The organism is Streptomyces sp. NPDC006174 (assembly GCF_040614075.1).
In the GTDB taxonomy this organism is placed as follows: domain Bacteria; phylum Actinomycetota; class Actinomycetes; order Streptomycetales; family Streptomycetaceae; genus Streptomyces.
This window is the reverse complement of sequence record NZ_JBEXTJ010000005.1, coordinates 115344-346029: the sequence shown is the minus strand read 5'-3', so window position 1 is coordinate 346029 and position 230686 is coordinate 115344. Positions and strand designations below refer to the sequence as shown.

The 230686-nt window shown below is 71.0% G+C and carries 191 protein-coding genes, 5 tRNA genes and 6 pseudogenes (2 of these 202 only partly in view); 73 read left to right on the top strand and 129 right to left on the bottom strand.

The window, feature by feature from the left end:
• Together ABZ267_RS13795 and fabF are read left to right on the top strand one after the other, a co-directional pair.
• Positions 1–131, top strand: partial view of an acyl carrier protein gene (locus ABZ267_RS13795; RefSeq protein WP_014045780.1) — the 3' portion only. It extends 118 nt beyond the left edge of the window; the window shows 131 of its 249 coding nt (coding positions 119–249); its start codon lies off the left edge, out of view; the stop codon is at positions 129–131.
• 76 nt (positions 132–207) lie between these two features.
• On the top strand, positions 208–1470 hold the full coding sequence (fabF, locus tag ABZ267_RS13790) for a beta-ketoacyl-ACP synthase II (protein WP_356752240.1): 1263 nt from the start codon (positions 208–210) through the stop codon (positions 1468–1470).
• A 114-nt stretch (positions 1471–1584) separates the two neighbouring features.
• Here the strand turns inward: fabF and ABZ267_RS13785 are convergent, their stop codons facing one another.
• Positions 1585–2079, bottom strand: coding sequence for a DUF3145 domain-containing protein (locus ABZ267_RS13785; RefSeq protein ID WP_084745747.1), 495 nt, complete (start codon positions 2077–2079; stop codon positions 1585–1587).
• Positions 2080–2478: 399 nt separating this feature from the next.
• Here ABZ267_RS13785 and ABZ267_RS13780 point away from each other — a divergent pair, with 399 nt between their 5' ends.
• Entirely contained in the window at positions 2479–3390 is a 912-nt protein-coding gene (locus ABZ267_RS13780) for an SGNH/GDSL hydrolase family protein (RefSeq protein WP_356752370.1), read from the top strand.
• Between the two features lie 97 nt (positions 3391–3487).
• Positions 3488–4621 (top strand): amidinotransferase, encoded by a 1134-nt coding sequence (locus ABZ267_RS13775; protein WP_356752238.1) that lies wholly within the window; start codon positions 3488–3490, stop codon positions 4619–4621.
• Here ABZ267_RS13775 and ABZ267_RS13770 read toward each other — a convergent pair.
• Positions 4609–7089 carry a glycoside hydrolase family 3 C-terminal domain-containing protein gene (locus ABZ267_RS13770; protein WP_356752236.1) on the bottom strand — a complete coding sequence of 827 codons (2481 nt, stop codon included), beginning with the start codon at positions 7087–7089 and terminating at the stop codon, positions 4609–4611. The two genes, ABZ267_RS13775 and ABZ267_RS13770, sit on opposite strands and share 13 nt — an antisense overlap.
• Before the next feature lie 171 nt (positions 7090–7260).
• Here ABZ267_RS13770 and ABZ267_RS13765 point away from each other — a divergent pair, with 171 nt between their 5' ends.
• Positions 7261–7839 (top strand): TetR/AcrR family transcriptional regulator, encoded by a 579-nt coding sequence (locus tag ABZ267_RS13765; protein ID WP_356752234.1) that lies wholly within the window; start codon positions 7261–7263, stop codon positions 7837–7839.
• A 27-nt stretch (positions 7840–7866) separates the two neighbouring features.
• On the opposite strand, the gene ABZ267_RS13760 is transcribed toward ABZ267_RS13765, so the two are convergent.
• The 4 genes from ABZ267_RS13760 to ABZ267_RS13745 form a co-directional block, all read right to left on the bottom strand.
• On the bottom strand, positions 7867–8475 hold the full coding sequence (locus tag ABZ267_RS13760) for a LysE family transporter (RefSeq protein ID WP_356752232.1): 609 nt from the start codon (positions 8473–8475) through the stop codon (positions 7867–7869).
• Positions 8472–9248, bottom strand: coding sequence for an EI24 domain-containing protein (locus ABZ267_RS13755; protein ID WP_356752230.1), 777 nt, complete (start codon positions 9246–9248; stop codon positions 8472–8474). Before ABZ267_RS13755 ends, ABZ267_RS13760 begins: the two co-directional genes overlap by 4 nt.
• An 87-nt stretch (positions 9249–9335) precedes the next feature.
• A complete protein-coding gene (locus ABZ267_RS13750) occupies positions 9336–9764 on the bottom strand; it encodes an organic hydroperoxide resistance protein (RefSeq protein ID WP_109165881.1) in 429 nt (142 codons plus the stop codon).
• Positions 9765–9863: 99 nt separating this feature from the next.
• Positions 9864–10883: an NADP-dependent oxidoreductase gene (locus tag ABZ267_RS13745; RefSeq protein ID WP_356752228.1), complete on the bottom strand. Its 1020-nt coding sequence runs from the start codon at positions 10881–10883 to the stop codon at positions 9864–9866.
• Between the two features lie 116 nt (positions 10884–10999).
• Here ABZ267_RS13745 and ABZ267_RS13740 point away from each other — a divergent pair, with 116 nt between their 5' ends.
• Positions 11000–11425, top strand: a complete 426-nt coding sequence (locus ABZ267_RS13740) for a MarR family transcriptional regulator (protein ID WP_356752226.1) — start codon at positions 11000–11002, stop codon at positions 11423–11425.
• 15 nt (positions 11426–11440) lie between these two features.
• Here the strand turns inward: ABZ267_RS13740 and ABZ267_RS13735 are convergent, their stop codons facing one another.
• A complete protein-coding gene (locus tag ABZ267_RS13735; protein WP_356752225.1) occupies positions 11441–12172 on the bottom strand; it encodes a hypothetical protein in 732 nt (243 codons plus the stop codon).
• Between the two features lie 124 nt (positions 12173–12296).
• Here ABZ267_RS13735 and ABZ267_RS13730 point away from each other — a divergent pair, with 124 nt between their 5' ends.
• The 3 genes from ABZ267_RS13730 to ABZ267_RS13720 all read left to right on the top strand — a co-directional run bounded on the left by ABZ267_RS13730 (position 12297) and on the right by ABZ267_RS13720 (position 15558).
• The gene (locus tag ABZ267_RS13730; RefSeq protein ID WP_356752223.1) at positions 12297–12863 is read left to right on the top strand and encodes a hypothetical protein; all 567 of its coding nucleotides are present in this window, start codon (positions 12297–12299) and stop codon (positions 12861–12863) included.
• A gap of 145 nt (positions 12864–13008) precedes the next feature.
• Positions 13009–14046 (top strand): rod shape-determining protein, encoded by a 1038-nt coding sequence (locus ABZ267_RS13725; RefSeq protein ID WP_356752221.1) that lies wholly within the window; start codon positions 13009–13011, stop codon positions 14044–14046.
• Between the two features lie 6 nt (positions 14047–14052).
• The gene (locus ABZ267_RS13720) at positions 14053–15558 is read left to right on the top strand and encodes a GAF domain-containing protein (protein ID WP_356752219.1); all 1506 of its coding nucleotides are present in this window, start codon (positions 14053–14055) and stop codon (positions 15556–15558) included.
• Between the two features lie 91 nt (positions 15559–15649).
• Here ABZ267_RS13720 and ABZ267_RS13715 read toward each other — a convergent pair whose 3' ends face one another.
• Positions 15650–16081 carry an Lrp/AsnC family transcriptional regulator gene (locus ABZ267_RS13715; RefSeq protein ID WP_356752217.1) on the bottom strand — a complete coding sequence of 144 codons (432 nt, stop codon included), beginning with the start codon at positions 16079–16081 and terminating at the stop codon, positions 15650–15652.
• 127 nt (positions 16082–16208) lie between these two features.
• Between ABZ267_RS13715 and ABZ267_RS13710 the strand changes: the two genes are divergently transcribed.
• Entirely contained in the window at positions 16209–17438 is a 1230-nt protein-coding gene (locus ABZ267_RS13710; protein ID WP_356752215.1) for a NarK/NasA family nitrate transporter, read from the top strand.
• A gap of 66 nt (positions 17439–17504) precedes the next feature.
• Here ABZ267_RS13710 and ABZ267_RS13705 read toward each other — a convergent pair whose 3' ends face one another.
• Together ABZ267_RS13705 and ABZ267_RS13700 are read right to left on the bottom strand one after the other, a co-directional pair.
• Entirely contained in the window at positions 17505–19670 is a 2166-nt protein-coding gene (locus tag ABZ267_RS13705; protein WP_356752213.1) for a ThuA domain-containing protein, read from the bottom strand.
• The gene (locus tag ABZ267_RS13700; RefSeq protein WP_356752211.1) at positions 19667–22153 is read right to left on the bottom strand and encodes a PQQ-dependent sugar dehydrogenase; all 2487 of its coding nucleotides are present in this window, start codon (positions 22151–22153) and stop codon (positions 19667–19669) included. The genes ABZ267_RS13705 and ABZ267_RS13700 overlap by 4 nt, the downstream gene beginning before the upstream one ends.
• A gap of 317 nt (positions 22154–22470) precedes the next feature.
• On the opposite strand from ABZ267_RS13700, the gene ABZ267_RS13695 reads away from it, so the two are divergent.
• Positions 22471–23946: an acyl-CoA synthetase gene (locus ABZ267_RS13695; protein ID WP_356752209.1), complete on the top strand. Its 1476-nt coding sequence runs from the start codon at positions 22471–22473 to the stop codon at positions 23944–23946.
• The gene (locus ABZ267_RS13690) at positions 23936–25327 is read left to right on the top strand and encodes a carboxyl transferase domain-containing protein (RefSeq protein ID WP_356752207.1); all 1392 of its coding nucleotides are present in this window, start codon (positions 23936–23938) and stop codon (positions 25325–25327) included. Before ABZ267_RS13695 ends, ABZ267_RS13690 begins: the two co-directional genes overlap by 11 nt.
• A gap of 6 nt (positions 25328–25333) precedes the next feature.
• On the opposite strand, the gene ABZ267_RS13685 is transcribed toward ABZ267_RS13690, so the two are convergent.
• Positions 25334–26596, bottom strand: a complete 1263-nt coding sequence (locus tag ABZ267_RS13685) for an MFS transporter (protein ID WP_356752205.1) — start codon at positions 26594–26596, stop codon at positions 25334–25336.
• A 477-nt stretch (positions 26597–27073) separates the two neighbouring features.
• Here ABZ267_RS13685 and ABZ267_RS13680 point away from each other — a divergent pair, with 477 nt between their 5' ends.
• Entirely contained in the window at positions 27074–28333 is a 1260-nt protein-coding gene (locus ABZ267_RS13680) for a phosphodiester glycosidase family protein (protein ID WP_356752203.1), read from the top strand.
• 2 nt (positions 28334–28335) lie between these two features.
• Positions 28336–28530 (top strand): phosphodiester glycosidase family protein, encoded by a 195-nt coding sequence (locus ABZ267_RS13675; protein ID WP_356752201.1) that lies wholly within the window; start codon positions 28336–28338, stop codon positions 28528–28530.
• A 171-nt stretch (positions 28531–28701) separates the two neighbouring features.
• Here ABZ267_RS13675 and ABZ267_RS13670 read toward each other — a convergent pair whose 3' ends face one another.
• From ABZ267_RS13670 to ABZ267_RS13650, 5 genes are read right to left on the bottom strand one after another with little or no spacing between them, the layout of a single operon-like run.
• Positions 28702–30201: an AMP-binding protein gene (locus tag ABZ267_RS13670; protein ID WP_356752198.1), complete on the bottom strand. Its 1500-nt coding sequence runs from the start codon at positions 30199–30201 to the stop codon at positions 28702–28704.
• Positions 30198–30494, bottom strand: a complete 297-nt coding sequence (locus ABZ267_RS13665) for a phosphopantetheine-binding protein (RefSeq protein ID WP_356752196.1) — start codon at positions 30492–30494, stop codon at positions 30198–30200. The genes ABZ267_RS13670 and ABZ267_RS13665 overlap by 4 nt, the downstream gene beginning before the upstream one ends.
• A gap of 60 nt (positions 30495–30554) precedes the next feature.
• Complete coding sequence (locus ABZ267_RS13660; RefSeq protein WP_356752194.1) at positions 30555–31583, bottom strand: 3-oxoacyl-[acyl-carrier-protein] synthase III C-terminal domain-containing protein; 1029 nt, start codon at positions 31581–31583, stop codon at positions 30555–30557.
• 10 nt (positions 31584–31593) lie between these two features.
• Positions 31594–32922, bottom strand: coding sequence for an amidase (locus ABZ267_RS13655; RefSeq protein WP_356752192.1), 1329 nt, complete (start codon positions 32920–32922; stop codon positions 31594–31596).
• Positions 32923–32981: 59 nt separating this feature from the next.
• Complete coding sequence (locus tag ABZ267_RS13650; protein WP_356752190.1) at positions 32982–34373, bottom strand: MFS transporter; 1392 nt, start codon at positions 34371–34373, stop codon at positions 32982–32984.
• A 182-nt stretch (positions 34374–34555) separates the two neighbouring features.
• Here ABZ267_RS13650 and ABZ267_RS13645 point away from each other — a divergent pair, with 182 nt between their 5' ends.
• Together ABZ267_RS13645 and ABZ267_RS13640 are read left to right on the top strand one after the other, a co-directional pair.
• Positions 34556–35308, top strand: a complete 753-nt coding sequence (locus ABZ267_RS13645; RefSeq protein ID WP_356752188.1) for a 4'-phosphopantetheinyl transferase superfamily protein — start codon at positions 34556–34558, stop codon at positions 35306–35308.
• Positions 35309–35962: 654 nt separating this feature from the next.
• Entirely contained in the window at positions 35963–37360 is a 1398-nt protein-coding gene (locus ABZ267_RS13640; protein WP_356752186.1) for a helix-turn-helix domain-containing protein, read from the top strand.
• Between the two features lie 25 nt (positions 37361–37385).
• On the opposite strand, the gene ABZ267_RS13635 is transcribed toward ABZ267_RS13640, so the two are convergent.
• From ABZ267_RS13635 to ABZ267_RS13605, 7 genes are all read right to left on the bottom strand, one after another.
• A complete protein-coding gene (locus tag ABZ267_RS13635) occupies positions 37386–39134 on the bottom strand; it encodes an acyl-CoA dehydrogenase family protein (protein WP_356752184.1) in 1749 nt (582 codons plus the stop codon).
• The gene (locus ABZ267_RS13630; RefSeq protein ID WP_356752182.1) at positions 39131–39475 is read right to left on the bottom strand and encodes an acyl carrier protein; all 345 of its coding nucleotides are present in this window, start codon (positions 39473–39475) and stop codon (positions 39131–39133) included. Before ABZ267_RS13630 ends, ABZ267_RS13635 begins: the two co-directional genes overlap by 4 nt.
• 219 nt (positions 39476–39694) lie before the next feature.
• A complete protein-coding gene (locus tag ABZ267_RS13625) occupies positions 39695–40933 on the bottom strand; it encodes a cytochrome P450 (RefSeq protein ID WP_356752180.1) in 1239 nt (412 codons plus the stop codon).
• An 83-nt stretch (positions 40934–41016) separates the two neighbouring features.
• On the bottom strand, positions 41017–41787 hold the full coding sequence (locus ABZ267_RS13620) for an SDR family oxidoreductase (RefSeq protein ID WP_356752178.1): 771 nt from the start codon (positions 41785–41787) through the stop codon (positions 41017–41019).
• Between the two features lie 54 nt (positions 41788–41841).
• Complete coding sequence (gntD, locus tag ABZ267_RS13615; RefSeq protein WP_356752176.1) at positions 41842–42930, bottom strand: guanitoxin biosynthesis L-enduracididine beta-hydroxylase GntD; 1089 nt, start codon at positions 42928–42930, stop codon at positions 41842–41844.
• Positions 42931–43129: 199 nt separating this feature from the next.
• Positions 43130–49633 carry an amino acid adenylation domain-containing protein gene (locus ABZ267_RS13610; protein WP_356752174.1) on the bottom strand — a complete coding sequence of 2168 codons (6504 nt, stop codon included), beginning with the start codon at positions 49631–49633 and terminating at the stop codon, positions 43130–43132.
• Positions 49630–52863: an amino acid adenylation domain-containing protein gene (locus ABZ267_RS13605; protein ID WP_356752172.1), complete on the bottom strand. Its 3234-nt coding sequence runs from the start codon at positions 52861–52863 to the stop codon at positions 49630–49632. Before ABZ267_RS13605 ends, ABZ267_RS13610 begins: the two co-directional genes overlap by 4 nt.
• A 264-nt stretch (positions 52864–53127) precedes the next feature.
• Between ABZ267_RS13605 and ABZ267_RS13600 the strand changes: the two genes are divergently transcribed.
• From ABZ267_RS13600 to ABZ267_RS13590, 3 genes are read left to right on the top strand one after another with little or no spacing between them, the layout of a single operon-like run.
• The gene (locus tag ABZ267_RS13600) at positions 53128–54789 is read left to right on the top strand and encodes an AMP-binding protein (RefSeq protein ID WP_356752171.1); all 1662 of its coding nucleotides are present in this window, start codon (positions 53128–53130) and stop codon (positions 54787–54789) included.
• Between the two features lie 60 nt (positions 54790–54849).
• Complete coding sequence (locus ABZ267_RS13595) at positions 54850–55188, top strand: PadR family transcriptional regulator (RefSeq protein ID WP_018961692.1); 339 nt, start codon at positions 54850–54852, stop codon at positions 55186–55188.
• Positions 55185–56123 carry a hypothetical protein gene (locus tag ABZ267_RS13590; protein ID WP_356752169.1) on the top strand — a complete coding sequence of 313 codons (939 nt, stop codon included), beginning with the start codon at positions 55185–55187 and terminating at the stop codon, positions 56121–56123. Before ABZ267_RS13595 ends, ABZ267_RS13590 begins: the two co-directional genes overlap by 4 nt.
• An 88-nt stretch (positions 56124–56211) precedes the next feature.
• On the opposite strand, the gene ABZ267_RS13585 is transcribed toward ABZ267_RS13590, so the two are convergent.
• Positions 56212–57240, bottom strand: coding sequence for a diiron oxygenase (locus ABZ267_RS13585; protein ID WP_356752168.1), 1029 nt, complete (start codon positions 57238–57240; stop codon positions 56212–56214).
• Between the two features lie 213 nt (positions 57241–57453).
• Between ABZ267_RS13585 and ABZ267_RS13580 the strand changes: the two genes are divergently transcribed.
• The 4 genes from ABZ267_RS13580 (at position 57454) to ABZ267_RS13565 (ending at position 66133) form a co-directional block, all read left to right on the top strand.
• Entirely contained in the window at positions 57454–58254 is an 801-nt protein-coding gene (locus ABZ267_RS13580) for an alpha/beta fold hydrolase (RefSeq protein ID WP_356752166.1), read from the top strand.
• A gap of 136 nt (positions 58255–58390) precedes the next feature.
• Positions 58391–64675, top strand: coding sequence for an amino acid adenylation domain-containing protein (locus ABZ267_RS13575; protein ID WP_356752164.1), 6285 nt, complete (start codon positions 58391–58393; stop codon positions 64673–64675).
• Positions 64676–64735: 60 nt separating this feature from the next.
• A complete protein-coding gene (locus tag ABZ267_RS13570) occupies positions 64736–64945 on the top strand; it encodes an MbtH family protein (RefSeq protein ID WP_356752162.1) in 210 nt (69 codons plus the stop codon).
• Positions 64946–64990: 45 nt separating this feature from the next.
• Positions 64991–66133, top strand: coding sequence for a glycine amidinotransferase (locus ABZ267_RS13565; RefSeq protein WP_356752161.1), 1143 nt, complete (start codon positions 64991–64993; stop codon positions 66131–66133).
• 162 nt (positions 66134–66295) lie between these two features.
• On the opposite strand, the gene ABZ267_RS13560 is transcribed toward ABZ267_RS13565, so the two are convergent.
• The 3 genes from ABZ267_RS13560 to ABZ267_RS13550 form a co-directional block, all read right to left on the bottom strand.
• A tRNA-Ile gene (locus ABZ267_RS13560) sits at positions 66296–66369 on the bottom strand.
• A 223-nt stretch (positions 66370–66592) separates the two neighbouring features.
• Positions 66593–66665: transfer RNA gene (locus ABZ267_RS13555), tRNA-Asn, on the bottom strand.
• A 5-nt stretch (positions 66666–66670) separates the two neighbouring features.
• Positions 66671–66743, bottom strand: a tRNA-Asn gene (locus tag ABZ267_RS13550).
• Positions 66744–66925: 182 nt separating this feature from the next.
• On the opposite strand from ABZ267_RS13550, the gene ABZ267_RS13545 reads away from it, so the two are divergent.
• From ABZ267_RS13545 to ABZ267_RS13530, 4 genes are all read left to right on the top strand, one after another.
• Positions 66926–67234, top strand: coding sequence for a YtxH domain-containing protein (locus tag ABZ267_RS13545; RefSeq protein ID WP_356752368.1), 309 nt, complete (start codon positions 66926–66928; stop codon positions 67232–67234).
• 72 nt (positions 67235–67306) lie between these two features.
• The gene (locus ABZ267_RS13540) at positions 67307–68752 is read left to right on the top strand and encodes an FGGY family carbohydrate kinase (protein WP_356752159.1); all 1446 of its coding nucleotides are present in this window, start codon (positions 67307–67309) and stop codon (positions 68750–68752) included.
• 167 nt (positions 68753–68919) lie between these two features.
• On the top strand, positions 68920–70653 hold the full coding sequence (locus tag ABZ267_RS13535) for an ABC transporter ATP-binding protein (RefSeq protein ID WP_356752157.1): 1734 nt from the start codon (positions 68920–68922) through the stop codon (positions 70651–70653).
• Positions 70653–72581: an ABC transporter ATP-binding protein gene (locus ABZ267_RS13530; protein ID WP_356752155.1), complete on the top strand. Its 1929-nt coding sequence runs from the start codon at positions 70653–70655 to the stop codon at positions 72579–72581. Before ABZ267_RS13535 ends, ABZ267_RS13530 begins: the two co-directional genes overlap by 1 nt.
• 16 nt (positions 72582–72597) lie before the next feature.
• Here the strand turns inward: ABZ267_RS13530 and ABZ267_RS13525 are convergent, their stop codons facing one another.
• Entirely contained in the window at positions 72598–73785 is a 1188-nt protein-coding gene (locus ABZ267_RS13525) for an RNA polymerase sigma factor (RefSeq protein ID WP_356752153.1), read from the bottom strand.
• A 218-nt stretch (positions 73786–74003) separates the two neighbouring features.
• Between ABZ267_RS13525 and ABZ267_RS13520 the strand changes: the two genes are divergently transcribed.
• Positions 74004–74642 carry an XRE family transcriptional regulator gene (locus tag ABZ267_RS13520; protein ID WP_356752151.1) on the top strand — a complete coding sequence of 213 codons (639 nt, stop codon included), beginning with the start codon at positions 74004–74006 and terminating at the stop codon, positions 74640–74642.
• Here the strand turns inward: ABZ267_RS13520 and dnaG are convergent.
• From dnaG to ABZ267_RS13500, 4 genes are all read right to left on the bottom strand, one after another.
• Positions 74639–76552: a DNA primase gene (gene dnaG / locus ABZ267_RS13515; RefSeq protein WP_356752149.1), complete on the bottom strand. Its 1914-nt coding sequence runs from the start codon at positions 76550–76552 to the stop codon at positions 74639–74641. The genes ABZ267_RS13520 and dnaG overlap by 4 nt on opposite strands.
• A gap of 219 nt (positions 76553–76771) precedes the next feature.
• Positions 76772–78031 carry an FAD-dependent oxidoreductase gene (locus tag ABZ267_RS13510; RefSeq protein ID WP_356752147.1) on the bottom strand — a complete coding sequence of 420 codons (1260 nt, stop codon included), beginning with the start codon at positions 78029–78031 and terminating at the stop codon, positions 76772–76774.
• 136 nt (positions 78032–78167) lie between these two features.
• Positions 78168–79511 carry a deoxyguanosinetriphosphate triphosphohydrolase gene (locus ABZ267_RS13505; RefSeq protein WP_356752145.1) on the bottom strand — a complete coding sequence of 448 codons (1344 nt, stop codon included), beginning with the start codon at positions 79509–79511 and terminating at the stop codon, positions 78168–78170.
• A 53-nt stretch (positions 79512–79564) separates the two neighbouring features.
• On the bottom strand, positions 79565–80395 hold the full coding sequence (locus ABZ267_RS13500) for a sirohydrochlorin chelatase (protein ID WP_356752143.1): 831 nt from the start codon (positions 80393–80395) through the stop codon (positions 79565–79567).
• Between the two features lie 277 nt (positions 80396–80672).
• Between ABZ267_RS13500 and ABZ267_RS13495 the strand changes: the two genes are divergently transcribed.
• On the top strand, positions 80673–81434 hold the full coding sequence (locus tag ABZ267_RS13495; protein ID WP_356752141.1) for an ElyC/SanA/YdcF family protein: 762 nt from the start codon (positions 80673–80675) through the stop codon (positions 81432–81434).
• 167 nt (positions 81435–81601) lie between these two features.
• Positions 81602–83680 (top strand): molybdopterin oxidoreductase family protein, encoded by a 2079-nt coding sequence (locus ABZ267_RS13490; protein ID WP_356752139.1) that lies wholly within the window; start codon positions 81602–81604, stop codon positions 83678–83680.
• On the opposite strand, the gene ABZ267_RS13485 is transcribed toward ABZ267_RS13490, so the two are convergent.
• The 4 genes from ABZ267_RS13485 to ABZ267_RS13470 form a co-directional block, all read right to left on the bottom strand.
• Positions 83643–84137 carry a gamma-glutamylcyclotransferase family protein gene (locus ABZ267_RS13485; protein ID WP_356752138.1) on the bottom strand — a complete coding sequence of 165 codons (495 nt, stop codon included), beginning with the start codon at positions 84135–84137 and terminating at the stop codon, positions 83643–83645. The two genes, ABZ267_RS13490 and ABZ267_RS13485, sit on opposite strands and share 38 nt — an antisense overlap.
• Before the next feature lie 8 nt (positions 84138–84145).
• Entirely contained in the window at positions 84146–84487 is a 342-nt protein-coding gene (cutA, locus tag ABZ267_RS13480; RefSeq protein ID WP_356752136.1) for a divalent-cation tolerance protein CutA, read from the bottom strand.
• A gap of 62 nt (positions 84488–84549) precedes the next feature.
• A complete protein-coding gene (locus ABZ267_RS13475) occupies positions 84550–85161 on the bottom strand; it encodes an NAD(P)H-dependent oxidoreductase (RefSeq protein WP_356752135.1) in 612 nt (203 codons plus the stop codon).
• A 66-nt stretch (positions 85162–85227) separates the two neighbouring features.
• Positions 85228–85842, bottom strand: a complete 615-nt coding sequence (locus tag ABZ267_RS13470; RefSeq protein WP_356752133.1) for a hypothetical protein — start codon at positions 85840–85842, stop codon at positions 85228–85230.
• Between the two features lie 196 nt (positions 85843–86038).
• On the opposite strand from ABZ267_RS13470, the gene ABZ267_RS13465 reads away from it, so the two are divergent.
• The 5 genes from ABZ267_RS13465 (at position 86039) to ABZ267_RS13445 (ending at position 89879) form a co-directional block, all read left to right on the top strand.
• Positions 86039–86611 carry a helix-turn-helix domain-containing protein gene (locus tag ABZ267_RS13465; protein ID WP_356752131.1) on the top strand — a complete coding sequence of 191 codons (573 nt, stop codon included), beginning with the start codon at positions 86039–86041 and terminating at the stop codon, positions 86609–86611.
• 130 nt (positions 86612–86741) lie between these two features.
• Positions 86742–87566, top strand: coding sequence for an aminotransferase class IV (locus tag ABZ267_RS13460; RefSeq protein WP_356752129.1), 825 nt, complete (start codon positions 86742–86744; stop codon positions 87564–87566).
• 61 nt (positions 87567–87627) lie between these two features.
• Positions 87628–88119 carry a DUF5990 family protein gene (locus ABZ267_RS13455; protein WP_356752127.1) on the top strand — a complete coding sequence of 164 codons (492 nt, stop codon included), beginning with the start codon at positions 87628–87630 and terminating at the stop codon, positions 88117–88119.
• Positions 88120–88502: 383 nt separating this feature from the next.
• A complete protein-coding gene (locus ABZ267_RS13450; protein ID WP_356752125.1) occupies positions 88503–89048 on the top strand; it encodes a hypothetical protein in 546 nt (181 codons plus the stop codon).
• Between the two features lie 198 nt (positions 89049–89246).
• The gene (locus ABZ267_RS13445) at positions 89247–89879 is read left to right on the top strand and encodes a class F sortase (protein WP_356752123.1); all 633 of its coding nucleotides are present in this window, start codon (positions 89247–89249) and stop codon (positions 89877–89879) included.
• A gap of 51 nt (positions 89880–89930) precedes the next feature.
• On the opposite strand, the gene ABZ267_RS13440 is transcribed toward ABZ267_RS13445, so the two are convergent.
• Positions 89931–90722 carry a TSUP family transporter gene (locus ABZ267_RS13440; protein ID WP_356752121.1) on the bottom strand — a complete coding sequence of 264 codons (792 nt, stop codon included), beginning with the start codon at positions 90720–90722 and terminating at the stop codon, positions 89931–89933.
• Between the two features lie 129 nt (positions 90723–90851).
• On the opposite strand from ABZ267_RS13440, the gene ABZ267_RS13435 reads away from it, so the two are divergent.
• From ABZ267_RS13435 to ABZ267_RS13420, 4 genes are all read left to right on the top strand, one after another.
• Positions 90852–92099, top strand: a complete 1248-nt coding sequence (locus ABZ267_RS13435; RefSeq protein WP_356752119.1) for an FAD-dependent oxidoreductase — start codon at positions 90852–90854, stop codon at positions 92097–92099.
• A gap of 1 nt (position 92100) precedes the next feature.
• On the top strand, positions 92101–94671 hold the full coding sequence (gene nirB, locus ABZ267_RS13430; RefSeq protein ID WP_356752117.1) for a nitrite reductase large subunit NirB: 2571 nt from the start codon (positions 92101–92103) through the stop codon (positions 94669–94671).
• Entirely contained in the window at positions 94671–95024 is a 354-nt protein-coding gene (gene nirD / locus ABZ267_RS13425) for a nitrite reductase small subunit NirD (protein WP_356752115.1), read from the top strand. Before nirB ends, nirD begins: the two co-directional genes overlap by 1 nt.
• Before the next feature lie 135 nt (positions 95025–95159).
• Positions 95160–96326 (top strand): alkaline phosphatase PhoX, encoded by a 1167-nt coding sequence (locus tag ABZ267_RS13420; protein WP_356752113.1) that lies wholly within the window; start codon positions 95160–95162, stop codon positions 96324–96326.
• A gap of 72 nt (positions 96327–96398) precedes the next feature.
• On the opposite strand, the gene ABZ267_RS13415 is transcribed toward ABZ267_RS13420, so the two are convergent.
• The 8 genes from ABZ267_RS13415 to ABZ267_RS13380 all read right to left on the bottom strand — a co-directional run bounded on the left by ABZ267_RS13415 (position 96399) and on the right by ABZ267_RS13380 (position 106638).
• Positions 96399–96809 (bottom strand): VOC family protein, encoded by a 411-nt coding sequence (locus ABZ267_RS13415; protein WP_356752111.1) that lies wholly within the window; start codon positions 96807–96809, stop codon positions 96399–96401.
• Between the two features lie 144 nt (positions 96810–96953).
• Positions 96954–97991: a winged helix-turn-helix domain-containing protein gene (locus ABZ267_RS13410; RefSeq protein ID WP_356752366.1), complete on the bottom strand. Its 1038-nt coding sequence runs from the start codon at positions 97989–97991 to the stop codon at positions 96954–96956.
• A 556-nt stretch (positions 97992–98547) separates the two neighbouring features.
• Positions 98548–101259 carry a pyruvate, phosphate dikinase gene (ppdK, locus tag ABZ267_RS13405; protein ID WP_356750435.1) on the bottom strand — a complete coding sequence of 904 codons (2712 nt, stop codon included), beginning with the start codon at positions 101257–101259 and terminating at the stop codon, positions 98548–98550.
• A gap of 381 nt (positions 101260–101640) precedes the next feature.
• Positions 101641–102354 carry an HAD family phosphatase gene (locus ABZ267_RS13400; RefSeq protein ID WP_356750454.1) on the bottom strand — a complete coding sequence of 238 codons (714 nt, stop codon included), beginning with the start codon at positions 102352–102354 and terminating at the stop codon, positions 101641–101643.
• 26 nt (positions 102355–102380) lie between these two features.
• Positions 102381–103544: an ABC transporter ATP-binding protein gene (locus ABZ267_RS13395; RefSeq protein ID WP_356750434.1), complete on the bottom strand. Its 1164-nt coding sequence runs from the start codon at positions 103542–103544 to the stop codon at positions 102381–102383.
• A gap of 6 nt (positions 103545–103550) precedes the next feature.
• Entirely contained in the window at positions 103551–104555 is a 1005-nt protein-coding gene (locus ABZ267_RS13390) for an ABC transporter permease subunit (RefSeq protein ID WP_356750432.1), read from the bottom strand.
• Positions 104543–105460, bottom strand: a complete 918-nt coding sequence (locus ABZ267_RS13385) for an ABC transporter permease subunit (protein WP_356750430.1) — start codon at positions 105458–105460, stop codon at positions 104543–104545. Before ABZ267_RS13385 ends, ABZ267_RS13390 begins: the two co-directional genes overlap by 13 nt.
• A complete protein-coding gene (locus ABZ267_RS13380; RefSeq protein ID WP_356750428.1) occupies positions 105460–106638 on the bottom strand; it encodes an extracellular solute-binding protein in 1179 nt (392 codons plus the stop codon). Before ABZ267_RS13380 ends, ABZ267_RS13385 begins: the two co-directional genes overlap by 1 nt.
• A 267-nt stretch (positions 106639–106905) precedes the next feature.
• Between ABZ267_RS13380 and ABZ267_RS13375 the strand changes: the two genes are divergently transcribed.
• Positions 106906–107661, top strand: a complete 756-nt coding sequence (locus ABZ267_RS13375) for a GntR family transcriptional regulator (protein ID WP_356750426.1) — start codon at positions 106906–106908, stop codon at positions 107659–107661.
• A gap of 60 nt (positions 107662–107721) precedes the next feature.
• On the opposite strand, the gene dusB is transcribed toward ABZ267_RS13375, so the two are convergent.
• Positions 107722–108870: a tRNA dihydrouridine synthase DusB gene (gene dusB / locus ABZ267_RS13370; RefSeq protein ID WP_356750424.1), complete on the bottom strand. Its 1149-nt coding sequence runs from the start codon at positions 108868–108870 to the stop codon at positions 107722–107724.
• A 611-nt stretch (positions 108871–109481) separates the two neighbouring features.
• Between dusB and ABZ267_RS13365 the strand changes: the two genes are divergently transcribed.
• From ABZ267_RS13365 to ABZ267_RS13350, 4 genes are all read left to right on the top strand, one after another.
• Positions 109482–112814, top strand: a complete 3333-nt coding sequence (locus ABZ267_RS13365; protein ID WP_356750422.1) for an RHS repeat-associated core domain-containing protein — start codon at positions 109482–109484, stop codon at positions 112812–112814.
• A gap of 63 nt (positions 112815–112877) precedes the next feature.
• Positions 112878–113093: a hypothetical protein gene (locus tag ABZ267_RS13360; RefSeq protein WP_356750420.1), complete on the top strand. Its 216-nt coding sequence runs from the start codon at positions 112878–112880 to the stop codon at positions 113091–113093.
• A 107-nt stretch (positions 113094–113200) separates the two neighbouring features.
• Complete coding sequence (locus tag ABZ267_RS13355; protein WP_356750418.1) at positions 113201–113707, top strand: RHS repeat-associated core domain-containing protein; 507 nt, start codon at positions 113201–113203, stop codon at positions 113705–113707.
• 96 nt (positions 113708–113803) lie between these two features.
• Positions 113804–113935 carry a hypothetical protein gene (locus tag ABZ267_RS13350; protein ID WP_356750416.1) on the top strand — a complete coding sequence of 44 codons (132 nt, stop codon included), beginning with the start codon at positions 113804–113806 and terminating at the stop codon, positions 113933–113935.
• 312 nt (positions 113936–114247) lie between these two features.
• On the opposite strand, the gene ABZ267_RS13345 is transcribed toward ABZ267_RS13350, so the two are convergent.
• Positions 114248–114784 carry a DoxX family protein gene (locus ABZ267_RS13345; protein ID WP_356750414.1) on the bottom strand — a complete coding sequence of 179 codons (537 nt, stop codon included), beginning with the start codon at positions 114782–114784 and terminating at the stop codon, positions 114248–114250.
• Between the two features lie 211 nt (positions 114785–114995).
• Between ABZ267_RS13345 and ABZ267_RS13340 the strand changes: the two genes are divergently transcribed.
• The 3 genes from ABZ267_RS13340 to ABZ267_RS13330 all read left to right on the top strand — a co-directional run bounded on the left by ABZ267_RS13340 (position 114996) and on the right by ABZ267_RS13330 (position 116887).
• Positions 114996–115274: a DUF5133 domain-containing protein gene (locus ABZ267_RS13340; RefSeq protein ID WP_356750412.1), complete on the top strand. Its 279-nt coding sequence runs from the start codon at positions 114996–114998 to the stop codon at positions 115272–115274.
• 33 nt (positions 115275–115307) lie between these two features.
• The gene (locus ABZ267_RS13335) at positions 115308–115805 is read left to right on the top strand and encodes a hypothetical protein (protein ID WP_356750410.1); all 498 of its coding nucleotides are present in this window, start codon (positions 115308–115310) and stop codon (positions 115803–115805) included.
• Between the two features lie 263 nt (positions 115806–116068).
• On the top strand, positions 116069–116887 hold the full coding sequence (locus tag ABZ267_RS13330) for a SigB/SigF/SigG family RNA polymerase sigma factor (protein WP_356750408.1): 819 nt from the start codon (positions 116069–116071) through the stop codon (positions 116885–116887).
• 66 nt (positions 116888–116953) lie between these two features.
• Here ABZ267_RS13330 and ABZ267_RS13325 read toward each other — a convergent pair.
• The 3 genes and pseudogenes from ABZ267_RS13325 to ABZ267_RS13315 form a co-directional block, all read right to left on the bottom strand.
• Positions 116954–117112, bottom strand: a pseudogene (locus ABZ267_RS13325) (VOC family protein); the annotation flags it as partial.
• Between the two features lie 109 nt (positions 117113–117221).
• Positions 117222–117764: a DapH/DapD/GlmU-related protein gene (locus tag ABZ267_RS13320; RefSeq protein ID WP_356750406.1), complete on the bottom strand. Its 543-nt coding sequence runs from the start codon at positions 117762–117764 to the stop codon at positions 117222–117224.
• Positions 117765–117936: 172 nt separating this feature from the next.
• Positions 117937–118209: a hypothetical protein gene (locus tag ABZ267_RS13315; protein ID WP_356750404.1), complete on the bottom strand. Its 273-nt coding sequence runs from the start codon at positions 118207–118209 to the stop codon at positions 117937–117939.
• A gap of 166 nt (positions 118210–118375) precedes the next feature.
• Between ABZ267_RS13315 and ABZ267_RS13310 the strand changes: the two are divergent.
• A pseudogene (locus ABZ267_RS13310) lies at positions 118376–118749 on the top strand (hypothetical protein).
• 218 nt (positions 118750–118967) lie between these two features.
• Here ABZ267_RS13310 and ABZ267_RS13305 read toward each other — a convergent pair.
• Positions 118968–119501, bottom strand: coding sequence for a 2'-5' RNA ligase family protein (locus ABZ267_RS13305; RefSeq protein ID WP_356750402.1), 534 nt, complete (start codon positions 119499–119501; stop codon positions 118968–118970).
• Between ABZ267_RS13305 and ABZ267_RS13300 the strand changes: the two genes are divergently transcribed.
• Entirely contained in the window at positions 119496–119846 is a 351-nt protein-coding gene (locus tag ABZ267_RS13300) for a hypothetical protein (RefSeq protein ID WP_356750400.1), read from the top strand. The genes ABZ267_RS13305 and ABZ267_RS13300 overlap by 6 nt on opposite strands.
• On the opposite strand, the gene ABZ267_RS13295 is transcribed toward ABZ267_RS13300, so the two are convergent.
• Complete coding sequence (locus tag ABZ267_RS13295; RefSeq protein WP_356750398.1) at positions 119843–120103, bottom strand: hypothetical protein; 261 nt, start codon at positions 120101–120103, stop codon at positions 119843–119845. The genes ABZ267_RS13300 and ABZ267_RS13295 overlap by 4 nt on opposite strands.
• 100 nt (positions 120104–120203) lie before the next feature.
• On the opposite strand from ABZ267_RS13295, the gene ABZ267_RS13290 reads away from it, so the two are divergent.
• The gene (locus ABZ267_RS13290) at positions 120204–120941 is read left to right on the top strand and encodes a class I SAM-dependent methyltransferase (protein WP_356750396.1); all 738 of its coding nucleotides are present in this window, start codon (positions 120204–120206) and stop codon (positions 120939–120941) included.
• A 14-nt stretch (positions 120942–120955) separates the two neighbouring features.
• Here ABZ267_RS13290 and ABZ267_RS13285 read toward each other — a convergent pair whose 3' ends face one another.
• The 5 genes and pseudogenes from ABZ267_RS13285 to ABZ267_RS13265 all read right to left on the bottom strand — a co-directional run bounded on the left by ABZ267_RS13285 (position 120956) and on the right by ABZ267_RS13265 (position 125445).
• On the bottom strand, positions 120956–121828 hold the full coding sequence (locus tag ABZ267_RS13285; RefSeq protein WP_356750452.1) for a glutaminase: 873 nt from the start codon (positions 121826–121828) through the stop codon (positions 120956–120958).
• Positions 121829–122243: 415 nt separating this feature from the next.
• Positions 122244–122966, bottom strand: coding sequence for a hypothetical protein (locus tag ABZ267_RS13280; protein WP_356750394.1), 723 nt, complete (start codon positions 122964–122966; stop codon positions 122244–122246).
• A 260-nt stretch (positions 122967–123226) separates the two neighbouring features.
• A pseudogene (locus ABZ267_RS13275) lies at positions 123227–123441 on the bottom strand (DUF397 domain-containing protein).
• 78 nt (positions 123442–123519) lie between these two features.
• The gene (locus ABZ267_RS13270; protein ID WP_356750451.1) at positions 123520–123726 is read right to left on the bottom strand and encodes a UTRA domain-containing protein; all 207 of its coding nucleotides are present in this window, start codon (positions 123724–123726) and stop codon (positions 123520–123522) included.
• Positions 123727–124092: 366 nt separating this feature from the next.
• On the bottom strand, positions 124093–125445 hold the full coding sequence (locus ABZ267_RS13265; RefSeq protein ID WP_356750392.1) for a tetratricopeptide repeat protein: 1353 nt from the start codon (positions 125443–125445) through the stop codon (positions 124093–124095).
• Between the two features lie 136 nt (positions 125446–125581).
• Here ABZ267_RS13265 and ABZ267_RS13260 point away from each other — a divergent pair, with 136 nt between their 5' ends.
• The 5 genes from ABZ267_RS13260 to ABZ267_RS13240 are packed head-to-tail and all read left to right on the top strand — an operon-like array spanning position 125582 to position 127497.
• Positions 125582–125821: a hypothetical protein gene (locus tag ABZ267_RS13260; RefSeq protein ID WP_356750390.1), complete on the top strand. Its 240-nt coding sequence runs from the start codon at positions 125582–125584 to the stop codon at positions 125819–125821.
• Entirely contained in the window at positions 125818–126108 is a 291-nt protein-coding gene (locus ABZ267_RS13255; RefSeq protein WP_356750388.1) for a hypothetical protein, read from the top strand. The genes ABZ267_RS13260 and ABZ267_RS13255 overlap by 4 nt, the downstream gene beginning before the upstream one ends.
• The gene (locus ABZ267_RS13250) at positions 126105–126476 is read left to right on the top strand and encodes a hypothetical protein (RefSeq protein WP_356750449.1); all 372 of its coding nucleotides are present in this window, start codon (positions 126105–126107) and stop codon (positions 126474–126476) included. Before ABZ267_RS13255 ends, ABZ267_RS13250 begins: the two co-directional genes overlap by 4 nt.
• Before the next feature lie 23 nt (positions 126477–126499).
• Entirely contained in the window at positions 126500–126943 is a 444-nt protein-coding gene (locus ABZ267_RS13245) for a hypothetical protein (RefSeq protein ID WP_356750386.1), read from the top strand.
• The gene (locus tag ABZ267_RS13240; protein WP_356750384.1) at positions 126940–127497 is read left to right on the top strand and encodes a hypothetical protein; all 558 of its coding nucleotides are present in this window, start codon (positions 126940–126942) and stop codon (positions 127495–127497) included. The genes ABZ267_RS13245 and ABZ267_RS13240 overlap by 4 nt, the downstream gene beginning before the upstream one ends.
• On the opposite strand, the pseudogene ABZ267_RS13235 reads toward ABZ267_RS13240, so the two are convergent.
• The 4 genes and pseudogenes from ABZ267_RS13235 to ABZ267_RS13220 form a co-directional block, all read right to left on the bottom strand.
• Positions 127446–128094 (bottom strand): annotated as a pseudogene (locus tag ABZ267_RS13235) (transcriptional regulator). The gene ABZ267_RS13240 and the pseudogene ABZ267_RS13235 sit on opposite strands and share 52 nt — an antisense overlap.
• Before the next feature lie 25 nt (positions 128095–128119).
• A complete protein-coding gene (locus tag ABZ267_RS13230) occupies positions 128120–128329 on the bottom strand; it encodes a DUF6243 family protein (RefSeq protein ID WP_356750382.1) in 210 nt (69 codons plus the stop codon).
• Between the two features lie 175 nt (positions 128330–128504).
• Entirely contained in the window at positions 128505–128711 is a 207-nt protein-coding gene (locus ABZ267_RS13225) for a hypothetical protein (RefSeq protein ID WP_356750380.1), read from the bottom strand.
• A gap of 124 nt (positions 128712–128835) precedes the next feature.
• Entirely contained in the window at positions 128836–130218 is a 1383-nt protein-coding gene (locus tag ABZ267_RS13220; RefSeq protein WP_356750378.1) for a glycine--tRNA ligase, read from the bottom strand.
• A gap of 167 nt (positions 130219–130385) precedes the next feature.
• Between ABZ267_RS13220 and ABZ267_RS13215 the strand changes: the two genes are divergently transcribed.
• From ABZ267_RS13215 to ABZ267_RS13200, 4 genes are all read left to right on the top strand, one after another.
• Positions 130386–131390 (top strand): zinc ABC transporter substrate-binding protein, encoded by a 1005-nt coding sequence (locus ABZ267_RS13215; RefSeq protein WP_356750376.1) that lies wholly within the window; start codon positions 130386–130388, stop codon positions 131388–131390.
• 47 nt (positions 131391–131437) lie between these two features.
• Positions 131438–132241 (top strand): metal ABC transporter ATP-binding protein, encoded by an 804-nt coding sequence (locus ABZ267_RS13210; protein WP_356750374.1) that lies wholly within the window; start codon positions 131438–131440, stop codon positions 132239–132241.
• Positions 132241–133140, top strand: coding sequence for a metal ABC transporter permease (locus ABZ267_RS13205; protein ID WP_356750372.1), 900 nt, complete (start codon positions 132241–132243; stop codon positions 133138–133140). Before ABZ267_RS13210 ends, ABZ267_RS13205 begins: the two co-directional genes overlap by 1 nt.
• A 65-nt stretch (positions 133141–133205) precedes the next feature.
• Positions 133206–133640 (top strand): transcriptional repressor, encoded by a 435-nt coding sequence (locus tag ABZ267_RS13200; protein WP_030563397.1) that lies wholly within the window; start codon positions 133206–133208, stop codon positions 133638–133640.
• A gap of 73 nt (positions 133641–133713) precedes the next feature.
• Here ABZ267_RS13200 and ABZ267_RS13195 read toward each other — a convergent pair whose 3' ends face one another.
• The 4 genes from ABZ267_RS13195 to leuA form a co-directional block, all read right to left on the bottom strand.
• Entirely contained in the window at positions 133714–134547 is an 834-nt protein-coding gene (locus ABZ267_RS13195; protein WP_356750370.1) for an isoprenyl transferase, read from the bottom strand.
• Between the two features lie 70 nt (positions 134548–134617).
• Positions 134618–135364, bottom strand: a complete 747-nt coding sequence (gene recO / locus ABZ267_RS13190; protein WP_356750368.1) for a DNA repair protein RecO — start codon at positions 135362–135364, stop codon at positions 134618–134620.
• Between the two features lie 58 nt (positions 135365–135422).
• Positions 135423–136127, bottom strand: coding sequence for a TerB family tellurite resistance protein (locus ABZ267_RS13185; RefSeq protein ID WP_356750366.1), 705 nt, complete (start codon positions 136125–136127; stop codon positions 135423–135425).
• A gap of 206 nt (positions 136128–136333) precedes the next feature.
• Positions 136334–138136: a 2-isopropylmalate synthase gene (gene leuA / locus ABZ267_RS13180; RefSeq protein ID WP_356750364.1), complete on the bottom strand. Its 1803-nt coding sequence runs from the start codon at positions 138134–138136 to the stop codon at positions 136334–136336.
• Between the two features lie 293 nt (positions 138137–138429).
• On the opposite strand from leuA, the gene ABZ267_RS13175 reads away from it, so the two are divergent.
• On the top strand, positions 138430–139509 hold the full coding sequence (locus ABZ267_RS13175) for a M4 family metallopeptidase (protein ID WP_356750362.1): 1080 nt from the start codon (positions 138430–138432) through the stop codon (positions 139507–139509).
• 58 nt (positions 139510–139567) lie between these two features.
• Positions 139568–139855 (top strand): protealysin inhibitor emfourin, encoded by a 288-nt coding sequence (locus ABZ267_RS13170; protein ID WP_356750360.1) that lies wholly within the window; start codon positions 139568–139570, stop codon positions 139853–139855.
• 153 nt (positions 139856–140008) lie between these two features.
• Here ABZ267_RS13170 and era read toward each other — a convergent pair whose 3' ends face one another.
• The 7 genes from era to ABZ267_RS13135 form a co-directional block, all read right to left on the bottom strand.
• Complete coding sequence (gene era / locus ABZ267_RS13165) at positions 140009–140974, bottom strand: GTPase Era (protein WP_356750358.1); 966 nt, start codon at positions 140972–140974, stop codon at positions 140009–140011.
• 94 nt (positions 140975–141068) lie between these two features.
• Positions 141069–141431 (bottom strand): cytidine deaminase, encoded by a 363-nt coding sequence (locus ABZ267_RS13160; protein ID WP_356750356.1) that lies wholly within the window; start codon positions 141429–141431, stop codon positions 141069–141071.
• A gap of 95 nt (positions 141432–141526) precedes the next feature.
• A complete protein-coding gene (locus tag ABZ267_RS13155; protein ID WP_356750354.1) occupies positions 141527–141883 on the bottom strand; it encodes an MmcQ/YjbR family DNA-binding protein in 357 nt (118 codons plus the stop codon).
• Positions 141880–143175 (bottom strand): hemolysin family protein, encoded by a 1296-nt coding sequence (locus tag ABZ267_RS13150; protein ID WP_356750352.1) that lies wholly within the window; start codon positions 143173–143175, stop codon positions 141880–141882. The genes ABZ267_RS13155 and ABZ267_RS13150 overlap by 4 nt, the downstream gene beginning before the upstream one ends.
• Positions 143172–143669, bottom strand: a complete 498-nt coding sequence (ybeY, locus tag ABZ267_RS13145; protein WP_356750350.1) for an rRNA maturation RNase YbeY — start codon at positions 143667–143669, stop codon at positions 143172–143174. The genes ABZ267_RS13150 and ybeY overlap by 4 nt, the downstream gene beginning before the upstream one ends.
• A 12-nt stretch (positions 143670–143681) precedes the next feature.
• A complete protein-coding gene (locus ABZ267_RS13140) occupies positions 143682–144746 on the bottom strand; it encodes a PhoH family protein (RefSeq protein WP_356750348.1) in 1065 nt (354 codons plus the stop codon).
• Between the two features lie 161 nt (positions 144747–144907).
• Positions 144908–146032, bottom strand: coding sequence for a PfkB family carbohydrate kinase (locus tag ABZ267_RS13135; RefSeq protein ID WP_356750346.1), 1125 nt, complete (start codon positions 146030–146032; stop codon positions 144908–144910).
• A gap of 411 nt (positions 146033–146443) precedes the next feature.
• Here ABZ267_RS13135 and ABZ267_RS13130 point away from each other — a divergent pair, with 411 nt between their 5' ends.
• Positions 146444–147793, top strand: coding sequence for an MFS transporter (locus ABZ267_RS13130; protein WP_356750345.1), 1350 nt, complete (start codon positions 146444–146446; stop codon positions 147791–147793).
• Here the strand turns inward: ABZ267_RS13130 and ABZ267_RS13125 are convergent.
• The 7 genes from ABZ267_RS13125 to hrcA form a co-directional block, all read right to left on the bottom strand.
• Positions 147757–148749 (bottom strand): adenosine deaminase, encoded by a 993-nt coding sequence (locus ABZ267_RS13125; RefSeq protein WP_356750343.1) that lies wholly within the window; start codon positions 148747–148749, stop codon positions 147757–147759. The genes ABZ267_RS13130 and ABZ267_RS13125 overlap by 37 nt on opposite strands.
• Positions 148750–148779: 30 nt before the next feature.
• Positions 148780–149694 carry a ribonuclease Z gene (locus ABZ267_RS13120; protein ID WP_356750341.1) on the bottom strand — a complete coding sequence of 305 codons (915 nt, stop codon included), beginning with the start codon at positions 149692–149694 and terminating at the stop codon, positions 148780–148782.
• Between the two features lie 26 nt (positions 149695–149720).
• The gene (locus tag ABZ267_RS13115) at positions 149721–150080 is read right to left on the bottom strand and encodes a histidine triad nucleotide-binding protein (RefSeq protein WP_356750339.1); all 360 of its coding nucleotides are present in this window, start codon (positions 150078–150080) and stop codon (positions 149721–149723) included.
• 131 nt (positions 150081–150211) lie between these two features.
• The gene (locus tag ABZ267_RS13110; protein ID WP_356750337.1) at positions 150212–150955 is read right to left on the bottom strand and encodes a 16S rRNA (uracil(1498)-N(3))-methyltransferase; all 744 of its coding nucleotides are present in this window, start codon (positions 150953–150955) and stop codon (positions 150212–150214) included.
• On the bottom strand, positions 150952–152025 hold the full coding sequence (locus tag ABZ267_RS13105; RefSeq protein ID WP_356750336.1) for a nitronate monooxygenase: 1074 nt from the start codon (positions 152023–152025) through the stop codon (positions 150952–150954). The genes ABZ267_RS13110 and ABZ267_RS13105 overlap by 4 nt, the downstream gene beginning before the upstream one ends.
• Before the next feature lie 132 nt (positions 152026–152157).
• Complete coding sequence (gene dnaJ, locus ABZ267_RS13100; protein WP_356750334.1) at positions 152158–153294, bottom strand: molecular chaperone DnaJ; 1137 nt, start codon at positions 153292–153294, stop codon at positions 152158–152160.
• Entirely contained in the window at positions 153295–154311 is a 1017-nt protein-coding gene (gene hrcA / locus ABZ267_RS13095; RefSeq protein ID WP_030563440.1) for a heat-inducible transcriptional repressor HrcA, read from the bottom strand.
• A gap of 177 nt (positions 154312–154488) precedes the next feature.
• On the opposite strand from hrcA, the gene ABZ267_RS13090 reads away from it, so the two are divergent.
• Both ABZ267_RS13090 and ABZ267_RS13085 read left to right on the top strand, forming a co-directional pair.
• Positions 154489–155220: an MBL fold metallo-hydrolase gene (locus ABZ267_RS13090; protein WP_356750332.1), complete on the top strand. Its 732-nt coding sequence runs from the start codon at positions 154489–154491 to the stop codon at positions 155218–155220.
• Positions 155221–155313: 93 nt separating this feature from the next.
• Positions 155314–156132: a DUF3097 domain-containing protein gene (locus ABZ267_RS13085; protein ID WP_356750330.1), complete on the top strand. Its 819-nt coding sequence runs from the start codon at positions 155314–155316 to the stop codon at positions 156130–156132.
• Positions 156133–156157: 25 nt separating this feature from the next.
• On the opposite strand, the gene hemW is transcribed toward ABZ267_RS13085, so the two are convergent.
• Positions 156158–157399 (bottom strand): radical SAM family heme chaperone HemW, encoded by a 1242-nt coding sequence (gene hemW, locus ABZ267_RS13080; RefSeq protein ID WP_356750328.1) that lies wholly within the window; start codon positions 157397–157399, stop codon positions 156158–156160.
• 22 nt (positions 157400–157421) lie between these two features.
• Positions 157422–159430, bottom strand: a pseudogene (locus ABZ267_RS13075) (ATP-binding SpoIIE family protein phosphatase).
• Positions 159431–159652: 222 nt separating this feature from the next.
• Between ABZ267_RS13075 and ABZ267_RS13070 the strand changes: the two are divergent.
• Both ABZ267_RS13070 and ABZ267_RS13065 read left to right on the top strand, forming a co-directional pair.
• Positions 159653–160558 carry a MerR family transcriptional regulator gene (locus tag ABZ267_RS13070; protein WP_356750326.1) on the top strand — a complete coding sequence of 302 codons (906 nt, stop codon included), beginning with the start codon at positions 159653–159655 and terminating at the stop codon, positions 160556–160558.
• Positions 160559–160673: 115 nt separating this feature from the next.
• Positions 160674–161312 (top strand): dihydrofolate reductase family protein, encoded by a 639-nt coding sequence (locus tag ABZ267_RS13065; RefSeq protein WP_356750325.1) that lies wholly within the window; start codon positions 160674–160676, stop codon positions 161310–161312.
• A gap of 88 nt (positions 161313–161400) precedes the next feature.
• On the opposite strand, the gene ABZ267_RS13060 is transcribed toward ABZ267_RS13065, so the two are convergent.
• Both ABZ267_RS13060 and lepA read right to left on the bottom strand, forming a co-directional pair.
• Positions 161401–163290: an AMP-binding protein gene (locus ABZ267_RS13060; RefSeq protein WP_356750323.1), complete on the bottom strand. Its 1890-nt coding sequence runs from the start codon at positions 163288–163290 to the stop codon at positions 161401–161403.
• 286 nt (positions 163291–163576) lie between these two features.
• Positions 163577–165451, bottom strand: coding sequence for a translation elongation factor 4 (lepA, locus tag ABZ267_RS13055; protein WP_356750321.1), 1875 nt, complete (start codon positions 165449–165451; stop codon positions 163577–163579).
• Positions 165452–165667: 216 nt separating this feature from the next.
• Between lepA and rpsT the strand changes: the two genes are divergently transcribed.
• The gene (gene rpsT, locus ABZ267_RS13050; protein ID WP_018961227.1) at positions 165668–165934 is read left to right on the top strand and encodes a 30S ribosomal protein S20; all 267 of its coding nucleotides are present in this window, start codon (positions 165668–165670) and stop codon (positions 165932–165934) included.
• A 341-nt stretch (positions 165935–166275) separates the two neighbouring features.
• On the opposite strand, the gene holA is transcribed toward rpsT, so the two are convergent.
• Positions 166276–167262 carry a DNA polymerase III subunit delta gene (gene holA / locus ABZ267_RS13045; protein WP_356750319.1) on the bottom strand — a complete coding sequence of 329 codons (987 nt, stop codon included), beginning with the start codon at positions 167260–167262 and terminating at the stop codon, positions 166276–166278.
• An 84-nt stretch (positions 167263–167346) separates the two neighbouring features.
• Between holA and ABZ267_RS13040 the strand changes: the two genes are divergently transcribed.
• A complete protein-coding gene (locus ABZ267_RS13040) occupies positions 167347–167592 on the top strand; it encodes a hypothetical protein (RefSeq protein ID WP_356750317.1) in 246 nt (81 codons plus the stop codon).
• Between the two features lie 94 nt (positions 167593–167686).
• Complete coding sequence (locus tag ABZ267_RS13035) at positions 167687–168181, top strand: pyridoxamine 5'-phosphate oxidase family protein (RefSeq protein WP_356750447.1); 495 nt, start codon at positions 167687–167689, stop codon at positions 168179–168181.
• Here the strand turns inward: ABZ267_RS13035 and ABZ267_RS13030 are convergent.
• The 5 genes from ABZ267_RS13030 to leuS all read right to left on the bottom strand — a co-directional run bounded on the left by ABZ267_RS13030 (position 168161) and on the right by leuS (position 176820).
• A complete protein-coding gene (locus ABZ267_RS13030; protein ID WP_356750315.1) occupies positions 168161–170791 on the bottom strand; it encodes a ComEC/Rec2 family competence protein in 2631 nt (876 codons plus the stop codon). The two genes, ABZ267_RS13035 and ABZ267_RS13030, sit on opposite strands and share 21 nt — an antisense overlap.
• Positions 170788–171480, bottom strand: a complete 693-nt coding sequence (locus tag ABZ267_RS13025; RefSeq protein ID WP_356750313.1) for a ComEA family DNA-binding protein — start codon at positions 171478–171480, stop codon at positions 170788–170790. The genes ABZ267_RS13030 and ABZ267_RS13025 overlap by 4 nt, the downstream gene beginning before the upstream one ends.
• Before the next feature lie 598 nt (positions 171481–172078).
• Positions 172079–172924, bottom strand: coding sequence for a DegV family protein (locus tag ABZ267_RS13020; protein ID WP_356750311.1), 846 nt, complete (start codon positions 172922–172924; stop codon positions 172079–172081).
• Between the two features lie 99 nt (positions 172925–173023).
• Complete coding sequence (locus ABZ267_RS13015; RefSeq protein ID WP_356750309.1) at positions 173024–173797, bottom strand: hypothetical protein; 774 nt, start codon at positions 173795–173797, stop codon at positions 173024–173026.
• Positions 173798–173946: 149 nt separating this feature from the next.
• Entirely contained in the window at positions 173947–176820 is a 2874-nt protein-coding gene (leuS, locus tag ABZ267_RS13010) for a leucine--tRNA ligase (protein WP_356750307.1), read from the bottom strand.
• Between the two features lie 420 nt (positions 176821–177240).
• Here leuS and ABZ267_RS13005 point away from each other — a divergent pair, with 420 nt between their 5' ends.
• Together ABZ267_RS13005 and ABZ267_RS13000 are read left to right on the top strand one after the other, a co-directional pair.
• On the top strand, positions 177241–178821 hold the full coding sequence (locus tag ABZ267_RS13005) for a hypothetical protein (RefSeq protein WP_356750305.1): 1581 nt from the start codon (positions 177241–177243) through the stop codon (positions 178819–178821).
• Positions 178818–180404 (top strand): NADH-ubiquinone oxidoreductase-F iron-sulfur binding region domain-containing protein, encoded by a 1587-nt coding sequence (locus ABZ267_RS13000; protein WP_356750303.1) that lies wholly within the window; start codon positions 178818–178820, stop codon positions 180402–180404. Before ABZ267_RS13005 ends, ABZ267_RS13000 begins: the two co-directional genes overlap by 4 nt.
• Before the next feature lie 79 nt (positions 180405–180483).
• On the opposite strand, the gene ABZ267_RS12995 is transcribed toward ABZ267_RS13000, so the two are convergent.
• The 10 genes from ABZ267_RS12995 to ABZ267_RS12950 all read right to left on the bottom strand — a co-directional run bounded on the left by ABZ267_RS12995 (position 180484) and on the right by ABZ267_RS12950 (position 185518).
• A tRNA-Ala gene (locus ABZ267_RS12995) sits at positions 180484–180556 on the bottom strand.
• Positions 180557–180724: 168 nt separating this feature from the next.
• Complete coding sequence (locus ABZ267_RS12990) at positions 180725–180958, bottom strand: hypothetical protein (RefSeq protein ID WP_015608461.1); 234 nt, start codon at positions 180956–180958, stop codon at positions 180725–180727.
• A 3-nt stretch (positions 180959–180961) separates the two neighbouring features.
• Complete coding sequence (locus tag ABZ267_RS12985; RefSeq protein WP_356750301.1) at positions 180962–181150, bottom strand: hypothetical protein; 189 nt, start codon at positions 181148–181150, stop codon at positions 180962–180964.
• Between the two features lie 132 nt (positions 181151–181282).
• Positions 181283–181355: transfer RNA gene (locus ABZ267_RS12980), tRNA-Ala, on the bottom strand.
• A 127-nt stretch (positions 181356–181482) separates the two neighbouring features.
• A complete protein-coding gene (locus tag ABZ267_RS12975; protein ID WP_356750445.1) occupies positions 181483–182136 on the bottom strand; it encodes a histidine phosphatase family protein in 654 nt (217 codons plus the stop codon).
• The gene (gene rsfS / locus ABZ267_RS12970) at positions 182133–182564 is read right to left on the bottom strand and encodes a ribosome silencing factor (RefSeq protein WP_356750299.1); all 432 of its coding nucleotides are present in this window, start codon (positions 182562–182564) and stop codon (positions 182133–182135) included. The genes ABZ267_RS12975 and rsfS overlap by 4 nt, the downstream gene beginning before the upstream one ends.
• A gap of 74 nt (positions 182565–182638) precedes the next feature.
• On the bottom strand, positions 182639–184444 hold the full coding sequence (locus ABZ267_RS12965) for an LCP family protein (RefSeq protein WP_356750297.1): 1806 nt from the start codon (positions 184442–184444) through the stop codon (positions 182639–182641).
• Positions 184445–184463: 19 nt separating this feature from the next.
• Positions 184464–185081 carry a nicotinate-nucleotide adenylyltransferase gene (gene nadD / locus ABZ267_RS12960; protein WP_355085008.1) on the bottom strand — a complete coding sequence of 206 codons (618 nt, stop codon included), beginning with the start codon at positions 185079–185081 and terminating at the stop codon, positions 184464–184466.
• A gap of 38 nt (positions 185082–185119) precedes the next feature.
• A complete protein-coding gene (locus ABZ267_RS12955) occupies positions 185120–185281 on the bottom strand; it encodes a hypothetical protein (protein WP_356750295.1) in 162 nt (53 codons plus the stop codon).
• Between the two features lie 84 nt (positions 185282–185365).
• Entirely contained in the window at positions 185366–185518 is a 153-nt protein-coding gene (locus ABZ267_RS12950) for a hypothetical protein (RefSeq protein WP_356750293.1), read from the bottom strand.
• Between the two features lie 112 nt (positions 185519–185630).
• On the opposite strand from ABZ267_RS12950, the gene ABZ267_RS12945 reads away from it, so the two are divergent.
• Positions 185631–186749, top strand: coding sequence for a M48 family metallopeptidase (locus ABZ267_RS12945; protein ID WP_356750291.1), 1119 nt, complete (start codon positions 185631–185633; stop codon positions 186747–186749).
• Here the strand turns inward: ABZ267_RS12945 and ABZ267_RS12940 are convergent.
• The 12 genes from ABZ267_RS12940 to rplU form a co-directional block, all read right to left on the bottom strand.
• Positions 186676–187815 (bottom strand): hypothetical protein, encoded by a 1140-nt coding sequence (locus ABZ267_RS12940; RefSeq protein ID WP_356750289.1) that lies wholly within the window; start codon positions 187813–187815, stop codon positions 186676–186678. The two genes, ABZ267_RS12945 and ABZ267_RS12940, sit on opposite strands and share 74 nt — an antisense overlap.
• Positions 187816–188036: 221 nt before the next feature.
• Positions 188037–188594 (bottom strand): hypothetical protein, encoded by a 558-nt coding sequence (locus ABZ267_RS12935; RefSeq protein WP_356750287.1) that lies wholly within the window; start codon positions 188592–188594, stop codon positions 188037–188039.
• A 114-nt stretch (positions 188595–188708) separates the two neighbouring features.
• Entirely contained in the window at positions 188709–189992 is a 1284-nt protein-coding gene (locus tag ABZ267_RS12930) for a glutamate-5-semialdehyde dehydrogenase (protein WP_356750285.1), read from the bottom strand.
• A 94-nt stretch (positions 189993–190086) separates the two neighbouring features.
• Positions 190087–190578: a hypothetical protein gene (locus tag ABZ267_RS12925; RefSeq protein ID WP_356750283.1), complete on the bottom strand. Its 492-nt coding sequence runs from the start codon at positions 190576–190578 to the stop codon at positions 190087–190089.
• Between the two features lie 127 nt (positions 190579–190705).
• Positions 190706–191824 carry a glutamate 5-kinase gene (gene proB, locus ABZ267_RS12920; RefSeq protein WP_356750443.1) on the bottom strand — a complete coding sequence of 373 codons (1119 nt, stop codon included), beginning with the start codon at positions 191822–191824 and terminating at the stop codon, positions 190706–190708.
• A gap of 170 nt (positions 191825–191994) precedes the next feature.
• On the bottom strand, positions 191995–194757 hold the full coding sequence (locus tag ABZ267_RS12915) for a CDP-glycerol glycerophosphotransferase family protein (RefSeq protein ID WP_356750281.1): 2763 nt from the start codon (positions 194755–194757) through the stop codon (positions 191995–191997).
• A 175-nt stretch (positions 194758–194932) separates the two neighbouring features.
• Positions 194933–196174, bottom strand: coding sequence for a glycosyltransferase (locus ABZ267_RS12910; protein WP_356750279.1), 1242 nt, complete (start codon positions 196172–196174; stop codon positions 194933–194935).
• Positions 196175–196334: 160 nt separating this feature from the next.
• Positions 196335–198473 (bottom strand): hypothetical protein, encoded by a 2139-nt coding sequence (locus tag ABZ267_RS12905; RefSeq protein ID WP_356750277.1) that lies wholly within the window; start codon positions 198471–198473, stop codon positions 196335–196337.
• Positions 198474–198699: 226 nt separating this feature from the next.
• On the bottom strand, positions 198700–200199 hold the full coding sequence (locus ABZ267_RS12900) for a bifunctional cytidylyltransferase/SDR family oxidoreductase (protein ID WP_356750275.1): 1500 nt from the start codon (positions 200197–200199) through the stop codon (positions 198700–198702).
• Between the two features lie 297 nt (positions 200200–200496).
• Positions 200497–201933 carry a GTPase ObgE gene (obgE, locus tag ABZ267_RS12895; protein WP_356750273.1) on the bottom strand — a complete coding sequence of 479 codons (1437 nt, stop codon included), beginning with the start codon at positions 201931–201933 and terminating at the stop codon, positions 200497–200499.
• Between the two features lie 160 nt (positions 201934–202093).
• Positions 202094–202351: a 50S ribosomal protein L27 gene (gene rpmA, locus ABZ267_RS12890; protein ID WP_015608479.1), complete on the bottom strand. Its 258-nt coding sequence runs from the start codon at positions 202349–202351 to the stop codon at positions 202094–202096.
• A gap of 14 nt (positions 202352–202365) precedes the next feature.
• Positions 202366–202686, bottom strand: coding sequence for a 50S ribosomal protein L21 (gene rplU, locus ABZ267_RS12885; RefSeq protein WP_018487143.1), 321 nt, complete (start codon positions 202684–202686; stop codon positions 202366–202368).
• A 292-nt stretch (positions 202687–202978) separates the two neighbouring features.
• Here rplU and ABZ267_RS12880 point away from each other — a divergent pair, with 292 nt between their 5' ends.
• The gene (locus ABZ267_RS12880; protein ID WP_356750271.1) at positions 202979–203581 is read left to right on the top strand and encodes an acyltransferase; all 603 of its coding nucleotides are present in this window, start codon (positions 202979–202981) and stop codon (positions 203579–203581) included.
• 44 nt (positions 203582–203625) lie between these two features.
• Here ABZ267_RS12880 and ABZ267_RS12875 read toward each other — a convergent pair whose 3' ends face one another.
• The 18 genes and pseudogenes from ABZ267_RS12875 to ndk form a co-directional block, all read right to left on the bottom strand.
• Positions 203626–205761: a hypothetical protein gene (locus ABZ267_RS12875; RefSeq protein ID WP_356750269.1), complete on the bottom strand. Its 2136-nt coding sequence runs from the start codon at positions 205759–205761 to the stop codon at positions 203626–203628.
• Positions 205758–207164, bottom strand: coding sequence for a glycosyltransferase (locus ABZ267_RS12870; RefSeq protein ID WP_356750267.1), 1407 nt, complete (start codon positions 207162–207164; stop codon positions 205758–205760). The genes ABZ267_RS12875 and ABZ267_RS12870 overlap by 4 nt, the downstream gene beginning before the upstream one ends.
• Positions 207165–207219: 55 nt before the next feature.
• The gene (locus ABZ267_RS12865) at positions 207220–208506 is read right to left on the bottom strand and encodes a nucleotide sugar dehydrogenase (protein ID WP_356750266.1); all 1287 of its coding nucleotides are present in this window, start codon (positions 208504–208506) and stop codon (positions 207220–207222) included.
• Positions 208503–210131 carry a glycosyltransferase gene (locus ABZ267_RS12860; RefSeq protein WP_356750264.1) on the bottom strand — a complete coding sequence of 543 codons (1629 nt, stop codon included), beginning with the start codon at positions 210129–210131 and terminating at the stop codon, positions 208503–208505. Before ABZ267_RS12860 ends, ABZ267_RS12865 begins: the two co-directional genes overlap by 4 nt.
• Positions 210128–211708 carry a glycosyltransferase gene (locus ABZ267_RS12855; protein ID WP_356750262.1) on the bottom strand — a complete coding sequence of 527 codons (1581 nt, stop codon included), beginning with the start codon at positions 211706–211708 and terminating at the stop codon, positions 210128–210130. Before ABZ267_RS12855 ends, ABZ267_RS12860 begins: the two co-directional genes overlap by 4 nt.
• Positions 211698–212717, bottom strand: a complete 1020-nt coding sequence (locus tag ABZ267_RS12850) for a Gfo/Idh/MocA family oxidoreductase (RefSeq protein ID WP_356750260.1) — start codon at positions 212715–212717, stop codon at positions 211698–211700. The genes ABZ267_RS12855 and ABZ267_RS12850 overlap by 11 nt, the downstream gene beginning before the upstream one ends.
• Positions 212714–213832: a DegT/DnrJ/EryC1/StrS family aminotransferase gene (locus ABZ267_RS12845; protein ID WP_356750258.1), complete on the bottom strand. Its 1119-nt coding sequence runs from the start codon at positions 213830–213832 to the stop codon at positions 212714–212716. Before ABZ267_RS12845 ends, ABZ267_RS12850 begins: the two co-directional genes overlap by 4 nt.
• A 332-nt stretch (positions 213833–214164) precedes the next feature.
• Complete coding sequence (locus ABZ267_RS12840; protein WP_356750256.1) at positions 214165–218325, bottom strand: Rne/Rng family ribonuclease; 4161 nt, start codon at positions 218323–218325, stop codon at positions 214165–214167.
• Between the two features lie 230 nt (positions 218326–218555).
• The gene (locus tag ABZ267_RS12835) at positions 218556–219335 is read right to left on the bottom strand and encodes a TIGR03936 family radical SAM-associated protein (protein ID WP_356750254.1); all 780 of its coding nucleotides are present in this window, start codon (positions 219333–219335) and stop codon (positions 218556–218558) included.
• A 124-nt stretch (positions 219336–219459) separates the two neighbouring features.
• Positions 219460–220200, bottom strand: a pseudogene (locus tag ABZ267_RS12830) (hypothetical protein).
• Positions 220201–220265: 65 nt separating this feature from the next.
• Complete coding sequence (locus ABZ267_RS12825) at positions 220266–222194, bottom strand: TIGR03960 family B12-binding radical SAM protein (protein ID WP_356750252.1); 1929 nt, start codon at positions 222192–222194, stop codon at positions 220266–220268.
• A 52-nt stretch (positions 222195–222246) separates the two neighbouring features.
• Complete coding sequence (locus ABZ267_RS12820; protein WP_356750251.1) at positions 222247–223776, bottom strand: CYTH and CHAD domain-containing protein; 1530 nt, start codon at positions 223774–223776, stop codon at positions 222247–222249.
• Between the two features lie 29 nt (positions 223777–223805).
• Positions 223806–224999, bottom strand: coding sequence for a rod shape-determining protein RodA (gene rodA / locus ABZ267_RS12815; protein WP_356750249.1), 1194 nt, complete (start codon positions 224997–224999; stop codon positions 223806–223808).
• On the bottom strand, positions 224999–227218 hold the full coding sequence (mrdA, locus tag ABZ267_RS12810; protein WP_356750247.1) for a penicillin-binding protein 2: 2220 nt from the start codon (positions 227216–227218) through the stop codon (positions 224999–225001). Before mrdA ends, rodA begins: the two co-directional genes overlap by 1 nt.
• Before the next feature lie 34 nt (positions 227219–227252).
• The gene (mreD, locus tag ABZ267_RS12805) at positions 227253–227918 is read right to left on the bottom strand and encodes a rod shape-determining protein MreD (RefSeq protein WP_356750245.1); all 666 of its coding nucleotides are present in this window, start codon (positions 227916–227918) and stop codon (positions 227253–227255) included.
• An 11-nt stretch (positions 227919–227929) separates the two neighbouring features.
• Positions 227930–228958 carry a rod shape-determining protein MreC gene (gene mreC / locus ABZ267_RS12800; RefSeq protein ID WP_356750243.1) on the bottom strand — a complete coding sequence of 343 codons (1029 nt, stop codon included), beginning with the start codon at positions 228956–228958 and terminating at the stop codon, positions 227930–227932.
• Positions 228959–229127: 169 nt separating this feature from the next.
• Positions 229128–230147 (bottom strand): rod shape-determining protein, encoded by a 1020-nt coding sequence (locus ABZ267_RS12795; protein WP_084746080.1) that lies wholly within the window; start codon positions 230145–230147, stop codon positions 229128–229130.
• Positions 230148–230435: 288 nt separating this feature from the next.
• On the bottom strand, positions 230436–230686 hold the 3' portion of the coding sequence (gene ndk / locus ABZ267_RS12790; protein WP_356750241.1) for a nucleoside-diphosphate kinase. It continues 163 nt past the right edge of the window; only the last 251 of its 414 coding nucleotides appear in the window; its start codon lies beyond the right edge, outside the window — the gene reads right to left on this strand; it ends in the stop codon at positions 230436–230438.

Here is a 230686-nt window from a genome sequence, read left to right as displayed (position 1 = left end):
ACTCGCTCTCCATGGTCGAGGTCGTCGTCGCCGCCGAGGAGCGCTTCGACGTCAAGATCCCCGACGAGGACGTCAAGAACCTCAAGACGGTCGGCGACGCCGCCGACTACATCCTGAAGCACCAGGGCTGATCCCAGCCCGGCTGTGTCGCCACCCGGCGGTGGCGCCGCTGATTCACGACCCTCTACACGTGGAGAAGATTTTCCAGTGAACTCGACCAATCGCACCGTGGTCGTCACCGGTATCGGCGCAACCACTCCGCTGGGTGGCGACTCCGCATCGACCTGGGAAGGTCTGATGGCCGGCCGGTCCGGCGTCAAGCCTCTCGAAGGCGAGCGTTTCGCCGAACTGCCCGTCCGGATCGCCGCCCTCGCGGCCGTCGACCCGAACGACGTACTGCCCCGCCCGCTCGCCCGCAAGCTGGACCGCTCGGCGCAGTTCGCGCTGATCGCGGCCCGTGAAGCCTGGGCCGACGCGGGCTTCACCGCCAAGGCCGGCGAGGACGAGTCCATCGCCCCCGAGCGCCTCGGCTCGGTCATCGCCTCCGGCATCGGCGGCGTGATCACCCTGCTCGACCAGTACGACGTGCTGAAGGAGAAGGGCGTACGCCGCGTCTCCCCGCACACCGTTCCCATGCTCATGCCCAACGGTCCGGCGGCCAACGTCGGGCTGGAGGTCAACGCCCAGGCCGGTGTCCACACGCCGGTCTCCGCCTGCGCGTCCGGCGCCGAGGCCATCGGGTACGCCGTCGAGATGATCCGCACCGGTCGTGCCGACGTGGTCGTGGCCGGCGGCACCGAGGCGGCGATCCACCCGCTGCCGATCGCGGCCTTCGCCAACATGATGGCGATGTCCAAGAGCAACGACGAGCCGGAGAAGGCCGCGCGCCCGTACGACACCGGCCGGGACGGCTTCGTCCTCGGTGAGGGCGCGGGCGTCGTCATCCTGGAGTCGGCCGAGCACGCCGCCAAGCGCGGCGCCAAGGTCTACTGCGAGGTGCTGGGCCAGGGCCTGTCGGCCGACGCGCACCACATCGCGCAGCCCGAGCCGACCGGCCGGGGCATCGCGGCCGCCATGCAGAACCTGCTGGACTCCAGTGACCTCAAGCCGTCCGAGGTGGTCCACCTCAACGCGCACGCCACGTCGACGCCGCAGGGTGACATCGCGGAGATCAAGGCGCTGCGGAAGGTGCTGGGCGACGACCTGGACCATGTCGCGATCTCGGCGACGAAGTCGATGACGGGTCACCTGCTCGGTGGTGCGGGCGGTATCGAGACGGTGGCCACCGTGCTCGCGCTGCACCACCGGATCGCTCCGCCGACCATCAACGTCGACGAGCTGGACGAGGCGATCGACGCGGACATCGTGCGCGGTGAGCCTCGGGTGCTGCCCGAGGGCCCGATCGCGGCCATCAACAACTCGTTCGGGTTCGGTGGGCACAACGTGGTGCTGGCGTTCCGGTCCGTCTGACCCCTGCTTTTACGGGTGAAGCCCGCTTCCCGGTTGTCGGGGAGCGGGCTTCCGCGTGTTTCGGGGCGCTGCCCCGGACCCCGCTCCTCAATCGCCCGGAGGGGCTTGATTCGGTTACACCACCTGGTGCAGCCAGCGAACAGGCGCGCCCTCGCCCGCGTGGCGGAAGGACTCCAGCTCGTCGTCCCACGGCTTGCCGAGAAGGGAGGCGATCTCGGCCTCCAGGTCGCTCTCGCCGCGCGTCGAGCGGGCCAGGGCCGCGCGCAGGCGGTCCTCGGGGATCAGGATGTCACCGTGCATGCCGGTGACGGCGTGGAAGATGCCGAGGCCAGGAGTGGAGCTGTAGCGCTCGCCCTCGGCGGTGGGGCACGGCTCGGCGGTCACCTCGAAGCGGAGCAGGTCCCAGCCGCGCAGAGCGGAGGCGAGCTGCGAGGCGGTGCCGGCGCGGCCCTTCCAGGAGAACTCGGACCGCCAGGTGCCGGGCGCGGCCGGCTGTCTGATCCAGTCCAGCTGGACCCGCACACCGAGGACGCCCGCCACTGCCCACTCGACATGTGGGCACAGCGCGCGCGGGGCGGAGTGAACGTACAGGACTCCACGTGTCGTCACCGGAACCTCCCATGTGGGACGAGGTACGCCTTCCCCAGCGGCCTCGCGTCCGTACCGTCTCTTTCCGGCCAGGGCCCGAGGTTGTCATCAGTAAACAGCATCGGGAGTTAATCTCCTGAAAAGGGACAGTGTGTGACGTGACGAAATGTACCGGAGCCACCCGCCGTGACGAGGTGGCGAACGGTGCCACTGGTTCGACGGGGAAAAGCTACCGTGCGCGGGGGCCGTCCGTGTGACGTACCGTCGGTCCGGGCCCTCTGATTCGCCGGCTTTCACCCGGCAGGGCGCGCACGGCCACGACCTGGGGATCGTGGGCTTGCCGGGGGCATGACCAGAGGCATAAACCAGGGGTTGACCGGAGGGGAACGACGGATGACGGAGCGTGCGACACGCCCACGGATGCGCCGCCGCGTGGCGGCGTCGGCGGCCCTCTCGTTCGTCGCCGTCGCCGCGCTGGCCGGATGCAGTGGCGAGAGCTCAGGTGACGGCGTGTCACGGAACGCACCCGCCACCTCCTCCTCATCGCCCTCACCAACCCCGTCCCCCTCCCCCGCCTCCGGCTGGAACCCGAAGCCCGGATCCGTGGCAGCCGTCGGCGACTCCATCACCCGGGGCTTCGACGCCTGCTCGATGCTGGCGGACTGCCCCGAGGTGTCCTGGGCCACCGGCAGCGACAGCCTGGTGCGGAGTCTCGCCGTCCGGCTGCTGGGCTCGACGAAGGCGGCCGACCGGAGTACGAACCACGCGGTGTCGGGCGCCCGGATGGTCCAGCTGCCGGAGCAGATGGCGCTGGCGGCGAAGGAGCGGCCGGAGCTGGTCACCGTGATGATGGGCGCGAACGACGCCTGCCGGGACTCGGTGCGGCTGATGACGCCCGTCGCGGACTTCCAGGCGTCCTTCGAGGCGTCGATGCGGCAGCTGCGGGCCGGAGCGCCGAAGGCGCAGGTGTACGTGGCCAGCGTGCCGGACCTGAAGCGGCTCTGGTCGACCGGGCGGCTGGACGAAGGGGCCAAGAGGATCTGGAGCCTCGGCATCTGCCGGTCGATGCTGGCGGACGCGGACGACCTGGGACCGGCGGCCGTGGCGCGGCGGGACGCGGTGCGGGACCGGGTGATGGCGTACAACGAGGTGCTGCGGGACGTCTGCGCGAAGGACCGGCACTGCCGGTACGACGGCGGCGCGGTCTTCGACTTCCGCTTCACCGGGACCCAGCTCAGCCCGTGGGACTGGTTCCATCCCAGCCGCGACGGCCAGGCCCGGCTGGCGGAGATCGCCTACCGCACCATCACGGCCGCCGAGCCGCCCGCGTAGGACCCGCTGCGCGGGACCCGACGGGTGGCGGTACCCCGCTCTCCCCCTTCACCATGGGGAGCGTGACGTGCCCGTCGGCGACCGAGGGTGGTTGATGATGACGACAGTGGAGCAGAGGCCCGGTACGCCGGACGCCGAGGACACCGCCCCGCTCGTCTCTCCGGTCAGCTCGCACAACGAGTGGGACCCGCTGGAGGAGATCGTCGTCGGGCGGCTCGACGACGCGACGATCCCGTCCAGCCATCCCGTCGTCTCCTGCAACATCCCGCCATGGGCGGCCCGCTTCCAAGGGCTCGCGGCCGGCTACAAGTACCCGCGCCGGCTGATCGAGCCCGCGCAGCAGGAGCTGGACGGGTTCGTCTCGCTGCTCCACTCCCTCGGCATCACCGTCACCCGTCCGGACGCGGTCGACCACCGGAAGCGGTTCGCCACTCCGGACTGGTCCTCGCGCGGCTTCTGCAACACCTGTCCGCGCGACAGCATGCTGGTCATCGGCGACGAGATCATCGAGACCCCGATGGCGTGGCCGTGCCGGTACTTCGAGACGCACTCCTACCGCCGGATCCTCAAGGACTACTTCCGGCGCGGAGCCCGCTGGACCGCCGCGCCGAAACCGCAGCTGACGGACGAGCTCTTCGAGCCGGACTTCCGTACGCCAGGCGCCGACGAGGCCATGCGGTACATCCTCACCGAGTTCGAGCCGGTCTTCGACGCGGCGGATTTCGTCCGCGCGGGACGCGATCTCTTCGTGACGCGCTCCAACGTCACCAACGGCATGGGCATCGAGTGGCTGCGCCGCCACCTGGGGCCCGGTTACCGCATCCACGAGATCGAGAGCCGCTGCCGTACGCCCATGCACATCGACACGACGTTCCTCGTGCTGGCGCCCGGCAAGGCGCTGGTCAACCCGGACTACATCGACGTCGACCGGCTGCCCGCCGTTCTGGACTCCTGGGACATCCTGGTCGCGCCCGAGCCCGAGCCGGTCAAGGATCTCGTGCTCCGGACCACCTCGATGTGCGGCAAGTGGCTGAGCATGAACATCCTCATGGTCGACGAGAAGCGGGTCATCGCGGAGCGCCACCACACCGGGATGCTGCGGGCGCTGGAGCGGTGGGGCTTCGAGCCGATCCCGTGCGACCTGATGCACTACGCGCCGTTCGGCGGCTCCTTCCACTGCGCGACGCTCGATGTGCGGCGGCGCGGAACGCTGGAGTCCTACTTCGACTGATCCGCCGTGACCGTCACCTTCGTGGTGGCCCGGACGTCGGTCAGTGAGCGGGCCGCCTGCACCTCGTACGTGCCGGGGACGGTCGTCCAGCCGTACGTCTCCTCGTCCCAGACCTGGTACGCGCGGTGCTCGACGGGGACCGTGACCTCCACGCTCTCGCCGGGGCCCGCCGTGACCCGGGCGAAGCCGGCGAGCCAGCGGGCCGGGCGCTCGGGGGCGCCGGAAACCGCTTCCGGCGCCAGGTAGATCTGGACGGTGTCGCTGCCGGGACGGTGGCCGGTGTTGCGGACGTGGACGGTGACCGAGTCCGGGGCGGCGGTGACGGCGTCGTACTCCCAGGTGGTGTAGCCGAGGCCGTGACCGAAAGCGTACGCCGGTGTGGTGCCTGCCTGCTCCCAGGCGCGGTAACCGATGAAGACGCCTTCGCTGTACGGGAGTTCGCCGTTGGTGGGTGCGGTGGCGGAGACCGGGACGTCGGCCAGGGCCACGGGCCAGGTGGTCGGGAGGCGGCCGCCCGGCTCTTCCTCTCCGCGCAGTACGTCGGCGAGCGCGTGGCCCGCCTCCTGGCCCGGGAACCAGGCCAGCAGGACCGCGGCGACCTCGTGGCGCCAGGGCAGCTCCACCGGAGAGCCGGCGTTGACGATGACGACCGTACGCGGGTTGGCGGCGGCGACCGCGTGGACCAAGGCGTCCTGGTGGCCCGGGAGCTTCAGGTCGGTGCGGTCGAAGCCCTCGGACTCGACGCGTTCGGTGGTGCCGACGACGACGATCGCGGTGTCCGCCGTACGGGCCGCCTCGACGGCCTCGGCGATCAGCTCGTCCGGGTCGCGGAGCGGCGCCAGGTGGACGAGCGAGAAGGCGACACCCTTGAGCGGGTGGCCGGTGGCAGGGCCGGGGCGGTGGCTCAGAGAGACCCGGACCGGAGTGCCTTCGGTGAGCGGGAGGCGGCCGCGTTCGACCGGCTCGTTGAGGAAGGCGCCGAGCGGGTCGGTGCCGGGTGCTCGGTCCTGGGTGCCGTCGAAGAGCGGGCGGTCGTCGACGGTGAGCGCGAAGGAGCCGGTGCCGCGCGTGCCGAAGGTGTGCTCGCCGCTCTCGCGCGGCGTGAAGGTGCCGGTGATCTCGACGGTGTCCAGGGTGTCGTGGGTGACGCCTTCGGGCAGGTCGGCGCCGATCCACTGGATCTGGCCGCTGGGCAGCGGGACGGTGGCGAGGACGGTTCCGCCGGCGTCGCGGCAGGCGGCGGTGAGGTCGAACCCGGCCTCGGCGACGGCCAGTTCGTCGCTCGGGTCGGCGCCGACCGCGTACGTCAGCGCGCCTTCGGGAAGTGCGGCCGTCAGTCCGTCGAGCGGCGGGACCACATGGTCCGGGAAGACCAGCGCCGAGCCGCCGCCGAGCACGCGGGCGTCCCGGGCCAGCGCGCCGGAGAGCGCGACGGTGGCGCCGGGTGCGAGCGGGAGGACGCCGCTCTCGTTGCGTACGAGCACGAAGGAGCGGCGGGCGATCTCGCGGGCCAGCGCCTCGCCGTCCACGGGCGCGGGCAGGTCGGCGGAGTCCACGGCGGGCGGGGCCGACTCCAGGGCACCGGTGCGGGCGGCGAGCAGCAGGACGTTCCGCACGGCGATGTCGACGATCTTCTCGTCCACCTCGCCCGCTCGGACGGCGTCGGCCAGCGCCTCGCCGTAGACCGTGCGCGGGCCGGGCATCGCGGCGTCCAGGCCGCCGGTGATGGCGCCGACGGTGGTCCGGGCGGCGAGCCAGTCGGAGACGATGAAGCCGTCGAAACCCCATTCGCCGCGCAGGACGGCGTTCTGGAGGTAGCGGTGCTCGGTCATCGTGGAGCCGTTGACCTGGTTGTAGGCGGCCATGATGCCCCAGGGACGGGCGTTCTTGACGATCCGCTCGAAGGGCGCGAGGTAGAGCTCGCGCAGCGGTCGCGGGGCGACGACGTTGTTGACGGTGAAGCGGTCGGTCTCGGCGTCGTTGGCCACGAAGTGCTTGACGGTGGTGCCGACCCCGCCGTCCTGGACGCCTCGGACGTAACCGGTGCCGATCTCGCCGGTGAGGTACGGGTCCTCGCTGTACGCCTCGAAGTGGCGGCCGCCGAGCGGCGTGCGGTGCAGGTTGACCGTAGGAGCGAGCAGCACGTGGACGCCCTTGCGACGGGCCTCCTGAGCGAGCAGGCGGCCCGCGCGCCGGGCCAGCTCCGGGTCCCAGGTGGCGGCGAGCGCGGTGGGCGAAGGCAGCGCGATGGAAGGGTCGGCGGCGGTCCAGCGGACGCCACGGACGCCGATCGGGCCGTCCGACATCACCAGGGAGCGCAGGCCGATCGCCGGCAGAGCGGGCAGCGACCACAGGTCCTGACCGGCCAGGAGACGCGCCTTGTCGTCGAGGTCGAGCGCGGCGAGGGCCGTGTCAACGGCGGTCCGACGGAGGGCCTCGGAGTTGCTGGTGCTGGACGCGGCTGCCACGGCCGTACCTCCTGGTCGAGTCCGGTGGAGGTCTCCATGGTGTCGCGGAGACCGGTACAACGGTAGGTTTTGTTATGTCTTCGTTACGTCAACGAGTGCGAGGACGGTGATGGCGTACGGTCCAGATGGGCGCGGCCGACGTGGGGCCGGGCGGCACGGAAGGGGCCGGTGATGGCACGGGCCAGGAGCGAGGAGCGGCGGGCCGGGATCCTGCGGGCCACCCTCGAAGTGATCGCCGAGCGCGGCTACCGGGGCGCGACGCTGGGTGCGGTGGCCGAGCGGGTGGGGCTGACCCAGCAAGGACTGCTGCACTACTTCCCGACGAAGGAAGCGCTGCTGGTGGCGGTGTTGGAGGACCGGGACCGCTGGGACACCGGCGGCCGGGGCGGTGCGGACGGGGCCTGGCGGCTGGAGCTGCTCGGTTCGCTGGTGGAGTACAACGCGATGCGGCCGGTGATCGTGCGGACCTTCTCGGCGCTGCTCGGCGAGAGCGTGACGGAGGACCACCCGGCCCGCGAGTTCTTCACCCGCCGCTACAGCCAGGTCCGCGCGGGCATGGCCGCCACTCTGCGCGCCGAGTACGGCGACACGCTGCCGGGCGGGCTCAGCCCGGAGCGGGCGGCGGTGCTGCTGGTGGCGGTGATGGACGGGTTGCAGTACCAGTGGCTGCTGGACCCGGAGGCGGTGGACATGCCGGAGGCGTTCGCGGACTTCCTGGGGCTGCTGAAAGGGCCCGAGGACCCTTCGTAGAGCTGAAGCCCCTTCAGCTGCCGTTCCTCAGCGCGCCAGGCCGAGCGTGACGCCGAGGCCGACCAGGACCGAGCCGATGGCCCGGTTCAGCACTTTCTGGCGCCGCAGCATCGCGCCGCGCAGCCGGGAGTGCGAGAAGAAGAGCGCGACCAGTGCGAACCAGCCGAGGTGCGCCGCCGACATGAAGAGTCCGTAGCCGGCCTGCTGCCACAAGGCGGTCTCCGGGCCGACGACCTGCGTGAAGGTCGCGACGACGAACAGCGTCGTCTTCGGGTTGAGCGCGTTGGTCAGGAAGCCGCCGCGCAGCGCGCCGAAGCGGGTGAGGCCCGGCCGGTCCGTGAGGTCGACGTCGAGGCCGGCGCGGGCCAGGAAGGTGCGGACGCCGATGTAGATCAGGTAGGCCGCACCGGCGAGCTTCACCGCGGTGAACAGCGCGGTGGAGGAGGCGATCAGCAGGCCGACGCCGAGCATCGTGTACGTGACGTGGACCAGCACGCCCGCCGCGACCCCGGCCGCCACGAGGACGCCGGTGGTGCGCCCGTACAGATAGCTGTTGCGGACGACCATGGCGAAGTCGGCGCCCGGACTGATGACGGCGAGGACCGTGATGGCGGCGACGGCCAGCAGCTCGGTCATTCGGCCCGCTCCTCGGCGGTGGCCGGAAGGCCGGCGGCCGGGTCGACCAGGTCGCGGGCCAGGAGCGTGGCTCCGGCGACCGCTCCCGGCATCAGGAACACCGCGACGAACGGGACCAGGAACGAGAGCGCGAGCGGGACGCCGAAGCCGAGCACCAGCAGTCGGCGGGTGCGCAGCAGGCCGAGCCGCTTCTTCAGGTGCAGCCCGCGGCGCTGGAGGGCCACGCCGGTCAGCTCCTCGGCCAGGAAGTAACCGGAGACGCAGATGCCGATCGCCGGGACGACGGTCTGGCCGACGACCGGGATGAAGCCGCAGGCGAAGAGGATGATCCCGAAGAACGCGACGCGCAGCAGGATCCGTACGGAGTCGCGTGCGGAGATCCACAGTTCGCGCCAGAGCGGCAGCCCGGACTCGTGGACCTCGCCGCCCTCGCCGCGTTCGACCTCCTCGGAGAGCGACTCGTAGAACGGCTGGCCGACCAGGAGGGTGACGGCGGTGAAGGTGATGACCGCGAGGAAGAGGCCGAAGACGAAGACGAACGCGGTCAGCGTGGTGCGGAGCAGACCGATCCACGGCGAGGACCAGTCGTCGGCGAACGGAGTGGCCCAAGCGACGAAGTCGTCGGCGCCGTAACCGAGTCCGGTCAGCGCGCCGGCGTACACGACGAGGGTGATGAGTCCGGGCAGCAGGCCGAAGCCGAACCACCGGCCGTGTCCGAGGACCCAACGCTGGCCCTTCACCAAGTAGCCGAAGCCTGCCCCGAGATCGTTCATGGACGTCAGCGTACTGGCGTACGGAAAACGGCGAGGACCGCACCCCGGAGCGGGATGCGGTCCTCACGCGTCGAGGCTGCTGTCAGGTCAGGCGACCGAGAGCTCGACCTTGATGTTGCCGCGGGTCGCGTTCGAGTACGGGCAGACCTGGTGGGCCTTCTCGATGAGCGACTGGGCGGTGGCGGCGTCGACGTTGGGGATGGTCGCGCTGATGGCGACCTCCAGGCCGAAGCCGCCGGCCTCGGTCTTGCCGATGGACACCGAGGCGGTGACCGTCGAGCCGGAGATGTCGGCCTTCTCCTGGCGGGCGACGACACCGAGCGCGCCCTGGAAGCAGGCGCTGTAGCCCGCCGCGAAGAGCTGCTCCGGGTTGGTGCCCGCGCCGCTGCCGCCCATGGCCTTCGGCGGGTTGACGACGACGTCGAGCTGGCCGTCGTCCGAGGAGACGCGGCCGTCACGGCCGTTCTCGGCGGTGGCGACAGCGGTGTAGGCGACGTCGATCTTCTGGATGGTCATGATGCGAGGATTCCTCCTGTTGGTGCGCCGCGACTCGCGCCCACGATCGCGACGGCCTGGGATGAGCCTAACGCGTGACCGGAACGGGCCAGGGACGGGTCAGACGAGCGAAACGATCATCTTCCCGGTGTTCTCACCGCGCAGCAGGCCGACAAACGCGTCGTAGCCGTTTTCGATGCCTTCGACCTTCGTCTCGCGGTACTTCAGCTCGCCGGAGGCCAGCCAGCCGGCGACCTCTTCGACGAACTTCGGCTGGAGGTCGGCGTGGTCGCCGACGAGCATGCCCTGCAGCCGCAGCCGCTTGCCGATGATCAGCGCCATGTTGCGCGGGCCGGGCGTCGGCTCGGTGGCGTTGTACTGCGCGATCATGCCGCAGATGGTGGCGCGGCCGTGCACGTTGAGCGCGCCGATCGCGGCTTCGAGGTGGTCGCCGCCGACGTTGTCGAAGTAGACGTCGATGCCGTCGGGCGCGGCTTCCTTGAGCTGGTCGCGGACCGGACCGTTCTTGTAGTTGAACGCGGCGTCGAAGCCGTACTCCTCGGTGAGGAGCTTGACCTTCTCGTCGGAGCCGGCGGAGCCGATGACCCGTGAGGCGCCCTTGAGCTTGGCCAGCTGGCCGACCTGACTGCCGACGGCACCGGCGGCGCCGGAGACGAAGACCGCGTCGCCCTCCTTGAAGGAGGCCACGTCGAACAGGCCCGCGTAGGCGGTGAGTCCGGTCATGCCGAGCACGCCGAGGTAGGCGGAGAGCGGAGCGAGGTCGGGATCGACCTTCACCGCGTGCTTGGCGGGCACGTCGGCGATCTCGCGCCAGCCGAGGCCGTGCAAGACGTGGTCACCGACGGCGAAGCCCTCGGCGTTCGAGGCGATGACCTCGCCGACCGCGCCGCCGTCCATGGGGTGGTCGAGCTTGAACGGCGGGGTGTACGACTTCACGTCGTTCATCCGGCCGCGCATGTACGGGTCGACGGAGAAGTACTTGTTACGGACGAGGATGCGGCCTTCGGCCGGAGCGGCCACGGCGGTCTCACGCAGCGCGAAGTCCTCGGCCTTGGGCCAGCCGTGCGGGCGGGCGACGAGGTGCCATTCGCGGCTGGACGCGGGAAGTGCTGCAGACATGGGCTCGGGGTCTCCTCAATGTCCTACGGGGAAGCCTTGGGGGAAAGCTTCATGACATGAAACAACCCTGCGCCTTCATATTTCATATTGTCAAGTAAATCGGTACGCTGTTGCTCATGGCCACCCGCACAGACCCCCTGACCCTCGAGGTCGTCGAGCTCATCGGCACCGTCGTGGCGCGCTACCACGAGGAGTACGACCGGGCCGCCGCCGAACACTCCCTCACCGGGGCGCAGGCACGGGTTCTCGGGCTGCTGGCCATGGAGCCGACCCCGATGCGGAAGATCGCCGTCAAGCTGAAGTGCGAGCCGTCGAACGTGACCGGCATCGTCGACCGCCTGGAGACCCGCGGCCTGGTCGAGCGCCGGGCGGACCCGGTGGACCGGCGCGTGAAGCTGGCCGCCGCGACGGAGACGGGCCGGCGGACGGCCCGGGAGCTGCGGGACGCGCTGACCTTCGCGCGGGAGCCGCTGGCCGAGCTGACGGACGCGGAGCGGACCGTACTGCGGGATCTGCTGCGGCGGATGCTGGGCGAGGCCTGATCCAGCCGAGAGGCCCTACGTGCACCACCACAGGAAGCGGGTGCAGGTCGGCGACGGTGTCGGCGAGGGCGTGGGTGTCGGCTCCTCGGTCGGGTCGGCCGGCGGTGGCGGAGGCGCCGGTACGGTCGGCGGCTCCTCCGGGCCTCCCGGCTCCTCCGGCCCCGGCGGGTCGGCGGTCGGGCTGTCCGGGGCGTCCGGCGGCGAGGCGGGTGCGGTCGTCGCCTCGCCGGGTTCGGGGTCCTTCGACTCCGTGGGCTCGGCCGTGGCAGAGGCGCCGGTCGACTCCTTCAGGCCGCCCGCCGGTGCGCTGCCCGACGGCGACGGGTCCACGGGTCTGCCGCGGCCGGTCGTGACCGGGCCCGGATCCTGCGGCGCATCGGAGACGACGGCGGAGTCCGGCACCGGGTCGTCCGGGTCGCGCGGCGCGTCCTCCACGAAGTCGGCGGCGGTGTCGTCCCGGCCCGGCTCCATCGCCAGCTCCGCCAGGCTCAGCGCGCCCGCCGCCAGCACCAGACCGCCCACCGCGAGCAGGACCGTACGCCCGCGTCTGCGGTGGCTGCCGGGCGCACGCCGGCGCGAGGGGGCTGCGGGCGCGGGCGCGGCGGCATCGGCGGGCGCGTCCTGCGCGTGGCCCGCGGGCGTCGGCGCGGGCACCGCGAAGGGGCCCAGCGCCTCGGCGGGAGTCCCGCACCCGGCGCAGGCCAGGGCTCCGTTGAGATGCCGTCGGCACGGGTGGCAGTAATCCATGGCGCCCGCAGATTAGACGCGCCGAGATCGACTCAGGAAGCGGACCAGGTGAGGATCCTGTGAGGAACACCGGATTCCGCGGACGGCCGGTCCGATACGCCTGACCTGCGGGAGGATGGGCGGCATGACCGCTCCCAACCCCTTCGGCCCGCGCGAGTTCCAGCTCGTCCTGCTCCGCCGGATGGCCGACCACCAGCCGGATCTGGTCGAGGAGGCACGCCAGGAGCTGAGCGCCTCGCTCGCCGACATGCGGGAGGCCAACCGGCGCTGGCAGGCCATGGTCCGCGCGCCCAGGGGCCGGGGGTCGCTGCGGCGCTACCGCTCGGTGCTCGGTGAGCCGGAGCGGACGCTGAAGCGGCGCGTGGGCGATCTGGAGTGCGAGGCGCTGCTCTGGCCGGTGCCGCTCTGGCCGGAGCTCCGGTTCGAGGTGATGGCCGCGCCAGGCGGGGCCGTGTGGAACGAGTGGCTCGTCCGGGCGCCGGAGGCGGCGGGCCCGCAGCTCACCTCCGTACCTTCTCTCCGTCCCTGGTCGTGCACCGTGGACGAGGTGGCGCGGGCCTTTCCGCCGGCGCGGCCGATGGAGGGCAGCGCGCCGACGCGGTGGGCGCTGGCCGTCACCGACCCGGCGAGCGGGGAGGCGTACGTCGCGGAGTTCACCTGGGGGCTGTTCCAGCGGCTGCTGCCGGGGTGAGGCCTCCGGGACGAGCTGGCGGTACGTCAGCTCCGTCGCCTCGTACGGCGCATCCCAGCGCGCGCGACCCGGCGGAGAACGCGACGATGCGATGAGAGGCCGGCTCCCGCCGGTACCCCCATCCGCGCTCTCGGGAGAACCTGCCGTGACCGTCAGCCTTGAGCAGTTGCAGCGTTGCCACATCGCCGTCGATCTCGGGGCCGCGAGGACCCGTGTGTACGTCAAGGGCCTCGGGCTCGTCGTCGACGAACCGAGCGTCGCCGCCGTCAACACCCGTACCGGATCGCTCATCGCGGTCGGTGTGCTCGCCGAGCAGATGACCGGCCGCACCCCCGAATACATCCGGGTGGTCCGCCCGGTCTCCGGCGGCTCAGTCATCGACATCGAGATGGCCCAGCGGATGCTGCGCCATCTGCTCGGGGACAAGCTCCGCCGCCAGCTGCGCCGCAAGCCGCGGCTGCGCGCCGCCGCCTGCATCCCGCACGAGGCCGATCCTCTGGCGCAGCGCGCGACGGTGGAGACCCTGGTCGGGCTCGGCGCCCGTCGGGTCGAGCTGGTGGACACGCTGATCGCGGCGGCCGCCGGATGCGGGCTGCCGGTGGAACAGCCGACCGCCACCATGATCATGGCGTGCGGTGCGGCCACCACGCAGATCGCGGTGCTCTCGCTCGGCTCGATCGTGACGGCCGTACGGATCCCGGTCGGCGGCAACGCCATCGACGAGGCCGTGATCCAGTACCTGCGCCAGCACCACGAGCTGATGCTCCCGAGCCAGTCCGTGCGCCCGCTGCAACTGGCGCTGCACGGCAACGGCCTCCAGCTCACCGGGCCCGCGCTGACCGAGATCCACGGTCGGGACGTGGCGACCGGCCTGGCCCGCTCGGTCCAGGTCGACACCGCCGCCGTACGGAAGGCCATCCACACGCCGCTCACCGCCGTCCTGGACGGCGTGGGCAAGGTGCTGCGGGAGTGCCCGCCCGACCTGGTGGCCGACCTCGCGGACCGCGGGATCATGATGGTCGGCGGCAGCGCGCTGCTGCCGGGGTTCGACGAGATGCTCCGGGACGCGACCGGTATGCCGGTCCTCATCGCCGACCGGCCCGACGTCTGCTCGGTGCTCGGCCTCGGCGCGATGCTGGACGGCAAGATCCAGCCGATGGTCCTCAACCCGACCGCGAGTTAGATCCGCATGCCGGTGGACCGGCTGCCGCACCTCCTGGAGGCCGTCCTCAGCATCGGCAGCGACCTCGGGCTCCGGACCACCCTCCAGCAGATCGTGGACACCGCGACCACCCTGACCGGGGCCCGGTACGGCGCCCTCGGTGTGCTGGAGCCCGACCAGGACCGGACCGAGGCGCTCTACACCACCGGCATGACGGAGGAGGAGCGGCGGCTCGTCGACCACCTCCTCCCGGAGCGCCGGGCGGCCCTTCCTCCTGAGGACGGGAGGAAGGCGCCGCCCGCTCCGGCACACCTCACGGCCCCGATCCAGGTGCACACCGAACTCTTCGGCCATCTCTGCCTGGCCGGGAAGAGTCCGGGCTCCTTCAGCGAGACGGACCGGGCCCTGCTGCACGTCCTCGCCGCCCAGGCGGGCATCGCGATCGGCAACGCCCGGCTCTACGAGAGCGCCCGGCAGCGCGAGCGGTGGATCGAGGGGGCCGCGGCCGTCACCACGGCCCTGCTGACCGGGACGGACGCGGCCGACGCGCTGATGACCGTGGCCGAGAGCGCCCGGCTGCTGGCCGGTGCCTCGGCCGGAGTGATCCTCCAGCCGACCGAGGCGGGCGGCATGGAGATCGTGACCGCCTCCACGCTCGACGACCCGGCGGGCATCGTCGGCACGACCATCGCGCCCGGCTCGCCGGTCCTGGTCCAACTGCTCGGCGGCGAACCGGTCTTCATCGAAGACTCCGCCACCGACCCCCGGATGACCACCGACGTACGGTCCCGGTTCGGGCCCAGCATGATGCTGCCGCTGCAGAGCGGTGGCCGGCTGATCGGCACCCTCGCACTGCCACGGCACCGTGGCGCACCTCCGTACACGGCCGTCGACCGGCTGCTGGCCACCCAGTTCGCCTCACAGGCCGCACTGGCGCTGGTGATGGCCGACGCGCAGGCGGACCGGGAGCAGCTCGCGGTGTACGAGGACCGCGACCGGATCGCCCGTGACCTGCACGATCTGGTGGTCCAGCGGCTCTTCGCCACGGAGATGATGCTGGAGTCGACGCGCCGGCGGGCCCTGGGCGAAGGCGGTGGCGGCGCCTCGGGCGAGACGGAGGCCGATGAGCTGCTCGGGCGGGCCGTGGACGAGCTGGACTCCACCATCCAGGAGGTCCGCACCGCGATCTTCGCGCTCCAGCAGCCGCCGGCCGAGGCGCCGAGCACGTTCCGGGGCCGGGTGCTGCGGGAGACCGGCGGCGCGTCGGCGCTGCTCGGCTTTCCGCCGTCGGTGCACTTCACCGGTGCGGTGGACGCGCTGGTGGATGAGGAGGCGGGCCGGGAACTGCTGGCCGTGCTGCGCGGAGCGCTGGCCGCCGCGCACCGCAGAGCCGGGGTCTCGGCGATCGACGTGGCGGTGGACGCGACGGTCCGGCTGGAGGACGGGCGGAGCGCGGTGCGGCTGGTGGTGGCGGATGACGCGCAGAGCGAGGAGGACGGCCCGACGACGGTGACCTGGCAGGCGCCGCTCTGACGCGGTGAGCGCCTCGCCGCTCCGACCCGGTGAGCGCCAGCCGCCTGCCGTCAGCGCTTCGAAGCCGCACGGAGCGGGCGTGCCGGAGCGGTCACTGCTTCGGAGCAGCCCGCAGCGCGATCCGGGTGGTGGAGTGCGCGACCCCGGCCTCCCGTTTCAGCCGCCGCAGCAGCGTGTCCAGCGACACCGGGTCGGCCGCCGTAGCGCGGATCAGGTAGTCGTGGCCGCCCGTCACGTGCACCACCTCCGTGATCCCGGGCAGCATCAGCACCGAGCGCTCGAACTCCTCGTTCGTCGTGTCGAGCCGCAGCGTCACATCGATGAAGACGACCAGACCCGAACGGGTGTCGGCGGCCGGGTCGACGATGACGGTGAAGCCGCGGATCACCCCGTCCCGGCGCATCCGGCGGACCCGGTCGCCCGCAGCGTTGGCGCTGAGCCCGACCCGTACGCCCAGATCCCGGTACGAGATCCGCGCGTCCTCCTGGAGAATGCCGAGGATTTCTCTGTCCAGCCGATCCATACCGTGATTGTCCCAGCTTGCGGCGGTATCGGCTGAGGAGAGCCGGTGAGAACCGAGGGAGGTCGCTGTCGCCCGGTCGGCGCACTCCGGCGGGCCGTGCGCTCCGCCGCGTCCTTGACTTGCTGGTGTGAACACCGCCGTCAAGCAGTCCCCTGAGCCCTCCGACGCCTCCGCACCGGCGGCCACCACACCTTCCGCCGCGTACCGCAATCTCGCCATGGCCACGATCGGCTTCGCCCTCACCTTCTGGGCGTGGAACCTGATCGCGCCGATGTCCGGCGACTACAAGGACCGGCTCGGGCTCAGCTCGTTCCAGCAGTCGTTCCTGGTGGCCGTGCCGGTGCTGGTCGGGTCGCTCGGCCGGATCCCGGTGGGCGCGCTGACCGACAAGTACGGCGCCAAGCTGATGTTCCCGCTGGTGTCGGCGCTGACCATCGTGCCGGTGCTGCTGCTGATCCCGGCGAAGAACTCGTACGGAGCGATGATCGCGGTCGGCTTCCTGCTCGGGCTCGGCGGGACCACGTTCGCGATCGGCGTCCCGCTGGTCAACTCGTGGTTCCCGCCGGCCAAGCGAGGGTTCGCGCTGGGCGTGTTCGGGATGGGCATGGGCGGGGTCGCGCTCTCCGGCTACTTCACTCCGCGCATCGCCGAGCACGGCGACAACCTGCCGTTCCTGGTGGTGGCGGGCGCGCTGGTGGTGTTCGCGCTGCTCGCCGCCGTCCTGGTCAGCGACCATCCCGACCGGAAGATCCCGACCGACACCTTGGCGCACCGGCTCGGCGAGGCCGGAAAGCTGCGGGTGACGTGGGAGCTGTCGGCGCTGTACGCGATCGGCTTCGGCGGGATCGTGGCGTTCGGGGTCTATCTGCCGACGTACCTGAAGACCTGGTACGAGATGTCACCGACCGAGGCAGGCACCAAGGCGGCCGGGTTCGCGCTGGTCACGGTCGTCTTCCGGCCGATCGGCGGCTGGCTCTCGGACCGGGTCCACCCGGCGCTCGTCACCTCCGGCGCGCTGCTGCTGGCGGCCCTGCTGGCGGTCGTCCAGGCGTTCGAGCCGCCGCTGACTCCGATCGGCACCATCGCTCTGCTGGCCATGGCGGCCGGGCTCGGCACGGCGAGCGGCAGCGTGTTCGCCCTGGTCTCGCAGGTGACCCCGCAGCCGAAGGTGGGCAGTGTGACGGGCATCGTCGGCGCGATGGGCGGGCTCGGCGGCTTCGTACCGCCGCTGGTGATGGGCGCGATCTACAGCGCCAAGGACAGTTACGCGATCGGCTTCATGCTCCTGTCCGATCTGGCGCTGGCGGGATGCGTGTACGCGTACGGGCGGATGCGGACCATCCAGCGCGACGGGTGAGGGCTCGAGCGTGAAGAACGGCCGCGTTCCCGCCGGAACGCGGCCGTTCGTCCGTGTCCCCCGGTTCTACTCGCGCTGCTGCTCGAAGCGGTCCGTCCAGTACGCGGTCCGGTCCAGGTACGCCGTCTCGGCGGCCTCACCGGTCTTGCCGTAGGCCCCGTCGAAGGTCTCGTAGCCGTGGCCCGGAGGCGGGACGGAGGCGGCGGGTTCGATGGAGCTGCCTTCGTGCCACTCGTTGAACGAGGTGACGGAGACCCAGGTGGGGTCACCGCCGATGGCCGGGTCCAGGGCGTTGGACCACTGGCGGTCGTAGGAGGCGCCGTCCGCGCGGCCGAGGGTGGGAGTGGTGTTGCCGGGGACGGCCCGGTCGTCGATGTAGCCGGGCGCGACCGAGGGGGCCCAGATCAGGCCGTTGGCCTTGGCGTGGTCTCCGGCGTTCTTCCAGCCGGGTGCCGTGGCGCCGGCGATGCCGTCGTAGGTGTAGAGCCCGCCGAAGTGGTCGGCCTTGCTGGTGTCGGTGGTCTGGGCGAGGACGATGGCGGTGTCCTTGACCGCGTCCAGCGCCGACCAGTCCTGGATCCGCAGGCTCTCGAAGACGTAGTAGGCGTTGCGGTCGCCGTGGGCCGCGTCCCGGTAGAACGCCGGATGGTCGCCGAACTCGCCTTCCAGATAGCCGATGTCGTCGACGACGGAGGCAGCGGTGCGGCCGCTGTACGGCTCGATGTGCCAGGCGACCTGGATACCGTGGCGGGCTGCCGCGTCCAGGACGTCACCGGCCAGGGAATCCTCGTAACCTCCTCGTCCCCACCAGCTGTAGACGATGACGCCCGCACCGGACCGCCGCACCCACTTCATGTGCTGGTCGACCGCTCCGGCGATGTCACCGGAGTCGTACGGGCCGAGCTTCGGGTAGAGGTCGGCGCCGATGGAGGCGGGCGGCGTGTGGCCGCCCTGCTGCCAGTGGCGCCAGCTTCCTGCCGGGCCTTCCGGAGTGCCGTACCACGGGTAGTAGAAGAGGTGGACGTCCGACGAGCCCTCGTCCTCGGCGGCCGGCGTCCGGATGAGGCCGAGGCGGTCGACGTCGAAGAGCGCGCCCGCTCCGCCGGTGAACCGCAGGAAGAGCGGGCCCGTTCCGGCGGTGAGCGTGGTGGTGACCTCGGTGAAGGTGTCCCAGCCGCCGGTGGGCGTGACGTCCACCGAACCGAGGAGCGGACCGGTGGCGGAGCCGGAGCGGACCTCGATGGTGCCGCCCGCACCGGCCGAGGAGACCGTGGCGGTGAAGGCGGTGGCTCCGGCGGTGTCGAGAGCGCCGTAGCCCGCCCAGTCGCCGTGGTCGATGTAGCCGAGGGTCGCGCCGCCGCTCGCCGCCGCGTGCGAGGCGGTCTGGACGCCGGAGGAGGAGGTGTACGCCTCGGCCTCGGCGCTGTCACCGCCCGGGCCGGGGCCGGGGTCACCGGTGGTGGAGCAGTCGGCCTCGACGGCTCCGGCCGCGTACTGGATGCCGCCGAGGAGGAGTTGGCGGAAGTCCGGGTCGGCGAAGGACTCGATGGTGTGGCCGAGGCCGGTGTAGAAGGAGCGGCCGTATCGCTGCTCGTGGCACCAGGTGATGGGGTGGTCGCGGCCCATCTCGCCGCCGCTGTAGCTGGATTCGTCGAGCGACTGGAGTACGTGGACGTCCGCGCGCGGGTTGGAGCGGTAGTCGTACCACTCGTCGGTCCGCGTCCAGGTGTCGTCCAGGTGCGCGGTGGCCGGATGGACGTGGTCCTCGGTGGTGAGACGGGCCTCCTGGATCGCCGGGTGGCTCTTGAACCAGGCGCCGACGAGGTCCTCGTACTCCGGCCAGTCGTACTCGGTGTCGGCCGCCGCGTGGACGCCGACGAAGCCGCCGCCTCCGTCCACGTACCCCTTGAGTGTGTTCTGCTGGCTGTCGTTCAGGACGTCGCCGGTCGTGGAGAGGAAGACGACGGCCTCGTACGCGGCGAGGTTCTGCGGAGTGAAGGCGGTCGCGTCCTCGGTGGCGGTGACCGTGAAGTCGTTCGCCGCGCCGAGCTGTTGGATGGCGGTGATGCCCGCCGGGATCGAGTCGTGGCGGAAGCCGGCGGTCTTGGAGAAGACCAGGACCTGGTACGGATCGGCGGTGGCCGCAGCGCTCGGCACGCCCGGGCTGAGGAGGGCGGCACCGAGCGCGAGGGCCACGGCGCCGGCCAGGCGGCGGATGCGGGATCGTCTCATCGGTTGCTCACCTGTGCTTCCTGTGTGGTGAAGGTGAAGGCGTCCAGGTCGAAGAGGTTGCCCTGACCCGTCGGGCCCTCGAAGACGAGGAAGAGTCGGATGGGACCGGCGGGTGCGTCGCGCACGTCCGCCGTGACGTCGGTGAAGTCCTCCCAGCCACCGGTCGGGGCCACGGCGAGCCTGGAGAGGAGCGTGCCGGTGGGCGAGCCCGCCCGCAGTTCCAACGTGCCGCCGGCGCCGCCGGAGGCGACCCGTGCGGTGACGGAGGTGGCGTCGGCGAGGACGTACGGCTCGAAGGAGACCCAGTCGCCGTCGTCGGTGTAGCCCACGGTGGCGCCGCCCTCGGCGGGTCCGTGCGCGGCGATCTCGATGCCGGACTGGGCGGCGAAGTGCTCACCTTGGCGGTGGCGCGGCTGGAGGATGGAGTCGCTGTGTGTGGTGAGCCCGCCGCCGTCCGTGTACTCGGCGTCGAAGACCCCGTAGATGTTGGCGGCGCTGTCGTGCTCGCCGTCGACGGGGACGTCGATGGTGCCGGAGCAGCCGTTCTTCGAGGTGATCTGGTGGCGGTGGCTGTCGTGGCCGAGGAGGTAGGTGACCTTGACCTTGGAGCAGTCGACCGTGCCGTCCTCGGGGTCGCTGACGCTCACGGTGAACGGGACGGAGTCGCCGAAGGAGAACAGCGTGCCGTCGGCCGGAGTGGTGAGCGTGACCGTGGGCGCGGTGTTGCCGGCCGTCACGACCAGGCTCGCGGTGCCGGTGAGGCCTTCGGGGTCGGTGACGGTGAGGGTCGGGGTGTAGGTCCCGGCCGTGGTGTAGGTGTGGCTGGGGTCGGCTTCGGTGGAGGTGGCTCCGTCGCCGAAGTCCCAGGCGTAGGTGAGGTCTCCGCCCTCGGGGTCGTTGCTGCCGGCCGAGGAGAAGGTGACCGCGAGCGGAGTGGGGCCGGAGGTCTTGTCGGCGGCGGCCCGGGCGACCGGGGAGCGGTTGCTGCCGGCGAGGTACTCGATGCGGTACAGCGCCTGGTTGCCCGCGCCGGTGCCGTAGTCGAGGACGTACAGCGCGCCGTCGGGTCCGAAGGCGGAGTCCATCACCTGCGTGCCGGTCCACGGAAAGGTGTCGATGGCGCCCGGTGACCCGTCCGACTTCACCTCCACGGGCTTGATCCACTTGCGGCCGTACTCGGTGGCGAAGAAGCGGCCGTCGAGCGAGGCCGGGAACTTCACGGCGGAGTCGAGGTCCGGGTCGAAGGTGTATACGGGACCGGCCATCGGGGACTCGGAGCCGCCGCCGAACTCCGGCGGAGAGCCCGCGTCACCGGCGTACCGGATCCAGGCGGGCTGAGCCGGAGGCAGGGTGGCGAGGCCGGTGTTGCGGAAGGAGTTGTTGGCCGGGCCGGAGGCGCAGTCGTACTTCGGACCGGCGGGACCGCCGGGGAAGGTGTACTCGCCGTACGTCTCCGTGGGCGTGTTGGTGCCGGTGCAGTACGGCCAGCCGTAGTTGCCGGGCTCGGTGACGCGGTTGAACTCGACCTGGCCGCTGGGGCCTCGGTTCGGGTCGGTGGTTCCGGCGTCGGGGCCGTAGTCGCCGATGTAGACGGCTCCGGTCGACTTGTCGACGGACATCCGGAACGGGTTGCGGAAGCCCATCGCGTAGATCTCGGGACGCGTGTCGGCGGTGCCGGGCGCGAAGAGGTTACCTGCCGGGACGGTGTAGCCGCCGTCGGCCGTCGGCTTGATCCGGAGCAGCTTGCCGCGCAGGTCATCGGTGTTGCCGGAGGACCGCTGCGCGTCGAACTGCGGGTTGCGGTCGGTGCGTTCGTCGATGGGCGCGTAACCGCTGGACTCGAACGGGTTGGTGTCGTCGCCGGTGGTGAGGTAGAGGTTCCCGGCCGCGTCGAAGTCGATGTCTCCGCCGACGTGGCAGCACTGGCCCCGGTCGCTCTCGACTTCGAGGACCACCTTCTCGCTGGCGGTATCCAGCGTTCCGTCGGCCCTGAGCACGAAGCGGGAGAGGTTCAGATGACCCTTCCACGGCTCGAAGTCGGCGGCGGATCCGGTGGTGGGAGCGTCGCCGGGCGGAGTGTCCAGGAGCGGCGAGTAGTAGAGGTAGACGTACCGGTTGGCGGCGAAGTCCGGGTCGACGGCGATGCCTTGGAGGCCCTCCTCGTCGTGGGTGTAGACGTCGAGCTTGCCTGCCGTCCTCGTGGACCCGGCGGCGTCGGTCAGCCGGACCGTGCCGTCGCGGGCGGTGTGCAGCACGGACCGGTCCGGCAGCACGGCGAGCGACATGGCCTCACCCAGTTCAGCCGCACCGAGGGCGAGTTGGACCTGCTGGTAGTCGGCGGCGGGGATGTCGGCCGCGACGCGTGGGGCGCGGGCGTCGGGATCGGTGGCGGTGGCCGTGGCGGTGGGGGCGGCCAGGGCGGTGGCGAGCAGAGCGGCGAGCGCGGTGGCGTAGTGGGACCACCGTGGGGGCGCGGGTGACATGGGGTGGGGTCGTTCCTTCCTGACGGTACGTGGGGTCTGTCAGGCAAGGCGCTGTCGCGCTTTGCGACGTGCAGGCCGGCCGGGCGCAGGCAGCTTTTTCCTTCCGGGGAGCGCTCCAACTCCCTTACCAAGCAGGCTTTTTGCATGCTGGCAACGCAAAATTAATTTGTCAATGCTGTGTCGAAATTGCGGTTCGGTGCTCCGTGCAGCCATGTGGCGAGGCGGGCCGAGTCTCCGGAGGCCGACCTGGGGTGACGCTGCCCTCATCACCGTCCGGGTCCCGGCGCGGCCCGCGCCGAGCCCCTAGGCTTCCCGGCGTGACCCTCCTTCTCTCCGCGCTCCAGTCCCCCACCGGCCCGGCAGCCTCCCGGGAGGCCGTCCGGTTCGGTGACCTCTCCCTGACCTACGGCGAACTGGCCGCCGCCTCCACCGCGCTCGCCGCCCGGATCGCGGACGCGGGCCGGGTCGCCGTCTGGGCCACTCCGACACCGGAAACGGTGATCGCGGTGGTGGCGGCGCTCCGGGCCGGGGTACCGGCCGTGCCGCTCAACCCTCGTACCGGCGAACGCGAGTTGGCGCACATCCTGGCCGACAGCGAGCCCACCGCCGTGCTGGCGGGCCCGGACGACGCGCTGCCTCCGGCGCTGGAGAAGCTGCGCCGGGTGACGGCCGACGCGCGGGCGTTCGAGCGTACGGACGGTCACCCGGCGGTCGAGGCGGACCCCGAGGACCCCGCCCTCATCGTCTACACCTCCGGCACCACCGGCCCGCCCAAAGGTGCCGTCCTGCCCCGCCGGGCCATCGCCTCGTCGCTGGACGCGCTGGAGGACGCCTGGGCGTGGACCGGCGAGGACGTCCTGGTCCACGCGCTGCCGCTCTTCCACGTCCACGGGCTGATCCTGGGCGTGCTCGGACCGCTGCGCCGGGGCGGCTCGCTGCGCCACCTGGGGAGGTTCTCGGCCGAGGGTGTGGCGCGTGAACTCGGCTCCGGAGGCACGATGCTCTTCGGCGTACCGACGATGTACCACCGGCTCGCGGAGGTGCTGGACGGACCGGCAGGCGCCGCCGGACGGCAGGCGCTGACACAGGCGTTGACCGGAGCGCGGCTGCTGGTCTCCGGTTCGGCGGCGCTGCCCGTGCACGACCACGAGCGCATCGCGGCGGCGACCGGACGGCGCGTGATCGAGCGGTACGGGATGACGGAGACGCTGATGAACACGGGGATCCGGGCGGACGGTGTACCGCGTCCGGGCACGGTCGGGCCGCCGCTCGCCGGAGTGGAGCTGCGGCTGGTGGAGGAGGACGGCACAGTGCTGAACGGTCCGGAGGCGATCGGCGAGATCCAGGTCCGGGGCCCGAACCTGTTCACCGGCTACCTGAACCGGCCCGACGCCACGGCCGCCGCGCACACGGCCGACGGCTGGTTCCGCACGGGCGATGTCGGCACGGTGGACGCGGACGGTTACGTCACGATCGTCGGGCGCAAGGCCACCGACCTGATCAAGAGCGGCGGCTACAAGATCGGCGCGGGCGAGATCGAGAACGTCCTCCTCGCTCATCCCGGCGTCCGGGAAGCGGCCGTCACCGGCGAGGAGGACCCGGATCTCGGCGAGCGGGTCGTGGCCTGGGTGGTCGCGGCCGATCCCGGCTCTCCACCGTCGGCCGAAGAGCTGGCGGACCATGTGGCGGGCCAACTGGCCCCGCACAAGCGCCCGCGCACGGTGCACTTCCTGGACGCGCTGCCCCGTAACGACCTGGGAAAGATCATGAAGAGGTCGCTCCATGTCCGCTGACCCGTCCCCGGCACCCTCTGACCCTGCTCCGCGCCTGACGGCCCGGGAGGCGATCGCGCTGCTCACCGGCGCGGCGGGCTTCACCGAGCACCGCCCGCCGCCGCGCACCCTGCCGCCGGACGGCCCGCTCGGCTGGACCGGGTACGACGCGGCGCGCGAGCGGGCGGCGGAACGCACCGGCGAGGAGGAGTCCGTGGTGTACGGGACCGGCCTCGTCGGCGACCGCGCGTGTGTCCTCCTCTCCTTCGAATTCGGCTTCCTGGGAGGCTCGTTGGGCCAGCTGACGGGCGACCGGCTGGAGGCCGCGTACGAGCTCGCGCTGACCCGGCGCCTCCCGCTGCTGGCGCTCGTCGCCACGGGCGGCAGCCGCATGCAGGAAGGCATGGTCGCGCTCACCCAGCTCCAGCGGGTGGCGGCCGCCTCCACCCGGCTGCGGGCGGCGGGGCTTGCGCAGATCGCCGTGGTCCGCGACCCGACGACCGGCGGCGGCTGGGCCACGGTCGGGGCGGGCGCGGATGTGGTGCTGGCGCTGCCGGGCGCGCAGGTCGGGTTCGCCGGGTCCCGGGTGCGGCCGCCGGACGCGGACCCATACGCGTACGGCGCCGAGGGCCAGTTCGCGGCGGGCCAGGTGGACGCGGTGGTCCCGCCCGGAGAGCTGCCGGGCACGGTGGGCCGCTGGCTGCGGGCGCTGGCGCCGGGCTCTCCCGGCCGGCACGATCCACCGCCCGCCGCACCTCTTCCGCGCGCTCAGCCGTGCTCCGCCTCCGGGCTGCCTGCGAGCGGCCGGGAAGCGGTGGAGCGGGCCCGTTCCGCGCAACGACCGCGCGCGGAAGCGTACTTGGCCGACTACTTCGCCGTACGCCTCCCTCTACACGGCGACCGCTGCGGCTCCACGGACCCGGGGCTGCTGGCCGGCTTCGGGCTGCGCGCGGACGGGCAGCCGGTGGCGTACGTCGCTCAGTGCGGGACCCCGACGCGCCCGGCCGGATACCGTACGGCGGCCCGCACGATCCGGCTCGCGGACCGGCTCTCCATTCCCGTCCTCACCTTGGTCGACACACCAGGCGCCGCCAACGACGCCGAGGCGGAACGGGCCGGCGCGGGCGCGTCCATCGCGGACACCTTCGCGGCGATCGCGGCGGCCCAGGTCCCGGTGACGACCCTGGTGATCGGCGAGGGCGGCTCGGGCGGTGCGCTGGCTCTCGCGGCGCCGGGCAACACCCATGTGACGGCCGACAGTTACTTCTCCGTCATCGCTCCGGAGCTGGCTGCGGCGATCCTCAAGCGGCCCACGGAGGAGACGGGCGCCACCGCCGACCAGCTCCGCCTGCGGCCGCAGGACCTGGTGGAGCTGGGGATCGCGCGCTCGATCGTCCGGTAGGGCGGGCTACGGTTGCGGGTCCCGGGCGTCGTAGCGGGCGAAGCCGCGCCACTTCAGGGCGAGCAGGGCGACGGCGACGACACAGGCGGCGCCTCCGCCGACGACGGCCACGGCAGGTGAGGTGAGGTCGGCGACCGAACCGGCCAGGAAGTCGCCGAGCCGGGGCCCGCCCGCGACGACGACGATGAAGACGCCCTGGAGCCGGCCGCGCATCTCGTCGGGGACGGCCGCCTGGAGCATGGTGTTGCGGAAGACCATGGACACGGTGTCGGCGCACCCGGCGATGGCCAGGAAGAGCAGCCCGAGCCAGAGGTGCCGGGTGAGCCCGAAGACGGTGATGGCGGCGCCCCAGCTGCCGACGGCCAGCAGGACGGCGAGGCCGTGCAGCCGGATGCGGCCGAGCCAGCCGGAGAACACGCCGCCGAGGAGCGCGCCGAGCGCGGGTGCGGCGACCAGCATGCCGGTGGTGGTGGCGTCACCTCCGTACCAGAGGATGGCGACGACCGGGAAGAGCGCCCGGGGGTGGGCGAGGACCATGGCGCACAGGTCGGTCAGGAAGGTCATCCGGAGGTTGGGCCGGCCGGCCAGGAACCGCAGCCCGTCCAGTACGGAGGCCCGTTTGCGCGCCCCTTCCTCCCGGTCCGGCAGCATCGAGGGCAGCCGCCACATCGCGTAGAGGGAGGCGGTGAAGGTGACGGCGTCGACGGTGTACGCGGCGCGGTACCCCCACCAGCCGACGATGAGCCCGCCCAGCATCGGCCCGACGAGCGCGCCGGTCGTACTGGTCATGGAGCTCAACGCGTTGGCGGCGGGCAGCTGCTCGGGCGGCAGGAGCCGGGCGATCATCGAGGAGCGGGCGGGTGCGTTGAGCGCGAAGCAGACGGCCTGGAGGGCGACGATCGCGTACAGCAGGCCGACGTTCTCGATGCCGGCGAAGGTGGCGGCCATCAGGACGAGGGCCAGGGAGAACGAGCCCGTCGCGCTGAACAGGCCGAGCCTGCGCCGGTCGACGGTGTCGGCGACGGCCCCGCCGTAGAGCCCGAACACGACGAGCGGCACGAGCGAACAGAACCCGATGAGCCCCACGGAGAACGCGGAGCCGGTGATGTCGTACACCTGGAGCGACACGGCGAGGGCCGTCATGCCCTGCCCGATCCAGGACACGGTGTTCCCGAACCAGAGCCGCCGGTAGTCGGGCGAGGACCTCAGCGGAGTGAGGTCGGCCAGTATGCGCGTGCGGTGTACAGGTGGTTCGCTCGTTTCGGTCACAGGGGATGGTAGTCACGTCCTGTTCCCGCCGGTCCGGGCAGCCGTCGGCGTACGCGGTGGATACCGCCGTGACCTGGAGGAAACGGTGTGGTGAGGCGAGGCGTCCGCCCGACCGGGGCGCATCCGAACGGAGACAGCTGTGCCGTACAACCCCCTACCCCGATCAGCCCGGCGCGTCCGGGTTCCCGCAGCCCTGGCGGTGACCCCGGTGCTGCTGCTCGGTGCGGCGGCGCCGGGCCAGCCGGGTGCCACAGGCGGCGCGTTGGCGGTCGGCGCCGAGCCGGTGGGGCGGATGCCACTCGGCCCCGCCGACGTACCGACCCGGACCAGACCCGCCGACGTGCTGGCCCCAGGCGTCACGTACCGCAAGTTCTGGCAGGGCGAGGCCTCGGACTCCTGGCGGTCTGGGTCCGGCACCCCGGGTCGGGCACGGAGACTCTCGGCAGCAGGGCGGACGCCGACGCGCTGGCGGCATCGGTGAACGCGGCCGGATTCCCCGCTCGCGTCGACACCTTCACCGTGCCGGCGAGCGTCGACACGGACAGCCGGATCGTGGGGTACGGGGTCCGGGTCGGCCGGTTCGCCGCCGACCGCCGGGAGGACGCCGTCCTGAGCAGACAGGCCTCGACGGCCGCCGGTTTCACCAACAGCCGGATCTTCTTCACCACCGAGGACGGAGGCCCGAGCAGGGGTCCGTGGCAGGTCAGGGTGATCACGGTCGCGCCGTCGGCCCAGGTCACGCTGAAGGCCGTGCACGGGAAGGACATCCAGGGCTCCGAGACGGTGAGGCAGCTCGCCAAGGCCAGTGGCGCGCTCGTCGCGGTCAACGGCTCGGAATTCGACATCTCCGGCCCTGACAACACCGGCTCCGGAGGCTTCGAGGGCGAACCTCAGGGCCTGTACCTGCAGAACAACACCCTCCTCAGCGCGCCGAACAACGGCCGGACCGCCCTGCTGCTGGAGGGGCTGAAGGGCCGGGCAGCGGTTGACGAGATCAGCTCCGAGACGCGGATCACCGCACCCGACGGCGCGACGCGCGTGGTCGACGGCATCAACCGGGCGACCGGTCAGGTCCTGGGCTGCGGCGGTGTCGGGAACGACTACCGCCTCTCCAACCGGGTCAGAACGCTCCAGCCCTGGCGCAACACCGACTGCGTCGACCCCGACGAGATCGTCGTCTTCCGCCCGGAGTGGGGCGCCACCACTCCCACACCCGTACGCCGGGACGGAACGTGGACCGACCCCGCCGCGGGATGGCAGGTCCAGTGGCACGCGGACGACGCGGAGTTCGCCGCCCGGTCCGTGGATGTCGTCATGGACGGCAACTGGGTCGTCAAGGAGCTCCGCGGCCCGGCCGGTGAGCGCCCGATCCCGCCCGGCGGCCGGGTCCTCCAGGGCATCGGCGCGGGAGCGGACTGGCTCCGCGCGCACAGCGAGGTCGGCAAGGCGTTCAAGCCGGGCACCACGGTCAAGGACCGCGACGGCAGGTCCGTGACCACGCCCACGCTGTCCGCGGTGGCGGGCGGTACGCCGGCGCTGGTCCGGGGCGGAGAGGTGTGGATGAACCCGGCCGCCAACGGGATGTCCCAGGCGTCCTGCGTCCCGGCCGAGCTCGGTCCGGGCGAGAAGTGCCGGGCCAACAACACGCTCCTGCAGCGCCATGCCCGTACGCTCGCCGGCGTGACCGCCGCCGGTGAGCTGCTGCTCGTCACGACGACGGCCGCGACCCGGCCCTGAGTGTGGGAGCGACACTGCCCGAGGCGGCCGAGGTGATGAAGTGGCTGGGCGCCGAGGACGCGGTGGGGATGGGCAGCGGCGGCGACACCACCCTCGTCGCCAAGGACACGCTCTACAACCGGCCGGTGGACGACTGGTGCGGCCCGCTGCGCGAGCGGCCGATGAGCAACGCCGTGGTCATCGTCGAGAAGCCGTGAACGACAGGTCCTGACGGCCCGCGCGCCGCCTCCCCGGCGGATCCGGTCGAGCGGTTCGCCGTACCGTCGCCTCCGGTCCCGCGGAGAGCGGCGGTACGGCGAACTGCCGCGGCGCTGGTGGTTCTTGTCCGTGCGGACGGGTTCTCGACCGGGACCGCCGGCGGTGCGGCGCTACTTCTCCCCGGCTGCGAGAACGCAGGCCTTGATCCGGTTACGGTCGATTTTGCCGGTGGAGGTCCTGGGCAGCGGCTCCGTCACCATTTCGATCACGCTGGGGATCGCCGCGCGTACCGTGCGCTCCGAGCAGTGCTGACGCAGCGAAAGGCTGTTCACACTTCCCGGTTCGGTCAGCCGCAGGCGCGCGTGCAGGCGATGGCCGGCGACCGGATCGGCGAGCGCGACGACGGCCGCCTCGGCGACGGCCGGATGGTCCAGGAGGATCTGCTCCACGCTCTGGGTGCTGACCTGGAAACCCCGCACCTTCACCAGATAGTCGGTCCGGCCGATCACGCTCAGAGCTCCGTCCTCGTGCACGGTGACGATGTCGCCGGTGCGGTAGTAGACGAGGCCGGGTTCACCGTCCGGGTGCGGGGCGAAGGTCTTCCCGTTGGGCGCGTTCAGGTATCCCGCGCTCTGGAAAGGGGTGCTGACCAGGAGCTCGCCTTGGCCTGGGCCGGTCGACGCGCGGCCGTCCTGGCCGATGACCAGCCAGCGCACACCGGTCAGCGGCCGGCCGATCGGCAACGGGGTGCGCAGGGGTTGGTCCTGGTCCAGTTCGTGGAGGAAGCTGTTGTTCGTCTCCGTACAGCCGTAGTTGTTGTACCAGCGTGCCTTGGAGAAGGTGGCCGGGACCTCGGCGAGCACACGGGCGGGCATGCTGTCACCGGCGAAGATGACGTGCGCGGGCGTGTCGAGAGGACCGCTCTGCGCCGTCGCCTCCGCGAGCAGCTGGAAGAGCAGCGGCACGCCCTGGACGACGGACACCGCGTGATCGGCGACCAGATCACGCAGATAGCCGGCCGAGGTGCCCCTGCCCGGGTCGACCAGCACGACGGTGCCGCCGTACGCCAGTGTCGTCCACACGTCCAGCATGCAGAGATCGAAGTTGAGGGGCGCGTAGTTGAGGACGGCGGTACCGGTCGTGATCCCGAAGGTCTCGGCCCCCCACGCGGTGAAACGGCCGACCGCCCCGGACGACAGCGGAACGACCTTCGGCAGACCGGTCGATCCGGAGGTGGTGAGCATGAAGGTCACGGCTTCGTCGTCGACGGCCGCGACGGCCGGGTACTCCTCGCCGCCGCCGGGTTCCGCGGCCGGGTCCACCACGTGGTCGACGGGTGGAGCGTCGGCGAGGCCGAGCACCACCGCGCACCCCGCCTGCTGGAAGAGCGCTTTCAGGGGCGCTTCGGGCAGCTCGTGCGAGGGCAGGAGGAAGGAGCGGCCGGCCATCAGGCAGCCGAGCACCAGGGCCACGGCTTCCGGTGACTTGCGTACCAGCAGTCCGACGGGACGGCCGGCGTCCGGCACCGCCGCCTCGACCTGGGTGCGGGCCCTGGCCGCCATGGCGTACAGATCGCCGTAACTCACCGGCCGGTCCTCCCAGATGAGCGCCGGTGCGCCGGGCTGGGCGGCCGCGTGAGCCGCGAACGACGCGACGAGCGAGCGGCTCATGCCACGCCACCCGCTTCCGCCCGCTCGGCCGTCGTCCGGATGGTCCGCACGGAGCGGAAGTTCCCGGCCGTCAGTGCGGGGCCGGTCAGCGTGATGCCGTGCTGCTTCCGCAGCCAGCTCGCGATGTGCAGCACTCCGAGACTGTCGATCACTCCGGTCGCCAGCAGGTCGTAGTCCGGGTCGAGTTCGGTCCACTCGACATCGGAGAGAAAGCGCTCGACGACGAACTGGGCGATCTCCTCCTCGGAGATCCTGATCAGCGCCTCCGGCTCGATCCCGGACTCGGTGGTCATTTCTGTTTTCCATCCTGGAGTCGTGACATGGGGAGCAGCGCCTTGTCCCGGTGTTCGGTCTCACACCTCGACGAGGGTGCAGAACCAGTGCATGCCGGGAGAGGCGACACCCGCGAGGGCGACGAGGTCCCCTTGGACCAGCTCGCCGGCCTCCGCGTGGAGGTGGAGGGAGACCAGTTGATCGGCGGCGCCCATGTGCCCCATGCGGCGGGCGAGTTCGGCGTTGGTGCGGTCGACATGGATGCCGATCGCGTCGGCGGCGCCGTATATCGCCCGTTGGCTGTCGTTGAAGTAGACGAGCCGGGCCAGTTCGCTCCGGTCCCGGCCGGCCCGTGCCAGCGCCTGGTCGACCACGTCGGCGAACCGCCCGACGACCTCGCCGATGAACTCCCCGAAGCGCCCGGGGTCCTCGCCGAAGTGCTCGTAGACCGCGATCATCGGGTCCAGGTCGCGATGGGTCCGGCCCGGAGGCGGTACGGGGTGGGCGGAACCTCCGATCTCGATACGGAACAGATCCGCGAACTCGGGGTTGGTGAAGCTGGCGGAGGAGAGCCGGCGCAGGCGCGGGTGCCCACGGCGCAGGACGGCGGCGGCGGCTCCGTCACTGGCGATGGTGCCGTTGAAGTCCATCCGGTTGGTGTGCGTCTCGCTGACCACGTTGACCATGGCCACCAGTACGGTGCCCGTATCGGGCGAGAGCGCCATCGCACCGGCCGCGTGGTCCAGGGCCAGCGACCACGCGGCGCAGGACTGGGTGAACAGCACGGTCGGGGTGGAGTGGGCGCCGAGCGCTCTGGCCACCGCCGCCGAGGGGTCCCATCCCAGGTACTGAGGGATGTCGGAGTGGCCGAGGACGATCAGGTCCACGTCCTCGATGGAGAGGCCGGCGTTCTTCAGGGCGACGCGGGACGCCTCGGCCGCCAGGTCGACCGCCGTCACCCCGTCGGCCACCCGGTGATAGCTCTCGTAGCCCAGTTTGGTGACGGCCTCGGGATCGGGAAGGTACTCGGCCGCGGTTCCGGCCACATCACGTGGAGTGCCGAACGCGGTTCCGGTCGCGACGATGCCCATCTCCACCGAGGTCTCCACTCGTCGTCCTTCAGCTCTCATGGGTACCGGTCCCCCGCGCCGTGAGGACCGCTTCGAGGCCGAGGGCCCAGTGCAGCAGGCGCTCGTCCTCGCCGTCACGGCCGACGCACTGGAAGCCGAGCGGCAGGGCGCCGGCGGGCCGGGCGGTGGGGATGGTGAGGCACGGGAGGCCGACGCCGCTCCACGGCAGGGACATCACCGAGTCTCCGGCGCTCTCCAGGCCGAGCGGAGCCGGTCCGGTGGCGGCCGGGGTGATCCACAGGTCGACGCCGTGCTCGGCCGTGGCTGCGGCCAGCCGGTCGCGGAACGCTTCGCGTCGCGCCAGTGAGTCCGCGTAGTCGGACGCCTGTGCACCCTGGCCCTGGCGGATCGCCTCGGCGGTGCGCTCGTCGTAGAGCTCCTCGTGACGCGCGAACAGGTCGGCGTGGGCCTGGGACAGCTCGTAGAGGTTGATCACGAAGAAGTCGAAGACCTCTTCCTCGAAGTTCTCGAACATGGGGACGCTCACCACGTCGTAGCCCGCCGTGCGCAGCGCGGCCACCTGCTCGTCGAAGGCGCTACGGGCCTCCGGCTCGGCGAAGCCCAGGTACGGGCCCTCCGGGATGCCGAGCACCGGCCGGCCGGCCACCGCCCGGTCGGGCCGCCAGTCGTCGCACAGACAGCTCGCGGCCAGCGCGACGTCGGCGACCCGGGCGGTGATCATGCCGACGGTGTCGAGGGTCGGGGCGACGGGGAGGACACCGTCCAGCGGAATGCGTCCGTGACTGGGCTTGAAGCCGACCACTCCGCAGTACGCGGCGGGGCGGATGAGCGACCCGATGGTCTGGGTACCGATGGCGAGCGGCACCAGACCCGCGGCGACGGCCGCGGCGGAGCCGCTGCTCGTTCCACCCGGAGTGTGCTCCGGGCGGTGCGGATTACGGGTGGGACCCGGCGCCGTGACGGCGAACTCACCCGTCACGGTCTTCCCCGCGATGACCGCCCCGGCCTTGAGCAGCCGGTCCACGACCGTGGCCTGCGCTCCTGCCAGGGCCTCGGGCGGCAGCGCCGAACCCGCCCCGGTGGGCAGGCCGTCGACGTGGATGATGTCCTTGATCCCGACCGGAACTCCGTACAGCGGAGGCCGGTCTCCCGGCGCCGTCCCGCGCCGGCCGGCTTCCTGGGCCGCGTGGGCCAGCCGGTCCGTCCGGCCGGGCTCCGCCACGAAGGACTGGACGGTGCCGTCCACCTCCGCGATGCGCTCGATGGTCCTGGCCGCGTACTTCTGCGGCTCGACTCCACCCGTCCGCAGGCTTTCGGCGACGTCCGTCAGCGATAGGGGCTGAACAAGATCTTCCATGATGTCCTTCGTATGTTCCGGTCGGCAGGCATGGGTTGCGGTCGGCGGGCCGGGGCCCGTCATCGTTGCTGTGTGTCTTCAGGCCTCTTGGTCCCGGTCGCCGGAGTGAGGGCGCCGTCCTCCGGAGGGACCGCCGGCCCATCCTCCTCGCCGGTGGGCGCGGCCCCGGGCGGGGACAGTTCCTCCACGTCGGCCAGCGGGATGTCGAGCACCTTCACGTACCGCCGCGCCGCGTGCAGGGTGATCGCCAGCACGGCCATGGCGGCGGCCAGCACCAGGATGGCCCGCTCCACGCCCGCCGCGTCGGCGAGGATGCCCGCTCCCAACGGGCCGATCCACTGGACCCCTTGGACGAAGAAGCGGCTGGTCGCCGCGACTCTGCCCTGGTACCGGTCCGGGACCAGCCGGACCTCGTACGACTCGGTCACGACGTTCATCGGCACCATGCTGATCATGGCGACCATCACCACCAGGCCGATCTGCCACGGCTGGGAGACCGACACCACCACGGCGAAGGAGGCCATGAAGATCCACGCGGAGATGATCAGGACCCGCCGTGCGCCCAGCTTGCCCATCAGCAGAGGGCCGAGGACCGCTCCGATGACACCGCCGGTGACCGCGAGCGAGGTGGCGAGACCGACCGCCGTGGGCCCGCCTCCCCGGTGCTGTATCAGCACCACGAAGAGCAGGATGAAGCCCTCGGCGACCGCGTTGAGTACAGCGCCCCAGATGAGCGTGAACACCAGGTAGTCGCTGCGCCTGATCATGCGCAGGCCGTCGCCCACGTCCTTGGCCAGGCTGGACCTGGGCCCCTCACCGGGGTGCCGGTCCGGGCCGAGGGGCCGGCGGATCAGCAGGGAGCCGAGGGTGACGAAGAGGAAGGAGACCGCGTCGAAGAGGAACGGGATCCAGCGGCCCATCGCGTAGAGCAGGCCACCGAGCGGTGCGCCGATCAGCTGGGCGACCATGTCGCGGCCCATCCCTTGGGCCGTCGCGGTCGCTATCTGCTCCTTGGGGACGATCCTGCGGAGAACCGGCATCGAGACGGCGACCCGCAGTCCGGCCGCCAGACCGCTGAGCAGGGCCATGGCGCCGATCGCGGAGATCGAGGGGTCGCCCCGGAACACCAGGAGGGCGACGACGGCCATCGACACCGCCTGGACCAGCGGCGCCAGACACAGGATGGCGCGGCGCGACACCCGGTCCGCCAGCGCCCCGCCCACCGCGAGGGTGGCCAGCTTGCCGACCATGTGCAGGACGGTGATGACGCCGGCCTGGGCGGCGGATCCGGTCAGGTGGAGGACCAGCAGCGGGAAGGCCAGTGTCGACACGCTGGTGCCCAGCGTCGACAGGCCGTTGCCCGACCACCAGTACATGTAGTCGCGATCCCGCCACAGTGACGGGGGGCCGGCCGAAGCCGGCCCGGTCTCTTCGGGACGCGCCTGCGCCATGGCTAGTCGTCCTCTGTCCGTTGTCTCCACGCTCGTCCGGGCGTATGCCGCCGACCTCCGATGCATGCTGGTCGATGAGGAACGGGCCGGGCCAGGCAGCGCACCGGCAACTCGACGGGCGGGAATTGCCGCTCGATCCGTTGTCCAGCAACAGCAGGAGGAGGAGGAGGAGGAGGCGAGGCGTGATCGCTGAGGTGGTGCCCACCGGGGTGCGGACGCGGGAGGCGTTCGACGACGACGGCCCGGAAGCCCCCGTCACCCTCTTCGCCACCGAACGGGCGGTGGTGGAAGGGGTGCACGACGAGCGGCGCAAGGAGTTCACCACGGTGCGCGGGTGCGCCCGTGCGGCACTGGCCGGCCTCGGGGTGGACTCGGCACCCTTGGTGCCAGGCCCTCTGGGCGCACCCGGCTGGCCGGCGGGGGTCGTGGGGAGCATGGCCCACTGCCGGAGCTATCGCGCGGCCGCTGTCGCGCTGACCGAAGACTTCGCCGCTCTGGGCATCGACGCGGAGCCGCGGAAGCCCCTCCCCCGCTTCATGGCGGAGCGGATCGTCACGGACGTCGAGGCGGGCTGGCTCCGGCAGGACTCTCGCCCGGCCGCCGGTCTGCCACTGGACCGTCTGCTCTTCTGTGCCAAGGAGGCTTCCTACAAGGCGTTCTCGCCGTGGACGGGAGCCCGTTTCGGCTTCCGGGACTTCACCGTCCGGCTGCGGCCCGACGGCACGTTCCTCACCGCTCCCCCGACGTCCGGAACGCCCATGTCACCTTCCGGTCCAGTTGTGTTCACCGGCCGCTGGTCGGCACGTTCCGGCCTCCTCCTGTCCGTAGTGGCACTTTCGGCCAGCCATGTTTCGCATGACCTGCTGAACGATTTGGCGCTGAAAGCAGCGAAAAAACGGGACAATGAGAAACAACCGACCCGGCGACCTGCGTGAGCTTCACCCTACGGCAATGTCATTTCAAGCCAATCTTGCCTGTCCGAGAGCACGTCGATGCGGTACTTTCAGGCCGTCATGAGCGTTCGTCGACGTGGTCAATGCCTCTTGGGGACCGGCAGCACCGATCGACCTCGGGAGAGTACGGCGTTTCCCTTCCGGGCGTCCGGAAGGATGACGTGGCCGGGATCCGCAAGGGGCAGGGGCGTCTCGTCGCATCCGGTCCGACGACCCGAACGGTCGGCAGCCTCCGGGCTCCGCGGGATCGGGCCCCGCGTCACCACTCGTCCATTGGCCGCGCACCAGACAGGAAAGGCGACCGATCAGTGCAGGACGCCGTGAACGCCGGTTTCTCGCCTCACACCGGCGAGTCACAGCTGATCAAAGCCAGGACGGCCGGAGGCGTGCCGCTCAGCCGAATTTTCTGCCGTCTCCACATCTCCCAATCGGATGAGGTCTTCGAGTAGGGTCCTCCGTAATTGCACGGAGATGTTTCACTGAGCCGCTCGTCAGCGCATACGCGAACCTCCCGGCGCTATAAACGCCATGGCTCGCCTATCGGTACCACCGCTCTCACAAAGAATGCGGCGACCGGAATTTCGCATCGCGCGGATGCGCACGACTGGCACTGTTAATCATTCACGGGGGGCTTACATGCCAATTCTGAAGGAACACTACTCTTTCGACAGAACAGACATTCATCAGCTCCGCGACTTCCTTCTCAATCAGCGCAGACTGTCCGGCTGGACGCAGGAGGAGCTCTCCGACCGGTCCGGCGTCAGTGTCCGGACCATCCGCAATCTGGAAACCGGCTCCAACACCAACCCGCGTCGGACTTCCGTCAACCTGCTGCTCACCGCGCTCGGCGCCACCGCCGCCGTGTTCTCCGAGCCGGCGCCCTGGGACAGCGGGCGCCGGCCGGCGTTCGGGCATCCCCCGGACCTCCACTCCGAGCCGGCATCGCTCCCGCCGTGGCAGGGCCCCAGGCCCTTGGGCGACGCGCTGGTGGGCCGCCAGGCCGACCTGGGGCACGTGCTCTCCGCCGCGCAGCGCAGTCGGCTGATCGTTCTCACCGGACCCGGTGGCGTGGGCAAGACCCGCATCGCCCTGGCAGCGGCATCCCGGCTGCGCCCGCTGTTCCAGGGCGGAGTGGCCGTCGCCGAACTGCACGACATCCCGCCCCAGCATCTCGAACCCGCCGCCTCGGCAGCCGAGTTGACGCGTGTAGTGCGGCGCCTGACCAGCAACGAAGGCGGGGCGCGGGGCGGTGCCGGGCTCGGACGGCGGCTCCTGGTCCTGGACAGCGCCGAGCATGTCTCGCAGCAGACGGCGCGGATAGCCCGACAGCTCCTCGACGAGCATCCCGGGCTCCAGATCATCGTGACCTCGCGCCGCGCCCTGGCCGTCGGCGCGGCCGAGACCTGGGAGGTCGAGCCGCTCTCGTACGACCAGCTGGACGGCTCGGACACCGAGCTCCCGAGCGCGGTGGAGCTGTTCCTGCGCCGGGTACGGGCCAGTCTGCCGACGCTCGACCTGGGCAACCGCCTGCCGCTGGTGCAGCAGCTCTGCCGGCTCCTCGACGGCATGCCCCTGGCGATAGAAGTGGCCGCGCGAGGACTCAGATCGCTCCCTCTCACCACCCTCCTGCACGACGGGATGCTCTTCCACCTGCTCGCACACGTCGACGCCGGCGACCTGTCGCGGCACCGCACGCTGTCGGACAGCGTGCGGTGGAGCTACGAACTGTTGCCTCCGCCTCATCGCGAGCTGCTCCGTGAACTGTCCTCGCTGCCCCGCACGTTCTCCCTGGACGCGATCCCGGCCCGGTCGGGCGGGGGATTCGGAAGCACACGTGTCGCCCACCTCCTGGCCGAACTCGCCGACGTCTCACTGATCCAGATCCATCGGGGCCAGCAGTACAGATACGGGGTCCACGCGCTCGTGCGGCACTGGGTCACCCAGGAGGAAGCCTCGGCGGACCTCGGACGGTCCGGCGAGCACGGCCGCGACCGGCCCGTACTGGCGGGCAGCGCCTGGCGCCGGGCCATCTGACGCTCCGCCGGAGGCGGCGGCCCGCTCACGCCGACGCCGGCCCGGCAGCCGACCTGACGGCCTGGAGTGAGAAATGTCGCGGGCCGTCGAGGCTCGACAGCATCAGCTCCTCCAGCCACGGCAGACAGCTCTCCTCCAGCTCGGTCGCGTGGTCCAGCCGCCGCAGCAGTCGCTGAAGCGCCAGCACCAGCCATCCGCTGCCGCCCGGTGCCGCGCGCTCCCGCTCGAAGGAGTAGAGCCAGGTGTAGAGGCAGGAGGCGGCCGCGTGGTGGACGCTGTGCTCGGTCGCCTGGTCCTGCCCGTGCGTGGAGGCGGCGTCGGGCGCCTCGGCGGCGATCCGCGCGTAGAAGTCGGTCCGGCGTCGGGAGAGTTCGCTGAGCACCTTGACGAGCGCGGCGCCCTCGGGCCCGGCGAGTTCGGATTCCGCGATCCGGCGGGCGTCGGCGGCCGCCGGGTCCCAGCCGCGGGTGATCTCGTCCTCACTGGCGTTGGTCAGCCGCAGCGCCCTGCCCGAGGGATGCCACCGCGGAGCGTCCTCGGACCAGTCGAAGAGCTGCCGCAGCACCTCTTCCCCGCCGACGGCGGGACGGTCGGCCACGCGTGCCACCGCGGGAAGCTGTGAGGCGATGCTGTGGAGGTTGACGTGCGTGGTCCCCTCGAAGATGCTCGCTATCGCGTGGTCGCGCTGGAGCTTCTGGAACGCTCCGGAGGCCACGCCTTCGCGCAGATAGCTCCGGGCTCCGAGCACCCTGGCGGCCTCCTGCACCACCTCCTCGCCGAGGGTCGGGACGAGGTATTTGACCACGGACGACCACAGGCTGAGCCGGGACGGCACGACGGAGAGCGAACGCGCCACCGGCAGCGCCGTGCACTCCGCGATCAGCAGGTCCACATGGGCGTGGACCAGATGCCGCCGGATGACCGGAAGCCGGTAGATCTCCTGTCCGTAGAGCACTCGCTCACGCGCGTGACGCAGAGCGATCCGCAGCACCGAGTCCATGGTGCCGATGGACAGTGCTCCGATCGCCGTACGGGTGATCTGGAGCACCTGCAGGATCCCGACCAGTCCGGCACCGGGACGCCCGAGGAGTGCGGCGGCCGGCACCCTGGTGCGGTCGAAGGTGATCCCGCTGAGGTCATGACCGCGCAGCCCGACCGTTCTCACGAACGGATGGTTGGTCCAACTGCCCTTCTCCAGCTGCTCCTTGTCCAGGAGCAGCAGAGAGGACCGCGAACCGTCGATCGCCGCGTAGACAGTGACGAAGCGGCCCCGGGTCGCGTTGCCGACAGGCCACTTCTCTCCGGTCAGGAGGAAGTCGTCGCCGTCGGATTCGGCAACGGTCTCGTTGGTGCCGAGATCGCTGCCGTGGTCGGGTTCGGAAACCGCGAAGCAGGCGAGCTCCCCGTCCAGGAGGGCGCCCGCGACCCGTGCGCGCTGCTCGTCGTTCCCCCACAGCCAGACCGAGTTGACGCCGAGCAGCGCGGAGCCGAACATCACCGCGAGCGTCAGATTGCGGCGCGCGAGCGTACGGGTGAGCAGGAAGAGGTCTTCGAGGTTCCGGAGCCGGCCACCGAACTCCTCGGGCACCAGGTAACCGGAGAAGCCCCACGATCTGAGCAGTTCCACCGCCCCTGGTGGAAGGCTGTCGTTCTCCTCGTGCGCCACGATCTCGGCGAAGGAGAAGGGTCCGCTCCCGGCAGCCGGGTCACCGAGCGTCCGCTCCAGATCGGCGACCAGCGCGTAGGCCGCACGCTCCACCGCGTGGCCGCTCATACCAGGGGGCTGTCGACGCCGTAGCGGCTGAACATGCCGCTCAGGACTTCCTCGTCGGGCAGCTCCGCCCGGCCCGCGACCACCTCGGCGCTGACCAGCTCGATCACGTCGCTGACCCTCTCCAGCTTCATGGCGGCCTCAGGATTCAGCGCCTGGAGGGTGAAGAGATCCTCCAGGTTGTATCCGAGCTCCGCGAGGACCAGGGAGTGGAAGCCGAGGTCACCGACGAGCCGGTGGTCGAGATCGATCCGGTCCAGCTTGCGAGGCGCGACCACCTGGACCATACCGATCACCACGGGAGCGATGGCCTCGATGCCGATGGCGGCAGGAGTGTGAGTCATGCCGTCGAGGCTAGGACCTGCCGATGACCGGGCCCAGGCAACGGGCCCGGCAAGCGCGCGGCAACTAGGGGGTGTCGGGCAACCCGGCCGACTTCCCGCGCTGGGCATCCTGACGCCGTCCCGCCGAAGTTGCCGCCCGGCTGCCTGGCCGGAACCGGGGCGCGGCGATGAGGCTGACCGGCACGAGCACGGCGGATGGGACGCCGGCGGTCGACCGGGTCAGCGTCCGGAGCCCGCTCCGGTGAGGCTCACCGGCTGGGAGGAGAGACCGCTCAGGAAGTTCGAGTACACGTAAGCCGGCGGGCCGGTAGGACGAGCTTCGGCGACCAGGTCGCACAGGCTCTCCAGGAGGGCCGTCAGCTCGGCGCGGGCCAGGAACGCGCCGAGGCAGAAGTGGGGTCCGTAGGCGAACGCCAGGTGCTTGTTGGGGGTCCGCGCCAGGTCGAACTCCTCGGGCTCGGCGAAGACCCGGCCGTCACGGTTGGCGGAGGCCAGCCAGGTGGTGACGATGTCGCCCTCCTCGACGAACTGGTCGCCGAGGAAGAGATCCTGGGTCGCGGTCCGCCCGCTGTGCAGAGCGGGGCTCGTCCAGCGCAGTACCTCCTCGACCGCCGAGTCCGTCGTCACCTCGCCGGACTTGAGGGCCCGCCACTGGTCGGGCCGCTCCATCAGCGCCTGGAGCCCGCCGACCATCGAGAAGCGGGTCGTCTCGTGGCCGCCCATGATGATGCTGTAGCAGTTGAAGACGATCTCCTCGTGCGTGAGGGGCCGCCCGTCGATCTCCTTGGTCACCAGCAGGCTGACCACATCGTCGTACGGTTTGTCGTGCCGGGCGGCGGCCAGCTCCGAGAAGTAGAGCAGCAGTCCGTTGCGCGACGCCCAGGTCGCCTCCTCGTCGGGGAGCCCGTCCGCGGTGGACAGGGCGGAGGAGGTGAGTTCGATGATGTGCTGCCGGTCGGCGGGCGGCACGCCGAGCAGGTCGCAGATGGCGGCGAGCGGGATGTGCGCGGCCACGTCGGCGGCGAAGTCCACCTCGCCCCGCTCCACCGCCTCCTCGACCAGCCGCCGGGTGCCACGCCGCACGCTCTCGACCACCACGCCGAGGGAGCGCGGCGAGAACGGCTTGAGCAGCGCGCTGCGCAGCGCCTTGTGCGGCTGTCCGTCCGTGACGGCCAGCATCCTTCCGGCCGCCGAGTCACCGCCGGCGAGCAGGGTGTCCAGCACGTTGCCCTGCTCCGAGGTGAAGCTCCCGCTGTCGCTGAGCACCGAGACGACGTCCGCGTAACCACTGATCACCCAGAACCCCGGACGGCTGCCGCTCTCGGGCTGCCAGTGCACCGGCGCCTCCTCCCGCAGCCGGCGCCACAACGGCCCCAGGTCGTGGTGGGCGTGCAGCAGCGGATCGGCCAGATCGACGGCGTCGAGCGGGCCCTGATCGAGTGCGGGGCGGGTGTGCATGGGGCGGTTCCTCGGACTCGGGTTACGGGCGGGCGGCAGCGGAAGGGCGCGGGGCGGACGGCGGTGGCCGGCCGCCGTCCGGGTCAGCGCATCGGCTCGGTGGGGCCGGGGAAGAACGCGGTGGTGGCGCCGGCCGTCTCCGCGCCGTCCACGGTGAACTGCTGACCGGAGATGAAGGACGCCTGCGGCGAGGCCAGGAAGTGGAACACGTCCGCGATCTCCTCGGGCAGGGCGTGCCGCCGGGCCGGGATGCGTTCGTTGACCTCGTCGAGCATCGCGTCGGTGTACTCGGCGCGCTGCATGGGTGTCAGTACGGCGCCGGGGGCGACGCACGCCGTCCTGATCAGCGGGCTCAGCTCCACGGCGAAGGTCTGGCACAGCGAGGCGACACCGGCCTTGCTGGCGTTGTAGTCCGCGTAGAGAGGGTAGCCGCGCGAACCGTTGACGGACGCCGTCGCCAGGAGCACTCCGTGGCCCTCCCGCAGCATGTGCGGAACGGCGTGCCGCCACAGGGCCAGGACACCCATCAGATTGACGTCCAGGGTGCGCCGGGCGTCCTTCTCGGTGAGGTCGAGGATGGAGTGCCGGACGCTGATGCCCGCGTTGGCGATGACGACGTCGAGGCGGCCGCGGTCGGCGTGTACCCGGTCGACGGCCTCACCGACGGCGGTCCAGTCGGCGACGTCGAGCAGGACCGTCCGGATCTCGCCTCCTCCCTCGCGAGGGCCGTCCGCCGTGCCGCCGGTGGGTGCCTGGATGTCGAGATTGACCACGTGGTCGCCCGAGCGGGCGAACCGCTCGGCGGTGGCGAGTCCGATGCCGCTGGACGCGCCGGACACGATGACGGTGCGCATGATGTCTCTCCTGATCTTCTTCGGCCCGACCCTGTCTTCTTCGGTCCGACCGGCTCAGACGATGACGCGGTGGCTGCCGGGTACGTATCCGCTGAGGTTGCGGCGCAGGTTGCGGCTGACGGTGAGCTTCTTCAGCCAGCGGTCGGTGCCGTCGTACCGGGCCGTGAACGACCGACGGCCGTGCACCGCGCGGTAGTTGTCCACGATGAGCAGTGAGCCGGGGCCCACGGCGACGTCCCTCTGCACCCGGTGCAGCTCGGCCATCAGCCGGTCGAGCGCGCCCTCGGCCTCGGTGTCCCCCGGTGCGACGTCCATGAACGGCCGGTCGATGCGCAGGTAGGGGCTGAACCGGTCGCCGGACAGGACGGCGGTCGGCGTGGCGCCGCTGATCATCGCGTACAGCTTCTCCAGCGCGGGATGGGCGGGGTCCTGGGCCTCCAACTGCCGTATGTGCTCGGTGTCCGGCATGATGAGGAAACGCGGCTCGGCGAGCACCGCGCGGTCGTCATCGCTCAGCCGTACGTCACGGACGGATGCGACGATGGTCGGCACCAGGTCGTGGTTGCGCAGCCCGAAGAGCATGAGGTAGTCGCAGCGGTTCGGATGGAAGCCGTCCTCGGTGTGGAACTCCAGCAGGCTCTCGCTGCCGTAGCCGCTCTGCCGCTGCTCGTCGCCGCGGATCGGCAGGATGTTCTGGATGATGCGCCCTTCCTGGAGGGTCGCCCAGCCGAACGGGTCGCCCAGCGCCATGCCGCACATCGCCAGCCACAGCTCCTGGGACCGGGCCGCGTCGGAGCGGATGGCCTGGCGCCAGTGGTCCGGGGTCGGTCCGATCAGCGCGTCGTCCACCGGGAAGCCGTGTACCAGGCACGCGGCGGACCGCTCGGTCCTGCGGTAGGAGAGGAGGAATCTGCGCAGGCCGGCGGGGAGCAGTTCCTCGGCCGTGTGGGCGTGGTCGTAGAAGTCCGCCAGGCCGGGCGCCCCGTGGGCGCTCCCGAGCCGTGCGGCGGCCTCCTCCAGCTGGGTCACCTCGGTGGTGTCCAGGTGGTACTCGACCGGAGTGTCGCCGCGATCCTTCTCCGACGGGACCGGCGCGGCCACGTCCGGGGAAGGTACGTCAACAGTCGGGGTGCTGCTGGTCATGTCGGTTGTCCTCACCTGGTCGTGACCGCTTCGGTCGTCCGTCGTTCGGTCCTGTGCGGTCCGCGCCGCATGGCCGGGCCGCGTGGTGGTGCGCACCGGACCGGCCTGGCAGGGTCCAGGCCGTCCGTGGTCCGGTGGTGGCGCTCGGTGCGGTGGTGCGTGTCCGGCGGTACGTCGGTCCCACGTGGGGCGGGGCCGGCTACCGCCAGTCCTCGGCGAACTCGTCGAGCTCGCTCTGGTCCAGGGTGATCAGCGGTTCCTGCGCGTCGGCCGCGTCGGTGTCCGCCGCCGGAACCAGGTCCTTGACCGCGGTGGCGAGTGCCGCCACGGTCTTGTGGGCGAAGACATCGCGCGGGGCGATGTCCAGGCCCTCCGCGTGGGCCATCGTGACGAGCTTGATGGAGACGATCGAGTCGCCGCCCAGGTCGAAGAAGCTGTCGTCGATGCCGACGCCCTCCGTGCCGAGGGCCTTCTCGAACAGCGCGCACAGCAGCTTCTCGCGGTCGGTCCGTGGTGCCCGCCCGCCGTCGGCTCCCGAGAAGTCCGGTGCGGGCAGAGCGGCGCGGTCGAGCTTGCCGCTCGGTGTCACCGGCAGCCGGTCGAGCACGACGACGGCCGCCGGCACCATGTGCTCCGGCAGCACGGCGGCGACCCGGTCACGGAGCGCCGCCGGGTCGAGCGGGCCGGCCGCCGCCGGGGCCACGTACGCCACCAGGCGTGGTGAGCCGGGTGTGTCCTCCCGGACGACCACGACGGTCTGCGCCACCGAAGGCTCGGCGGCGAGCACCGCCTCGATCTCGCCCGGTTCGATACGGAAGCCTCGTACCTTGACCTGCTCGTCGGCGCGGCCCAGGTACTCCAGGCCGCCGTCCGCCGTGCGCCGCGCCAGGTCGCCCGAGCGGTACATGCGAGTGCCCGGCGGGCCGAACGGGTCGGCCACGAAGCGCTCCGCGGTCAGCCCGGACCGCCGCAGATAACCGCGGGCCAGGCCGTGGCCCGCCAGGTAGAGCTCACCCGCCACCCCGACGGGGACCGGCCGCAGGGAGGCGTCCAGCACATGGACCCGCGCACCGGCGACCGGCCCGCCCATCGGCGGAGCGGTCCGCCCGGACAGCGGGCGGCTCATCGTCGCCATGACGGTCGCCTCGGTGGGACCGTACGCGTTGACCATGCGGCGCCCGGCCGACCAGCGTGCGACCAGGTCCGGCGGGCACGCCTCACCGCCGACGACGAGGGTGACCCCGTCGGGCAGGGCGTCCTCGGGCAGTACGGCGAGCGAGGACGGCGGCAACAGGAGCGCGGTCACGCCGTGGCGCGCGACCGTCCGCGCCAGGGCCGGTCCGGGAAGCAGCTCGTCGGCGTCCGCGGTGACCGCGCTCGCTCCGGTCAGGAGCGCCGTGGCCAGTTCCCATACGGACGCGTCGAAGCTCGGCGAGGCGAACAGCAGCACCCGCTCCCGCGCACGGAGCGCGAGCCCGTCCTGCTGCTGGGCGACCAGCGCGGCGATCCCGAGGTGGGACACCAGCACGCCCTTGGGCCGGCCGGTCGACCCGGAGGTGTAGATCAGATAGGCGGCGTTCGCGGGCCGCAGCGGCGCGATCCGGTCGGCGTCGGTGAGAGTGCCCCCGGACAGACCGGACGTCAACTCCGCATCGGCGTCAAGGAGTTCGCTGCTGTTCTCGGCATCCGGTCCGGGCCCGTCCAGGCACAGCACCTCCTTCGCACCGGCCTCGGCCATGACCGCCGCGCCCTCACCGGTGGTGAGGACGAGATCCGGCCGCGCGTCACCGATCAGGTAGCGCAGCCGGTCCGGCGGATAGCCGAGGTCCAGCGGGAGATAGGCCGCGCCGGCCTTGAGGACCGCCAGGACCGCGAGGACGGACCGCGCCGACTTCGGCATCGCGACCGCCACGACACGCTCCGGCCCGATGCCCCGGCCCACCAGTGCGCGGGCGAGCCGGTTGGCCTGGACGTCGAGGTCCCCGTAGGTGAGGGCCAGTTCGTTGTCGTACACCGCGACGGCGTCGGGGCTGGCCCGCACCTGCTCCTCGAAGAGCTCCGGGAAGGTCGCCGTCCGCTCGTGGGCCGCTCCTTCCGCCGCGGCCAGGAGCTCACCGCGTTCCCGGTCCGTGAGCAGGTCGATCCGGCCCAGCGGTACGGTCCGGTCGTGCACGAAGCGGTCGAGGACCGTGCGCACCCTGGCCAGGAGCGCACCGGCCGCCTCGGCCGTGAACAGGTCGGCCCGGTAGCTGAGTTCGAGGCTGAGCCGCTCGTCGGGCATGACGACCAGGCTGAGCGGATAGTGCGAGGCGCCCGGGACGGGCTCCTCGTCCAGGGAGATCCGCAGGCCCGGTACCTGTTCCTGGATGGCCGCGCCGTCGAAGGGAGTGTTCTCGAACCCGATGACGGTGTCGAAGAGTTCGCCGAGTCCCAGCGCCCGCTGCACCTCGGGGAGCCCGACATGGTGGTACGGGCGCAGCTCGGCCTGGTGCGACTGGAGGTCGGTCAGGATGTGGTCGAGCGGTCGTGCGGGATCCAGCCGTACCCGTACGGCGACGGTGTTCATGAACAGGCCGACGATCTCCTCCACGCCCGCCAGCTCCGGTGGACGCCCGGCGGTCGTCGCGCCGAACACGATGTCGTCGCGGCCCAGTTGGTGGCCGAGTGCCACCGCCCAGGCGCCCTGGACCACGGTGTTGAGCGTCAGGCCCGCACCGCGTGCCGCGGCGGCGAGCGCGTCCGTCCCCTGCGCGTCCAGGACCTCCGTCACCAGGTGGGGCACGGTCGCGGTGGCCGCGTCGGCGCCAGGAGCGACCAGGGTCGGTCCTTCGACACCGGCCAGGGCCTCACTCCAGGCCCGCGTCGCCCGCTCGTCCTCCTGCCGGGTGAGCCAGCCGAGGAAGTCGGTGAACTGAGCCACCGGCCGGCCTCGGTCGGCGCCACCGCGGGCGTAGAGGGAGAAGACGTCACGGAAGAACAGCGGCAGCGACCAGCCGTCGAGCAGGGCGTGGTGGTAGGTGGTCAGCAGAGCGTGGTCGTCGGTCCCGAGCCGGACCAGGGTGACGCGCATCAGCGGCGGGTCGGTGAGGTCGAAGCGGGTGACACGGTCCTCGTCGACCAGCTCCGCCAGCCGACGGCGGCGTTCGTCCTCGCCGTGACCGGAGAGATCGATCTCCCGCCAGGGCACGCGCAGGCCCTCGTGCACCACCTGGACGGAACGGCCCGAGGCCAGGAGCCGGAACGAGACGCGCAGCGCGGTGTGACGGGTGAGAGCCGCGTCGAACGCCTTGCGCAGCACGGCGGACGCCAGCGGTCCTTCCAGCCGTGCGGGCGCCTGGGCGGTGTAGACGTCGATACCGTCGGCGGCCAGCAGCGCGTGGAAGTGCATGCCCTGCTGGAGCGGAGTGAGCGGCAGTACGCCGGTGAGCTCGTGTCCGTCGGCGGTGATCTCCGCACGTTCGGCGTCGTTCAGCGCGAGCAGCGGCCCGGTGACGGAGCTGTCCGCCGCCGCGGGGTCCTTCTCCTCGATGTCCTCGGCCGCCTCGGCGAGCTTGGCGATGGTCTTGTGGACGAAGACGTCCCTGACGGTGACGGCGAGCCCGGCGCGGTGGGCGCGGGCCGCGAGCTGCATCGAGATGATGGAGTCGCCGCCGAGGTCGAAGAAGCTGTCGTCGACTCCGATACGCGACTGCCCCAGCACCTCCGCGAACACCTCGTGCAACACCAGCTCCCGCTCCGTCACCGGAGCCCGGTACACGTCCACCGCCCGGAACTCCGGCACCGGCAACGCACCACGGTCCACCTTGCCGTTCGGCGTCAGCGCGAACGACTCCACCACCATCACCACCGCCGGAACCATGTACTCCGGCAACCGCCCCGCCACGTACTCACGCAACGCGACCGCGTCCGGCCGCTCACCGGCGGCAGCCCGTACGTATCCGACGATCCGGCGTACGCCCTCGCCGCCGGCGGACACCGCCGCGACCGCCTGGCCCACCGTGGGGTGGTCGGCCAGCACGGCCTGGATCTCGCCGAGTTCGATGCGGTGGCCGCGTACCTTGACCTGGAAGTCGGACCGGCCGCGGTATTCCACGGCGCCGTCGGCACGGCGGCACCCGAGGTCGCCGGTGCGGTACATCCGGGCACCCGCCGGGCCGAACACGTCGGCCACGAACCGCTCCGCCGACAAGCCGGGACGGCCCAGATACCCACGGGCGACCCCGTCACCGGCGATGTACAGCTCGCCGACGACGCCGGCCGGCACCGGCCGCAGGAACGCGTCCAGGAGGTAGACCCGGGTGTTGTCGGCGGGGACACCGATGGCGGGCGGGCCCGCCGCGCCGGGTGAGCCGCCGGGGTGCCAGAGCATCGCGTCGACCGTGCACTCGGCGGGACCGTAGAGGTTGTACACCGACAGGCCGGGTATGCCGTGGAGTTCGGTCCACAGGTCGTCGGCCACCTCCTCGCCGCCGAGCGCGAGGACACGCACGCGGTGCCCCTCCCCCGACGCCGCGAACATGCCCGCGTCGAGCATCTGCCGTGCGACGGAGGGTGTGGTGTCGACGACGTCGATCCGTGCTTCCGCCACATGGCGGACGAGTGCCAGGGAATCCTTGCGCACGGTGTCACCGACCATGTGCAGCTCGTGTCCGGCGACCATCCACAGAAGCTGGCTCCAGGAGGCGTCGAAGCCGAGCGAGTTGGTGAGCGCGGCACGCAGCGGCCGTCCGCCCGCCCGCGCCCGCTCGGGCTCGAAGAAGTTCGCCCGGTGGCTGTGGAACATGTTGGCCAGGTTGCGGTGCTCCACGGCCACACCCTTGGGACGTCCCGTGGAGCCCGAGGTGTGGATGACGTAGGCGAGGTGGGCGGGCAGCAGCGGACCGGTGCGGTCGCCGTCGTCGAGGTCCGTCCCGTCCGCGGGCGGAATGGTCTCGTCGAGCAGCAGCGCCGGCACGGATTCGGGTACGGCGGACACCGTCGCGACCGAGGCCAGGACGAGGGCCGGTCCGGCCTCCGCGCAGATCGCCGCGACGCGCTCCGCGGGGTGGCCGACGTCGATCGGCAGGTACGCGGCGCCCGACTTGAGGACGGCCAGGATCGCCACCACGGCGTCCGTGGTCCGCGGCACGGCGACGCCGACGAGGTCGCCCGGTCCCACACCGCGCGCGACGATCAGCCGGGCCAGGCGGTTGGCGTCGGCGTTGAGCAGGTCGAAGGTGAGGCTGGTCGTGCCGTCCGTGACGGCCACCGCGTCGGGCGTCGCGCGGGCCTGTGCCTCGAACAGACCGGGCAGCGTCCCGGCCGGCCGCTCGACGGTGCGTCCGCTCGCCTCGCGCAGGATCTCGCACCGCTCGGCGTCCGTCCGCGAGGGGAACCGTCCGGCCTGCTCGTCGGGCCGGGCGGCGATGTCCTCCAGCAGACCGGTCAGGCGCCGCAGTACGCCGCACGCGGCATCGGCGGTGTAGACGTCCTCGCGGTAGTTGAGTTCGAAGCGGAGCCGGCTGCCGGGGTGGACGGCCAGGCTCAGCGGGTAGTGGGTGCCTTCGAACGCCTCGTCGACGGCGTCCCGCAGCAGACCGACGTCGAGTCCGGGCACCGAGGCGCCCCGGACGGCGTGTTCCACGGGGACGTTCTCGAAGGCGACGGTGGTGTCGAAGAGTTCGGTGGCGCCCACGGCGCGGTGGATCTCGGCCAGGCCGAGATAGTCGTGGCCCATCACGGTCGTGTGGTCGTGCTGGATACGGGCCAGCAGCTCCGCCACCGGCTCCGCCGGGTCGACCCGTACCCGGGCCGGCACGGTGTTCATCATCAGGCCCACCATGCGGTCGCTGCCGGGCAGCTCCGGCGGGCGGCCGGCGACGGTGTTCCCGTAGACGACGTCCTGGCGGCCGGTCAGCTCGGTCAGCAGCAGCGCCCAGGCGCCCTGGACCAGGGTGTTGACGGTGAGTTCACGGCTCCGGGCCAGGGCGGTGAGGGCCGCACCGGCCTGCTCGGACAGCTCCGTGACGACGCGCCGCTGGCCCCGCTCCGAGGAACCGGTGCCGGCTCCGTCCGCGACGAGCGTGGCGCCGTCGACCCCGTCCAGCACGCTCTTCCAGGCCCGCTCGGCCTGGTCCCTGTCCTGCTCGCCGACCCAGCCGAGATAGTCCTGGAAGGGCACCGTCGGCTCCAGCCGCTCCGCCGTGCCGCCGTCCCCGTAGATGCGGAACAGATCGCCGAGGATCAAGGGCAGCGACCAGCCGTCCAGCAGGATGTGGTGGTTGGTGATCAGCAGGATGTGCCGGTCGGCTGCGAGCCGTATCAGCGTGAACCGGAGCAGCGGCGGTTTCGCCATGTCGAAACGCCGTGCGCGCTCCTCGGTGAGCAGCCGGGAGAGGCGCGGCCTCAGTTCCTCCTGGCCGAAGCCGGAGAGGTCGACCTCCTCCCACGGCGGCTCGACGGCCCGCGCGACGGCCTGGACGGCCTCTCCGGAGCGGCGGCGCAGGAATCCCGCCCGCAGGCTCGCGTGCCGACCGACCAGTGCGCCGCAGGAGGCGCGCAGCAGGCCGGTGTCGAGCGTCCCGGTCAGCTCCAGCGGCGTCTGGACGTTGTAGAAGTCGACGTTTCCGCTGTCGGCCCGTCCCTCCTCGTAGAGCGCGTGGAAAAGGATGCCCTGCTGCAACGGCGAGAGCGGCAGGACCGCTTCCAGGGATGTCTGTCTCACAGTGCTGCCCCCCACTGGGCTTCGAGCTCGTCGAGTTCTTCCGCGTCGATCCGCACCAGGCCCCCGGTACGAGGGGCCGCGGCCCGCTCGCCGACGTCCTCGGCCGCCTCGGCGAGCTTGGCGATGGTCTTGTGGACGAAGACGTCCTTCACGGTGACGGCGAGTCCGGCCCGATGGGCCCCGGACGCCACCTGTACGGCGATGATGGAGTCGCCGCCGAGGTCGAAGAAGCTGTCGTCGACACCGACACGCGGCTGACCCAGCACCTGGGCGAACACTTCGTGCAACACCAGCTCCCGCTCCGTCACCGGAGCCCGGTACACGTCCACCGCCCGGAACTCCGGCACCGGCAACGCACCCCGGTCCACCTTGCCGTTCGGCGTCAGCGCGAACGACTCCACCACCATCACCACCGCCGGAACCATGTACTCCGGCAACCGCCCCGCCACCAGCTCACGCAACCCGACCGCATCCGGCCGCTCACCGGCGACGGCCGGGGTCACGTAGGCCACCAGGTGCCGGTGTCCCGGCCGGTCCTCGCGGACGGCCGCCACAGCCCGGCCGACGCCTGGCGACTCGGCGAGAACGCTCTCCACCTCGCCGAGTTCGATGCGGAAGCCACGTACCTTGACCTGGCTGTCGGCCCGGCCCAGGTAGGAGAGCTCGCCGCTCGCCGACCGCTGTGCCACGTCCCCCGTCCGGTACATGCGGCTGCCGGGCGCGCCGAAGGGGTCGGCGACGAACCGTTCCCCGGTGGTGCCGGGACGGCCGAGGTAGCCGCGGGCGAGCCCGTCACCGCTGAGGTACACCTCGCCCGCCACTCCGGGCGGTACCGGCCGCAGCGCGTCGTCGAGCAGCCGGACGCGGGTGCCGGGGACGGCACGGCCCATGGGCGGGACGATCCGTCCGGACAGCGCGCCGGTCTGGGTCGCGATGACCGTCGACTCGGTGGGGCCGTAGGCGTTGACCATGTGCCGGCCGGGCGACCAGCGTGCGACCAGGTCCGGCGGGCACGCCTCGGCGCCGACGACCAGGTTGATTCCCTCCGGAAGCCCGCCGGCCGGCAGGGCCGCCAGCGTGGACGGTGCCAGCAGCAGGCAGTCGACGCCGAGTTCGGCGACGAGCCCGGCCAGTGGTGGCCCGGGCGTGAGCCGTTCGGCCGGTGCGACCACCGCGGTGGCGCCGGTGAGGAGCGCCGCGCACAGCTCCCATACGGAGGCGTCGAAGCTGGGTGAGGAGAACTGGAGCACGCGGGTCTCGGGCGTCAGGCGCAGCAGGTCGCTCTGGTGGCGTGTCAGCGCGGCGAGGCCGGTGTGCGTGACGACGACGCCCTTGGGCCTGCCGGTCGATCCGGAGGTGTAGATGACGTACGCCGGGTGGGTCGGGCGCAGAGGTGTGCGGCGGCCCCGGTCGTCGAGATCGTCGCCGTCGGTGTCGCCGCCCGCCGGCGGGCGGCCGACGGGAACGGCCGCCTCGTCCAGGTACAGGCGCTCCACCGCGGGAGCGAGCGTGGCGTCGTCGGCGGCGCGGGTCGTCAGCAGCAGCAGCGGTGCGGTGTCGTCGAGCATGGCGGTGACCCGGGACCGCGGGTAGTCGAGGTCGACCGGGAGACAGGCCGCGCCCGACTTCAGCACCGCCACCGTGGCGGTCAGGGCGGCGCTGCCGCGCGGCAGGGCCACCGCCACCAGCCGCTCGGGGCCGGCACCGTGCTCGACCAGCACCCTTGCCAGGCGGTTGGCGCGGGCGTTGAGCGCCGCGTAGTCGAGGGATTCGGTCGGCGAGAGCACGGCGCGGGCGTGCGGGGTCCGCCTGACCTGCTCCTCGAACAGCTGCGGGAAGGTACGCGGGACGACGGGTTCCGAATCCTGCCCGGGGCCGCCCTCGGCGAGTGCCCGGGTGCGTTCCGCCGGGGTCAGGACCTCCACGCGGGCGAGCGGCACCTCTGCGGGAGTGGCGAGGAAGCGGGCCAGGAAGTCCGTGAACCGGTGCTGGTGCGTGCGGAGTTCGGCGAGGCTGTACCGGTCGGGGTTGGCCTCGAACTCGATGCGCATGCCCCGGCCGCCGGGATCGGGGTGGCAGGTGATGTTGAGGTCGGTGACCGGTCCGCCGGACAGCGCCATCACCTCGGCCTCGCGACCGGTGAACGCGGTCTCGGAGCCCGACGGCATGATGTTCACGAGCACGCCGAACAACTGCTCCTCGGTGCCGAGCATGCCGAGGTCCCGCCGTAGTTCGTCGTACGGGTAGCGCTGATGGGTGAGCAGTTCGCCCAGCCGCCGGGCGACCTGGCGCACCAGCTGGACGCGGTCGGCCGCCGGGTCGACGGTGATCCGCAACGGGAGCGTGTTCGACAGCATGCCGGGCACGTTCTGGGACCGCGCGCCGAGCCGGGCGGTGGTGGGCACGCCCAGGGTCAGGTCCTGGACTCCCGTCATTCCGTGCAGATAGGCGGCGACCGCCGCCAGCATCGGCACCGTCCACGGGGTGCGGGCCGCCCTTCCGGCGGTGTGCAGCGCCCGCAGTCCGTCCGGCGGAAGCGTCGTCGTCGTGGCGATCGCCATGCCCGCCGCCGTCGTCGGCGCTCCCTGGCCCAGACCGGCCGTCTCGGGCCGGTCGGCGAAGACGCCCGCCCAGTACGTCCGGTCCGCGGTGTACTCCGCCGACGCCCGGTAGGCGCTCTCGTCCGCCAGCAGGTCCTGGAGCCGGCCCAGCGGCTCGCCGTCGGGTTCCGTCCCGGCGGCCAGCGCCTCGTAGCACGCGGAGATCCGGCGCGAGTGCAGCACCGACCCGAAGGCGTCGGACAGGATGTGGTGGCTGCGCTGGTACCAGACGTGGTGATCGGCTCCGACCCGTATCAGGATGTGCGCCGACAGCGCGTCCTTCGCCAGGTCGAGCGGGGTCGCGCGGTCACGGTCGATGAGCGTCCGCGCGGCGGCGAGAGGGTCCGGCTCACCGCTGAAGTCGTACTCCTGCCAGGTCGAACAGCCGGGTGCGACCGGCCGCTGGTACGTACCGTCCGGCCGCTCCACCAGTTCGACGTCGAAGCTTCCGCTCTCCCCTTCGGCCCGGCGGATCGCGCGCTGGAGCAGTCCGCCGTCCAGCGGTCCGCGTACCTCCATGGCGACCATGGTGTTGTAGGCCGGGTTGGCGGGGTCGAGCTGCTGGGCGAAGAACACCCCCCGCTGGGCCGCCGTCAGCGGCAGCAGACCGTTCTCTGCGCGTGAAGTCATCGGGTCGTAACCGCTCTCTCGTGCATCCCCGCGAGCCTGGAGGCCCGGATCTCGCGACGATGCTGCATCGCCCGCCCGTGCGGAAACCAGGCAACCGAACCGGCAATCAGCGGCGCTGTTCGAAATGCCGCCCGGTCCGGGGCGAGTTACCGGCCGCTTGCCTGGTTCTCCTTCGGGACGCGGGTGATGCTGCGGCGGACCGGGCACGGCGCCACGCCTCGCGTGTGCCGGACGTGCCACGAACCACCGGAGAGGACAGGGACGTTGGGAGACCAGGACCGAGGCCTGCTCGATTGGCTGGACCAGCCGTCCACCGAGCGCGGCCTGTACTACGCGGATTCCGCCGACGGATGGGAGTTCTGGTCCTACCGTGATCTGGCCGCGCTGGTGCTGAGAACCGCCGCCGCCCTGCGTGCGGGAGGGGTCGGGCAGGGTGACGTCGTCGGCCTGGTGCTGCGCTCCAGCCCGGGCTTCGTCGCCGGGTTCTTCGGCGCGCTGGCGGCCGGTGCGACGCCGTGCTCCATCCCTCCGCCCTTCGCCTTCCAGCGTGCCGACGAGTACGAGAAGCACGCGAGCCATCTGTTCGCGACGGCCGCGCCCCGGTTCACCGTCTGCGACGACGAGTCGCTGGAGCAGATCCGTAAGGTCGCGAGCGGGCTGGGGCTCCAGGAGCCGGTCGCCTTCGACGAACTCGTGGCCGGGGCGGAGCCGCTGGAGCGGCCGATGCCGCTGCCGGAGACCGCGCTGATCCAGTTCACCTCCGGGTCCAGCGGCTTCTCGCGCGGCGTGCTGATCTCCGCCGACGCGCTGCGGACCAACCTCGCCGGCATGGGGCAGTGGCTGGGCTGCGCGCCCCAGTACCCGGCGATCAGCTGGCTGCCGGTCCACCACGACATGGGTCTCGTCGGGTTCCTGCTGAACGTCGTCGTCACCGGCTTCGACGGCTGGATGATGCAGCCGGACGACTTCATCCGCTCTCCGCTGCGGTATCTGCGCTGCATCAGCGACCAGGGCGCCGTCATGACGGCCATGCCCAACTTCGGACTGGCGTACATCCTGCGCCGGGTGAGACCGGACGACCTGCGGGAGCTGCGCTTCGACTCGGTCCGGTGCGTGATCATCGGCGCGGAGCGGGTCGACCGGCAGGTACTGGAGGACTTCCACGCGCTGCTGGGGCCGCACGGGCTCGACCGCGGCGCGCTGCTCCCCGCGTACGGCAGCGCCGAGGCGACCCTGGCGGTGACCGGTCTGGCCCCTGGCGAGGGCTGGTCGGCGCAGGCACCGGACGCCGGTGACGCGGCGTCCCTCGCCGGAGCGGCGGTGGTCGGCTGCGGCCGTCCGCTGGAGGGCAGGACGGTGCGGATCCTGTCCGAGGACGGTGAGGAGCTGCCGGACGGACGGGTCGGCGAGATCGTCGTCACCGGGGTCTCGATCGCGAGCGGGTACATCGGCACCACCGGGTCCGCCTCCGGTACCAGCGTCGACGGCGCGGGCCTGGCCACCGGTGACGCGGGCTTCCTGCGGGACGGGCAGCTCTTCGTGATCGGCCGGCTCGGCGACGGGCTGAAGGTGAACGGGAAGATGGTCTTCGCCGAGAGCCTGGAGGCCCTGCTGCACCACCGGGGCATCCCGGAGCGGCGCGTCGCCGTCCTGCTCGGGGTGCGCGACGGGGTGCCGACCGGCGTGGCGGTGTTCGGCGGCGTGCGGCCCGGCTGGCGGGAGGCCGCCCACGAGGTTCTCTCCGAATGGCTCGGCGACGCGGTACTCCACCTGGTCGAGCTGCCGCGTGGCGGTGTCTCGGTCACCTCCAGCGGAAAGCCGCGCCGGAGGGTCATCTGGAAGGCGCTCTGCGCGGGCGAGTTCAACGCGACGACCCGGCCGCTGACGGCGGGAGCGGAGGAGGACGCACCGGTCGCGGCGGACTGATCGGTCCTCAGCGAACCGTACGCGTGACAATAGTGTGTGCCGCACAGTACAGTGCAGTGCATGGCTACAGAAGAGATCGCTCTTGGCCAGGCCCAGGAGCTGCGTCGCGGCACGGTCGTCCTGGCCTGCCTGGCGCTGCTCCGCAAGCCGCAGTACGGGTACGCACTGCTGGAGACACTCAACGACGCGGGTGTCACCGTCGACGGCAACACCCTCTATCCCTTGCTGCGCCGGCTCGAGAAGCAAGGCCTGCTCACCAGCGAATGGAACACCGACGAGTCCCGGCCACGGAAGTTCTACCGGGTGAGTCCCGAGGGCTCCCGGGTACGCACCTCACTGGTGCGCGAATGGCAGGACCTCGTCGCCTCGATCTCACGGCTTACCAAGGAGAATGGATGAGCACGAACACGCTCACCGAGCGCTACGTGCACGAGGTCGTCAGGCGGCTGCCCGCGGATCAGCGCGACGACATCGCCGACGAACTGCGCACCACCATCGCCGACACCATCGAAGCGCGCGACCCGGCCCGTCCCGAGACGGTCGAGCGCGAGGTGCTGAGCGAGATGGGCGATCCGATCCGGCACGCCGCGCGCTACACCGACCGGCCGCTCGCCCTGATCGGCCCCGATCTCTACCCGACCTACATCCGGCTGCTGGTCTTCCTGCTGACCACCGTGCTGCCGGTGCTCACCGCCGTGTTCGTGCTGCTGGAGATCGTGGACGACAACGGCCTCGGGGCGGCCGTGGGCGCCGGCGTCGAGACCGTGTTCACGGTCGGCGCCCAGATGGTCACCGTACTCACCGTGCTGTTCGCCGTCGCCGAGCGCGCCGGCCACCGGAAGGGGACTCTCATCCGTACCACCGACTGGACGCCCGACGACCTGCCCGAGACCCGCGAGCCCCAGAAGGCCGGCATCGGTGCCGTCCTGACGGCGGTCTGGTACGCGCTGCTGCTCGGCCTGACCGTCTGGCAGCAGCTCTCCGAGCCCTACCGGACCGACGGCGGCGAGCGGATCGCCGTACTCGACCCGGACCTGTGGTCGGGGTGGATCTGGCCGGTCCTCATCGGGCTCGCCGGCCTCGTCGTGCTCGCTCTGGTCCGCGTGATCACGCACGGCTGGACCAGCCGGCTGGCCGTCCTGCACGCCGTCGCCCAGGCGGTGTTCGTGCTGCCGCTGGCCTGGATCATCCAGCAGCGGCAGATCTTCAACCCGGACTTCCTGGCGGACGTCACCGACAACACGACGCCCGAGGTCTACACCGGAGTGGCGCTGATCGTCCTGGTCGCCGGTCTGATCGCCGTCGTCAACGGCTTCCGCGCGGCGAAGAAGTAGGACGGACAGGCGAGAGAAGCTCAAACGCCGGCGCCGATGTCACCCGAGGTGGCATCGGCGCCGGCGCGACCGTGGACGAACCCTGCGGTCAGCGCGTCACCGCCATGATCTCGGGACGCACCAGGTTCTCCGCCAGCAGCAGGCTCTTGACCCGGTCCGAGAGCATGTCCAACTGCCGCAGGACATGGATGACCTGCTGGAACAGCATCTGCCGGTAGGTGGCCATCATCGGGTTCGTCCGGGCGAACAGCAGACCCTGCTCCACGTCGAGTTCCATCCGCTCCCAGACCTCGCGCAGCATGAACCGGCGCGACATCAGCTGGATGGCCTCCAGCAGGAAGTCCTCACGCTCACGCAGCTCGGCGGAGGTCACCTGCCCGTACATGCCGGTGAGCGCGGTGACTCCGAAGGCGATGTGCCGGGCCTCGTCGCTCGCGACCATCTTGGTGATCTGACGGATGATCGGGTCTCCGAAGCCGCTGCTCGCGAGCCGCAGCGCGGTGATCGCCAGCCCCTCCACGACCACCTGCATGCCGAGATAGACGATGTCCCACCGGGATTCCGACAGCAGATCGTGCAGCAGCGTCTTGAGCCCGGGATTGATCGGGTACGAATCGCCCAGCTTCTCGTCGACGTAGCGGGCGAACGCCTCGACGTGCCGCGCCTCGTCGGCGACCTGCGAGGCCGCGTAGGTCTTGGCGTCCATGTCCGGCACCGTCTCCACCAGCCGGGCCGTGGTCACCAGCGCACCCTGCTCGCCGTGGAGGAACTGGCTGCACATCCACGACTGGTACTGCCAGCGGAACTGCGTCAGCAGTTCACGGGGCACGGGACTTCCCTCGCCGACGACGAAGGACGCGAGTCTCCCGCCGCTCTCCTCCGACAGCTCCGCCCCGAAGTGGATCTCGTGGTCCCAATCGATGTCGGTGGTGGCGTTCCACTGCGAGACCTTGTTCTTCTCGTAGAGGTTCCACACCCGGCTGTCGCGCTGGCCGTAGTCCCAGTTCAGGATGGCCTTGAACATCGCGTCGACCTCCATGAGGTCCTCGGTGACGCTGTCCAGCGTGAAGAAGGTCGATTCGGCCGAGCCGGTCACCGAGCCTGGAACTGTGGTCATTGGATTACGGTCCACCCCTCGGGCACGGAACAGGACTGACGCTCGTGGAGTCTGACGCGCCGCGGAACACCTCTCCAGGCACCCATGGGGCAACTTGGCGGCAGACCGGTTGCCGGTCCCGTGCCTGGTTCCGCCGCCGGCCGCCGAACCATGATGGCCGGAAGGGGCTGCCGCCCCTCATGACCGCCGGCCGACCGAAGGGGCGGGACGCGCATGACTGCCGCCGCACCACCCACCTGCTCAGGGACCCCGTCCGGCTCGCGCAGCGCACCGCCGCACCGCGCCGACCACCCCTGGATCGTGGGCCGGGTCCACACGTCCCAGCCGCGGATGCGGCTGTTCTGTCTGCCGCAGGCGGGCGGCAGCGCGGCCTCGTTCGCCCCGTGGCGGCCCGCCCCGCCCTCCGGCGTGGAGCTCGCGACGGTGGAGCTGCCGGGCCGGGGTGCACGCAGCACCGATCCGCTGCCGGACACCATGGAGGAGCTGGCCGATGCGGTGATCGACGGCATCGCGGACGAGTTCGACCTGCCGTACGCGATCTTCGGCCACAGTTTCGGCGCGCTGCTCGGCTATGAGGTCGCCGTCCGGATCGCGCGGCGCGGCCTGACCCCGCCGCGCGCACTGCTGGTGTCCGCGGCACGGTCGCCGCACACCCCGGTGCGCCGGCGTGTGTCGGACCGGGACGACGACGGACTGCTCGCCTGGCTGAACGGCTTCGGCGGCATTCCTTCCGAGCTGTCACGCTACCCGGCGTATCTGCGGTACGCGCTGGACACCGTCCGCCGCGACCTCGCCCTCACCGAAACCTACCTGGCCGCCGGACCGGAGCGGGTCGACTGCCCGCTGCACGTCCTCGGTGGTGCGGACGACCCACTGGTCGGCGGGGCGCAGTTGGAGCGCTGGCGGGACTGCGCGGCGGGCGCGTTCTCGCTCCGGCTGCTGCCCGGCGGGCACGACTACCTCTTCACCGGCGCGCCCGCCACGCTCGACGCCATCGGAAAGACGCTGCGCTGAGGGCGGGAAGCTGCCGGTCGGCTGCCTGTCCCCGCACGCGAACCGTGCGGCAGCATCGCGCTGTCGGCCGCGTCAGCCCGCTCCGCCCGCCGCCGTATCACTGCCACCACCGACCGCTCACGGGGATGACCTCACAGTGAACGAAGCGACCGAGTCGCCGATCGAGATGGCACTGCCCCTCACGCCGCTGCAGGAGGGCATGCTCTTCCACGCGCTGTACGACTCCGAGACGGTGGACGTCTACAACATCCAGGCCGGCTTCGAACTGACCGGGGAGATCTCGGCGGAGCGGCTGCGCGCCGCCTGCGCCGCCACGCTCCGCCGCCATGCCGCCCTGCGGGCCGGTTTCCGGCTGCGCGCCAACGGGAAGCCCGTGCAGCTGGTACGCCGCGTCGTGGAGACGCCGTGGACGGAACTCGATCTGTCGGCGGAGTCGGAGTCCGGACGGCGGAAGCGGCTGCTGGCCTTCCTCGAGGACGAGCGGCTGCGCCGCTTCGAGATGGGTGCGCCACCGCTGATGCGGTTCGCGCTGATCCGGCTGGCACCCGACCACCACGCCTTCGTCATGACGTACCACCACATCCTGCTGGACGGATGGTCCCTGCCGCTCGTCCTCCAGGACCTGCTGGCGTTCTACCGGAGCGAAGGCGACGACACCGCCTTTGGCCCGCTCACCTCCTTCTCGGACTTCCTCAGGTGGCTCTCCCGCCAGGACCGGCCCGCCGCGGAGCAGGCATGGCGGAAGGCTCTGCACGGTCTGGACGAACCGACACTCGTCGCCCCCGGCGCGCCCTTCGCGGAGGCGATGCCCGGCCTGGCCTTCGTGACGCTGTCCAAGGACGCGACCAAGGCGCTGACCGCGACCGCCCGGGAGCACGGCCTCACGCTCAACACCGTCGTACAAGGCGCCTGGTCACTGCTCCTCTCGCTGCTGACCGGGCGCGACGACGTGGTCTTCGGCCAGACCGTGCACGGCCGCCCGCCGCAGCTCCCCGGCGTCGACTCGGTCGTGGGCCTGCTCATGAACGCGATCCCGGTACGGGTGCGGATCGCGCCCGAGGATTCGATGGCCGCCCTCTTCGCCCGGATCCAGGACGAACAGGCCGCACTCGCCCCGCACCACCACCTGGGCCTGGCCGAGGTGCAGCGGCTGTCCGGGCACGGCGCGCTCTTCGACACCTCCACCGGCTTCGGCAACGCGCCCTTCGACTGGGAGGCCGTGCAGGACGGTCCGGCCGGCCTGCGCGTGAGTCTGCTGGAAGGGGACGACGAAACTGCCGGACAGCAGGAGATCACCGGATCGACCCACTACCCTCTGAGCGTCTTCGCCGTCCCCGGCCCCAGCCTGCGGCTCGAACTCAACTACCGGACCGACCTGTTCGACGCCGAACGCATCGAACTGATCGGCTCCCGGCTGAGGTTGCTGCTCGAGACCTTCGCCGAGCGGCCCACGACGCCGGTCGCCGCCGTTCCGCTGCTGACCCGCGAGGAACGGGAGCGGGTGATCGGCGCCTGGGGAGGCCGGCGAGCGGAGACCGGGCAGGTTCCCGACCGCGTACCGGCGACGCTCACCGAGCGGTTCGAGGCCCAGGCGCACGCCACACCCGACGCCCCGGCCGTGGCGGACGGGGAGCGGTCGCTCAGCTACCTCCGGCTCGACGCGGCGGCGAACCGGCTGGCACGGCTGCTGCTGGCCCGCGGCGTGAAGCCCGGCGACTTCGTCGCCGTGGCGCTGCCGCGCGGTACGGACCTGATCGTGGCGCTGCTCGGCACGCTGAAGGCGGGAGCCGGATATCTGCCGATCGATCCCTCCTATCCCGCCGACCGCGTCTCCTTCATGCTCGACGACGCCTCCCCGTCCGTCGTCGTCTGCGCCGGCACCACCCGCCCGGCGCTCATCACGCACCCGTCGGTCGTCCCGCTCGCCGACCCGGCCGTCCAGGAGGAGCTGGCGCTGCTGCCCGCGCACCGCCTGGAGGACGGCGAACGCGGCGCGCCGCTGCGGCTCACGGACGCCGCGTACGTCATCTACACCTCGGGATCGACCGGCCGGCCCAAGGGTGTCGCCGTCGAGCACCGTACGGTCGACAGCTACCTCGCCTTCGCCCGCGCCGCCTATCCCGGCCTCGCCGGACAGGCGCTGGTGCACTCACCGCCCTCTTTCGACCTCACGGTCACCGGCATCTTCGGCCCGCTGACCTCCGGCGGTCTGGTGCGCGTCGTCGACCTGGAGGACTTCGACGCCCCGGACGACTCCACGGTGCCGCCCACCTTCGTCAAGGCCACGCCCAGCCACCTGCCGGTGCTGGCCGCGTCGTCCGACTGGTACTCGCCGACCGGAGAACTGGTCCTGGGCGGTGAGCAGTTGAACGGCGAGGCGCTGGAGAAGTGGCGTGCGGCCCACCCGGGCGTGACCGTCGTGAACGAGTACGGACCCACGGAGGCGACCGTGGGATGCATGGAGTACCGCCTGGAGCCGGGCGATCCGCTGCCGGGAGGTGCGGTGCCGATCGGCCGTCCGGTCCCCGACGCCCGTGTCTACCTCCTGGACGGCTTCCTGCGTCCCGTCCCCGCGGGCATCCCCGCCGAGCTGTACATCGGCGGTGACGTACTCGCCCGCGGCTACGTCAACCGGCCCGGCCTCTCCGCGACCCGCTTCGTCGCCGACCCCTTCGGCCCGCCCGGTTCCCGGATGTACCGCACCGGGGACATCGCGTGCTGGCGGCCCGACGGCGTCATGGTCTACCGCGGCCGGTCCGACGACCAGGTCAAGGTCCGCGGCTTCCGGATCGAACTGGGCGAGGTGGAGACCGTCGTCGCGGCCGATCCCGCCGTCGCGCAGGCGGCGGCGGCCGTACGGAAGGACCGGCGCGGCACCGAGCGGCTGGTGGCCTATGTCGTACCGGCGGACGGCGCGTCCGCGGACCTCGCCACGCTGGCGGACCGGATCGGTGCGCGGCTGCCCGCGAGCATGGTGCCGTCCGCGTTCGTCACCCTGCCCGCACTGCCGATGAGCCCGAACGGCAAGGTGGACCGGGCCGCACTGCCGGCCCCGGACGAGACGCGCGAGTCCGGGCGGCGACAGGGGCTGGACCAGGCTCGGGACGAGAGCGTCGAGGCCGTTCTCGTCGACCTGTTCGTCCAGGTGCTCGGCGTGGACAGCGCCGAGGCGGCGGACGACTTCTTCGCTCTCGGCGGCGACTCCATCACCGCCATCCAGCTCGTCGTCCGCGCCCGCTCCGCGGGCTTCCGCCTGACCCCGAAGCACATCTTCACCCACCGCACCGCGAGCGCGCTCGCCGCCTTCCTCATGGTGAGCCCGGCCGGCGCGGCGGACACCGCGGACGGCGGCCCGGGCGCGGGCGGCCCGACGGCGACGTGGCCGGCGGACGTGATCCCGGCCACGCCGATCATGCTCTGGCTGCGGGAGCAGGGCGGAACGACCGACGCGTACCACCAGTCGACGCTGCTCCGGGTGCCGGCCGCACTCGACGCCGGCCTGCTGGCCACGGCCGTACAGCATCTCGCCGAGCGGCACCAGTCGCTGCGCGCGCGTCTCCAGGAGGACGGGGCGCTGACGCTGGATCCGGTGGACCCGGTGACGTCGCGGAACTCCGTACGCCGGGTGGAGGTCGTGGGTCTCGGCCCGGAAGCCGTCCGTCTCCGGATCGCCGCGTGCGCCCGCGAGGACGCCGACTCGCTCGCTCCGCGCGCCGGCGCCATGCTGCGGGTGACCTGGTTCGACGCGGGCGAGGGCGCCCAGGGCAGGTTGCTCGTCACGCTCCACCACCTGGCCGTCGACGCGGTCTCCTGGCACATCCTGCTGACCGACCTGTACAGCGTCTGGCAGGAACTGGCAGCGGGCTCCGCCCCGTCGGCCGGTCCGGTACCGCTCCCGCTGAGGGAGTGGAGCCTGCTGCTCCGCGCGGCGGCGGAAGCACCCGCGCTGAGGAGCGAACTGCCTCACTGGCGGCGGACTTTGAGCAGAGGCGACGGCCGGCTCGCCGATGTGGAGCTCTCGCCGTCCCACGACGTCTACGCGACCGCCGGTGAACTCTCCCTCACCCTCCCGCCCGAGCTGACCGCTCCTCTGCTCACGACCGTTCCCGCCGTCTTCGGCACCCACACGAACGAGGTGCTGCTCACCGCTCTGGCCGTGGCCGTCGCCGCCTGGCGGCGTGACCGTTCACCCGGTGACGGCGACAGCACCGCCGTACTGATCGACGTGGAGGGCCACGGCCGCGAACAGACGTCGGAGGACGTCGACCTGTCCGGCACCGTCGGCTGGCTGACCACGCTGTACCCGGTACGTGTCGACGCCAGGATCGGCGACTGGGCGCCGGACGACGATCCGGCCGGAGCCCGCCTCGGCGAGGCCGTGCGCCGGGTCACGGCCCAGTTCGAGGCCATCCCCCGGCGCGGCACCGGCTTCGGTCTGCTGCGCTACCTGAACGAGGAGACAGCCGCCGAGCTGGCGGCCCGCCCCGCACCGCAGATCGGGTACAACTACCTCGGCAGACAGGGCGGTGCGGGGACCACCGACTGGAGCGTGGCTCCCGAGTCGGACGTCCTGCCTCTCGGCGCCGACCCCCGTATGGCCATGGCGCACCTCGTCGAACTGACCGCGGCGGTCAGCGACGGCCCGGAAGGGCCACGCCTGGTGGCGCACTGGCTGTGGGCCCGGCGGCTCCTGTCCGACCAGGACATCGCCGAGCTGGGCCGACTATGGTTCGCGGCGCTGCGCGCGCTGGTGGAGCACGGGACGAGCACGGAGGCCATCGTCCCGCGGCAGACGATCCCGCCCGTCCTGCCACGGGAGGGCGGGTCGCTGGGCGGGGAACCGCTCGACCGGCACGACACCGAGCTCGCCGCACTCGGCGCCCGTATCGGCCTGCCCGTGGTCGAGGCCCTGCCGATGACGCCGCTCCAGGAGGGGCTGCTCTTCCACGCCCGGTACGACAGCCGGGACCTCGATGTCTACAACGTGCAGATCTCGTTGGAGGTTCAGGGCCCGCTCCACACCGAGCGGTTCCGGGCCGCCTGCGACGCTCTCCTGGAACGGCACCCGATGCTGCGGGCGGCCTTCCTGCAGAAGCGGTCCGGGGAGCCGGTGCAGGTGATCCCGGAGCGGACGGCCATGCCGTGGCACGTCCATGACCTGACCGGCCTCGACCCGCGCGATCAGGCCGACAGGCTGGCGGCGGTGCTGACAGCCGACCGGCACCGGCGCTTCGACCCCGCCGACCCGCCGCTGATGCGCTGCACCCTGGTCGGCCTGGGCGAGGACCGGCAGCAGATCATCCTGACCATGCACCACCTGCTGGTGGACGGCTGGACCACTTCGCTGCTGCTGCGCGACCTGCTCGCTCTCTACGACCACGGCGACGCGAGCGGCCTGCCCGCACCCGGTCACTATCCCGACTATCTGCGATGGCTGGCCGAACAGGACCGCGAGAAGGCGCGTACGGCCTGGCTGGAGGCGCTGGCCGGGCTGAAGGGCCCCACGCTGGCCTGCCCCGGCACGGACACCGCACGGATCCGCTTCCTTCCGGAGCGGACCGTCGTCACCCTCTCCGAGACGGACACCTCCGCGCTGCTCGACATCTCGCGCCGTCACGGTGTCACGCTCAACACGCTGGTCCGGGTCGCGTGGGCGCTGTGCCTGCACCGGCGGACCGGCCGGCTGGACATCACGTTCGGGGCCACGGTCTCGGGCCGGGTGGCCGAACTCCCGGGCGTCGAGGAGATGGTGGGGGTGTTCATCAACACGGTGCCGGTACGGGTGCGTCTCGACCCGGCCGAACCGGTGGCCGAACTGCTCGAACGCCTCCAGGGCGAGCACGCCGAACTTCTCGATCACCACTACCTCCCGCTGAGCGACATCCAGCGGACGGTGGGAGTGGGGACCCTGTTCGACAGTTGCGTCGTCTTCGAGAACTTCCCGACCGCCGAAACCCTGCCGAGCGGTCCGGACAACGGCTTGCGGCTGACGGACGTCGTCGGCCACGACGCCTACCACTATCCGCTCAAGCTGATGGCCGCACCCGGCCGGCAGCTGGAGCTGGAGATCAGCTACCGCCCGGACCTGTTCGACGCACCGCTCGGGCAGCAGGTGGCCGATCGTCTACGGGAACTGCTGATCGAGCTGCCCGGAGCGCTGGCCCTCCCGACGGGCCGGTTCCTGGAACACACTCCCGCACCACCTGCCGGACCAGGGCAGCAGATGATGTGCGAGCTGATCGCGGAGGTGCTGGGACGCGACTTCGTCAGCGCGGACGAGGACGTGTTCGAGCTCGGCTGCGACTCCCTGACGGCCCTGCGCCTGGCGGGCCGGATCGAGTCGGAGCTGGGACGGCCCGTCGATGTGGAGACCGTCTTCCGCTGCCGTACCGCCCGCGCCCTCGGCACCGCACTCACCTGAGGCCCACGCGAAGCCCGGAACCAGCCCGGGACGAACTCTGAGAACAGAAAGACTGAAACCATGACAAACCCCTTCGACAACGAAGACGGCGTCTTCCACGTGCTCGTCAACGACGAGGGTCAGCACTCCCTGTGGCCCGCGTTCGCCGAGGTCCCGGCCGGCTGGGACGTGGTGGTGTCGGACAGCACCCGCCAGACCTGCCTCGACCACATCGAGGAGAACTGGACCGACATCCGGCCCGCCTCGCTCGCCGCGACCGACGCGGCCTGACCCGTTTCCCTCATCGAACGCTCCGGCAGAGATAGGTGGCTGCACATGCCGAACAACTTCCCCCCGGTCGTCAACTCATGGAACGAGTGGGACACCCTCCGGGAAATGGTGGTCGGCTCCGCCGACAACGCCTGCTTCGAACCGGCTGAGCCAGGCAGCCGGCCCGCGATACGCAACGCTCCCGACCAGCCGTTCCCGACGGGCCCGAAGTCCAAGGAGGCCATCGATCTGGCCAACGAGGAACTCGCCGGTCTCGCCTCGCTCCTGGAATCCCAGGGCGTGACCGTACGCCGCCCCGAGACGCACGACTTCTCCGCCCCGGTCACCACCCCCGACTTCGAGGTCGAGAACCAGTACTGCGCCGTCTGCCCGCGCGACGTGATGATCACCATGGGCAACGAGATCATCGAGGCGACCATGTCGCGCCGGGCCCGCTACTTCGAGTACCAGCCCTACCGGAAGCTGGTCTACGAGTACTGGAACGCCGACCCGCGGGTGGGATGGACGACCGCGCCCAAGCCGTCGATGAAGGACGGCATGTACCGCGAGGACTTCTGGGAGTGGCCGCTGGAGGAGCGCCACGCGAAGATGCACTCGTTCGAATTCTGCGTCAACCAGGACGAGGTGGTCTTCGACGCCGCCGACATGAGCCGGCTGGGCCGCGACATCCTGGTCCAGGAGTCGATGACCACCAACCGGGCCGGCATCCACTGGCTCAAGCGCCACCTGGAGCCCCGCGGCTTCCGCGTCCACCCCGTGCACTTCCCGCTGGACTTCTTCCCGTCCCACATCGACTGCACCTTCGTACCGCTGCGCCCCGGCCTGATCCTCACCAACCCGGAACGGCCGCTGCGCGAGGGCGAGGAGAAGATGTTCCTCGAGAACGACTGGCAGCTGGTCGACGTGCCCCAGCCCGTTCTGGCCAACGACGAGATGCCGATGTACTGCCAGTCGTCGAAGTGGCTCTCGATGAACGTGCTGAGCATCTCGCCGACCAAGGTCATCTGCGAGGAGCAGGAGAAGCCCCTCCAGGACCTTCTCGCCTCATTCGGCTTCGAGGTCTTCCCGATCCCGTTCCGCAACGTCTTCGAGTACGGCGGCTCCCTCCACTGCGCCACGTGGGACATCCACCGCGACGGCGACAAGCAGGACTACTTCCCCTCGCTCCGGTACGAGCCGCTGATCTGACCGTTCCACCCGAACGCGAACGCCGCCACCCACACGATCAGAGACGGCCCCGGACACCGTCCGGGGCCGTCGGCTTGGGGCCAGACACGCCCTTCGCCGCACACAACCATCCCGGGACATACGTATCCCCAGGTCAGAACGATTCTGCCTGGGGACACTGGGTGGGGCGGGTGGGACTCGAACCCACGGCCGACGGATTATGAGTCCGCTGCTCTAACCGGCTGAGCTACCGCCCCGTTTCGGCGTGGCGCGTACAAGTGTGCGCACCGTCTGCCGCAGCATAGCCGGTCATACGATCTCTCGCCTCGGATGGCCGACTTCGCCTGATCTTGAGGACGGCGCTGCGTGCTGCCCGGTTGCAGGGAAGATCGAAGAGACCCGAAAGAGTCACGCCGGGACCGCACAAAGGGTCCGGCCGGGTACGCGAAAGAGGACCCCGAAGGGCCCTCTTCCGTTCCGCTCCCCCGACTGGACTCGAACCAGTAACCCTCCGGTTAACAGCCGAATGCTCTGCCAATTGAGCTACAGGGGATCGCGCTCCCCCGACTGGACTCGAACCAGTAACCTGCCGGTTAACAGCCGGCTGCTCTGCCAATTGAGCTACAGGGGATTGCTGCGTTGCTTCGAAATCGTACCTGCCTGGCGGCTGCCGGGCGGCGCGCGTTCGCTGCGACACATACATTAGCGCAAGCAGGGGGGTGCTCCGCCAATCGGTATCGCCCGGGATGATCTCGGGTGCTCGCGGGTAGGCGGGCTGCACACGTCGCACCAAGCGTAGGAAGGGTGGCAGCCATGCGGTACCGGCTCACGTTCATCGCCGGAGTGGCCCTCGGTTACGTGCTCGGCACGCGAGCCGGGCGCGAGCGTTACGAGCAGCTGAAGAAGTCGGCCCGGCAGTTCACGGAGAACCCCGCCGTGCGCAACGCCGCCGAGAGTGCCGCGCACAGCGGACGGGACATCGCCGACAAGGCGTACCACTCGGTCAGTGACAAGGTCGGGGACAAGGTGCCCGCCTCCGTCGCCGAGCGCGTCCGGTCGCTGAAGGAGCGCAGCAGCCAGAACGGCGGCGCCGAGGACGACTGGGGGACGACCAACACCTGACCGGCCCTACGTAGTCCGTATCACGTGAGGCGGCTGTTACGGGGAAGTCCCGCGGTGCGGCAGAATCTGCGTATGGGCATAGTCGCGGGGCTGGACAGTTCTTCCGCCTTCACTCACATCGTCGTCTGCGACACGGACTCGGGCGCCGTGCTCCGGGAGGGGTACGCCGCCCATCCGGTCGAGGCCAAGGCCACCGAGGTCGATCCGCAGGCCTGGCTGCTCTCGCTCGGTGAGGCGGCCTCCGGCGGGCTGCTCGAAGGCGTGCAGGCCATCGGCGTCTCGGCCCAGCAGCACGGGCTCGTCCCGCTGGACCGGCAGGGCAACCTCGTGCGTCCCGCGCTGCTCGGCAACGACCGGCGGGCGCAGGTGGCCGCGGCCGATCTCGTGGACGCGCTCGGCGGGCGGCAGGCCTGGGCCGAGGCGGTCGGGGCCGTGCCGCAGGCCGCGCAGCCCGTGGCGAAGCTGCGGTGGCTGGCCCGGACCGAGCCGGAGAACGCCCAGCGGGTCGCCGCCGTGCTCCAGCCGCACGACTGGCTCGTGTGGCAGTTGCTCGGCCGGCCCGCCCGGCGGACCACGGACCGGGGCGCCGCCTCGGGGACCGGTTACTGGTCGGCCGGGTCCGCCGCCTACCGGCCCGACCTCGTCGAGCTGGCCCTCGGCCACACGGCCGCGCTGCCCGAGGTGCTCGGGCCCGCCGACTCCGCCGGCATGACGCCCGAGGGGCTCCTGATCTCCGCCGGGACCGGCGAGACGATGGCCGCCGCCTTCGGGCTCGGGGTCGCGGTCGGCGACGCGGTGGTGTCGCTCGGGGCCTCCGGCTCCGTGATGGCGGTGCACCACGAGGCGCTCGCCGACCCGCACGGCATGATCACCTCGTTCGCCGACGCCACCGGGATGCATCTGCCGGTGGTGCACGTCTCCAACGCCGTACGCACGTTGCGCGGGACCGCCGAGATGCTCGGCGTGGACGGGTTGGAGGAGCTCTCGGACCTCGCTCTGAAGTCGACGCCCGGCGCCTCCGGTCTGGTGCTGCTGCCGTACCTGGAAGGCGAGCGCACTCCGCAGCTCCCGCACACCGCCGGCACCCTCAGCGGCCTGCGGCGCGAGTCGATGAAGCCGGAGCACCTGGCGCGGGCCTCGTTCGAAGGAATGCTCTGCTCGCTGGCCGACGCGCTGGACGTGCTGCGCGGGCGGGGCGTGGAGGTGCGGCGGGTGTTCCTGCTCGGTGCCGCCGCCGAACTGCCCGCCGTACAGGCGCTGACTCCGGCGGTGTTCGGCACGCAGGTCGTCGTACCGCAGCCCGCCCAGTACGCGGCGCTCGGCGCGGCCCGGCAGGCGGCGTGGGCGCTCGGTGTCTCGCAGGGCCGCCTCGACCCGCGCACTCCGCCGGCCTGGCAGGGCGCGGCCGCGCAGGTGCTGGACCCGGGCGAGGAGCTGGCGGTCGGACGGGCGGTGCGCCAGCAGTACGGAGCGACCCGGGACCAGATCCACCCGGGCGCCTTCGGCGGGACGCCGTAGGAGTTCCTTCAGCGGGACCGCGTAAAGCGGCGTCTTCGGCGGAACCCCGTAAGAGGCTTGGCGCGCTCCAGCCTTGACCGGAGTTTGGGGAAAAGGGTTCGCCGCTGGAGTACGGCGTACGCGAAACTTGGTCGGCCTCTTTCCTCCGCCGACTCCGAGAGACACGCGTGCTCATAAAACTCCTGCGGGCCCAGCTGGGCCCGTACAAGAAACCCATCGCGCTGCTGGTCCTCCTCCAGCTGCTCCAGACCTGCGCCACCCTGTATCTGCCCAGCCTCAACGCCGACATCATCGACAACGGTGTCGTGAAGGGCGATACCGGCTACATCCTGGAGTTCGGCGGCCTCATGATCGCCGTCAGCGTGCTCCAGGTGCTCTGCAATGTCGGCGCCGTCTACTACGGGGCCCGGACCGCGTCGGCGCTCGGGCGGGACGTGCGGGCGGCGGTCTTCGACCGGGTGCAGTCGTTCTCGGCCCGGGAGCTCGGGCGGTTCGGAGCGCCCTCGCTGATCACCCGGACCACCAATGACGTCCAGCAGGTCCAGATGCTGGTGCTGATGGCGTTCACGCTGATGGTGTCGGCGCCGATCATGTGTGTCGGCGGCATCATCATGGCGCTCGGCCAGGACGTGCCGCTGTCGGCGGTGCTGCTGGCGGTGGTGCCGGTGCTCGGGATCTCGGTGAGCATCATCGTGGCGAAGATGCGGCCGCTGTTCCGGACCATGCAGGAGCGGCTGGACACGGTGAACCGGGTGCTGCGCGAGCAGATCACCGGCAACCGCGTGATCCGGGCGTTCGTCCGTGACCGTTACGAGGAGAAGCGGTTCCGCGGCGCCAACACCGAGCTGACCGATGTGTCGGTGGCGACCGGGCGGCTGATGGCGCTGATGTTCCCGACGGTGATGACGGTGGTCAACCTGTCGTCCGTCGCGGTGGTGTGGTTCGGCGCGCACCGCATCGACAGCGGCGGGATGCAGATCGGTGCGCTGACCGCGTTCCTCGCCTATCTGATGCAGATCGTGATGGCCGTGATGATGGCCACCTTCATGTTCATGATGGTGCCGCGTGCCGAGGTGTGCGCCGAGCGCATCGAGGAGGTGCTCGGTACGGATTCCAGCGTGGTTCCGCCCGTCTCTCCCGTCACCGAGCTGCGCCGGCACGGGCATCTGGAGGTGCGCGGTGCGGAGTTCCGGTACCCGGGTGCCGAGGAGCCGGTGCTGCGGGCCGTGGATCTGGTGGCCCGGCCCGGTGAGACCACGGCGATCATCGGGTCGACCGGGAGCGGGAAGTCCACGCTGCTCGGTCTCGTACCGCGGCTGTTCGATGTGACGGACGGCGAGGTGCTGGTCGACGGCGAGGACGTGCGGACGCTGGATCCGGTGCTGCTGGCGAAGACGGTGAGCCTGGTGCCGCAGAAGCCGTACCTCTTCTCCGGGACGGTCGCGACGAACCTGCGGTACGGGAATCCGGAGGCGAGTGACGAGGAGCTGTGGCACGCGCTGGAGGTGGCGCAGGCCAAGGAGTTCGTGGCGGCGCTGGAACACGGGTTGGAGGCGCCGATCGCGCAGGGCGGCACCAATGTGTCGGGCGGTCAGCGGCAGCGGCTCGCCATCGCGCGGACACTGGTGCAGCGGCCGGAGATCTACCTCTTCGACGACTCGTTCTCGGCGCTGGACTACGCGACCGACGCCGCGCTGCGGGCCGCGCTGGGCCGCGAGACGGCCGGAGCGACGGTGGTGATCGTGGCGCAGCGGGTCTCCACCATCCGCGACGCCGACCGGATCCTGGTGCTGGACGAGGGCAGGGTCGTGGGCAGCGGGAACCATCACGAGCTGATGGACGGCAATGAAACGTACCGGGAGATCGTGCTCTCCCAGCTGACGGAAGCGGAGGCCGCGTAATGGCCGGTCCGGGCGGACGGATGATGGCCGGGGGCGCGCCCACCGAGCGGTCGATGGACTTCAAGGGGTCGAGCAAGCGGCTGCTGAAGCGGTTCGGCCAGGAGAAGGCGTCGCTGTATCTGATGCTGGGCGCGGTGACCGTCAGCGTGGCGCTGTCGGTGGCCGGGCCGAAGATCCTCGGGAAGGCGACCGACCTGATCTTCGCGGGGGTCGTCGGCCGGCAGATGCGGGAGGGCACCACCAAGGCGGAGGCGATCGAGGGGCTGCGCGCGGAGGGCAGCGGCTCGATGGCCGACATGCTCACCGGGGTGGACTTCACACCGGGCGTGGGGATCGACTTCGGCGCGGTGGGCGGTGTGCTGCTGGCGGTGCTGGTGATCTACGTCGCCGCCGGGCTGCTGATGCTGGTCTCGACGCGGCTGTCGATCCGGGTGATCAACCGGATCGTCTTCCAGCTTCGGGAGGACCTCCAGACGAAGCTGGCGCGGCTGCCGCTGTCGTACTTCGACCGGGCCAAGCGCGGTGAGGTGCTCAGCCGGGCGACCAACGACATCGACAACATCTCGCAGACGCTCCAGCAGACGATGGGCCAGCTGGTCAACTCACTGCTGACCATCGTCGGCGTACTGATCATGATGGTCTGGATCTCGCCGCTGCTGGCGCTGGTCGCGCTGGTGACGATCCCGCTGTCGGTGGTCGTGGCGACGCGGGTCGGCAAGCGGTCGCAGCCGCAGTTCGTGCAGCAGTGGCGGGTGACGGGGAAGCTCAACGCCCATATCGAGGAGATGTACACCGGCCACACGCTGGTGAAGGTGTTCGGGCGGCAGGAGGAGTCGGCACGGGACTTCGCCGAGCAGAACGACGCGCTGTACGAGGCCGGATTCAAGGCGCAGTTCGCCAGCGGGATCATGCAGCCGCTGATGATGTTCATCTCGAACCTCAACTATGTGCTGGTGGCCGTCGTCGGTGGTCTGCGGGTCGCCTCGGGCACGCTGTCGATCGGTGACGTGCAGGCGTTCATCCAGTACTCCCGGCAGTTCTCGATGCCGCTGACGCAGGTCGCCTCGATGGCGAACCTGGTGCAGTCCGGCATCGCGTCGGCCGAGCGGGTCTTCGAGCTGCTGGACGCGGAGGAGCAGGACGCGGACCCGGAGCGCGGTGAGCTTCCGAAGGAGCTGACGGGACGGGTCTCGCTGGAGAAGGTGTCCTTCCGCTACGAGGCGGACAAGCCGCTCATCGAGGATCTGTCGCTGAGCGTTGAGCCGGGTCAGACGGTCGCGATCGTCGGCCCGACCGGCGCGGGCAAGACCACGCTGGTCAACCTGCTGATGCGGTTCTACGAGGTGACCGGCGGCCGGATCGCGCTCGACGGGGTCGATGTGGCGACGGTGTCCCGGGACGATCTGCGGTCGCGGATCGGCATGGTGCTCCAGGACACCTGGCTGTTCGGCGGTTCGATAGCGCAGAACATCGCGTACGGCGCTGCGCGCGAGGTCACCCGGGAAGAGATCGAGGAGGCGGCCCGGGCGGCGCACGCGGACCGCTTCATCCGGACGCTGCCCGACGGGTACGACTCGGTGATCGACGACGAGGGTTCCGGAGTCAGCGCGGGCGAGAAGCAGCTGATCACCATCGCGCGGGCGTTCCTCTCCGACCCGGTGATCCTGGTCCTGGACGAGGCGACCAGCTCGGTGGACACCCGGACCGAGGTGCTGATCCAGAAGGCGATGGCGCGGCTGGCCCATGGACGTACGTCGTTCGTGATCGCGCACCGGCTCTCCACGATCCGGGACGCGGACGTGATCCTGGTGATGGAGAGCGGGTCGATCGTGGAACAGGGCACGCACGAGGAGCTGTTGGCGGCCGGCGGTGCGTACGCGCGGTTGTACGCGGCCCAGTTCGCGGAGGCGCTGGCGGAGGTGGACTGAGCCGCCTTCTCCGGGATCAGTCCAGGTAGCCGCGGAGCTGGTCGGCGAAGGCGTGGTCCCGCAGCCTGCTGAGGGTCTTGGACTCGATCTGGCGGATGCGTTCGCGCGTCACGCCGAAGATCCGGCCGATCTCCTCCAGGGTGCGGGGCCGCCCGTCGTCCAGGCCGTACCGCAGTTGCACGACCTTGCGTTCGCGCTCGCCGAGGGTGGAGAGGACCGCCTCCAGGTGCTCGCGCAGCAGGAGGAAGGCGGCGGACTCGACGGGTGAGGCGGCGTCGCCGTCCTCGATGAGGTCGCCGAAGGAGACGTCGTCCTCCTCGCCGACGGGCGCGTGCAGGGAGACCGGCTCCTGGGCCAGGCGCAGGACTTCGGTGACCCGCTCCGGCGTGAGGTCGAGCTGGGCGGCGACCTCTTCGGCGGTCGGCTCGTACCCGCGTTCCTGGAGCATCCGGCGCTGGACCCGGACCACGCGGTTGATCAGCTCCACGACGTGGACGGGGACGCGGATGGTGCGGGCCTGGTCGGCCAGGGCGCGGGACACGGCCTGGCGGATCCACCAGGTCGCGTACGTCGAGAACTTGTAGCCCCGGGCGTAGTCGAACTTCTCCACCGCCCGGATCAGCCCGAGGTTCCCCTCCTGGACCAGGTCGAGCATGGTCAGGCCGCGTCCCACGTACCGCTTGGCGACGGAGACGACGAGGCGGAGGTTGGCCTCGATGAGCCGGCGCTTGGCGGTGCGGCCCATGACGACGAGCCGGTCCAGGTCGCCGGCGAGCCGGGAGTCCAGGTCCGGGTGGTTCGCGAGGCGCTCCTCCGCGAAGAGCCCGGCCTCCACGCACCGGGCCAGCTCGACCTCCTCGGCGGCGGTGAGCAGCCGGATGCGGCCGATCTCGCGCAGGTACTGCCGGAAGAGGTCTGAGGTGGGGCCGCCGCTGTCCGCCCGGCTCCGCGCCTCACGGGGCTCCGGGGCGTGCTCCGCTTCCTCCATGAGGGCCTCGGGTGCGCTCACTCGCGGGTGGGCCGCGGTCTCCGGGGGGTTGTCCGGACGGTTCTCGGGGTGTTTACCGGGGCGGATCTCCGGCAGGACGTCCGGGTGGTTCCCCGGCGGGACGTCCGGGTGGTTCTCCGGGTGGTGGACGGCCCGGTTCTGCACGGGAATCGCCGACATGTGCTCGGTCGTGGTCGTCACGGTCCGGGTCTGCACGGGGGCGACCTCCCGGTGATCGCTGCAGGATGACGCTGGGAGCCTCAGTGTGAGGCACGGCACAGGGTTGCCACGAGGGGCATGCGGGGACTTTTTGATTCCGTTCGGTCACCGGTCGATTACCGGTCCCGGTCCGGTGGGCGGGCGCCGGTGCCGCTTCGGCCGTCGTCCGTCCGGTCCCGGCGGATCGTCCGGCCGACCGGTGGGAGAGTGCGGACATGAAGATTGCCGACCGCACACTGACACCGGACGTGATCGCGGCCCTGACGTACTGGCCCGATGTCATCTGGGGAGGTCAGACGTACCCTCCGGACCCGGTGGACCTCAGCGCTCTGACCCCGTTCCTCACCGAGGTGCTGGCGGATCTGCCCTGGTGGAACCGCGACTGGAAGGTCAGCCACGTCGAGCCGGGCCGGCCTCTGGAGATCGAGAGTGATCACCGTGGCCACTCTGCGCCGTACACCGAGGTGTCCGTGCCGGGGACGGTCGGTCCCGGCGGTGGCGAGTGCCTGCCGTTCGTCGCGAAGGTCGGGTTCGCGGGCGACCGGCTGATCCGCTTTCAGGCCAAGATCGACGACGTGGTCGTCGGCCCCGCCGCTGCCCCTGCCGGGCAGCTGGAGCCGCATCCGTTCGGGCGGGTGTTCACCGGACTGATGGACCTGCGCGGAATTCCGGTCAAAATGATGGCGATGGAGACCGGGCGTTCGCGGTCCACCATCCACCTGCTGCGCAGCGGAAGGCTCCAGCCGCATCCGCTTCTCGTCCAGCAGATCGCCACCGTTCTGGGCCTGTCCGAAGCGGATGTCCGGGCCATCGCCGGACTCGACGCCGACCGGCCTCGGGAGGAGACCCTCTAGAGCGCGTCGGCGCCCCGCGCCCGCAGGGACTGCGCGTACTGCTGGAGGACCCAGACCTCGTTCTGCGCGGCCGCCAGATCGTCGGGGGCCACATGGTTGCCGAGGCGGGCGAGGCTGCTCTGGACGTCGTTGATCCGGCGGTCGACGGCGCGCAGCCGGACGTGGACGAGCTGCATGCCCGCGTAGGTCTCGTCGATGGTCCGGCCGTGGAAGACCTCGACGGCCAGCTCGGTGACGAGGTTGCGCACGCTGTTGTTGGGGGCCGCGTCCATGACGGCGACCAGATATTCGCGGTTGTCGCCGAGGCCGCGCTCGGCGCCGCCCGCCTCTTCGATGCACTGGCGCACCGCGGCATAGGGCGGGGCGGTGAACTCGTCCACGCCGTACGCGTCGAAGGCCGGGGAGACCAGGGCGGGCTTCTGGAGGGCGAGCTTGAGCAGCTCGCGCTCGGTGCGGTGGGCGGGGCTGCGGAGGTTGAGCGCGGGACCGGAGGAGGCGGTGGGGGCCTGGGCAGGCTGCTGCGGTGCGCCGCCGCGCCGGTCCTGGGAGCCGGGGCCGCGGCCGCCCTTCTCTCCGCGGTCGCGGGCCCAGCGGGCGAGCTGGGCGACGCGGTGGACGACGAACTCCTGATCCAGGATGCCGACGAGCCCGGCGAGCTGGACCGCCACCTCACGCTGCACACTGCTGGTCTTGATCTTGGCGACCACGGCGGCCGCCTCGTCGAGCGCGGCAGCGCGGCCCGCCGGGGTCTCCAGGTCGTACCGGCCGACGATCTGGCGCAGCGCGAACTCGAAGAGCGGGGTGCGCGGCTCGACCAGGTCGCGTACGGCGTCGTCACCCTTGGCCAGCCGCAGGTCGCACGGGTCCATGCCGTCCGGGGCGATGGCGATGTAGGTCTCGGCGGCGAACTTCTGGTCGTCCTCGAAGGCGCGCAGCGCGGCCTTCTGACCGGCCGAGTCGCCGTCGAAGGTGAAGATCACACGGGCGCTGCCGTTGTCCATGAGGAGGCGGCGCAGGATCTTGATGTGGTCGTTGCCGAAGGCGGTGCCGCAGGTGGCGATGGCGGTGGTGACCCCGGCGAGATGGCAGGCCATGACGTCGGTGTAGCCCTCGACGACGACGGCCCGGCTGGCCTTGGCGATGTCCTTCTTGGCCAGGTCGATGCCGTACAGCACCTGGGATTTCTTGTAGACCGGGGTCTCGGGGGTGTTCAGGTACTTCGGGCCGTTGTCGTCGTCGCGGAGCTTGCGGGCGCCGAAGCCGACGATCTCGCCGGCGGTGTCGCTGATCGGCCACATCAGCCGGCCGCGGAAGCGGTCGATGGGGCCGCGGCGGCCGTCCTGGGAGAGGCCGGAGGTGATGAGCTCCTTGTCGCTGAAGCCCTTGCCGCGCAGATAGCGGGTGAGGTGGTCCCAGCCGGCCGGGCTGTAGCCGACGCGGAAGTGGGCCGCGGCGTCCTGGTCGAAGCCGCGCTCGGCGAGGAACTTCCGGCCGATCTCGGCCTCGGGGCTCTCCAGCGCGCGGACGTAGAAGTCGGCGGCGGCCTGGTGGGCCTCGATCAGCCGGATGCGTTCGCCGCGCTGGTGGGAGGGGTTGTAGCCGCCCTCCTCGTACCGCAGGGTGATGCCCGCCTTGGCGGCGAGGCGCTCGACCGTCTCCGAGAAGGAGAGGTGGTCGATCTTCATCACGAAGGCGATCGTGTCGCCGCCCTCCTGGCAGCCGAAGCAGTGGAACAGGCCCTTGCCGGGACTGACCTGGAAGGAGGGGGACTTCTCGTCGTGAAAGGGGCAGAGTCCCTTGAGGTTCCCGCCGCCCGCGCTGCGCAGCTGGAGGTATTCGGACACGACGGAGTCGATCGGGACCGCGTCCCGTACCGCCTTCACGTCGTCATCGTTGATCCTGCCGGCCACGGATGAAGTCTACGGGTGAGGTCGGACAACCTGACGCCCGCCGGGTTCCCGTCCGCCGCTCCGTACGCGGGTCGGTCCGCACGGGGCGGCGGACGGGGCGGCGTACGGGGCGCCATGGTGGCCGCCGTGTCGGCCGCCCTCCTCCTTCTCGTACTCCTCCGTGGTCCGAAGAGCCCGGTCCCGGAGGCGCGGGCATCGGCCCCCGGGCCCGGGCGGTCGTCAGAGCAGGGACGACAGCTCCACCGACGGATCGGCCAGCGCCTCCGGGTCGTGCTGCTGACCGGCCCGGATCAGCTCCTGGATCGTCTCCGTCACGTCCCACACGTTGACGTTCATCCCGGCCAGGACGCGGCGGTCCTTGAGCCAGAACGCGATGAACTCCCGCTTCCCCGCGTCGCCCCGGATGATCACCTCGTCGTAGGTGCCGGGCGGCGCCCAGCCGGAGTATTCGAGGCCCAGGTCGTACTGGTCGGAGAAGAAGTACGGCACCCGGTCGTACGTCACGTCCTGGCCGAGCATGGAGCGGGCGGCGGCCGGTCCGCTGTTGAGGGCGTTGGCCCAGTGCTCGACGCGGAGCCGGACGCCGAGCAGCGGGTGGGCGACGGCGGCGACGTCACCGGCGGCGTAGATGTGCGGGTCGGAGGTGCGCAGCGAGGCGTCCACGGCGATGCCGCCGCCGTGCGCCCGCTCGGCCATCTCCAGACCGGCGGCCTCGGCGAGGGCCGAGCGCGGGGCGGCGCCGATCGCGGCGAGGACGTCGTGGGCCGGGTGCTCCTCGCCGTCGTCGGTACGGGCGGCCAGCACCATGCCGTCCTGGCCGGTGATCTCGGTGAGGCGCGCGCCGAAGTGGAAGCGGACGCCGTGCGAGCTGTGCAGCTCGGTGAAGATCTGGCCCAGCTCGGGGCCGACGACCTGGTGCAGCGGCGTGGCCTCCGACTCGACGACGGTGACCTCGGCCCCGTATCCCCGGGCGGCGGCGGCGACCTCCAGGCCGATCCAGCCGCCTCCGGCGATCACCAGGTGGCCGTTGTCGCGGCCGAGGGCGGCGAGCACGTTGCGCAGCCGGTCGGCGTGGGCGAGGCGGCGCAGGTGGTGGACGCCCGCGAGGTCGGTGCCGGGGACGTCGAGGCGGCGCGGTTCGGAGCCGGTGGCGATCAGCAGCTTGTCGTAGTGGATGACGGTGTTGTCGCCGAGCCGCACCGTCTTCGCGTACCGGTCGAGAGCCGTGACGGGCTGGCCGAGGTGCAGCTCGATGTCGGCGCCGGCGTACCAGGGGCGCTCGTGGACGAAGACGCTGTCGCGTTCCTCCTTGCCGCCGAGGTAGCCCTTGGAGAGCGGTGGCCGCTCATAGGGGTGGTCGCGCTCGTCGCCGATGAGGATCACCCGGCCGGTGAACCCTTCCGCGCGGAGCGTTTCGGCCGCCTTCGCCCCTGCGAGTCCCGCTCCGACGATGACGAATGTCCGATGTGCGTCGACCACTTGATGCCTCCTCAGTGCTGTGCTGCGCGGCGCCTCCGGCTGCGAGCGTCCCGCACGCAGCGTGATGGCGAAAGAGGGTGTGCCCCGGAGAGGTCACACCCAGTGGTCATTCATCCGGTCTTCTCCAGTCTGCCTCTCAGCCTCGGCGGGCGGTGAGCGCGGCGTGCAGGGATCGTGCGGAGGCGTCGGTCAGGGCCGCGATCTGGTCGACCAGGACGCGCTTACGGGCGTGGTCGTCGGGCGCCTGGTCGAACAGGGCCCGGAAGTGCGGCTCCAGGCCCTCGGGCGCACGGGCGGTGAGCGCGGCGGCCAGCTCGGCGATGACGATGCGCTGGTCGGCGCGGAGGGTCTCCTGTTCGGCGCGCTGCATCACGTAACGGTCGGCGACCGCCTTGAGGACCGCGCACTCGTTGCGGACGGTGCGCGGAACGACCAGCTCTGCTCCGTACCGGGTGAGGCGGCCGGGGCCGTAGAGCTCGCGGGTGGCGGTCTCGGCCTCGGTGCAGAACCGGCCGATGAGCTGGCTGGTGGCGTCCTTCAGACGGGCCTGGGCCACGGCGGAGCCGTCGTAACCGTGCGGCCACCACTCCTGGTCGATCAGCCGGTCCAGCGCCTCCGCCAGCTCCTGCGGGTCGGTGTCCACGGGGACGTACCGGCCGATGGCGACGGCGAAGATCTCCTCGCGCTCCGGCTCGGCGTAGAGGCAGTTGGGGTCGATGTGCCCGGCGTGCAGCCCGTCCTCGAAGTCGTGCACCGAGTACGCCACGTCGTCGGACCAGTCCATCACCTGGGCCTCGAAGCAGGTGCGGTCCTCGGGCGCTCCCTTGCGCGCCCACTCGAAGACCGGCAGGTCGTCCGGGTACACGCCGAACTTCACCGAGTGCGGGTCCGTGGGGTGCGCGCCGCGCGGCCACGGGTACTTGGTGGCGGCGTCGAGGGCGGCGCGGGTCAGGTTGAGGCCGACGCTGACCAGCTCGCCGGTGCGCGGGTCGTGGACGAACCGCTTGGGCTCCAGGCGGGTCAGCAACCGCAGCGACTGGGCGTTGCCTTCGAAGCCGCCGCAGTCGGAGGCGAAGTCGTTGAGCGCCTGTTCGCCGTTGTGGCCGAAGGGCGGGTGGCCCATGTCGTGCGAGAGGCAGGCCGTCTCCACGAGATCCGGGTCGCAGCCGAGGACCGCGCCGAGCTCCCGGCCAACCTGCGCGCACTCCAAGGAGTGGGTGAGCCGGGTGCGCGGGCTGGCGTCCCAGACGAGCGAACGCGTGCCGGGCGTGACCACCTGGGTCTTTCCGGCGAGCCGGCGCAGCGCGGCGGAGTGCAGCACCCGGGCCCGGTCGCGCTGGAAGGCGGTGCGGCCGGGACGCTTGTCCTGCTCGGTGTCGAACCGCTCGGTGTCCGCCGCCCCGTAACCGCCCCCGGTGCCGCGCTCGCCGAGTGAGCCATGTGTCTGATCTGCCCCGTGTGCGCCCTGTGTGCCGTCCATGGTTCCGACAGTAGCGACCGGGACCGACAACGCGCCGTGAGCGGGCCGGGGAGTCAGGCGGAAGCGAGCAAGGTCACGGCGTCGGTGGAGGCGGTGGCCGACACGGCCTGGTCGTAGCGGTGGAGGAGGAGGCGGGCCATCGCGGGGTGGGCGCCGAGCGGAACCGCGGCGGTGCCGGGCGCGGCGCTCGCGGCGGCGCTCGCGAAGCGGCCGGGCGCGGTGAAGTACGAGGCGACGAAGGTACGGTGCCGGCCTCGGGCGGCCAGGGCGCGCAGCGCGGCGGGGACGGTGGGCGTGGCGGCGGAGGCGTACGCGGGGATCACGGGCACGCCGCCGAGCCGCTCGCCGAGCATCCGGGCCGTACGCCGGGTGTCCTGGGCCGAGTCGGGATCGCGGGACCCGGCGGCAGCGAGGACCACGGCGGCCCGGCGGCTCCCTGCGTCGGCGGCGTCCCAGCCAGCCTCCACGAGCCGGCCGTACAGCGCCTCCACCAGCAGCGGGTGCGGGCCGAGCGGGGCGGCGATGCGGGTCCGTACGGAGGGAGCGGCGGCCGCGGCCGTGGGCAGGTCGTGCTTGACGTGGTGGCCTCGGCCCAGGAGCAGCGGTACGAGGACGGCGTCGGCGCCGCGCAGGCCGTCCATGGTGTCCGGGAGGAGCGGCTGGTTCAGCTCGATGTGGCCGAGGCGGACGTCCAGGCCGGGGCGCAGGTCGCGGACCCGGTCCAGGAGCGCGAGGACGGTACGCAGGGCCTGCGGGTCGCGGCTGCCGTGGGCGACGGCGACGAGGGCGGGCGCGGCGGACGCGCTGGTGGACGGCCGGGGCGCGGCGAGGGGCCGGGGCACGGCGAGGGGCCGGGGCACGGCGAGGGGGCGGGTGCGGTGCATGGGCCTGCGGGTTCCGTTCCGGGAGGCGGGGCGGTCGGTGATGGACCTGATCGTGCCGGGTGGAGGTTGCCGGGCCGTTGCCTGAGGGTCACGGAGCTTTGCCGCCGCCTCACGGAGGGGTGGTGGCCGGTGTGCGGTGCGGGGGCCTGCACCCGTTTCTGCCGGTCGGCGAACCTTTCGGGCGTTTCGCTCGTCAGGTGAGTTGGGACCGAACGACGGTACGAACGGTGAGGGGGCTCTCGTGCGAGGGATGCGAAGGGCGCGGGAGACGTCGGAGGTGCGGGCTGCACTGGAGGCGCCGGTGGCGTCGGTGGCGTCGGAGGACAGCGCGAAGAGACAGAGACCATGGCTGCGGCTGCTCCGGCTCTCCGCGCTCCGGCTGCCGCGTACCCGCCGGGGCCGGCGGCTCGCCGTGCAAGGGCTGATGGCCATCTGCGTGCTGGCTCTGCTGCCCGCGACCTGGATGCGGGTGGACGCGGGCGACCGGGTCGGGACCACGGCGGACGCGCCGGCCCGGGAGGTCGCCATGGTGTTCGGCGCCGGACTCTGGAACGGCCGGCCGACCCCGTATCTGGCCCACCGCCTGGACGCGGCGGCCGAGTTGTACCGGACGGGCAAGGTGAAGGTCGTCCTGGTCACCGGGGACAACAGCCGGGCGGAGTACGACGAACCGGACGCGATGCGGACGTATCTGACCGAGCGTGGAGTGCCGGACGGCCGGATCGTCAGCGACTACGCCGGGTTCGACAGCTGGGACTCGTGCGTGCGGGCCAAGAAGATATTCGGGGTCGACCGGGCGGTGCTGGTGAGCCAGGGCTTCCACATCCACCGGGCGACCACACTGTGCCGCTCCGCCGGGATCGACGCGTTCGGGGTCGCGGTCGACGAGCCTCGGGACGCGACCTGGTATTACGGCGGGACCCGGGAGTTGGCCGCATCGGGCAAGGCGGCCCTGGACGCACTCCTCCGTCCCGACCCGCGCTTCCTCGGGCCGAAGGAGGCGGGCGTGACGGAGGCGCTGGCCTCGGCGGCGCCGTGAACTGGAGCCCGTGGGCCATGGCGACGCCGTGACCTGAGGCCAGTGAGCCTCGGCGGCGTCGTGGCCTGGGACCTCACAGGCGTGCGAGCGGTGGGCTGAGGCGGGCGTTCCGGTGGCGTAACCGGGTGCCTCCGTTCCCGTAATACCGCTCTCGCAGGCTGGGGCCCATGACCGGTACCGAGACGCCCACCCACTGCCCGTACTGCGCACTCCAGTGCGGGATGAGCCTGCGCCCGGTCTCCGGCGGGGCGGTGGCCGAAGTGGTGGAGCGCACCGGATTCCCGGTCAACCGGGGCGCGTTGTGCGGCAAGGGCCGGTCCGCGCCGGCCGTGCTGCGCCAAGGGGTCCGGCTGACTTCTCCGCTGGTACGCAGGCGGCCCGGCGGTGCGTTGGAGGAGGCGGGCTGGGACGAGGCGCTGGGGCGGATCGCGGAGGGGCTCGGCGGAGTGCGGGCGGCGCACGGGGCGGATGCGGTGGGGGTGTTCGGCGGGGGCGGACTGACCAACGAGAAGGCGTACGCGCTCGGGAAGTTCGCCCGGGTGGTGCTCGGGACCTCGCAGATCGACTACAACGGCCGGTTCTGCATGTCGTCGGCGGCGGCAGCGCACCAGAGGGCGTTCGGGCTCGACCGGGGGCTGCCGTTCCCGCTGGAGGACATCCCGCGGACGGGATGCGTGATCCTGGTCGGGTCGAACCTGGCCGAGACGATGCCGCCCGCGCTGCGGTATCTCACCGAACTGAAGGCGAACGGCGGCCGGCTGATCGTCATCGACCCGCGCCGCACCCGCACCGCCGAGCAGGCGGACCTGCACCTGGCGCCCCGTCCCGGCACCGATCTGGCCCTGGCGCTCGGGATGCTGCACTTGGTGGTGGCGGAAAGCCGGGTGGACGAGCAGTTCGTACGGAGCCGTACGCGCGGGTGGGAGGAGGCGCGGGCCGGGGCGATGGCGCACTGGCCGGAGCTGGTGGAGCGGATCTGCGGGGTGGAGGTGGCCCGGCTGCGGGAGGCGGTGGAGCTGTTCTGCGGGGCGGAGAGCGGGATGGTGCTGACGGCGCGGGGGCCGGAGCAGCAGGCCAAGGGGACGGACACGGTGGGCGCGTGGATCAACTTCTGCCTGGCCACCGGCCGGGCGGGGCGGCCGCTGTCCGGATACGGGTGTCTGACCGGGCAGGGCAACGGTCAGGGCGGCCGGGAGCACGGCCAGAAGGCGGACCAGCTTCCCGGCTACCGCAAGCTGACCGACCCGGACGCCCGTCGCCATGTCGCGGAGGTGTGGGGCGTGGCCCCGGACAGTCTGCCGGGGCCGGGACGGAGCGCGTACGAGCTGTTGGACGCGCTGGGCCAGGACGTGCGGGCGCTGCTGGTGATGGGCTCCAACCCGGTGGTCTCGGCGCCGCACGCCTCGCACGTGGAACAACGCCTGGCGTCGCTGGACTTCCTGGCGGTGGCGGATGTCGTCCTCTCCGAGACGGCGGAGCTGGCGGACGTGGTGCTGCCGGTGACGCAGTGGGCGGAGGAGAGCGGGACCACCACCAACCTGGAGGGCCGGGTGGTGCTGCGGCGGCGGGCGCTCGACCCGCCGGAGGGGGTGCGCAGCGACCTGGAGGTGCTGCACGCGCTGGCCGGACTGCTGGGCCACGGCAAGGGGTTCCCGGCCGACCCGGCCGAGGTGTTCGCGGAGTTGCGGCGGGCCTCGGCGGGCGGTGCGGCGGACTACGCGGGCATCACGTACGAGCGGATCGCGGCGGAGGACGGTGTGTTCTGGCCGTGCCCGGACGCGGACCATCCGGGTACGCCGCGGCTCTTCCTGGACCGGTTCGCGACGGCGGACGGGCGGGCCGCGTTCGTGCCGGTGGTGCACCGGGCGGCGGCCGAGGAGACGGACCGGGAGTATCCGGTGGTGCTGACGACGGGGCGGGTGGTGGCGCAGTACCAGTCGGGGGCCCAGACCCGCCGGGTGGAGGAGCTGAACGCGGCGGCTCCGGGCCCGTTCGTGGAGTTGCACCCGCGCCTGGCCGAGCGGATCGGCGTGGCGGAGGGCGAGCTCGTCGCCGTGGTGTCCCGGCGCGGTCGGGCGGTGGCGCCGGCCCGGATCACCGGGGCGATCCGGGCGGACACGGTGTTCATGCCGTTCCACTGGCCGGGTGAGGGGCGGGCCAACACGCTGACCAACCCGGCCCTCGACCCGGTGTCGCGGATGCCGGAGTTCAAGGTGTGCGCGGTCCGCCTGGAGCCCGCCCGGTGATCCACCGTCCTTCGGCGATGACGTTGCCGCTGGTGCGCAGCGACCGGGTGACGGCAGCCGCGGCGAGGTAGACCCAGGCACGGGTCCCGGCCCCGGAAGGCTCCTGACCCGTTTCGCCCTTGCCCGGCAGCTCGACCTCGCGGACGACCCTCTCGTACAGATTGCGCGGGTGGCCGGGCCCGAGGTACTCCTCCAGATGGTCCAGGAGCCCGAGCAGCTCCCCGTACACTCCGGGCGCGGCGGTGAGCAGGGTGCCGTGGACGCGGCCGTGGCCGTCGATGGCGTACGGGTAGCCGGGCCCGTCGTACAGCAGGGCCCGGGGCAGGACGGCTGCTCGCTCTTCCGACGTTCGGCCCCGGAGGAACAGGTCGTGGTTGGGTTCGCCGGGGAGCAGCGTGCCGTACACGAAGAACGGCAGCTCGTCGGTGGACGGGGAGTTGGGGTCGAAGGTGCTCATGGCCGCCGTCACAGGGCGGTCGCGGGGGCCGTCTCCGCCGTGACCCAGCCGAGGTAGCGGGCGCTGCCGCGGATGACGGGGATGGCGATGATCTCCGGGGTCTCGTAGTCGTGCGCCTCCTGGAGGTACTCCTCCAGCTCCTCGTAGCGCTCGGCCGCCGTCTTGAAGAGCACCTGCCACTCCTCGGAGGACTCGATGGCGTTCTGCCACCGGTAGACCGAGGTGACGGGCGCGGAGATCTGCGCGCAGGCCGCCAGCCGGGCCTCCACCGCCCCCTGCGCCAGCTCGTGGGCCTTCTCCTCGCTGTCGGTCGTGGTCAGTACGGTCAGCCATGCCGGCGGCGCTGTCATCGTCGGTCTCCTCGGATACGGCGGGCACCTTGCCCGTGCTCCGATTGTCGGCCCGGAGCGGTTCAGGCGCCGTACGGATGCCGGTTTCGCGCGTCGCGCAGGGCGACGCCCCACCAGGCCAGCTGGTCCAGGAGCGCCTTGGCGGCCGCGTCGACGTCCGCCGGCTCCCGGTGGTTGCCCTCGTCGTCGAAGAGAGCGCCCGCGTTGTGGAAGGAGACGGTGTCGCGGACGGAGACCGTATGCGTTTCGGCGAAGACCTGCCGGAGCTGCTCGACGGCCCGCAACCCGCCGGACCTGCCGCCGTACGAGACGAAGGCGACGGGTTTGGCCTGCCATTCGGTGCGGTGCCAGTCGATGAGGTTCTTGAGCGGGGCCGGGAAGGAGTGGTTGTACTCGGGTGTGACCACGACGAACGCGTCGGCAGCGGCCAGCCGCTCGGAGACCGCCTCGATACGGGCCGCGTCCTCGGGCGCGGGACGGAAGGAGAGAGAGGCGGGGAGGTCGGCGGTGAGGACGTCGATGAGCTCGGTCTCGATGCCGTCGTACCGAGCGGCCCGGCCGAGGAACCAGTCGGCGATGACCGGCCCGAAGCGGCCTTCCCGGTTGCTGCCGAGGATGACGGCGACCTTGAGAGGGGCAGGGGCAAAGGCGGAAGCCTTGGTGGTGGTGTCCATGTGGTCGAGTCTTGAGCCTCAACTTTGGTTGAGGTCAAGCCGACAGCGGGTTCCGCCCGCACGGGCCTACGCGTAGGGCCGGAGGGCCACCGTGACATCCATGGCGAAGACGTTCGCCCCCGCCGCCGACGGCAGGCCCAGAGCCCGGTCCAGCACACGGCCCAGAGGACCGCAGCCGCTGGTGCGCGGGGCGGCGAACTCCGCGTCCTGGGTGCCGAAGGCGACGACCAAGGGGTCCTTGGATATCACCCGGGTGGGATCGGTGTCCTTCAGGACGAGGTGGACCGCGTCCTCGTCGCTGCCCACCGAGCAGCCCGAGGACGGCCGGGCCGGCGGCCCGTACGCCGAGCCGATGGCGAACGTGAGGGCGAACTCGCCGCGCCGGGTGTCGTCGGACAGGAAGTCCGAGTAGCCGCCGTACCGCGGAGTCAGAGTCAGCGGAGTGCCTCCCACGCGGATCGGCGCAGCGGTCATCCGACCGAAGACCTGGCGGAACTCACCGTCCACGCGGCCTTCCGCGAAGGTGATCCTCATAGGCTCGGTGAGCTGTTCGTCGAAGGCACCCATGCGCAGATGACCCGTGGCGTGCATGACCTCGCAGCGCCAGGTCCCGGGGTCCGCCCCTGTGGGCAGGTCGTCGGCGGCCGGGCAGGCGGAGAAGTCGAACTCGGTCGGATCCACGGCCCGTTCAGCCGCCTGCGCGGGTGCGGCACCCAGAGCTAGTCCGGCAAGCAGGGTTCCCGCGACGGCACCGGCGAAGCGGCGGACAGCGCGATTCAAGGTCACTCGGTTCGGTGTCATATGCACAGCATTACAGAGATTCCTCTGCAGAGGAAGGTCTGCAGAGGAATCTCTGTCGTTCAGGTAGACTGCCACCATGACGAAAGAGCGGAGAGCGGAAGCCGCCGAGCGGCGCACGGTCGACAGCCCCCAGGCACTCAAGGCCCTCTCGCACCCCCTGCGCCTGCGCATCCTGCGCCACCTCGGCGCGGCGGGCCCGGCCACCTCGACCACACTGGCCGCCGCCCTCGGCGAGAACACCGGGACGCTCAGCTACCACCTGCGCATGCTGGAGCGCAGCGGCCTGATCGAGGACATCCCCGAGCGCTCCACCGGACGGGAGCGCTGGTGGCGTGGCGTGCGCGGGCTCGACATCCGCAGACCGCCGCAGGACGAGCTGACCGAGGCCGAGCGCGCCCTGTCGGCCGAGCTGGACCGGATGAGGATGGAGGAGGACGTCGAACTCGCCCGGCAGTTCACCGCCGGACAGGCGGAGTCCGAGGGCTGGATGCGAGGTTCGCGCAGCCTGGCCCACCTCACCAAGGCGGAGCTCGACGCCTTCCACGACGACTACCTGGCCCTGCTCGCACGCTATGCCCACGGACCCGAGGACGCCCCCGACGACGCACGACCCGTACTCCTCCGCTGGTTCGGCCTGCCCGCGGAATGACCGGCAGTCGGCCGGCGCACTCTCCGACGACCCTCCGAAAGCCGCCAGTTCGGACGATTCGTGTCCGTCACCGCCTGGCGACCGTCGGCCTGATGATCCGCGAGACACAGCCCCCTCCTACGGTGGTCATATGACGAATCACCCGCCCAGCGCATCAGCCCTCCCCCTCCCCTACGTCGAGATGGACGGCCATCCCGCCACCGAGGACGACCTCCGCGTCCCCGCGCTCTTCGGGTTCGGGCACTTCACCGCCATGCAGGTGAGGGACCGGCGCGTACGAGGGCTCGGGCTGCATCTCGACCGGCTGACGGCGGCGAACCAGGAGCTGTTCCAACTGCCTCTGGACGGCGAGCCTGTGAGGGAGCTGATCCGGCGCGCGCTGGACAGGTCCGGGCTGCGGGACGCGTCCGTGCGGGTGCATGGGTTTCTGCCGCCCGGAGAGAGCCGTACGCGGGTCATGGTCACCGTGCGCGAGCCCGCCACGATGGCGGCCGGAGCGCGGAGCCTGATGTCGGTGCCGTACGCGCGGGCCGTGCCGCACATCAAGCGGCCGGGCGAGTTCGGGCAGACGTATTACGGGATGCTCGCCGCGCGGGCCGGGTTCGACGAGGCTCTGCTGACCGCGCCGGGTGGAGTGGTGGCCGAAGGGTCCTTCACCAACATCGGCTTCTGGGACGGGACTTCGGTGGTGTGGCCGGACGCCCCGGCGCTCGTCGGCACCACCATGGCCCTCCTGGAGCGCGGCCTCGCGGCGGCCGGCGAGCCGTCGGTGCGGCGGGCGGTGACACTGGACGAGGTGAGTGCGTACCGAGGCGCCTTCATCTGCAACTCGCAGGGGATCGCGCCGGTGCGGCGGATCGACGCGGTGGAGTTCGCGAGCGGAGAGGAGGACATGGAGGGCGTGGTCGGGCGGCTGAAGGTCGTATATCAGGATGCGCCGGCGGAGCTTCTCTGAGACTTGGCCGGAAATCGACCTTCCCATGGTCGTTCCGCCGCGGTGACGGACCATGGAGAGTATGCAGATTCTCATCGAGGCCTCCGCGCTTCCCGGTCGCGCGTGCGGGCCGGACTCCGACTTTCCCGGGTTCGAGAACATCCATGTCGGTGTTCAGCGCAAGGACCGGCCCGGTGAGTTGCTCGGGCTCTGTCCCGGGGACGCCCCGAGCGCTTCCTGGACCTTGGAGTGCGCGGTGAATACAACAGCGGACGGGGTCGAGATCTCGGGGCCGTACATCCAGAATCGGCTGGGCGGACGGTTCGTCTATCTGTCGTGGGGGACCGTGGACGAGGCCGGGCTCTTCTCCATGTTCCGGCGCGCCAAGCTGATGTTCAGCGACATCGGGCCCGAGGTCCTCGAAGCGGCCGCGCGTTCCGGACAGCTCACGGGACGACTGGGGCTGACCGACGCCAAGGGGCAGCCGCTGTGCGGCCGGGTGCGGCCGCCGGCGATCTCCTGGAGTGCGAGTACGAGGACGAGCACAAGTGCGCGTACGACGCTCGGCGAGTGACAGCCGAGTGATACCTGTCCCGCCGGATCCGACACCGCCCCCATCGGCCGGGGGGGGGAGGCCGGTGGGGGCGGATGCCGTGGGGGGCGGGGATCCGTCCCGTGGAGGGGGTGTCTTGCGTGTGCCCGCGACCCGGCAGCCCATGTGTGTGATGTGGGTCACATTGCGCGTTCGCCTCTCACTCGATCGGCACCCGGTCCGGCAGTACGGACCGAACGGCCCAGTCGCACCGCCGTGACCTGCGAGGATTCCCGGCGGCAAGAGTGCCGCGCCGGTCCGTACGGGTGAAAGCTGACCTGGCGTCAGAAGGCATGCGCTGCGGAGCGCCCGTTAGGTCGGGGACAGGACACAACCGCTCGCGCCGTCTGCCCGGAGGAATCCCCATGCGCAGTCCTGCCCGCCTCATGACCGGCACCGCCACCGCCGCGGCCACCGTCATAGCGCTCGGTCTCACCGCCGCCCCGTCCGCGTACGCAGGCGACGACTTCGGCCGGCTGGAGATCACCCCCGCCACCGCTCCGACCGGCGCCAAGGTCACCGTGAACACCACCGCCTGCGGCCCCAAGGGCTCCGGCATCGGTGACGCCAACTCGCTGGACGCCGGGGACTTCGAGGTCCGCCACGGGACGCACAAGGAGGTGCTCGTCGGCCAGTTCACCGTGCCGCACGACACCCGGCCCGGCGTCTACGAGATCGTCGTCTCCTGCGACAACGGCAAGGACGCCGTCGGCGACCTCAAGGTGATCGGCGGCGGCAAGCACGACAGGCCCGACCACGACCGCCCGTCCGGCCATGTACGGACCGGGGTCGGCGGCAGCGTCGAGCCGAACTCCACGCAGGTCGCCCTCGGCGTCGGCGTGGTCGGCATGGCGGCCGTCGGCGGTCTGTGGCTGCTGCGCCGCCGGACCGAGCCCACCGACGGCAGCTGAGGCGAGGGCCGCAAGGCCCCGGGGCCCCAGCGCCCGGCCCCAGGCCCACCACACGTGGGAGAGCCGCACCGCTCCCCCGCACCGACCGGCCGGACGCGTCCCCGAGCGCGTCCGGCCCGCCCCGGTCCACCACCTCCGACCCGAGACCCGCCAGGCTCCCGAGACCCACCGGAACAACGGCTGACGAGGACGGCGAACGTGTCCCAGAGCGCGCAGAAAGCCCGCGGCTGGCTGGTGGGCATCGCCGTGCTGTGCGGTATCTGGCTCGTCCAGAACGGCTCCGGCGACCAGCTGATCCCGCCGCAGCCCTCCAGCGCCCAGGCCTTCGCCGCCGGGCCCCAGCTCCAGCCCGGCTCCCCGGTCGCCGAGCCGCTGCGCCCCTCCGACCCGGTCCGCATCCGCATCCCGAGCATCGACGTCGACGCGCCCATGATGCGGCTCGGGCTCGGCGCCGACGGCAGCCTGGACGTGCCGCCGGACGAGGACCGCAACCTCGCGGGCTGGTACGCCGACGGCGTCCCGCCCGGCGCGCAGGGCACCGCCATCGTCGCCGGGCATGTCGACAACGCCGCCGGGCCCTCCGTCTTCTACGCCCTCGGCGCCCTCACCAAAGGCACCCGCGTCGAGGTCGTCCGCGAGGACGGACGCACCGCGGTCTTCTCGATCGACGCCATCGAGGTGTACGACAACAAGGACTTTCCCGACCAGCGCGTCTACGGCGACTCCCCGCACGCCTCGCTGCGGCTGATCACCTGCGGCGGCGGCTTCTCCAAGGAGACCGGCTACCAGGGCAATGTGGTGGCCTACGCCCATCTCACCGACGTGCGGTGAGCCCGGTCCACGTAGACGTGCGGTGAACGCGACACATAGCCGTACACGTCCCTACACCGTCCACTGGTCGTAGCCCAGCTTCGCCACCAGCGACAACACCACCGTCAGCAGCACCGCCCGGACGAAACCGCTCCCCCGGCTCAGCGCCATCCGCGCCCCGGCCATCGCGCCCGCCAGGTTGAAGAGGGCCATCAGCGCGGCCAGCTGCCACAGGACCGTGCCCTGGTACGCGAACATCGCCAGCGCTCCCGCGTTCGTGCACACATTGACGATCTTGGCGGTGGCGGAGGCCGTCACCAGGTCCAGGTGGAGTACGGCGGTGAGCGCGAGCACCAGGAAGGTGCCGGTGCCCGGGCCGAAGAGGCCGTCGTAAAAGCCGATCCCGCCGCCGACCAGCACGATCGCGGTGACGATCCGGGACCGGGTGACCGGCCGCGCGTCGGTGTCGCCCGCCGCCGCCGTGCCGAACGACGGACGCAGCAGGACGAAGGCGGCGACCCCGAGCAGCGCCACCATGATCACCGGGCGCAGCACCTCGCTGCTGATCCCGGCGGCGAAGAACGCGCCGGCCATCGACCCGGCGAGCGCCATCAGCCCCACCCGTACCGCCAGCCCCACCTGCACCGGTGCTCTGCGGACGTACGTGATCGCGGCGCCCGAGGTGCCGACGATCGCGACGGCCTTGTTGGTGCCGAGGACATGGGCGGCCGGGACGTTCGGCAGGCCGAGCAGCAGCGCCGGCAGGAGGAGCAGCCCGCCGCCGCCCACCACCGCGTCGATCCAGCCCGCGGCGGCCGCGGCCAGGCAGAGGAGGATCAGGGTGGTGAGGGTGATGTCGGGCATGGACTTGACACTAAAGGGGCCCTCGGCGCCGGAACTCACAGGGGCCGCCTGCCGGCGCTGAGCGCACGGTTCCGCCCGGGAAACCGGCGGGATGCGGCTGGGTAACACCCGCCGCGCATGCTCCTGCCCATGAGGAAGAAGACGGAGAGTGCCGCGCCCGTCGTGGTGATCGGCGCCGGAATGGCCGGCGCCCGGCTCGCCGCGCGGGTCCCCGGCGTCACCGTCGTCGGCGAGGAGCGGCACGCCCCGTACAACCGGGTGCTGCTGGCCGATGTGCTGGCCGGACGGTACGAGCCGGACGTCATCGCGCTGCCGGCCACCGAGGTACGGCGCGGAGTGCGGGCGGTCCGGATCGACCGGGCCGACCGGCTGGTCCACTGCGACGACGGCAGCGTCCTGCGCTACGGGCGCCTGGTCCTGGCCACCGGCTCCAACCCGGTGCTCCCGCCGCTGCGCGGGCTCGGCGCCACTCTGCCGGACGGCGTGCATCCCTTCCGGACCCTCGACGACGCCTTGGCGCTGCGCGCTGCCGTACGTCCCGGAGTGCGCGCGGTCGTCATCGGCGGCGGGCTCCTCGGAGTGTCGGCCGCCCGGGCGCTCGTGGAGTGCGGCGCGCAGGTGGTGCTGGCGCAGCAGGGCGAGCACCTCATGGAGCGCCAGCTCGACCCGGAGGCGGCCGCCTTGCTGCGCGGCCACCTCGAAGCGCTCGGCGTGGAGGTGCACACCGAGTGCCGGGTGCGAGGGCTGCGCTGCGCCACCGAGCCGACAGCCGTACGGGCCGTCCAGCTCGCCGACGGCTACGAGCTCGCAGCCGACCTCACCGTGCTGGCCTGCGGAGTGCGGCCACGGACCGGCCTCGCCCTGGCCGCCGGTCTGGAGGTCCGCAAGGGGATCGTGGTCGACGACGAACTGCGCACCTCGGACCCGTACATCCACGCTCTCGGCGACTGCGCCGAGCACCGCGCCACGCTCTACGGGCTGGCCGGACCCGCGCTGGAACAGGCCGACGTGCTGGCCGAGGTGCTGGCCGGACGGCCCGCCCGCTACGAAGGCACCCGGGCCCTGACCCGGCTGTCGCTGCGCTCGGGGAGAACCGGAGGCCCGGTGGGCCCCGAAAGCTCCGGCTCCCTCGACGGTCTCGACCTCGCCGCCTTCGGTGAGGCCCGTCCGCTGCCCGGCGATGACGTCGTCCGGCTGGCCGACGGCACCCGGGGCGCGTACCGCTCGGTCGTCGTCCGGGACGGGCGGCTCGCCGGCGGAGTGCTGCTGGGCGACCTCGGCGCGGTCGCCGGACTCGCCCGTACCTGGCAGGACGACGAACCGCTGCCGCCCGCCATGTCCCTGCTCCACCTGCTCACCGACGACGGAGGCCACTGAGATGCCGGACACCACCATCCCGAACACCCCGACCGTCGTCCTCGTCGGGCACGGCATGGTCGGCCAGCGGTTCCTGGAGTCGCTGGCCGCGCGCGGGCTGACGCCGGCCGCCGGGCGGGCCCGGGTCGTCGTGCTCTGCGAGGAGCCCCGGCCCGCCTACGACCGGGTCCGGCTCACCTCGTACTTCGCCGGCCGCTCTCCCGGGGAACTCTCGCTCGTGGAGCCGGAGTTCATGGCGAAGCACGGCTTCGAGCTGTACGTCGGCGACCCGGCCGCGAGCGTCGACCGTACGGCCGGGACGGTGACCGCGCGCTCCGGTGCGGTGTTCGCGTACGACACGCTGGTGCTGGCGACGGGCTCGTATCCCTTCGTCCCGCCGGTGCCGGGGAAGGACGCGCGGGGCTGTTTCGTGTACCGGACGATCGAGGATCTGCTCGCGATCGAGGAGTACGCGAAAGGCGCCGGGACCGGTGCGGTGGTCGGCGGCGGGCTGCTCGGTCTGGAGGCGGCCGGTGCGCTCAAGGGGCTCGGGCTGCGTACCCATGTGGTGGAGTTCGCGCCGCGGCTGATGCCGGTCCAGGTGGACGAGGGCGGCGGCGCGGCGCTGCTGCGGACGATCGAGAACATGGGGCTGACCGTCCACACCGGCGTCGGTACGCAGGCGGTCACCGTGGGCGCGGACGGAGCCGTGACCGGGATGGCGCTCTCGGACGGGTCCTCGCTGGCCACGGATCTGGTGGTGTTCTCCGCCGGTGTGCGGCCGCGTGACCAGCTGGCGCGCGACTGCGGGCTCGCGGTCGGCGAGCGTGGCGGGATCGTGGTGGACGAGGAGTGCCGTACGTCCGATCCGGCCGTGTTCGCGATCGGCGAGTGCGCGCTCGCGTCGGACGGCCGGGTCTACGGTCTGGTGGCGCCGGGCTACGAGATGGCGGAGACCGTGGCCGAGGTGCTCGGCGGCGGACAGGCCGGGTTCACCGGTGCCGACATGTCGACCAAGCTGAAGCTGCTCGGCGTGGACGTGGCCTCGTTCGGCGACGCGCACGGGAGCGCGGAGGGCTCGCTGGACGTGGTGTACGCCGACTCCCGCTCCGGCGTCTACAAGAAGCTGGTCATCGGCGCGGACGGCACGCTATTGGGCGGAGTGCTGGTCGGGGACGCCGCCGACTACGGCACTCTGCGGCCGATGACCGGGACCGTCCTGCCGGTCGCGCCGGAGCAGCTGGTGCTGCCGGCCGGAGCGGGCGGGCCGGTGACGCTCGGCCCGTCCGCGCTGCCGGACGACGCCGTCATCTGCTCCTGCCACAACGTGACCAAGGGCGCGATCTGCGAGCACACCACGCTGCCCGAGGTGAAGAAGTGCACCCGGGCCGGGACCGGCTGCGGCAGCTGCGTCAAGGTGATCGGACAACTGCTGCCGCAGAGCCAGGACACCGGGCTGTGCGGCTGCTTCGCGTACAGCCGCAGCGAGTTGTACGAGATCGTCCGCACGCTGGAGATCACCTCGTTCACCGCGCTCCTCGACTCGCACGGCCGCGAGGAGGCGCGCGGCGGCGAAGGCTGCGAGGTCTGCAAGCCGACGGTCGGCTCGGTCATCGCCTCGCTCGCGCCGACCGTCGGCGCCAGCGGTTACGTCCTGGACGGAGAGCAGGCGGCGATCCAGGACACCAACGACCACTTCCTCGCCAACCTCCAGCGCAACGGCTCCTATTCGGTCGTCCCGCGCATCCCCGGCGGCGAGATCACTCCGGAGAAACTCATTGTGATCGGCGAGGTCGCCCGCGACTTCGGCCTCTACACGAAGATCACCGGCGGCCAGCGCATCGACCTCTTCGGCGCCCGGGTCGAGCAACTGCCGCTCATCTGGACCCGTTTGGTCGACGCGGGCTTCGAGTCCGGGCACGCGTACGGAAAGTCGCTGCGCACGGTCAAGTCCTGTGTCGGGCAGACCTGGTGCCGCTACGGCGTCCAGGACTCGGTGCGGATGGCGATCGACCTGGAGCTGCGCTACCGGGGCCTGCGCTCGCCGCACAAGCTGAAGTCGGCGGTCTCCGGCTGCGCCCGCGAGTGCGCGGAGGCGCGCGGCAAGGACTTCGGGATCATCGCCACGGCCGGCGGCTGGAACCTCTACGTCGGCGGCAACGGCGGAGCCACGCCGCGCCACGCCGATCTGCTGGCGCAGGACCTCTCGGACGCCGAACTGGTGCGCCTCATCGACCGGTTCCTGATGTTCTACATCCGTACGGCGGACCGTCTGGAGCGCACCTCGGCCTGGCTGGAGCGGATCGACGGCGGCCTGGAGCACGTACGGGATGTCGTCGTCCACGACTCGCTGGGGCTCTGCGAGGAGTTGGAGAGGCTGATGGCCGACCACGTGGCCGGCTACCGCGACGAGTGGGCCGCGACCATCGACGACCCGGAGCGGCTGCGGCGGTTCGTGAGCTTCGTCAACGCGCCCGACGCACCCGACCCCTCGGTGAAGTTCGTCCCGGAGCGGGACCAGATCAAACCCGATCTGGAGCTGCTCGCGGGTCCCGTCCTCGCCGTCCGCACCCTCGAAGGGACCCCGTCCTGATGACCACCACCACGCCGAGCACCACGGCGACCGTCGTCCGGGTCGCGCACGCCGACGGCTGGCTCACCGTCTGCGACCTGGAGCTGCTGAGCCCGGGCCGCGGTGTCGCGGTGCTGCTGCCGGACGGCGAGCAGGCGGCGCTGTTCCTGGACCGGTCGGGAGTGGTACGGGCGATCTCCAACCGGGACCCGTTCTCCGGCGCGTACGTCCTCTCGCGCGGGCTGCTCGGCTCGGCGGGCGGGCGGCCGTTCGTGGCCTCGCCGCTGCTGAAGCAGCGCTTCGACCTGGAGACCGGCCGGTGCCTGGACGACGAGGAGGTCTCGGTGCCGGTGTACGCGGTGCGGCTGGAGTGACCGCCCGGCCCGGCTCCGGCCCTCTGCCGTTCACCCTGTGTTGACGGTGCGTCAACTACGTACTCCTACAGTCCTGACGCGCGACCCGCCGGTCCGTCCGGAGCGGCGGGCCCTCACTCATCCGTGGAGTGAATCGTGGAACGTCGGACCTTCTTGCGTACGGCGGTGGTCGGCAGCTCGGCGGCGGCCTTCGGCGGCACCCTGTGGCGCGGTGCCGCCTCCGCCGCACCCGCCCAGCCGGCCCCCGGCCCGTACGGCGCGCTGCAGGCGGCCAACGGCAACGGCATCCAGCTGCCGAGCGGCTTCACCAGCCGCATCATCGCCCGGTCGGGCCAGACCGTGGCGAACACCTCCTACCGGTGGCACAGCGCGCCCGACGGCGGTGCGACCTACGCCGACGGATCGGGCTGGATCTACGTGTCCAACGCCGAGGTGTCGTCCGGCAGCGGTGGCGGGGCCAGCGCGGTGCGGTTCAACTCCTCGGGAACGGTGACGTCCGCGTACCGGATCCTGTCGGGGACGAACATCAACTGCGCGGGCGGCGCGACCCCGTGGAAGACCTGGCTCTCCTGCGAGGAGGTCACCCGTGGCTACGTCTACGAGACCGACCCGTGGGGCGTGAACGCGGCCGTGCGGCGGCCCGCGCTCGGCCGGTTCAAGCACGAGGCGGCGGCCGCCGACCCCGACCACGGGTACATCTACCTCACCGAGGACGAGAGCGACGGCCGCTTCTACCGCTTCCGGCCCGCCACCTGGGGCAACCTCTCGAGCGGCACGCTCCAGGTGCTGGTGGCGGGTACGGGCACCTTCGGGCCGGTGACCTGGGCCGACGTTCCGGACCCGGCGGCCTCCTCGACCCAGACCCGCCACCAGGTCTCCGGCGCCAAGGTCTTCAACGGCGGCGAGGGCTGCTTCTACGCGGCGGGCACCTGCTGGTTCACCACCAAGGGCGACAACCGGGTGTGGGCGTACGACGCGAACACCTCGTCGATCTCGCTGACGTACGACGACTCGCTGGTGACGGGCGGCGCGGCCCCGCTCACCGGTGTCGACAACGTCACCCGCGCCGGCTCCGGCGATCTGTACGTGGCGGAGGACGGCGGAAACATGGAGATCTGCCTGATCACGCCGAACGACACGGTGGCGCCGTTCCTGCGGATCACCGGCCAGTCCTCCTCGGAGATCACCGGCCCGGCGTTCTCGCCGGACGGCAGGCGGCTGTACTTCTCCTCGCAGCGCGGCACCAGCGGCAGCTCGTCCGGCGGCATCACGTACGAGGTGACGGGCCCGTTCCGCAGCTGACGCGGCGGTGTGCGCCGGAGCTCCCCCGTGGCTCCGGCGCACACCCGGTGGCTCTCAGGCCCGGCCGGTGGCTCAGGCCCCGCCCTGGGCGGCGGCCTCGTCCATCCAGATGACCTCCCAGATGTGGCCGTCGGGGTCCTGGAACGAGCGGCCGTACATGAAGCCCAGCTCCTGCGTCTCGCCCGCCGGCGAACCGCCGGACGCCAGCGCGGCGTCGGCGAGCCGGTCGACCTCCTCGCGGCTGTCCGCGCTCAGGGCGAGGATGACCTCGGTCGTCCTCGCGGCGTCGGCCACATCCTTCTTGGTGAAGTCCCTGAAGCGCTCCTCGGTCATCAGCATGGCGAAGATCGTGTCGCTGATCACCAGACACGCGGTCTTCTCGTCGCTGAAGGCGGGGTTGGTCGAGAAGCCGAGCTTCCCGAAGAAACCCTTCGTGGTCTCCACGTCCTTCACCGGCAGGTTCACGAAGATCATCCGAGCCATGGTCGTTGCCTCTTTCTCAGTCCCGTCATGCGCCGCGGTGGCCCGTCCGGCGCTTTCGAAGAGGTAGACGCAGGCGCCGCCCGGAACTCATCGGCGTACGGCGAACGAACTTTCACGGGTTCCGGAGAGCCGCCTTGTCCACGGTCAGGACAGCGCCAGCGGCGCCCCGCCCCGGAGCAGCGAGCCGCCCAGCGGCGTCAGCGTGTGGAGCACCGAGCTGCCGTGGCGCAGGGTGAGGACCAGGCCCGCCTCGCGCAGGACGGAGGCGTGCTGGCTGGCGGAGGCGAGCGAGACTCCGGCGCGGCGGGCCAGTTCGCTGGTCGTGCAGCCGTTGCCTATGGACTGCAGGACGGCGGAGCGGGTGTGGCCGACGAGGCGGCCGAGCCACGGTCCGGGCTCGGCGAACTCCGGAGCGCCGGTGTGGGTGACCGGGTAGACGAGGACGGGCGGGAGCGACGGGTCGCGGTAGACGACCGGCGTGCCGCGGCAGAAGAACGAGGGCTGGAGCAGCAGCCCGCGCCCGTCGAGATACAGGTCGCGGTCGACCGGGTAGTCCGCCTCCAGCACCGGCGCCCGCCACCGGATCATCGGCGGCAGCGTGGTCAGCAGCCCGTCGGCACCGCCGTCCAGGAGCGCGCGGCCCCGCACGGCCCGGTCGGCCTCGATGCTCGCCCGGATGTGCGGCCAGTACGGCTCGACGGCGGCGTCGTGGTAGCTGCGCAGGGCGCCGATGAGCCGGGCCAGCGGCTCGGCGCGGCCCTCGGAGAGCGCGGCCGGCAGCGCGGCGGTGACCCGGCCGGCGCCGGCGTCCGGGCCCTCGGGTCCCCGGCCGCCGCGCTGTCGCCGCCGGCCGGCGGCCATCAGGTCCAGCTCGCGGCGGATGCGGTCGGCGGGCGTGTCGCGCAATGCCTCCATTCCCACGTCGAGCCCGAAAGGCTCGGCGCCTTCCTGCGAGGGCGTCAGGAAATCCGGGAAATAGCCGCGGGGCGGGACGACCGCCGACAGCAGTTGCGCTTCACCATTCAACCGCGCCCGTGTTTCGCTCCGCCATTTCCCGAACACCGTCGAAGCCCGCCGGTCCCTCAGCCGGTGAAAACTGAGAATCGTTTCCCACAACGCGTCCGGTCTCGTGGCCATCCGCACCCGCGAAAGGTCCAGCCTGGACACATGGATCCGCAGCACTACCGCCCCCACCTGTTGCATCCGCAATTGCCCCCACCGAAGGGTATGCGGACCGTCACAGGAGGTCACCACGGGGTTTCGGCCAGAAGTGAAACGTCTCGCCCCGTTCCGCTTCACCCGAAAAGCTGTACGACGTCGGGTACGCATCCGGTGCCCGCCGGATGAGCACGTGAAGGCCGTGGGGGGCTTTGTGTGTTCGGCGGCGGCGGGCGACGGTGCGGCTCCGTACCCGACGGGGGTAAGCCGGGTGCGGTCCATGGGTGGGGATCCATGGACCGCACCCCGGTCCCACTCCGCTCCACCGGGCGGCCATCGCATTTTCTTTGCGCATTAAACGAAGCAATGTGTGCTACGACACATCGGTAGCGCGTATTCCGCTACGGGCGGTCTTCTGGCGACGCCCACCACATATTCCGCGGGCAAGGCGAAGCGGCGGCACCCCCGCACAGGGTGCCGCCGCTTCTCGGTGTTCCGGGGATCCGGCCGGGATCACGGGCCGGTGAGGGACCCGGCCCAATTCCCTTATAAATCCCCGGAGTTGGTCACTCGTACCGCATCAGCGGCTGTCGCTCCCGCGCGACTGCGCCGCCGCCCGGCCCGCCTCCAGACGCGCCACCGGGATCCGGAACGGCGAGCAGGAGACGTAGTCCAGGCCCACCTCGTGGAAGAAGTGCACCGACTCCGGGTCACCGCCGTGCTCACCGCAGACGCCGAGCTTCAGGTCCGGCCGAGTGGCCCGGCCGGCCTCCACGGCGCTGCGCACCAGCGCGCCCACGCCGTCCTTGTCGATCGTCTCGAACGGCGAGACCCCGAAGATGCCCTTCTCCAGGTACGCGGTGAAGAACGAGGCCTCCACGTCGTCACGGGAGAAGCCCCACACGGTCTGGGTCAGGTCGTTGGTGCCGAACGAGAAGAACTGCGCGGCCTCGGCGATCTGGCCCGCCGTCAGCGCCGCGCGCGGCAGCTCGATCATGGTGCCGATGGTCAGCTTGAGGTCGGTGCCGGTGGCCGCCTGGACCTCCGCGATGACCCGGTCGGCCTCCTCGCGGACGATCTCCAGCTCCTGGACCGTACCGACGAGCGGAATCATGATCTCGGGGCGCGGGTCGCCCTTGGCGTTCTTGCGCTGGGCGGCCGCCTCGGCGATGGCCCGTACCTGCATGGCGAAGAGACCGGGGATGACCAGGCCCAAGCGCACGCCGCGCAGACCCAGCATCGGGTTCTGCTCGTGCAGCTTGTGGACCGCCTGGAGGAGGCGCAGGTCGTTCTCGTTGGCGTCCTTTCGGGACTCCGCGAGCGCCACACGCACCGACAGCTCGGTGATGTCCGGCAGGAACTCGTGCAGCGGCGGGTCGAGCAGCCGTACGGTGACGGGCAGGCCGTCCATCGACTCGAACAGCTCGATGAAGTCGGCCTTCTGCAGCGGCAGGAGCGCGGCGAGGGCACTCTCGCGCTCGTCGTCGGTGTCCGCCAGGATCAGCTTCTCGACCATCTCGCGGCGCTCACCGAGGAACATGTGCTCGGTGCGGCACAGCCCGATGCCCTGCGCGCCGAAGCGACGGGCGCGCAGCGCGTCCTCGGCGTTGTCCGCGTTGGCCCGCACCCGCAGCCGGCGCACCCGGTCCGCGTACGCCATGATCCGGTGCACGGCGGCGACCAGCTCGTCGGCGTCGTCGGCGCCCGCGTGCATCCGGCCCTCGAAGTACTCGACGACCGGCGACGGTACGACCGGTACTTCGCCGAGGTAGACCTTGCCGGTGGAGCCGTCGATCGAGACGAGGTCGCCCTCCTCGATCACCTTGCCGCCGACCGTCATCCGGCGGCGCTTGGTGTCGACCTCCAGGTCCTCGGCGCCGCAGACACAGGTCTTGCCCATGCCGCGCGCCACGACCGCCGCGTGCGAGGTCTTGCCGCCGCGCGAGGTCAGGATGCCCTCGGCGGCGATCATGCCTTCGAGGTCGTCGGGGTTGGTCTCGCGGCGGATCAGGATGACCTTCTCGCCGGAGCGGGACCACTTGATCGCGGTGTACGAGTCGAAGACGGCCTTGCCGACGGCGGCACCCGGCGAGGCGGCGATGCCCCGGCCGAGCAGCTCGGTCTTCGCCTCGTCGTCGAAGCGCGGGAACATCAGCTGCGCGAGCTGGGCGCCGTTGACGCGCTGGAGCGCCTCGGCCTCGTCGATCAGGCCCTGGTCCACGAGCTGGGTGGCGATCCGGAAGGCGGCACCGGCGGTGCGCTTGCCGACCCGGGTCTGGAGCATCCAGAGCTGGCCGCGCTCGATGGTGAACTCGATGTCGCAGAGATCCTTGTAGTGGTTCTCCAGCGTCTCCATGATGCCCATGAGCTGGTCGTACGACTTCTTGTCGATCGACTCCAGATCGGCGAGCGGCACCGTGTTGCGGATACCGGCGACGACGTCCTCGCCCTGCGCGTTCTGGAGGTAGTCGCCGTAGACGCCCTGGTGGCCGCTGGCCGGGTCGCGGGTGAAGGCCACGCCCGTACCGGAGTCGGGACCGAGGTTGCCGAAGACCATCGAACAGACGTTGACCGCTGTGCCGAGGTCGCCGGGGATGCGCTCCTGGCGGCGGTAGAGCTTGGCGCGGTCGGTGTTCCACGAGTCGAAGACCGCGTTTATGGCCAGGTCCATCTGCTCCCGCGCGTCCTGCGGGAACTCGCGTCCGGCCCGGTCCTGGACGATCTTCTTGAACTGCTTGACCAGCTTCTTCAGGTCGGCCGCGGCCAGGTCGGTGTCGACCGTGACCTTCTTGGCCGTCTTGGCGTCCTCCAGGGCCTCCTCGAAGAGGTCGCCGTCGACGCCGAGCACGGTCTTGCCGAACATCTGGATGAGGCGCCGGTAGGAGTCCCAGGCGAAGCGCTCGTCACCGGACTGGGTGGCGAGGCCGACCACCGAGGCGTCGGAGAGGCCGATGTTGAGGACCGTGTCCATCATGCCGGGCATGGAGAACTTGGCACCCGAGCGGACGGAGACCAGCAGCGGGTCGTCGGCCTGGCCGAGCTTCTTGGCCATCCGCTCCTCCAGCGCGGTGAGGTGCGCACTCACCTCGTCGCGCAGCGCCTTCGGTGCCTGCCCGCTCTCCAGGTAGACCTTGCACGCCTCGGTGGTGATCGTGAAGCCCGGAGGGACGGGCAACCCGAGGTTGGTCATCTCGGCGAGGTTGGCACCCTTGCCGCCCAGAAGATCCTTCAGATCCTTGTTGCCCTCGGTGAAGTCGTAGACGAACTTCTGGGGACCTTTGTTTTCCGACACTGGTCTCGACTCCTCGAGGACGCGGTGGCTGCCCTGACGGCCAGGAACATACCCAGATCGAAGGTGTATGGGTACGTCCACTTGGTCGTCATGCGGCCGCAACCACCCGTCCGCCAGCAGATCGAAAGAACCTCTCCGGTGGGCGGGCTGCGGCTCTCCATTCAGCTCTTGAAGGCAGCATGGCCGTTTCTTGACCCTCCGCCCTCACATGAGCGGACTACTCCACACCTGAGTACACCTCTCGAAGACCGTCACGTGGCACTGAGTGCCAGGTCTTCCAGAAGTGCAGCCACCGCCATATCGCTCATCTGAGCACACCTCCGATCAAGGGTGGCGTGAATCACGCTGGTTTCGGACCCTGAATTTCAGGATTCGGACGCCTCAAGGACGCCTCAGGCAGTCGCTGAGCACCCCGAGGTCCACCTCTTCCAGGCTACGGGCGAACGTCCGCGCCCGCCCCGGGGCCACCGGGAGCAGCGACGGGACCACCAGCACCGCGCACCCGGCGGCATCGGCGGAGGCGGTGCCGTCAGGCGAGTCCTCCACGGCCACACAGGCGGCGGGATCGGCGGCGAAGCGCTCGGCCGCCGTGCGGTACGGATCGGGATGCGGCTTGGTCCGTACGGTGTCGTCGGCGGACAGCGTGAAGGCGAAGTCCACTCCGGCCAGCGACCCGGCCACCACCGCGTCCACAACACTCCGCGGCGAGGCGCTGACCAGCGCGAACGGCACTTCGGCGCCTTCGAGTGAGGCCAGCAGCGCGGCGGCTCCGGGGCGCAGTGGGGCGCCGGCGTCGACCTTGCGGAAGAAGGATTCGGTCAGCTCGGCGGCGGTACGGGCCAGCGCGGCGGTCCGGTCATCGGCGGTCCGGTCATCGGCGGTCCGGTCGTCGGCGGTCCGGTCGTCGGCGGTCCGGTCGGGAAGGGTTGGCGAGCCGCCTCCCGTCACGCCGATCAGATGAGCGGCGGTGTCGGCGACGGCCCGGCCGACGACCTCCGGCGCGTCGGCGTCGGTCAGCCGGTGGCCGAGCCCGGCCGCGACCTCGCGGGCCGTCTCCCACCAGAGGACCTCGGTGTCGACGAGCGTGCCGTCCATGTCGAAGAGGACGGCGGCCAGGGCGCTCACGCGTCCGTCCGGTCGGCGGCGTGCGCGGCATCGGGTGCCGTCGTCTCCCGTACGGGCACGACCAGCACGGGCCGACGGACCGGGACGACCCGGGCTCGTACACCGGGAGCCAGCTCCGTGGCGTCCCGTGACGGCAGGTCGGCCTTGACCGCGACGCCGTCCGGGAGGTCGAGCAGGACCCGGGTGACCGAGCCCAGGAAGGCGGCCGAGACGACCGTGGCCGTACCGTCCGCGTCGGCGCTGACGCCGATGTTCTCGGGCCGGATGAGGACGTCGACCCGTCCTCGGCCCGCGGGAACGTCACCGTCGACCGGGAGCACTGCAGCGGCGACCTCCACCGAACCGTCACCGGTCAGCCGGCCCGGCACCCGGTTCATGGTGCCGACGAACTCGGCGACGAACGGCGTGGCCGGTCGCTCGTACAGCTCGGCCGGAGGCGCGCACTGCTCCAGGCGGCCGGCGTTGAGGACGGCGACCCGGTCGGCCATGGAGAGGGCCTCCTCCTGGTCGTGGGTGACGAAGATGGTGGTGATCCCGAGCGCCAGCTGGAGGCGGCGGATCTCCTCGCGCAGCGTGAGCCGGACCTTGGCATCGAGCGCCGAGAGCGGCTCGTCCAGGAGGAGGACGCGGGGCCGCAGAGCGAGCGCACGGGCCAGGGCGACGCGCTGCTGCTGGCCGCCGGACATCTGGTGCGGGTAGCGGTCGCCGTGGGCGGGCAGTCCGACGAGTTCGAGCAGCTCGTTGGCGGAGGCGTGCCGGTCGGAGATGGCCACGCCCTTCATCCGAGGGCCGAAGGCGACGTTGTCGCGGGCGTTGAGGTGCGGGAAGAGGCTGTAGGACTGGAAGACCATGCCGGCGTCGCGCCGGTTGGCGGGGACCGGGGTGATGTCCTCGCCGTCGACGAGGACCTCGCCGGAGTCGGGCTGCTCGAATCCGGCGAGGACCCGCAGCGCGGTGGTCTTGCCGCAGCCGGAGGGGCCGAGGAGCGCGAGGAGCTCGCCGGGTTCGGCGGTGAGGTCGAGGCCGTCGAGAGCCACGGTGGCGCCGAACGCCCGGCGCAGGGAGCGGAACTCCACCCGGGCTCCGGTGGCGGCCCGGCCTTCCCGCGCGACGGCTTCGGCCGGCTCGGGACGGGGGGCGGCGGTGGGCAGGGCTGACATGGGTGGCTACTCCTTGCCGGGTACGGAGGTGGGGACGACGGCCGGGACGGTGACGGCGGCTTCGGAGGTCAGGGCGGAGGCGGTGGGCCCGGTTCCGCTGGTGGCATCGGCGGCCGGGGTCACCGTGACCGGACCGGCCGGGATCGCGGTGGCGGAGGCGGACGAACCGGTTCCGGCGCGCGAGAGGACGAGCAGCAGGGCCCAGGTGATGAGCAGAGAAAGCAGTGAGACGGCGACCGACATCCGGGCCTCGGCGCCGGAGACGGTGACGATCCACACCGCGAAGGGCCGGAAGCCCAGCAGCGAGGCGACCGTGTACTCACCGAGCACCAGCGCCAGGGTCAGGAACGAGGCCCCGGCGAGCGACGAGCGCAGGTTCGGCAGGATGACGCTCACGATCACCTGCAACCGGCTCGCGCCGCAGTTCCGGGCCGCCTCCACCAGCGTAGGCACGTCGACCGCGCGCAGCCCGGCGTCCAGCGAACGGTGCACGAACGGCAGCGCCAGCACGGTGTAGGCGAGGACCAGCACCACCGGGAACGACTCGTTCTGGACGGCCAGGAAGGTCTGGTAGAGCGGGGTCCGCGAGAAGTGGTCCGGCCCCCAGCGCAGCACGGTGGCGATGCCGGTGACCAGCGCGATCGGCGGCACCACCAGCGGCAGCATGCAGACGATCTCCACGACGGCCCGCAGCCGGGGCGGCCCGAGCCGCACCGCGACGAGCGCCGGGATGACGAGCAGCAGAGCCAGCGCGATGGTGGCGGCGGCGAGCGAGAGCGAGAGGAATAGGCTCTCGGTGAACCCGTCGGCGGACAGGATGCCGCTGTACGCCTCGAAGGTGAGGCCCTGGTTCGGCACGTGGACGCTGAAGACGAACGAGGAGAGCAGCGGAGTGATGAAGTACAGCCCGGCGACGGCCAGGACGGCTCCCCGCCAGTAGCGCGGACGCGAGCGGCGAGCCTTCACCGGGGCGGATGCCTCGGGGAGCGTGGTGGTCGTCAGTGCAGCCATCGGGAGCTCCGTCGCTGGAGGGGCAGATAGACCGCCATCACCAGTCCGGCGATCACGATCATGTCGAGGCTCAGCGCCAGGGCCACGTTCTCCTGGCCGACCAGGACGTTTCCGGAGAGCGCGTCGGCGATCTTCAGGGTCACCAGCGGGACGGAGCCGCCGACCAGCGCGGCTGCCGTGGCGTGCGCGGCGAAGGCGCTGCCGAAGAGGAGGACGAACCCGCCGAGCAGCGAGGGCGCCAGCACCGGCAGTCCGACGTAGCGCCAGAACTGCCAGGCGGTGGCGCCGTTGTTGCGGGCGGCCTCGCGCCACTGCGGGCGCAGTCCGTCCAGCGCCGGGACGACGACGATCACCATGAGCGGGATGAGGAAGTAGAGGTAGATGACGGTGAGCCCGGTGAAGGAGTAGAGGTTCCAGCCGAGCGCGTCCAGGTGGCCGAGCTGCGTGACCACTCCGGAGATGCCGAGGGTGGCGACGAAGGCGAAGGCGAGCGGGATGCCGCCGAAGTTGGCGAGCACGCCGGAGGCGGTGAGCACGGCTCCGCGCAGCGCGCCGCGCCGGGAGGTGACGACGGCCTGCGCGATCAGGACGCCGAAGACGGTGGCGATGGCGGCGGTGAGCGCGGAGAGTTCGACGCTGCCGGCGAGCGAGGTGAGGTAGGGCCCTTGGAGCGAGCGCTGGAGGTGTTCGCCGGTGAACTCGGTGGTCCCGGCGACCGCGTCGGTACGGGTGATGGCCCCGTACAGCAGCGCTCCGGCGGGCAGTCCGAAGCAGAGGCCGGCGAAGACGAGCAGCGGGAGCGCGCCGAGCCAGGCGCGAGGCGGCCGGCGGCGGCGCGTACGGCCACCGGCCTTCACAGGGGCCGCCCCGGGTCCCGGGGCGGCGGTCGGGTGGGAAGGGGGCATCAGGAGACGGCCTTGTCCCAGTTCTCGGAGAGCGTGGTGTTGGCCTGGTCGAGCTCCTCGGAGGAGGGGAAGGCCGGCGTGCCGTCGACGGCGGGAAGCTTGGCCACGAAGGTCTTGTCGGCCGTCCCGTCCTCGGTCATGGCGGGCAGCAGCACCGGACGGGCATATCCCTTGAGCCAGAGGTTCTGGCCCTCGGCGCTGTACAGGTACTCCATCCACAGGCGGGCGGCCGCCGGGTGCGGGGCGTCCTTGTTGATGGCCTGCGAGTAGAACTGGGCGTAGACGCCGTCCTTCGGTACGGAGACCTTCCAGTCGACTCCCTCGCCCTTGAACTGGTCGGCGTACCCGGCGTTCAGGTAGTCCCAGTCGATGCTGATCGGCGTCTCGCCCTTCTCGACGGTGGCCGGCGTGGACTCGACGGGAATGAAGTTGCCGCTCTTCTTCAGCTTGCCGAAGAAGTCGATGCCGGGCTGGATGTCCCCGAACGAACCCTTGTTGGCCAGGGACGCCGCGTACACGCCGCCGAACGCGGAGCCGGACTTGGTCGGGTTGCCGTTGAGCGCGACCTTGCCCCTGTACTCGGGCTTCAGCAGGTCGGCGAAGGTCTCGGGGCAGGTCTTGATGCGGGCGGCGTCGCAGCCGATGGAGACGTAGCCGCCGTAGTCGTTGTACCAGCGGCCGTCGGCGTCCTTCTGGCTGTCGGGGATCTTGTCCCAGGAGGTGACCTTGTACGGCGCGAAGAGGTTCTCGGCGGCGCCGCTGCGGGCGAAGGCGATGCCGAGGTCGAGGACGTCGGGCGCGCGCTTCTGGCCCTTGCGGGACTTGACGGCGGCTATCTCGTCGGAGCTGGAGCCGTCCGGGTTCTCGCTCTTGATCTTGATCTTGTACTTGGCCTGGAACGCCTTGATGATCTCGCCGTAGTTCGCCCAGTCCGGCGGCAGCGCGATCACGTTCAGCTCGCCCTCCTTCTCGGCGGCGGCGACCAGCTTCTCCAGCCCGCCGAAGTCGGCGACCGAGGTGGCCTCGGTGGACTTCACTCCGTTCGCACCGGTCGTGACCTCCTCCTCGGGCGCGGCGCCGCACGCGGTGAGAGCGGTGAGGGCGGCGGTGGAGAGGGCGAGGGCGGCAACGGCACGGCTGTTGGCGCGGATACGGGGACGGGGTCGGGCTCTGTGCACGGTAGGTCTCCCAGGAGCGAAGCGTGAGGGCCACTTGTTCATACAAGCTGGCACCAGTTCGCCCGGGCCAGGTGTCCGGGAAGTTAACGTCCCATGTCTGCTGCCACAAGAGGGCGGGAAGAGGAAAGCCCACTATTCAGGGGTTGTGGTAGATAACGACCTCGCATCGAAACGTTCCTCGACGACGCTAGAGTGAGCGGCAGGTCCGTCACCGAAGAGCGGACCTGTACACAGCGCATCCTGCGCAGGGAGAGTCGAGGGGGACGTGTGGGCGCTACGCGCTACCGGGAGATCGCCGAGTCGCTGCGGCACGCCATCCGCACCGGCACCTATCCGCTCGGCTCCCGGCTGCCGTCCGAGAGCGACCTCTCGGCCCGCTGGGAGGTCTCCCGCGGCACGGTCCGCCAGGCGGTGGCGCTGCTGGCGTCCGAAGGCTTGATCGGCTCCCGGCAAGGAGCGCGCCGGGTCGTCCTGCGCCAGGAGCGCCGCCAGAGCTTCCAGCAGCTCAACAGCTTCGCGCAGTGGGCGCAGGCGCTGGGATGCGAGGTCAGCAGCCGCATCCTGACCCGCACGCTGCGCACGGCCACCGAGGAGGAGGCGGAGCGCCTGGACGCGGAGGCGGGCGCCGACGTCCTCTACGTACTCCGCCTGCGTCACCTGGACGGCGAGCCGGTGATGGTCGAGCGGACGGTGTACGCGGACTGGGTGGCGCCGGCCGTCCTGGAGCTGCCGGAGGACTGCGTCTCGATCATGGACAGCATCGCGGAGCGGGCGGACATCGTCGCGCACTACGGCGAGCACCTGATCGACGCGGTCGCGGCGGGCAGCGAGGACGCGCGGCTGCTGCGGGTCCGCCGGGCCAGCCCGCTGCTGCGCCAGCGCCACCTGACGTACACGGCGGCGGGCCGGGCCATCGAGTGGACGGACGACCGCTACCGGGCGGGCAGCGTGGTCTTCAACGTGATGAACTCCGCCGGCGCGGCCCCGCTGGAGCGACGAGCGGGACCGGACGTGCGGGGCTGAGACCTGTCCGTACGCGTACGGGCTCAGCAGTCTCGCAGCCGCGCTCGTACGCGTACGACCTCAGCCGCCGGAGGTGTCCAGCTCCGCGTCGGCGCTGACGCCCGAGCAGTCGTACGGGTCCTTGAGCCAGCCGTCCGGCAGGACGACCCGGTTGTTGCCCGAGGTCCGCCCGCGCGGCCCGTCGGCGCCGTCCGGCCAGGGCTGGTCGAGGTCCAGCTCGTGCAGCTGGCCGGCCAGCTCCTCCAGCGAGGAGGTGATGGCCAGCTTCTTGCGCATCTCGGAGCCGACCGCGAAGCCCTTGAGATACCAGGCCACGTGCTTACGGAAGTCGATCACGCCACGCGCCTCGTCGCCGATCCACTCCCCCAGCAGCGTCGCGTGCCGCACCATGACGTCCGCGACCTCGCGCAGGGTGGGCGCGTGCCGGGTCGCGCTGCCCTCCATGGCGTTGACCAGATCGGCGAAGAGCCAGGGCCGCCCGAGGCATCCGCGCCCGACGACCACGCCGTCGCATCCGGTCTCACGCATCATCCGCAGCGCGTCATCGGCGCACCAGATGTCGCCGTTGCCGAGTACGGGGATCTCCGGGACGTGCTCCTTGAGCCGGGCGATGGCGTCCCAGTCGGCGGTGCCGCCGTAGTGCTGAGCGGTGGTGCGCCCGTGCAGGGCGACGGCGGTGACGCCTTCCTCCACGGCGATGCGGCCGGCGTCCAGGAAGGTGAGGTGGTCGTCGTCGATGCCCTTGCGCATCTTGATGGTGACAGGCAGGTCTCCGGCGCCCGAGACGGCCTCCTTGAGGATGGCGCGCAGCAGCGGCCGCTTGTACGGAAGCGCGGAGCCGCCGCCCTTGCGGGTGACCTTGGGGACCGGGCAGCCGAAGTTGAGGTCGATGTGGTCGGCGAGGTTCTCGTCGACGATCATGCGGACGGCCTTGCCGACGGTGACCGGGTCCACTCCGTACAGCTGGATCGAGCGCGGGGTCTCGGTCGCGTCGAAATGGATGAGCTGCATGGTCTTCTCGTTGCGCTCCACCAGCGCCCGCGTGGTGATCATCTCGCTGACGAACAGCCCCTTGCCTCCGGAGAACTCCCGGCACAGCGTCCGGAACGGAGCATTGGTGATCCCGGCCATGGGCGCGAGCACCACGGGCGGCTGCACGGTGTGCGGGCCGATACGGAGCTGAGGAAGGGCAGGGGCGAGCGTGGTCATTGCTCCATTGTCGCGTACGCGGAAGGGGCGGCCGGCTCGGGCTTCCGCGAACGCGGGAGGGGTGGCGGCCGTGGCGTGGCGGCCGGCGGCGGCAAAACGAGCTCGGCTGCGGTGAGGCCATGTGATCGCGTGCGCCCAGCAGCGAGAGGCGCCGACCAAACGGGCAGTCCGGTCGGTTCTGCGAAACCCGGGCCTCGCCCTAGATCCGCCCTCTTCGATGACCCTCCTCCTCACCATGCGTTTCTTCGCCCGACCTTGATCACCCGCGCGTTCGAAGCGAGGATCGGTCGTTCGCATGGTCGGTTTTCGGCCCCGTTTCCTTGATGCCGAAACAGTTGCTACAAGGAAAGAGATTCCTCGCGAGATCCCGTTCACGGATGAACCGGACACCGAAGTCGGCTTGATCTGACTCGTTTACGCGTTTCTGGTCGAGAACTTGTTCGTGTCGCGTGAAGGAATCGTGGCAGCGTGTGCCGCTCCGGTGATCGCAGCGGTCACCGTGTCCACGAATCCCGCGGGGGGATCGCATGGTTTCGCGTGCTTCCGGCACGCCGTTTCGGCGTGCTCGTACATCTCGTACATCTCGCAGAAGTGCTCTGACGGCGGCTTTGGTGGTCGCCGCTCTGGGCGCTTCCGCACTGCCGGCGCTGGCCGCGCCGGGTGAGGACCCGGCTCCGGCCCCGGTCTCGGTCTGGGGCCCGGGCGGTCCGAAGGCGGAGATTCCGCCGGTGAAGGTCGGCTCCAACAAGCCGGTGGCCAGTGCGGCGCAGGCGGCTCCTTCCGAGGAGAAGGCGGCCTGGCTGGAGGAGGAGAAGGACCGGGCCGAGACGGGCGCACCGCCCGCACCCGCACGACAGGCCGCCCGCAGCTCGGTGGCCGCCGAGTCGTCGGCGTACGTCCCGGAGGGTCAGGGCTCGGTCCCGTGGCACCAGATCTCCGACTTCCGGATCACCGACTCGCTGGTGGCCCGGGTCAACCACTCCAACGGCAACCTGATGCTGGCCGGCACCGACTTCGATGTCGCGGGGGTGGGGCAGGGTCTGCGGCTGGCCCGGACGTACAACTCGCTCGACGCACCGTGGGGCAAGGTGTCGCAGCGGTGGTGGCAGGAGTACGAGCGCTACCTGAACCTGTCGAACACGGACGAGGTGGTCCTGTACGACGCCACCGGAGCGGCGGTCCGCTTCGCCAAGGAGTCGAACGGGACGCTCACCACGCCGAAGGGCTACTCCCAGGACCTGAAGAAGAACGCGGACGGCACGTACACGCTGACCGATCGCAAGTCCGGCTCCAAGGACACCTACAACGCCAGCGGCACGCTGACGAAGGTGACGGACAGGAACAAGGGCTCCATCACCGTCACCCAGCACAACGAGGGCGCGGAACACAAGGGCTTCAAGCTCACCGAGACCCGCTCGGGCCGATGGGTGGACCTGGTCAAGACGTACGCGAACCAGTGGCAGGCCAAGGACCACACCGGCCGCACCGCCGTCCTCGACCTCAACGCGGCCGGTGACCTGGCGAAGACGACGGACACCGAGGGCAAGGCCACGGTGTTCGGCTACGACTCCTCGCGCCGCCTGACGAAGATCACCACGCCGAAAGGCCGGGTGACGGTCTTCACCTACGACAACCAGAACCGCGTCACCTCGATGCTCCGGGCCACCGAGCTGAACGGCTCCGGCCACACCGGCCCGACCTGGACCTACGCCTACTCCGCCACGAGTCCGTCAGCGGCCGGTACGACGACGGTCACCGACCCGGAGACCCACGCCACGAAGTACGAGCACGACGCGGACGGCCAGGTCACCAAGGTCACCGACGCGCTGCAGCAGACGCGCTCCAAGAAGTACGACGCGAACCGGAACGTGGAGGAGGCCGCCGACGCCATGGGCACCGGTGGCGTCGGCGCCAACGTCACGAAGTACGGCTGGGACTCGCGCAACAACCCCACCGGCTCCACGCTTCCCACCGGGGCGTCCGCGACCGTGGAGGGGTACCAGACGATCGCGGGCAGGGATCTGCCCGCCCGGTCGACCACGGCGGAAGACGACAAGACCGACTACACCTACGACACGGCCGGCAACACCAAGACCGTCGCCGTCCAGGGCACCGGCGGCGGCAACCAGTCCTTCGACTACAACCCCGCCACCCCCACCTGCGGCGGCTTCGAAGGCCAGACCTGCAAGGTCACCACGAAACTGACCGCGTCCAAGTCGGTGGCCACGAACTTCACCTACGACGCCCAGGGCAACCTGAAGACGGTCAAGGCCCCGGCGCCGCTGGGCACGACGACCTACACCTACGACGACCTGGGCCGGGTGGTGAGCGCGAAGGACGCCCGCGGAATCACCATCACCTACGAGTACGACCACCGCGACCGGGTCAAGAAGGTCGACTCCTCCAACTACCAGACCGTCACCTACGAGTACGACGGCGACGGCAACCTCGTCCAGCGCTCCGACGGCACCGGCGTCATCACCTACGAATTCGACCCGCTCTCCCGCGAAACGGTCCGCACCCTGCAGAACGGCTCGCAGACGGTCCTGGCCTACACCCCGGCCGGCAACGTCGACACCTACAAAGACCCCGCCGGCCTGACCGACTACACCTGGAACAAGGTCAACAAGCTCACCGAGCTCAAGGACCCGACGGGCAAGATCACCAAGTACGCGTACAACAAGAACGACGTCCGCACCACGACCACCTACCCCGGCAACACCGTCCACACGGTCACGCCGGACAAGTCCGGCCGCCCCGAGAGGATCAAGGCCACCAGCCCCAAGGGCACCCTGGTCGACCTCGCCTACACCTACACCCGCCCGGACGGCAAGGACGGCGGCAAGATCCGCACCACCACCGACGCGGTCGCCGGCACGAAGACCAGCTACGAGTACGACAGCGCCGGCCGCTTCTCCTACGCGGCGGAAACCAAGGGCAGCACGCTCAACTCCTCCTGGCAGTACTGCTACGACCTCGCCGGCAACCTCACCTCCCAGGGCACCGACAAGGGCTGCCCGCGCGGCACCACCTACACCATCAACGACGCCCAGCAGATCACCGCGAAGGACGGCTCCACCACCAACTGGTCCTACAACCAGATCGGCAACGAGACCGCCGCCGCCTCCACCCCGGAGACCACTCGCACCGGCATCAAGTGGACCGACCACTCACAGATGACGTCGATCACCACCGGCGGCAAGACCTACGCGGGCCAGTACGGTTCCACGGACCAGTCCGAGCGCATCAAGCTCGGCGACACCTTCTTCCACAACGGCCCGCTCGGCCTCTCCGCCACCTCAACAGCCGGAGTCGACACCGGATTCAACCGTGAACCCGGGGGCACCCTGAACTCCATGACCCGCGGGGGCAAGAACCACTACTACCTCACCGACGCACTCGGCAGCGTCGTGGCCCTGGCCGACGAGGCGGGCACGAAGGTCAACGCCTACGCCTACAGCCCGCGCGGCGTCCAGCGCGCCGGCACGAACGAGCAGGTGCCGCAGCCCTACCGCTTCGCCGGTGGCTACCAGGACCCCACCGGTCTTTACCACTTCGCGGCTCGCTACTACGACCCCAACATCGGCCGCTTCACCACCCCCGACCCCTCCGGCCAGGAGAAGAACCCCTACCTCTACGCCGAAGGCGACCCGGTCAACCGCATCGACCCCACCGGACTCATCAGCTTCGATGGTGTCGCGGATGCACTCGGTCCTATTGGCGACGTCGCCACCGGAGCGGTTCACTTGGCCCAGGGAGACACTCAAGCTTTGTGGGGCGACGTCGCAGGTGTGGTCGCCGGTGGCGTGGCAGGAGCCTTGTGCGGAGCGGCAGTAGCCGCAAGCGCTGGTCCCACTCTAGGAGGATCCCTGGGTGCTACGGCGGGTTGCTACGCAATCTCGTGGAGCGCAGGGCAAATAGCATCTAACGCTGTCAGCGGATAGGTAAAATTCCGGGTGGGAGAGGGTAATTCCCCTCTCCCACCCGGCAACGGGAAGGAATTCAGCATGTCGGAGCCGCATGTCGGATGGACGATGGAGCAGCGGGCCGCCGTCAGGCGCTATGTTCAGTTCGCGGCCGTTTTTGCAGTTCTGGGTGTAGCCTTTTCGATCTTCCTGATTATTTCGGGAAATAGTGGAGGATGGGCGCTTCTGGGAATCATCGCATGCATCTCCATGGTGGGGTATTTTTTCATCCAGAGGGGAAAGAACGGGCGGGCCTGATACCAGTAGCCGTGGGCGGTGTTGCCAGTCCGTAGGGACCAGGAAACGCCGATCTGCCATGTCGAACGAGTATGCAGGTCTTACAGAGATGAGCCCCACACGCTGGGATGCATATTCATGCTGCAGCGAGTGGGGCTACTTTGCGCGCATATCCATGTTTCGCCGGTGGCTACCAGGAAGCCACCGGCCTCTACCACTTCGCCGCCCGCTACTACGACCCCAACATCGGCCGCTTCACCACCTCCGGCCCCTCCGGCCAGGAGAAGAACCCCTACCTCTACGCCGAGGGCGACCCCGTCAACCGCATCGACCCCACCGGACTGCTCAGTCGGGGCGGATTGGTGGACAAGGCCCGAACAGCATTCGACATCGCCGGAGTCGTAGGCGATTTCGCCGGTGGTAACACGAAAGCAGGCTTTGCCGGCTTGACGGGCATGGCTGCCGGCGCGCTCGTAGGGGCCACCTGCGGGGCTACAGCAGCCGCCTTCGGCGTGTCACCACCGGCGGCGTTGGCCTGGCGGTCGGAGTCGGCTGCTACGCAGCGACGCAATTCGGGAGTTATGCCGCCGAAGACTTCGTCAACAGGCAATTCTGGATCAGGAGGCTCATCATGATTGTCGCCGTCGTGCTCGTGCTGCTCGGAGTGCTGTTCGTCGCCATCGAAATCTACGCATCTCGGGCGCAGGGCAGAATGATCGCGGCAGGGCTTGATGGCCGGAGCGCTTGAGGAGGCGTACTTCCAGGATGGCGGCCGCCGCGTCGGCGCCCTGGACGAAGTGCGCTTCACCGACATCGAGCACCTCGCGTTCGACCTGCGGACGAGCGCCTCGAACAGCCTGTGAACCCCGGACCGTCAACGGTTCGGGGCTCGCTGAGCCGGCAGTTGTCAGGAGTCCTTTGCCGGACGGCGTGGCTAGCACCTGTTGACAGGCCGCTCACACCAGCAAACCGCATCCATGCCAGTGGCCTGCCCCCGCAACTCGCTCAAGCCCATGAAAGTAGAGGGGCCCATCGCCGTGACGGCGATGGGCCCCTTGTTTCGGCTCCGCCCCAGGACCAGCGGCCCGGGCCGAATCAGCGAGTCGTCCTCGGCCTGGCGGCGTCGTGCACCATGCCGCATTCCCGCTACCGGCCGGTCACCGGTGCCAGGTGTTTCAGGGAAGGTGCTTGCGGGCCGCCGCGACGGAGTCCGTGACGCTGTTCACCGCCGTGTCCGTCACGTCGCCGAGCCGGTCGGTGACGGCGTGGGCCCGGTGGGAGAGGGCGTTGGACGCCTGGTCCGCGGCGTGGCGGGTGCGGTAGGCGAGCGACGGCTTGCCGTGCGTGTCGGCCGCGGCGATGAGGAGGCCTCCGGCCAGGGACACGTTCGCGAGCAACTCGGCCCGCCGGGCCGCACGTTCGTCGGGATCCTCGTCCGCTCCGTCGGAGTAGGCCGCCAGGGCCGACGGCACCAGTGTCACCGCAAGGGCCGCCGACGCCAGCCGGGGCGCGCGTCCCAGTGCGAGGAGGACTCCGGCGCCGAGCTGCACCGCACCTTGGAGGCGTGCGAGCTGCTCGGGGTCGTCCGGGAGGAAGGAGTACCGCGAGGCCAGTCTCGCGAGCGGATCGTTGCCGGTACCACCGGAGTGGTCCCGGGGGACGGGGTGGCGTACCGCCGTGTACCCGTCGCGGATGAATTTCGTGGCCAGCAAGGGCCGGGCGACTCTGCGCAGAACAGCCATGTGCGTCGGCTGCCCTGTCCACGGCGAAGCACACCCGTCCGACTGCCGGGACGCTCCGGAAGCGCGTGGCCGGACCCGGTCGGTACCCGTCCGTCCGGGCGTACGAGGCAGACCGCCGGGATGGGAGCGGCCCTAGGGGGCACAAGGGCTGTGACACGACCGATGTGACGGATGGTGACGCATGCTGCTCCCTCGCCCGGACACGATTCGCACGCTGCTGGCCCGTTACTACGAGCTGCAGCTGGAACACTCCCAGGACTCCCACTACGAGCTGCAGCGGAGTCTGGAGGACGTGACGTACACGTTGTGCGTCAGCACCGGCACCCGGACCGTCCAGGACGCTCTGCTCGCGGCGGAAGCCATCCTGCGGACGTCACCGACGGATCAGCAGCCCGCACTTCAGATCCCGGAACAGCGGAACACGCCACCTGGATCCGCCTCACACCGCTCGGCTTCCTGAGCGCCGCGAGGCAGAGAGCCAGGTGGATACTCCGTGACAGGAAACGAAGCCGACGCGGCCGGTCACGTATGCCGGCCGGCCTCGGCGGCCGAGGCGCGCAGAGAAGTGGAGTTCGCTCTCCACCCTCTGCTGTGCTCGCCGGACAACTCCTACCTCCGGGCGCACCGGGCCGGTTTCGAGGACGCGATGCTGGTCGCCTCCGAACTCGTCGGGCATGTGCTCCACCATCCCCAGGACTCCCGCGATGTGCTCCACCACCCGGAGAACTCCCCCGACCTGCTCCACCACCAGGAGCACTCCCCCGGCTGCTTCCTCGTGTGCCTCCTCCACAGCGACGAGGTCACCATCACCGTGACCGACACCTGCGAGGAGATACTTCCTCTCTGTCCACGCGCACCGGCTCCCGGAAGCACCGGCCTGGCCGGCCTGGGATGGTGGGTGATCAACAAGGTCGCCGACCAGGTCGTCGTCCAAGCCCTGCCCACCGGCGGCAAGACGATCACCGTGGCCGTGCCGCTCTCCGGTCCCTGACGCCCCTCTCCGGCTCCCTCCGCCTCATCCTCGTAAGTCTCTCCTCGGAACCATCGCCTCAGGAATTTCAGGCATCCACTTTCCCTATTTGATCCTTTCCGGTCCGCCCAGGCGTTCATCACTCCATCCCATTCTTCCGCACTCCCGATGGCGTCAGAGAATTCCTCTCCGGACCAGGTAGGTTTCGATGTGAAGGTATTCTCGCCACCCGAAGGAAATGCTTGATGAAGGTTCGCACCGGGAATCCGTCCGTAACTCGTGCCATGGCAGACGACTTGCTGCCGGACCAGAATCAGCGGGCCCCGTCGCCGAAGGACTCCCGAGAGATCAGCCGGCTGCTCTTCGCGCGGCTCGCCGAACTGGAGGAGGGCACCACCGCACACCAGTACGTCCGCAACACCCTGGTCGAGATCCATATGAACCTGGTGCGGTTCGCGGCAAGGCGCTACCGCATCCACCAGGCCGGGCAGTTCGAAGACATCCTCCAGGTCGGCACCATCGGCCTCATCAAGGCCATCGAGCGCTTCGAACTCTCCCGTGAGGTGGACTTCCCCGCTTTCGCACTCCCTTACATCAGCGGCGAAATCAAGCGCTTCTTCCGTGACACCACCTGGTCCGTCCACGTACCCAGGCGCCTCAAGGAACTGCGCTCCTCCATCAAGGCCGCCCGCGAGGATCTGGCCGTGCATCTCGACCGCGCCCCCACCACCTCGGAGCTGGCCCTCCATCTCGGCCTGCCCGATGAGGACGTGGCAGAGGCGCTGATCGCGGCCAACGGCTACACCGCCGACTCCCTCGACGCCCCCCTCGGCACCGGCGCCGACGGTGCCGGAAGCACCACGCCGAGCTGGTCCGAAACGCTCGGCGACCAGGACAGCAGGCTGCAGCACGTGGAGAACCTGCACACGCTCGCGCCTCTCCTGGCAGCTCTGGACGACCGCCAGCGCACCGTGCTGCGGCTGCGCTACGGACAGGAACTGACGCAGACAGAGATCGGCGCGCATCTGGGCGTTTCGCAGATGCACGTCTCACGCATCCTCAAACGCACCTTGGCGGTATTGCGCGCCGGAATGCTCGACTGAGGACAGGCCGCGTTCAGGCAACACCAGGGCCTGGAAGATCCTGCGGGGCTGTCGTCCGGAAGAGCGTCAGTCGATGCAGAACTCGTTGCCCTCGATATCCAGCATCGGAATGCACGCATCGTGGCCGTCGTACAGCGTCTGCACGTGTACGGCGCCGAGCGGCTCCAGGCGCGCGCGTTCAGCCTCCAGTGCGGCGAGACGCTCCTCACCTGCCAGGCCGGTGCCGGGAACCGCCTGGTCGATGACATCGGCGCACTCCACCAACGGGCGCCGACGCCTTCCTCCCTCATATGAGCCCCTGGAGGCCGGCCCACGTGCCGTCCGAGCACGCCCCTCACCACTGGCGGTGTACGGCCGCCTTCGGGCCGGTCATCAAGGTCGCCGCCGGGACGTCCTCGGCCACCACCGCGCCGGCCGCGATCACCGCGTCCCTGCCGATGGTGACGCCCGGCAGGATCGTGGCGCCGGCGCCGATCCAGACGTTCTCCTGTACGTGGATGGGCCCGCCGGTGAGGTAGTGGCGCCGCTCCTCCGGGTCGACCGGGTGGCCGCTCGTGATGAACGTGGCCTTCGGGCCGACCATCACGCGCTCGTCGAGCCGGATTCCCGCGTAGTCCAGGAACGTGCAGTTCTGGTTGATGAACACCCGGTCGGCCAGGTCGAGACGGAGGCCGTGGTCGGTGAAGAAGGGCGGATAGACCGTGGTCCTGGGCGGCAGCGGCCTGCCGAGGATCTGTGCGAACAGCGCCGCCTTGCCGTCCTCGTCCTCGAAAGGCAGGACGTTCAGCCGGGAGGTCAGTTCGGTGGCCCGGAGAACCCTGTCGGCCATGGCCTGGAACTCGGGGCTGTGGATGCGCATGAGACGGTCGCTGGGCATGGACACCACCCTGCCACCCCGGCCGCGGCGTACGGTCTGGTCGTCGCCACCGCAGGCGGCTGTCCGCTCGAGAAGATCAAGCAGCTCGCCGACTCCGCCGCGCGCTGAGCGTACGCACACCAGGAGCCCGAGGCTCTGTCCGCCTCGGGCTCCTCCGCGTTCTCCGGCTCACTTACATGCTGGCGAGGACCGCGCCCAGAATCATGCCGCCCACCAGCCCGATGGCGCTGACGACGATGGCGACCGTGGAGAGCCGCTCGTGCCGGACGGTCTTGGCGATGATGGCCATCACCAGGCCGGCCAGCGCGAAGACGATGGGCAGGATGATGAACCCGATCACGCCCAGGACGATCGCGATGATGCTGAGCACGTTGCTGCTCGCCCCGCGCTGAGGCGTGCCATGGTTCTGCTGACCGGTCGGCTGGTTGCCGTACTGCGTAGTCATCTGCCACTCCTTCGGGACGGTCGCTCCGAGATCCGATCCCGATGCGGACCGGCCTATCGCTCGGATGCCCCGAAGTTCCTTGCTGACACCGCGACTTGGTGAACAGTGGCGATCGGTGCGGCCGCGCGGGCCCGGAAGCCTTCAGGCTCGCCGGTACGTTCCCGCCGTGGGCGAACACCTTCCCGCCGGAGGAGTCCACCTGTCTCCGCGCGAGATCGAAGCCCTCGACGCCCGGTGGTCCTCCTCCTGGACCCCGCGCGAGGTCGCGCGGCGACTGGCCGGGATCGGTACGCCCTGGTACGTGGCCGCCGGCTGGGCGCTGGATCTGTTCCGGGGCCGGCGGACGCGGCCTCACGGGAACACCGAGATCGGGATTCCGGCCGCGCGTTGGTCCTGCTGTCCAAGGCAAAGCACCGCCGCCCGAAGGACCAGGCGGACTTCGACGCGACCGTCCCGTACCTGGCCCCGGCCCAGCGCGGGACGTTGACCGGGCTGCTCAGCCGGGTACATCCGGGACATGTCTGGCTGGCGGAGCTGTAAGGCAAGGGGAACACTTCCGACTCCCGAAGAGCCCTGTTTCAGGCGGGAGTTGCCAGACATGCGCCGCCGTGGCCAGGGCATGACGGCGGTCAACGACGCGCTGGAGACGGGCAAGTCCACCTGCGTGGTGGCGCCTGGGCCGGCCGGTAGCTGAGCCCGCGTACGGCTCTCGCGTCATGCCGGGTGCCCCGGAACCCTTTCGTTCCGGGGCACCCAAGTCACCGCACGTCCGGTCCGATGCGCGCCGTCGTACGGCTCGTCGAGTCGTACGTCCGGGCCTCGGCCCACCGTCCCGACGCCGCCGCTCCTGGCGGAAGCCACCGGCCGTCGGGACCGGCCCACACGGCGTCGCGGCCGCGGCCGAGCGTGATGTGCGGGACCCATCGGCCAGGAGCGAGCAGCGGATGCGACCGGCCGTCACCGTCGGCCTCTCGCAGGATCCGCCATACCCTCTCGTGCAGCGTGAGCAGCGCGGCGTCCGGCCGGACCGCCCAGGCCAGCACATTGCTCCGGCCGGAGAAGCGCAGCAGCCCGGTCAGGTGGAGCGGCAGCGGCAGCGCGTCGAGCGCCTCCGCCAGCGCTCCGCGGGTCGCGGCCGGCAGGACGTCCGCCGTGGCGAGCGTGAGGTGCGGCCGGTTGGTCGGGTGGCGGTGGCCGGCCTGGCTGGGCAGGCCCTCGTCGGCGATGGACCGCCACACGCGCCGTACGACCCGCTCGGTCGCCTCGTCCGGCAGGAGCTCGATGCTGTGCACCAGCGCAGCGTACGACCGCGCTCCCACAATTCGGTTGCGCGCCGGTGCCCGGCTTCGACGCTGGGGCCGGAGTCCGTCCTGTGGGCCCGGGCGTCGTGGCCCTACAACTGCGAGGACTTCGCGCTGTTCCTGAACGAGGCTCCCGGCGCGCAGCTCTACCTCGGCGTCGCGGACACCGATGCGGGGATCGACGGCGCGCCGCACTCTCCCGAGTTCGCGGCCGACGAGCGCGCGATCGGCCACGGCGTGCGTGCCATGACCGGTCTCCTGACCCATCGGCTGGCAGCCTCGGAGCGTGCCTGCCAGACGTCGCCCGGCAGGCGGCAGGACGACGACAGACCCTAGACCTGCTGCGGGAGCCCGCCGTCGCCTTCTATCACCAGCCGGTCGGTGCCGGGCTCCTCCCCTCCTTCGACCACGGTCACGTCGATCCTCCCGTCGCCGGTGGTGTCGAACTGGTAGACATCCGCGACGCCGTCACCGGTCGTGTCCGTCATCCACACGTCGGGCTTGCCGTCGCCGTTGGTGTCCGCGCTGAGGAGGACATGGTGCTCGTCCCCTTGGGTCACCGTCGCTTCTTCGGCGGACTCGTTGGTTTCCATGGCGGCCGGTTGCCCCCGGGAGACGGTTCAAAACCGGGACGGCGGGCGGTATCGGGTGCTCGGGCGCCGCGCGGTACGCGGGGTGGGACAGGATGAGGACATGCTCGACTACGACGACGAGGCCACGCACTACGACGCCTCCCGAGGTGGTGAACCGAGAGCCCGCGCGGCTGCGGACGCGGTGGAACGGCTCCTGCCGGAAGGGCCGTGCGTGGTCCTGGACATCGCGTGCGGCACCGGCATCGTGACCGAGCGGCTGGTACGGCCTGGGCGGACGGTGGTGGGCGTCGACCGTTCGCCCGGCATGCTGGGCCTGGCCGGACGGCGGATGCCAGGAGGCGTCGTACGAGGCGACGCCACCAGGCTGCCGTGCACGACGGCCTCGGTGGACGCCGTCGTCATCGTGTGGCTGCTCCATCTCCTGCCGGACGCCGAAGCGGTGCTGGCCGAGGCGGCCCGCGTGCTGCGGCCCGGCGGCGTGCTGATCACCACCGTCGACAAGGACGACGCGTACTTCGCCGAGGACAGCGACCTCGCCCGGATCACGGCGGAGCTGCGGCACCGGTACGCGCCTCGCGTGTCCGACCGCTCGGCCCGGGTGCTCGGCGCGGCGGCGGACCTGGGTCTGGAGCTCACGGGCCGGACGGTGTTCCCGGGCATCGGCCAGGGCCGCAGCCCTCGCGGCTGGTGCGAGGCGATCGACACGGGCCTCATCCACTGGTGCACGCACGCGGCTCCGGGCCGGGCGGCCGACGTACGCCGACGGCTCGCCGCGCTGCCGGACCAGGACACGGCCCGTCCGGATCCGCAGTACCGGCTGGTGGCCCTCAAGTCGTGAGGCCGCCGAGCAGGTCAGAAGACGGACAGCCCGGTCAGCGTGGTGAAGCGGTCCAGGGCCGAGACGCCCGCCACCGAGTTGCCGCGCTTGTCGAGGCCCGGGCTCCAGACGCACAGCGTGCACACGCCCGGCACGATGGCGATGATCCCGCCGCCGACGCCGCTCTTGCCCGGCAGCCCCACCCGGTACGCGAACTCACCGGCCGCGTCGTACGTACCGCAGGTGAGCATCACCGCGTTGACCTGCTTCGCCTGGCTGCGGGTCAGCAGCGCCGAACCCTCGGCCCGGACACCGCGCCGGGCCAGGAATCCGGCAGCGAGGGCCAGGTCCGCGCAGGACGCCTCGATGGAGCACTGGCGGAAGTAGGCGGCGAGCAAGGTGGGGACCGGGAGCGTGATGTTGCCGTAGGAGGCCATGAAGTGGGCCAGCGCGGCGTTGCGGTCACCGTAGGCCGCCTCGGAGGCGGCCACCTCCGGTCTGAAGTCGATGGCGGAGTTGCCGCTCTCCACCCGCAGCAGCTCACGCACCTGGCCGGCGGCGTCCCCGGTCAGACCTTGCAGCCGGTCGGTCACGACCAACGCACCGGCGTTGATGAACGGATTGCGCGGAATCCCGTTCTCGTACTCCAGCTGCACCAGCGAGTTGAACGGGTTGCCGGACGGCTCGCGGCCCACGCCTCGCCAGAGCTGCTCGCCGTCCAGCGAGAGCGCCAGGGCCAGCGCGAACACCTTGGAGATGGACTGCGTCGAGAACGGCTGCCGCCAGTCGCCGACCCCGTAGACGGTCCCGTCCGGCTCCGCGACGGCCATGCCGAACCGCCGGGGGTCGGCACCGGCGAGCATCGGTATGTAGTCGGCGGGCGTGCCGTGGTCGGTGAGTGTGGCCATCTCCTCGGCGATGCGGCTGATCACCGAGGAGAACCGGTGCGATCCGGCGCGCGGGGCCGGAGAGGCGGCGGAGGCGTGAGGCACGGCGTTTCCTGACGGGGCGAGGAGAGGGCCGGGAGGTCCGGCGTACGGAGGTGAGGCGAGGCCGCCCTCAGTCTGACCTGCCGACCCGGAGCGGCCAAAAGCCCCTGGACGCTCCCGGAGAGCAGGAGGCCCCACCGCGCTCGGCACGCTGTTCACCGGAAACTCAGAACTCTTCCGTCACAGAGCCGAGAAAGGGGTTCTTCCACCGGCCGGTGGAAGAACCCCTTTCTCAGCGGCCGGAAAACTTTCCCGCCAACCGGAGGACAGAATTCCGCTGGGGAACACCTACCGAGGCCGGAAAAAATTCTGCGCGCCTGGAGAGCGGAATGCGTCAGGCGTTGATCTTCTTCAGATCCACCACGTCCTCGGCGGCGGGCTTCTGCGCGTCGACCTTCTTGTTGTAATCACTCAGCACCGTCTCGCTCGGCACTTTGCCGCCTTCGGACACCGCCTTGAGAACGTAGGGCTCGCCCTCGGTGGCCACGTACATGGTGATCTTCTCGCCGTTCTCCTGCTTCTTCTCCAGGATCAGCGCGGGCGTGCCGTCGACCTCCGTGGTCTCGCCCTTCTTCATTCCCTTGCGCTCGGACTTGTCGCTGTCCAGCATCGCGAGGGCGGCCTGCTTGTCGCACATTCCCTCCGTCCCGGCCTGCGTCGAATCGGAGACCACCCACTTGTCCTGCACCTGCTTGACCACCTTCTCGGTGCCGGGCTTGCCCTTCAGCGTGTTCTGCCAGAACTTCTCGTCGCCCCGCACGTAGACGCTCTGCCCGACCTGGACGACATCGGCCTTGGCCCCCTGTCCGGTCATGGTGCCCGTACAGTGGTCCTGGTCGTCGACGTGGAAATCGAGGCCGATCTCGTTGCCGTCGGGCTGCTGCGCCTTTCCGACGATCCGCAGGGATTTCGCGTCACGCGTCGCCTTGACCGCTTCCGCCGCGATGGTGTCCGCGCTCTTTCCCTCGAACGCGTCGTCGGAACTCTCACCGCCGCACCCCACCAGTGCCGTCGCTCCCAGAGACACCGAAACCGCAGCCAGGATGACCTTCTTCATCGCATTCCCTCCCGGAAATAATCGCAGGCCTCCCCGGGCCCTCACGAGCCCGGCTACCCAGCAGAAGCGGAAGGTCACTCACCTATTTTCTCGACTTTTTCCGGCGGCTGCGGGAAAGAGGCGGAATTCGGTCAACGTGGCCGGTGTCCGGCGGCGTGTGGGCCTTCCGCCAACAGACCTGACGAACTCTGCACGCGACGGCCGGACAGCAGGACCGCTCCACCGTGCGCGGCACGGTGGAGCGGTCCTGGATCGGCTCGTCAGGCGGCGTCGAACGGTCCGGCCCGCACACCCGCGACGAACGCCGAGAACGCGGCCGTACGGACGTCGACCACCGGGCCGTCCACGCACTTGGAGTCACGGACCGGGACGATGCCCTGCGCGGCGACGAAGTTGGCGGCAACCTCAACGCAGGCAAGGCACCGCCGTTCGAGCTGTACGAGGACGTGAACCAACGGGAAGATTCGGTCTTCACGGAGTGCCCTTTCCGTAGCAGGAAGCCTCACCATGCATGACCCGGTGACGCGGACGCCAGAGGACCTTGATCCGGCCGTCACGCCTCAAAGTCGTACTCATGGACGTGGGCCGACGCGTCCAGGACCATCTCGTTGACCTCAACGACGCGCCGGTCCTCCGCGAAGGCGGTCCGGCAGACGAGCATGACGGGTGTACCTGCCGGAAGGCTCAGCCTTGACGTCTCCTCCGGCCGAGGCCTGCGCGAGCGGACCTCCTCACGGAAGTGGGCCGGCTCGTGGTCCAGTTCGGCCAGTCGTGCGTAGGCCCTCCCGGTCCGGTGTCCCGCTGGGTGACGGCCGGACCCGCGACCAGGGCGGCGGCAAGGTACGAGGTGGCCAGCAGCACCGGATGCCGTCCAGTTCGAACCTCCGGCTCCTGATCCACGCGCTCTCGCTCCCCGCCGGGCCGAGCACCCTCGCCGCGTTCTCCGAAGGTTGCCCTTCGCGCACCACCACCTGGTCCACCACCAGGTCCCGATCCCCGAGGTCCGTCTCCGAGGCAGAGCGTCCGGATCCCCACTGCTCGCCCGCCGGCCGCTGAATCCTGCGGCGCCTCAGCGGCCGGAAAGCCTGGGCGGCCCCTCGCTCGTTCCGCGTATATCGCCTCTCCGTCACGCCGGAATCAGTTCAGGCCTGACGGTCTCCCGCGCCCGTTCGTAAAGGGCCTGAGCATCATGGTTCCTGATGTGCGGGCGAATGAGGGTGAACATGTCCGTCATGCGCTTGTCGATGCGGCCCGAATTCACTTGGGGGTAGTCGTCCAGCGCGAGCCCCCATGTCTGGCAAGCGGCTTCAAGGTGGCCCGTTGCCAGTTGCCGTTCCGCGAGGATCGCTCGCTCCTTCACGCGCGTACGGCGGTAGACGCTGTACCGCAGGCGGTCCGACTCCTGCATGGCAGCGACAGCGCCATGTACATCGCCCATTTCGAACCGCACCTGGCTCGTGTGGTAGCACAGAGACGCAGGATCGTACGAGCCGAAGGCCTTAGCACGAGCTTCCGCCTTGTCCATGGCGACCTCGGCTTCCTGCAGGTACAGGAGAGCCGAGCGCTGGTCACCGATCTGCGCCGCCGCATGCGCCTGTTGTCCGGCAAGGAAAGCGCGCATCCGTGGTCCGGCTTGGGGCGACCCAGCCGCTGCGGCATCCGCAAGGCGCATGGCCACCGGCCCTTGTCCCAGGTCCACGGCTTGCACGCTCATCCCTCGGAGCGTGGTGCAGAACGTCAGGTGATCCTCCGACGCTCCGGCCAGCTCCAGTGCCTGATGGTAGTAACGCTGCGCCAGCCCGTGCAGTCCTTCGTCGACCGCCATGTATCCCGTGAGGTAGCAGAGGTCCGACGCCGCCGACATCATCGCCTTGCGTACGTCCTCGGGACCGCTGGATCGCAGGAACGGCGCGACCGTGTTCACCAGAAACGCAGCGGCGAGCGGCCGAGCGGTGCGGCCCCCGAACTGATCGTCCATCGAAGAGAGTTGCTCGGTCATGGCGGCGACGGTGTGGACATCGGACATACCGATGCGGGAACGGACTCCGCGCTGCGCGGCCTCCATTCGGCCCACGACGTCCGGCCAGTCCGGCACGGCAAGGGCGACGGAGAACAGGGCAACACCCAGCACGCTACGGCGGGACGGGTCCATGTCCAACCTCCCCAGATCAGTGATCCCGTCCACCGTACTGAGAGGCTCTACCTCCGTCCCAACCTTGGGCGTCGGGACAGGAAAGCCCGCTTCCGACGGCGCCACGGGCCGCCCCAGCTTGCGGGCGAACGCCTCCAGGATCAGCGGTCGAGCGTCCTCGCGAGGCACACTCCCGCTCCGCCACTGGTGTACAGAAGGGGCACGGTACTGCTTCGGGGTGCCGCGTTCCGTGCCGATTCGGTTGACCGCCTGCGCGCACTGTCTGAGCGTCCACCCCGTCTCGCGGAACAGCCGGTCAAAGCCTGCGTTCGGTTCGCTGGCACTCACGCTTCGTCAACTCCCTCTGCACAGAGCCGTTGAGGGCTTAACGCTCTTCATTCTTGTGCGCTTCCCGACACTACCGCCGAGAGCGTTCGCACTGTTGCCTGGAGTACACAGTCCATCACTAAGAGAAAGGGAGCAGGTGCGAGTGGGAACCGAGTCGCTGCCGCCCACCGTGGGTGTGCTCCTGGTAGACACCAGCCGAGGCAACCGCGTAGGCGAGTTCCGCGGGGTCGCCGGCCTCTACTGGTCGCTCCGGCCCGTCGGCGGCGGAATCGAGTGGGAGGTCGAGGCCCGGCACGTGCGGCCCGCGCTTCCCATAGAGCAGCTCCGCGCCCGTACCGCTCGGGCCAATGCCCGCAGTCGAGGTGAGGTGCTGTGAGCGGCGCGTTCGCCCGGCTGCGGGTTCGGCTCGTCCTCCTCCTGGGAGCGGCCGAGATCCACCTACGGCTCCGGCTCCCCCGGCGCCCGGCACGCCCCGCCGAGCCCTTGGCCGAACTCGTACGCATCGAAGCCGATCCCGCCTACCGGGCCCTGTTCTACGCCGAGTTGCACGTGGCGCTGGAGGACCGGTTCGCGACGGAGACCGCCGTGGTGGAGGAGATCGAGGCGGCCTCCGAGCGGCTGAAGGCCCTCATCCGGCACGACGATCACGAGCGTGCCGCATAAGGCGCACGGCGGCCTACGCGGCCGAGGTCACCGTGTCCGACGGCCGGCGGTACGCCTCGCTCGGCGCCGTCGCCCTACGCAACCGGCGCCTCGTCCTCCTCTGGCTCCGGCGGCAGGCGCTCCGGCTCGCGAACGGACATGGGAGTGCCGTACGAGACGAGGCACCCGGCGACGTACGGGCCGTCCTCTTCCACAGCACCGACGCGCCCGAGAGCCTGCGGTGCTGGGCCACCGACGCGTACCGCCAGGACGACGCGATACGGACGCTGGAAGCGGGCTTCCCGCTCCACTTCACCGTCGCCGACCCCGCCGTCGGGCTCTGCGTCACCCTCGCCGGATGGCACACCTCCCCGGCCACACCGCTGTAGCCCCCTCCACAGAAGAGGCTTCCGTGCCGCAATGCACCGCCGTGACCCGGGTCCCGCTCAGCGAGGTGCTCACCGCCCTCGTCACCATGGCCCACGGACCCGACACCTCACCCCACGACTTCACGCTCGACCACTACGTGCTGTGCGAACTCGGCGAGCACGACGTCCGCACCGAACACGCCGCGCTCCTGTCTCCCGCCGAGAGCCCCGACCGCCCCGCGCTCTGGTTCCACTGGACCGGCACCGACACCGACCGCACCCACCGCATCGCCACCGCGCCCTGGTGCCCGGCCATCCTCCGGCACCTGCGCACCGACGCCACCCTGCGGTGCTCGCTCTTGACCAGCCATCCCACCGGCCACGCCTGGGACATCACCGATCCCCTCGGAGACCTCATCGCCGGAGCAACCGGCGCCGATACCGATGACGACGCCTCCGACGACCCACGAAAGCGGCACCGGCCATGAAGCAGTGCACCGCCGTCGCCCTCCTCCCGCCCCCGGACCACCTCGTCGCCCTCACACCTCCCGGACAACGGCCCGAGACCGGCCACGTCCTCTGCGAACGCGGCGGCGACCACGACGACCGGCACGCCGCCATGCTCTGGGACGAAGGCGGACGCCCCGGAAGCGCCGTCTGGGTCCGCTGGAAGGGCTCCGGGCTCGCCACCCTCGCCCCGCTCCCCTGGTGTCCCGCACTCGACCCCCGTAAGGAGGCCTGCGAGCTGTTCGCCGCACACCCCTCCGCCCACAGCCGGCTCGTCACGGACCCCACCGACGACGCCATCACCCGGCTCCTCGTGGACCATCACCCGGATCTGTCCCCGAGTTCAGCGACCGTGACAAGGGCAAGGACAGTGGCGGCGGGGACGGCGATCCGGACGGGAACGGGGACGGACGCCGGTCCTGATTCCGGTGGTCGTCATCGCCGTGCCGGTCCGTCAGGTCTCGCCGCGCTCGGTGATGCGGGTCAGGTCATCGCCGGTGGCCCGATGACCGACAGCAGACGCAGCCGGTCGTAGCTCTCGCTGCCCGGCGCGGCCGTGTACACGAGCAGGCTGTGCGACTGGTCCCGGGTCCAGCAGCCGCTGGCAGTTCAGTTCCATGACGCCCACCTCGGGGTGGATGAAGCGCTTGACCTCGTGCGGGCGGATGCCGACCTCGTGCCGGTCCCAGACGCGGCGGAACTCCTCGCTACGGTCGAGGAGCAGCTCGGCGCAGTGGGCCGCGCGGGAGCCGGCGCCCCGCAGCGTGGCAAGCTCCCGCAGGCCGGAGGCGAACATGCGGGAGGGGAAGTCGTGGTCGTCCGCCACGTACAGCGAACGGGTGGCGGGGTCGGTGAACCAGCGGTAGCCGATGGAGCGGTCGAGGCCCGAGTAGCGGGTCGTGTCGCCGGTGAGGGCGACGCCCAGCGGGCTCTGCCGCAGGGTCTCCCCCAGTTCGGTGACGATCTCGGCGGGGGTGTCGTCCAGCCGGTCGAGGATGCGGAGGAGGCCGGGGCTGATGTGCTCACCGGTCGTTCCCCGGACGGGCGGGGTACGGCCGGCGAGGCGGAACAGGTGGTCGCGCTCCTCCACCGGGTCCACGCGGTGTGGGTGTGGGCCCGGATCACGGATGATCCGGGCCCACCGTCGTACCTACGTGTCAGCTCTGCGCGTCCTGGTCGGCCGGCTCGGCGGTCGTGTCCGTCTGAGCCTCGGCACGCTCGCGCATCTTGCGTACCAGCTCCTGCTTCTTGTCCTCGGCGACCTTGCGGTCGGCGCCTCGCGCGGAGCCCGCGCCCTGCTGTTCGGCGCGGGACAGCTTCTTACGCTGTCCGCCGACGCCGAGGAGGTTGTTGCGGCTCTTGGCCACGGCGTTCTCCCATTCGTGGTGGTGAGAAGTGAGTCAGGAAAGGTCGAAGGGCCGGTCGCGCCGGTCCTTGTGGCGGCGGGGGCTGCGTCACCCGCCGCGCTCTCACTCGTAGATCTGGAAGAACGAAGACATGCAGGAACGGTACCGCGCCTCCGAAGCGCACCGCACCAGATTTTCAGGCCGCCGTCGGGTCCACCGTCGCCTGGTGCGCCTCGGTCAGGTGCTCCTGGGCCTTGAGCCACGGCAGGAACTGGGCCGGGCGGCGCCAGCCGCAGGTGGCGCACGTCAGCTCGCGCGCGATGCCCGACTTCCGTACCTGTACGACGTGTTCACGGCCGTGCTGGTCCCATCTGGTGACCTTGCTGCTGGTGATCGACGGCATCGCATACCTCCCGGGACGGCGGCGGAGAGGCTCCGGTGGACCGTACGACGAAGCCCCCGGTTCCGTACCCGAAACCGGGGGCCTCACGCGCCTACGGGAAGCGTAGGGCGGCCTACGTCAGGTGTCAGCAGCCGATCAGACGGGCGCCGAGGTACGCCTGGATCTGGTCCAGCGAGACGCGCTCCTGCTTCATCGTGTCGCGCTCGCGCACGGTCACCGCGTTGTCGTCCAGCGTGTCGAAGTCGACGGTGACACAGAACGGCGTACCGATCTCGTCCTGGCGGCGGTAGCGGCGGCCGATCGCGCCGGCGTCGTCGAACTCGATGTTCCAGTTCTTCCGCAGGTCGGTCGCCAGGCCCTTGGCCTTCGGCGAGAGCTGCGGGTTACGGGAGAGCGGCAGGACCGCGACCTTGACCGGCGCCAGGCGCGGGTCGAGACGCATCACGGTGCGCTTCTCCATGACGCCCTTGGCGTTCGGCGCCTCGTCCTCGACGTAGGCGTCGAGCAGGAACGCCAGCATCGCGCGGCCGACACCGGCCGCGGGCTCGATGACGTACGGCGTCCAGCGCTCGTTGGCCTCCTGGTCGTAGTACTGGAGGTCGGTACCCGAGGCATCGGAGTGCGCCTTGAGGTCGTAGTCCGTGCGGTTGGCCACGCCCTCCAGCTCGCCCCACTCGCTGCCACCGAAGCGGAAGCGGTACTCGATGTCCGCGGTCCGCTTGGAGTAGTGCGAGAGCTTCTCCTTCGGGTGCTCGAACCAGCGCATGTTCTCCTCGCGCATGCCGAGGTCGGTGTACCAGTTCCAGCGCTGGTCCATCCAGTACTGCTGCCACTCCTCGTCCTCGCCCGGCTTGACGAAGAACTCCATCTCCATCTGCTCGAACTCACGCGTCCGGAAGATGAAGTTGCCCGGAGTGATCTCGTTCCGGAAGGACTTGCCCATCTGCGCGATACCGAACGGCGGCTTCTTGCGCGAAGTCTGCAGCACCTGGCCGAAGTTGGTGAAGATGCCCTGCGCGGTCTCGGGACGCAGGTAGGCGACCGAGCCGGAGTCCTGGGTCGGGCCGAGGTGCGTGGAGAGCAGACCCGAGAACTGCTTGGGCTCGGTGAAGGTGCCCTTGTTGCCGCAGTTGGGGCAGTTGAGGTCGGCGAGGCCGTTGACCGGCGGCTTGCCGTGCTTCTCCTCGTACGCCTCTTCCAGGTGGTCCGCGCGGTAGCGCTTGTGACAGGAGGTGCACTCGGTCAGCGGGTCCGAGAAGGTGGCGACGTGGCCCGAGGCGACCCAGACGTCCGGCGCCAGGATGACCGACGAGTCGAGACCGACCACGTCCTCGCGCGCGGTGACCATGTAGCGCCACCACTGACGCTTCAGGTTCTCCTTCATCTCGACGCCCAGCGGCCCGTAGTCCCAGGCGGCGCGCTGACCACCGTAGATCTCACTGCAGGGGTAGACGAAGCCACGGCGCTTGCTCAGGCTGACGATGGTGTCGATCTTGTCGGCGGCCACGGTGCTCTCTTCATTACGACGGTGACGAACGGCGAATGCTTCAGATTACCGGCGGGCGCACCCCCGGGATCAAATCCGTGGGGCCTCCGCCTCATCACCTCGTGATCTTCCGGGCATCTCATCTGCCTTGTTGACAATCGTTTCCACTTTTGTTGAAAATGACTGTCATGAACGTACGCCGCCTGATACCCACCACCGCCGTCGCCGGAGCTGCCGTCCTCGGTCTGACCGCTCTCTCCGCCTGCTCCACCTCCGACGCGGCCGACGGAGGCAGCGGAAGCAACGGCGACAAGCTGCGGGTGACGGCGTCCTTCTACCCGATGCAGTTCCTGGCCGAGAAGATCGGCGGCGAGCACGTCGCCGTCACCAGCCTCACCAAGCCGGGCGTCGAGCCGCACGACCTGGAACTCACTCCGCGCCAGATCGGCTCCATCAGCGAGGCCGACTACGTGCTGTACCTCAAGGGCATCCAGCCCGCCGTGGACGATGCGATTCTGCAGTCCGGTGTGAAGAACACCGTCGACGCCGCGACCCTCACCACGCTGGAGAACCACGGCTCCGAGGTCAGCGGCCACGATCACGACCACGGCCATGAGGACGAGCACGCGGAACACGAAGAAGGCGACGGCCACAACCACGGCGAGGAAGGCGGCGCCGACCCGCACGTCTGGCTGGACCCGGTGAAGTACGCCGAGGTCGCCAAGGGCGTCGGCAAGTCGCTGGAGAAGGCCGACCCGGACCACGCCGCCGACTACAAGAAGAACACCGAGGCGCTGGTCGGTGAGTTGAACAAGCTGAACACGGCGTACGAGACCGGGCTGAAGAACACCGCCACCAAGACCTTCATCACCACCCACTCCGCCTTCGGCTACCTCGCCGAGCGCTACGGCCTCACCCAGCAGGGCATCGCGGGCATCGACCCGGAGGCCGAGCCGAGCCCCGCGCGCATCCAGGAGATCCACACCATCGCGGAGAAGGAGAAGGCCACCACGGTCTTCTTCGAGACGCTCGCCAGCGACAGGACGGCGAAGACCCTCGCGAAGGACACCGGCCTCAAGACCGGCGTCCTGGACCCGCTGGAGGGAATCACGAAGAAGTCCCAGGGCGCTGACTACATCGCGGTCATGGAGTCCAACCTCACCGCGCTGCAGAAGGCACTCGGCGCGAAGTGACCCGCACCACCCGCTTCACTCGTAGGACCATCCGATCGGAGGCGCTCATGCCGGAGCGTGAGAGCACCACCCGCGAGCCCGTGGCCGCCGGCCGCGAGGCCGTCGTCAGCCTGCGCGGCGCCACCGCGACCCTCGGCTCGCGGCCCGTGCTGCGCGGTGTGGACCTCACCGTGGGCCGCGGCGAGGTCGTCGCGCTGCTCGGCGCCAACGGTTCCGGCAAGTCCACCGCCGTACGATCCGCCATCGGCCAGGTCCCGCTGACCGGCGGCACCGTCGAGCTGTTCGGCACCGAGCTGCGGCGCTTCCGCCAGTGGGGCCGGATCGGTTACGTGCCGCAGCGCACCACGGCCGCCGGCGGCGTGCCCGCCACCATCCGCGAGGTCGTCGCCTCCGGCCGGCTGGCGGTGACGAAGCTGCGGTGGCCCAGGAAGGCGGACAAGGCGGCCGTGGAGCGGGCCATCGAGCTGGTGGGCCTGGCCGACCGCGCCAAGGACTCCGTGGGCGCTCTGTCGGGCGGGCAGCACCAGCGGGTCCTGATCGCCCGCGCGCTGGCCGCCGAGCCGGAGCTGCTGATCATGGACGAGCCGATGGCCGGGGTGGACCTGGCCAGTCAGGAGATCCTCGCCTCGACGCTGCGCGAGCAGGTGGCGCTCGGCACCTCCGTGCTGCTGGTGCTGCACGAGCTGGGTCCGCTGGAGCCGCTGATCGACCGGGCCGTGGTCCTGCGCGACGGCTGCGTCACGCACGACGGCCCGCCGCCGGAGGCGCTCGGCCAGCACGCGCTGCCCGGCCACGACCACGTACACCCTCACGCGGCCGCCGAGCCCGTACGGACGGGACTGCTGACCTGATGCTGTTCGAATTCCTCAACCCTCCTTTCATGCAGCGGGCGCTCATCGCGGCCGTCCTGGTCGGCATCACCGCGCCCGCCATCGGCATCTACCTGGTCCAGCGGCGGCAGGCGCTCATGGGCGACGGCATCGGCCACATCGCGATGACCGGTGTCGGCCTCGGCTTCCTGCTCTCGACCAGCCCGGTCTGGATGGCCACCGCCGTCGCCGTGGCCGGTGCGGTCGTCATGGAGCTGATCCGCTGGTACGGGCACACGCGCGGCGACCTCGCCCTGGCGATGCTCTTCTACGGCGGCATGGCGGGCGGCGTGATGCTGATCAACCTCTCCGACACCGGCTCGAACGCCAACCTGACCTCGTACCTCTTCGGCTCGCTCTCCACCGTCTCCGAGTCCGACGTGATCGCGATCTGTGTGCTCGCCGCCTTCGTGGTGCTGGTCACCGTGGGGCTGCGGCGGCAGCTGTTCGCGGTCAGCCAGGACGAGGAGTTCGCCCGGGTCACCGGACTGCCGGTGCGGGTGCTGAACCTGCTGATCGCGGTGACGGCCGCCGTCACGGTGACCGTCGCGATGCGGGTCGTCGGGCTGCTGCTGGTCAGCGCGCTGATGGTAGTGCCGGTGGCGGCCGCGCAGCAGATCACCAAGTCCTTCAAGGTGACGTTCGTGCTCTCCGTGGTGATCGGCACCGCCGTGACCCTGACCGGCACCGTGACCTCGTACTACCAGGACGTCCCGCCGGGCGCGACGATCGTGCTGCTGGCCATCGCGGTGTTCGTCGTCCTGACCGCGCTCGCGGCTCCGCTCGCCCGGCGCCGGGCCCGGACGAGCGAGGAGAAGGGCGCCGAGTGCACCCTGGAGGTACCGGCGGCCCGCCGGGGGACGGACGACCTGCGCGTTTGAGTGCGGCGCCCGGGTGGGCTGGCACAATGGCCCGACACATGTACGGGCGACACGAGGAGGCACCTGTGGCCACGGCGCCGATCAGTGGCACGAACGCAGCGCCGGTACGCGGCCGGTCCACCCGGCAGCGGGCGGCGGTGGCGGCGGCCCTCGACGAGGTCGACGAGTTCCGCAGCGCCCAGGAGCTGCACGACGTCCTCAAGCACCGCGGCGACTCCGTGGGCCTGACCACGGTCTACCGGACCCTGCAGTCCCTCGCCGACGCGGGCGAGGTCGACGTCCTGCGCACCACCGAGGGCGAGGCCGTCTACCGGCGGTGCTCGACCGGTGACCATCACCACCACCTGGTCTGCCGGCTCTGCGGCAAGGCGGTCGAGGTCGAAGGGCCCGCCGTCGAACAGTGGGCCGAGATGATCGCCGCCCAGCACGGCTATGTGAACGTCGCGCACACCGTCGAGATCTTCGGCACGTGTGCGGAGTGTGCCGCGAGCAAGAAGTAAGCGCGCGAACGTAACAGAGGGCTCTGTACGCGTACAGAGCCCTCTGTTACGTGTTACCTCACTTCTCGGCGGATTACGTGTCGCTTCGCTTCTCGGCGGCCTCCGCCGCCTCCTGCGCACCGCCGAAGCGGCGGTCGCGCTGCGCGTACTCCAGGCAGGCCCGCCACAGGTCGCGGCGGTCGAAATCCGGCCAGAGAACGTCCTGGAAGACCATCTCCGCGTACGCGCTCTGCCAGATCAGGTAGTTCGAGGTGCGCTGCTCGCCGCTGGGACGCACGAAGAGGTCCACGTCCGGCATGTCCGGGTAGTAGATGTACTTCTGGAACGTCTTCTCGTTGACCTTGGCCGGGTCGAGCCTTCCGGCCGCCACGTCCTGCGCGATGCGCTGCGCGGCGTCCGCGATCTCGGCACGGCCGCCGTAGTTGACGCAGAAGTACAGCGTCATCTTGTCGTTGTCCTTGGTCTGCTCCTGGGCGACCTGGAGCTCCTGGACGACGGACTTCCACAGCTTGGGCATGCGGCCGACCCAGCGGATCCGGATGCCGAGCTCGTCCATCTCGTCGCGGCGGCGGCGGATCACGTCGCGGTTGAAGTTCATCAGGAACTTCACCTCGTCCGGCGAGCGCTTCCAGTTCTCCGTGGAGAAGGCGTAGAGCGAGAGGTTCTTGACGCCCATCTCGATACAGCCCTTGAGCACGTCCATGACGACGCCCTCACCGATCTTGTGACCCTCGGTGCGCGGCAGACCGCGCTCCTTGGCCCAGCGGCCGTTGCCGTCCATCACGACGGCGACGTGCTGGGGCACCAGCTCGCCGGGGATCTTCGGAGGCGTCGCGCCCGAGGGGTGCGGCTCGGGGGTCTTGTACGTGCGCCGGTTACGGCCGCCGAGGATCCCGCGTACTGCCATGAGGTTCTCAGTCTCCCTGTGTCACTTCTTTACGTACCGCGTCGCCGCATGACGTGCTTTACGGCCCGCGTCACTTCTCCACGTACCGCAGCGAGCGCAGGCCGCGCTCCAGATGCCAGTGCAGATAGGCGGACACCAGCCCGCTCCCCTCCCTGACATGACGCGCCTCGCACGCGTCCGCCGTCTCCCAGTCACCGCTCAGCAGCGCGCTCAGCAGCTCCAGGGCCTGTGCCGAGGGTACGACGCTGCCGGGGACCCGGCAGTCACCGCATATGACGCCTCCCGCCGCGACGGAGAAGAACCGGTTGGGACCCGGCATCCCGCACCTCGCGCAGTTCTCGAAGCTCGGCGCGTACCCGTTCACCGCGAGCGAGCGCAGCAGGAACGCGTCCAGGATGAGGTGCGGCGCGTGCTCGCCGCGGGCGAGGGTGCGCAGGCCGCCGACGAGGAGCAGGTACTGCTGGACTGCCGGCTCGCCCTCGTGGTCGGTGAACCGCTCGGCGGTCTCCAGCATCGCGGTGCCGGCGGTGTAACGGGCGTAGTCGGCGACGATGCCCCCGCCGTACGGAGCGATCGTCTCGCTCTGGGTGCAGAGCGGCAGGCCGCGGCCGACCAGCTCACTGCCGCGCGCGAAGAACTGCACGTCGACGTGGGAGAAGGGCTCCAGCCGGGCACCGAACTTGGACTTGGTGCGGCGCACGCCGCGGGCGACAGCGCGGACCCGGCCGTGGCCGCGGGTCAGGATCGTGATGATCCGGTCGGCCTCGCCCAGTTTCTGCGTACGCAGCACGACGCCGTCGTCCCGGAACAAGCTCATGGGGCCATTGTCGCGCACACCCGGACGCCTGTACGCCTCCAGGAGGTCCCAGGAGCCTCTAGGAGGGCGTGCGCGCCGCCGCTGCGAGCAGGCGGGCGGTGTCGTCGGCCGGGAGCTCCAGCGCGCCGCCCACCGTCGTCAGGACCTCGCGCTCGGCCGGGCTGTAGGGCCCGTCGGCGAGCGCGATCCTGGCGCCTTGGAGGAGGACCGACTCACGGCCGGCGGCGGCCAGGTGCGGAGCGAGCGGGGCCAGGACCTCGTGGAGCTCGATGGCGAGGGTCGCGCCGCACGCCTCGGCCGCCGGGTCGGACCGGGAGCCGTAGCCGGTGTCGGCGGCGAGCACCTCCACCACGGTGTAGAGCTGCTCCTGCGTGCAGTCGTCGAGCCCGGCGTCCCGTACGACGCCGACGGCGGTGTCCAGGACCGTGCGGGAGGTGGTGCCACCGGCCGCGAGGACGGCCAGCGTGACGGTGTGGACGGCCTCCCGGAGCATCGAGGAGAACCGGGTGGTGGTGGGGTGGTCCAGGGCGTCGGTGGCGAAGCGGGCGCGGCAGGCTCCGCACTCCACCACGGGTCCGGTCTCGCCGCGGCGGGCCAGCGGGATGCCGAGGACGGTGAGCCGGCGGCGGCCGGTCAGGCGGCGGTAGTTGCGGTCGCCGCCGCAGCCCGGGCAGAAGAAGGCGCCGTCGCCGACGGCGTCCCAGACCGTGCGGATGCCGCAGAGGACCGGCCTCAGAGCGCGTTGTCCTTTGGCTGACCGCACGTCGCACACCTCCGTAACGCTCCGGCAACATTGCCGTGTGTTGGACGTGATGTTAGCCACATGCGCGAGGCGGCGTCAGTAGCGCGGAGGTCACAACCCTTCGAACATGGCCGAACCCCGACCGCCCGGAGCGGGCGATCGGGGTTCTGTGACTGCTGACGTACGGGGTCGAAGCGGACGTCCGTACGAGGGAGTGGCCGGCCGGGTCAGCGCGAGGCGCGGTTGACCGCGGAGACGACCGCCTTGAGCGAGGCGCGGGTGGTGTTGGCGTCGATGCCGATGCCCCACAGCACCTTGCCGTCGATCGCGCACTCGATGTAGGAGGCGGCCTGCGCGCTGGCGCCTTCGCTCATCGTGTGCTCGGTGTAGTCCAGCAGCCGGGCGTCGATGCCGACGGCCTGCAGCGCTTCGAAGAACGCCGAGATCGGACCGTTGCCGGAACCGGTCAGCACGGTGTCCGCGCCGTCCACGGTGGCCTCGACGGTCAGGGTGTCCGTGCCGTCGGTGTCGGTGGTGGTCTGGCCGGAGCGCAGCTGGATGCGACCCCATCGAGCCACAGCGTTGTCCGCGTTCGGCAGGTACTCGTCCTGGAAGGTGGACCAGATCTGCGTCGGAGTGACCTCGCCGCCCTCGGCGTCGGTCTTGGCCTGAATGATCCGGGAGAACTCGATCTGCATCCGGCGCGGCAGGTCCAGCTTGTGGTCGTTCTTCAGGACGTACGCGATACCGCCCTTGCCGGACTGCGAGTTGACGCGGATGACCGCCTCGTAGGAGCGGCCGACGTCCTTCGGGTCGATCGGCAGGTACGGCACGGCCCACTCGATGGCGTCGACGCTCCTGCCCTGGGACGCCGCGTCCTTCTCCATCGCGTCGAAGCCCTTCTTGATGGCGTCCTGGTGGGAGCCGGAGAAGGCGGTGTAGACGAGGTCGCCCGCGTACGGGTGGCGCGGGTGGATCTCCATCTGGTTGCAGTACTCGCTGGTGCGGCGGATCTCGTCGATCTGCGAGAAGTCGATCTGCGGGTCCACGCCCTGCGAGAACAGGTTCATGCCCAGGGTGACCAGGTCGACGTTGCCGGTCCGCTCGCCCTGGCCGAACAGGCAGCCCTCGATGCGGTCGGCGCCGGCCATGATGGCCAGCTCGGCCGCCGCCACCGCCGTACCGCGGTCGTTGTGCGGGTGGACCGACAGGCAGACGAACTCGCGGCGGGACAGGTTGCGCGACATCCACTCGAAGCGGTCCGCGTGGGTGGAGGGCGTGGAACGCTCCACGGTGGCCGGCAGGTTCAGGATGATCTCGCGGCCCTCCTCGGGCTGCCAGACGTCACAGACCGCCTCGCAGACCTCCAGAGCGAAGTCCAGCTCGGTGTCGGTGAAGATCTCCGGGCTGTACTGGTAGCCGAAGATGGTCTCCGGGCCGAGGATCTTCTCCGCGTACTCCATGACCAGCCGCGTACCGTCCACCGCGATCTGCTTGACCTGCTCCTTCGAGCCGCGGAAGACGACGCGGCGGAAGGTCGGCGCGGTGGCGTTGTACAGGTGGACGGTGGCCCGGCGGGCACCGACCAGCGACTCCACGGTCCGCTCGATCAGCTCCTCGCGGGCCTGCGTCAGGACGGAGATCGTCACGTCCTCGGGGATCGCGCCCTCTTCGATGATGGAGCGGACGAAGGCGAAGTCGGTCTCGCCGGAGGACGGGAAGCCGACCTCGATCTCCTTGTAGCCCATGCGTACGAGCAGATCGAACATCTCACGCTTGCGGGCCGGGCTCATCGGGTCGATCAGCGCCTGGTTGCCGTCGCGCAGATCGGTGGACAGCCAGCGGGGCGCGACGGTGATGCGGTTGTCCGGCCAGGTGCGGTCGGCGATGTCCACGGCCTCGTAACCGCGGTACTTGTGGACCGGCATCCCGGACGGCTTCTGGAGCTGCGTCGCGTTGGTGATCGGGGTGGGGCGGCCGACGGCGTTCTCGGCGGGGTTCGCGGCACCGGTGGGGTTCACGGCGGTCATGGCGTAGGGCTCCTCGGGGTCCGACATGGGGTCGGCCGACGGTGTCGCTGCAGCACCAGACTCCGCGGGGAGGGGGTCGGCCTACGACTACAGGCCCTCGCCGCGGCAGCTAAGGAGAAGCAGCCCGAAACGCATGATGCGACGAGCCTAGCCGAGGATGGCCCGGGGTGTCGGTCCGTATCAGTATGCGGGACCGGGCATCGATGAGGGGGAAACGGTGACTCATCACTCCATTTCGTCAATCATCGTCGCAAGCAGTGACAGCGCGGTGACGGAGTGCCACAGTCGTTTACATGCACCCTCGAACCAACGGTGACGGGCCCCACCCCGTCTTCTGCACCATCGTGCCGCCCCACGTCCTCGACAAGCTGTCGCACTCCGGCGACGCCCGGCTGGCCGGTCCGGCCCGCCGCACCCTGGAGGCCGACGCCCTCCGCCGTGACCGCCGTCGCCTGACGGCCCTGGCCGCCGCGCCCGCCACCCCCACGGCGGGCGCGGTCCCCGCCAAGCCCCACCGCACCCTGTACGACTGCGAGAACGGCACATCGCTGCCGGGCACCAAGGTCCGCGACGAGGGCGAGAAGCCCACCTCGGACGCCAGCGTCAACCGCGCGTACGCCGGACTCGGCGCCACCTTCGACCTGCTGCTCTCCGCCTACGGCCGCAGTTCGATCGACGGCAAGGGCCTGCCGCTCATCGGCTCGGTCCACTACGGCCACGAGTACAACAACGCGTTCTTCGACGGCGAGCAGATGGTCTTCGGCGACGGCGACGGCGAGATCTTCCTCGACTTCACGTACGCCATCGACGTCATCGCCCACGAACTGGCCCACGGCCTCACGCAGTACACCGCCAACCTGCGCTACGAGGGCCAGTCGGGCGCGCTCAACGAGTCGGTCTCCGACGTGTTCGGCTCGCTGGTCAAGCAGTACTCGCTGGGCCAGAGCGCTGAGCAGGCCGACTGGCTGATCGGCGCCGGACTGCTGGCGCCGCGGGTCAGCGGCGACGCGCTGCGGTCGATGAAGGCTCCGGGAACGGCGTACGACGACGATGTGCTCGGCAAGGACCCGCAGCCCGCGTCGATGGAGGACTACGTCGAGACGGAGGAGGACAACGGCGGCGTCCACATCAACTCCGGCATCCCGAACCGCGCGTTCCACCTCCTGGCCACGGCCCTGGGCGGCAACGCCTGGGAGCGGGCCGGGCAGATCTGGTTCGACGTGCTGACCGGCGGCGAGCTGACGGCCACGGCGGACTTCGCGGAGTTCGCGCGGCTGACGGTCGCGGCGGCCGGCGCCCGCTTCGGGGAGCGCGGCGAGAAGGAGGCGGTGCTGAAGGCATGGTCCGAGGTGGGCGTACCGACGGCGGATTGAGCGTTCACCGAGCAAGGCGGGCTTGAGCCCGTGACCGGCTCCGGCTAGACAGGACCCCATGCGTATTCAGGTCACCAGGACCGGCGGCTTCGCCGGCATCTCCCGCCACCATGAGGTCGACACCGAGGGCCGGGAGGACGCGGCGGAGTGGGAATCGCTCGCCGAGGAGATCCTCGCCGCCGCGTCCTTTGCCGAGGACGGCACTCCGGACGCGCCGCCGTCCGGAGTGCCGGACGGATTCCGGTACCGGATCACGGTCGAGGACCGCACCGTGTACTGCGCTGACCCCGATCTGACCGGGCCCCAGCGCACGCTGGTCTCACGCGTCCTCAAGGAGGGCGCGTGAGACCGGCGCATTTCTTCGAGCGCGGCTGGAAGCCCAGCTTCCGCAGCTGCTTCGGGACCCATCTCCATGGCCGCACTCGCACCCTTCGGCCCTAGGCGGCCTCAGCGGCTTCGCGCGGCTGCGGCGTCCTCCGGCCGCCGGTCCCGGCCCGGCTCAGAACCCGAGCTTCCGCAGCTGCTTCGGGTCGCGCTGCCAGTCCTTCGCGACCTTCACATGCAGGTCCAGGAAGACCGGTGTGCCGAGCAGCGCTTCGATGTGCTTGCGCGACTTCGTGCCGACTTCCTTCAGCCGCTTGCCCTTCGGGCCGATGATGATGCCCTTCTGGCTCGGGCGCTCGATGTAGACGTTGGCGTGGATGTCCAGCAGCGGCTTGTCCGCCGGACGGTTCTCGCGCGGCAGCATCTCCTCCACCACGACGGCGATGGAGTGCGGCAGCTCGTCGCGTACGCCCTCCAGCGCGGCCTCGCGGATCAGCTCCGCGACCATGACCATCTCCGGCTCGTCGGTGAGGTCGCCCTCCGGGTAGAGCGGCGGGCTCTGAGGGAGCAGCGGGGCGATGAGGTCGGCGAGCAGGCCGACCTGCTGGTCCTTGACCGCCGACACCGGAATGATCTCGGCCCACTCGAAGCCCAGCTCATCCGCGAGCGCGGAGACGGCGAGCAGCTGTTCGGCCAGCGCCTTCGACTCGACGAGGTCGGTCTTGGTGATGATGGCGATCTTCGGGGTCTTCTTGATCCCCGCGAGCTCCTTGACGATGTACTTGTCGCCGGGGCCGAGCTTCTGGTCGGCGGGCAGGCAGAAGCCGATGACGTCGACCTCGGCCCAGGTGGTCCGTACGACGTCGTTGAGCCGCTCGCCGAGCAGCGTGCGCGGCTTGTGGAGGCCGGGGGTGTCGACCAGGATCAACTGCGCGTCGTCGCGGTGCACGATGCCGCGCACGGTGTGCCTGGTGGTCTGGGGGCGGTTGGAGGTGATCGCCACCTTCTGACCGACCAGAGCGTTCGTCAGGGTGGACTTGCCCGCGTTGGGGCGGCCGACGAAGCAGGCGAAGCCGGCCCGGTGGGGGGAGGTGGTCTCCGCTTGCGGGGCAGCGGATTCTTGGTTCGGGCGAGCGCTCATGGCGACCATTCTCCCCGATCGCGGCGGCGCTCCCGCACAGCGGTCCGTACGGACGCGCCGGAGGGCCGCCGCCGACAGGGGTGCGGCCGGTCCGTCAGCCCGCCGTGACCCGTAGCCGCAGGGTGCCATCCGGGCCCGCGAGGAACACCGGCGTCTCCGGTCCGCCCAGGTCGCGTACGGCGGCGCGGTCCTCGTCGGCGGTGGTCTCGGCGGCGGAGACGACGGCGGCGGCCTCCAGCGAGGTGGCGCCGCTGGCGACGGCCATGGCGACGGCGGTCCGCAACGCGCTCAGCTGCAGCGACTCCAGCGCCACGGTGCCCGCCACATACGTACGTCCCGTCTCGTCGCGTACGGCGGCGCCTTCGGCCACGCCGTTGCGGGCGCGGGCACTGCGCGCCAGGGTGACGATCTTGCGGTCCTCGGCGCCGAGGTCGGCGGCGTTGGTGGTGTCGGTCATGGCACGAGCATACGAAGCGGGCCGGGCCGGCCACACGCCGGTACGCGGACGGGCCCGCTCCCCGTGAGAGAGGAGCGGGCCCGATCACGTGACCGCTAAGGCCGGTCCAGCCGGAGCCGCTCCGCCTTCGGAAGACCGGCGACCACCAGGTCGTACGAGTCCTCGATCAGCTCGCGCAGCAGGCGGTCCGGGACGGCGGAGACGGTGACCGTGTTCCAGTGGCGCTTGTTCATGTGCCAGCCGGGCACGATGGCCTCCGGATGCTCCTCGCGAAGGCGGATCGCCTCGTCCGGGTCGCACTTGAGGTTGACCGTCAGCGGGTCGGCGGTCGGCGTGGTGAGCGCGAACACCTTGCCGAGCACCTTGAAGACCGAGGTCTCCGGGCCGAACGGGAACTCCTCCGCGCTCGCGTTGAACTCCAGGCAGAAGGCGCGCAGCCGCTCGGGCGTCATACCGTCTCCGTCTCCGCTTCCTTGTCCTGCGGCTCCACCAGCACCGTGACGATCTTGTTGCGACGACCGGCCGGCGACTCGGCGGTGAGCCGGAGCTTGCGGCTGTCGGGCAGGTCGACGACGGCCGAGGCGCCGGCGATCGGGACCCGGCCGAGCGCCTTGGCGAGCAGGCCGCCGACGGTCTCCACGTCCTCGTCGTCGTACTCGTCGAGCCCGAAGAGGTCGCCGAGATCGCCGATGTCGAGCCGCGCGGTCACCCGGTAGCAGCCGTTCTCCAGCTCCTGGACCGGCGGCAGCTCGCGGTCGTACTCGTCGGTGATCTCGCCGACGATCTCCTCCAGGATGTCCTCGATCGTGACGATGCCGGCCGTGCCGCCGTACTCGTCGATGACGACGGCGACATGGCTGCGGTCCCGCTGCATCTCGCGCAGCAGGTCACCGGCGTTCTTGGTGTCCGGGACGAAGGCGGCCGGGCGCATCGCGGTGGAGACCGGGTCGGCCTCGGACTCGCGGTTGACGTGGGTCTTGCGGACCAGGTCCTTGAGGTAGACGATGCCGACGATGTCGTCCTCGTTCTCGCCGGTGACCGGGATCCGGGAGAAGCCGGAGCGCAGGGCGAGGGTGAGGGCCTGACGGATCGTCTTGTAGCGCTCGATGGAGACCAGGTCGGTGCGCGGCACCATCACCTCGCGGACCAGCGTGTCGCCGAGCTCGAAGACCGAGTGCACCATGCGGCGCTCGTCGTCCTCGATCAGCGACTCCGCCTCCGCCAGGTCGACCATGGCCCGCAGCTCGGCCTCGCTGGCGAACGGGCCCTTGCGGAACCCCTTGCCGGGCGTGAGCGCGTTGCCGATGAGGATCAGCAGCTGCGGGATCGGGCCCATGATCCGGGCCAGCGGCAGCAGGACGTACGCGGAGGCGGTCGCCGTGTTCAGCGGGTGCTGGCGGCCGATGGTGCGCGGCGAGACGCCGATCGCGACATAGCTGACGAGGACCATCACGCCCATCGCGCAGGCGAGCGCCTCCCAGGTCTCCGGGAACCTCTGCAGGCAGACGTAGGTGACGAGCACGCCGGCCGACATCTCGCAGGCGACCCGCACCAGCAGGGCCACGTTGAGATAGCGCGTCGGGTCGGCGGCGATCTGCGCCAGCTTCGCGCTGCCGCGCCGGCCGGACCGGACCGCCTCGTCCGCCCGGAAACTCGACGTACGGGCGATGCCCGCCTCGGCGCAGGCGGCCAGCCAGCCGACCATGACCAGCAGGACGGCACCGGTGATCAGAGGCGCGATCACGAGACGGTGGGGGCCGGGGACGCGCCGGTGAGCCCGTGCTCACCGCGCCAGCCGTCCACGATGGCGGCCTGGAGGCCGAACATCTCGGCCTTCTCCTCGGGCACCTCGTGGTCGTAGCCCAGCAGGTGCAGCACTCCGTGGACGGTCAGGAGTTGGAGCTCCTCGTCCATGGAGTGCTGCGTCGGCGCCTCTTCGCCCTGCTTCTTCGCGACCTCCGGGCAGAGCACGATGTCACCGAGGAGCCCCTGCGGAGGCTCCTCGTCGTCCTTGGCCGGCGGACGGAGCTCGTCCATCGGGAAGGACATGACATCGGTCGGACCGGGGAGGTCCATCCACTGGATGTGCAGCTGCTCCATGGCGTCGGTGTCCACCACGATCACCGAGAGCTCGGACAGCGGGTGGATCCGCATCCGGGCCAGTGCGTAGCGGGCGATGCCGAGGATCGCCTGCTCGTCGACCTCGGTTCCGGACTCGTTGTTGACGTCGATCGACATGGTGCGCTGCGACTACTTCCCTTTACGTCGGTCGCGTCGGCCGTCTTCCCGGCCGCCCGCCTGACCGTCCTGCTGATCGTTTCGGCTGTCGTACTTCTCGTACGCGTCGACGATACGGCCGACGAGCTTGTGCCGGACGACATCCTGCGAGGTGAGGCGGGAGAAGTGCACGTCCTCCACACCGTCCAGGATGTCCTGGACCTGCCGGAGCCCGCTCTTGGTGCCGCTCGGCAGGTCGACCTGGGTGACGTCACCGGTGATGACGATCTTGGAGTCGAAGCCGAGGCGGGTGAGGAACATCTTCATCTGCTCGGCGCTGGTGTTCTGCGCCTCGTCGAGGATGATGAAGGCGTCGTTGAGCGTACGGCCGCGCATATAAGCCAGCGGCGCCACCTCGATCGTGCCCGCCGCCATCAGGCGCGGGATCGAGTCGGGGTCGAGCATGTCGTGCAGCGCGTCGTAGAGGGGGCGCAGATACGGGTCGATCTTGTCGAAGAGCGTGCCCGGGAGGAAGCCGAGCCGCTCTCCCGCCTCGACCGCCGGACGGGTCAGGATGATGCGGCTGACCTGCTTGGCCTGGAGCGCCTGGACCGCCTTGGCCATGGCCAGGTAGGTCTTGCCGGTGCCCGCCGGGCCGATACCGAAGACGATCGTGTGCTGGTCGATCGCGTCGACGTACCGCTTCTGGTTGAGCGTCTTGGGGCGGATGGTGCGGCCGCGGTTGGAGAGGATGTTCTGGGTGAGCACCTCGGCGGGTGTCTCGCCCTGCGGGTCTCCCTCGCCGGTGCCGGCCGCCCTGAGCATGGCGATCGACCGTTCCACTGCGTCCTCCGTCATCGGCGCTCCGGTGCGGAGCACGAGCATCATCTCGTCGAACAGGCGCTGGATGAGGGCGACGTCGGCCGCCTCGCCCGTGGCGCTGATCTCGTTGCCCCGGACATGGATGTCGGCCGCCGGGAAGGCCTCTTCGATCACGCGCAACAGCGAGTCACCCGATCCGAGGAGCATCACCATGGGGTGAGCGGCCGGGATCCGGATCTGGGCACGCGCCTGCGGGTGTGTGGGTGTCTGAGTCATGGGCCGGCCCTCGGGCCTGCGCATACCTCCCGTTGCAGGGTTCTCGCTGCTCGACAACCTCTGGATTACCCAGCCTACGACCTGGCAGTGACAACACGGAGTCCTTTTACCGGCCGCGCGTACGAGTCATCGGCCGCGCGTACGAGGAGGCCGGTGGCCGTTCACCGGCGGAAGCCGATCGTGGGCACCGCGCGCCGCAGCGGCCAGGCGCGGGCCGTGGTGGGCAGCAGCTCCTCCAGGAACGCGTAGCGCTCCAGCGCGGCCGGGTCCTGGTCGTCGAGGGTGCGGATGCGCTGCCACCAGGCGGCGATCTCGGCCCAGCCGGGCGCGGAGAGCGAGCCGCCGAACTCCTGGACCGAGAGCGCGGCGGTCAGCCCGGCGAAGGCCAGGCGGTCGGCCAGCGGCCAGTCGGCGAGGGTGCCGGTGACGAATCCGGCCACGAAGACGTCTCCGGCGCCCGTCGGGTCGAGCGCCTCCACCGCGATGGCCGGCACCTGGGCGGCGGCGCCGGTGCGCCCGTCCACGGCGTACGCGCCCTCGGTGCCCAGGGTGACGACGGCGAGCGGGACGCGTTCGGCCAGCGCGTGGGCGGCGGCGCGCGGACAGTCGGTGCGGGTGTAGCGCATCGCCTCGGCGGCGTTGGGCAGGAACGCCTCGCAGTGCGCCAGGTCGGGCAACGCGTCCAGGTCCCAGCGGCCGCTCTCGTCCCAGCCGACGTCGGCGAAGACCAGTGCGCCGTGCCGGGCGGCGGTGGCGACCCAGGGTTCGCTGCGGCCCGGGACGAGCGAGGCGATCGCGGCGCGGGCGCGCGGCGGGCACTGCGGGAAGGCGGGGTTCGGGGCGGGAGAGGTCTGGCCCGGGACGACGGAGGCTCCGGGCGCCGGGGCCTCGTGGCCGTGCGAGACCATCGTGCGCTCGCCCTCGTACGCCATGGAGACGGTGACCGGCGAGTGCCAGCCGGGAACGGTGTGCGACATCGACAGGTCGATGCCTTCGCCCTGTTCCAGCGCGTCCCAGCAGTACTCGCCGTAGTGGTCGTCGCCGAAGGCCGCGGCCAGCGAGGTGTGCAGGCCGAGTCGGGCGAGCGCGGTGGCCATGTTGGCGACGCCGCCGGGACTGGAGCCCATGCCGCGGGCCCAGGACTCGGTGCCGCGCACGGGCGCGCTGTCGAGGCCGGTGAAGATGATGTCGAGGAAGACCGTGCCCGTCAGGAAGACGTCACAGGCGGGGTCCTGCGGGGCGCGCAGCGCCAGCAGCGGGTCGATTCCTGGAGTGTCAGTGCTCACCGTGCGCTCCCCGGCCGTGCGGCAGATCTGGACAGTGTGAGATCCGGCCAGTCTGCCCGATTCGGGCACAGCGGTGGAGCCTCCCCGCCGATCCGGTGGGCCGTCGACGTGCGGTGCTGACCTGCATAAACATGCGCTGCTACCCGGCCTTCGGGTGCATAAACGCATAAGTGGCTCAGATCACAGCGAGGCGACTTTCGGTCGACTGGGAGCGCTTGATACAAATTGCCCCGCGAGCACCTTCGGGGACGTTGCCCGACGAGAGCCGCACTTCTCGCATCTCCCCGTACTCCCTCGCATTCTCCCCTTTCCCGCGCGCCGAGCATCGCTCTGTCCTGCCCTGCCCTGCGCGCGTCGCACCACCCTCTCCCCCACCCCTCTGCCTGCTCAGGCATGTCTTCAGGAACGCCCATGTCGTCGCGCCGTGCCGCGTGGCCCTTGGTTGCCGTCTTCACCGCCGGTTACCTCGCCTCCTATCTGCTGCCCACCATCGTCGGCCGCCTCAGCGTCCATCTCGGGCTGACTCCCGCACAGGCGGGCCTGGTCGGCAGTGCGCTGCTGCTGAGCTCGGCGAGCGCCGGGTTCACGCTGGCGGGCCGGGTCGAGCGGTACGGTTCCCGGACTCCGGCCCGGGCCGGGCTGGTGCTGGCCGCCGTCGGATACGGCTCCGCCGCGCTGGCCGGGTCCGTGCCGCTGGTGGTGGCCTCCGTGATGGTCGGCGGCTTCGGCTCGGGTGCGGCGACGGCGGTCGCGGCGGCCGGGATCGCCGCGCAGCGCGACCCGCACCGGACGTCCTCGCTCGGCCTGCTCACCGTCTCCGCCACCGCCGGCGCGCTCTACCTGACGATCCCGCACCTCGGCGGCGGCCACCGCCTCCCGTTCGCCGCGATCGCGCTAGTCGCGGTGCTCGTCTGGCCCGCCACCAACCGGCTGAACGGCCCCACGGCCCCGGAGGAGTCCGCCTCCCGGATCACCGGCCGGCTGCCGCACCGCCGCTCCGGTCTCGTCCTGGCGGGCGGCATGCTCGTCTGGTCCATGGCGCAGAACGCGCTCTGGGGCGTCAGCAGCCGCATCGGCGTGGTGCAGGCGGGTCTGACCGAGGTCACCGTCGGCGCGGTCTTCGCCGCAGCGCTCGGCGCGGGTCTGCTGGGCGTCATGGGCGCCGGTGTGCTCGGTGCGCGGGTGGGCCGGGCGGTGCCGATCGGGCTCGGGACCGTGGTCATCGCCGGGAGCATCGTGGTCAGCTCCTCGGCCCGGGACCTCGCCTCGTTCGCGACCGGCGAGATCCTCTGGAACACCGTCTACCCGGTGGTCCTCTCCTATCTGATCGGCCTGGCCGCCTCCTTGGACGTACGCGGCCGCTGGGCGGTCCTGGCGGGTTCGGCCTCCTCCGTGGGCGTCGCCTGCGGCCCGCTGCTCGGCAGCGTGCTCTCCGAGGAGGCCGGCTATCCGGCGATGGGCCTGATCCTGGGCGCGGCCACGCTCCTGGTCGCCGCGCCCGTCACCGCCGTGGCGCTGCACACCGGTGGCCGTCCGCTGGTGCCCGGCTCGGTCCGCCGCCGTGGCGGCGCACCGGCCGCGCTGCTGGCCGCCACCACCGGCAGCCTCTCCGGTGCGGTGCCGAAGCTCGGCTCACCGGAGCAGGCCGTCACCGAACTCCGCGTACGGCGCAGGCGGCTGGTGCGCAGCGCGATCCGCACGGCCGGTCCGGACGGCGGTCCCGGTCAGTCGAACGCGTACGCCGCGACCTCGGACAGGTAGCGCACGCGGCGGTCCTCGTCGTGGTCGAGGAAGGCCGCCTCGAAGGAGTTCCGGGCCAGGGTGCGCAGCTGCTCCGGGTCCAGCGCGAGCGCGTCCCGTACGGCGTCGAAGTTGTCTCCGGCGTACCCGCCGAAGTAGGCGGGGTCGTCGGAGTTGACCGTGCAGAGGAGACCCGCCGCCATCATCTCCGGCAGCGGGTGGTCCTTCAGCGTGTCGACCGTGCGCAGCCGCACGTTGGAGAGCGGACAGAGCGTCAGCGGCACCCGGTCCGCGACCAGCCGCGCCACCAGCTCCGGGTCCTCCATGCAGCGCAGCCCGTGGTCGACGCGCTCGACGCCGAGGACGTCCAGAGCCTCGCGGATGTAGGACGGCGGCCCCTCCTCGCCCGCGTGGGCCACCTTGCGCAGGCCGAGCGCGGTGGCCGCTTCGTACACCTCGCGGAACTTGGCGGGCGGGTGGCCGACCTCGGCGGAGTCCAGGCCGATCGCGCTGATCCGGTGGAGGTAGGGGCGGGCCGCGTCGAGGGTGCCGAGGGCCGCTTCGGCGGAGAGGTCGCGCAGGAAGCAGAGGATGAGCTGGGTGGAGATGCCGTGGGTCTCCTCGCTGCGCTCCAGCGCGCGGCTCAGCCCCTCGATGACGGTGCCGATCGGGACACCGCGTGCGGTGTGGGCCTGCGGGTCGAAGAAGATCTCGGCGTGCCGGACGCCTTGGGCGGCGGCGCGGGCGAGGTAGGCGTCGGCGAGTTCGGTGAAGTCCTCCTCCGTCCGCAGCACGGCCATCAGCGCGTAGTAGAGGTCCAGGAAGGACTGGAGGTCGTCGAACGCGTAGGCCCTGCGCAGCTCGTCGGCGGTGGCGTACGGCAGAGTCACGCCGTTGCGTTCCGCGAGCGTGAAGGCGAGTTCGGGTTCGAGGGTGCCTTCGATGTGGAGGTGGAGTTCGGCCTTGGGGAGGTGCACGGTGTCTCGCAAACGGTGGTGCTGGTGGGGTCAGTGGTGGTGCCGGGGCGGCAGCGGGACTCTGATCAGGTCCTGGGCCACGGTGAGTTCGCCGTCGAACCCGGCGGCGCGGGCCTGCGTCTCGAAGAGTTCGGGGTCGCTGTAGCGCTGCGAGAAGTGGGTCAGCACCAGGTGGCGTACGCCTGACTCCTTCGCCACGCGGGCGGCCTGTCCGGCGGTCAGGTGGCCGTGGTCGGTGGCGAGCTTCTGGTCCTCGTCCAGGAAGGTCGACTCGATGACGAGCATGTCGCACGCCTCGGCGAGCGCGTACACGCCGTCGCAGAGCCGCGTGTCCATGACGAACGCGAACCGCTGGCCGCGCCGGTGCTCGGAGACCTGCTCCAGGTTCACACCGCCGAGGACGCCTTCACGCCGGAGGCGGCCGACGTCCGGTCCGGCGATCCCGTGCTCCTTGAGGAGAGCGGACAGCATGCGGCGGCTGTCGGGCTCGGTGAGGCGGTAGCCGTACGACTCGACGGGGTGCGAGAGGCGGTGGCTGTCCAGCGTGTACGAGGCCGTGGTGGCGAGGACCCCGCCGGTTCCGGCGATCGGGGTCTCGGTCAGCTCGACGGTCTCGCGGTAGGCGGTGGCGTACCGCAGCCGGTCGAAGAAGTGCTGCCCGCTCGCCGGGTAGTGGGCGGTGACGGGGTGCGGCACCTGGTCGAGGTTGATGCGCTGGATCACTCCGGCGAGCCCGAGCGAGTGGTCGCCGTGGAAGTGGGTGACGCAGATCCGGTCGATGTCGTGCGCGGCGACCCCGGCCCGCAGCATCTGGCGCTGGGTGCCCTCGCCGGGATCGAAGAGGATGCCTTCACCGTCCCAGCGCAGCAGATAGCCGTTGTGGTTGCGGTGCCGGGTCGGGACCTGGCTGGCGGTGCCGAGCACCACCAGCTCGCGTACGGACATGGGAGGAGGCTCCTACGGAACGGGCGTTATCCGGGCGGCCACTGGAGGCCGCGGCCGCCCAGGACGTGCGCGTGCGCGTGGAAGACGGTCTGGCCGGCGCCGGAGCCGGTGTTGAGGATGATCCGGTAGCCGGTGGAGTCCACCTTCTCGTCGGCGGCGACCGCTCCGGCCTCGCGCAGCACGTCGGCGGCGATCTGCGGTTCGGCGGCGGCCAGCGAGGCGGCGTCCGGGTAGTGGACCTTGGGGATGACCAGGACGTGGGTCGGGGCCTGCGGGTTGATGTCGCGGAAGGCGACGGTGGTCTCGCTCTCCCGGACGATGGTCGCCGGGATGTCCCCCGAGACGATCTTGCAGAACAGGCAGTCGGACTGCGGCTCTCCCGCCATGGCGCCGGGCCTCCTCGTTCGCTGGTGATCAGTACGGCTCATGTTAGGGCCTGTCGTCAGACTGCCGTCGTCCGGAGGGCGGCAGTTCGACGACAGGCCCTGAAGCCTCTTGCCGGGTGACCGGGCCCCGTTCAGCCCCAGCGCCCCGTGCGTCCCAGCAGCAGCGCCGTCGCGGCCGTGCCCGCCGTGGACGTACGGAGCACGCTGCGGCCCAGCCGGTACGGGCGGGCGCCCGCCTCGGCGAAGGCGGTCAGCTCCTGCGGCGAGACGCCGCCTTCGGGGCCGACGACGAGCACGATGCTGCCGGTGGCCGGGAGTTCGGCGGTGGCGAGCGGAGTGCTGTCGTGGTCGCGGTCCTCGTGCAGGACTCCGGCGAAGTCGGCGCCGGCCAGCAGTGCGGCGACCTGCTTGGTCGTCATGGCCTCGGCCACCTCGGGAAAGCGGACGCGGCGGGACTGCTTGCCCGCCTCGCGGGCCGTACTGCGCCACTTCGTCAGGGCCTTGGCGCCGCGCTCGCCCTTCCACTGGGTGATGCAGCGGCCGGCCTGCCACGGCACGATCGCGTCGACGCCGGTCTCGGTCATGGTCTCCACGGCCAGTTCGCCGCGGTCGCCCTTGGGCAGCGCCTGGACGACGGTGATCCGAGGCGCGGGCTCCGGCTCCTCGTGAACGCTTCCGACACCGACGGTCAGCCGGTCCTTGCCTTCGGCCGCCCGGACCACGCCCTGTGCCCAGTGGCCGAGCCCGTCGGTGAGGACGACGTCCTCGCCGGGCTCCAGCCGCTTGACGGACACGGCGTGCCGTCCCTCGGCCCCGTCCAGCACGAACTCCGGTCCGGTGGGCATCCGTTCGACGACGAAGACCGGTGCGGTCACCGGGGGCTCCTCATGCTCAGGGCCGCCCTGGCGGCCTCCAGTTCGTCGGCGAGCAGCTCGATCAGCTCGCCGACGGGCAGTTCGCGGGCCATGCGGTGGCCCTGCCCGGCCCACAGCGCCATGCCCTGCGCGTCGCCGGCCTTGGCGGCCGCCTGGCGCAGCCCGGTCGTCAGGTGGTGGACCTGCGGATAGGCGGCGGGGGCGTACGGGCCGTGTTCGCGGACGAACCGGTTGACCAGGCCGCGCGCGGGACGGCCGGAGAAGGCGCGGGTCAGTTCGGTGCGGACGAAGAGCGGGTTGGTGAGGGCCTGCTTGTGGAGCAGGTGGGCGCCGGACTCCGGGCAGATGAGGAAGGCGGTGCCGAGCTGGACGGCGTCGGCACCGGCCGCGAACACGGCGGCGATCTGTGAGCCGCGCATCAGGCCGCCGGTGGCGACGATCGGGATCTGCACGGTCTCGCGGACCTGGGTGACGAGGGTGAGCAGCCCGGTGCCGGTGTGGTCGGCCTGCGGATCGTCGCGGTGCGTGGACTGGTGGCCGCCGGCTTCGACGCCCTGGACGCAGACGGCGTCGGCACCGGCCCACTGGGCGCCTTGGGCCTCCTCGGCGGAGGTGACGGTCACGATGGTGTACGTCCCCGCCTTGGCGAAGGCGTCCAGTGTGTCGCGGGTCGGGCAGCCGAAGGTGAAGGAGACCACCGGAACGGGGTCCTCCAGCAGGATGGCGACCTTCGCCTCGTATCCGTCGTCGCCGCAGCTGTCGGGGTCGCCGAGCGGGGTCTCGTACCAGGCGGCCTCACCGGCCAGCTGATGGCGGTAGACCTCGACGGCGCTGGGGTCGCCGAGCGCGGGCTGCGGCATGAAGAGGTTGACGCCGAACGGGCCGCCGGTGAGCCGGCGCAGCTGTTTGATCTCGTGGTACATGCCGTCCGCCGTCTTGTACCCGGCGGCGAGGAACCCGAGCCCGCCCGCCTCGGCGACGGCCGCGGCGAGCTGAGGTCCGGAAGCGCCGCCCGCCATGGGGGCCTGCACGATCGGATACCGGCAGAGATCGGTCAACGCGGAGGACATGACCGCATCGTGCCACGTCCGCCGCACAGGGCCGAATCAGCCAGCTTCCCGCGTGACCGGATCTCCCGCAGAACGCCGCACCGCCCACCGGCGGGTAACCGATGGGCGGTGCGGTGAAAGGCGGAAAAGGCTTCAGCGGCCGTTGAAGGCGTCCTTCAGCCGGGAGAAGAGACCCTGCTGACCTGGCTGAAACTGGCCCAAGGGGCGCTCCTCGCCGCGCAGCTTGGAGAGCTCCCGCAGGAGCCGCTCCTGCTCCGCGTCGAGCTTGGTCGGCGTGATCACCTCGACATGGACGATCAGGTCGCCACGGCCGCCGCCGCGCAGGTGCGTGATGCCGCGCCCGTGCAGCGGGACGGACTGGCCGGACTGGGTGCCGGGCCGGATGTCGACCTCCTCGACGCCGTCCAGGGTCTCCAGCGGACACTTCGTACCGAGCGCTGCGGCGGTCATCGGGATGGTGACCGTGCAGTGCAGGTCGTCGCCGCGCCGCTGGAAGACCGCGTGCGGCAGCTCGTGGATCTCGACGTACAGGTCGCCGGGCGGGCCGCCCCCGGGGCCGACCTCGCCCTCACCCGCGAGCTGGATACGGGTGCCGTTGTCGACGCCCGCCGGGATCTTGACCGTGAGCGTGCGGCGCGAGCGGATGCGGCCGTCACCGGCGCACTCCGGGCACGGTGTCGGCACGACCGTACCGAAGCCCTGGCACTGCGGGCAGGGCCGCGAGGTCATGACCTGGCCCAGGAAGGACCGGGTGACCTGCGAGACCTCGCCACGGCCGCGGCACATGTCACAGGTCTGCGCGGAGGTGCCGGGGGCCGCGCCCTCGCCGCTGCAGGTGTTGCAGACGACCGCCGTGTCGACCTGGATGTCCTTGGTGGTGCCGAAGGCCGCCTCCGAGAGGTCGATCTCCAGGCGGATCATGGCGTCCTGGCCGCGCCTTGTGCGCGAGCGGGGCCCGCGCTGCGAGGCCGTTCCGAAGAACGCGTCCATGATGTCGGAGAAGTTGCCGAAGCCACCGGCTCCGAAACCGCCCGCGCCGCCTTGGCCCTGAGCGGAGAGCGGGTCGCCGCCGAGGTCGTAGACCTGCTTCTTCTGCGGGTCCGAGAGCACCTCGTAAGCGGCGTTGATCTCCTTGAACCGCTCCTGGGTCTTCGGATCCGGGTTGACATCCGGGTGCAGCTCGCGCGCGAGCCGACGGAATGCCTTCTTGATCTCGTCCTGCGATGCGTCGCGGCGTACGCCGAGTACGGCGTAGTAGTCGGTGGCCACTTACGACTCCGCCAGGATCTGTCCGACGTAACGTGCCACTGCGCGTACCGCTCCCATCGTTCCGGGGTAGTCCATGCGGGTCGGTCCGACCACGCCGAGTTTGGCGACTGCCTCGTCGCCCGAACCGTAGCCGACCGCGACGACGGACGTGGAGGTGAGTCCCTCGTGGGCGTTCTCGTGCCCGATCCGCACGGTCATGGCTGAGTCCGTGGCCTCACCGAGCAGCTTCAGCAGGACGACCTGCTCCTCCAGTGCTTCCAGCACCGGCCGGATCATCACAGGGAAGTCGTGTCCGAAGCGGGTGAGGTTGGAGGTGCCGCCGATCATCAGCCGCTCCTCCGTCTCCTCGACCAGGGTTTCGAGGAGGGTGGAAAGAACCGTGGAAACCGTCCCTCGGTCCTCGCTGTCGAAGGATTCCGGCAGCTCCCGCACCAGCCGCGGGACATCCGCGAAGCGGCGTCCGACGACCCGGCTGTTGAGCCGGGCCCGCAGATCCGCGAGGGATGCCTCGCCGAAGGGCGCGGGGCAGTCGATCATACGCTGTTCGACCCGGCCGGTGTCCGTGATCAGGACGAGCATCAGCCGGGCCGGTGCGAGCGAGAGCAGCTCCACGTGCCGCACCGTCGAGCGGGTCAGCGAGGGGTACTGCACGACGGCGACCTGCCGGGTCAGCTGCGCGAGCAGCCGCACCGTCCGGCCGACCACGTCGTCGAGGTCGACCGCGCCGTCGAGGAAGTTCTGGATGGCGCGGCGCTCCGGCGAGGAGAGCGGCTTGACTCCGGCGAGCTTGTCGACGAAGAGGCGGTACCCCTTGTCGGTCGGAATGCGTCCCGCGCTCGTGTGCGGCTGCGCGATGAAGCCCTCGTCCTCCAGCACCGCCATGTCGTTGCGGACGGTGGCCGGCGAGACGCCCAGCTGGTGCCGTTCCGTGAGCGCCTTGGAGCCGACGGGCTCCTCGGTGCCGACATAGTCCTGGACGATGGCGCGCAGCACTTCGAGTCTGCGTTCGCTGAGCATGGCGCACACCTCCAGCTGTCGTTCTCCGGTGTCTGTCTCCGGTACCCGTCTGGCACTCGGTGCGTACGAGTGCCAGCTACTCACCGGTCAGTGTACGGGGGTGGGGTGGGGCCGGGGCAAGGGCGACCGGCCACGCCGCCACCGAGCCGTACGGGACGGTGCCGATAGCGTCGTCCCATGGACGTGTTGTGGGAAGACTTCGGCTGGGAGCGGTTGGGTCACGGTATCGGGCGGCGGCGGCTGCCCGGCTGGGACGCCACGGCGGCGCTGGTGGCCGGGGCCGGTGAGGTGCTGCTGTACGACACCGGATCGACGCTGCGCGAGGGCGTCGAGCTGCGGAGGCAGGCCGAGGCGCTGCTCGGCCGGAAGGTGACGCATGTCGCACTGAGCCACCCGCACTTCGATCATGTGCTCGGCACGGCGGCGTTCGCCGGGGCGCAGGTGTACGGGGCGGTGGGCATCACCGCGCTGCTGAAGCGCTCGGCGGACGAGCTGACCGGGTCGGCCGTGCGCCACGGCCTCGCGGAGGAGGAGGCGCACCGGTCGGTGGACACCTTGGTGGTGCCGCACCACGAGGTGACCGGCGAGTGGACGCTCGACCTGGGCGGCGGCCGCCAGGTGCTGCTGGCCAACGTGGGCCCGGGCCACAGCGGCCACGATCTCGCGGTGCTGGTGCCGGGCACGGACGGAGAGCCTCCGGTGGTGCTCTGCGGTGACCTGGTGGAGGAGTCGGGCGAGCCGCAGGCGGGCCGGGACGCGATCACCTCACGCTGGCCGGCGGCGCTGGACCGTCTCCTTGAGCTGGGCGGCGAGGAGGCGTTGTACGTGCCGGGGCACGGGGCGGTGGTGGACGCGGCGTTCGTCCGGGAGCAGCGGGACGCGCTGGCGGAGCGGTTCGGGGTGAGGTGAGGGGCTGCGGGGCGGGGGCGATCCTCGGGTGTGGTGTCGGGCTCTCGGGTGGAGTGACGATCTTCGCGGCGGCGGAAGGATTATCGTCTGCGCATGCGCAGCTACCAGCCGGACCTGACCCCGCCGTGGAAGCGGTCCGCCCCCGTGCCCGAGGTCCCCGCCGAACCCGATCTGGTCGTGGAGGAGATCGCCACCGGCTTCTGCGGGGCGGTGATCCGCTGCGAGAAGACGGCCCAGGGGCCGACGGTGACCCTGGAGGACCGGTTCGGCAAGCACCGGGTCTTCCCGATGGAGCCGCGCGCCTTCCTGCTGGAGGGCAAGGTGGTCACGCTGGTCCGCCCGGGCCCCGGCGGCCCCGCGCGCCCCACCCGTACGGCCTCCGGTTCGGTGGCGGTGCCCGGTGCGCGGGCCCGGGTGGCGCGGGCCGGGCGGATCTATGTGGAGGGCCGGCACGACGCGGAGCTGGTGGAGCGGGTGTGGGGCGACGACCTGCGCATCGAGGGCGTGGTGGTGGAGTACCTGGAGGGCATCGACGACCTGCCGTCCATCGTGGGCGAGTTCTCGCCGGGGCCGGACGCGCGGCTCGGCGTGCTGGTGGACCACCTGGTGGCCGGTTCCAAGGAGTCCCGGATCGCGGCGCAGGTCTCGGACCCGCATGTGCTGGTGGTGGGCCACCCGTACATCGACGTGTGGGAGGCGGTGAAGCCGTCGTCGGTGGGGATCGCGGCGTGGCCGGTGGTACCGCGCGGCCAGGACTGGAAGACCGGGGTGTGCCGGGCGCTGGGATGGCCGGAGAACACCGGCGCGGCGTGGCAGCACATCCTGTCGAAGGTCCGGAGCTACAAGGACCTGGAGCCGCAACTGCTGGGACGGGTCGAAGAGTTGATCGACTTCGTGACGCTGCCGGAGTGACGTGACGGGTGCGGGCGGCCGGTCCTCAGTCCACCAGGTCCCGCACCACCGCGTCGGCCAGGAGCCGCCCGCGCAGAGTGAGGACCGCGCGGCCCTCCTCGTACGGAGCCGGATCGAGCAGCCCGTCGGCCAGCGCACGGCGGGAGGCGGCCAGGCCGTCGGGTTTCAGCAGGTCGAGCGGGCAGCCCTCGCGGAGCCGGAGCTCCAGGAGGATGCGCTCGACCCGGCGGTCCTCCTCGGCGAGGATCTCCCGGCCCGCGCCCGGTGAGCGGCCTTCGGCGAGCGCCTGGGCGTACGCGCCCGGGTGCTTCACGTTCCACCAGCGGACGCCGCCGACATGGCTGTGGGCGCCGGGGCCCGCGCCCCACCAGTCGGCGCCGCGCCAGTACAGCTCGTTGTGGAGGCAGCGGCCGGCCTCGGTGGTGGCCCAGTTGGAGACCTCGTACCAGTCGAAGCCGGCGGCGGCGAAGGCCTCGTCCGCGATGAGGTAGCGGTCGGCGTGCGCGTCGTCGTCGGTCATCGGGATCTCGCCGCGCCGGATGCGGCGGGCGAGCTGAGTGCCTTCCTCGACGATGAGCGCGTACGCGGAGACGTGGTCGGGGCCGGCGCCGATGGCCGCGTCCAGGGTGGCCCGCCAGTCGTCGTCGGACTCGCCGGGCGTGCCGTAGATCAGGTCCAGGTTGACGTGGTCGAAGCCCGCCGCGCGCGCCTCGGCGACGCAGGCCTCGGGACGGCCGGGCGTGTGGGTGCGGTCCAAAATCTTCAGGACGTGCTGCTTGGCGCTCTGCATGCCGAAGGAGACGCGGTTGAAGCCGCCTTCGCGCAGAGCTGCGAGGTAGGCCGGGTCGACGGACTCCGGGTTCGCCTCGGTGGTGATCTCCGCGTCCTCCGCGAGCCCGAACTCCTCCTTGATCGATGCCAGCATCCGTACGAGATCGGCCGCCGGCAGGAGCGTGGGCGTGCCGCCGCCGACGAAGACCGTGCGGACGGGACGCGGGTCGTCGCCGAGGACCTTGCGGGCCTGGCGGACCTCCTCGACGAGGTGGGCGGCGTAGTTGTCGCGGGAGGCCAGAGCACCGCCGGAGCCGCGCAGCTCGGTGGCGGTGTAGGTGTTGAAGTCGCAGTAGCCGCAGCGGGTGGCGCAGTACGGGACGTGCAGGTAGAAGCCGAGCGGGCGGTCGGCTGCGCCTTCCAGGGCGTGGCGGGGCAGCGCCCCGTCGTCGGGCACGGGCTCACCATCGGGCAGTACGGAAGGCATACCGTCCATTGTCGCTCGCCCCTGAGGTACTTCAGTCCGCGTGCAGGACCAGCAGCGCCACATCGTCGTCCGGCGGCCGCTCGGCGAACTCGTGGACCGCTCGCCGGATCCGCTCGGCCGTCGCGTCGGCCGGCAGTCCGGCGCACCCGGCCAGGACCCGGGCCAGCCCGTCCGCGTCGTCGAACATCAGCGGCCCGGACCGCCGCTCGGTCACGCCGTCCGTGACGCAGAGCAGCGTGTCGCCGGGCGCGAGATCGAAGACCTGGCTCTCGTACGCCACGTCCTCCACGACCCCGAGCAGCACCTGCGGCTCGGCGCCGGTCGTACGGAGCTGTCGGGACGGAGCAGCAGCGGCAGCGGGTGCCCGGCGCTGGCCACCGTGCAGCGGACGCCGCCGCCGGGAAGCGGCACGACCTCGCCGTACAGCAGGGAGAGGAAGCGCGACTGCGAGCCGTCGTGGAGCTGCCGGCCTCCGGCGGCGGCGACCATCAGCGCGGCGGCCTCGGCGGCCTCCATGGCGTCGTCCAGGAGGAGGCGATTGAGCCGGTCCAGTACCTCGCCGACGCCGAAGCCCTCGCGGGAGAGCAGGCGGAGCCAGGGGCGGGCGAGGCCGGTGACGACGGCGGCCTCGGGTCCTGAGCCCTGGACGTCGCCGAGGACGAAGCACCAGCGGTCGCCGGGACACGGGAAGATGTCGTAGAAGTCACCGCCGACCACGCCGTCGTCGCTCGGTTCGTAGACGAGAGCGCTGGTGACGCCGGGGATCTCCGCGACCTTGCTCGGGAGCAGGCCGCGCTGGAGGATCCGGCTGATGGTGGCCTGCCGGGTGTAGGCGCGGGCGGCGCCGACGGCGAGGCCGAGGCGGCGTACGAAGTCCTCGATGAGCGAGGCGACGGCGTCGGGCACCTGGGCGACGCCCTCGCGGCCGACGAGGACCGTCCCGAGCGCGCGGCCGGCCGCGGTGATCCGGAAGGCGAGAGCGGCGCCGTCGCGGCCGCCGGGCTGCGGAGCCTCTTCTGCGGGCTGTGCGGGCCAGGGCACCGGTACGGGGCCGGAGCCGAGGCCGGCCGGGAGGCGGAGGGGCTCGCGCTCCAGGGCGGTGCGCAGAGGCTCCGTACCGGCTTCGTCGCTGTGCCAGACCCGGGCGAGGCGGGGCTCGGCCGCCGGTCCGCCGCCTTCGGTCTCCAGCCAGATCGCGCACCAGTCGGCGAGGCGCGGCACCAGCAGCTGGCCGGCTGTCGCGGCCACCAGGTCCTCGTCGAGCTGCCCGGCGAGCAGGTCGGACGCCTCGGCCAGGAAGGCGGGTGCGCCGCGGCCGTCCCAGACCGCGTCGTCGCGTTCGGTGCGCCGGGCGGCGGGAGCGAGGATCTCGGCGGCGCGCAGGCCGCGCCGGAGGGTGTCCTGGTCGGGCGGGACGGGCGGGCCGCTCCAGTCGTCGACGGGGAGGCGGGCCCAGACGGTCTTGAGGCCGGTGCGGTAGGTGATGCCCCAGGACTCGGCGAGCGTGGCGACGAGCTGGAGGCCCCGGCCGTACTCGGCGGGATCGGGCAGGCCGGCGGGTGCCTCGGTCTCCGTACGGACAGGATCACCGGACTCGTCGGCGCCGACCGGGCGGGCCGGGTGGTGGTCGGTGACCTCCAGGACGAGGGCGGCCGACGGCTCCTCGGCGCCTTCCTCCTCCAGCCGGAGGACCAGGTCGACCGTGGTCCCGGCGTGCACGACGGCGTTGGTGACCAGCTCGTTGGTGACGGTCACCGCGTCGTCGGCCAACCGGTCGCTGAAGCCCACGGCCGCGGGCACCCCGATCCCGGTCCACTCCGCGAGCGCGGCCCGCACGAACCGGCGGGCGGCGGAGGGCGCGAGCGGTATGCCGGGCAGGCTGGTGCGGCTGGCCAGGCGCGGGCCGTGCGCGTACCCGGCACGCGTGGTGCCGGGACGCTGCACGGTGTCCCGCTGGTCCCGCTGCAAGGGGATGGGTGCCACGGTGCGGCTCCTCCGGGTCCGATGATTCCGACAGAGTGACAGACCGGACGCGCCCATAAGCACCGAGTTACCGAAGTGGGCAGAAAATCGAGCAGATTCGAACGCAAGGCTTCGGGAAACGCCACGTGACATGCACGGCAGGCGGTACGACCGGGCGCCGGGATGGCCCGAAGCGGAGTTGCCGTGCCGGCGCGAGATGGTGTGCGGGTTTGCACCTGCCGTAACGGCATGTGGTCCGGTGGGTTCCGTCACCGCTCCACCGAGGAAAGGCACCTGCTCATGTACTCGTCCTTCGTCCCGCCGCGCCGGGTGAAGATCGGTGACGCGGCGGCGTTCGCCGGCACGACGCCGCGGGCGATCCGGCACTATCACGAGATCGGTCTGCTTCCCGAGCCCGAGCGGGGCGGCGACGGGCGCCGCCGCTACGGCCACGAGGACATGATCCGGCTGCTGTGGATCCGCAGGATGGCCGATGCCGGCATCGCACTGGACGACATCCGTGACGCTCTCACCGCGGACACGGGGTCCGCCGGCGACGACGGCGGTGACGGGATCGCGCTCACCTTGGAGCGCCTGGAGAACTCCCTCGCCGCCCAGGAGGCTGTGCTGCACCGGCAGCGGACCGCCGTGCAGCGTATGCGCGCCGAAGGCAGCCGCATGGGCTTGCTCTCCGATGTCGTGACCGACCGCCTCAAGAGCCTGCCCGAGGGCTCCCTGCGCCAGGTGGAGCTGGACACGCTGCTGGTCACGGAGCGGATCTTCGGCCCCTTGGGCGCGGCCATCCAGGCCACCCGTTTCATCGCGCTGGCCACACATCCGGCCCTGCGGGAGGAATCCGATCGCGTCGACGCCGCCGAGGAGGCACTCGACGACACCGTTGCCGTCGACGATCCGCAGGTGCTCCGGGTGGCCACCGAGCGGCACGCCTTCGAAGGCGTCTTGGAGGCCGTCATCGAGGAGTCCGGTCTGGCCGCGGACGACGATGCCCTGATCGATGCCTGGGACGCTCCGGATTCCGCCACCGCCGACAAGGAGGAGGACGACCGCGGTTCCGGCGGGCGGAGGGCAGGCACCATGAGCGCGTTCGAAGCGGTGGGCGAAATGCCGTACGACTTCTCTCCCGCCCGTCTGCGCTGCATGGAGTTGGCCGTACAACTCGCGGCCCAGGACGCACCCACGGCCTGAACCACGGGCCGGCAGGCGGCCAGGAGTGGTGAAACCGGGTTCCGTCGTGGCGATGAGCCTGCGGCCGTCCGCGGGTCTACCCCTGGAGAGACGACCGACTCACCAGGAGTACGCCATGGGCCTCATCCACATCGAGCTGTTCGCGACCCTCGACCTCGTCGGGCAGGCGCCCGGCGGACCCGACGAGGACCCGCTGGGGTTCCCGTTCGGCGGCTGGCAGGCGCCTCTGCTGGACCAGATCACCGAGGCGCAGATCGGTGGAGCGTACGAGGGCACGGACGCCCTCCTGCTCGGCCGGCGGACGTACGACATCTTCGCCGCCCACTGGCCTCACCAGGAGGGCGGCGAGGACGACGAGATCGCCACGCTCTTCAACAGCGTCCCGAAGTACGTGGCCTCCCGCGGCAGGCCCGACCTCTCGTGGGCCGGGTCGACGCTGCTCGGCCCGGACCTCGCCACCTCGGTGCGCGAGATCCGTGACCGGCACGAACACGTGAAAGTCGTCGGGAGCCTGAACCTCGTGCAGAGCCTCCTGCGCGAGAAGCTCTTCGACCGCCTCGACCTCTGGCTGCATCCGATCGTGCTCGGCGTCGGGAAGAAGGTGTTCGACGGGGGCGCGGTGCCCACCAGCCTGACGCTCCTCGCGCCACCGGCAGCCGGCCCGAAGGGCGCGGTGCACCTGCGCTACGGGCTCGCCGACGGCACTCCCGCGACGGGCGACATGAGCGCGCCCGACCGCGGTGCCGGAAGCTAGCAAGCCCGGTCCCGGCGGACGGGGCGGCCGGACACCCGTCGGTCTCCGGCGCCCCGTCCGCGTACACAAGGCGCTTCGGCCGTTCGCGCTACGCCTCGCGCGATCCCGCGTACATCTCGTCGATCAGCCCCTGGTACTCGCGCTCGACGACCGGCCGCTTCAGCTTGAGGCTCGGGGTCAGCTCGCCGTGCTCGACGTCCAGGTCGCGCGGCAGGAGGCGGAACTTCTTGATGGTCTGCCAGCGCTGGAGGCCCTCGTTGAGGCGCTGTACGTAACCGTCGATCAGCTCGACGGTCTGCGGGGCGGCGACCACCTCCGCGTACTCCTTGCCCTCCAGGCCGTTCTCGGCGGCCCAGTTCAGGATGGTGGGGCCGTCGAGGGCGATGAGCGCGGTGCAGAAGTTACGGTCCGCGCCGTGCACCAGGATGTTGGAGACGAACGGGCAGACCGCCTTGAACTGGCCCTCGACCTCGGCCGGAGCGACGTACTTGCCGCCCGACGTCTTGATCAGGTCCTTCTTGCGGTCGGTGATACGCAGGTAGCCGTCGGCCGACAGCTCACCGATGTCACCGGTGTGGAACCAGCCGTCCGACTCCAGGACCTCCTCGGTCTTCTCGGGCAGCTTGTGGTAGCCCTGCATGACGCCGGGGCCGCGCAGCAGGATCTCGCCGTCCTCCGCGATGCGGACCTCGGTGCCGGGGAGCGGCTTGCCGACGGTGCCGGTGCGGTAGGCCTCGCCCGGGTTGACGAAGGAGGCGGCGCTGGTCTCGGTGAGGCCGTAGCCCTCCAGGATGTGGACGCCGGCGCCCGCGAAGAAGTAGCCGATGTCCGGCGCGAGGGCGGCGGAGCCGGAGATGCAGGCGCGCAGCCGGCCGCCGAAGGCGTCGCGGATCTTGGAGAAGACCAGCGCGTCGGCGACCTTGTGCTTGGCGCCGAGCGCGAAGGGGACGGAGGCCTTGCCGGTGCGGCGGAAGTTGTCCTGGGAGACCTTGGCGTACTCGCGGCCGACGCCGGCCGCCCACTGGAAGATCTTGTACTTGGCGCCGCCGCCCGCACGGGCCTTGGAGGCGACCCCGTTGTAGACCTTCTCGAAGATCCGGGGCACGGCCGCCATGTAGGTCGGCTGGACGACCGGCAGGTTCTCGATGATCTTGTCGATGCGGCCGTCGATCGCGGTGACGTGGCCGACCTCGATCTGGCCCGAGGTGAGGACCTTGCCGAAGACGTGGGCGAGCGGCAGCCAGAGGTACTGCACGTCCTCGGCGGTGATCAGCCCGGTCGCCACGGTGGCCTTGGCCATGTACGACCAGTTGTCGTGCGGCAGCCGCACGCCCTTGGGCCGGCCGGTGGTGCCGGAGGTGTAGATGAGGGTGGCGAGCTGGTCGGCGGTGATGGCGGCGACCCGCTCGGTGACCGCGTCCGGGGTCTTGGCGAGCAGCTCGTTGCCGCGCGCCTCCAGGTCGTCCAGGCTGATGATCCAGCCCTCGGGGTCGTCCTCGGCGGGCTCGACGCCGGCCGGGTCGATGACGATGACATGCGCGAGGTCGGGCAGCTCGGTGCGGCGCTCACGGGCCTTGGCCAGCTGCTCGGCGTCCTCCGCGATGAGGATGCGGCTCTCGGAGTCGGCCAGGATGAAGGCGGACTCCTCGGCGTTGGTGGAGGGGTAGACCGTGGTGGTCGCGGCGCCCGCGCACATCACGCCGAGGTCGATGAGGATCCACTCGACCCGGGTGGCGGAGGAGAGGGCGACCCGCTCCTCCGGCTGCACGCCGAGCGCGATCAGCCCGGCGGCGATGGCGTAGACCCGCTTCGCGGCCTGGCCCCAGCTCAGCGACTTCCAGTCGTCGGGGCCCTCGCCCGAGGCCGACGGGACCGGATAGCGGTACGCCTCCCCGTCCGGGGTCGCCGCCACGCGGTCGATGAAGAGGGCCGCCACGGAGGGCGGCCGGTTATCGATCAAGGTCTGTGTGTCGCTCACGACGTCCTCCGGGCCTGCGGCATTGCTACGACCGGCTTCTCTGAATCCTGCGACTACTGCGACTGAGCGCCGCTGTCCTGTGCTGCTGTCCTGCTGCGCAACCTGCTTGTTCGGCTTGTTTAACTGGCGAGTAACCATCGATGCGTGATCAGAGTAGAGGCCACTCGTCCGCCACGTAAGAGGCAACGAGCCGCCGCTTTCATAACGAAAGGGCCCTCACTCCGCACGTTACTGCGGTGTGAGAGCCCTTCGGCCGATCGTCGCCGGGAGCCGGCGGAACAGGGTGCTACTTCTTGCCCTTGCCCTCGCCGGCGGACTCGTCGGTCGACAGGACGGAGATGAAGGCGTCCTGCGGGACCTCCACGTTGCCGACCATCTTCATCCGCTTCTTGCCTTCCTTCTGCTTCTCCAGCAGCTTCCGCTTACGGGAGATGTCACCGCCGTAGCACTTGGCGAGGACGTCCTTGCGGATGGCGCGGACGGTCTCACGGGCGATGACCCGGGCGCCGATGGCCGCCTGGATCGGCACCTCGAAGTTCTGCCGCGGGATGAGCTTCTGCAGCTTGGCGACGAGCCGTACGCCGTACGCGTACGCCTTGTCCTTGTGCGTGACCGCGGAGAACGCGTCCACCTTGTCGCCGTGGAGCAGGATGTCGACCTTGACGAGGTGGGCCGACTGCTCGCCGGTGGGCTCGTAGTCGAGGGAGGCGTAACCGCGGGTCTTGGACTTCAGCTGGTCGAAGAAGTCGAAGACGATCTCGGCGAGGGGCAGCGTGTAGCGGATCTCGACGCGGTCCTCGGAGAGGTAGTCCATGCCGAGCAGGGTGCCGCGCCGGTTCTGGCAGAGCTCCATGATCGCGCCGATGAACTCGCTGGGGGCCAGCACCGTGGCGCGGACGACCGGCTCGTGCACCTTGTCGATCTTGCCCTCGGGGAATTCGCTCGGGTTGGTGACGACGTGCTCGGTGCCGTCCTCCATCTCGACCCGGTAGACCACGTTCGGGGCGGTCGCGATCAGGTCGAGGCCGAACTCGCGCTCCAGCCGCTCACGGACCACGTCCAGGTGGAGCAGGCCGAGGAAGCCGACGCGGAAGCCGAAGCCGAGCGCGGCGGAGGTCTCCGGCTCGTAGACCAGGGCGGCGTCGTTGAGCTGGAGCTTGTCCAGCGCCTCACGCAGGTCCGGATAGTCCGAGCCGTCCAGCGGATACAGCCCCGAGAAGACCATCGGCTTCGGGTCCTTGTAACCGCCCAGGGCCTCGGTCGCCCCGTTGTGCAGGGAGGTGATCGTGTCACCGACCTTGGACTGCCGCACGTCCTTCACGCCGGTGATGATGTAGCCGACCTCGCCCACGCCGATGCCGTCGGCCGGGGACATCTCCGGGGAGGAGACGCCGATCTCCAGCAGCTCGTGGGTGGCGCCGGTCGACATCATGCGGATGCGCTCGCGCTTGTTGAGCTGTCCGTCGATGACACGGACGTACGTCACGACACCGCGATACGCGTCGTAGACCGAGTCGAAGATCATCGCGCGGGCGGGGGCGTCGGCGACACCGACCGGGGGCGGTACGTCGCGGACGACCCGGTCGAGCAGCGCGTCCACGCCGACACCGGTCTTGGCGGAGACCTTGAGCACGTCCTCGGGCTGGCAGCCGATGAGGTTGGCCAGCTCCTCGGAGAACTTCTCCGGCTGTGCGGCGGGCAGGTCGATCTTGTTGAGCACCGGGACGATGGTGAGCTCGTTCTCCATCGCGAGATAGAGGTTGGCCAGCGTCTGGGCCTCGATCCCCTGCGCGGCGTCGACCAACAGGACCGTGCCTTCGCAGGCCGCCAGCGAACGCGAGACCTCGTAGGTGAAGTCCACGTGGCCCGGGGTGTCGATCATGTTGAGGATGTGGGTGGTACCCGTGTCCTCACCCGTGTTGGGCGCCCACGGCAGTCGGACCGCCTGGGACTTGATGGTGATGCCGCGCTCGCGCTCGATGTCCATCCGGTCGAGGTACTGAGCACGCATCTGCCGCTGGTCGACCACTCCGGTCAGCTGAAGCATCCGGTCGGCAAGGGTCGACTTGCCGTGGTCGATGTGCGCGATGATGCAGAAATTGCGGATCAGCGCCGGGTCGGTACGGCTCGGCTCGGGCACGTTGGAAGGAGTCGCGGGCACGCAGGGTCCTGATTCTTGAGACGCCGAACGCCGTGTCTCGGGTCGATGTCGGGTCGGTCGGATCGATACGTAGGCTCCATCGTCCCACGCCTGCGGGTCAGTGACCGGTTTGGGCCGGTCGGAGGGTGACTGCTACCGTGGACAGCTGTGCCTCGTGGCTCTCACGAGCGGCGTGGCTCACCTGGAAGATCCAACGAACCTGAAAAGGCTCTATTCGTGGCGAACATCAAGTCCCAGATCAAGCGGAACAAGACCAACGAGAAGGCGCGCCTGCGCAACAAGGCCGTCAAGTCGTCGCTCAAGACCGCGATCCGCAAGGCCCGCGAGGCCGCCGTTGCCGGTGACGTCGAGAAGGCCACCACGGCCGTCCGCGACGCCTCCCGTCAGCTCGACAAGGCTGTCTCGAAGGGTGTCATCCACAAGAACGCCGCCGCCAACAAGAAGTCGGCGCTGGCGTCCAAGGTTGCCGCCCTGCAGGCCTGAGCTTCTTCCCGAAGCTCACTGATGTGAACGCCGGAACGGACTCGACGGGCCCTCTCTCCCGCCCCTGACCGGCACTCCGCGCCGCACACCGAACCTGCGTTCGCCACGCGGGTGCGGCGCACCAAGAGCGTGACCCGGAAGCCCCGACGCCGATCTCCCCAGATCAGCGCTTCGGGGCTTCCGTGGCATTTCCAGCCCGTCCGGCGCTTGAGGACGGAACCGGCGCTCACACGAGGGGCCCGCGCACGACGGTGGACGAACGCCAACCCAGCCCGTCCGGTGCTTGAGGACGGAACCGGTCACGACAGGGCCCCGCACCCAGCGGTGAACCGGGAAACCCCCTACCGCCCCGACCTCGCCGCCCGCGCCACCGCGACAACGGCCTTCTCCAGGGCGTACTCAGGGTCATCTCCCCCGCCCTTCACCCCCGCATCCGCCGCAGCCACGGCCCGCAGGGCCAGAGCGACCCCGTCCGGCGTCCACCCCCGCATCTGCTGCCGCACCCGGTCGATCTTCCACGGCGGCATCCCCAGCTCGCGAGCGAGATCGGCCGGCCGCCCACCCCGCGCGGAGGACAGCTTCCCGATCGCCCGCACCCCCTGCGCCAGCGCACTGGTGATCAGCACCGGCGCGACTCCGGTCGACAAGGACCACCGCAGCGCCTCCAGCGCCTCCGCAGCCCGCCCCTCGACGGCCCGGTCGGCGACGGTGAACGACGAGGCCTCGGCCCGCCCGGTGTAATAGCGCCCGACGACCGCCTCGTCGATCGTCCCCTCGACATCCGCGATCAGCTGCGACACCGCACTGGCCAGCTCCCGCAGATCGCTGCCGATGGAGTCGACCAGCGCCTGGCACGCCTCCGGCGTCGCGGACCGCCCGTGGGTCCGGAACTCCGACCGTACGAACGAGAGCCGCTCGGCCGGCTTGGTGGTCTTAGGGCAGGCCACCTCCCGGGCTCCGGCCTTGCGCGCCGCGTCCAGGAGCCCCTTGCCCTTGGCTCCGCCCGCGTGCAGCAGGACGAGCGTGATCTCCTCGACCGGCGCACCGAGATACGCCTTGACGTCCTTGACCGTGTCGGCCGAGAGGTCCTGCGCGTCGCGCACGATCACGACCTTGCGCTCGGCGAAGAGCGAGGGGCTGGTGAGCTCGGCGAGCGTGCCGGGCTGCAACTGGTCGGACGTCAGATCACGGACATCCGTATCGGCGTCGGCAGCGCGGGCCGCCGCCACCACCTGCTGCACCGCACGGTCCAGGAGGAGGTCCTCCTGGCCCACGGCGAGGGTGAGCGGGGCGAGCGGATCGTCGGTGGAATTCTTCCTGGTGGCCATCGCGCTCCAGCATCCCATGGCCCACTGACAGCCCGGCCGCCCCAGGGTGCGGGGGCCCAGGCGCCCGTACCGGAGAATGTCCGGGTGAACGATGAGAGACACGTACTGGTGCTGCCCGACCGAGACGCCGCGGAGGAGGTGGCCGGGGAGCTGGCGGACCGTTTCGGGGTCGCCGAGGAACCCCAGCTCGTACGGGACGCCCTGGCCGGCGAGGACGACGCCGAGGACGCCCAGTGGCTGGTGGTCGTGGAGGACCCGGCCGGACGCCTGGACCCGGCCGTGCTCGACGCGTTCGCGGCGGAGTACGAGGGCTGGCTCGAGAGGCCGTAGCGCCTCGGGCCGGGCGTGGCCGAAGGCATAGGACGACAGGCCTGGGCCCGACGGCCGACGCGCATCGCACAGGACGGCGATCAGCGTGACGACCATGATCACGCCGGAACCTCCCCGCACCGCCGAACAGCGCCTGCGCGACACCCTCGGCCGCCTCCGCGACGACCACGACGCCTGGGTGGCCACCGCTTCGCCGGACGGCGTCCCGTGCCTGGTGCCGCTCTGGTTCGCGTGGGACGGGACCACCTTGCTCATGGCAACTCGGCGGACCAACCCGACGGCGGTCAACGCGACCCCCACCGGCGCGATCAGGGTCACCCTCGGCACCCCCCGTGACGTGGTGCTCATCAAGGGAGAGGCGGAGATCGTCGAGGGGCCGGACCTTTTGACCGCCGACGGCGACGCGTTCGCGGCGAAGCTCGGATGGGACCCGCGACAGCGCTCGCCGTGGGTGTACCTCCGCGTCACCCCGCACACCGTCCAGGCCTGGCGGGAGGCGAACGAACAGGCCGGCCGCGACCTGATGCGCTCCGGCACCTGGCTCGTCGGGCCCTCCTCTCCCGACCGGTCAGCCGTCCTCCCGTCCTGAACGGCCCACCGCCCGCAGCTCCTTGCCTGCGCCCGTCACCGCGATGGCACCGTGGGTGTCGGTACGCAGCACCCGCGCCCCGGCAGCCCTGAGCGCGTCGACGGTCCGTGGCGACGGATGGCCGTACGGGTTGTCCGCGCCGCAGGAGATGAGCGCGAGCCTCGGCCGCGCGCCGTCCAGCAGCCCCGCGTCCTGGAAGGCGGAGCCGTGGTGCGCCACCTTGAGGACGTCCACCCGGGGCAGCCCGGCGGAGCCGAGCAGCAAACCGCGCTGGGCCGGCGGTTCGAGGTCGCCGAGGAGCAGCAGCGTCAGGCCGCCCGCCGTCCGTACGTACAGGGTCACGCTGGAGTCGTTCGGCCCTCCCGCGCCCTTCACCACTCCCCCGGGCCCGTCGCGCGGCCAGAGGACCCGCCACTCCAGCGGCCCCGTTCGACGCCACTCACCGGGCACCGCCCGCACCGTCGCGACCCGGGCGGCGGCCGCCGTACGCCGGACGAACGCGGCCTGCTCGGGCGGCTCGTCCAGGCTCGTCGTCTGGACCGCGCCCACGGCCCTGCCCCGCAACACCCCGGGCAGCCCTCTCACATGGTCGGCGTGGAAATGGGTGAGGATCACCAGCGGCACCCGGGTGACCCCGAGATCGCGCAGACAGCGGTCGACCGAGCGAGGGTCGGGCCCGGCGTCGACGACCACACCCGCGCCCTCCCCGGCCGCGAGCACCATCGCATCGCCCTGCCCCACGTCGCACAGCGCGAACGCCCAGTCCGGCGGCGGCCACCCGGTCACGATCCGGGCCAGCGGGGCCGGCCGCACCACCACGAGGACCAGGAGCAGCGCGGCTCCCGCGCAGAGCCAGGGATGGCGCACCAGCCGAGGCGCGAGCAGCACGCCCAGGACCGTGAGCACCGCGAGAAGCCCGGCCCCGGCCCAGCCGCCGGGCCACGGCGCCTCCGCCCCGGGAAGGTCCGCCCCCGTGCGGGCCACCCCGGCGATCCACCCGGCCGGCCAACCAGCGACCCACGCCAGCAGTTCGGCCACCGGAGGAGCGACCGGCGCGACGGCCAGCGCCGCGAACCCGAACACCGTCGCGGGCGCCACCGCGAACTCCGCCAGCAGGTTGCACGGAATCGCCACCAGACTCACCCGCGAGGCCAGCACCACCACCACCGGCGCGCACACCGCCTGCGCCGCGGCCGCCGCCGCCAGCACCTCGGCGAACCGCACCGGCATCCCCCGCCGTTGCAGCGCCGCACTCCACCGCGGCGCGAGCGTCAGCAGGGCGCCCGTGGCCAGGACCGACAGCAGGAACCCGTAACTCCGCGCCAGCCACGGGTCGTACAGCACCAGGAGCACCACGGCCGCCGCCAGAGCGGGAAGCAGGGACCTGCGGCGGCCGGTCCCGATGGCGAGAAGCGTGATCAGGCCGCAGGCCGCCGCACGCAGGACGCTGGGCTCCGGGCGGCACACGACGATGAACACGAGCGTCAGCCCGCCGCCCAGCAACGCGGTTCCTCGCAGCGAGATGCCCAACTTCGGTGCCAGACCGCGCCTCTCACTGTTCATCGCCGAACCGGGCGGGCCGATGAGAAGGAAGAGCAGGATCGATAGGTTTGCCCCGGAAACAGCTAACAAATGAGTCAGGTCGGTGGCCTTGAAGGCGTCGTGGAGGTCCGGCGGGACCCTGGAGGTGTCCCCGACCACCAGCCCCGGCAACAGCGCCCGCGCGTCCGCGTCGAGGCCGTCCGTCGCCTCCCGCAGCCCGGAGCGCAGCTCGCCGGCCGCGCGTTGGACCGCCGTCGGAGGGCCGGTGATCCGAGGCGGTCCCTCGGTGTCCACCCGCAGGACTGCGGCCAGGCGTTCGCCTTCGTGCGCCGGGGGCGAGAGGCGGCCGCCGACGCGGAGCCGGGCGGACGGGAGCAGCTCGTGCCACCGCGCCCGGTCGTCGCCGGGCGAGACCATGAGAAGCACGGGCGTACGGACCCGGGTGCGGTGGCCGCCCGGTGCGGCCACCTCGGTGATGTCCGCGTTGATCAGGAGCGTGTCCGGTGTGCTGTGGCTGCCGCGTACGCCGGGCCGGGTCGGCCGGGGGTCCGAGGTCACCCGCACCTCGGCGTCCACCCGTGCGTGTTCCTGCGCCAGCTCGGGAACGGGCCCTCGCCGCACGTCGGCACCGTGCAGCCCGGCCGTGGCGCCGCCGGCCGCCGCACAGAGCAACACGGCTCCGGCAGCGACGGCCCGCTTGCCTCTGCCCGATGCGGCGGCGGCCCGCCTGGATGGTGCCGGTGCGGCGGCCTGCGCAGATCTTGCCGGTGCGGCGGCCCGCGTAGATCCTTGCGGCGCGGCGGGCCGTCCGGATCCGGAGGACGCGGCTGCTGCCCTCCTGCGCGCAGCGGTCCCGGCCGCCAGGAGCGCGAGCGCCACCACGGCACAGCTCACCGCCCCTGCCGCCACCCAACGTCCCGGCAGCCCCAGCGCGAGAGCCGCGGCCGCCCAGACCGCCAGCGCCGGCGGAACGAGCCGAAGGTCCGTCGCCCCCTCCTCCCGCGCACGGGCAGTCCCCTGCACACCCCTCGTGTCCCGGTCGGCCACGGCCGCCGTGGAGCTGTTCATGGCTGTACGAGCGGTCGGAGATCGGCGAACCGGCGGTCACCGATGCCGTTGACCTGCCTCAGCTCGTCGACGGACCGGAATCCGCCGTTCTCCGTACGGTGGTCGATGATGTGCTGCGCCAGCACGGGCCCGACCCCCGGCAGGGTTTCGAGCTGCTCCTTGGTCGCCGCGCTCAGGCTCAGCAGTGCCGCCGGACCAGCCGCCCCTGGTGTGCCCGCCGTTCCACTGTTCGCGCCGAGGGCCGCCGGGGCCTGGGTCAGCCCCACGGCGACCTGCTCGCCGTCCACGAGCACGCGTGCCCGGTTGAGCGCCGAGAGATCGGTCCCGGCGCGCACACCGCCCGCCGCCCGGAGCGCGTCCGCCACCCTCGAACCGGCCGGAAGGCGCTGGACACCCGGCCGGCGCACCTTGCCGCTGACATCCACGACGACTTCTCCGGCCGGTTCGGGAGGAGGGGTGGGCGGTGCGGCCGCGCCTCCGGCCCGTAACGGATCATCGACCACCGCCGCGGCCCCGGCCTCCACCGTCTCGGGAGCAAGCACCCCCTGCGGACGCGCGGACCAGAAATGGAAGACGGCCAGGCCGACGGCCGCCACCAGCACCACTGCCAGCGCCGCGATCGTCCGTGGCGCCAGCCCCCACCCGAGCCGCGCTCCCAACGGCACCCGGTCCCACAGCCCGGCCACCACACGCCCGACCCGCGGGGACGCCCCCTCCCGAGCCTCCGTCCGGTCCGGATCGTCCTCCCGCGGGCGGTCGTCATGCCGGACGTACGTGGTCGGGCTCGGCTCAGGAACCACGCCCGGGCCGCGCTCCGAAACCACACCCGGGCCGGTACCCGTCACCGCACCCGGGCCGGTCTCCGCGACCGCACCCGTCATCAACGCGTCCGCCCGACGCCGCGCGGCCGCCGCGGCAAGCGCGGCACGGCCTCGCCCGGGCCCGTGTCTGCCATGACGGGCGCCGGGCCGAGCACCGGGACGGACCCCGGCCCGCCCGCTCGGACGGCTGCCGGGCCCACGCCGCACCGGGCGCCCGGCCGCCGGAGCACGTTCAGCGGCGGACGCAGTCACTCCCACAGCCGCACCACCGGCAGCAGAGGTCGGCGACGGCGACAAGGACGGAGAAGTTACGGACACGTGTTCGGGCATCGACGCCCGAGGAGTTCGAAGGGCCATGCCTCACGACGTTAGGCACAACCGCCCGAACCCGCTGAGCAGCTCCGATTCCTGTGGACGACCGGCCAGTTGTGGATATCTCGGTCACCCGTCCGAGGCCCCGCTCCCGTCACCGCGGCGAGATCACCACACCCAGCAGCCCCGGCCCCGTGTGCGCCCCGATCACCGCGCCCACCTCGCTGACGTGGAGGTCGGCCAGCCCCGGCACCCGTTCCCGCAGCCGCTCGGCCAGCCGCTCCGCGCGCTCCGGCGCGGCGAGGTGGTGGACGGCGATGTCCACCGCCGCCGCACCGGCCCGCTCGGCGACGATCTCCTCCAGGCGGGCGATGGCCTTGGACGCCGTCCGTACCTTCTCCAGCATCTCGATCCGGCCGCCGTCCAGCTGGAGGATCGGCTTCACCGCGAGCGCGGAGCCCAGCAGCGCCTGTGCCGTACCGATGCGGCCGCCGCGGCGGAGGTAGTCCAAGGTGTCGACATAGAAATAAGCGGATGTTCCGGCGGCCCGCTTCTCCGCCGCCGCCACGACCTCGTCCAGGCTGCCGCCCGCCTCCGCGCTCTCCACGGCCGCGAGGGCGCAGAAGCCGAGGGCCATGGCGACCATGCCCGTGTCCACCACACGCACCGGGACCGGCGCGTCCTTCGCCGCGAGCAGCGCGGCGTCGTACGTACCCGAGAACTCCGCCGACAGGTGCAGCGAGACCACCGCATCGGCACCGCCCTCGGCCGCCGCCCGGTAGGTCGCGGCGAAGACCTCGGGGCTGGGGCGGGAGGTGGTCACGGAGTGGCGTTTCTGCAGGGCCAGGGCGAGTGAGCGGGCCGAGATCTCCGTACCTTCCTCCAACGCCTGATCGCCCAGGACGACGGTCAGCGGCACCGCTGTGATGCTGTGCCGTTCCATCGTCCGGCGCGGCAGGTAGGCCGTTGAATCAGTGACGACAGCGACATGGCGGGACATGAGCCGGAGGTTACCTGCCCAGGTGGGAGTGCGGGAGCCCGGCCCCGGCCCCGCGATCATTCGCGGTCACTTCGGAACGCGTCCTGTCACCGCGCACCGTCAGTTGGTCGTCTCCGGCCGGGCCGACTTCTGCCACGGGTACGTCGTCCGCAGGTGCGGGTCCGGTGCGGTGATCGCCTGCGGTGCCTCCTCGCGGGCCGGTCCGCCCCAGGAGTCGTCCGCCGTGCTGCCGCTGCCGCCTCCGGCGGCCGGCTCGGGCCAGTCCACCCCGGCGTCACGCCCCTGCGGCGCCCCGGCTCCCGGTCCCTGGCCGGGCTGCTGCTGCTCCTCCACGGTCCAGTGCCGCAGGGCCCCCGCCTCGATGTCGATCTGCGCGTTCAGCGCGTCCAGGTCGTCGTCGGCGAACTGCCGCGCGCGGTCCCGGGCCGCCCAGCGCAGCGAGTCCGCCGAATGGGTGATCCGCTCGGTGCGCTCCCTGAGCTGCGGCAGCAGGCCGGCGACCGTCGCCCGGTCCGGCTCGCGCTCCAGCCGCTTCAGCTCCTCGTCCAGCTCCAGGCCGTGGGCGCTCAGCCGCCGGAAGAGGCCCACCGACTCCGCGAGCGAGGAGTCCTCGGCGACTCCGGCGTGCAGGGCGTCCTGGGTGGCACGCATCGAGGTGCGCAGGGCCAGCCGGAGCTGTGCCAGCTCTCCCGCGACACCGGTCTGGCCGAAACTCTTGGCCCGGAGCGTGGTGTCCTCCACCGTGCGGCGGGCCTGGGTGATCGTGCGGTCCACGCCTCGCTTGGCCGCGCCGACAGCCTTCGCTGTCGCATAGACGCCCAGCGCGATGAGCGCGACGAAGAGCAGCGCCAGGATCGTGATGGCGGCTTCCATGAATGCCCCTCGGTGTCTCGATGCGGCTGCCGGTAGCGGTCGCTCCCCTCCACCGTAAACGGAACGGGCAGGCCGAGGGTTCCTTCGGAACCCCCAACCTGCCCGTAGGGGATGGCCCTAACTCCGTACAAGGCCATGCGCAGAGGTCGTCACGCGGGGACGATGTTCACCAGCTTCGGCGCCCGCACGATCACCTTGCGGATCCCGGCGCCGCCCAGCGCCGCGACGACCGCCTCGTCCGCCAGGGCCAGCGCCTCCAGCTCCTCGTCCGTGATGGAGGGCGAGATCTCCAGGCGGGCCCGGACCTTGCCCTTGATCTGGACGACACAGGTGACGGTCTCGTCCACGACGTACGCCGGGTCGGCCACCGGGAAGTCCTGGTGGACGACGGAGTCGGTGTGGCCCAGCCGGCGCCACAGCTCCTCCGCGATGTGCGGGGCCAGCGGAGCGATCAGCAGGACCAGCCGCTCGGCCACGGACCGCGGCAGCGGGCCGCCCGCCTTCGTCAGGTGGTTGTTCAGCTCGGTGATCTTGGCGATGGCGGTGTTGAACCGCATCCCCTCCAGGTCCTGGCCGACCCCGTCGATGGCCTTGTGCAGGGCCCGCAGGGTGTCCTCACCGGGCTCCGTGTCGACGACGGTGACCTCGCCGGTCTCCTCGTCCACCACGTTGCGCCACAGCCGCTGCAGCAGCCGGTACTGGCCGACCACGGCACGCGTGTCCCAGGGACGCGACACGTCCAGCGGGCCCATCGCCATCTCGTACAGGCGCAGCGTGTCCGCGCCGTACTCGGCGCAGATCTCGTCCGGCGTGACCGCGTTCTTCAGGGACTTGCCCATCTTGCCCAGGACGCGGCTGACCTTTTCGCCGTCGTGATAGAAGGCGCCGTCGCGCTCCTCCACCTCGGCGGCCGGAACGGCGATGCCCCGTGCGTCGCGGTAGACGAAGGCCTGGATCATGCCCTGGTTGTACAGCTTGTGGAACGGCTCGGCCGACGAGATGTGGCCCAGGTCGTGCAGCACCTTCGACCAGAACCGCGCGTACAGCAGGTGCAGTACGGCGTGCTCGGCGCCGCCGACGTACAGGTCGACGCCACCGGTCGGCCGGCCCTCGCGCGGGCCCATCCAGTACTGCTCGATCGACGGGTCGACCAGCTGCCGGTCGTTCGTCGGGTCCAGGTAGCGCAGCTCGTACCAGCAGGAACCGGCCCAGTTGGGCATGGTGTTGGTCTCGCGGCGGTACTTGCGCGGACCGGCGCCGTCGCCCAGGTCCAGCGTGACGTTGACCCAGTCCGCGTTGCGCGACAGCGGGGTCTCGGGCTGGGTGTCGGCGTCCTCCGGGTCGAAGGTGCGCGGCGAGTAGTCCTCGACCTCCGGCAGCTCCAGCGGCAGCATCGACTCGGGCAGCGGGTGGGCGATGCCCTCCTCGTCGTACACGATCGGGAAGGGCTCGCCCCAGTAGCGCTGGCGGCTGAACAGCCAGTCACGCAGCCGGAAGTTGACGGTGCCCTTGCCGACGCCGTGCTCCTGCAGCCACTCGGTGATCTTCGCCTTGGCCTCGACGACGCCCAGGCCGTCCAGCGAGATCTCGTCGTTGGCGGAGTTGACCAGCTTCGCTTCGTACGAGCTGAAGGCGTCGTCCCATGTGGAGGGGTCGGTGCCACGGTCGTCGGACGGCTGGACGACACAGCGCATCGGCAGCTCGAAGGCGCGCGCGAAGGCGAAGTCGCGTGCGTCGTGCGCCGGTACGGCCATGATCGCGCCGGTGCCGTAGCCCATCAGGACGTAGTCCGCGATGAAGACGGGGACCTTCTCGCCGCTGACCGGATTGGTCGCGTACGCGCCGGTGAAGACACCGGTCTTGTCCTTGGCCTCGGCCTGCCGCTCGACGTCGGACTTGGCGGCGGCCTGCTTGCGGTACGCGGTGACGGCCTCGGCCGGGCTCGCGTGACCGCCGGTCCATACCGGGTGCGTTCCTTCGGGCCAGGCGGCCGGGATGATCCGCTCGACCAGGTCGTGCTCGGGCGCCAGCACCATGTAGGTGGCGCCGAACAGCGTGTCCTGACGGGTGGTGAAGACGGTGATGCCACCGGCGGTGTCGACCGGGAACTCGACGCGAGCGCCCTCGGAGCGGCCGATCCAGTTGCGCTGCTGCAGCTTGATGGCCTCGGGCCAGTCCAGCCCGTCCAGGTCGTTCAGCAGCCGGTCGGCGTAGGCGGTGATACGCATGTTCCACTGGCGCAGCTTGGCCTTGAAGACGGGGAAGTTGCCGCGCTCGGAGCGGCCGTCGGCGGTGACCTCCTCGTTGGCCAGCACGGTGCCCAGGCCCGGCGACCAGTTGACGGGCGCGTCGGAGGCGTACGCCAGGCGGTACTCGCCCAGCAGGTCGGCGCGCTCGGCGGCGGTCAGCGCGCTCCACTCACGGCCGTCGGGCGTCGCCCGCGTACCGTTCTCGAACTGCTCGACCAGCTCGGCGATCGGGCGGGCCCGGTCGGCCTCGGTGTCGTACCAGGAGTTGAAGATCTGCAGGAAGATCCACTGCGTCCACTTGTAGTACTCGGCCTCGATCGTCGCGAACGAGCGGCGGTTGTCGTGGCCCAGGCCCAGCCGGCGCAGCTGGACCTTCATGTTCTCCATGTTGGCCTCGGTGGAGACCCGCGGGTGCGTGCCGGTCTGGACCGCGTACTGCTCGGCGGGCAGGCCGAACGCGTCGAAGCCCAGGGTGTGCAGCACGTTGTGGCCGGTCATCCGCTGGTGGCGGGCGTAGACATCGGTGGCGATGTAGCCCAGCGGGTGTCCCACGTGCAGGCCGGCGCCCGAGGGGTACGGGAACATGTCCATGATGAACTTCTTCGGCCTGGCGGCCAGCTCCGGGTCGCCCGCCAGCTCCCCTGTGGGGTTCGGTGCCTCGTACGTCCCCTCGGCGTCCCAGAAGTCCTGCCAGCGTGCCTCGATGTCGGCGGCCATCGCCGCCGTGTAGCGGTGCGGCGCGGCCGTCTCGGCTGCGGAATTCGTCTCGCTCATGATCCTCAAAGCTCCATCGATCGTCATCTGCCGGGAAACGAAAAATCCCCTCGCACAGGAGGGGACGCCGCGCTGACTCCGACCAGGCGTTCTCACCGGTCGGGACTCTTCAGCGCGGCTCGCTGAGCAGAAGGCGTACGGCACGCATGGCGTCAGGGTACCGCACGGGCACGGAGGGCAGCGGAGAGCAACCGGTGGGTGGACACCGGCCTCCGTACGTCCGGAAACGGCCCCAGGAAAGCGTGGAACGGAGAGGTTACTCGGCGTACCGACTTCTATCGGGGCAACCGAGCAAAGCTCGTACCGGTTGGTATGGGGCGTCCTAGCATGCGGCAACGGGACCGCTTTGCCGAACTATTCGGAGTCGCCCCCATGAACCCTCATCGCAAGATCCGCGTATCCCCCAGCATGAGCCCCGCAATGAGTCGGCCTGTACAGGGCGGCCTGACTGTCACCGCCCTGGTTTTCGTCCCTCTGCTCGCCGTCGCGGGGAGCGACGGCTTCCGCGCAACCCTCGATTTCACCACCGGCGTCCTGTCGCTGGTGTCGCTCAGCGCGGCCGTCGCCTGGGGCCTGCTGGCCACCGACCGGCTGTTCCTCTCCACCCGTCAGCGGATCATCTGCCAGGGCATCCACCGGGCCACGGCCATCGCCGCGCTCGGCTTCCTGCTGCTGCACGGCACCGTGAAGATCGCCCTCGGGCATGTCTCCGTGATCGGCGCCCTCATACCCTTCGGCCTCGGTGTCACGGGTATGGCGGGACTGATCGGCTTCGGTTCGCTGGCCGGGCTCCTCATGGTCGTCACGGCCGCGACAGGTGCGCTGCGCAGCGCGTTCGCCCAGCCCTCGCCCACGGCCACCCGGCTCGGACAGTCGCTGGGCTCGCCCCGGGAGGCGGGCGGGATCGCGGGCCGGTGGCGCGCTCTGCACGCGCTGGCCTATCCGGCCTGGTGCGCCGCGCTGATCCACGGCCTGTACGCGGGCCGGGCGCCGGCCACCTGGGTCGTCGTGATGTACGGCCTCTGCCTCACCGCCGTCGCCGGCGCCCTCTGCCTGCGGCTGCTGCCGCGCCCGACGAAGCGCCGCATCACCGACCGGATCACCACGCTGATGAACGCGGACGCGGGCTTCGACACCCCGGACCCGGTGCTACGCGCGTCCTCGCGGCCGGGCGCGGACCGCGAACCGTCTTCGGCAGACCCCACGGGGTGGAGCGAGCCGGACCACGAGGTCCGGGGCACTCCGGTCCGCCCGCGCACCCTGTCGGCGCCGACGCCGCCGCCCGTACCGCTGTCCGGGTCGCTGCACTCGCCGCACGACACGCACTCCCTGCACGAGGCCCCGACGGAACTGCTGTACGGAGTCCAGCCCGCGGCGTACGAACCACCGCCGCGCAGCTCCGACCGGCTCGCCGACTGGCCGACGGGCGGGCCGGGGACCGGGACGACGGGCGGCTCCGGGGCCGGTCCGGCGGGCGGGCCGGGGATATCGGCCGGATACCGCTTCGTCTCGCAGGCCGGTGACGCCACACGCCCGCCCGGCGCCAGATGGCCCGCCCCGTCCCCCGCCCCGCCCACGCAGGCCCACCACAGCCCGCAAGGAGCCGAGCACACCTACGCACCTCCGCAGGAACCACCGCTGTACACGCCACCGCTCAACACCACGCCTCCGCACGAGACACCGACGTACGGCACGCCTACGTACAGCACGCCTACGTACAGCACACCGACCTACAGCACAGCTGACGCGACGCCTTCTTTCGACAGCGGCCGGACCAGCAGCGGCCGGACCAGCAGCACGCCCGCCTACGAGGCGCCTTACGAAGCCACCTACGTACCCGCCTACGACTCACCGTCCCGGGCCGTCCCGTCGGCCGACTCCTCCACCACAGCCACCCACAGCACACCCACTCCCGGCACCGGCGCCGAGCCGCCGGCCGGACCGTTCTCCGCGCCTCCGGCCGGCGAACCGTGGCACGCACCCGCAGGAGACCGACCGTGAATGCCCCTCTTCCCGACGTTCCCGAGGTCCGCGTCGTCGGCCTGCCGCAACTGACCACCGGCTTCGACCTGATGGAGCGGCTCGACCTCGCCATGCACCTGAAGGTGCACGGGCCCCTCGAACCGATGACCGGCGAGCGGTTGGCCGGACTGGCCGAGGCGATATCCCTGCGCGGCCGGGGCGGCGCCGGATTCCCCTTCGGGAAGAAGCTGCGGGCGGTGGCGAAGGCGTCCATCCGGCGCGGGGTGCGGCCCGTCGTCGTGATCAACGGGAGCGAGGGCGAGCCCGCCTGCCGCAAGGACACCGTCCTGCTCAACCGCGCCCCGCACCTGATCCTGGACGGCGCCCTGCTGGCCGCCGAGGCGCTCGGCGCGCGCACGCTGGTCGTCGCCGTGACCCGTAATTCCACCGAGGTCTCCGTACGCGCGGCGCTGGCCGAGCGCGGCCTCTCCGACCGGCGCGGCCAGCAGCTGCGCGCCCGCGTGGTGCGCACCCCGGAACGCATGGTCTCCGGCGAGGCGTCGTCGGTGATCCGGGCGGCGAACGGCGGCCCGGCCCTGCCACCCGGCCGGCGCGAGCGGGCGGCGGAGACCGGGGTCGGCGGCTCACCGACCCTGCTGTCGAACGCGGAGACGTACGCCCAGCTCGCCGTCGCCGCCCGGATGGGCCCGCGCCGCTACGGGCACACCGGTCTGCCGGACGAATCCGGCACCGTCCTGCTGACCGTCTCCGGCGCCGTGGCGCGGCCCATGGTCATCGAGGTGCCGACCGGAGTGCCGCTGCGGTACATCCTCCAGCTGGCCGGAGCGCCGCCGCTGCCCCAGGGCGTGCTGACCGGCGGCTACCACGGCAACTGGATCGACGCGGTCGCCTCCCACAACGCGGTGATATCCCGCGAGTCCCTGGCCACCGTCGGCGGCGCGCTCGGCGCGGGCGCGATCCTGCCGATCGGGCCGGACACCTGTCCGCTCGGCGAATCCCTCCGGATCGCGAACTGGCTGGCCGCCGAGACCGCCGGGCAGTGCGGCCCGTGCAAGCTGGGGCTCCCCGCGGCGGCCGGCGGCCTCTCCGACGTGCTGAACGGCGGCGGGCCCGCCGCGCTGGAGGCTCTGCGCGAGGTGACCCAGGCCGTGAAGGGCCGGGGCGCGTGCAAGCATCCGGACGGTTCGGCGCGGTTCCTCATGTCGACGCTGTCGGCGTTCACCGACGACCTCGCCGCCCACGTCCTGGACGGCGGCTGCGGACGCGAGACGATCGGTGTGCTGCCGCTGCCCGCCTCCGGCTACCAGGACGTGGAGGAGTCGATCCCGAGCGGCGAGAAGCTGGCGGTGGACTGGACGCTCTGCCAGGGCCACGGCCTCTGCGCGGACATCGTCCCCGAGCTCATCAGACTCGGTCCCGACGGCTATCCGGCGCTGGCGGACGCCTCGGTCCCCATGCATCTGCGCGGACGCGCCCAGCGGGCCGTCCGGCGCTGTCCCGCGCTGGCCCTGCGGATCGAGCAGCCGGCCGTCGAGCGGGAGCAACAGCGGCTCGCTCTGCCCGCCGTCAACCGGCGGGCCCTGGGCAGCGGACGCGACTGACCGGGCAGCACCGGGACGAAAGAAGCGGGCCACCCGGATCGGGTGGCCCGCTTCTTCACTGTCAAGCTTGTGGATCTTGTGGAGCTAAGGAGAATTGAACTCCTGACCTCCTGCATGCCATGCAGGCGCTCTACCAACTGAGCTATAGCCCCGTGCTGTTTGCCGCCCGGTTCCCCTTGGCGACATCGAGAACATTACACGGTCCCCCCGGTGCTTCACCAAATCGTTTCCGGTGCGCACGCATATGCCCGAATTATCCCGGACGTTGAACCGTCAGCCGCAGGTCAGAGACTCGGAGGTCATGCCGTCGGCCCGGAGGATCATGCCGTCGCGAAGGAGTAGAACCGCTTGAGGGTGCAGTGCTCCTCCAGGAGCCGCCCGTAGATCGGCTCCCCCTCCAGCTCCCGGTAGGTCTCGATGGGGTCGCCTTTTATGATCAGCGCCCGGGCGCATTCCTCGCACCAGTACTGGTATTCCGGGTTGATCGGGTCCATGTCCCTGACAATGGGCGTACCGCTGCCGCACCAGTCGCACTTACGCCTGTGTGCACCCATCAGTCAGCTCCAGCTGTGGCCGCAGGCCGTGCACACGTAGGAGACCCCTCCGTTGTCGCCCAGGACCTGGGCCACGTGGGACGAACCGCAGGACGGACAGCCGAGCCGGGATCGGTCTTCGGACGTTACGGGGCCGTTGGACGAGGCGGCGACAAGAGGCAGGTCGGGGACGTGTTCGCGACTCGCAGGCATCGCGCTCCCTCCCGATCGGTCCGTCGCCCCCTCCGGCGCTCCGATTCTGCCATGACCCCGCAAGGGGGTCAGCCCGCTTCACGCCCCTATGCAGAAGATCCCGCCCCCAGACGGGGACGGGATCTTCGATTGTGGAGCTAAGGAGAATTGAACTCCTGACCTCCTGCATGCCATGCAGGCGCTCTACCAACTGAGCTATAGCCCCGCTGTCCGCTCTGTTTCCCTGCGTTTCCGCGCTGCGAACAAGAAGAACTTTAGCCTGTGACCTGCCGGAAAGTGAAATCCGGCCGCGGCCGCCCGTGAACGGCCCGCGAACAGCGCCTCGGCCCGCTCTAGTCGTCGTCGCCGAGCACCGGCTCCGGCAGCGTGCCGGCGTTGTGCTCCAGCAGGCGCCAGCCGCGCGCACCTTCGCCCAGGACGGACCAGCAGCAGTTGGACAGCCCGCCGAGCCCTTCCCAGTGGTGCGCCTCCAGGCCGAGGAGACGGCCGATCGTCGTCCTGATCGTGCCGCCGTGGCTGACCACGACGAGCGTGCCGTCGACGGGCAGCTTCTCGGCGTGCTCCAGGACGACCGGCGCGGCCCGGTCGGCGACCTCGGTCTCCAGCTCACCGCCGCCCCTGCGCACGGGCTCGCCGCGCTTCCAGGCGGCGTACTGCTCGCCGTACCGCTCGACGATCTCCACGTGCGTCAGGCCCTGCCACTCACCCGCGTACGTCTCACGGAGTGCGGCGTCATGGGCCACGGTGAGGCCGGTGACGGCGGCGAGCTCGGCGGCCGTGGCCGCCGCCCGCCGGAGGTCGGAGGCGACGACCGCGTCGGGCTGCAGCGAGGCGAGCAGTCGGGCCGCCCTGCGGGCCTGCCCGACGCCCTCCTCGGTGAGCTCGATGTCCGTGGAGCCCTGGAAGCGGCGCTCCAGGTTCCACGCGGTCTGGCCGTGACGCCAGAGGACGATCCTGCGGCCCCTGCCGCTGCGACTGCCGTTCAGCTCTGGTCACCTTCCGTGCTGCCGTTGAGCTGTGCGTGCTCCTCGGCCTTGCCTCGGGTCCTGACCGCGTCCTCGGGGAGGGCGATCTCCGGGCAGTCCTTCCACAGGCGCTCCAGCGCGTAGAAGACGCGCTCCTCGCTGTGCTGGACGTGGACGACGATGTCGACGTAGTCGAGGAGGATCCAGCGGGCGTCGCGGTCGCCCTCACGGCGCACCGGCTTGGCGCCGAGCTCCTTCTGGAGCTTCTCCTCGATCTCGTCGACGATCGACTTGACCTGGCGGTCGTTGGGGGCCGAGGCCAGCAGGAAGGCGTCGGTGATCGACAGCACATCGCTGACGTCGTAGGCGATGATGTCGTGCGCGAGCCGGTCGGCGGCCGCCTGAGCGGCGGCGTTGATGAGCTCGATGGAGCGGTCCGTGGCGGTCACATGCAGGCTTTCGTCGGCGGTCGGATGCAACCCCAAGGGTCTCACGGACCGCCGACAACCCTTCCCGCCGGCGTTTACTTGATCTTGTAGTTCTGGCCGAGCACCGCGGACACGTCCGCGTTGGCGGCCGGTTCGCCCTTCTTCACCGCACCGGCGGACAGCCCCAGGGTCTTTGCCACCTCGGTGGCCTTCTCCTTGTCCTCGGCGTTCCGGTAGAGCACGACGGACTCGGCCTCGTTCTCGGCCTTGCCGCTGTCCACGAAGGCGTAACCGCCGTTGACCAGCGTGATCCGGGCCGATTCGCCGGCGCGGGCGTTCCCGGTGGCGTTGCGGACGGCGACCCTCAGGGGCGCGCCCTCCTCGGGAGCCTTCACCGTGCCGCCGAGGATGTCCTTGACGACGCTGCGGGTGGCCGCGTCGGTGAGGGTGCCGTCGTCCTGGACCGGCAGCATCGCCGTCTTGTAGTCACCGACCTTGGCCCGCGAGGCCAGCTTGGCGAGCGAGGCGCCGAGGTCCTTCTCCGGCAGCGACGGGTCCAGGACCTGCGCCAGGGTCTCCACGGTGACGGTCGCGGCCTTGGGGTCCTCCGAGATCTTGCGCAGCACCGCGCGCATGACCTCCCCGAACCGCGTCAGCTGCTCGGCCTCGGCCTCACCCGGCGCGAGGTAGGTGGCGTACGCGACGGCCATCGGGCCGCTGAGCGTCTGCGCCTCGCCCTTCTTCACCAGGGGCGCGGCGCCCTTCTTGGCGTCGGGAACATCGGTGTCGGTGTCCATCTCGATGTTGCCGACCTGCTCGACGAGGATCTCCAGGTACGGGGTGTCCAGCCGCCAGGTGCCGCTGATCCTGGTGCCGAGAAGGGTGTCGATCGACTCCCTGGTGCCGGTCCTGCCGTCGTCGTCGACGGACTTGCCCAGTGTGGTGGTGGACCCGTCGTCACCGGCGACGGCGAGCGTGTTGGGCAGCAGGACGGTGGTGCCCTGTTTGGTGGTGGCGTTGTCGACGAGCAGCGCTGTCGACGTACCGCCCTTCTTGGTGTTGTGCAGGTGCACCACGATCACGTCGCGCTGCTGCGCGCCGACGGCGACGGACTTCTTCTCCTCCGAGCCGGAGAGGCCGGGAAGCATGTCGGCGGACCAGAGGTACCCGACGCCGCCGACGACCACGAGCACGGCGACGACCATCAGCGCGATCATCCGGTTGCGGCCCTTGCGCCGCGCCTCCTCACGCCGCTCGCTGCGGCTCTCGGTGAACTTCAGCCAGTCGATGACGTCTTCGGAGTCCTCGTCGGGCTCCTCGATGAAGGAGAACTGCTCGGTGCGGTAGTCCGGCGCGGAGCCGCGCTGCCCGGGGACGGAGGGGTCCGCCTCGGCCTCGGGTTCCGGCTCGGGGGCGCGCTCGCGGCTGGGCTGCGGGGTCTGCTGGGCGGCGTGCTGCGGTGCCTGTTCCGGTGCGGGGGCGGTGCCCTGCTGCGGGATGTTCCACTGGCCGGTGTCGACGGCGGCAGGCTGCTGCCCGGTGGCGTAGCCGTATTCGGTGTAGCCCCCGTAGCCGTAGCCCTGGCCTTGACCTTGAGCCTGGTCCTGGCCGTAGCCCTGGTCGGCGCCTTGGCCGGCCTGGTCCTGCTGCTGGGCCTGCTGGCCCGCGTACGGGTCGTAGGGCTGCTGGGACTGGCCGTACGGGTCGTATCCGTAGCCCGCGTCCGGAACCTGGCTCTGCGCCTGGTCCTGCTGGGGCGCGTAGGGGTCGTACTGCTGCTGACCGCCCTGCTGCTGCCCTTGCTGTTGGTACACCGGCTGCCCGTACTCGTCGTAGCCGATGATCTGCGGCTGCTGGTAGTAGTACGGGTCGTGTCCGTACGGGTTCTGTCGGTCGTTCACCGGTGCCCCTCTCCGTGGCTCAGTCGCCGCGGTACAGCTGGCGCTTGTCGATGTAGCGGACCACGCCGTCCGGCACCAGGTACCAGACCGGCTCCCCCTGCGCGACCCTCTCACGGCAGTCCGTGGACGAGATCGCCAGCGCGGGCACCTCCACGAGGGAGACGCCGCCCTCGGGGAGTCCGTCGTCCGTGAGCACGTGACCCGGCCGGGTCACACCGATGAAGTGGGAGAGCGAGAACAGCTCCTCCGCGTCACGCCAGGTCAGGATCTGGGAGAGCGCGTCGGCGCCGGTGATGAAGAAGAGGTCCGCGTCGCCGTGGACCTCGCGCAGGTCCCGCAGCGTATCGATGGTGTACGTCGGTCCGCCACGGTCGATGTCACTGCGGCTGACCGAGAACTGCGGGTTGGACGCGGTGGCGATGACCGTCATCAGATAGCGGTCCTCGGCCGGGGAGACGCTCTTGTGGCTCTTCTGCCACGGCTGCCCGGTCGGCACGAAGACGACCTCGTCGAGATGGAACTGGGCGGCCACTTCGCTGGCCGCCACCAGGTGTCCATGATGGATCGGGTCGAACGTCCCGCCCATGACGCCGATCCGGCGCTTCTCGGGGCCGGTAGGCACTTCCTGCTCTCCCATGCGTGCAGAGCCTACTGGCACAGCTGTACGCCTCTGACTCAGCGGTCGCGGTTGAAGCGGGTGGTGACCCAGAGCAGGAACATCAGCGCGAAGAAGGCGAGGCCGCCGACGAGGTAGGGGTTGAGGCTTTCGTGGTTGCCGCCGCCCTCTCCTCCGGAGGCGAGGGTGACCAGCTCGTGTGCGGTGCTCGTGAGGCTCATCTTCGGCAGGACCTATCGATCGTGAGGCGGAAGGACGACGTCGGGCACATCGTATGCGGGCGCCCCGGGCACGCTCACGCCGACTCAGTCGTTGTCATCGTCGTTGCGGTATCCACGCAGCAGGAACCAGGCGAGCAGGACCGCTCCGACGATCGAGGCCAGCAGCACGATGCGGAGCGTGGCGCCGGGTCCCTGCTCCTCGGAGATGGCGGCGAGAGTGAAGGCGATGTGCGGCATTTCGGGCGCTCCTCATAGTTTGTCCACAGCCCCCCGCACACCGTAGCGCCAGCGCATACGCTGGGTTTTGTCCGGGGGACGAGCGACGTCTCGTACGAACAGGGGGCCATCCATGACCGACACCAGTCACGAGAACGTGCCGAGCAGGGCGCGCAGGCGATTCCCCGGGATCTCCTCCCGGGCCTACGAGCACCCGGCGGACCGCTCGGCCCTGGTGGCCCTGCGCCGGCTCACCGGTTTCGACACCGTCTTCAAGGCACTCAGCGGGCTGCTCCCGGAGCGGAGCCTGCGGCTGCTCTTCCTCTCCGACTCCGTGCGGGTGAGCGAGGCGCAGTTCGCACACCTCCACGACATGCTGCGCGACGCGTGTTACATCCTGGACCTGGAGAAGGTCCCGCCGATGTACGTCAAGCAGGACCCGCAGCCCAACGCCATGTGCATCGGGATGGACGAGCCGATCATCGTGATCACCACCGGCCTGGTGGAGCTGCTCGACGAGGAGGAGATGCGGGCGGTGGTGGGCCACGAGGTGGGCCACGCGCTCTCCGGCCACTCGGTGTACCGGACGATCCTGCTGTTCCTGACCAACCTGGCCGTGAAGGTCGCCTGGATCCCGCTGGGGAACGTGGCGATCATGGCCATCGTGACGGCGCTGCGCGAGTGGTTCCGCAAGTCGGAGCTCTCCGCCGACCGGGCCGGGCTGCTGGTGGGCCAGGACATCCAGGCCTCGATGCGCGGTCTGATGAAGATCGCCGGTGGTAACCACCTCCACGAGATGAACGTGGACGCCTTCCTCGCCCAGGCCGACGAGTACGAGAAGGGCGGGGACCTGCGGGACTCGGTCCTCAAGATCCTCAATGTGCTGCCCCGGTCGCACCCCTTCACCACGGTGCGGGCCGCCGAGCTGAAGAAGTGGTCGGAGACCCGCGACTTCCAGCGGACCATGGACGGCCACTACCCCCGGCGCGACGAGGACAAGGACGCCTCGGTGTCGGACTCCTTCCGGGAGTCGGCCACGCACTACGCCGACACCGTGCGGACGAGCAAGGACCCGCTGATGAAGCTGGTCGGTGACATCGCCGGAGGCGCCGGAGACCTGGGCGGCAAGCTGCGCGACAAGTTCACCGGAGGCGCCGGAGCGGCCCGCGGCGGTTCGGCTACGGGCTCGGACGGTACTCCCGGAGGGACTGAGGGGACGGAGGGGCCTGAGGAGGGGCCTCGGAAGGCTTAGCAGCGCTCAGCGGCGCCAGGGTTCCGCAGAGGGCTGCGGTGGGCCGGCCGGCGGCGTACGGGTCGGTGGGCGCGGGACCCCGGTCGTCCGCCCGCTCCCCCGCCAGGAGCGGGCGCAGCGCCCCCGTCGCGCCGGACGAGCAGGACTGCGGCCCGGCCTGTACGTGGGCGGAGCGCAGCTCCAGCCGGTGCAGCCGCAGGTCCTCACGGTCGAAGCGGAAGCGCAGCTCGCGCCGGACGGTGAAGAGGGAAGCGCCGTCCTCCCTGCGGGGGCTTGTCGCCGGGCGCAGGGCGTAGGTGAAGGTGTGGTCCGAGACGACCTCCAGGGTGCCGGCGCCGTCCTCCGCGTACGCGAAGGTGCCCTGGACCCGGATCCGCGGGTCCGCGAGTTCCACCTGGGCCGGGTCGAAGCGCACCAGCCAGCCGGTGGCGGCGTGGAGCCCGTCGTCGGCGGGGCTGCTCATGGACCGTTCGAACTGGCCCCGCTGGTCCGGGTCCAGGAGCTGTTCGACGGGCCTGCGGACCTGGCCGGTGAGGACGTCCGGGTTGAGTGAGGACTCCACCAGGTAGTCCTTGGCGACGGCGAGGGCGGTGGTGATCTGGCTGTCCGAGAAGTTCTGCGTGCGCCGGACGGAAGGGAAGTTGATGCCCTCGCCACCGGTCCGGGAGCCGGAGAGTGGTTCGGCCCGGTAGAGCCGCTCGGGTGATCCGGCGGGCACGGCTCCGCGCGGGGCGAGGGGCACCACGGTGGTCCGGAGCGGTTCGGCCCGCCGGGTGACGGGCTGCGGATAGGGGTTGCGGAAGCCGATGTAGACGGCCGTGGCGAAGGCCAGGGCGATGAGGACGACCAGCACGATGGCGGCCCGGGAGCCGTGGCCGGCGGGGGCCACCGGCTCGGGCAGGGTCCGCACGGCGCGGGCGGGCTCGCCCATCCGCTCCTGGGCCGAGAACTCCTGCATGCGGGCACTGCGGATGAACGATTCGTCGAAGACGAGCGAGCGGTACTCGTCCTCGCCGCCCTCGGGGTTCTCGGGCGGGCCGTTCGGCGGTTCTGAGCGGCCTGTCATGACGTCTCTCCCGCATCTCCGCACCACCGGGTCCGACTCGGCGCGCAACGGTCTGCTTCGGCCGCCGGGCGTCCGGCAGCGAGAAGCCCCCCGGGAAGCGAGGGGTCACATCTTCAGAGTAGGTCGATCGGCGGTGACGTAAACGCGGAGAGCGGCGGGAAGTAGTGGCCGCGGCCACCGCCGTACGGGTGATGGCCGGGCGATTACCGGTGCGGGGACGCTCAGGGGGCGTGGGGCGTGGCGGAGACCGTCGGGCGGGAGTGCTCCACGGCGGCCGGCGGAATCGCGCCCGGCTGGTCCACCCCGCTGGTCACGGGCGGCGGCACCGGGTCCTGGCGGTTCGCCGAGGTGCCCCGGTAGACGGCGGAGAAGGCGAGCGCGACCATCCCGACGCCCATCACCAGGGCCAGCAGCCAGGCGACCGGTCGGTGCCAGCGGGCGGCGCCCCGGTAGCCGCCCGGCCCGTAGGGGCCCGAGTCGGCGTCGTCGTCCGGGTCGTAGTCGAGGTCCTGCGGGTCGCGGTGGGCCCTGGAGCGGCCGTACGAGCCGTATTCGCCGTCCGTGGGGCGGCGGCTGCGGCGGGCCCGGCCGGCATCCGTCTGTGCGCGGGCCTCGGCGGCGGCCAGGAGCCGCTCCACGGCGGTGGGTTCATGGACGGTGGCGGCCCGGACGAAATCCTCGTCGAACACCACGGAGGCGAAGTCCTTGTCCGCGCCCCCGCGGTCGTCGTCGGGCTCCCAGCCGTCCTGGAACGGCTTGCCCCCCACGTCGTCCGGCACGGATTCAGCGTAGCCGGGCCGTGACCTTTTGGGCAGGTGCTCCGGAAAGTCGCCGGGCCGGCGCGAGGGGAACATGCGGACGGGTCATGCCCCGCACGCGTCAGGCCGCCGCGGCTACCGGGTGTGGCCGTCGCCGGTGACGATGTACTTCGTCGAGGTCAGCTCCGGCAGACCCATCGGGCCGCGGGCGTGCAGCTTCTGCGTGGAGATGCCGATCTCGGCGCCGAAGCCGAACTGTCCGCCGTCGGTGAAGCGGGTGGAGGCGTTGACGGCGACCGTGGTGGAGTCGACCAGCTGGGTGAACCGGCGGGCGGCCGCCTGCGAGGTGGTCACGATCGCCTCGGTGTGGCCGGAGGACCAGAGGCGGATGTGCGACACCGCCGCGTCCAGCGAGTCCACGACGGCCGCCGCGATGTCGTACGAGAGGTACTCGGTCTCCCAGTCCTCCGTCGTCGCCGCGACCACGGTGGCCTTGGTCCGCTCGGCGTGGGCCAGGACCTGCTCGTCGCCGTGGACGGTGACTCCGGCCTCGGCCAGCGCGTCCAGGGCCAGCGGCAGGAAGGCGTCGGCGACGTCCTTGTGGACGAGCAGCGTCTCGGCGGAGTTGCAGACGCTGGGGCGCTGGGCCTTGGAGTTGATCAGGATGTCGACGGCCATGGTCAGGTCCGTCTCGGCGTCGACGTAGACGTGGCAGTTGCCGGTGCCGGTCTCGATGACGGGGACCGTGGACTCCTCGACGACCGTACGGATCAGCGAGGCGCCGCCGCGCGGGATGAGGACGTCGACCAGGCCGCGGGCCCGCATCAGCTCCCGTACGGAGTCGCGGCTCTCGCCCGGGACGAGCTGCACCGCGTCGGCCGGGAGGCCCGAGCCGCCGACCGCGTCGCGCAGGACGCGGACCAGGGCCGTGTTGGAGGCGTAGGCGGAGGAGGAGCCGCGCAGCAGGACCGCGTTGCCGGACTTCAGGCAGAGGGCGGCGGCGTCCACGGTGACGTTCGGGCGGGCCTCGTAGATGATGCCGACCACGCCGAGCGGGACGCGGACCTGGCGGAGGTCGATGCCGTTGGGCAGCGTGGATCCGCGCACCACCTCGCCGACCGGGTCGGGCAGCGCGGCCACGTCCCGTACGTCGGCGGCGATGGCACGGATGCGCTCCGGAGTGAGGGTGAGCCGGTCGATGATGCCCTCGCCCGTGCCGGCCTCGCGGGCCTTCTCGACGTCCTGTGCGTTGGCCTCGACGATCTCGGCCGTCCGCACTTCCAGCGCGTCGGCGATGGCCAGCAGCGCGTCGTCCTTGGCCGCGCGCGGAAGTGGCGCGATATCGGCAGCGGCGGCACGGGCCCGGTAGGCGGTCTGCGCGACCGGCGAGAGGTTGTCGTAGGGCGAGAGCGTGGTCATGCCCGCAGAGTAATGCGCGCTCTGCGGGTATACGGCACGTATCCCGTGATGCGAGACGGCCGACCCGAGGGACGGACGCCTCGCTCAGGGTCTTTCAGTAGGGGTGAACGCCGACGGGGGCGGCGGGCGGTGGCCCGTACCCCTCGGCGATGCGCTGGTGGTAGGTCTCGCGGTCGATGACTTCGAGGCCGACGATCTTCCACGGTGGCAGCTGGGCGGTGGAGCGGTGCTCGCCCCAGAGCCGCAGCGCGACCGCGGCCGCGTCGTGCAGGTCGCGGGCCTCTTCCCAGTAGCGGATCTCCGCGTGGTCGCCTGCGTAGCGGCTGGTCAGCAGGAAGGGGTGGTCGTGTGCGAGCTGTTCCAGGCCGCGTCTCACCTCCCCCAGCGGTGTCTCGGTCCCCGAGACGCTGAGGGTGATGTGCCACAGCTTCGACTGCGGCCGGTCCTCCTGCTTCGCCGTCACCGGCTCCTGATCGGCGGTGCCTCCCAGGGGCGGGTTCCGGTCGAAATCAGCCCCCGCTCCGACACTCGTCAGGGCGCGGCTGCCCGTGCCTCGGGGCGACGCCCCCGGGCGCGCTCGTCTCACCGGCGGCCTCCTGTGATGTGTTGCTGTGCGGACCCCTGTTTCCCCGCTACAAAGTGGACCAGTCCACGGCATGGTCTGGGGCGGTTTTGGTAAAGGTCCCTGCCCGATGGCGGGACTTTCAGCCGTTTCAGGGGGTGAGGCGGGGCGTGAGGACGACGAGATCGTCCCTGTGTACGACCTCACGTTCGTAGGCGGGTCCCAGTTCACGGGCGAGGTCGCGGGTGGAGCGGCCGAGCAGCTGCGGGATCTCCTTCGCGTCGAAGTTGACGAGTCCGCGGGCGACCGGCGTGCCGCGCAGGTCGCGCAGCTCGACCGGGTCGCCGGCGCTGAACTCGCCTTCGACGGCGGAGATTCCGGCGGGCAGCAGCGAGGTGCGGCGCTCCACCACGGCCCGTACGGCGCCGTCGTCCAGCGTGAGCGCGCCCTGCGGCGTGGAGGCGTGGGCGAGCCAGAGGAGGCGGTCGGCGGAGCGGCGGCCGGTGCGGTGGAAGTACGTACCGGTGTCGCGGCCCGCGAGAGCGTCGGCCGCCCGGCTGGCGGAGGTGAGGACGACCGGCACTCCGGCGGCGGTGGCGATGTTGGCGGCCTCGACCTTGGTGACCATGCCGCCGGTGCCCACGCCCGCCTTGCCGGCGCTGCCGATGGTGACGCCCGCCAGGTCGTCGGGGCCGGTGACCTCGGCGATGCGGGAGGCGCCGGGAGTGCCGGGCGGGCCGTCGTAGAGGCCGTCGACGTCGGAGAGGAGGATCAGGAGGTCGGCGTGGACGAGGTGGGCGACGAGCGCGGCGAGGCGGTCGTTGTCGCCGAAGCGGATCTCGTCGGTGGCGACGGTGTCGTTCTCGTTGACGACCGGGACGGCGCCCATCTCCAGGAGCTTGTCCAGGGTGCTGTAGGCGTTGCGGTAGTGGGCGCGGCGGCTGGTGTCGTCGGCGGTGAGGAGCACCTGGCCGACGCGGACGCCGTACCGCGCGAAGGAGGCGGTGTAGCGGGCCACCAGGAGGCCTTGGCCGACGCTGGCGGCGGCCTGCTGGCGGGCGAGGTCCTTGGGCCTGCGGACCAGGCCGAGCGGTGCGAGCCCGGCGGCGATGGCGCCGCTGGAGACGAGGACGACCTCGCGTTCGCCGCCGTCCCTGACCTTGGCCAGGACGTCGACGAGCGCGTCGACCCGGTCGGCGTCGAGGCCGCCGGACGCGGTGGTGAGCGAGGAGGAGCCGACCTTGACGACGATCCTGCGGGCGCCGGTCACAGCCGCCCGGTGCTCCGACGGCCCGTGCTCCGACGGCCTCTGCTCTGCCACGTGCTTCCTCGCTCTGGATCGCCCCGGTCTCCGGCGGGACGCGGTTCCGCCGCCCCGGCACAGCACAGTACGCGAGCGGCCGCCTCCGCTGCCTGCCGGTTTCGCCCGGTGGACACGCCCTAAGGCGCGTCCCCGATCGCGAGCATCCTGTCCACCACGCGGGCGGCGGCGCGCCCGTCGGAGGGTTCGCAGAAGTCGTCCCGGAATCGTGCGTACTTCTCCTGGTACTCCTCGCTCACCTCGTCGATGTTCCGGATCGCGGCGACCAGGTCCTCGGAGGTCTTGATCAGCGGCCCGGGCGCGCGGGAGGTGAAGTCGAAGTAGAAGCCGCGCAAGGTGTCGCGGTAGTGCTCCAGGTCGTACGTGAAGAAGAGCATCGGCCGCCCGGAGTGCGCGAAGTCGAACAGCACCGAGGAGTAGTCCGTGATCAGCACGTCGGCGATCAGATAGAGGTCGGCGATGTCCGGGTAGTACGTGACGTCGTGGACGAAGCCCTGTCCGGCGCCGGGGATGGAGTCGAGGACCTTGTGGTGCTTGCGGTAGAGCAGTACGTGGTCCTCGCCGAGCTCGCGCCGCGCGGCCTCGACGTCGATCCGGTTGTCCAGCTTGAACCGGCGGCCGCCGTAGCGCTGGTCGTCGCGCCAGGTCGGCGCGTACAGGACGACCTTCTTGTCCGCGGGGATGGAGAGCTTCTTCCGTACGGCCTCGGCGCGCTCGACGCGGTCGGGAGCGTGGAAGACGTCGTTGCGCGGGTAGCCCGCCTCCAGCACCTCGCACCGGAGGCGGAAGGCGTGGGTCATGATCGGGGTGGTGAAGGCGTTCGGCGTGATGAACAGGCTGTACTGGCGCGAGCGTTGCGGCAGGCTCGCGATGTAGGCCAGGTTCGCCTTCGGAGTGCCGAGGAGGTCGGCGCCGATGCGCTTGAGCGGCGTGCCGTGCCAGGTCTGGACGACGACCTGGCCCTCGCGGCGGACGAACCATTCACGGATGCCGCCGTTGGTGACGACGTACCGGCTGCGCGCCAGCGCCTCGTACCACTCCTGGCTGCCCCACTCCACGCCGCGTACGCCGGGCGGCAGGACGACCTGCTGGTCGTGGACCATCACGATGTGCTCGACGTCGGTGCCGCGCCGTTTGAGCTCCTCGTGGACCGCGCGCGGCGAGTCGGAGAACTGCTTGCCGCCGAAACTGTTGTAGAGCACGGCCTCGCGCAACGGCAGCTTGCGCTGCTCGGGCGTGTAGACGTCGCGCATCAGGCGCTGGCGGTAGGCGGCGCGCAGCTCGGGACCGAGGACCGGTCCCGACTCGACGAAGATCCGGTCGAAGTCGACGCGGTCCACGGTGTACGTGCGGTGCTCGCCGCGGTGGACCAGCGGCAGTACGCGGACGAGGTCGGGGCGGAGCGTGACGGGCAGGTCGTGGGTGTGGTCCCACTCGGTGCGCCGGCGCAGCCGTGGCATCCACCGTCCGGCGCGCAGCGGCACGCTGCCCTCGTACGTCGGCATGGCGTCGGGCCGTAGGCGCGCGGTGAAGCGGCCGTCGGCGAAGTCGGCGGGCAGCGGCCGGTCCTCGTTGCGGCCGGTGTGGCGCAGGACCATCGTCATCTGCTCGGCCGGGCCGGTGTAGGTGCCGGAGAGGACCAGTTCGCCGTCGGCGCTCCACTCGACGGCGTCGACGACCGGCTGGACCATGCGCAGCTGCGGAGTGAAGTTCCCGGCGCCGTCGGTGAGGATCGCCAGCTCGCGTCCGCCGGGCAGCGGGTGGACGCCGGTGCGCGGTCGTTCGCCGTTGGTGGCGCGGCGGGTGGTGCCGTCGGCGAAGACGATGAGCGTGCGGTACTTGCGGGAGATGCCGGGCGCGATGCCGTCGACCGGGAGGCCGGCGAGCGGCAGCTCGGCGGTGTGGCGGAACCAGCCGTCGTCGCCGGTGCCGGTCCGCTCCAGCGGCAGATCGGTGGCGAAGCCGGTCGGCTCGTGGTCGATGCGCAGCGCGGTGGGCAGCTTGGCGGCGGGGGCCGTCACGCGGGAGCGGAGGGTGACGGTGAGGGTGTCGCCGTCGCACCCCTGCGCGTCGATCTCGGCGGGGACGACGTCGACGGTGAGCTTGAGGCGGTTGCGGTCGAAGCCGGCGACGAGCCGGACGCCGTCGTCCAGGACGCGGGTGTAGCTGTGTCCGGCGGCGCCGGCGCTGTTCCTGGTGATGCTGCCGACGGACATGCCGCCGGGTCGCGGGATGCCGATGCCCAGGCGCCAGGTGCCGGACTGCCACTGGCCGCGCACCCGCAGCCGGCCCGGGTCGATGCCGATCTCGAAGCCGGACCGGTCGTAGTGGTGGAGCGCGCCCTTGGCCTCGGCGGTGGCGCGGGGCTCCTCGACCGTGCGCAGGCGCAGCGGGATGGTGGAGCGGCTGCCCTGGCGGCGGAGCGCGGCGACGCGCAGCGAGCGTCTGCCGGTGGCTGAGGGGACGTTGGGGATGTAGGCGTAGCCCTTGACGAGGAGCTTGCCGCCTTCCCAGGCGAGGTCCAGGAGCTTGGCGCGTACGGGGAGTTCGCTGCGGGTGAAGTTGCGTACCGAGGACGGGAGCGAGGAGCTCTCGATGCCGGGCAGCTCGATGCGGGCCCGCCGCAGGCCCTTCACGGAGAAGGCGCCGGGGTTCTCCCGCTCGTAGTGGAGCAGCTCCGCCAGCTCCTCGCCGCGCCCGCTGGCCGCCAGGTGCCACTTGACCCGGGCCATCGGCGAGAACTGCCGCACGATCTTGGGAGCCGCTCGGTCCAGGAAGTCCTTGGCCGCGCTGTGGAAGGCGGGGCGCTCCTCGGCCGGGGTCTCGGGGAAGTACTTCATGAGCCGGCTGAGCTCTTCTGGGATCGCTTCGAGGGACGCCACGCGCGGAGAACCTTTCCGAGGGGAAACGTACAGAGGGTGAACCCCTGGACAACGGGGTGCAATTGAGACACCAACAGCGGCTCATGCTTACACCCGGGCGCAGTGTGACGTGAATCACAGAAACGCCCGTACGGGCCCTGCGCGAACGGCCCGGAACCCTCGGAAACCTCTTCGGTCAGACGCGGTGCGCGCGAGGGGTGCGCCAGGCGCTCAGCGCCGTACGACGGGCCTTGCGGACCACGCGACGGGCGAAGGAGACGCGCGGTTTCGGCTGCGGCGGCTCGATCCGCCGGCCGCCGACCCGTTCGGTGACGGTCACCTCGTAGGCGCGCCTGGGAAGCACGGAACCCTTGCCCGCCCTGGCGAAATGCGGGTACGCGAGGAGGATCCGGTCACCCTTGCGGACCACCTCGGGCTCCTTCTTGTCCCGCAGGAAGGCCGCGATGTCGAGCAGCAGGTCGAGCCGTCCGCGAGCGAGCGCGGTGAGCCTCAGCCGCTCGTGGACCTTGAGCCGGTGGCCGAGTTCCGGAGTCCAGTAGGCATCCATCAACGGAGCGGCGAGGGCCATCTTCTCGCGGCGCACGGCTTCGGACTGATTCATCAGTCCGGGTCCGAACTGAGGAAGCAGCGTGATGACGAACGGGCGCACCATGAGCGAATCGCGGCGCGGACCGGCGGGCACCAGGCCGGCGATGAGCTCCATGAGCGCGCGGGCCGAGTCGAAGCGGCGCCGGTGACCGCCCCTCTTGGTCATCTGGTTGCCGTCCTCACGGCCCACCAGGTAGTAGCAGGTGTGGTCGGCGACGACGGAGACGCCGTTGCCGCGCAGATAGGCCTCCATGGTGAACAGGGCGTCCTCGCCCGTCTTCAGCTTCTCGTCGAAGGTCATGCCGAGCCGTACGAGGAGGTCGCGCCGGAACAGCTTCTGCGCGCTCAGCGTGAATTTGATGTTGGACTCATAGAGGTCGGCGCGCTCGACGTTCTCCTTCCACATCGACTTCGCGGCCCCGCGGTTGACGCCGACGATCTTTCCGAGCACCACGTCCGTGCCCGCCCGGTCGCCCATGGCGACCATGCGCTCCAGAGCCTCCTCGCCGAAGTAGTCGTCGGCGTCGAGGAAGAAGACGTACCGGCCGCGAGCGAGCTCCAGGCCGCGGTTGCGCGGGCCGCTGGGGCCGCCGGAGTTGGCCTGCCGGACGACGCGCATCGGGATCGCGGTCCGGGCGGCGAACTCCTCCAGGCAGGCGCCCGTGCCGTCCGTGGAGCCGTCGTCGACCGCGACGATCTCCATGCGCTCGGCGCCGATCGTCTGCGCCTCCACGGACTCCAGACAGCGGACCAGATACGGCATTGCTTCATATGCTCCGATGATCACACTCACATCGGGCTCGTGGTTCGTCCTGGGCATGTCGGCCATATGCACCCGTCGATTTCATCATGAAATAGAACGAATCGCTCGGCTATACGCCTTCGCTGTACCGGGTACGCCGAACGACCCGCACATCTCCTTCCCCTGGAAGACGTACGGGCCGCTGTCGCGTTGCGTGTTTTTCGGACAGTCAGATCGGATGCGCGCCTCAGCGCACCGACGAGGTCCCTTCGATGACCGCGGACTCCGCCGCAGCCTCCATCGCCGTCTCCGGCGCCACGCCGGCGACGGCCACCGCGTCCGGCTCCGCCACGGAACCGGCACCGACCTCGGCCGACCCCTCCAGCTCGCCCGTCACCGCTCCCTCGCCGGTGTCCGCCTCACGGTCCGGAACGGCGATGGCCTGGTCGCCGAGGCGCTGGGAGACACCGGCGTTGCGCGCCTCGGCCTTGGCGGCCAGCGCCCGTACGGCGGCGTTGAACTGCTCCATGGAGGTCGGCTCGTCCGGGCCCAGCAGGTACGTCTTCAGCTCGCGGCGCGCCCCGGCCAGCGTGTCGGCCGCCGGATCAGCGACGGCCGCCAGCAGCTCGTCGAGCTCCTCGGCGCCGTTGGACAGGATGACTCCGGCCCGTACGGCGGTGTTCTGCCGCTTGAACTCCTCGGCTCCGAGCGCGGCGGAGTCGGTGACCGCGTACGGCTTGCCGCTCGCGATGAAGTCGGAGACCACGCTGGAGATGTCCGAGACCATGGCGTCGGACTCGTTGAAGCAGTCGTACAGCTTGGGCTCCGTGCCCACCACCGTGCGGTGCTCCCACCAGCCGAAGGAGCGCCAGTAGGCGTCGTTCCACGCGGCCCGGAGCTGCGCCACCTCGGCCTCGCGGACGGGGTCGGCGAGCGAGACCCGGGACTCCTCGGCCTCGTCCCCGTCGGGGCGGCCCACGGCCGCGAGCTCCGCGAGGCGGGCCTCGATCCGTACCAGCTCGGCCTGGGCGGCGCTCAGGTCGGCGGCCGTCCGCTCGGCCTCCGCGGTCCAGCGCGGCTCGGCGGCGCGCTCGGCGGCCGCCTTCGCCAGCATCGCGCTGATCCTGGCGTCGACGGCCCGGGCCGTGCGGCTGCGGATGCCGGTGAAGGGGTGCGGCTTGTAGATGATGCGGACCGGGTCGTCGGCGGCGAGCAGCCGGCGCACGATGTTCTCGCCCGCCAGGAGCAGCGAGGTGTTGCCGGAGCTGTCGTCCCAGCCCTCCCAGGTGGGGGCGTACAGCACGGTCGGGATGGGGTTCCGAGCCGTTCCGGTCCAGCTCTTGATGGGCTCCAGTTGCGGACGGCCGACCTCGACGATGTCCTCGTCCCGGACCCCGACATCGGCCAGCGCGTACCGGTCGCGGCCTGCGCGGCCGGCCGTCCAGACCTCGTCGTACACCTTGGAGTACGGGTTGACGCTGGCGAGCTTGTCGCTGTCGCCGTGGCCGATGAAGACGTGCTTCATGGTCGGCACGCGCAGGATGTGGATGTTCTTGCCGACGTTGGCCGGATACAGGCAGACGCGGACGGTGGAGAGGTCCAGGTTCATCAGGTGCGTGCCCGCCGGGACGCAGAGAACCGGGACGGAGGTCTCGGCCAGCTGCGCGACCAGACCGCGCTCCCGCATGATGATCAGCGGCCGGCCCTCGACGCGGGCCATGGTCTCCAGCCACATGTTGCCCTGGTAGGCGGACTCGTTGGAGCCGGAGAAGTAGAGCACCACGGTCGGCTGGTACTCGCGCAGCCAGGTGTCGACGGACTTGAGCACTGCGGCGGCCGACGGCACGAGCCGGCCGCGCCGCATGTACGGCAGGAGCGCGACGACGTAGCAGAAGGCCAGCAGCAGCGAGAGCGCGGCTCCGGCGTAGCCGACGGTGTCCTCACCGGTCCCGGCGGCGATCAGGATGCCGGCCATCGCCGGGACGTCGAGGTGCAGCATCTTCTCACCCGCGCGGCGCAGCAGCGCGCCCGGCGGAGCGTCCGGGATGCGTACGGCGTTCAGGTCCACGTTGCGGGTGACGACCGGCATCGTGCGGCGCAGCCGGATCAGGGTCGTCACCGCGCCGTGCGGTGCCTGGAGACCGTAGAAGATCAGGAAGCAGGCGACCGCCGTGTAGAACAGCGGCTCCTGGGCGAGGCCGAGGCGGGCCAGCAGCAGAACGAGCATCAGCTCGCGCACCAGGAAGCGGATGGACAGTCCGGCCCGGACCTTGCCGAGCCGGTTGATCAGGTAGCTCCCCCGTTGGTGCAGATACCAGTCCGCGGCATAGGTGACAGCCGCGGCCGCCGCGAAGAACCAGATGTTCGGAATGAGCGCCGCCAGCATGACGCAGGGGTATCCGAGCGCGAGCAGCAATGCTGCCGCGAGCTCTGACCTGCTGCCCACACGGGCCAGGCGAATAGCTGTCGAAATCACGAAGAACCTGCTCCAGGGGGGTGCCGGTCGGATTCACGCACGGGGAAAGTGTGACGATATGACTTCACGAACACGGGCCTCTGTCGTCGCGCTAAGCGATGACAGAGGCCCGTATACACACAATGGTCAAGAATTATTACACATCCCCTTGACGGTCCAGCGCATACGCCAGCGCCTGTTCGAACCCGGAGGAGGCGGAGGCTTCCGCCGTCGGATCCTGCTGCCGTACGTCGATGACATGACCGGTCATCGTGGAGAGCAGCACGTCCAGCGAGGTGCGCGCCACGGCCTCCGAGGAGAGCAGCGAGCCCACCGGTTCCTGGCCGAAAGCCCTGGTGCGCATCGGCGTCGCGGTCCGCTCCGGATTGACGCAGTTGACCCGGATCCCCTCGCCCGCCCACTCGTCGGCGAGCGCCTGGGTCAGGTTGACCATCGCGGCCTTGGTGGAGGAGTAGAGGCTGTACTCGGCGCGGCCGCGCGTGTAGCTGCTGGAGGTGTAGAGCAGCAGCTGGCCGTGGGTCTCGACGAGGTACTTGTAGGAGGCGCGCGCGATCTGGACGGGGGCCAGGTAGTTGACGTTCAGGGCTTCCTGGATCGTCGCGTTGTCCGTCTCGGCCAGCTTGCCGATGCGCAGGACGCCGGCGGTGTTGATGACGTGGTCGATGCGGCCGGTCTCGGCGTGCGCCTTGGCGAGCGCCTCGTCGATGTGGACCGGGTTCTCCACGTGCGTACCGGTGGTGGAGCGGCCCAGCGCGTAGACGCTCGCGCCGTAGCTCTCGGCCAGCCGCGCGATGTCGGCGCCGATCCCGTACGAACCGCCGAAGACGACGAGGGTCTTGCCGGAGAGCAGCTCGCGGTAGGCGTCCTCGCCGGCCTGGCGCGGAGCGGCGGTGGAGGCGAGCTGGAAGAGCTTGTCGGTGATGAAGACGTCGACCGGCTGGGTCACCTTCATGTTGTACTCGTCGCCCGCGACCACATGGATCGGCACGTCGGGAAGGTACTTGAGGACCACCGAACAGTCGTCGGTGGCCTGGAAGTTGGGGTCTCCGGCCGCGATCCTGTACGCCTTGCGGATCGTGGAGAGCTTGAACGCCTGCGGGGTCTGGCCGCGGCGCAGCCGGGAACGGTCGGGAACCTCGGTGATGAACTCCCCGTCATCGCCGTGGGTGCGGGTCACGATGATCGTGTCCGCCGACGGGATGGCGACGTCGACGGCCTGGTAGCGGTCGAGGGCGTCGACACAGTCCCTGATCACCCGCTGTGACAGCAGCGGGCGCACCGCGTCGTGGAAGAGGACGTTGTGGTCCTCACCCTCGGCCAGCCCCTCGCCGAGGGCCGCGATGGCGCGCTCGGTGGTCTCGTTGCGGGTGGAGCCGCCTTCGATGATCCGGGTGACCTTGGTCAGTCCGGCCCTGGCGACGATCTTCTCGACGTCCGGCACGAAGCCGGGCGCCATCAGAACGATGACGTCGTCGATGTCCTCGGCGTTCTCGAAGATGGTCAGCGTGTGTTCGATGACCGCCTTGCCGGCGATCTTCAGCAGCTGCTTGGGGATCGACAGTCCCACGCGCTGTCCCGTACCACCGGCGAGCACGACCGCTGTGGTCCGGGGCTTGGCTTCGTGCGGCTCAGACACAGACGACCTACCTTGCTATGACGGGGGAACAGCGCGATGCTCGCACTCTCCGTGACCGTCTCGCAAGGCGGACGCCGTCCGGCGCCGGTCCCGCGGAAACCCGCAGTTCACGCTCTGGCCAGGGAGGTTGGACGGGCCGGGTCCGGTACGGGAGTGATCCGATCCACAGAGATGTTGCATAATCTGCACATCTGCGGGTCTTGCGCCCGGCCGGGAGGGGCCGGTATCGGGCCTGAGGCCACCGGACGGCCCGGCTCCAGGCGGAGCCGGGCCGTCCGGTCGTGAAACCGAAGCTCCCTAGAAGGGGTCGAACTCGTCGTACTCCTTCTCGGCGTCGTCACGCTCCGCATCGCGCTCCCGGCGGCGCTGCGCGGCCGGACGCGGCTCCTCCAGGCGGTGGTCCTCACCACGGCGGCCGAGCATCTCGGCGCCGGCCGTCACGGTCGGCTCCCAGTCGAAGACGACCGCGTTCTCCTCGGGGCCGATCGCCACACCGTCGCCGGCCCGGGCGCCCGCCTTCATCAGGGCGTCCTCGACACCGAGGCGGTTGAGCCGGTCCGCGAGGTAACCGACGGCCTCGTCGTTGTTGAAGTCGGTCTGGCGCACCCAGCGCTCGGGCTTCTCGCCGCGTACGCGGTAGATGCCGTCGTCGTCCAGGGTGACGGTGAAGCCCGCGTCGTCGACGGCCTTGGGACGGATGACGATGCGGGTCGCCTCCTCCTTCGGCTTGGCGGCACGCGCCTCGGCGATGATCCCGGCGAGCGCGAAGCTCAGCTCCCTGAGGCCCTTGTGCGCGATGGCGGAGACCTCGAAGACCTGGTAGCCGCGGGCCTCCAGGTCCGGGCGGATCATGTCCGCGAGGTCCTGGCCGTCGGGAATGTCGACCTTGTTGAGCGCGACGATGCGGGGCCGGTTCTCCAGGCCGCCGTACTGACGCAGCTCCTCCTCGATGATGTCGAGGTCGGAGACGGGGTCGCGGTCGGACTCCAGCGTGGCGGTGTCCAGGACGTGCACGAGGACCGAGCAGCGCTCGACATGGCGCAGGAACTCCAGGCCGAGGCCCTTGCCCTGGCTGGCGCCCGGAATGAGGCCCGGCACGTCGGCGATGGTGTAGACGGTGGAGCCGGCGGTGACGACGCCGAGGTTCGGGACGAGCGTGGTGAACGGGTAGTCCGCGATCTTCGGCTTGGCGGCGGAGAGCACCGAGATCAGCGAGGACTTGCCGGCGCTCGGGTAGCCGACGAGCGCCACGTCGGCGACGGTCTTGAGCTCCAGGACGATGTCCCGGCTCTCACCGGGCTCGCCGAGCAGCGCGAAGCCGGGCGCCTTGCGGCGGGCGGAGGCGAGCGCCGCGTTGCCGAGGCCGCCGCGGCCGCCCTGTCCGGCGACGAAGGTGGTGCCCTGGCCGACGAGGTCGGCGAGCACGTTGCCGGCCTTGTCCAGGACGACGGTGCCGTCGGGCACGGGCAGGACCAGGTCCTGGCCGTCCTTGCCGGAGCGGTTGTCACCGGCGCCGGGCTGGCCGTTGGTGGCCTTGCGGTGGGGGCTGTGGTGGTAGTCGAGCAGCGTGGTCACGGACTGCTCGACGACGAGGATCACATCGCCGCCGCGTCCGCCGTTGCCCCCGTCGGGGCCGCCCAGCGGCTTGAACTTCTCACGGTGTACGGAGGCGCAGCCGTGGCCTCCGTTACCCGCGGCGGCATGCAGCTCGACGCGGTCCACGAAGGTGGTCATGGTTGGTGCCTCCAGGTGAGCAGGTGCAGGTACAGCGGAAAAAGCGGAATTGTCTCTGTCGTAACACGCCGAGGGCGGACCCGCTTCCCCGGTTGCCGGGAAAGCTGAGATCCGCCCTCGGAAGGTGCTGTGTGCCGTTACGCGCGCGCTGAAGAAGAACTCAGACGGCGAGCGGAACGATGTTCACGACCTTGCGGCCACGGTGCGTACCGAACTCCACCGCACCGGCGGTCAGCGCGAACAGCGTGTCGTCGCCGCCACGGCCGACGCCCGTGCCCGGGTGGAAGTGGGTGCCACGCTGGCGGACCAGGATCTCACCGGCGTTGACGGCCTGACCGCCGAAGCGCTTCACGCCGAGCCGCTGAGCATTGGAATCGCGCCCGTTCCGAGTGGACGATGCGCCCTTCTTGTGTGCCATGTGTTCTCAGTCCCTTACTTCGCAGCCGCGGGGATACCGGTGACCTTGATCGCCGTGTACTGCTGGCGGTGACCCTGGCGACGGCGGTAGCCGGTCTTGTTCTTGTAGCGAAGGATGTCGATCTTCGCGCCCTTGTGGTGGTCCACGACCTCGGCCGTGACCTTGATGCCGTCCAGCACCCACGGGTCGCTGGTGACCGCGTCGCCGTCGACAACGAGCAGGGTCGAGAGCTCGACCGTGTCGCCAACCTTGGCAGTGGAAATCTTGTCAACCTCAACGATGTCGCCGACAGCAACCTTGTGCTGGCGACCACCGCTGCGCACGATGGCGTACACGCGGATCTCTCTCTCGCTCGGAACGGATCCCCTGATGCCAGCCGCTCGCACGGGCCGGGGCCCGGGACGATCCGGAAGGATGAGCGGCCTCTCCTGGCGGACGGCGCGGACACCGACCGTTACCGGGAGGGATGTGCTCAGGGGTAGGCGTGTACGGAAACACACCGAGGGTCAAGGTTACGGGGCCGGGGTGTGGGGGTCAAACCGGGGTGGCGGACCTGTTGCAGCTCTCCTGGAGCCGTGGGCACACCTATGCTTTCCGGGCCAGTCAGCTCTCCGGAAGGCACACACCGTGAACTACAGGGTCCAGCCCACCGCCCAGGTCGACGAGAGTGCCAAGATCGGCGCCGGCAGCAGCGTCTGGGAGCTGGCGCAGATCCGCGAGGGCGCGAAGCTCGGCGAGGGGTGCGTTGTCGGCCGCGGCGCCTACGTCGGCACCGGCGTCCGCATCGGCGACAACGTCAAGATCCAGAACTACGCCCTCGTCTACGAGCCCGCCGAGCTCGGCGACGGCGTCTTCGTCGGCCCGGCGGTGGTCCTCACCAACGACCAGTACCCGCGCTCGGTGGACCCCGACGGCCGGCAGAAGCGCGGCGGCGACTGGGAGGCGGTCGGCGTGAAGGTCGCCGAGGGCGCGTCGCTCGGTGCGCGGTCCGTCTGTGTCGCGCCGGTACGGATCGGCCGGTGGGCCATGGTCGCGGCCGGTGCCGTGGTGACCAAGGACGTCCCGGACTTCGCGCTGGTCGTCGGCGTACCGGCGCGGCGGATCGGCTGGGTGGGCCGCAGCGGTGTGCGCCTGGTGGCCCGCGAGGACGAGCCGGGCGTGTGGGAGTGCCCGCAGGGCGGGACGGTGTACGAGGAGGAGGACGGGGTCCTCAGGGAGCGGGCCGCGTAAACCCTCGGAGAAGGTGAACGGGCCCGCTTCCTGGGGCCTACCGCTCAGCTCTCCAGCAGCAGCCGGTCGAACCCGGGGCTGATCACCGACCAGTCCCAGGTGGCCAGCGAGTGCTTCGCCGCCTCGGCCGTCGCCTCGCGCCAGGTCTCCTCCGTGGCCGTCAGCGCGAGGATGCGGTCGGCGGCCTCCTGCGGTGAGGCGACCACCCAGTCGGCGGGGAAGAGCGTGCGGGCACCGTGCTCCCTGCCCGCGAAGAACGGCCAGTCGCGGACGACCGGCAGCGCACCGCTGACCGCGCCTTCGACCAGGCCGCAGTGGAAGCTCTCGCGCACCGAGCTGCTGAGGATCACGCCGACCTCGGTGAGCGCGCCCGGCACATCCTCCGTACGCCCGAGCAGCTGAACCGCCCCGCCGGGCTCCAGCTCCGCCAGGTCGCCTCGGAGCAGATCGTCGTAGGCGCGGGCCGCGGCGCTGGCCTTGCGGTCCAGGCCGTTGCCGATGACGACCAGCCGGTAGCGCTCGTCCCGCTCCCGCAGCAGCCGCAGCACCTCGACGGCCCAGCGCGGGTCCTTGGCGACGACGCCCGCACCGATCAGGCCGACGGTGAAGCGGACGTCGGCGCCGCTCTTCTCCCGCTGGAACCGCTCCAGGTCCATGGCGTTGGCGATGACGTGCAGCGCCGGCGCGTCCGGCTCCCGCAGGCGCGGCAGGCAGTCGACGACCAGGTCGCGCAGGTGGTCCCCGACGAAGACCAGGTCGTCGACGCGGTCCAGGTCCATCAGGTGCGGCCAGAGAGTGAACGCCTCGTAGCTGTGCAGCCGTACGACGATCCGCGTGGTACCCGGGTCGACCAGCGTGAACAGGGCCGCCGCGTTGGTGCACCAGTCGACGAACACCGTGTCCGCCCACTCCAGGTGAGGCCGGAGCGCCTTCTCGGCCTGCTCACCGAGCGTGGCCGCGCCGCCGAGCGCGTGCTCCATCATCCGCTGCGCGCCGCGCGCGAGCGGCCGCAGCGTCTCGTCCTCCTTGACCTCCAGGAAGCGGATCTCGACGCCCGGGTGGTCGGCGTACCGGTCGCGGATCGGCTGCAGGAAGTTGGCGTTGGAGTACGTCGTGACCAGCAGCCGCAGCGGCCGGCCGGCCGGTGGGGCGGCGGCGGGCAGCGCGCGGCCGCGCGGCGCGGTCAACGCCTGGAACGCCGTGCTCGCGCGGAACGGTGCCAGATAGCCGGCCGGGTCCTCGGCCAGCGGCGAGGCGAGCGAGTCGAAGTGGACGGCCCGCGGGAAGGCGAGGGTGAGCGCCGAGGAGAGCGAGGCCGCGGCCATCTTCGCCTCGCCCTTCGCGTGGTGCCGGTCGGCGACCGAAAGCGCCGCCTCGTACGCGGACCGGCGCAGCTCCGCGTCGTCGTGCCCGCGCTCCAGGTCCGCGCGGGCGGCCTCGGCGAGCAGCTCCGCGCGGATCGCCCGGTCGGCGGTGAGCCGCGCGGCGTCCCGCAGCACCAGGGTGGCGCCGGCCTTGCGGCCGCCTTCGGCCATGCTGAGGCTGACGCGCCGGGCCAGCTTGGCCCGCAGCCGGTCCGGCATCTTCGGTGCGACCACCGCGCCGCGCCACGACTTGGCGCCGAGCGTGGTGCGCAGGACGGCCGGTGAGGAGGCGCGGCGCAGCGCACCGCCGGCCACGCGCCGGACACCGCGTTGGGTGGAGCGGGCGGCGGTGGCCGGGGTCGGCACGGACCGGGCGACGGCTCGCAGCGCGTAGTGCACCGGGCGCTCGCGGCGGTCCTCGACGGCCTTGAGGGCGGGCACGATGCCGAAGACGGCGTGGGCCCGGCGGTTCAGCTGGGCCAGCCGCCACACCGTGTAGACGGCGGAGGCGTCCAGCGCGACCAGGACATGGGCCCGGCGGCCCGAGCCGCGCACCTGCCGGTCGCGTTCGGCCGAGGCCCAGACGCGGCGCGGGGCGGAGAGCTTGGCCACGCGCTTCTCGAACATCCGGCCGCGCTCGGCGGCCGCCTCCTTGAGGGAGCGCAGCCCGGTCAGTTCGAGACCGGGGTCGATGTCGTCCGGCGCGAAGAGGCCCGCCAGTTCGACGGTGGCGCCCGCCGCGCGGAACTTCTCCAGCGACGCCTTGAGGACCGCGGCCTGCGGCCGCGTTCCGGCGATCAGAAGTACGTGCGTCATACGGAGAGGTCCTCCACCTCATGGGTGCCGGTGGCCGTGGACGCCGTTCCGGAGCCCTGGTCGCCGTCGGAGCCCGGGACGGCCTGGCGGATGAGACGGCGGACGGCGGGGCCGAGCTGGGCCGCTCGCGCGTACTGCGCCGCGTGGAGCCTGGCCGCCGTCCGGTCCTCCTCGCTCGCCTCGACGGCGAGCTTCGCCGCACGGGAGTAGCCGGCGGCCAGCTCCTCCTCGTCGAAGCCGGTGGCTCCGGTCCACAGCGGATGGCCGGTCATCACGGTGGTCGCGTCGTGCTCCACCGCGTGCGCGGACATGACCGGCAGGCCGGTCGCGGCGTACTCGTACACCTTGCCGGAGGTCATGTACTTCCCGCCCATGATCATCATCAGCAGGACGTCCCAGCCCGCGAAGATGTCCGGCACCTCGGCCTTGGGCGCCGGTCCTCCGAAGCTCACCTCTTCGCCACGGGCGTGCGCCTGACGGATCATCTCCATATGGGCGTTGGCCTCGCGGGTCGCTCCGGAGCCGATCTGGCCGCGGATCTCCAGCCGGGAGCGGGCGACGAGCGGGTCCCGTTCGCGGGCGATGCGCCAGCCGTCGAGAACGGCCTTGAGGATGCGCGGCGGTGAGGTCACCACACCGAGGTGACCGAAGGTCAGGCCGGCCTCGGGGTCGGGGACGCGGGTCCGGTCCGGGACGCTGTCCTCGTCGTAACCGTTGCGCACGACGTGGACGCGGTCGGCCAGATCGGGGTGGCGCTCGCGGTACCACTCGGCGATCGGGTCGTTCACCAGCCACAGGGAGAGTGCGTGGCTCAGCACCTTGCGCTCCCACACTCCGGACGGCGACTCGGCGGTGAAGGCTTCGCCGCCCTCGATGACGTCGACGGACCAGCCGTCCCGGAAGTCGATCGCGTACGGAACCTGGTGCGTCTCCCACAGGTGCAGGGCCGCGGCCATGTTCACGTACGGCACGCAGGTCGCGAGGACGAGGTCCACGGGCTTGTCCCGGTGGATACGCTCGACCGCGCGTTCCAGGTCGGCCTTCCAGGCGCCGTAGATCGGCTCGGGAAAATCGTTCATCCCTTTCCTGCGGTACGCGGCGGCCCACTGCGTCGGCCGCAGTGCGCGGTCCTCGGAGAATTTCCGGATATCGGTTTCCAGGTCCTCGCGCACCAGCGGAAGCTTCACGACACGTACGCGCGGATCGACCCGCTCGGAGAGCGTGTGGTCAAGGCCGAAGTCCCGCTCCCAGGACTCGTCGGCAATGGTCACCACCGTGACGTCCCAGCCTTGCGAGACGAATTGGTTGGCTGTTTCACGCATTCGGTAGGCGCAGCTCTTCGCAGCCGGGGGAAACCCGATCGCCAGGTAGATCACATGGTGGGGAACAGGGGTGTTAGACACGTCAAAAACGCTAGCACGGCAGGCCTTCTCCCCTGTCCCCGTCGTCTACGGAAGGTCAGCCACCGATCACTACGCGTCGTACGCCGGCCCACTTCTCCGGGTCCGTCGTACGGCGGCCGTCGACCAGGACGCGGACGTCCGGCAGGTCGGCGGCGGCGAGCTCGCGGTACTCGGCGTGGTCGGCCTGGAGGATCGCCGCGGTGACGGCCTGGTGGCTGTCGTGCGGGACGAGACCGAGCGCGGTCAGCTCCTGAGGGGTGTACAGCGGGTCCGAGACGAACGGCACCGCGCCGCGCGCCTTGAGGGCCTCCACGACGCCGAAGACGCCGGAGAACGCGGTCTCCTTGACTCCGCCGCGGTAGGCGGCGCCGAGCACCAGGACCCCGACGCCGTCCAGGTCGCCGTAGGCGGCGGCCAGCAGATCGACGGCGTACGAGGGCATGGCGACGTTCGCCTCGCGGGCCGCGCGGACGACGGTGGCGTCCGGGTCGTTCCACAGGTACATCCGCGGATAGATCGGGATGCAGTGACCACCGACGGCGATGCCGGGCTGGTGGATGTGGCTGTAGGGCTGGCTGTTGCAGGCCTCGATGACCTTCTTGACGTCGATGTCGTTCTTGTCGGCGAAGCGGGCGAACTGGTTGGCCAGGCCGATGTTGACGTCCCGGTAGGTGGTCTCGGCGAGCTTCGCCAGCTCGGAGGCCTCCGCCGTGCCGAGGTCCCAGACGCCGTTGGCGCGCGGCAGGTCCTCGCGCTCGTCGAAGTCGAGCACCGCCTCGTAGAACGCGACACCGGCCGCGGCGGAGGCCTCGTCGATGCCGCCGACGAGCTTCGGGTAGCGGCGCAGGTCGGCGAAGACCCGGCCGGTCAGCACCCGCTCCGGCGAGAAGACCAGGTGGAAGTCCTCGCCCGGCGTGAGGCCGGAGCCCTCGGCGAGCATCGGCGCCCAGCGCGTACGGGTGGTGCCGACGGGCAGCGTGGTCTCGTAGCTGACCAGGGTGCCGGGCTTCAGGCCCGCCGCAATGGCCTTGGTGGCGGCGTCCATCCAGCCGAAGTCCGGCGTGCCCTCGGCGTCCACGAAGAGCGGGACGACGACCACGACGGCGTCGGACGCGGCGACCGCGGCAGTGGTGTCCGTCGTCGCGGAGAGCAGGCCGGCGCCGACGGTCTCCTTGAGCTTGGCGTCCAGGTCGTACTCGCCGGGGAAGGGCTCGGTGGCCGCGTTGACCAGCTCGACGACCTTCTCGTTGACGTCCGCGCCGATGACCCGGTGGCCCTTGGCGGCGAACTGCACGGCGAGCGGAAGCCCGATCTTGCCGAGCGCGACTACACAGATGTTCATCGGGACATTTTCCTCTTCAGCCTGGACAGCAGTCGGCGCAGCCGGGGGCGCAGCGGGGGCTTCGGTTCCCACAGCAGGGCCGTCGTGATGACGAGCCGCCCCTTGGGATTCGGGTTGGCCGAGACCCGGTAGGGCGTGGTCGTCCCCAACCGGCGGGCCAGCGGCATCGGCAGGCCGCCGGTGCGGACCGGGATCTCGTACGTGGTGCCCGCGACGTCGACGTAGAGGCGGACGCCGCGCTTGGCGTGGACCAGGTCGACGGGGATACGGGCGGTCAGCAGGGTGCCGGTGCCGTCCTCGGCGGGCTCCTGGCTGAACTCGCCGACCGCCTCCGGGCGCTGGGCGTTCTTGGGCAGTCTGCGGCCGCCGGGCTTGTCGGCGCTCTTGGGCAGGGCGCCGTGGGCGAGAGCGACGACGGCGGGCGGGGTGTCGCCGGTGAGGCCGATCCGCAGCTTCAGGGCCAGAGTGAGGTCCGAGCCGTCCTGCTCCCAGGCGGCCGACAGCAGCTTCGTACCGTCCGCGAGCCGGCCGGCGACCGACTCACGTGCCTCGTACCACCGGTCGTCGAGGCCGATCGCGGCGTCCCGGAAGCCGGGGTAGGGGGCGTAGGCGCGGCCGCCTTCCAGCAGGAAGGGCGGAGCGCCGTGCTCCGCCTCGTCCGCGATGGCTCGGGTGAGCTCCGCCACGGCGCCGCGCCGGGCGAGGCCGAGGCGGACCCGTCTCTTCACGCCGGTCGCGTCGCGCAGGGTGTCGGTGAAGTAGGTGTCCTGCAGAGCGGCCAGTCCGTCGCAGATCTCCTGCCGGGTCTCCGGAGGGAGCGCCGGGAAGTCGTCGAGCATGAGCTTGGACAGCTCCCACTCGAAGTGCCGCTTGAGGACGGCGTCGCGTTGCGGTCCGGCCGGGATGAGGCCTGCGGTGTGGTCCATGATGCGCGCCGTGCACCGGAGCCGGGCCAGGTGGTCGGCGCGGTAGGTGATGTTGCTCGCGTCGCCGCGCTTGACCGCGTAGTAGTACGTGTAGTCCGACAGGACCGAGATCCTGCGGGCCTTGACGCACGCCTCGATGGTGAACGGCTGGTCGCTGCCGACGGGCAGGTCCTCGGGAAACCGCAGCCCGTACTTCTCCACCAGTTCGCGGCGGAAGAGCTTGGTGTTGGCGAGCGTGAAGGGCAGCGCCGAGTCGTAGAGGCTGACGTCTATCTGGTTGCCGGAGAACAGCTTCTGGTGGACGTAGCGCCCGTTGGTGCCGACCATCTTGCCGACGACCACGTCGGACTCGTTGGCGTCGGCGCAGGCGACCATCCGCTCCAGCGCCTCCTCGCCGAGGTAGTCGTCGGAGCCGATGAAGTAGACGTACCGGCCGGTGGCCAGCTCCAGGGCCCGGTTGCTCGGGGCCGCGGGCCCGCCGGAGTTGGGCTGGTGGACCACGGTGAAGACGTCCGGGTACCTCTCCGCGAAACGGTCCAGCTCGCGGCCGCTGTCGTCGGTGGATCCGTCGTCCACGGCGATGACCTGCAGCCGGTCCTCGCCGATGGTCTGCGCCACCAGGGAGTTCAGGCATTCGGTGAGGTACGGCATGGTGTTGTAGACGGCGACGACCACACTGACGTCGGGTGTTCCGGTCATCTCGCCGTACCTCGCATCAGTCGGGTGTAGACCCCGTCGAGCACCTCGATCTGGGCCTCCCAGGTCCACTCGTCCAGCCGGCCTTCGACCTCGTAGGCGGCGGTGTAGCGCTTGGGCGCGTCGAGTACGGCCCGGACGGCGCGGACGTAATCCGTGACGTTCTCCGCCTCGAAGACCTCGCCCTGACCGGTCTGGCGGGTCATCTCGGCCATCGTCTTCACATCGCTGACCACCAGCGGCAGCCGGGCGTGCGAGTACTCGAAGAACTTGGTGATCAGCGCGATCTCGTGGTTCGGCCAGTGGTGGATCGGGATGACGCCGACATCTGCGGTGGAGAGGAACGAGACGACCTGCCAGTGCGGCACGTACGGCATGGCGTGCACGCGGTCCTGGACGCCAAGCTCCTCGGCCCGCTTCATCAGCGTACGGATGTACGGCAGCTCGGGGTGGCTGGCCACGAACGCGACATGGACGCCGGGCAGCTCCGGAAGGCCGTCCACCATGATGTCCAGGCCGCGCTGGCGGGCGGCGAGGCCGCTGTAGACGAGCAGCGGCACATCCGGGCCGATGCCGCAGAGAGCGCGCAGGTCGGGGACGGGCAGAGCGGTGAAGCGGGAGGCCTCGGCGGCCTCCGGCGCGTTGAGCACGACCGCCGGGCGCTCGGGCAGCTTGTGCGTCTTCTGCAGCAGGTCGGCCAGGCCGCCGGAGACGGTGACCACCGCATCGGCGTACTTGGCGTGCTCACGTTCGTACGCCACCATCGCCGGGAGCTTCCGCTGGTTGACCCAGGAACGCACTCCGGGCAGGTACTCGTGGGCGTCCCAGACGAGGAAGACCTTCCGGCCGGCCGCGCGGGCGCGGAGCTTGGCGCGGGAGCCGACGCCGAGCATGCGGAAGTCGTTGGCGTGGATGATGTCCGGCTGGAGCGCGTCGATGACGGGCCCGTAACTCAGTTCGAAGTCCCAGACGCTGGGGTCGAGCCGCCGCCAGGCGCGGTCACCCATCGTCTTCAGCCAGAAGGCGGTGGCCGCCTTGTCCACGGCGGCGGAGCGGGTCCTGCGCAGGCCGCGCAGCTTCCTGGTGTGGCGCGCGCGCAGCCTCACCCAGCGGCTGGTGGCCTTGGCCGCGCCTCTGCGCGCCGCGAGCCACACCTGACCGCCGGTGGAGCCGAGCGCGGAGCGGTCCTCGCCGGTCCTGAGCGCGGCGCCGCGGACCCGGAGGTCGGCACGCCAGGCCTTGACCTGCTGCGTACGGAATTCGGCCACGCGCTCGGAGGGGTAGGCCAGCGGGCGGCGGATCGGCGCGCCGCGCAGGTCCTTCGGGTGGGTCGACATCTTGGCCTTGACCCCGAGGAGGCGGACCTCGGCCTCGCCGAGCTGCCAGGCCGTCACCTCCTCCTTGCCGGAGAACTTGCCGAGCAGGATGACGTCCCAGCCGGCCGCGGCCGCCGAGCTCGCCTGCTTCTGCACACGGGAGTCGCCGTGCACGCTGTTGTCGACGAGCATGACGATACGACCGCGTGAACCCTTGCGGGGCAGTGCGGCGAGGTCTGGGTACGAGGGAAGGTCAGGTGCCATGTTCCGTCCGGTCCGGGGCCGTGAGAGTAACGGTGGTGCGGGTCGTGGCCGATCGCAGCACGGCTTCGGCCACCTCGACGGTGAGGAGCCCCTGCCGCAGGGTGCAGACATCCGCCGGCTCCCCGCGCACAGCGTCGCGGAAGAGCTCGTGCTCGACAAGCAGGGGCTCGCGCTTGGGGATGGCGTAGCGGATCATGTCGCCCTCGGAGACCCCGCGGAAGGCGCGCAACGCCTCCCACTCGGTGGCGACCGCGGCGTTGGAGTGGAAGGTGAGGTCGGCGGTGAGCGTGTCGGCGATGAAGCAGCCGCGCTCGCCGGTGACCGAGGTGAACCGCTCCTTGAGCGGGCTCAGCCAGTTGACCAGGTGGTTGACCATCGTGCCGTCGGAGAGCTGGCCGACGGCGGAGACCATGTCCTCGTGCGGGCGGCCCGACTTGGAGACGGTGTGCGCGGCGATCGACGTGTACGCCTGGCCGGTGACCCAGCCCGTCAGGTCGATGTCGTGCGTGGCGAGGTCCTTGACCACACCGACGTCGGCGATCCGATGCGGGAACGGGCCCTGGCGGCGGGTGACGACCTGGTAGACGTCGCCGAGCTCACCGGCCTCCAGGCGGGCGCGGAGCGAGAGCAGGGCCGGGTTGCACCGCTCGATGTGGCCGACGCCCGCGACCAGGTCACGGGCCTCGAACGCCTCGACCAGGCGGCGGGCGCCTTCGACGGTGTCCGCGAGCGGCTTCTCGATCAGGGCGCAGACACCGGCGTCGGCGAGCTGGAGGCCGACCTTCTCGTGCAGGCCGGTCGGGCAGGCGACGACGGCGTAGTCGATACCGCGGGCGAGGAGCTCGTCGACGGTGGAGAGGACGGGCGCGCCCTGCGCCCAGCCGTTCCGGTCACCCATCGGCTCGACGACACCGACCAGCTCGACGCCTTCCAGGCCGGAGAGGATCCGGGCGTGGTTGCGGCCCATGGAGCCGAGGCCGATGAGCCCGGCCTTCAGAACGGCGGTCATCGGTTCTCCTCCAGCGCGTTCACGGCGCTCACGATGCGCTCCAGGTCGGCCTCGGTGAGCGAGGGGTGGACGGGCAGCGAGACGACCTCGGCCGCCGCCTTCTCGGTCTGCGGCAGCTCCCAGATCCGGCCCGCCTTCTGGTCCGGCTCCCAGTACGGCTTGAGGCGGTGGATCGGCGTCGGGTAGTAGACCGCGTTGCCGACGCCCGCCTCGGTGAGCTTCGCCATCGCGGCGTCCCGGTCGCCGCTGATCCGCACGGTGTACTGGTGGTAGACGTGCCGGGCGCCTTCGGCCACCGGCGGCGTGGTGACGGCCGGGGCGGTGATGTGGGCGTCCAGGTACGCGGCGTTGGCGCGGCGCTGCTCGGTCCAGCCTTCGACCTTGGCGAGCTGGACGCGGCCGACGGCGGCGGAGACGTCGGTCATCCGCATGTTGGCGCCGACGATCTCGTTGGCGTACCGCTGCTCCATGCCCTGGTTGCGCAGGAGGCGCAGCGTACGTGCCAGTTCGGCGTCGGCCGTGGTGACCATGCCGCCTTCGAGCGCGTGCATGTTCTTGGTCGGGTAGAAGCTGAAGGTGCCGCCCGCGCCGAACGCGCCGACCGGCGTGCCGTTCAGCGCCGCCGCGTGGGCCTGGCAGGCGTCCTCGACCACGGCGAGCCGGTGCTTCTCGGCGATCGGCACGAGCTTGTCCATCGCGGCCGGGTGGCCGTAGAGGTGGACCGGCATGATCGCGGCGGTGCGCGGCGTGATCGCGGCTTCGACGGCCACCGGGTCGAGGCCGAAACTGCCCGGCTCGATGTCGGCGAAGACCACGTCGGCGCCGGTCAGGCGGACCGCGTTGGCGGAGGCCGCGAAGGAGAACGAGGGGACGATCACCTCGTCCCCGGGGCCGATCCCGAGGGCCAGGAGCAGCAGCTGGAGAGCCGAGGTGCCCGAGTTGACGGCGATGCAGTGCCGTCCGTCGACCAGGCGGGAGAAGCCCTCCTCGAAGGCCGCGACCTCGGGCCCCTGCACGACCCGGCCGCTGCGCAGTACGCGGACGGCGGCCTCGATCTCGTCTTCCCCGATGACCGGACGGGCAGCGGGAATCGGCTGCTCGTTGATGCTCGCCATGGACGTCCTCCTAGACACCGCAAGAGCTCGTTACCGGGCAGAATTCTGGATTGCGGACACCGTGCACAGCCGCGCGAAACCCCGTCGGCGTGACGCCGACGCCCTCCCGGGGGAATCAGGTCCGGTCTGATGGGCCACCGGGCCGGTCACCAATTGTAGTTTCTGCGAACAACTCTGACAGTCCAACAGTCGCCATCACATTATCAGGGATTTCACAACCCATTTCGGCAACGTTAACTCCCTTTGCATCAGTCCTGATACAAAGCCCGTGGCCCGCCTCCGAAAGTAACGGGACGGGCCACGGATAATGAACAACCGATTGCGGGGAATCGTCAGCCGGCTGACGCCTCACCGTCGGAGGACGGCGCCGAAGCGGTCACGGAAGGCGACGACTGCTCGGCGGCGACGGTCTTCTTGGTCGCCTTCTTCGCGGTCGTCTTCGCCGTCGTCTTCTTCGCGACGGTCTTCTTGGCGGCCGTCTTCTTGGCCACCGCCTTCTTCGCCGGAGCCTTCTTGGCGGCGGCCTTGCGGGCCGTCTTCTTCGCCACCGGCGCCTCCTCCGGCTCACCGGACGCGGGCGCCTCGGCGGCCTCGGCCTGCGAGGCCTCGGAGGCCTGCGGAGCCTCGGAGGCCTTCGGCTCGGACACCGACTCGACGACGAGGACCGCCGCCTCGTCCGAACCCGTCGGCGAACCCGCCGGAGCGGTGGCCTTACGGGTCGCCCGGCGACGGGCCCGCGGCGGTGCGGCCTCCTTGGGGGCTTCCGCCTCAGGCGCCTCCTGCACGGGGGCGGGCTCGGCGGGCGCCTCGACGACCGGGTCCTCGACGGCCACCGGGTCCGTGGCGGGCTCGGCCGGCTGTACGGGCTCCGCCGGCTCGGCCTGCTTCGGCGAACCCGCCGGGGCGGACGCCTTACGGGTGGCGCGACGGCGCGTACGGCCCTGAGGCGCGGCCTCGGCCGCCTCCTGAGCTTCCGGGGCCTTCGACGGCTCGGGCGTGTCGAGGACCGGCTCGGCGACCGGCTGCACGACGGGCTCCGCGACCGGCTCCGCCTCGGCCACCGGAGCGGCGGCCTCGGTCTTCGGAGCGCCGGCCGGGGCCGACACCTTGCGGGAGGCGCGGCGGCGGCCACGGCCACGACCGGCGGCCGCCTCGGCCTCGGCCGGGCTGCTGTAGAACTCCTCGTCCGCGGCGACCTCGGGCTCCACCGCCACCGGCGCGGCGACCTCGGCAGCCAGCTCGGCCTCGGTCTCGGCGGGCTCGGCGGCCTGGTCCTCATGGCCGTGGTCCTGCTCGTGACCGTGCTCGTGGTCCTGGCCCGCACCACCGCGGCGCTTCTTGGACTTCTTGGAACCGCCGCCACCGACGGACGTCGGCTGCTCCATGTGGACGATGACACCGCGACCGTTGCAGTGGACGCAGGTCTCGGAGAAGGACTCCAGCAGACCCTGGCCCACCCGCTTACGGGTCATCTGGACCAGGCCGAGCGAGGTGACCTCGGCGACCTGGTGCTTGGTGCGGTCACGTCCCAGGCACTCCAGGAGCCGCCGCAGGACGAGGTCCCGGTTGGACTCCAGCACCATGTCGATGAAGTCGACGACGACGATGCCGCCGAGGTCGCGCAGCCGCAGCTGGCGCACGATCTCCTCGGCCGCCTCCAGGTTGTTCCTGGTGACGGTCTCCTCCAGGTTGCCGCCCTGGCCGGTGAACTTGCCGGTGTTGACGTCGACGACGACCATCGCCTCGGTCTTGTCGATCACCAGCGAGCCGCCGCTGGGCAGGTAGACCTTGCGGTCCAGCGCCTTCATCAGCTGCTCGTCGATGCGGTACGTCGCGAAGACGTCGACCTCGGAGGTCCAGCGGGAGAGCCGCTCGGTGAGGTCCGGCGCCACGTGCGAGACGTAACCGTGGATGGTCTCCCACGCGTCGTCGCCGCTGACGATGACCTTGGAGAAGTCCTCGTTGAAGATGTCGCGGACGACCCGGACGGTCATGTCCGGCTCGCCGTAGAGCAGCGTCGGCGCGTTGGAGCCGCTGGTGCCCTTCGCCTTCTTCTGGATCTCCTCCCACTGCCCCTGGAGCCGCTCGACGTCACGGCGCAGCTCGTCCTCGCTCGCGCCCTCGGCGGCGGTGCGCACGATGACGCCCGCGTCCTCGGGGACGATCTTCTTGAGGATCGTCTTGAGACGGGAGCGCTCGGTGTCGGGCAGCTTGCGGCTGATCCCGGTCATCGAGCCCTCGGGCACGTAGACGAGGTAGCGGCCGGGCAGCGAGACCTGGCTGGTGAGGCGGGCGCCCTTGTGGCCGATCGGGTCCTTGGTCACCTGGACCAGGACCGACTGGCCGGACTTGAGCGCGGTCTCGATGCGGCGCGGCCCGTGGGCCATACCGAGCGCCTCGAAGTTGACCTCACCGGCGTACAGGACGGCGTTGCGGCCCTTGCCGATGTCGACGAACGCGGCCTCCATGGACGGCAGGACGTTCTGCACCTTGCCCAGGTAGACGTTGCCGACGTAGCTGGTGGCCTGCTCCTTGTTGACGTAGTGCTCGACGAGCACGTTGTCCTCGAGGACGCCGATCTGGGTGCGCTCGCCGCTCTGGCGGACGACCATCACGCGCTCGACGGCCTCGCGGCGCGCCAGGAACTCCGCCTCGGTGATGATCGGGACGCGGCGCCGGCCCTGCTCGCGGCCCTCGCGGCGGCGCTGCTTCTTGGCCTCCATGCGGGTCGAGCCCTTGATGGACTGGACCTCGTCGAAGCCGGTGCCGGGCTCGCGCTCCGCCTCCTTCTTGCGCGGCTCGCGGACCTTGACGACCGTACGCTCCGGGTCGTCGGTGCCGTTGTCGGCCTCGGCACCGGCGTCACCGCTGCGGCGACGGCGACGGCGGCGACGGCGGCTGCTGCTCGAACCGGAGGCGGCGGAGTCGCTGTCGCTGTCGTCCTCCTCGTCGTCGGCTTCCTGGACCTGGGCCGACGCCTGGTCGTCCTCGGCGCGGGCGTGCGCGGGCGCCTCGTCGGCGTGCTGCTGCTCGGCCTCGTCCGGGTCGCCGGCCTCGCCGCGACGGCGACGGCGGCCACCACGACGGCGGCGGCGCGAGGGGCGGTCGCCGTACTCGTCGGTGTCCTCGCCCTCGTGCTCCTCCGCCTCGGCCTCGGCCTCGGGTGCCTCCTCGGCAGGCTCCTCCACCGGGGCGGCGGCGGTCTGCTCGGGCTCGGCGGCCTCACCACGGCGGCGGCGACGGCGGCGCGAACCGCCCTGCGGCGCGGCCTCGGCGGGCGCGGGAGCCGGCTCGGCCTCGGCGGTCCGCTCCTCGGCCTCCTCGACCTCGTCGTACGCGGCGGAGGGACCGGCCGCGGCAGCGGCGGCGGCCGTCTCGGGGGTCTGGAACATCGGCTCGGCGAAGACCGGCGCCTGGAACACGGCGACGGCGGGGCGCGTGGCGCGGCGGCCCTTGCGGGTCGGCTCCTCGGCCTTGGTGGTGAACTCCGGGCGGCCCGCGGTGGCGGTGGCCCGGCGACGCTGGCGTCCGCGCGGGGCGGCCTCCTCGACCTCCTCCACCTCGGCGGCGAGCTCCTCGGCCACGGCGGCGGGCAGGCTCTCGCCGGCCTCGACGGGCTCCTCCGCCTCGGTGACCTGCGGGGCACCGGCGGGAGAGGTGGCCTTACGGGAGGCGCGACGGCGGCTGCGCGGCGCCGGAGCCTCCTCGGCGGGCTCGGCGGCTGCCGGGGTCTCAACGGCGGGCGCGGGCTCGTTCACCGCGTCGGCGGCGGCGGCCTGCGGAGTGCCGGCCGGAGCGGAGGCACGGCGGCGGGTGCGGCCACGCGGGGCCTCGGTGACCGGGGCGGCGGGCTCGGCCACGGCGGCCTGCTCGGCCACGGGCTCGGCGGGCGCGACCGGCTCGACGACGGCCTCGGCGGCCTGCGGAGCACCGGCCGGTGAAGTGGCCTTGCGGGAGGCGCGGCGGCGGCGCGGGGCGGCGGGCTCCGGGGCGACCTCGGCCACCGGCTCCTCCTCCTCCGTCTCCTCCACGACCGGCTCGGCCGGGGTCTCGACGACCTCCACGACCTCGGCGGCCTGCGGGGCACCGGCCGGAGCCGTCGCCTTGCGGACCGCGCGGCGGCGGGTACGCGGGGCCGGGGCCTCCTCGGCGGGCTCGGCGGCCTGGGTCTCGGCCACCGGAGCAGGCGTCTCGACGACCTCGGCGACCACCTCGGCGGTCTCCGGAGCGCCTGCGGGCGCGGTCGCCTTGCGGACGGCGCGACGGCGCGTACGGGCGGGAGGCGCGGTCTCGGCGGCCGGTTCGGGGGCCGTCTCCTCGGGCGCGGTCGCCGGGGCCTCCACGGCGGCGGCCTCGGCCGCGGGCGGCACGGCCGCGCCGGGCGGGCCGGCCGGGCGGGAAGCGGCGCGGCGCCTGCGGCGCGGCGGCAGCTTGTCGCCGGGGGTGTTCTCTTCGTTGTTCCCGTTGGTGGCGGGTTCGTTCGGCTGAGGCATGCGGGCGGTTCTCCCGTCGCGCTCCCGGGCGCCGCGTCTGATTCCGGTCCGGCACGGTACGCAGTGGTGCGATACCGCTCGTCCGGGGCGCGGGCGCCGCACGGGAGCTGATGTCTGGCTCGCCGGTTCCGTCCGCGGTGTTGCGGACGGCCTGGCGAAAGTCTTATGGGTCAGTGCGCGGCCCGACCCAGGTGGCTCCCGAGTCGGAGGGCTGCGCTACAACGACCGCCTTACGCGGAACCTGCACCTTCCGGCGCCGTCGCGACGGCTGCTGCGACCGCGGGATGTGCGGTCGGGGCGGCCTCGCGGTCAGGCGCGAGCGGGTCGGTCACCGTGCCGGACTCCTCGTCGAAGAGCCCCTGCGCCAGCCTCGTCACCGCGGCGGGGACGGGCGGCGCCAGGTCGGCCACAGCGCGGAGACCGGACAGGACGTCGTCGGGTCGCACGGCAGGTGTCACGTGCCGAACAACCAGCCGCAGTATCGCACAGGGCCCGTCCCCCGGCCTATCAGCCGCTGGATCAAGAGCTTGCAGGTCGGCGACGGCGGCGCGGGCGTCGAAGGTGCGGATGCCGTTCTTCGCCTTGCGCTGGACCTCGACGGTCTCGGCGGCGTTGAACGCGTCGACGGCTCTGCGGGCCTCGTCGGGATCGACGCCGTCCAGGCGCATCTCCCAGACCGAGGCGGTCAGCCGCTCGGCGAGGCCTGAGGTGCGGGCCTCCACCGCGTCGGTGATGTCCAGACCGTCCGGCAGCGAGCTGTCGAGCAGCTCGCGCAGGAGGTCGGGGTCGCGCGCCTCGGTGAGGGCGATCTCCAGGAACTCGGCCTCGCTGCCCGTGCCGGTGGGGGCGGCATTGGCGTAGGAGACCTTGGGGTGCGGGGTGAAGCCCGCCGAATACGCCATCGGCACCTCGGAGCGGCGCAGTGCCCGCTCGAAGGCCCGTTGGAAGTCGCGGTGACTGGTGAACCGGAGGCGGCCGCGCTTGGTGTAGCGCAGACGGATGCGCTGCACTGCCGGTGCGGGCGGCGGGCCTTCGGGCTGTCGCTTGCCCAGTGGTTCTTCTCCTCGGTGCGGGGCGGGCGCCGGGGAGCGCCGCCCACGAAGTACGGGGTGGTCCCCGGGGTGCCGCTCCGGCTCACGCCTGCTTGACGAGTTTCTCGCTCAGCAGGGAGGTCTCGGACGCCTGCGCCGCGCTGGGGACAGTCGTTGTACTACCCAGAGTACGCGCAGGCATCCCCGGCGGTTCCCCGAACCGCGTTCCGGCCGTCCCGCCGACCAGTACGCGCCAGGCGTCGCGGCGGGCCTGCCGCGCGGTTTCGCGGGCGGTGGCCGGAGCCGATCGGGCGGCGCGTCGGGCCGGAGCCCGGAGGGCGTCCCGGACGAAGTGGCCGACCGGGACGCACACCGTGCGGTAGGCCCAGACCACCGGTACGCCGATCAGGTGCCGGACCAGCCAGGCGACCGCCGGCTCACCGCCCGCGAGAGGTATCCGCCGATCCGCCAGGCGATCTCGGCGGCATCCGCGATCTCCCGGCCGACCGGCGCGAGGACGCGGCGGTACAGCCAGGAGGCGGGAGCGACGAGCAGCACCATGACCAGCCAGGTGACGGCCAGGGCCAGCGGAGTGAGGACGTCTGTGAACAGCCAGGCCGGCGGGGTCAGGACCAGCGTGTCGAGCAGCCAGGCCAGGCCCCTGCCCAGCGGGCGGAGCAGGGTCCGGTCGAAGGCGTGCCAGCCGGCGGCCAGCAGGTCCCAGACCATGCGGACGGGCGGGACCAGGAACAGCACCACGATGCGCACGGGGATCCTGATCAGCCTGGTTCAGGGCGGTGTCGGGCTCGTACCGGTCCAGGGTCCGGTGCTTGCCGGCATCCATGCCCTCAATGACGCGCAGGCCCGGTCCGTGGTTGCCGGCCGGGCCTGCGGAGCCTCAGGGACGCGTTACTTGTTCACCACGCTCAACGGGAGCAGCTTCTTGCCCGTCGGGCCGATCTGGATGTCCAGGTCGAGCTGCGGGCAGACGCCGCAGTCGAAGCAGGGGGTCCAGCGGCAGTCCTCGACCTCGGTCTCGTCCAGCGCGTCCTGCCAGTCCTCCCAGAGCCAGTCCTTGTCCAGACCGGAGTCGAGGTGGTCCCAGGGCAGGACCTCCTCGTACGTACGCTCGCGGGTGGTGTACCAGTCGACGTCGACGCCGAAGTCGGGCAGCGTCTTCTCGGCGCAGTTCATCCAGAGGTCGTAGCTGAAGTGCTCGCGCCAGCCGTCGAAGCGGCCGCCGGACTCGTAGACCGCGCGGATGACGGAGCCGACGCGCCGGTCGCCGCGCGAGAGCAGGCCCTCCACGATGCCGGGCTTGCCGTCGTGGTAGCGGAAGCCGATCGAGCGGCCGTACTTCTTGTCGCCGCGGATCTTGTCGCGGAGCTTCTTGAGCCGGGCGTCGGTGTCGGCTGCGCTCAGCTGCGGGGCCCACTGGAACGGCGTGTGCGGCTTGGGCACGAAGCCGCCGATGGAGACCGTGGCGCGGATGTCGTTCTGGCCGGAGACCTCGCGGCCCTTGGCGATGACGTTGACCGCCATGTCGCCGATCTGGAGGACGTCCTCGTCGGTCTCGGTGGGCAGGCCGCACATGAAGTACAGCTTCACCTGACGCCAGCCGTTGCCGTAGGCGGTGGCGACCGTCCGGATCAGGTCCTCCTCCGAGACCATCTTGTTGATGACCTTGCGCATCCGCTCGGAGCCGCCTTCGGGAGCGAAGGTGAGGCCGGAGCGGCGGCCGTTGCGGGTCAGCTCGTTGGCCAGGTCCACGTTGAACGCGTCGACGCGGGTGGAGGGCAGCGAGAGGCCGATCTTGTCGTCGGTGTAGCGGTCGGCGAGGCCCTTGGCGATGTCGCCGATCTCGCTGTGGTCGGCGGAGGAGAGCGAGAGCAGGCCGACCTCTTCGAAGCCGGTCGCCTTGAGGCCCTTGTCGACCATTTCGCCGATGCCGGTGATGCTTCGCTCCCGCACGGGGCGCGTGATCATGCCGGCCTGGCAGAAACGGCAGCCACGGGTGCAGCCGCGGAAGATCTCCACGGACATCCGCTCGTGCACGGTCTCCGCGAGCGGGACGAGGGGCTGCTTGGGGTAGGGCCACTCGTCGAGGTCCATGACGGTGTGCTTGGAGACGCGCCACGGCACGCCGGACCGGTTGGGCACGACGCGGCCGATGCGGCCGTCCGGGAGGTACTCCACGTCGTAGAAGCGCGGGACGTAGACGCCACCGGTCTTGGAGAGCCGGAAGAGCACCTCGTCGCGGCCGCCGGGACGGCCTTCGGCCTTCCAGGCGCGGATGATCTCGGTGATCTCCAGGACGGCCTGCTCGCCGTCGCCGATGACCGCGCAGTCGATGAACTCCGCGATCGGCTCCGGGTTGAAGGCCGCGTGGCCGCCCGCGAGGACGATCGGGTGGTCCACCGTGCGGTCCTTGGCCTCCAGCGGGATGCCGGCCAGGTCCAGAGCGGTGAGCATGTTGGTGTAGCCGAGCTCGGTGGAGAAGCTCAGCCCGAAGACGTCGAAGGCGCCGACGGGACGGTGGCTGTCCACGGTGAACTGCGGCACCTCGTGCTCGCGCATCAGCTCTTCGAGGTCCGGCCAGACGCTGTACGTGCGCTCCGCGAGGACGCCCTCGCGCTCGTTCAGTACCTCGTAGAGGATCATGACGCCCTGGTTCGGCAGCCCGACCTCGTAGGCGTCGGGATACATCAGGGTCCAGCGGACGTCGCAGCTGTCCCAGTCCTTGACGGTGGAGTTCAGCTCACCGCCGACGTACTGGATGGGCTTCTGCACATGCGGGAGCAGAGCTTCGAGCTGTGGGAAGACCGATGCGGCAGACATCTCGCGAACCTTCGTGAGCCGGCAGGGGTGACCATCCAGCGTACCGCGCGTCTCAGTGCTTCAGATCCGCCCGCAGTACGGGGTCGGAGGCACGGCTCCAGACCTCGGGCAGCTCGCGCTCGCGCCGGTCGGCGGTCGCCTCCTCGTGTCCGTACAGAAGTCCCCAGGTGAAGGTGGTCTCGCCGGCCGCGTGCGCCTGGATGGCGAGGGTGCGCAGGGCCTCGCGGGCGACCACGCTGTCCTGGTGGTCGCCGAGCAGCGACTGGACGGCCTTTACTCGCTTGGCGAACCGCTTTGCGGGCTTTCCGAGGGCGGGCTCGGCCGCGTCGGCCGCGTACCGCGCGCGCTTGGCGGCCTTGCGTGCCTCGTGCATGGCGGTGTCACGCTCCGGCCCCGGCGGGTGCTCCAGAGCGTGGTCCATGCGGCGCGCGAGCTTCCTGTAGTCCTTGAGCACCGCGCGCGGCAGCGCTTTCGCGGGAGTGCGGGAGGCGGTGGGGCGCAGCGGCGGGTCGGCGCTGAGGGCGTCCAGGGTGTCGAGGAGGGCCAGATACCGCTTCCCGTCCAGTACGTCGACGATCCGGCGGCGTGATCCGGTGCGGCGGGCGGCCGACCAGACCTGGAGCCGGCCGCGCACCGGGCCGAGGGCCAAGGTGGTGGGCAGGGCCGCGATCCCGGTGGCCAGCCGCTCGTCCAGGACCTCCTGGTCGCGGTCGACACCGAGCTCACCGGCGAACCACTTGAGCTCGGCGCCGATCGGGTCGGTGACCTCGTGGTCCAGGATCCTGCGGTACGTCTTGAAGGCGCTGCGCAACCGCCGGGTCGCCACGCGCATCTTGTGCACGGAGTCGGGCAGGTCGCGGCGGACGGCCGGGTCGAGGTCGACGACGGTGCGGATCTGCTCGCGTACGTAGGCGAGGACGTGGCCGCCCGCGGTCTGCGGGTCTTCCGCCTTCTGCTTCGCCCGCTTCTTCGGTGCCGGAGCCGTCTCCGCCAGCGCCCTGGTCAGCTTCGACGGCGCATCCGACGGGCGCACGCCGGCCTTGCGGAGCCGCTTCTCGACCGCGTCCAGGAAGGCCGGGTCGCCGTCGTCGGCAAGCTCGACCTCGATCTCGGTCCAGGTGGCGGTGGTGCCGGTGGCCTTTCCCGCGAGCCGTTCCGCGAGCACCGTGTCGACGCTGACCTCGGCGAGGAGAGTGCCGTCGGCGTCGGTCAGGTGCTGAAGGTCGCGGGAGGTGAGCAGGCGGACGACCGGGGCCGGTTCCGCGTGACGGAGGCGGGAGCGGAGGAGCGCGGCGAAGGAGGGCGGCAGCGTGTCGGCCAGCGGCTCGTGGAGCTCGTCGCGGATGCCGGTGGCGACCGGGAACTTCAGGTGCCAGCCTTCGTCCGCTCCGCCGGTCCGGCGGCGCAGGGTGAGGGCGCCTGCGGCCAGGCGGAGGTCGGCGGTGTCGTAGTAGACGGCGTCCAGCTCCGTCACGCCGCGCTTCTCGACCCGGCCGACCCCGGCCACCCGGCTCAGGTCGGGCAGCCGGGTGGCGTCGGTGGCTTCGTACTTCCGCTCGATCTCACGCTTGGTGTCCGCCATATACGGACACCTACCCGCGTGGGCCGGGTTCAGGCGGACATCGGCCGCTGCACCCTGATCGACTGCAGCAGCCCGATCGCGACCCAGACGGCGAACATCGAGGACCCTCCGTACGAGACGAAGGGCAGTGGCAGACCGGCCACCGGCATGATGCCGAGCGTCATGCCGATGTTCTCGAAGGACTGGAAGGCGAACCAGGCGATGATGCCGGCGGCGACGATCGTGCCGTACAGCTCGGTCGTCTCGCGGGCGATCCGGCAGGCGCGCCAGAGGACGACGCCGAGCAGGACGATGATCAGCCCGGCGCCGAGGAAGCCCAGCTCCTCACCGGCGACGGTGAAGACGAAGTCGGTCTGCTGCTCGGGGACGAACTGGCCGGTGGTCTGCGTGCCCTGGAAGAGCCCGGTGCCGAACAGGCCGCCGGAGCCGATCGCGATGCGGGCCTGGTTGGTGTTGTAGCCGACGCCGGCCGGGTCGAGCGCCGGATTGGCGAAGGCGGCGAACCGGGCGATCTGGTAGTCGTCGAGCAGCCCGAGCTGCCAGACCGCGACGGCTCCGGCGGCGCCCGTGCCGAGCAGGCCGAAGACCCAGCGGTTGGAGGCGCCGGAGGCCAGCAGGACGCCGAGGACGATGACGGCCATCACCATCACCGAGCCGAGGTCCGGCATCAGCATGACGATGGCCATCGGGATGACCGCGAGGCCCAGCGCCTTGGCGACGGTCCGGTGGTCGGGATGGGGCTGGTCGCCGGCGTCGACGCGGGCCGCCAGCAGCATCGCCATCACCAGGATGATGGTGATCTTGGTGAACTCGGAGGGCTGGATGGAGAACCCGGCCGGCAGCTTGATCCAGGCGTGGGCGCCGTTGATCGTGGTGCCGAGCGGCGTGAGGACGGCCAGGACCAGCAGCACCGAGATGCCGTAGAGGACCGGGACGGCTCCGCGCAGGGTGCGGTGGCCGAGCCAGATCGTGCCGATCATCAGGGCGATGCCGATGCCGGTGTTCATGGCGTGCCGGAAGAGGAAGAAGTACGGGTCGCCCTGGGTGAGGTGGTCGCGGTTGCGGGTCGCGGACCAGACGAGCACCGCACCGAGGAGCGAGAGCGCGAGCGCGGCGCCGAGCAGCGGCCAGTCCAGCCGCCGGACGACGGAGTCGCGGGCGGTCAGTTTGGCCCAGGACCCCTGATCGGGTGCGTACCGGGCTACGGAGAAGCCACCTGCCATCAGGGCCGCCTCCCGGTCATCGCCGGTGATCCGGTGAGTCCCGGCTGGCCCGGCGGCTGCGGCACCAGGTTCTCCGGGTCGGCCTCCTGGCCTTCCGGCTGGGTCGGCACGGGGTTGTACGGCTTGATCTTCGGGGCGTGGATCGAGCCGTCGGGCTGGACCTTCGGCAGCGTCTTCTGGGGCTTGGGCAGCAGGGCCTTGCTCACATCCTGGTTGCCCTCGGCGTCGAGGCCGTAGAGCGCGTCGTAGATCTTGCGGACGGCGGGCCCGGAGGCGCCGGAGCCGGTGCCGCCCTGGGAGATCGTCATGATGATCGTGAAGTCGTCGGTGTAGGTCGCGAACCACGAGGTGGTCTGCTTGCCGTACACCTGCGCCGTACCGGTCTTGGCGCGCATCGGGATCTTGTCCTGCGGCCAGCCGCCGAACCGCCAGGCGGCGGTGCCGCCGGGCTCGACCACCGAACGCAGACCCTTGTCGAGGTCCTTGACGGTCTGCGCGTCGATGGGCAGCTTGCCGGTCGACTTGGGCTTGATCTCCTGGACACTCTTGCCGTCGGGGCTGATCACGGCCTTGCCGACGGTCGGGGCGTAGAGGGTGCCGCCGTTACTGATGGCGGCGTAGGCGGTGGCCATCTGGATCGGCGTGACGAGGACGTCACCCTGGCCGATGGCGTAGTTGATGCTGTCGTACGCCTTGAGCTGGTTGCCTTCGAGGCAGCTCTCGTAAGCGATCTGCTGCACGTAGGTGCCGCCCTTCTTGCCCTCCTTGCACCAGGCGTCCTTGTTCGCCTTCCAGAAGTCCTGCTTCCACTGGCGGTCCGGGATGCGGCCCTTGACCTCGTTCGGCAGGTCGATGCCGGTCTCGCCGCCGAGGCCGAAGTCACGGGCGGTCGTGTAGAACCAGTTCTTGGCGTCCTTCTTCGGCTTTATGCCGCCGTCCTTGGACCACTCCTCGTGGCCGAGCCGGTAGAAGACGGTGTTGCAGGAGTACTTGAGCGCGTCCCCGAGGGTGATCGGGCCGTGGCCCTGGGACTCGAAGTTGGCGAAGGTCTGGCTGCCGAGGCTGTAGGAGCTGCTGCAGTTGTAGCGGTCGTTGAAGGCGTGGCCGCCGCGCACGGCGGCGCTCGCGGAGACCACCTTGAAGATGGAGCCGGCCGGCGCCTGGCCCTGGATGGCCCGGTTGAGCAGCGGGTAGTTCGACTTCTTGCTGGTGAGCTTGGCGTACTGCTTGCCGGAGATGCCGCCGACCCAGTCGTTGGGGTCGTAGTCGGGCTGGGAGGCCATGGAGACGATGCGGCCCGTCTTGGACTCCATGACGACGACGGCGCCGGAGTCGGCCTCGTACTTGCGTCCGGTGATCTTGTCGGTCTCCTGGCGGACGGTCTTCATCGCCTGCGCGAGCTCGTACTCGGCCACCGCCTGGACCCGGGCGTCGAGGCTGGTGACGAGGTTGGAGCCGGGCACCGCCGGGTCGTTCTCCGCCTCGCCCATGACACGGCCGAGGTTGTCGACCTCGTAGCGGGTGACGCCCGCCTTGCCGCGCAGCTCCTTGTCGTACGTACGCTCCAGGCCCGAACGGCCGACCTGGTCCGAACGCAGGTACGGCGACGGGCCGTCCAGCGCCTTCTGGAGCTCGTCGTCGGTGACGGGCGAGAGGTAGCCGAGCACCTGCGCGGTCTTCGCCTTGCCGGGTGCGGCGTAGCGGCGTACGGCGGTGGGCTCGGCGGTGATGCCGGGGAAGTCCTCGGCGCGCTCGCGGATCTGGAGGGCCTGCTGGGTGGTGGCCTCGTCGGTGACCGGGATCGGCTGGTAGGGCGAGCCGTTCCAGCAGGGCTGCGGGGTCTTGGAGTCGCAGAGGCGGACCTTGTCGCGCACGTCCTGCGGCTTCATGTCCAGGACGTCGGCGAGCCGGGTGAGGACGCCGACGCCGTCGTCCTTCATCTTCAGCAGCTCGGTGCGGCTGGCGGAGACGACGAGGCGGGTCTCGTTGTCGGCGAGCGGTACGCCGCGCGCGTCGAGGATCGAGCCGCGCACGGCGGGCTGGACGACCTGCTGCACGCCGTTGCCGGCGGCCTCGGCGGTGTACTCGTCGCCGTTGCGGATCTGGAGGTACCAGAGGCGGCCGCCGAGCGTGAGCAGCAGCGAGAAGACGAGGACCTGGATGACGATGAGCCGGATCTGGACCCGCTGGGTCCGCCCGGTCTCGGGAATGTTGCTCACGCGGTGCCCCCGGTGTCCTTCGTCGCGTACGGCTTCACAGGCGCTTGACCCCCTTGATGCGGCCCGCGCGGGCGGCGCGGTTGCGGGCGGCCTTCACGCGCAGGCCGCCGCGCTGGTTGCCGATGCGCAGTCCGGTGCCGGAGGAGAGCCAGCCCGCGGCGACGTCGTTGCCGCCGCCTGCGGCCTCGGAGACCGGGTCGTTCTCGGTACGTCTGGCCAGGGCCATGATCAGCGGCACGACGAAGGGCGCCAGCAGCAGGTCGTACACGGCGGCGGTGAACAGCAGGCTGCCGAGGCCCACATGGCGGGCGGCCGTGTCGCCGACCAGCGCGCCGACGCCCGCGTAGAGCAGGGTCGAGCCGAGCGCGGCGGCGACCACCGCGGCCATCGGCGCGAAGGCCGACTTGAGCTGTCCGTTCTCCGGCCGGACCATGCCCGCGAGGTAGCCGATGACGCAGAGCACCAGGGCGTAGCGGCCGACGGCGTGATCGGCGGGCGGCGCGAGGTCCGCGAGGAGACCGGCGCCGAAGCCGATGAACGCGCCGCTGACCGGCCCGTACACGAACGCGAGCCCGAGGACGGTCAGGAGCAGCAGGTCCGGCACGGCGCCGGGGAGCTGGAGGCGGGCGAGGACGGTCACCTGGACGACCAGGGCGACGGTGACCAGGACGATGGAGAGCAGAGTCCGGTTGAGGCGCATGGGGATCAGCTCTACTCCTGGTCGTTTGCCGCGTTGTCGGGTTGCTGGTCGCCGGCTGCCGCGCCGTCTCCCGCGTTCTCGTTGATGTTGCCGACGACCTTGCCCGAACCGTCGACGATGTCGCCGCCCGGCTGGACGGTGACGGTGACCGTGGGGGTCGGCTTGGGCTTCGTCCTGACGGGCTGCTTGGGCAGGACCGCGTCGCGCGGGTCCGAGCGCGGGGCCTGGACGACGACGCCGACGATGTCGAGCTTGGTGAACCCGACGTACGGCTTCACGTAGACGGTCCGGGTCAGCGCGCCGCCGGAGGGATCGACGCGGACGACCTCGCCGACCGGGACGCCGGGCACGAAGGGCTTGTCCTTGCTGGAGCCGAAGGTGACGAGCCGGTCGCCCGCCGCCACCTTGGCCTTGCCGTTGAGGAACTGCACCGAGAGCGGGCGTGAGCCCTGGCCGGTGGCGAAGCCGAGCTCGTCGGTCTTCTCCATCCGGGTGCCGACGGTGAAGTCCGGGTCGTTGGCGAGCAGCACCGTCGCGGTGCTCGGGCCGACGGTGGTGACCCGGCCGACCAGCCCCTCACCGTTGAGGACGGTCATGTCGCGGCGGATGCCGTCATCGGATCCGGCGTCGATGGTGATCGTCCAGGAGAAGCCCTGGGCCGCTCCTATGGCGATGACCTCGGCGCCCTTGATGCCGTACTGTCCGGCGCCCGCGTTCTTCAGCATGGCGTCGAGCTGACGGACGCGGCTGTTGGTGCGGTCGTCGCTGCCGAGCTTCGCCTTCAGCGCGGCGTTCTCCTGCTCCAGGGCGGAGATCCGGTCGTGGCGCTTGCCGGAGTCCCGTACGGCTCCTATGGCGTTGCCCACCGGGTCGACCGCCGTCGCGACGCCGTTCTGGATCGGCCCGAAGACGGTGGCCGCGGCCTGCCGTGCGCCGTTCACCGGTGAGCCCTCGCCGCCTCGGATATCGACCGTGATCAGGGCGAATGCGATGGCGATCAGCAGCACCAGGAGCAGCCGGCTCTCTCGTGTGTCCCTCACGTGCGGCGGCCGTGCCTTCCTCGTCGGAATGTTCGTGCCTGTGTGTACGTCGCTGTCGGTACGTCAGCACCCGCGCACTTCGGTACGTGTACAGCAACGATCTATATCAACGATCCGGCGGGCGGAGCCGCAGCGTCCGCGCGCCGGATCGGGTGATGCTCCGTCCGTCCTACCGGCGGGGCTGGGCGTCCAGCACCTGCTGGAGCGCCTCGAACTCCTCGACGCACTTGCCGGAGCCGAGCGCCACCGAGTCCAGCGGGTCCTCGGCGATGTGGATCGGCATGCCCGTCTCGCGGCGCAGCCGCTCGTCCAGGCCGCGCAGCATCGCGCCGCCGCCCGTGAGGACGATGCCGCGGTCCATGATGTCGCCGGAGAGCTCGGGCGGGCACTTGTCGAGCGTCGTCTTTACGGCGTCGACGATCGCGTTGACCGGCTCCTCGATCGCCTTGCGGACCTCGGCGGCCGAGATGACGACCGTCTTCGGCAGCCCGGAGACCAGGTCGCGGCCGCGGATCTCGGTGTGCTCGTCCTTGTCCATGTCGTACGCGGAACCGATCGTGATCTTGATCTGTTCGGCGGTGCGCTCACCGAGGAGGAGCGAGTACTCCTTCTTGATGTGCTGGATGATCGCGTTGTCCAGCTCGTCACCGGCGGTCCGGATGGACTGGGCGGTGACGATTCCGCCGAGCGAGATCACCGCGACCTCGGTGGTGCCGCCACCGATGTCCACGACCATGTTGCCGGTGGCCTCGTGGACCGGCAGGCCGGAGCCGATGGCCGCGGCCATGGGCTCCTCGATGATGTGCACCTGGCGGGCGCCGGCCTGCGTGGACGCCTCGATGACGGCGCGGCGCTCGACCCCGGTGATACCGGAGGGCACGCAGACGACGACCCTCGGACGGGCCAGGTAGCGGCGCTTGTGGATCTTGAGGATGAAGTAGCGGAGCATCCGCTCCGTGATCTCGAAGTCGGCGATCACGCCGTCCTTCAGCGGCCGCACGGCAACGATGTTGCCCGGCGTCCGCCCGATCATCTTCTTGGCCTCGGAGCCGACCGCCAGGATTCCGCCGGTGTTGGTGTTGATGGCCACGACGGACGGCTCGTTCAGAACGATGCCGCGCCCCCTGACGTACACCAGCGTGTTGGCAGTCCCGAGGTCGATAGCCATGTCACGGCCGATGAACGACATTGAGTTCCCCTTGTTCCCCATGAGGATGCGTCGGGCCTTCCCAGGTAGCGAAGATGGCTTGTTCTGGTAGGCGAGGTTGGCGCTGCGGGCGTGGAAGCTTCCATCGTAGTGCCGTATGCACGGACACAGCGCGAGGGTCCTTCGCCGGTATGAGCGGAACGGGTGCCCGTTCTACCCATGGTGACGTTACGTCGGAGGGATGCGTTCCCGCGAGAGGGAACCCTATGCCGAAGGGCGACCGAATTACTTCGGTCGCCCCAGGCAGGCAGCGCTGTTTGGCCGATCGGGTCAGGAAAGTCCCGGAAAGAAAAGCTTCAGTTCTCGCTCTGCGGACTCCGGCGAGTCCGAGGCGTGGATGAGGTTCTCCCGGGTGATCGTGCCGAAGTCACCGCGGATCGACCCGGGCGCGGCGGCGATCGGATCGGTGGGGCCGGCGAGCGCGCGGACGCCCTCGATCACCCGCTCGCCTTCGGCCACCAGAGCGACGACGGGGCCGGACGCCATGAACTCCATGAGCGGCTCGTAGAACGGGCGGCCCT

Excerpts from the sequence above, each read along its gene's own strand:
- ABZ267_RS13780 (WP_356752370.1), top strand. The coding sequence starts at position 2,479 with ATGCGCCGCCGCGTGGCGGCGTCGGCGGCCCTCTCGTTCGTCGCCGTC.
- ABZ267_RS13775 (WP_356752238.1), top strand. The coding sequence starts at position 3,488 with ATGACGACAGTGGAGCAGAGGCCCGGTACGCCGGACGCCGAGGACACC.
- ABZ267_RS13765 (WP_356752234.1), top strand. The coding sequence starts at position 7,261 with ATGGCACGGGCCAGGAGCGAGGAGCGGCGGGCCGGGATCCTGCGGGCC.
- ABZ267_RS13760 (WP_356752232.1), bottom strand. The coding sequence starts at position 8,475 with ATGACCGAGCTGCTGGCCGTCGCCGCCATCACGGTCCTCGCCGTCATC.
- ABZ267_RS13755 (WP_356752230.1), bottom strand. The coding sequence starts at position 9,248 with ATGAACGATCTCGGGGCAGGCTTCGGCTACTTGGTGAAGGGCCAGCGT.
- ABZ267_RS13750 (WP_109165881.1), bottom strand. The coding sequence starts at position 9,764 with ATGACCATCCAGAAGATCGACGTCGCCTACACCGCTGTCGCCACCGCC.
- ABZ267_RS13745 (WP_356752228.1), bottom strand. The coding sequence starts at position 10,883 with ATGTCTGCAGCACTTCCCGCGTCCAGCCGCGAATGGCACCTCGTCGCC.
- ABZ267_RS13740 (WP_356752226.1), top strand. The coding sequence starts at position 11,000 with ATGGCCACCCGCACAGACCCCCTGACCCTCGAGGTCGTCGAGCTCATC.
- ABZ267_RS13735 (WP_356752225.1), bottom strand. The coding sequence starts at position 12,172 with ATGGATTACTGCCACCCGTGCCGACGGCATCTCAACGGAGCCCTGGCC.
- ABZ267_RS13730 (WP_356752223.1), top strand. The coding sequence starts at position 12,297 with ATGACCGCTCCCAACCCCTTCGGCCCGCGCGAGTTCCAGCTCGTCCTG.
- ABZ267_RS13720 (WP_356752219.1), top strand. The coding sequence starts at position 14,053 with ATGCCGGTGGACCGGCTGCCGCACCTCCTGGAGGCCGTCCTCAGCATC.
- ABZ267_RS13715 (WP_356752217.1), bottom strand. The coding sequence starts at position 16,081 with ATGGATCGGCTGGACAGAGAAATCCTCGGCATTCTCCAGGAGGACGCG.
- ABZ267_RS13705 (WP_356752213.1), bottom strand. The coding sequence starts at position 19,670 with ATGAGACGATCCCGCATCCGCCGCCTGGCCGGCGCCGTGGCCCTCGCG.
- ABZ267_RS13700 (WP_356752211.1), bottom strand. The coding sequence starts at position 22,153 with ATGTCACCCGCGCCCCCACGGTGGTCCCACTACGCCACCGCGCTCGCC.
- ABZ267_RS13690 (WP_356752207.1), top strand. The coding sequence starts at position 23,936 with ATGTCCGCTGACCCGTCCCCGGCACCCTCTGACCCTGCTCCGCGCCTG.
- ABZ267_RS13670 (WP_356752198.1), bottom strand. The coding sequence starts at position 30,201 with ATGAGCCGCTCGCTCGTCGCGTCGTTCGCGGCTCACGCGGCCGCCCAG.
- ABZ267_RS13665 (WP_356752196.1), bottom strand. The coding sequence starts at position 30,494 with ATGACCACCGAGTCCGGGATCGAGCCGGAGGCGCTGATCAGGATCTCC.
- ABZ267_RS13655 (WP_356752192.1), bottom strand. The coding sequence starts at position 32,922 with ATGGAAGATCTTGTTCAGCCCCTATCGCTGACGGACGTCGCCGAAAGC.
- ABZ267_RS13650 (WP_356752190.1), bottom strand. The coding sequence starts at position 34,373 with ATGGCGCAGGCGCGTCCCGAAGAGACCGGGCCGGCTTCGGCCGGCCCC.
- ABZ267_RS13640 (WP_356752186.1), top strand. The coding sequence starts at position 35,963 with ATGCCAATTCTGAAGGAACACTACTCTTTCGACAGAACAGACATTCAT.
- ABZ267_RS13635 (WP_356752184.1), bottom strand. The coding sequence starts at position 39,134 with ATGAGCGGCCACGCGGTGGAGCGTGCGGCCTACGCGCTGGTCGCCGAT.
- ABZ267_RS13630 (WP_356752182.1), bottom strand. The coding sequence starts at position 39,475 with ATGACTCACACTCCTGCCGCCATCGGCATCGAGGCCATCGCTCCCGTG.
- ABZ267_RS13625 (WP_356752180.1), bottom strand. The coding sequence starts at position 40,933 with ATGCACACCCGCCCCGCACTCGATCAGGGCCCGCTCGACGCCGTCGAT.
- ABZ267_RS13620 (WP_356752178.1), bottom strand. The coding sequence starts at position 41,787 with ATGCGCACCGTCATCGTGTCCGGCGCGTCCAGCGGCATCGGACTCGCC.
- gntD (WP_356752176.1), bottom strand. The coding sequence starts at position 42,930 with ATGACCAGCAGCACCCCGACTGTTGACGTACCTTCCCCGGACGTGGCC.
- ABZ267_RS13605 (WP_356752172.1), bottom strand. The coding sequence starts at position 52,863 with ATGACTTCACGCGCAGAGAACGGTCTGCTGCCGCTGACGGCGGCCCAG.
- ABZ267_RS13595 (WP_018961692.1), top strand. The coding sequence starts at position 54,850 with ATGGCTACAGAAGAGATCGCTCTTGGCCAGGCCCAGGAGCTGCGTCGC.
- ABZ267_RS13590 (WP_356752169.1), top strand. The coding sequence starts at position 55,185 with ATGAGCACGAACACGCTCACCGAGCGCTACGTGCACGAGGTCGTCAGG.
- ABZ267_RS13585 (WP_356752168.1), bottom strand. The coding sequence starts at position 57,240 with ATGACCACAGTTCCAGGCTCGGTGACCGGCTCGGCCGAATCGACCTTC.
- ABZ267_RS13580 (WP_356752166.1), top strand. The coding sequence starts at position 57,454 with ATGACTGCCGCCGCACCACCCACCTGCTCAGGGACCCCGTCCGGCTCG.
- ABZ267_RS13570 (WP_356752162.1), top strand. The coding sequence starts at position 64,736 with ATGACAAACCCCTTCGACAACGAAGACGGCGTCTTCCACGTGCTCGTC.
- ABZ267_RS13565 (WP_356752161.1), top strand. The coding sequence starts at position 64,991 with ATGCCGAACAACTTCCCCCCGGTCGTCAACTCATGGAACGAGTGGGAC.
- ABZ267_RS13545 (WP_356752368.1), top strand. The coding sequence starts at position 66,926 with ATGCGGTACCGGCTCACGTTCATCGCCGGAGTGGCCCTCGGTTACGTG.
- ABZ267_RS13540 (WP_356752159.1), top strand. The coding sequence starts at position 67,307 with ATGGGCATAGTCGCGGGGCTGGACAGTTCTTCCGCCTTCACTCACATC.
- ABZ267_RS13530 (WP_356752155.1), top strand. The coding sequence starts at position 70,653 with ATGGCCGGTCCGGGCGGACGGATGATGGCCGGGGGCGCGCCCACCGAG.
- ABZ267_RS13520 (WP_356752151.1), top strand. The coding sequence starts at position 74,004 with ATGAAGATTGCCGACCGCACACTGACACCGGACGTGATCGCGGCCCTG.
- ABZ267_RS13505 (WP_356752145.1), bottom strand. The coding sequence starts at position 79,511 with ATGGACGGCACACAGGGCGCACACGGGGCAGATCAGACACATGGCTCA.
- ABZ267_RS13500 (WP_356752143.1), bottom strand. The coding sequence starts at position 80,395 with ATGCACCGCACCCGCCCCCTCGCCGTGCCCCGGCCCCTCGCCGTGCCC.
- ABZ267_RS13490 (WP_356752139.1), top strand. The coding sequence starts at position 81,602 with ATGACCGGTACCGAGACGCCCACCCACTGCCCGTACTGCGCACTCCAG.
- ABZ267_RS13485 (WP_356752138.1), bottom strand. The coding sequence starts at position 84,137 with ATGAGCACCTTCGACCCCAACTCCCCGTCCACCGACGAGCTGCCGTTC.
- cutA (WP_356752136.1), bottom strand. The coding sequence starts at position 84,487 with ATGACAGCGCCGCCGGCATGGCTGACCGTACTGACCACGACCGACAGC.
- ABZ267_RS13475 (WP_356752135.1), bottom strand. The coding sequence starts at position 85,161 with ATGGACACCACCACCAAGGCTTCCGCCTTTGCCCCTGCCCCTCTCAAG.
- ABZ267_RS13465 (WP_356752131.1), top strand. The coding sequence starts at position 86,039 with ATGACGAAAGAGCGGAGAGCGGAAGCCGCCGAGCGGCGCACGGTCGAC.
- ABZ267_RS13460 (WP_356752129.1), top strand. The coding sequence starts at position 86,742 with ATGACGAATCACCCGCCCAGCGCATCAGCCCTCCCCCTCCCCTACGTC.
- ABZ267_RS13455 (WP_356752127.1), top strand. The coding sequence starts at position 87,628 with ATGCAGATTCTCATCGAGGCCTCCGCGCTTCCCGGTCGCGCGTGCGGG.
- ABZ267_RS13450 (WP_356752125.1), top strand. The coding sequence starts at position 88,503 with ATGCGCAGTCCTGCCCGCCTCATGACCGGCACCGCCACCGCCGCGGCC.
- ABZ267_RS13440 (WP_356752121.1), bottom strand. The coding sequence starts at position 90,722 with ATGCCCGACATCACCCTCACCACCCTGATCCTCCTCTGCCTGGCCGCG.
- ABZ267_RS13435 (WP_356752119.1), top strand. The coding sequence starts at position 90,852 with ATGAGGAAGAAGACGGAGAGTGCCGCGCCCGTCGTGGTGATCGGCGCC.
- nirB (WP_356752117.1), top strand. The coding sequence starts at position 92,101 with ATGCCGGACACCACCATCCCGAACACCCCGACCGTCGTCCTCGTCGGG.
- nirD (WP_356752115.1), top strand. The coding sequence starts at position 94,671 with ATGACCACCACCACGCCGAGCACCACGGCGACCGTCGTCCGGGTCGCG.
- ABZ267_RS13415 (WP_356752111.1), bottom strand. The coding sequence starts at position 96,809 with ATGGCTCGGATGATCTTCGTGAACCTGCCGGTGAAGGACGTGGAGACC.
- ABZ267_RS13400 (WP_356750454.1), bottom strand. The coding sequence starts at position 102,354 with ATGGACGGCACGCTCGTCGACACCGAGGTCCTCTGGTGGGAGACGGCC.
- ABZ267_RS13395 (WP_356750434.1), bottom strand. The coding sequence starts at position 103,544 with ATGTCAGCCCTGCCCACCGCCGCCCCCCGTCCCGAGCCGGCCGAAGCC.
- ABZ267_RS13390 (WP_356750432.1), bottom strand. The coding sequence starts at position 104,555 with ATGGCTGCACTGACGACCACCACGCTCCCCGAGGCATCCGCCCCGGTG.
- ABZ267_RS13385 (WP_356750430.1), bottom strand. The coding sequence starts at position 105,460 with ATGCCCCCTTCCCACCCGACCGCCGCCCCGGGACCCGGGGCGGCCCCT.
- dusB (WP_356750424.1), bottom strand. The coding sequence starts at position 108,870 with ATGACCACGCTCGCCCCTGCCCTTCCTCAGCTCCGTATCGGCCCGCAC.
- ABZ267_RS13360 (WP_356750420.1), top strand. The coding sequence starts at position 112,878 with ATGTCGGAGCCGCATGTCGGATGGACGATGGAGCAGCGGGCCGCCGTC.
- ABZ267_RS13355 (WP_356750418.1), top strand. The coding sequence starts at position 113,201 with ATGCATATTCATGCTGCAGCGAGTGGGGCTACTTTGCGCGCATATCCA.
- ABZ267_RS13350 (WP_356750416.1), top strand. The coding sequence starts at position 113,804 with ATGGCCGGAGCGCTTGAGGAGGCGTACTTCCAGGATGGCGGCCGCCGC.
- ABZ267_RS13340 (WP_356750412.1), top strand. The coding sequence starts at position 114,996 with ATGCTGCTCCCTCGCCCGGACACGATTCGCACGCTGCTGGCCCGTTAC.
- ABZ267_RS13330 (WP_356750408.1), top strand. The coding sequence starts at position 116,069 with ATGGCAGACGACTTGCTGCCGGACCAGAATCAGCGGGCCCCGTCGCCG.
- ABZ267_RS13320 (WP_356750406.1), bottom strand. The coding sequence starts at position 117,764 with ATGCCCAGCGACCGTCTCATGCGCATCCACAGCCCCGAGTTCCAGGCC.
- ABZ267_RS13315 (WP_356750404.1), bottom strand. The coding sequence starts at position 118,209 with ATGACTACGCAGTACGGCAACCAGCCGACCGGTCAGCAGAACCATGGC.
- ABZ267_RS13295 (WP_356750398.1), bottom strand. The coding sequence starts at position 120,103 with ATGGAAACCAACGAGTCCGCCGAAGAAGCGACGGTGACCCAAGGGGAC.
- ABZ267_RS13290 (WP_356750396.1), top strand. The coding sequence starts at position 120,204 with ATGCTCGACTACGACGACGAGGCCACGCACTACGACGCCTCCCGAGGT.
- ABZ267_RS13285 (WP_356750452.1), bottom strand. The coding sequence starts at position 121,828 with ATGGCCACACTCACCGACCACGGCACGCCCGCCGACTACATACCGATG.
- ABZ267_RS13280 (WP_356750394.1), bottom strand. The coding sequence starts at position 122,966 with ATGAAGAAGGTCATCCTGGCTGCGGTTTCGGTGTCTCTGGGAGCGACG.
- ABZ267_RS13240 (WP_356750384.1), top strand. The coding sequence starts at position 126,940 with ATGAAGCAGTGCACCGCCGTCGCCCTCCTCCCGCCCCCGGACCACCTC.
- ABZ267_RS13225 (WP_356750380.1), bottom strand. The coding sequence starts at position 128,711 with ATGCCGTCGATCACCAGCAGCAAGGTCACCAGATGGGACCAGCACGGC.
- ABZ267_RS13215 (WP_356750376.1), top strand. The coding sequence starts at position 130,386 with ATGAACGTACGCCGCCTGATACCCACCACCGCCGTCGCCGGAGCTGCC.
- ABZ267_RS13210 (WP_356750374.1), top strand. The coding sequence starts at position 131,438 with ATGCCGGAGCGTGAGAGCACCACCCGCGAGCCCGTGGCCGCCGGCCGC.
- ABZ267_RS13205 (WP_356750372.1), top strand. The coding sequence starts at position 132,241 with ATGCTGTTCGAATTCCTCAACCCTCCTTTCATGCAGCGGGCGCTCATC.
- ABZ267_RS13195 (WP_356750370.1), bottom strand. The coding sequence starts at position 134,547 with ATGGCAGTACGCGGGATCCTCGGCGGCCGTAACCGGCGCACGTACAAG.
- recO (WP_356750368.1), bottom strand. The coding sequence starts at position 135,364 with ATGAGCTTGTTCCGGGACGACGGCGTCGTGCTGCGTACGCAGAAACTG.
- leuA (WP_356750364.1), bottom strand. The coding sequence starts at position 138,136 with ATGACCGCCGTGAACCCCACCGGTGCCGCGAACCCCGCCGAGAACGCC.
- ABZ267_RS13175 (WP_356750362.1), top strand. The coding sequence starts at position 138,430 with ATGCACCCTCGAACCAACGGTGACGGGCCCCACCCCGTCTTCTGCACC.
- ABZ267_RS13170 (WP_356750360.1), top strand. The coding sequence starts at position 139,568 with ATGCGTATTCAGGTCACCAGGACCGGCGGCTTCGCCGGCATCTCCCGC.
- era (WP_356750358.1), bottom strand. The coding sequence starts at position 140,974 with ATGAGCGCTCGCCCGAACCAAGAATCCGCTGCCCCGCAAGCGGAGACC.
- ABZ267_RS13160 (WP_356750356.1), bottom strand. The coding sequence starts at position 141,431 with ATGACCGACACCACCAACGCCGCCGACCTCGGCGCCGAGGACCGCAAG.
- ABZ267_RS13155 (WP_356750354.1), bottom strand. The coding sequence starts at position 141,883 with ATGACGCCCGAGCGGCTGCGCGCCTTCTGCCTGGAGTTCAACGCGAGC.
- ybeY (WP_356750350.1), bottom strand. The coding sequence starts at position 143,669 with ATGTCGATCGACGTCAACAACGAGTCCGGAACCGAGGTCGACGAGCAG.
- ABZ267_RS13140 (WP_356750348.1), bottom strand. The coding sequence starts at position 144,746 with ATGACTCAGACACCCACACACCCGCAGGCGCGTGCCCAGATCCGGATC.
- ABZ267_RS13130 (WP_356750345.1), top strand. The coding sequence starts at position 146,444 with ATGTCGTCGCGCCGTGCCGCGTGGCCCTTGGTTGCCGTCTTCACCGCC.
- ABZ267_RS13120 (WP_356750341.1), bottom strand. The coding sequence starts at position 149,694 with ATGTCCGTACGCGAGCTGGTGGTGCTCGGCACCGCCAGCCAGGTCCCG.
- ABZ267_RS13115 (WP_356750339.1), bottom strand. The coding sequence starts at position 150,080 with ATGGCGGGAGAGCCGCAGTCCGACTGCCTGTTCTGCAAGATCGTCTCG.
- ABZ267_RS13105 (WP_356750336.1), bottom strand. The coding sequence starts at position 152,025 with ATGTCCTCCGCGTTGACCGATCTCTGCCGGTATCCGATCGTGCAGGCC.
- hrcA (WP_030563440.1), bottom strand. The coding sequence starts at position 154,311 with ATGCTCAGCGAACGCAGACTCGAAGTGCTGCGCGCCATCGTCCAGGAC.
- ABZ267_RS13090 (WP_356750332.1), top strand. The coding sequence starts at position 154,489 with ATGGACGTGTTGTGGGAAGACTTCGGCTGGGAGCGGTTGGGTCACGGT.
- ABZ267_RS13085 (WP_356750330.1), top strand. The coding sequence starts at position 155,314 with ATGCGCAGCTACCAGCCGGACCTGACCCCGCCGTGGAAGCGGTCCGCC.
- hemW (WP_356750328.1), bottom strand. The coding sequence starts at position 157,399 with ATGGACGGTATGCCTTCCGTACTGCCCGATGGTGAGCCCGTGCCCGAC.
- ABZ267_RS13070 (WP_356750326.1), top strand. The coding sequence starts at position 159,653 with ATGTACTCGTCCTTCGTCCCGCCGCGCCGGGTGAAGATCGGTGACGCG.
- ABZ267_RS13065 (WP_356750325.1), top strand. The coding sequence starts at position 160,674 with ATGGGCCTCATCCACATCGAGCTGTTCGCGACCCTCGACCTCGTCGGG.
- holA (WP_356750319.1), bottom strand. The coding sequence starts at position 167,262 with ATGGCCACCAGGAAGAATTCCACCGACGATCCGCTCGCCCCGCTCACC.
- ABZ267_RS13035 (WP_356750447.1), top strand. The coding sequence starts at position 167,687 with ATGATCACGCCGGAACCTCCCCGCACCGCCGAACAGCGCCTGCGCGAC.
- ABZ267_RS13030 (WP_356750315.1), bottom strand. The coding sequence starts at position 170,791 with ATGAACAGCTCCACGGCGGCCGTGGCCGACCGGGACACGAGGGGTGTG.
- ABZ267_RS13020 (WP_356750311.1), bottom strand. The coding sequence starts at position 172,924 with ATGTCCCGCCATGTCGCTGTCGTCACTGATTCAACGGCCTACCTGCCG.
- ABZ267_RS13015 (WP_356750309.1), bottom strand. The coding sequence starts at position 173,797 with ATGGAAGCCGCCATCACGATCCTGGCGCTGCTCTTCGTCGCGCTCATC.
- leuS (WP_356750307.1), bottom strand. The coding sequence starts at position 176,820 with ATGAGCGAGACGAATTCCGCAGCCGAGACGGCCGCGCCGCACCGCTAC.
- ABZ267_RS13005 (WP_356750305.1), top strand. The coding sequence starts at position 177,241 with ATGAGTCGGCCTGTACAGGGCGGCCTGACTGTCACCGCCCTGGTTTTC.
- ABZ267_RS12990 (WP_015608461.1), bottom strand. The coding sequence starts at position 180,958 with ATGGGTGCACACAGGCGTAAGTGCGACTGGTGCGGCAGCGGTACGCCC.
- ABZ267_RS12985 (WP_356750301.1), bottom strand. The coding sequence starts at position 181,150 with ATGCCTGCGAGTCGCGAACACGTCCCCGACCTGCCTCTTGTCGCCGCC.
- nadD (WP_355085008.1), bottom strand. The coding sequence starts at position 185,081 with ATGGGAGAGCAGGAAGTGCCTACCGGCCCCGAGAAGCGCCGGATCGGC.
- ABZ267_RS12955 (WP_356750295.1), bottom strand. The coding sequence starts at position 185,281 with ATGAGCCTCACGAGCACCGCACACGAGCTGGTCACCCTCGCCTCCGGA.
- ABZ267_RS12950 (WP_356750293.1), bottom strand. The coding sequence starts at position 185,518 with ATGCCGCACATCGCCTTCACTCTCGCCGCCATCTCCGAGGAGCAGGGA.
- ABZ267_RS12945 (WP_356750291.1), top strand. The coding sequence starts at position 185,631 with ATGACCGACACCAGTCACGAGAACGTGCCGAGCAGGGCGCGCAGGCGA.
- ABZ267_RS12940 (WP_356750289.1), bottom strand. The coding sequence starts at position 187,815 with ATGACAGGCCGCTCAGAACCGCCGAACGGCCCGCCCGAGAACCCCGAG.
- ABZ267_RS12930 (WP_356750285.1), bottom strand. The coding sequence starts at position 189,992 with ATGACCACGCTCTCGCCCTACGACAACCTCTCGCCGGTCGCGCAGACC.
- ABZ267_RS12910 (WP_356750279.1), bottom strand. The coding sequence starts at position 196,174 with ATGGCCGACATGCCCAGGACGAACCACGAGCCCGATGTGAGTGTGATC.
- ABZ267_RS12905 (WP_356750277.1), bottom strand. The coding sequence starts at position 198,473 with ATGCTGGCGGCGCTCATTCCGAACATCTGGTTCTTCGCGGCGGCCGCG.
- obgE (WP_356750273.1), bottom strand. The coding sequence starts at position 201,933 with ATGACCACCTTCGTGGACCGCGTCGAGCTGCATGCCGCCGCGGGTAAC.
- rpmA (WP_015608479.1), bottom strand. The coding sequence starts at position 202,351 with ATGGCACACAAGAAGGGCGCATCGTCCACTCGGAACGGGCGCGATTCC.
- ABZ267_RS12875 (WP_356750269.1), bottom strand. The coding sequence starts at position 205,761 with ATGACGCACGTACTTCTGATCGCCGGAACGCGGCCGCAGGCCGCGGTC.
- ABZ267_RS12865 (WP_356750266.1), bottom strand. The coding sequence starts at position 208,506 with ATGAACATCTGTGTAGTCGCGCTCGGCAAGATCGGGCTTCCGCTCGCC.
- ABZ267_RS12860 (WP_356750264.1), bottom strand. The coding sequence starts at position 210,131 with ATGACCGGAACACCCGACGTCAGTGTGGTCGTCGCCGTCTACAACACC.
- ABZ267_RS12855 (WP_356750262.1), bottom strand. The coding sequence starts at position 211,708 with ATGGCACCTGACCTTCCCTCGTACCCAGACCTCGCCGCACTGCCCCGC.
- ABZ267_RS12850 (WP_356750260.1), bottom strand. The coding sequence starts at position 212,717 with ATGACCGCCGTTCTGAAGGCCGGGCTCATCGGCCTCGGCTCCATGGGC.
- ABZ267_RS12845 (WP_356750258.1), bottom strand. The coding sequence starts at position 213,832 with ATGGCGAGCATCAACGAGCAGCCGATTCCCGCTGCCCGTCCGGTCATC.
- ABZ267_RS12840 (WP_356750256.1), bottom strand. The coding sequence starts at position 218,325 with ATGCCTCAGCCGAACGAACCCGCCACCAACGGGAACAACGAAGAGAAC.
- ABZ267_RS12825 (WP_356750252.1), bottom strand. The coding sequence starts at position 222,194 with ATGTCTGCCGCATCGGTCTTCCCACAGCTCGAAGCTCTGCTCCCGCAT.
- ABZ267_RS12820 (WP_356750251.1), bottom strand. The coding sequence starts at position 223,776 with ATGGCGGACACCAAGCGTGAGATCGAGCGGAAGTACGAAGCCACCGAC.
- rodA (WP_356750249.1), bottom strand. The coding sequence starts at position 224,999 with ATGGCAGGTGGCTTCTCCGTAGCCCGGTACGCACCCGATCAGGGGTCC.
- mreD (WP_356750245.1), bottom strand. The coding sequence starts at position 227,918 with ATGCGCCTCAACCGGACTCTGCTCTCCATCGTCCTGGTCACCGTCGCC.
- ABZ267_RS12795 (WP_084746080.1), bottom strand. The coding sequence starts at position 230,147 with ATGTCGTTCATCGGCCGTGACATGGCTATCGACCTCGGGACTGCCAAC.